We start from the raw sequence: 224,525 nt of genomic DNA on the forward strand, positions 1-224,525 counted from the left end.
AACTTTCCGATCCGTGAAATGTACGCGTTGATGGGCTACATCCTCTCCGAGCGAGCTGATGAGCGTTTTATGCCCCCATATGTGCCCCCGTCAACCGTGGGATGCCCTGGGATTAGATAGCAAAACGTGGGCAATAAAAAAGCCGTAAAGCTTTGATTTCTCTGGGCTTTACGGCTTTTCTGGGTCTTCCTGGGAAGACAAAATGGTGGAGCCGGGGGGATTTGAACCCCCGTCCGCCAGCTCTCCACTGTCGGTACTACATGCGTAGCCAAATCTATTGAGTTAACTCCGCGCCGCCCGATTGGCAGGGTGCTTGGAGCGAGCTGCATGAGTTTTAGCCGTTACGTCTGCAGCGAACTTGGCGGCGATCCTGTTCTATCTGACAGTCATTTCGGGTTTACAGGCATCCCCTAGTGACCGCTGGCGCCGAAGCGACCAGATGAAGGTTAGGCGGCTAGCGCGTACCCTTCGTAGTTGTCGTCGTTGGCAACTATAAGTTTGCAACAGTGGATTTACGAGTTCTGTTACCAACTCGGCATGCACCTAGAGCTTTGTTACCGGCGTCGAATCCTAATCGGCCCCATGAAGCGTGTCGCTGCCTCATGTGTTGCGCAGTGTACGCCATAAGGTCTAGCTACGTCGAACGCTTGATTCCCTAGATTAGGGCGGCTCGTCGAAATTCAAGGGTGAACAGAGAATCGGCAAGGCCAACTGCTCGCGGCCCTGCCTAGCGGGTGTATCAGTTACCGGTGCCTGATCCGGTGCCGCTGGTGCCTGTGCTGCCGGAGCTGCCTGGGCCTTCCAGCCTGCGCAGTGCTTGGGTGGTGTGCACGATGCAGTTTTCGACGTCGCCAGCTTGCTGCGCCTGGCGCGCTTGCTTGATCAGCTCTTGAACTTCGCTGCGAGCCGGCTCACCGAGCGTGGCACTGTTGGTGGCCATGTCGTCTTCGATTTCCTGCATGTTCAACTGACATAGGTTCTTGTCGTCGGCGAACACGGCGGGGCTGGCGATCAGGGCAGCGGCGGCAAGTAGGGCAAATTTCTTCATAAAGTCCTCCAGGGAGTTAACTTCCCGGCGGGCCTGCCTGTTTCTGCAAATTGCGCGGCGGCGCCGAGGCGGGTGAGCCTCTGTTGAAACTGGGCTCCTAACTTCCGACTGCGGCTGCGCTGAAGCGTTTCATTCATGTGCGCCCGCTGCGGCGCTGAGAACCTCTCATACCTGTGCTGTAGCCGCTCTGGCCCGGCTGTTCCGGTTAACCAGATAAACCAGCCCGTGATAGTCGATCCCGCCATGTTGTGACAGTCCGATTTCGCAGGTTCGGCTAGTGGAGATGCCTTCTTCGCAGATCTGCACAGCGTCTTTCAGGCTGCGCAGAGCGTGGGCATTGAGCTCGGGGGTGGTGAAGCCTTTGTCGCCAGCAAAGCCGCAACAATGGATACCTTCTGGTACGACCACTTCCTTGGCGCAGCGTCGTGCGATATCGATCAGGGCCTGGGCTTCGCCGAGGTGTTGTGTACTGCAGGTGACGTGCACGGCAATCGGCGCGTCCTGCGGCTCGAAATCCAGCTTGTCGATCAGATGCGTGCGGATGAAGCGCACCGGATCGAAAACCTGCAGACGATCATCCGCCAGGTCTTGAACCAGGCGCAGTGTGCATGGGCTGGTGTCGCAGTAGATCGGATCGAGCCCGCCGCGGCTGGCCTTGAGCAGGGCATCGAGCGTTTGCTGACGCTTTTGTTCGGCCTGTTCGGCGTAGCCTTTGGATGCAAATGGCTGGCCGCAGCAAAGGCTGTTTAGCTCATCGGGAAAGACGACTTGGTAGCCGGCTTTCTCCAGAAGCGCACGGGTTGTGTCGAGCAGTGGCTCTTGTTCCTGATCGCGTGCTGCGGGACCCATGGCTCGCGAAACGCAGGCGGCGAGGTAAACCACGCGCGGACGTTGGTCCTGCGTCGATGGTCTGGGCAGATTAAGCCGCTGTAGGGGCTGCGGTGTGGCTGGCGTCCACTGAGGTACACGACCTTTGCTGGCGTTGGTCAACGCTGCGGACGTCTTGCTCAGCAGGCGGGTGCCCATCATCAGGTGTGCGCCATTGGCGACATGCAGCATGAACCGTGCGCCCTGCACGGCGGTGCTGAAATGCTCGGCCAACCAGCTGGCGGCGCGGGTACTCTCCGCATTGCGACCGCGCAGTTTGCGAACCAGATCGCCCGTGTTGATACCGACCGGGCATCGCTGCGCGCAAAGCCCGGTCGCGGCGCAGGTCTCGACGCCGTGGTAGTCGTAGAGTCGCTCGAGCTCGCTTGTGTCGATGCCGGCCCGCCTCTTCGCTTGAATATCGCGCCATACGACAATGCGCTGGCGCGGCGTCAAGGTCAGTCCGTTTGACGGGCACACCGGTTCGCAGAAACCGCACTCGATGCATTTGTCGACGATCTCGTCGGCAGCCGGCATCGGCTTGAGGTGCTTGAGGTGTATTTGCGGGTCTTCGCTGAGCACCACGTCCGGGTTGAGGATGCCTTGCGGGTCCAGCAGGCGCTTGATCTGCCACATCAGTTGGTACGCCTCGTGACCCCATTCCAACTCGACGAAAGGCGCCATGTTACGACCGGTACCATGCTCGGCCTTCAGCGCACCACCGAACTCCACCGCAACCAGTTGTGTCACGTCTTGCATGAAGGCTTCGTAGCGGGCGACCTGCAGCGGATCGTCGAAGCCCTGGGTGAAGACGAAGTGCAGATTGCCTTCCAGAGCGTGGCCAAAGAGGATGGCCTCGCTGTAGGCGTGTTTCTCGAACAACTGGATCAGACGGTTAACCCCCTCGGCGAGGCGCTCGATGGGGAAGGTCACGTCCTCGATGATCACAGTGGTGCCGGTCTGGCGCACCGCACCTACGGCCGGAAAAGTGTCCTTGCGGATCTTCCAGAGCTGGTTGTAGACCGCTGGGTCTTCGCTAAAGTCGACCTGCTTTTCCACGGGGAAGTGGGCGATCGACGTCATGATCAGATTGATCTGCTCGTGCAGCAGCGACTGGCTGGCTGCTCGCGATTCGATCAGCAGCGCACAGGCGTCTGCCGATAATGCCTTTACCCATTCCGGCATGCCGGCCTTGTTTTCTACAGAGCGCAGGCTGCGGCGGTCGAGCAGTTCCACTGCCGAGACGGGCTGTTGCTTGAGCACCGGTACGGCCAGGCAGCAGGTTTCCACATCGGGGAATACGACCAACGCGCTGGCCTTGTGCGGATGGTCCGGCACGGTGTCGTAGGTCACCGCGCTGATAAAGCCCAGCGTGCCTTCGGAGCCGACCATCAGGTGGTTGAGGATGTCGAGCGGCTCGTCATAGTCGACCAACGCGTTCAGCGAAAAGCCCGTGGTGTTCTTCAGGCGGTACTTGTGGCGAATCTTTGCAGCCAGGTCGGTGCTGGCGCGCGTGGTGCGGCCGAGCTCTGCAAGCTGATCGAGCATGTTGCCGTGCGTCTGTCGAAAGAACGCGACGCTGGCCTGGTCTTCGCTGTCGACCACGCTGCCGTCGGCCAGCACCAGGCGCAGGCCAGCAAGGGTTTTATAGCTGTTCTGTGCCGTTCCGCAGCACATGCCGCTGGAATTATTGGCGACGATGCCGCCGATCTTGGCCGCGTTGATCGAGGCTGGGTCCGGGCCGATCTTGCGCTGCATAGGCGCCAGAACTGCATTGGCGTTGGCGCCAATCACGCCCGGCTGCAGGCGAATCTGCGCGCCGCCGTTACGAACTTCGCGCCCGTTCCAGTTATCGCCCAGTACGATCAGCACCGAGTCGGAAATCGCCTGACCGGACAGGCTGGTGCCGGCGGCGCGAAAGGTGACTGGCACCCGCGCGCCATGCGCCAGTTTGAGCAAGCCCACCACTTCCTCCTCGGACTCGACCCGTACCACCAACTTGGGAATCAGCCGGTAGAAGCTGGCGTCTGTGCCGAAGGCCAGCGTCGAAAGCGGATCGTCGAAGCGCCGTTCAGCCGGTATCAGCTTTTCCACGGCGGCGAGAAAGTCGGTCGGTAGAGCGGCAGGCGCGTTCATTTCGGGCTCCGGTAGGAGAAGCGGGCCGCGTCGGTGTGCCACACGGCCTTCTGGATGGAACCAGCCAGACGTCAGTCGACGTGGCGGCTGGTCTGATAGTGGTCCACTTCGCGCACCAGCGAGTCGGCGCTGATTTCGCTGATGGTCTTGGCGCCGGTCAGAACCATCGCAACACGCATTTCCTTCTCGATGAGGTCGAGGAGGTTGGTCACCCCCGCTTCGCCATCGACCGCCAGGGCGTAGGCGAAGGCGCGGCCGAGCAGCACGGTATCCGCGCCAAGGGCGATCATCCGCACTACATCGAGGCCGTTGCGGATGCCCGAGTCGGCCAGGATTTTCAGGTCACCCTTGACCGCGTCGGCAATTGCCGGCATCGCGCGGGCACTGGACAGTACGCCGTCGAGCTGACGTCCGCCGTGGTTGGAGACGATGATGCCGTCGGCACCGAAGGTCACGGCGTCACGGGCGTCTTCGGGATCGAGAATGCCTTTGATCACCATCGGGCCGTCCCAGAATTCGCGGATCCACTCCAGGTCCTTCCAGGAGATCGACGGATCGAAGTTGGCCGCGAGCCAGCCGATGTAGTCTTCGAGGCCTGTGGTGTGCCCACGGTAGGTGGTGATGTTGCCGAGGTCGTGCGGCTTGCCGTGCAGCCCAACGTCCCAAGCCCAGAAGGGGTGCGTCATGGCTTGCAAAATGCGCCGCATGCTGGCGTTGGGGCCACTCATGCCCGAATGCGCGTCGCGGTAGCGGGCGCCGGGTGTCGGCATATCGACGGTGAAGACCAGGGTCGTAACGCCCGCGGCCTTGGCGCGCTCCAGCGCGTTTTTCATGAAGCCACGGTCTTTCAGCACGTAGAGCTGGAACCACATCGGCCGCTTGATTGCCGGTGCGACTTCCTCGATCGGGCAAACCGATACGGTGGACAAGGTGAAAGGAATGCCTTTCTTGTCTGCAGCGCGAGCGGCCTGGACTTCACCGCGCCGGGCGAGCATGCCAGTCAGGCCGACCGGGGCGAGGGCCACCGGCATCGACAAGGTTTCGCCGAACAGCTGGGTCTCCAAGCTGAGCTCCGACATGTTGCGCAGCACGCGTTGGCGTAGGGCGATGCTGGCCAGATCCTCGACGTTGCGCCGCAGGGTGTGCTCGGCATAGGCGCCGCCGTCGACATAGTGAAAGAGGAAAGGCGGCAGTTTGCGTTTCGCGGCGGCGCGGTAATCCGTGGAGGCAGAGATGATCATCGTGTGTTCTCACCGAATGAAACGAGGTAGGTCTCGTGGTGCTCTCGTATACGACGAGAGGGCTTGTTCAGTCTGACGCTTCGATCCAGTGCCGAGGCGAATCGCGCGACCAGAGGGAGATTCCAAACGACTCTGCCCCGAGTTCTATCGGGGCAGAGTCCGTGCATTACATCAGACGCCGACCAGTGGGTCCGTCACGCCCATCAGGTAAATGGCGATCATGCCGATCACGCCGGTGGCCAGCACGTAGTACAGGGTAGGCCAAACGGTCTTGCGCAGGGTGATGCCTTCGCGGCCGAGCAGGCCGACGGTGGCCGAAGCAGCAACCACGTTGTGGATCGCGACCATGTTGCCGGCAGCAGCGCCGACAGCCTGAATCGCTACGATCATTGCCCCGGAGATACCCAGCGACTGCGCAACACCGAACTGGAACTGGCTGAACATCATGTTGCTGACGGTGTTCGACCCGGCAAGGAAGGCACCCAGCGCGCCGACCGAAGGCGCCAGCAGCGGATAGATGCCGCCTACGCTATCAGCCACATAACGTGCCATGGCGATTGGCATGCTTGGCAGATCACCGGCATTGACGCCCGAGTTGATCAGGATGCGCACCATCGGCACGGTGAACAGCAGCACGAAACCGGCACTGAGCAGAACGCCGCTCGATTCTTTTACTGCCGCCTTGAGTTCTGCGGCGCGCATGCTGTGCATGAAGAAGGTTATCAACACCACAGCAACCAGAATTCCGCCGGGCAGATAAAGTGGTTCGATGCTGGCGCTCACTCCGGTCTCGCCAAGGATGTTGGCAAAGCCGATTGAAACGGACTTCAGCGCGGCAGTAACCTGGGGGAAGACGCGGCTGATGACCAGAATCGCACCGACCAATACGTAGGGCAGCCAGGCGCGGAAAGCACTCATCGGACGCGCCGCCAGGTCGTCGAGCTTCATCTCGATGGTGCCGATCCACTCAGCTGGCCAGTCTTTAGCGTCAGCGAAATCCCAGTTCGTTTTCGGCACCAGGAAATTGAAACGAGCAGCGGTGGTGACGATGGCCAGGCCGACCAGGCCGCCAAGCAGCGACGGGAACTCGGGGCCTAGGAACACGCCAGTGGCAACGTAGGGCAGGGTGAAGGCCAGGCCAGCAAAGAGTGCGAACGGCAGTACCTCGAATCCGGCCTTCCAGCTTTTTTCCTTGCCGAAGAAGCGCGTCAGCATCATTACCATGATCAGCGGCATGACGGTGCCGACGATGGCGTGGGTGATGGCAACGCTGCTGGTGATCTGCTGCAGGAAGATCGGCCAGCTGGAACCTTGGGCGATCAGCTGCGCACCGAGGGACGCAGTGTCCAGTCCGCTATTTACGCCGACGATGATCGGTGTGCCGACCGCGCCGAAGGACACCGGCGTGCTCTGTACAAGCATGCCCATCAGCACCGCAGCCATGGCCGGGAATCCCACCGCAACCAGCAACGGTGCTGCAATCGCCGCGGGGGTACCAAATCCAGATGCACCTTCGATAAAGCAGCCGAACAGCCATGCAATGATGATGGCCTGAATCCGACGGTCCGGGCTGATGGTGGTGAAACCTGCACGAATGGCGGTAATGCCGCCCGAATGCTTAAGAGTGTTCAGCAGCAGGATCGCGCCGAAGATGATCCACAGCAGCCCCAGTGTGATGACCAGGCCTTGCAGGGTCGAGGCGATGATGCGGGTAACGCTCATGTCCCAAATGAACAGGCCAATGGCGGCAGTGAACAAGAACACGACCGGCATGGCGCGGCTGGCGGGCCAGCGCAGCCCGATCAGCAGAACGGCGGCTAACAGGATCGGGGTGAAGGCAAACAGGGCGAGCAGTCCGTTAGTCATGTCAGGCTCCCAGGGTCGAATTGAGCGAATGGGGGCCCGAGCGGACCGGTGATGAACAGATAAACGGAGACCGCATGAAGTAGTCCTCTTCTTGTTGGGTACTTCCGCTTGTAAAGTGGTATTACCAATTCACATGGAAGTCCGGCCAGCGTAAGAGGTCGGTCGGCGTTGCGTCAATTAGCTAGCTATAGACTTTGGTCGCAGCACCAGCTGTTGCGTAGGCTCAGGTGGCTGGCTACGCTGGCTTTCCATATACAGTGGTCAAACCAATCGAGAGGCGTGATGGAAGTGGGAATGGTGCGTCAGCGGAGGCTGGCCGATAACATTGTCGAGCAGCTCGAAACGATGATTCTCGAAGGCACGCTCAAGGCCGGCGAGCGCCTGCCGGCCGAGCGTGTGCTCGCTGAACAGTTCGGTGTGTCTCGTCCATCCCTGCGAGAAGCGATCCAGAAGCTGGCGGCAAAAGGCTTACTGATCAGTCGACATGGTGGTGGCAATTTCGTCGCCGAGTCGCTGGGTTCGACCTTCAGTGATCCGCTATTGCATCTGCTCGAGAACAACGCTGATGCGCAGCGCGACTTGTTGGAATTTCGTCATACGCTCGAAGGTAGTTGCGCCTATTACGCCGCATTGCGGGCGACTGAGGTCGACCAGCAGCGTCTCGGCGAAGCGTTTGCGGCATTGCAGGACTGCTATGCGCGGGAGGGAACGGTCACTCGTGCCGAGGAGGGCGCTGCTGATGCGCGATTCCATCTGGCGATTGCCGAAGCCAGCCACAACGCGGTTCTACTGCACACCATCCGTGGTCTGTTCGATCTGCTCAAGCGCAACGTGGTGACCAACATCGGTGGTATGTACGCGCTGCGCAACGAAACGCGGGACATGCTCATGCGTCAGCACCAGGAGTTGTACGACGCGATCATTGCCCGTCGAGCGAACGATGCGCGCGACGTCATCCATCGACATATCAGCTACGTGCAAGAGGTGTTGGCGGAAGGCCAGCAAGAGGCTCAGCGCCTAGCGCGTGCGCAGCGGCGTCAGGGGCGGTCGGAAAAGTCTATAGAGAGCTGATGCGCTGAGAAGCAGTAAGCAGGCCGGTCGACTGAGCGGGGCAGGCCCGCTCGGTGATTTGAAAGGCTAGTCTTCCTTTCCCTTGGTGCGCATGGCGCGCTGAATCTCACGGTCGGAGTCACGCTCTTTCTCGGTGTGGCGCTTGTCGAATTCCTTTTTGCCCTTGCCCAGTGCTATATCACACTTGATCAGGTGCTTTTTCCAGTAGATCGACAAGGCGACGCAGGCATAACCCTTTTGCTGCACGGCACCGAACAGCTTGCCCAGCTCACGCTTGTTCAGCAGCAGCTTGCGGGTGCGAGTCGGGTCGGCAATCACATGGGTGCTCGCCGTGGTCAGCGGGGTGATGTGACAGCCCATTAGCCAGGCTTCGCCATCTTTGAGTAGGACGTAGCTGTCTACCAATTGCGCTTTACCGGCGCGGAGGCTTTTCACTTCCCAGCCGGCCAGAACGAGGCCCGCCTCGAATTTCTGTTCGATGAAGTAGTCGTGTAGCGCTTTCTTGTTTAGCGCAATGGTCCCGGGGGACTGTTTCTTCTGTTTGGCCATAGGCTGCGCATTATAGGGAGTCGCGTTGCGGCTGGCGATAACCTCATGCTGCGACGGTGCGAAACTTGAGAGGGGTGCGCTTATCCCCGACAATGGCGATCTTTACGTTTGTTCATGCTCAGGGACCTGCTCCGCCACTGGGATCTGAGTTTTCATGCTTGTTCTCGATAGCCGCTGCCGGTTCTGGCCGTAGCTGCTGTTCTTGACTGACGAAGTAGAAGGGATCGAATGACGACGCATATTCAACGTTCGGCGCTGCTGCCTTATCCGGCACGTGCGCTGTTCGACATGGTCAACGATGTAGCCAGCTATCCCCAGTTTCTGCCCTGGTGTTCGGCGACCGAGGTGCTGTCCAACAGCGAAACCCAGATGCAGGCAAGCATGACCGTGGCCAAGGCTGGCATTAGCCAGCGCTTTCTCACACGCAACGAATTGCAGGTGGGCAAACGCATCGAAATGTCGTTGGAAGAGGGGCCGTTCAGCCAGTTGCATGGAGTCTGGGAGTTCAAAGCGTTGGGAGAGAAGGCCTGCAAGATCAGTCTTGATCTGACCTTTGATTATGCGGGGCCTGTGGTCCGTGCCACCTTGGGGCCGTTGTTCAATCAGGCGGCCAATACCTTGGTCGATGCGTTTTGCGACAGGGCTAAGCAGCTGTATGGATAAGCCGATGATCGCGGTCGAGATCGTCTATGCGCTGGCGGACAAGCAGAAATTGCTGAGCTTGGCCGTGCCTCAGGGCACCAGCGTCCGTGAGGCAGCGCTACGCTCGGGAATGGACAACTACTTTCCGGGGCTAGATCTCGCCACGTCACCGCTGGGCATTTTCGGCAAGGCGGTACCCAAGCCTGAAGAACGCACACTGGTCGAGGGGGAGCGCGTCGAAATCTACCGACCACTGATCGCCGACCCGAAAGAAGTTCGCAAGCAGCGCGCGGCGAAGGCCGCGCAGAACAAGGCGGGCGAAGCGGGTGAATCGGCCACCTAGCCGTGACGTGCTATGAAAAAGCCCGGCATGCCGGGCTTTTTTATGTTCGTTTGATGTCTAGTCGGTTTCCAGACGGCCTGGAGTCGGCACCGGAACAGGCTCGGCCGCGTCTACGTCGCCCTGAATCTGTTCGAGCAAGGAGCCTGGCTTGGTTGCCTCAGGCTCAGTGCTGACGGGGTCTTCAGTGCTCGCTGGCAGATCGGTCCCCAGAATGGCTTCGTCACGGCTCACGCCGGGCTTGAAGTCCCCTGCGAGACCGGCGAGCTGGTCGTTAGCGTTGAATACTAGGCTGACCCGTTCCTGCTGGCGCTGTCTACCGCCTGGCTGGATGCTGTACAGATAATCCCAACGGTCGGCGTGGAAAGTATCGGTGATCAGGGGATTACCCATGATAAACCGCACTTGCGATCGGGTCATTCCTGGGCGCAACTGGTCTATCATGTCTTGCGTAACGACATTGCCCTGTTGAATGTCGACCTTGTAAACCCCGGGGAATGAACAACCGGCGAGTGCGAACAGGCCCACTAGCGTGAGGCTGGACAGCATGAGCTTGGTGTTTTGCATCGGTAGGTGACTTCCACTATCTTGGCTGGGCAAAGCCCGGATCATACCCGTATTGAAGGAGGCTGCGAAACAGCAGCAGCGAGAAAGCCAACCATGGTTGAAAATAGCGAACTACGCAAAGCTGGCCTCAAAGTAACCCTGCCACGGGTCAAGATCCTGCAGATGCTGGATACCACCGATCGGCGCCATATGAGTGCCGAGGACGTCTACAAGGCCTTGATGGAAGCCGGCGAGGATGTCGGTCTGGCGACCGTTTACCGCGTGTTGACCCAGTTCGAGGCGGCTGGCCTCGTGGTTCGGCATAATTTCGATGGCGGCCATGCCGTGTTCGAGCTGGCAGACGGCGGCCACCATGATCATATGGTCTGCGTTGATAGTGGCGACGTCATTGAGTTCTTCGATCCGGAGATCGAGAAGCTGCAAAAGGAGATCGTCAAGCGTCACGGCTACGATCTGGTCGATCACAACTTGGTGTTATACGTCCGCAAGAAGCCGGAATGATCGCCAGCAATCTGCAGCAAAAATGATTTCTAACACTTCTTGCCGCATGACAAACCCCGCCTATTGGCGGGTTTTGTTTTTCAGTGAAGGACTGTTCGAGAACCACCGCTTCGCTTTTCGGCTATTTAGCCTATCAACGGCCAAGCGTTGGCCGCGTGCGTGCGCTCTGTTTGTATGCCAGTCAGTGCGAGCCGCAAGTAAGTAAGTAAGTAAGCGTAAGGTGGCTAGCTCCAAGTCCGCTAACTAGCCTTTCTTAGCAGGCGAGGCGATCCTGAGTCGCAGTGCTTTTAAGTTTGATCAGGACGCTTGGGCAGAGTCGATCATCTGACGGGCATGCGCCAGTGCTTGCTCGGTCAGGTCGAGTCCGCCAAGCATGCGGGCGATTTCCTCAACCCGCTCGCCGCCATCTAGTGCAGCAACGGCTGTGTGGGTTTCCTCGGCACCGCGTGCCTTATGAACAAATAAGTGGTGGTGGCCTTGGGCAGCGACTTGCGGCAGGTGGGTTACGGTCAGCACTTGGCCTCGCTCGCCAAGTCGGCGCAGCAATTGGCCAACCACTTCTGCGGTTGGCCCACCGATGCCGACGTCTACTTCATCGAACACTAGAGTCGGGATGCGTGAGGTTTGTGCAGTGATCACCTGGATCGCCAGGCTGATACGCGACAGCTCACCGCCTGAGGCAACCTTTGCCAGCGGGCGTAATGGCTGGCCTGGGTTGGCGCTTACGAGAAACTCCACCTGTTCCAGTCCGTGCGGCATAAGGTCTCCGTCTGCGGCGGGCTTCAACACGACGCTGAATTTGCCGCCCGGCATGCCTAAACGCTGGATTTCCGCTTCGACTGCCTCTGCCAACGAATCGGCCGCGTGCTGGCGCGAAGCGCTCAGCTGTTCGGCCTTTTCTCGATAGTGCCTTTCATAGGCGGCGAGCTCCTCGCTGAGCTGCTCCAGTGCAGTGTCGTCGGCGTTGAGGCTTTCCAGTTCTTCGAAGAGGCGTTGCTGCAAGGCTGGTAATTCCGGCGGCTGAACGCGGTGTTTGCGCGCCAGGGTGTAAATGCTGTCGAGACGTTCTTCCAGTGTTTGCTGCCGCTGTGGGTCGGAATCGAAGTGATCGAGAAAGCGGTTGAGTTCGCCCACCGCTTCTTCGACTTGGATCTGTGCGCTGGAGAGTAGGTTGACGGCCTCGCCGAGCGCGCCTGGCTGGTTCTGGAACCCAGTCAGGCGCTGCAGGCTCGAGGTTAGCGCCGAAAGCACATTGCCAGCGTCGTTCTCGCTGCACAGCTCGATCACCTGGCGACAAGCGCCAAGCAGGTGCTCCGCGTTGGCGAGGTTCTTGTGCTCCTGCTCCAGGTGTTCTAGTTCGTCGTCACCTAGTGCCAACGTCTCGAGCTCTTCGAGTTGATAGCTAAGCAACTGGTGGCGGGCGCGCTGTTCGTCGCTGCTGCTGCTCAAGCGTTCTAAGCTTTGCCGGGTTTGCCTCCAGCGCTGCGCGGCCAGCTGCACCTGGCGGGCAAGATCCTGGCTGCCGCTGTACTCGTCGAGCAGCCGCCGGTGGGTATCAAGTTTGAGCAGTGATTGGTGTTCGTGCTGGCTGTGAATATCGATCAGCAATTCACCAAGCGCTTTCAAATCACCCTGCGGGCAAGGCGTTCCGTTGATATAGCCGCGCGAACGCCCTTCGGCGGTGATCACGCGGCGCAGAATGCAAGGGCCATCGTTGTCCAGGTCTCGCTCGGCCAGCCAGGCTCGCGCATCTGGAATGTCATCCAGGTCGAAGCTGGCAAGGATGTCTGCCTTGTCCGCGCCAATACGCACCACGCTGCTATCAGCACGGTCGCCCAGAGTGAGGCCCAGAGCGTCCAGCATGATCGACTTACCTGCGCCGGTTTCACCGCTGATCACGCTCATGCCGCGTTTCAGCTCTAGATCGAGATGCTCGACGATCGCGTAATTGTGAACGGAAAGATGAACCAGCATGGCAGGGCTCCTGCGTTGGTGACTGGCTATTTATACAGTGCTTTCGCGTGCCTCATCAAGTTGCTCGGCATAAGCGGTACGTAAACAAAGCGGTCGGGTTCGCTCCGAAAATCTTTCCGAGTTTCGTGCGTACGAGTTTGAGATGTGAGTGCGCCCTTGAAGCAGATTTTGTCGCCCCCATATAGCGGCACAAGCGCGGGTCGACGCCCGCTGACGTATCGATGAGGAGGACCGCATGGCCGACGAGCAAAACCTGGATAACCAGACCCCCGAAGAGAACGAGACCGCGCAAGCAGAGGTGACCGAGGATTTAGCTGGCCGCGTGCATTCTCTAGAAGAGCAGTTGGCCGCAGCCCAGGATCAGTCTCTGCGTGTGGCAGCCGAGCTGCAGAACATTCGCCGTCGCGCCGAGCAAGATATCGAGAAGGCGCATAAGTTTGCGTTGGAGAAATTTGCTGGAGATCTCCTGGCCGTCGCGGACAGTCTGGAGCGTGGCCTCGAGCTGTCGAACCCGGACGACGAAGCGGTCAAGCCGATGCGTGAAGGTGTCGAGCTGACGTTCAAGTTGTTGCTCGACACCCTGGCACGCCATCAGTTGGTACAGCTGGACCCGCAGGGAGAACCCTTCAATCCTGAGCATCACCAAGCTATGGCGATGGAAGAGAGCACCCACGCAGAGCCTGGCAGTGTGCTCAAGGTATTCCAGAAGGGTTACCTGCTCAACGGACGTCTGTTGCGCCCGGCGATGGTAGTCGTCAGCAAGGCGCCGGCAGAAACCCCGCCTTCGATTGATGAGAAGGCTTGAATTTCGGCTAGCGACCCCCATCTCGTAGCCAAGCGTTTTTGTGTTACCCGCAGCCGGTAAACAGGCGCGGATCAATCAAAGTTCGGAGAGAAGCACATGGGCAAAATTATCGGTATCGACCTGGGAACGACCAACTCCTGCGTCTCCATCCTGGAAAACGGCAAGGCCAAGGTGATTGAAAACGCCGAAGGCGGTCGCACCACCCCATCGATCATTGCTTATGCCAATGACGGTGAAATCCTGGTTGGCCAGTCGGCCAAGCGTCAGGCCGTGACCAACCCGCACAACACGCTGTATGCGGTTAAGCGACTGATTGGCCGTCGTTTCGACGAAGAGGTCGTGCAGAAAGATATCCAGATGGTCCCTTACAAGATCGTCAAGGCGGACAATAACGACGCCTGGGTTGAAGTGAGCGGTCAGAAGATGGCACCGCCGCAGATCTCTGCAGAGATCCTGAAGAAGATGAAGAAGACTGCCGAAGACTATCTCGGCGAGCCGGTTACCGAAGCAGTCATTACCGTGCCGGCCTACTTCAACGACAGTCAGCGTCAGGCGACCAAAGACGCTGGCCGCATCGCTGGTCTGGACGTCAAGCGCATCATCAACGAGCCGACAGCGGCTGCGTTGGCGTACGGCATGGACAAGGCCAGGGGCGACCACACGGTCATCGTTTATGACCTGGGTGGCGGTACCTTCGACGTATCGGTGATCGAGATCGCTGAAGTGGACGGCGAGCATCAGTTCGAAGTGTTGGCCACCAACGGCGACACCTTCCTTGGCGGCGAAGATTTCGATATTCGCCTGATCGACTATCTCGTCGACGAGTTCAAGAAAGAAAGCGGCATGAACCTCAAGGGCGACCCGCTGGCCATGCAGCGCCTGAAGGAAGCTGCGGAAAAAGCCAAAATCGAGCTGTCTTCGAGCCAGTCGACCGACGTCAACCTGCCGTACATCACTGCCGACGCTACAGGTCCTAAGCACCTGAACGTAAAAATCTCCCGTGCCAAGCTGGAAGCGCTGGTCGAGGATCTGGTGCAGCGCACTATCGAGCCTTGCCGTATGGCAATGAAAGATGCGGGTATCGACGTGGCCAAGATCGACGACGTGATCCTTGTCGGTGGTCAGACCCGTATGCCGCTGGTGCAGCAGAAGGTCGCCGAGTTCTTCGGCAAGGAAGCGCGCAAGGATGTGAACCCGGATGAAGCTGTCGCCATGGGCGCCGCGATTCAAGGGGCCGTGCTGGCGGGTGACGTGAAAGACGTACTGCTGCTCGACGTGTCGCCGCTGACCCTGGGTATCGAAACCATGGGCGGCGTGATGACTGCGCTGATCGAAAAGAACACCACCATTCCGACCAAGAAATCGCAGGTGTTCTCGACGGCCGATGACAACCAGGGCGCAGTGACCATCCATGTGCTGCAGGGTGAGCGCAAGCAGGCGTCGCAGAACAAGTCGCTGGGCCGCTTCGATCTGGCTGACATTCCGCCAGCTCCGCGTGGTGTTCCGCAGATCGAGGTGACGTTTGACATCGATGCCAACGGCATCCTGCACGTGTCGGCGAAAGACAAGGCCACCGGCAAGCATCAGTCCATCGTGATCAAGGCCAACTCTGGTCTTTCCGAGGAGGAAATCGAGCAGATGGTGCGTGACGCCGAGGCCAATGCCGAGGAAGACCGCAAGTTCGAGGAGCTGGTGACCGTCCGCAATCAGGGCGATCAGCTGGTTCATGCGACCCGCAAGATGCTGACTGAAGCCGGCGACAAGGCTACCGAAGAAGATAAGGCCAACATCGAAAAAGCCATCGGCGAGCTGGAAGTTGCCATCAAGGGCGACGACAAGGCTGAGATCGAAGCCAAGATCGCGGCGGTCTCTCAGGCCTCCACACCACTGGCGCAGAAGATGTACGCCGAGCAGCCTCAAGGCGGCGAAGGCGAACAGGGTGGCGACAGCGGGCAGTCCGGTGACGACGTGGTCGATGCTGAGTTCGAAGAGGTCAAGGACAACAAGTAAGCCGCGGCTTATGACCTCCATGAGTGGAGAGAGCGCAGAGCCCTGTATTTGGGCTGCTGCCTTTTGCTCCAGCCCGATGCGGTGATGTCGCGACGGGCCTAATCGCCGCGCGGGGGCTTGCTCCCGCGTCGGCGTGTCTGGAGGGTACGAATTTGAAGGTTCAGGAAACTTATGGCCAAACGTGACTATTACGAAGTGCTGGGTGTCGAGCGCGGTGCCAGCGAGGCAGAGTTAAAAAAGGCTTATCGTCGCCTCGCAATGAAGCATCATCCGGATCGTAATCCCGGAGACAAAGCCGCCGAAGACTCATTCAAGGAAGCCAATGAGGCTTACGAGGTGTTGTCCGACGCGAGTAAACGTCAGGCCTATGACCAATATGGTCATGCCGGTGTCGATCCGCAGATGGGGGCTGGCGCGGGCGCGGCGTACGGTAACGCCAACTTCTCCGACATCTTCGGCGACGTGTTCAGCGATTTCTTCGCTGGCGGACGCGGCAGTTCGCGTGGCGGAGCTCAGCGCGGCAGTGATCTGCGCTACACCCTCGAGCTGGATCTGGAAGAGGCTGTGCGGGGCACCACGGTTACCATTCGTGTGCCGACGCTTGTGGAGTGCAAGACCTGTGACGGTTCCGGCGCCAAGAAGGGCACCAGCCCGGTGACCTGTACCACCTGTGGCGGCATCGGCCAGGTGCGCATGCAGCAAGGTTTCTTCTCGGTGCAGCAGACCTGCCCGCGCTGTCATGGCAGTGGCAAGATGATTTCCGATCCTTGCGGCAGCTGCCATGGGCAAGGGCGCGTCGAAGAGCAGAAGACACTTTCAGTCAAAGTGCCGCCGGGTGTCGATACAGGTGACCGGATCCGTTTGACGGGTGAGGGCGAGGCGGGCGCTCAAGGCGGTCCGGCTGGAGATCTTTATGTGGTGGTCAACGTCCGCGAGCACCCAATCTTTCAGCGTGACGGCAAGCATCTGTTTTGCGAGGTGCCGATCAGTTTCGCTGACGCGGCGCTGGGCGGCGAACTGGAGGTGCCCACCCTCGACGGGCGGGTGAAGTTGAAAATTCCGGAAGGCACCCAGACCGGCAAGCAGTTTCGTTTGCGTGGTAAGGGGGTTGCCCCTGTACGTGGCGGTGCCGCCGGCGATCTGCTATGCCGGGTGGCAGTGGAGACGCCGGTTAACCTGGGCAAGCGCCAGCGCGAAATACTCGACGAGTTCCGCAAAACATTGCAGAGCGACAGCTCTCATTCGCCGAAAGCCAGCGGCTGGTTCGAGGGTGTGAAGCGATTTTTTGGCGATCTTTAACCCAGCGGCGAGCTGCAGGCGGCAGCCTTCCTGAAGGCGCCCTTGCAGCTTAAGGCTTGCAGCTTGGAGCTGTTTTTATGCGACGTATTGCAGTAACGGGCGCCGCGGGGCGTATGGGCAAGACGCTGGTCGAGGCTGTTCAGCAAACCTCTGGTGCTGCGGGCTTGACCGCAGCTATTGACCGGCCAGATAGCACCCTAGTGGGCGCTGATGCAGGTGAGCTGGCTGCTATCGGGCGGCTCGGCGTGCCGCTGATCGGTGAGGTTGCCAAGGTTGTCGACGAGTTCGATGTGCTGATCGATTTTACTCATCCTTCGGTCACGCTGAAGAACCTTGAGGTGTGCCGACGCGCCGGCAAGGCAATGGTGATTGGCACCACTGGGTTCTCGGTTGCAGAGAAGGAAAAACTGGCTGCTGCAGCACAGGATATCCCCATCGTGTTTGCCGCGAATTTCAGCGTCGGCGTCAACTTGTGCCTGAAGCTGCTTGATACGGCTGCGCGCGTGCTGGGCGACGAGGTCGATATCGAAATCATCGAGGCACATCACCGCCACAAGGTCGACGCGCCATCGGGTACTGCGTTGCGCATGGGGGAGGTCGTTGCGCAGGCGCTTGGTCGCGATCTGCAGAAGGTTGCTGTTTATGGCCGCGAAGGGCAGACGGGCGCCCGTGCGCGGGAGACGATCGGTTTTGCCACCGTGCGTGCGGGCGACGTTGTGGGGGATCACACGGTGTTGTTCGCTGCCGAGGGCGAGCGAGTCGAGATCACCCATAAGGCGTCTAGCCGGATGACTTTCGCCAAAGGCGCGGTGCGTGCCGCAATGTGGCTGGAGCAGCAGCCGGCGGGGCTGTATGACATGCAAGATGTGCTTGGGTTGCGCTAATGAAGCGCTTCGCAGGGCGTTTTGGCTGATTGCGGCTGGACCTGAAAGGGCGGTTTCTGTAAGCTTCCCGTTTTAGTGTGTCCACTAAAAGTTGCGCAGAATGAATCAAATAAAAAGCGGGATGACCTTCACACGTCATCCCGCTTTTTTACAATCTGCGCTTGCTTCAGCCTTGATCTTTAGGGAGGTCTCTTGACTAAGCCAGCCATTCTCGCCCTTGCCGATGGCAGTATTTTTCGCGGCGAATCTATCGGCGCCGACGGCCAGACTATCGGTGAGGTGGTGTTCAATACCGCCATGACCGGCTATCAGGAAATCCTCACCGATCCTTCCTATGCCAAGCAAATCGTCACCCTGACCTACCCGCACGTTGGGAATACCGGCACAACCCCGGAAGACGCTGAATCCTGGAAGGTTTGGGCTGCCGGGCTGGTGATCCGCGACCTGCCTCTTATCGCGAGCAGCTGGCGCGACAAGCAGTCTCTGCCGGATTACCTCAAGGCCAACGGTACCGTGGCCATTGCTGGCATCGACACCCGCCGCCTGACCCGTATTCTGCGTGAGAAAGGCGCTCAGGATGGCTGCATCCTGGCGGGAGATGATGCAACCGAAGAGAAGGCGCTGGAGCTGGCGCGCAGCTTCCCCGGCCTCAAGGGCATGGACCTGGCCAAAGAGGTCAGCGTCAAGGAGCGCTACGAGTGGCGCTCGAGCGTCTGGTGCTTGGATAATGATGGTCATGCCGAGGTGCCTGCCAGCGAGCTGCCATACCATGTTGTCGCCTTCGACTATGGCGTGAAGTACAACATCCTGCGCATGCTGGTCGCGCGTGGTTGCCGTGTCACTGTATTGCCGGCCCAGTCACCGGCCAGCGATGCGCTCGCCCTGAATCCGGACGGCGTATTCCTCGCCAACGGCCCAGGTGACCCTGAACCCTGTGATTACGCGATCAAGGCCATTCAGGAAGTGCTTGAAACGGACATACCGGTGTTCGGGATTTGCCTTGGTCACCAGCTGTTGGCCCTGGCCTCAGGCGCCAGGACGGTGAAAATGCCTAACGGTCACCACGGGGCCAACCATCCGGTACAGGACCTCGATACCGGCGTGGTGATGATCACCAGCCAGAACCATGGCTTTGCCGTGGACGAAGCCAGCCTGCCGAGCAATTTGCGAGCGACGCACAAGTCGCTGTTCGACGGCACGCTGCAAGGCATCGAGCGCACCGACAAGGTCGCCTTCAGTTTCCAGGGTCATCCTGAGGCTAGCCCGGGTCCGCATGATGTTGCGCCGTTGTTTGATCGCTTCATCGACGCCATGGCCAAGCGCCGCTAAGCCCGCCGAGCACAGAATTCGAGAGAGACCATGCCAAAACGTACAGACATCAAAAGCATTCTGATCCTCGGCGCTGGCCCGATCGTTATCGGTCAGGCGTGCGAGTTCGATTATTCCGGCGCGCAGGCGTGCAAGGCGCTGCGCGAAGAAGGGTTCCGGGTCATCCTGGTCAACTCCAACCCGGCGACCATCATGACCGACCCGGCCATGGCAGATGCGACCTACATCGAGCCGATCAAGTGGGCCACCGTCGCCAAGATTATCGAGAAGGAGCGGCCCGACGCGCTGTTGCCAACCATGGGCGGCCAGACAGCGCTGAACTGCGCGCTGGACCTGGAAAAGCACGGCATCCTTGAGAAGTTTGGCGTCGAGATGATCGGCGCCAACGCCGACACTATCGACAAGGCCGAAGACCGCTCACGCTTCGACAAGGCGATGAAAAACATTGGCCTGGCGTGCCCGGTTTCCGGTATCGCGCACAACATGGACGAAGCCTACGGCGTCCTCGAGAAAGTCGGCTTCCCCTGCATCATTCGCCCTTCGTTCACCATGGGTGGCACCGGCGGCGGTATTGCCTACAACCGTGAAGAGTTCGAGGAAATCTGCGCCCGCGGTCTCGACCTGTCGCCGACCAGCGAGCTGCTGATTGACGAGTCGCTGATCGGCTGGAAGGAATACGAGATGGAGGTGGTCCGCGACAAGAAAGACAACTGCATCATCGTCTGCGCCATCGAAAACTTCGATCCGATGGGTGTGCACACCGGTGACTCCATCACCGTCGCCCCGGCGCAAACTCTGACGGACAAGGAATATCAGATCCTCCGTAACGCATCCCTGGCGGTGCTGCGTGAGATCGGCGTGGAAACCGGTGGATCCAACGTGCAGTTCGGTATCTGCCCGAATACCGGCCGCATGGTCGTGATCGAGATGAACCCGCGTGTTTCGCGTTCCTCGGCGCTGGCTTCTAAGGCCACCGGCTTCCCGATCGCCAAGATCGCGGCCAAGCTGGCTGTGGGCTATACCCTCGATGAGCTGCAGAACGACATCACCGGCGGTCGCACTCCGGCATCGTTCGAGCCCGCCATCGATTACGTTGTGACGAAGATTCCACGTTTTGCGTTTGAGAAATTCCCCAAGGCCGATGCGCGTCTGACCACCCAGATGAAATCTGTCGGTGAGGTCATGGCCATCGGTCGTACCTTCCAGGAATCGGTACAGAAGGCACTTCGCGGTCTCGAGGTGGGTGTATCCGGCTTCGATCCGAAGCTCGATCTGGCTGATCCGGAAAGCGAGGGCACGCTTAAGCGCGAGCTTACCGTGCCGGGCGCAGATCGCATCTGGTATCTGGCCGACGCTTTCCGCGCTGGAAAGTCGGTTGCCGAAGTCTTCGATCTGACACGGATCGATGAGTGGTTCCTGGTGCAGATCGAGGATCTGATCAAGGAGGAGGAACGGATCAAGACCATGGGCTTGTCCAGCATCGATCGTGATGTGATGTACAAGCTCAAGCGCAAGGGTTTCTCTGACGCGCGGCTGGCCAAGCTGCTCGGCGTGACCGAAAAGAACCTGCGGGCCCATCGCCATAAGCTCAAGGTGCTGCCGGTCTACAAGCGCGTCGACACCTGCGCCGCCGAATTCGCCACCGACACAGCCTACATGTACTCGACTTACGAGGAAGAGTGCGAGGCCAATCCGTCGAGTCGCGACAAGATCATGATTCTCGGTGGCGGACCGAACCGTATCGGTCAGGGCATCGAGTTCGACTACTGTTGCGTACATGCGGCGCTGGCGTTGCGTGACGATGGCTATGAAACCATCATGGTCAATTGCAACCCTGAGACCGTTTCCACTGACTACGACACGTCAGATCGTCTGTACTTCGAGCCGGTAACCCTGGAAGACGTATTAGAAATTGTCCGTGTTGAGCAGCCTAAGGGCGTGATCGTGCAGTATGGCGGTCAGACTCCGCTGAAGCTGGCTCGTGCTCTCGAAGAAGCGGGTGTGCCAATCATCGGTACAAGTCCTGACTCCATCGACCGGGCCGAAGATCGTGAGCGCTTCCAGCAGATGGTCGAGCGCCTGAACCTGCGCCAGCCACCAAACGCGACCGCCCGTAGTGAAGAAGAGGCGCTCGCCGCCTCGAAAGTGATCGGTTATCCGCTGGTGGTGCGTCCGTCTTATGTGCTGGGCGGTAGGGCGATGGAAATTGTCTACCAGGAAGAAGAGCTCAAGCGCTACATGCGCGAAGCGGTGAAGGTGTCGAACGACAGCCCGGTGCTGCTCGATCACTTCCTTAACTGCGCTATCGAAGTTGATATCGACGCGGTGTGCGACGGCGAACACGTGGTAATCGGCGCAATCATGCAGCACATCGAGCAGGCTGGGGTGCACTCCGGCGACTCTGCCTGTTCCTTGCCACCTTACTCTTTGCCAGCGCATATCCAGGACGAGATCCGGGATCAGGTCAAAAAGATGGCCCTCGAGCTCGGTGTGGTCGGCTTGATGAACGTGCAAATGGCCGTTCAGGGTGAAGACATCTTCGTGATCGAAGTGAACCCGCGTGCGTCCCGCACCGTTCCCTTTGTATCGAAGTGCATTGGCGTGTCGCTAGCAATGATTGCTGCACGCGTCATGGCAGGCAAAACACTGGCGGAAGTTGGCTTGACCGAAGAGATCATTCCGAACTTCTACAGCGTCAAGGAAGCAGTATTCCCCTTCGCCAAGTTCCCGGGTGTCGATCCGATTCTCGGTCCTGAAATGAAATCCACCGGTGAGGTGATGGGTGTCGGCGACAGCTTCGCCGAAGCTTTTGCCAAAGCACAGCTAGGTGCGAGTGAGATCCTGCCAAACAGTGGATGCGCCTTCATCAGCGTGCGTGACGACGATAAGCCGCACGTTGCACAGGTCGCTCGTGACCTCGTCGAACTGGGTTTTGAAGTGGTTGCAACTGCTGGGACCGCCAAGTTGATCGAGGCTGCCGGATTGCCGGTGCGCCGTGTCAACAAGGTAACTGAGGGTCGCCCGCACGTTGTCGACATGATCAAGAATGACGAGGTCACTCTGATCATCAATACTACCGAGGGGCGTCAGTCCATCGCCGACTCCTATTCAATCCGTCGTAATGCTCTGCAGCACAAGATCTGCTGCACCACGACCTTGGCTGGTGGGCAGGCGATCTGTGAGGCGCTGAAGTTCGGGCCCGAGAAGACTGTACGTCGTTTGCAGGATCTCCATGCAGGAATCAAGGCATGACCAAATACCCAATGACTGTCCAGGGTGCGCGTGCCCTGGAAGAAGAGCTGCACCATCTCACCAAGGTGCTTCGCCCCAAGCTCAGTCACGACATCGGCGTGGCGCGCGAACTGGGGGATCTTAAGGAAAACGCCGAGTATCATGCCGCGCGCGAACAGCAGGGCATGGTCGAAGCGCGGATTCGTGATATCGAGGGGCGTCTGCAGAATGCCCAAGTCATTGATGTCAGCAGCATCCCACACACCGGCAAAGTGATATTCGGCACGACCGTTGAGATTGCCAATGTCGAGACCGACGAGCGTGTCACCTACCAGATCGTGGGTGAAGACGAGGCGGAGATCAAGCTGGGCAAGATTTCGGTAGGCTCGCCTATAGCACGCGCTCTGATTGGCAAGGTGGAGGGTGACGTCGCTGTGGTGAAGACTCCGGGTGGGTTGGTCGAGTTTGAGATTGTCGAGGTTCGCCATCTCTGAGAGTCGACCAATGCGCGCCGGTGCGATCAGCTGGCTGCTGGCTCAGACATTCTGGGTCGGCGGGTTATTGCTTCTGCAGTTCGTAATGCTGCCGGCGCTGGCCAAGATTGGCCTGGCGCCGCTGCTGATCGAGGAAATCGCGGGCAGCCTGCAGCCTTTGCTGGTGGGCTTCGCTGCGTTCTGTGTGCTGCTTCAAGCGCTGGTGCTGATCCAGCTCTGCGGACTTCGCAGTCTTTGGCGTGATCTGCGAGGGCAGGTGTTGTTGGCTGTACTGCTACTTGCAGGGAGCCATTTTGCGGCGCGCGCCGGCATTATCGAATCACCGTACTGGTTGGTGTTCAGTTATCTGGCGATGGGGTTGTGCGGGTTGATCCTGGTGCTGCAAGTCGCTCCCGGACGGGAGCGCTAGCAGGAGTAAGGCGGCCGAAGAATGGCTCAGCTCTGAAAACGATGTACGTTGGACAGTTGCTTGTTCACATTGGGGTTCTTGCGGTAGATCAGAGCCATCTTGCCGATGGACTGAACCAGTTCGCAACCGCCAACCTTGCATAATTCATCGGTAATCGCGCGCCGATCATCGCGCTCAGTGATTCGCAGCTGCACTTTGATCAGTTCGTGATCATTCAAGGCACGCTCCAGCTCAGCCTGAACGCCATCGGTCAAGCCGTTCTCCGATACGATCAACACTGGCTTGAGATGATGGCCGATGGATTTGTACTGTTTCTTCTGCTCGTTAGTGAGCGGCATAATTCGACCCTTGCGTCAGAACCCTGAAAATGGCGGCTAGTGTAACTGACACGCTCTGAGCCGCACAGATGAGGTAACAGCTTGGCACGCTCCAAGACCAGCCCGCGTTGGCTGAAAGAACATTTCGACGATCCCTATGTAAAGATGGCGCAGCGCGACGGCTATCGTTCTCGTGCTAGCTACAAGCTTCTCGAAATACAGGAGAAGGATCGGATATTGCGTCCTGGCATGACGGTGGTCGATCTTGGCGCCGCTCCGGGCGGCTGGTCGCAGGTCACCAGCCGCGTGATTGGGGATCGCGGGCGGCTGATTGCGTCGGACATCCTCCCCATGGACAGCATCGCTGATGTGACCTTTGTGCTCGGAGACTTCACTGAAGATGATGTGTTCTCCGAAATCCTTCAGGCCATCGGCGACACTCAAGTGGACCTTGTGATTTCCGATATGGCCCCCAATATGAGTGGGGTGAAGGTAGCAGACCAGGCGCGCGCAATGTTTTTGTGCGAGTTGGCGCTTGATCTTGCAATGCGCGTGCTGCGGCCGGGTGGCGATTTTCTGATCAAGATTTTCCAGGGGGACGGCTTTGATGCCTACCTCAAGAATGTACGGCAGAGTTTCGACAAGGTGCAGATGCGCAAACCCCTGTCTTCAAGGGATCGTTCGCGCGAACAGTATCTACTGGCGCGTGGCTATCGAGGCGATGGCAACGAGATGGATCTTCCGCGGTCATAACGGGCATGTGATTAAACGAGCCGACCGGTGCCGGCGCCGGATTTACGGTCTAGGATGTTTCATATCGGGTTACAGACCAAGCTGCGCGTTCAGCGACGTTGTGTAGTAAGTTAGGCCGAAAGCGAACCATCGGCCGTCATGCAGGCTCCCGACAATACGCCTGCTCTAGAGGGTAGTGAATTGAACGACATGGCAAAAAACCTGATTTTGTGGTTAATCATTGCCGCTGTCCTGGTGACGGTGATGAACAACTTTTCCAGCCCCACTGAGCCGCAGACGCTCAACTATTCTGACTTCATCGAGCAGGTGAAAGAAGGCCAGGTCGAGCGCGTGACCGTCGACGGTTTCGTCATTACCGGCAAGCGCAGTGACGGTGAGACCTTCAAGACGATCCGACCAGCGATTCAGGACAATGGTCTGATCGGTGACTTGATCAACAATGATGTGGTGATCGAAGGCAAGCAGCCTGAGCAGCAGAGCATCTGGACGCAGCTGTTGGTAGCGAGTTTCCCGATTCTGGTGATCATTGCGGTCTTCATGTTCTTCATGCGTCAGATGCAAGGCGGCGCGGGCGGCAAGGGCGGCCCCATGAGCTTTGGCAAGAGCAAGGCTCGGCTGCTGTCTGAAGATCAGGTCAAGACGACGTTCGCAGATGTTGCGGGGTGTGACGAGGCCAAGGAAGAAGTTACCGAGTTGGTCGAGTTCCTTCGTGATCCAGGCAAGTTTCAACGGCTTGGGGGGCGTATTCCACGCGGCGTGCTGATGGTCGGTTCACCGGGTACTGGTAAGACGCTGTTGGCTAAAGCGGTTGCAGGTGAGGCCAAGGTTCCATTTTTTACGATCTCCGGTTCCGATTTCGTTGAGATGTTTGTCGGTGTGGGTGCCAGCCGTGTGCGCGACATGTTTGAGCAGGCCAAGAAGCATGCTCCGTGTATCATTTTCATCGACGAGATTGACGCCGTTGGACGTCATCGCGGTGCAGGTCTTGGTGGCGGTCACGACGAGCGGGAGCAAACGCTGAACCAGTTGCTGGTCGAAATGGACGGTTTCGAAATGAATGACGGCATCATCGTCATTGCTGCCACTAACCGCCCGGATGTCCTTGATCCTGCCCTGCTTCGCCCCGGCCGTTTCGATCGTCAGGTGGTTGTTGGACTGCCCGATATTCGTGGTCGCGAACAGATCCTGAAAGTACATATGCGCAAGGTTCCGCTTGGAGACACCGTTGAGCCCGCTTTGATCGCACGTGGAACGCCAGGATTTTCCGGTGCCGACCTGGCCAATCTGGTTAACGAAGCCTCATTGTTTGCTGCACGCGCCGGCAAGCGTGTGGTGGAAATGAAGGAATTTGAACTGGCCAAGGACAAGATCATGATGGGCGCCGAGCGCAAGTCCATGGTCATGTCCGAGAAAGAGCGACTCAACACGGCGTACCACGAGGCGGGGCATGCCATTGTGGGGCGCGTCGTTCCGGAGCACGATCCAGTCTACAAAGTATCGATCATTCCGCGCGGCAGGGCTTTGGGTGTAACGATGTTCCTCCCTGAGGAAGACCGCTACAGTCTTTCCAAGCGCGCCTTGATCAGCCAGATTTGCTCCCTGTTTGGCGGTCGTATCGCAGAGGAAATGACGCTTGGCTTCGAGGGCGTTACCACCGGCGCGTCGAATGACATCATGCGTGCTACCCAACTGGCTCGTAACATGGTTACCAAGTGGGGGTTGTCCGAAAAGCTGGGCCCGCTGATGTACGCCGAGGAAGAAGGCGAAGTGTTTCTGGGGCGTAGCGCGGGTAGCCAGTACACCAATGTGTCCGGTGACACTGCGAAGCTGATCGATCTCGAGGTTCGTAGCATCATTGATCAATGCTATGGCACTGCGAAACAGATTCTCGCCGACAACCGTGACAAGCTTGATGTGATGGCTGAGACGCTGATGAAGTACGAGACCATCGACGCTGACCAGATTGATGACATCATGGCTGGCCGTACTCCGCGCGAGCCTCGTGACTGGCAGGACGGCTCCGGGCCAACCGGAACGCCCGTTCAGCCTGAAGGCGGTCGCCCACAGACACCGATTGGTGGCCCAGCTGGCGAGCACTAAGCTAAGGCTGAGTTAGATGAGTGAAAAGCCGTACTCGACCCGGCTGTCCTGTGGCAGCCGGGTTCTTGATTTATCGCGCCCGCATGTCATGGGTATTCTGAACGTTACGCCCGATTCGTTCTCCGATGGCGGCCAGCATGCTGGTGTCGATGCTGCGTTGCGGCACGCCGCCGCAATGGTGACGGCGGGTGCGACGTTGATCGACGTAGGTGGGGAGTCGACTCGCCCGGGTGCAGGCGTTGTTTCGCCAATCGAAGAGCTTGAACGTGTTGCGCCTGTGGTAGAGGCGATTGCCCGTGAGCTTGACGTGATTATTTCGGTGGACACCTCTACGCCTGCCGTTATTCGCGAGACGGCCCGACTTGGTGCGGGTTTAATCAATGATGTCCGTTCGTTGTCTCGTGATGGGGCCCTGGATGCGGCAGCATACAGCGGGCTACCGGTGTGCCTGATGCATATGCGGGGTGAGCCTGGTGATATGCAGAACGATCCTCGCTATGACGATGTCACCAGCGAGGTCGTGAGCTTCTTGCGTGGGCGTATGGAGCTTTGCTTGGCTGCAGGCATCCCTGATGATCGGATTGTGCTCGATCCGGGGTTCGGCTTTGCTAAGACCCTCTCTCATAATCTGCACCTGTTCAACAGACTGGAACAGATCCATGTGTTGGGGCGGCCGTTGCTTGTTGGCGTTTCCCGCAAGAGCATGGTCGGCCAGGTTTTGCAGCGCGACGTGGCGCACCGTCTATATGGAAGTCTGGCGCTTGCAGCGCTCGCTGTTGTGAAGGGTGCGGGCATCCTCCGGGTGCATGACGTGGCCGAAACGGTTGATGTCATTCGAATGATTGCCGCAGTGCAAGCGGCAGAATAGGGATTAATTCATGGGTAGAAAGTACTTCGGCACCGATGGAATTCGGGGTCATGTCGGCCAATTTCCGATCACGCCGGAATTTATGCTGAGGCTTGGTTGGGCGGCGGGTATGGCATTTCGTAAGCACGGGAAATGTCGCATTCTGATCGGCAAAGACACGCGGATATCTGGTTACATGTTCGAGTCGGCGTTGCAGGCTGGGCTGTCTGCCGCAGGCGCCGATGTGTTGCTGCTAGGACCCATGCCTACCCCGGCAGTTGCATATCTGACGCGCACCTTCCATGCCGACGCTGGCATCGTAATTAGTGCCTCGCATAATCCCCATCACGATAATGGGATCAAGTTCTTCTCCGGGCGCGGAACGAAACTGCCTGATGAAGTCGAGCTGATGATCGAGGAGCTGCTCGACACGCCGATGACGGTGGTGGATTCGGTGCAGCTCGGTAAAGCTTCGCGGATAAACGATGCCGCGGGGCGCTATATCGAGTTCTGTAAAAGCAGCGTGCCGACCAGTACCGATTTCAGCGGTATGAAGGTCGTACTCGATTGCGCTCACGGCGCTACTTACAAGGTGGCGCCTAGTGTCTTCCGAGAACTTGGTGCCGAAGTTGTGGTTATCGCTGCTCAGCCAGATGGGTTGAATATCAACGCTGATGTGGGGTCCACTCATGTAGCGCAGCTACAGAGGGCGGTCGTCGAGCAGGGCGCAGACCTTGGTATCGCCTTCGATGGTGACGGCGACCGCGTGATGATGGTCGATCATACCGGGGCCCAAGTAGATGGCGATGAACTGCTTTACATCATCGCCACGGACCTGCAGGACCGCGACCGCCTAGTAGGAGGTGTTGTAGGGACGTTGATGAGCAACCTTGGTTTGGAGCTGGCGCTCAAGGCGCGTGATATCCCCTTCGTTCGCGCTAAAGTCGGGGATCGTTATGTGATGGCGGAAATGCTCGAGCGCGACTGGGTGCTCGGTGGCGAAAACTCAGGTCACATTGTCTGCGCGCAGCATGCCACCACGGGTGATGCCATTATCGCCGCGCTCCAGGTTGTGCTCGCTTTGAAACGTCGCGGGCGCAGCCTGGCACAGGAGCGTCTGGCTTGGAGTAAATGCCCCCAGGTGTTGATAAACGTTCGGTTCCGCGGTGATATGGATCCGATTGCACATCCTCAGGTTCAGGCGGTCTGTGACAGTGTTACCGAGCGAATGGCAGGGCGGGGGCGCGTGCTGTTGCGTAAGTCCGGGACCGAGCCTTTGGTGCGGGTGATGGTCGAAGGCGATGATGAAAATCAGGTTCGCTGTTACGCTGAGGAACTGGCGAACGCCGTAACGCAAGTTTGTGCGTGATTGCCGCTTGCCAGAGGTGTTTTCGTTGAGTACCATCTGCGCCCACTTTGACCGACGAGGTAAAGCATGCGTCGCCCATTGGTAGCTGGTAACTGGAAAATGAACGGTACCCGCGCCAGCGTCGCAGAGCTGATCGAGGCGCTTCGCCAGCAGGACATTCCTGAAGTGGTCGAGGTGGTGGTGTTTCCGACGACTCTGCATCTGGTGCAGGTAGTGAGCGGTCTGGAAGACGAGGCAATCGCCGTAGGTGCGCAAGATTGTGCGGTGGATGCTGGCTTTGGTGCGCTGACGGGCGAGGAGTCAGCCTCTCAGCTGGCTGACGCGGGTTCCAATTGGGTGTTAGTTGGCCACTCTGAGCGGCGCCTGATTTTGGGCGAAAGTGACGAGGTGGTAAGCAAAAAGTTTGCAGCAGCATTGGCGTGTGGTATGAGGCCGGTGCTGTGTCTGGGCGAGACGCTAGAGCAGCGTCAAGCTGGGCAGACTCTCGAAGTGGTTGAGCGTCAGCTGGCGTGCATTTTGGCTGATTCTGGGGTTTCCGCTTTTGAGAGGGCGGTTGTGGCGTACGAGCCGGTCTGGGCGATAGGTACCGGGCTGACGGCGACGCCGCAACAGGCTCAGGAAGTACATTCGGCTATTCGAGAGCAGCTGTCCCGTGAGGATCAACGTATCGCCCAAGGCGTGCGGCTCCTGTACGGAGGTAGTGTAAAGGCGGAAAATGCTGCTGAGCTTTTTGGCATGCCGGATATCGATGGGGGGCTTATCGGTGGCGCCTCTCTGAAAGCGAATGATTTCGGTGCGATCTGTCGTGCCGCAGGGAACTGATCAGATGTTGCAGACTGTTGTGATTGTGGTGCATCTGCTGGTTGCCATTGGCGTGGTTGCGTTGGTGTTGCTGCAGCAAGGTAAAGGGGCTGACGCAGGTGCGTCCTTTGGTTCGGGTGCTTCGGCAACTGTATTCGGAAGCCAAGGTTCTTCTACCTTTCTGAGTCGTTTTACTGCTATACTCGCCTGCGTTTTTTTCGCTACAAGCTTGGGGTTGGCGTTTTTTGCAACGCGTCAGGCTGACCAGGTCTCCGGTGCAGGCCTGCCGGATCCGGCAGTGCTGGAGGTTCCGGCGAGCAAGCCGGTGGTGGAGGATGTGCCTGTTCTGGAAAGTGCTCCTTCCGCGCCTGTTGCAGATGAAGTGCCTCAGCTGCAGGAGCAGGATTAAGGTTTTTGCCGAGGTGGTGGAATTGGTAGACACGCTACCTTGAGGTGGTAGTGGCCATAGGCTGTAGGGGTTCGAGTCCCCTCCTCGGTACCAAACAAGCAGGCCCGCAGATGCGGGCTTTCTTGTTTTTAGTGTTTAGGTTGACCTGGTTTTGGTGCGGTCGTATAATTCGTGCCCAGTTTGACGCGGGGTGGAGCAGTCTGGTAGCTCGTCGGGCTCATAACCCGAAGGTCGTTGGTTCAAATCCAGCCCCCGCAACCAGTTGATGAAAAGCCCCTGTTAAGGGGCTTTTTATTAGCTTCAAGCCAGGTCGCCGGCATTTACAGGCGATCATCATGGATGGGCGTTTCGCCCATTTTTCATTTGTACGGCATGCACGAGGGACTTCGATGTCGAGCAAGCTAGAACAGTTGCAGGCCTTGTTGGCCCCAGTGGTAGAGGCCCTCGGCTATCAATGCTGGGGCATCGAATTCATTTCACAGGGCCGGCATTCTCTGTTGCGCGTCTATATCGATAATCCCAACGGGATACTTGTCGATGACTGCGAAAAGGTTAGCCGTCAACTGAGTGGTGTGCTCGACGTTGAAGACCCGATCAGCTCCGATTACACACTTGAAGTGTCTTCACCTGGTATGGATCGGCCGCTGTTCACAATTGAGCAGTACAAGGCGCACGTCGGCGAACAGGTCAAAATAAAGCTGCGCTCGCCCTTCGAGGGTCGGCGCAATTTCCAAGGTCTTTTGCGCGGGATCGAGGCACAGGATGTGGTGGTGCTGGTCGACGATCACGAATATCTGCTGCCAATCGATATGATCGACAAGGCCAACATAATTCCCCGTTTTGAGTGAATCGCGGATCCCGCGGACCCCAATGGATTGCGATAGGCGAGGCGTACGATGAGCAAAGAAGTACTGCTGGTTGTGGAGTCGGTATCCAACGAAAAAGGCGTACCGGCCAGTGTGATCTTCGAAGCGTTGGAGCTGGCTCTGGCCACTGCTACCAAGAAGCGCTTCGAAGATGAAGTTGACCTGCGGGTCGAGATTAATCGGCAGAACGGTAGCTATGAAACCTTCCGCCGCTGGACAGTGGTTGAGGAAGAGGATTTCGACGATCCGGCCCATCAGCTGACCACTGACATGAAGCAGGCACAAGAAGCCAACGCCAAGGTTGGTGATGTGCTCGAAGAAAAGATCGACTCCATTGAGTTTGGTCGGATCGCGGCTCAGACCGCCAAGCAAGTCATCGTGCAGAAAGTCCGCGAGGCTGAGCGCGCCCAGGTCGTCGAAGCTTATCGCGATCGGCTCGGCGAGATCATTTCCGGCACTGTGAAGAAAGTGACCCGTGACAGCGTGATCGTTGATCTGGGTAACAATGCCGAAGCACTGCTGGCTCGGGAAGATATCATCGCTCGCGAAACCTTCCGCGTTGGTGCCCGAGTGCGTGCGCTGCTCAAAGAAATTCGCACCGAGAACCGCGGGCCGCAGTTGATTCTTTCGCGTACGGCGCCGCAGATGCTCATCGAGCTTTTCCGCATTGAAGTACCAGAAATTGCGGAAGGCCTGATCGAGGTGATGGCCGCTTCACGTGATCCGGGCTCTCGCGCCAAGATCGCAGTGCGCTCGAAAGACAAGCGGATCGATCCGCAGGGCGCCTGTATTGGTATGCGCGGTTCGCGCGTACAGGCCGTCTCTGGGGAAATTGGCGGTGAGCGTGTCGACATCGTGCTGTGGGACGAGAACCCTGCGCAATTCGTCATCAATGCAATGGCCCCGGCTGAAGTGGCTGCCATCATCGTCGACGAAGATGCGCACGCCATGGATATCGCGGTTGGCGAAGACAACTTGGCTCAAGCCATCGGTCGTGGTGGTCAGAACGTTCGCCTCGCCAGTCAATTGACCGGCTGGACGCTGAATGTAATGACCGAGGCTGACATCCAGAGCAAGCAGCAAGAAGAAACCGGCGACATTCTGCGTAACTTCATCGAAGAGCTGGACGTCGATGAAGAGCTGGCACAAGTACTGGTCGAGGAAGGTTTCACTTCGCTCGAAGAGATCGCCTACGTTCCAATGGAGGAAATGCTCGGCATTGAAGGCTTCGACGAAGATATCGTCAATGAGCTGAGAACCCGCGCTAAAGATCGTTTACTGACTAAAGCGATCGCAACGGAAGAAAAACTGGCAGACGCCCAGCCAGCCGAGGATTTGCTCGCGTTGGAAGGCATGGACAAGACACTGGCGGTCGAGTTGGCAATGCGAGGTGTTATCACCCGCGAAGACCTGGCCGAGCAGTCGATTGACGACCTGCTCGACATAGACGGCATAGATCAAGAGCGTGCCGGCAAGCTGATCATGGCCGCCCGAGCCCATTGGTTCGAGTAAGTAATTAGCGGCCTGAGGAGAGAGATGCATGACGCAAGTCACGGTGAAAGAACTGGCCCAGGTGGTCGATACACCGGTCGAGCGACTGCTACAGCAGATGCGTGAGGCAGGACTGTCGCACACCAGCGCCGAGCAAGTAGTGACCGATAACGAAAAGCAAGCCCTGTTGGCGCACCTCAAGAGCAGCCATGGGGCCAAAGTGGCCGAGCCAAGCAAGATTACCTTGCAGCGCAAGACCACGACCAAGTTGAAAGTGAGTAACAGCAAGACCATCAGCGTTGAAGTGCGCAAGAAGAAAACCTTCGTCAAGCGCAGCCCTGATGAGATCGAAGCTGAGAAGCAGCGCGAGCTCGAAGAGCAGCGCGCCGCCGAGGAAGCTGCTCGTCAAAAGGCGGCAGAAGAAGCACGGCAGCGGGCCGAGGAAGAAGCGCGCCGTCAGGCTGAGTCTTCCAAGACTGGAACGCCAGTAGCTCCAGCTGCAGAACCGGTCGCAGCTGTAGCAGCTGAACCCGCCCCGGTCGCGCCCGTCGCTCCTCCGGTCGATGAGCGCAAGAAGGATGAGCCGCGTCGTCCCGATAAGGCTCGTAGTGAAGACGACGAGCGTCGTGATCGCAAGCAGGCTCAACATCGTCCTTCGTTGAAAGCAAAGGCGCCGCTGTCGCGTACTGCGCGTAGTGGCGAAGACGACGCTGACGGCTTCCGTCGCGGTGGGCGTGGCAAATCGAAGCTGAAGAAGCGCAACGCGCATGGCTTCCAGAGCCCGACCGGCCCGGTCATTCGTGAAGTTGCCATTGGTGAAACCATCACTGTTGGCGATTTGGCGCAGCAGATGTCGGTCAAGGCCGCCGAAGTCATCAAGTTCATGTTCAAGATGGGCACCCCGGTGACCATCAATCAGGTGCTTGATCAGGAAACCGCACAGCTGATCGCAGAAGAGCTCGGCCACAAGGTCAAGCTGGTCAGCGACAACGCGCTTGAAGAGCAGCTGGCTGAGCTGTTGAAATTCGAAGGTGAGGCGATTACGCGTGCTCCGGTTGTGACCGTTATGGGTCACGTCGACCACGGTAAGACGTCGCTGCTCGACTACATTCGTCGCGCCAAGGTGGCTGCTGGCGAAGCGGGCGGTATCACGCAGCACATCGGTGCCTACCATGTGGAAACGGATCGCGGTATGGTCACCTTCCTCGACACCCCTGGCCACGCCGCGTTTACCGCAATGCGTGCCCGTGGTGCTCAGGCTACCGATATCGTCATCCTGGTAGTCGCGGCCGACGATGGCGTGATGCCGCAGACCATTGAGGCTGTGCAGCACGCCAGCGCTGCAGGTGTCCCGCTGGTCGTTGCAGTGAACAAGATCGATAAGCCGGGGGCTGACCTGGACCGCATCCGGAGCGAGCTGTCAGCGCACGGCGTTACTTCCGAAGAGTGGGGCGGTGACACCCCGTTCGTATCGGTATCCGCGAAAATGGGTACCGGCGTTGACGACCTGCTCGAAGCGGTGTTGCTGCAAGCTGAGGTTCTCGAACTCAAGGCAACTCCGTCCGCCCCAGGGCGCGGCGTTGTGGTTGAATCGCGTCTCGATAAGGGGCGTGGACCGGTGGCAACGGTCCTGGTTCAGGATGGCACCTTGCGTCAAGGCGACATGGTGTTGGTTGGCTCCAATTACGGTCGTATCCGCGCCATGCTTGACGAGAATGGCAAGTCGATCAAAGAAGCCGGGCCGTCGATCCCTGTCGAGATTCTCGGCCTCGATGGTACGCCGGACGCGGGCGACGAGCTCAGCGTGCTAACTGACGAGAAGAAGGCGCGGGAAGTGGCCTTGTTCCGTCAGGGTAAGTTCCGCGAAGTGAAGCTGGCCCGTGCGCATGCCGGTAAGCTGGAAAATATCTTCGAGAACATGGGGCAGGAAGAGAAGAAGACGCTGAACATCGTCCTCAAATCCGACGTCCGCGGTTCGCTGGAAGCGCTACAGGGCTCGCTCAGTGGTTTGGGTAACGATGAGGTGCAAGTGCGCGTCATCGGCGGCGGTGTCGGTGGTATCACCGAGAGCGATGCCAACCTTGCGCTGGCGTCCAACGCCGTGCTGTTCGGCTTCAACGTGCGTGCTGACGCCGGTGCGCGCAAGATCGTCGAACAGGAAGGTCTGGATCTGCGTTATTACAACGTTATCTACGACATCATAGAAGACGTCAAAAAGGCTCTGACCGGCATGCTGGGCAGCGATGTTCGCGAGAACATTCTCGGTATTGCAGAGGTTCGGGACGTGTTCCGCTCACCGAAGTTTGGTGCCGTAGCTGGTTGCATGGTCACCGAAGGCATGGTGCACCGCAATCGTCCGATCCGCGTCCTGCGCGACGATGTGGTCATCTTCGAAGGCGAGCTGGAATCCCTGCGTCGCTTCAAGGACGACGTTGCGGAAGTGCGTGCCGGCATGGAATGCGGTATCGCGGTGAAGAGTTATAACGACGTCAAAGCTGGCGACAAGATCGAAGTGTTCGAGAAAGTCGAAGTGGCGCGTTCGCTCTAACAGCAGCTGTTAGGCAAATCGGCGGCAAGCTTTCAGGAGAGATCCGGGAAGCTTGCCGTTTGCCTTTGCAGCACGACGTTTTTTTAGGTTAGCAGCTTGCTGCTCAAGGCAGATTTTATGGCCAAAGAATTCAGCCGTACCCAGCGTATTGGCGATCAGATGCAGCGCGAGTTGGCGCAGCTCATCCAGCGTGAAGTTAAGGATCCCCGTCTGGGTCTGATAACCATCACGGCAGTCGAGGTCAGTCGTGACCTGTCCCATGCCAAGATTTTCATCACGGTCATGGGCAAGGATGACGATGAAGATGCGGTCAAGGGTAATCTCCGGATTCTCAACGATGCTAGCGGTTTCCTGCGAATGCAGCTGGGCAAGGCGATGAAGCTTCGGACCGTGCCCCAGTTGCATTTCAACTATGACGCCAGCGTGCGTCGTGGCGTCGAATTGACGTCGCTCATCGAGCGAGCGGTAGCGGAAGACCGCAAGCACAGCGACGATCTTGGAGAGTAAGGTTTGGCCCAGGTAAAACGCATCCGCCGCGCCGTCAGCGGCATGATTCTTCTCGATAAACCTCGTGGTTTCACTTCGAACGCCGCCTTGCAGAAGGTTCGCTGGTTGCTCAACGCCGAGAAGGCCGGGCATACCGGTAGTCTCGATCCGTTGGCGACTGGCGTGCTGCCGTTGTGTTTTGGTGAGGCGACCAAGTTTTCGCAGTATCTGCTCGACGCTGACAAGGGCTACGAAACTGTCGCTCAGCTGGGCGTTACGACGACTACCGCTGACGCCGAGGGTGAGGTGATCGAGCGCAAGCCGGTCGCCGTCAACCAAGCGCAGCTAGAGGCGCTTTTGCCACAGTTTCGCGGTGATCTGCAGCAAGTGCCGCCGATGTATTCGGCACTCAAACGCGATGGCCAGCCGCTGTACAAGCTGGCGCGAGCTGGAGAGGTAGTGGAGCGCGAGCCGCGTTCTGTTACCATTGCGCGCTTGGATTTGCTGTCGCTTGAAGATGACCGTGCGCGATTGGCGGTTGCCTGTAGCAAAGGTACCTATATCCGGACGTTGGTCGAGGATATCGGGCATGCGCTGGGTTGTGGTGCGCACGTCGCCGAACTGCGTAGAACTCAAGCTGGGCCGTTCGATCTCAGCCAGACGGTCAGTCTTGAAGAGCTGGAGCGGGTTCACGCCGAAGGTGGGGCAGAGGCAGTAGACGCTTTCCTGAAACCGGTCGATAGCGGTCTTGAACACTGGCCGCTGCTGCAGTTTTCCGAGCACAGCTCCTTTTATTGGCTGCATGGTCAGCCGGTACGTGCGCCGGAGGCGCCGAAGTTCGGCATGGTGCGAGTGCAGGATCACAATGGCCGCTTCATCGGTATCGGTGAGGTGAGCGAAGACGGGCGTATTGCGCCGCGTCGACTGATTCGGTCGGAATGACCGATTCGTGGTGCACCGTGACGGTGTGCTACGTACGAGGATGGCTGTTGGCAGGCACGGTCACACCTCTTTTAAAACACGGGTTTATCCCGGCCTGTTCATAGAAGGAGCCCATCATGGCACTTAGCGTTGAAGAAAAAGCTCAGATCGTTAGCGAGTACCAGCAAGCTGAAGGTGATACCGGTTCGCCGGAAGTGCAGGTTGCCCTGCTGACCACCAACATCAACAAGCTGCAAGGTCACTTCAAGGCCAACGGTAAAGATCACCACTCGCGTCGTGGTCTGATCCGTATGGTTAACCAGCGTCGTAAGCTGCTGGATTACCTGAAGGGCAAGGACACTACTCGTTACAGCACCCTGATCGGTCGTCTGGGTCTGCGTCGCTAAGCGATGCTTGTGCGAAGCTGAATGCCAAAGCTGGAAGTGGGGTTTTCCCTGCTTCCAGCTTTTGCCTTTCAGAAGAGCGCGTTTCGGACAGCGGGAGGGACGACTCCCACCACTGCCCAAAGATTTGAGTGACAGATCCCGCGCGAGGCCATGCCCGCGGGAGTGTGAGAACGTTTCCCCCAAGGCAACATAGAGAAGGAACCACCGTGAACCCGGTAATCAAGAAATTTCAATTCGGTCAATCGACCGTAACCCTCGAGACTGGCCGTATCGCCCGTCAAGCCAGCGGCGCCGTACTGGTCACCGTTGATGACGACGTGACCGTGCTGGTTGCCGTCACTGGCGCTAAAACTGCAGACCCGAGCAAGGGCTTTTTCCCGCTCTCGGTTCACTACCAGGAAAAAACCTACGCGGCCGGCAAGATTCCCGGCGGTTTCTTCAAGCGTGAAGCGCGTCCTTCCGAAAAGGAAACCCTGACCTCGCGCCTGATCGACCGTCCGATCCGTCCGCTGTTTCCCGAAGGCTTCCAGAACGAAGTCCAGGTTATCTGTACCGTCGTTTCGACCAGCAAGAAGACTGATCCGGACATCGCTGCGATGATCGGTACTTCGGCTGCGCTGGCGATTTCCGGCATTCCGTTCAACGGTCCGATCGGCGCTGCTCGCGTCGCCTTCCACCCGGAAACCGGCTACCTGCTGAATCCGACCTACGAGCAGCTCAAGGCCTCGAGCCTGGACATGGTCGTTGCCGGTACCAAAGATGCTGTACTGATGGTCGAGTCGGAAGCCAAAGAGCTGACTGAAGACCAGATGCTGGGCGCGGTGCTCTTTGCCCACGACGAGTTCCAAGCCGTAGTGCAGGCCGTTACCGAGTTGGCAGCCGAAGCGGGCAAGCCGACCTGGGATTGGCAGCCAAAGGCTGAAAATACTCAGCTGCTCAATGCCATTCGCCGCGAATTCGGCGAGGCGATCTCGCAGGCGTACACCATCACCATCAAGCAGGACCGCTACTCGCGCCTGGGTGAGCTGAAAGATCAGGTCGTTGCCAAGTTCTCTGGTGAGGAAGGCCAGCCGTCCGCCGGCGAAGTCAAAGAAGCCTTCGGTGAAATCGAATACCGCACCGTTCGCGAGAACATCGTAAACGGCAAGCCGCGTATCGATGGTCGTGACACCCGCACTGTGCGCGGTCTGAACATCGAAGTCGGAGTACTCGACAAGACCCACGGCTCGGCACTGTTCACCCGTGGCGAAACCCAGGCGCTGGTCGTGGCCACCCTCGGCACTGCCCGTGATGCGCAGCTGCTGGACACCCTTGAAGGCGAGAAGAAAGATCCCTTCATGCTGCACTACAACTTCCCTCCGTACTCGGTGGGCGAGTGTGGTCGCATGGGCGCTACCGGTCGCCGCGAAATCGGTCACGGCCGTCTGGCTCGCCGTTCGGTCGCGGCCATGCTGCCGAGCGCTGATGAGTTCCCGTACACCATTCGCGTGGTTTCGGAGATCACTGAGTCCAACGGTTCCAGCTCCATGGCCTCGGTCTGCGGTGCTTCGCTCGCGCTGATGGACGCCGGTGTGCCGATGAAGGCTCCGGTGGCCGGTATCGCCATGGGTCTGGTGAAGGAAGGCGAAAAGTTCGCGGTTCTGACCGACATTCTGGGTGACGAAGATCACCTGGGTGACATGGACTTCAAGGTGGCCGGTACCGCTAAGGGCGTGACCGCGCTGCAGATGGATATCAAGATCCAGGGCATCACCGAAGAGATCATGGAGATCGCGCTGGGTCAGGCGCTTGAAGCGCGTCTGAACATTCTCGGCCAGATGAACCAGGTCATCGGTCAGTCGCGTACAGAGCTGTCGGCCAACGCGCCGACCATGATTGCGATGAAGATCGACCAGGACAAGATCCGCGACGTTATCGGCAAGGGTGGCGCGACCATTCGCAGCATCTGCGAAGAGACCAAAGCCTCGATCGACATCGAAGACGACGGTTCGATCAAGATCTTCGGCGAAACCAAGGAGGCAGCAGAGGCTGCCAAGCAGCGCGTTCTCGGGATCACCGCTGAGGCCGAGATCGGCAAGATCTACGTTGGCAAGGTTGAGCGAATCGTCGATTTCGGTGCCTTCGTCAACATCTTGCCGGGCAAGGATGGCCTGGTGCATATCTCAATGCTGAGCGATCAGCGCGTCGAGAAGGTTACCGATGTGCTCAAGGAAGGCCAGGAAGTGAAGGTTCTGGTGCTGGACGTCGACAACCGCGGCCGTATTAAGCTGTCGATCAAGGATGTGGCTGCTGCCGAAGCATCAGGCGCATAAAGCATCCCAGTGACAAGAAGAGCCCCTCGGGGCTCTTTTTTTTGCGGTGGCGAAATGCCGCTCAAAAGGTTGCTCGCATTGAGCGTATTGCAGTCTGCACGCTTCGCTTGATCGAAACATGCAGAGTGCTAGTGGCAGAGCGGCACTACTAAGCCATATGTGATTGAATATTAAGGGTATTTATAAATTCGAAGCTTGGCACGTAGCTTGCGGTCTATTAGGTGAATCTGCGGAGACATACCGCAGTCACTATGAGAAAACAGGAGTGCCACTCATGAACAAGATCCAGACCTCTATTACTGCTGCCACCATTGCGACTGCCTTGAGCTTGCCGCTGGCAGGGGCTGCGTTCGCCGACACCACGCCTGTATTTGACGAGGCCCAACCAATGATGTTGGCAGCCAGCGACACTATGGACGCCGCTGAGCACACCGCAGACGAAGCGGGCGAGGCGATGTCTGATACTTGGATTACCGCTAAAGTTAAATCTGCGCTGCTTGCTGGCGACTCGACTCCAGGCATGGAGATTGAAGTTGAAACCAACAACGGCGTGGTTTCACTCTCCGGTACTGTGGCCACCGAAGCACAGCGTGAGATGGCCATCGACAAGGCCAAGACGATCGAAGGCGTCAAAGACGTTTCTGCAGACGGTCTGAAAGCGGTCGACTAACGGGTCAGGCAACACTGGAACCCGCTGCTTGCAGCGGGCTTTTTTTCGCCGGTCAGCCTCGTTCGCTATCGATGTTGCTGAGGCGGTTACCCTCGAAGCGCAAAAAATGGTACATGCCATTAGTGGGGCCATAGGTCCACTCTTCAATTTGCACCTCCTGACGAAAACCGTATTCGTCGACCAGCTCCTTATACCCGGTCAGTGCACGGCTGGCGGGTTCACCGCATTTGGCTTGTACTTCGGCTGTCGAGGCTCGCAGGCTTACCAGGTTGCTTCCGCAACGAAAGGTCGAGGAGGCCTGCGCATGTAGCGCACAGAACGTAATGGTAAGCGCGGCCAGTACGGCACTTTTTTGCATGGTGACTCCCTGATCAATTAGCTCGGCTGGTTTCGATCCGGACCAGTCGGTTTCCTTCGAATGTGAGGATGTTGAATACCCCATTGTCGGGGCCGTAGACCCATTCCTCGCGCATCATTTCCCGGCGTTGGTTTGGGCCCAGTGTGTAGCCCACGAGATCACGCTGAACAGGTTGGCCACATTTACGCTCGACTTCAAAGGTGCGGTCGCCTGTGTTGATCAGGTTGCTTCCACAGCGGAGGGTGTCTGCGCCGGCTATTGAACTCGCCAAGCTGGCCGCGAGCAGGAAGACCACCTTCCAATGACGCCCGATTGTTTTCATTCCGCCTCCAGATGCAGCACCGTTGGGACCCCACCGTCCTGGACAGTCTGGGTGATACCGGTATCGAGCAGGTACACCCTGTCTGCTGCCAGCCCTGCGTTGTCTACCAGATAATCCTTAATGCTGGCGGCCCGCGCACGGCTCAGGCGCCGAAGGAGTGCCGTGCTGGTTTCACGGCTGTTTAGAATCGCTTGCCGAAGCTGTCGGGTGCGGGCTTCGGCGTCGAGACTTTGCCACTCGGCGGGTGGTTGTTTCTGCAGGCGGCTGCGATAGATTCCTTCCAACATGGCGGTCTTTTCTTCTTCACCGATTTCGAGCATGGATGGATCGGCGGGAACTGTATCACCACGTCGCTGCAAAACTTTATACCAGGTCTGCTGATATTCACGCTCCAGCCACTGTTCGGCGAGCAGTGCGCCATCAACTGCCGGAGCACTCATGCCTTCGACCTCCAGGCGGAGTACGGGGCGCTCTTTCAGTGCGCTGGCCAGCGTGTCGAGCTTGTTGCGCGCTCTGCTGTCCAGTTCGCTACTACCGGGCGGGAATAGAATCTGGCTAAGATCCGCCTGTTCACGACCGACGAGCCCTCCAAGGAATTTGAAGGGTGACTTGGCTGCCCGTACTACCAGATTGCGTAACGTCTGCCAGATGATGGGCACCACGTCGAACTGCGGATTCTTGAGATCTCCCTGTACGGGAATCTTGAGCGCAATGGTGCCGCTACTGTCTTTCAATAGCGCCACCGCAAGACGTACCGGCAGATCTACGGCCTGCTCGCTGTCGACTTTCTCGCCCAGCTGCAGCTCTTCCAGCACCACTTCATTTTCAGCGTTCAGCTGCCCTTGCTGGATACGGTAATGCAGATCTAGGTTGAGCCGTCCCTTGCGAATGCGATAGCCCGCGAACTTGGCCGAATAGGGCGAGAGCGTGGTCAGCTCGACCTGCCTGAAGCGGGTGGTGATGTCGAGGCTCTGGAGCGGCTCGAAAGGCGTCAGGCTGCCCTCGATGCTCACGGGTGCGTAACGATCAACTTTGCCCTCTATATCAACGCTGGCAGCGTTGTGCTGGCGATTATCGAGGGTGCCGATGCTACCGCCGAGATCTTGGATGGCAGTGATGAAGGGCGGGCGCAGACTGAGGTCGGAGAAGTTGGCTGAGCCGTCAGCTATCTGAATACCGCCAATCCTCAACGCGAAGGGCACGTCTGGCTCGTCTGGGGAGGCGGGTGCTTCGGAGGGTGGAGCCTCTTGGTTGGGCGAAGCTGAGGGCTTGTCTACCAGCAGGTCATTGATGTTGGTCGTCAGGTCCGGGTTGATAATGAAGCGTGCATAGGGCTGGTTCAGGTCGATCTTTTCGATCTGCAGCGCGTTCGGATAGCTATAGTCCAGACCGCTGACCTGCAACGACTGCCATTTCACCAAGTCACGGTCCTGGATGGTGTCGAGCGTATGAAGCTGGGTAATCTCGGCGGAACCGCCTATATGAAATGCTAGCGGCTCGACGCCCGTCAGCTCGACCGCAAGCTGGCTTGCCAGCAGTCCGCTGCGTAACTCCAGGTGAACGAACGGCGACAAATAGGGCTGCGCCAAGCGCAAGTCGATGCCTGCCAGCGTGACGTCGAAGCTCCCCTGCATTGGGGTCAATGTCAGCTGGCCTTCGGCAAGTAGCGATCCTTGTTTACCGACCTCGGTGGTCAGCTTGAGCTCCATTGGAGCTGTGCCGCGGCTGTCGAAGTTACGCACGTCCAGATCGAGGGGCCCGAGTTCCAGTTCGACGTTCGGCTCAGGAACCTTATCAGCCAGATGCAGCTGATAGTTACGCAGTTCAGCGTCACGTAGAACGATCCGCCAAGGCTGATCAGATGTATCACCTTTCTGCGTTGGCTGAGGCACGTCCTGCGCCGGTCGCTCCTCGGTGTCGGCTGGCTGCGGTTGCGGTTCCGCCTTGCTGGCAAGCAAGCGCTGCCAATTGAGTTGGCCGTCAGGCTCACGAATCAGCCAGCTCTCCAGTGCCTGGCTGCGCAGCTGGCCAAGGGTGAGTTGTCGTTTCGGCAAGTCCAACGAAGCGTGGGCGATCTCAGCCTGTTCCAAACGGAGTAATGGCTGGCCTTGGAGGCTATCGATACTCAGCGATGCCAGCGTAGCGCTCGCGTCGCTCAATTGAAGTGAAGTGCCCTTGCTGAGGTCGAGCTGGTACTCGGTCTTTAGGCTCAGCTGCCCTTCGTTAAGGGCGAGCGGTGCCATGTCGCGGACATAGGGCCAGAAGGTCTTCAGTGCCAGCCCATCTATTTCAAGCTGGCCGGTGGACGTGACGGGGGAGAGGTTGAGCTGACCTTTCCATTTGATGCGTGATCCGTCCGGGCCTCTGGCAACTAGTACGGCATCAGCGGCGTCGTCCGAGCGGGTCGCAAAGTTAAGGAGCTCAAACTCCAGCGAGTCGAGCAGGAAGTCGATCGGCTCCTGGGTTCGCTGATCAGCGAAATGCACCCGTCCGCCGGCCAGTTGCAGGCGATCGATGCGCAGGGCAAGGGGCTCTTTATCCTCTGCGGGAGTATCTTCTTTGCTGGGCAGCTCGAACAGCTCGGCCAGGTTCAGCTTGCCGTCAATGTCAAACAGGACTTCGGCGTTCGGCCCGATGAGCTCGATATCCGAAAAGTGCAGGGAGCGGCTCCACAGGCTGTCCCAATCGAGGTCAACGAATAACCGCTCGAACGCCAGTTGCTCGGCATCCGGCTCGCCCATGTGCAGGTTGTGGAGTCTCAAGTTCAAGGTGAACGGATTGAACTCGATCCGCTCAAGGCGAGCCGGTACCGTCGCGTATTTTGCCAGCTGTTGGTTGACGACACGCTCTGCCACTCCGGGCAGGATCAGAAAACCGAGCAGGCAATACACGATCAGGGCGGTCATCACGCCGATGAGCGCGCGCTTCATTCCGTTGGGCATGCGGATCTACTTTCCAGGCGATGAACTGCCTTGGAGTATGGCATGGCACGCGGGTTCCTCCTGCGCGCGCGGGCGCGTTACCTCACAACTGGAGCATCAGCACCTTGAGCGGCGGTTTGCCGTCCGTTGAAGGGAAGTCGGCGGCCGGTGGCAGTACTTGGCAGTCCTGAACCGGCCGACCAGCCTTGGTTGCGCAGCGCAGGACCTGAGCTCGCCAGTCGTCGAGATCGACCTTTGCCAGGTTGTTGCAGCAGATGAGGACGCCGTTCTCGGCGGTCGCGAGTAGTGCAGGTTTGAGCAGGCTCTGGTAGTCGCGCAGCAGGTCGACGGTTCCGAACGCGCTCTTGGACCAGGCGGGAGGATCGAGCAACACCAGATCGAACTGCTTCGGTGACAGGCGCGGGTAGTCTGGCAGTGGACGGTTGCGTCGCTGCGGGATCGGCATGTCGGCGAGCTGACGGATTGCGGGGAAGTAATCCGACTGAATGAATTGCATCGGGGCCAGCTCAGGATTCAGCGCGCCGTTCTCGCGGCCGACCGCGAGGTTGCTTTCGGCGAAATCCAGATTGCAAACCTCACGAGCGCCGCCAGCGGCAGCGCAAAGACCGACCCCGCAGGTGTAGGCGAAGAGGTTAAGCACAGACTTGCCGGCACTGTTGGCCTTGACCCAGCCGCGCACATTGCGCAAGTCCAGGAACAGCAGCGGGTCCTGGCCGCTATGGCGTGCACGGACGCGGTAGTTCAGGCCCCACTCGTGACCGATCACGTCCTCCAGTGCTGAAGGTGCTGCGCGATATACTGGATCGTTGCGGTCGATACGCGAGTTGCCTTGGGAACGATCGTTGTAGACGAGTGCCAAGGGCAGGTCGAGATCGGTGCATATCTGCTCATGCAGGGGCAGCAGGGCGTCACGTTCAAGCGGCTGATGGAAGCTCTGTACCAGGAGCAGCGGGCCGTAACGGTCGACGGTCAGCCCTGGTGAGCCCTCCTGACTGCCGTGGAACAACCGATAGCAGTCGGTGGCCTGATGGTGCAGTTCGGAGAGCAGTGCTTCGCGATTGTGGTAGGCGGCGCGCAGCGCCTGTTCGAGAGAGGGCATGCGCGGCGACTCGGAAAAGAGGGCCGCGCAGTTTATCGGAAATTGCCGGCAATGGGCCGGCAGGCTGCCTGTCGGTCAGCGTTCGATTGCCAGCGCGACGCCCTGACCGCCGCCGATGCAGAGCGTCGCCAGTCCTTTATGGACGTCGCGGCGGATCATCTCATGCAATAGGGTCACCAGGATGCGGCAGCCCGACGCACCAATCGGGTGGCCGATGGCGATAGCGCCGCCGTTGACGTTGACCTTCTGCTGATCCCAGCCCAGCTCTTGGCCGACCGATAGCGCTTGTGCCGCAAAGGCTTCGTTGGCTTCGATCAGGTCCAGCTCATCGAGCGTCCAGCCGGCCTTTTCCAGGCAGCGGCGCGTGGCCGATACCGGGCCGATGCCCATGATTGCTGGATCGACGCCAGCGTTGGCATAGCTGGCGATGCGAGCCAGCACTGTCAGGCCAAGCGCCTTGGCCTTCTCGGCGCTCATCAGCAACACGGCTGCGGCCCCGTCGTTGAGGCTGGAGGCGTTACCGGCCGTTACGCTGCCATCCTTCTTGAAGGCTGGTTTGAGTTTGGCCAGGCTCTCTGCCGTGGTGCCCGCCCGTGGCTGCTCGTCCGTATCGAAAACCAGCGGCTCGCCCTTGCGCTGCGGAATCTCGACCGGGGTAATCTCGTCGCGCAGACGCCCGGCTTCGATGGCAGCAATCGCCTTTTGCTGTGAGGAGGCAGCGAATGCATCCTGCGCCTCGCGCGTGACGCCGTACTTTTCCACCAGATTTTCGGCTGTGATGCCCATGTGGTAGTCGTTGAACGCGTCCCAAAGGCCATCCTGAATCATGCTGTCGATCAGCTTGCCGTGACCCATGCGCAAGCCCGTGCGTGCGGCGGGCATGACATACGGCGCCAGGCTCATGTTTTCCATGCCGCCGGCAATCACCACTTCGGCGTCGCCACAGCGGATCGCCTGCGCCGCTAGGTGCAGCGCTTTGAGGCCGGAGCCGCAAACCTTGTTCAGGGTCATTGCCGGTACTGCATGGGGCAGCCCTGCGTTCATGGCCGCCTGTCTCGCCGGGTTTTGCCCCACGCCAGCAGTCAGAACCTGGCCGAGGATGACTTCATCGACCTCGGCGGCATCGATTCCGGTCTGCTTGAGAAGTTGGCGAATCACCGCGGCGCCCAGATCGACGGCAGGGATGTTGGCCAGCGCGCCCTGAAAGCTGCCGACAGCAGTGCGAGTGGCGGCGACGATGACGACGTCTTGCATGATCTTGAACCTCAAGAAGGTGCGGGCTCCCGCGGGGCGCTCATGTTGGCACAGGCCTGAAGGCGGCTCCAGGTGCGGAACCTGCCGGTCACGCTAGCGTATGGGCAGGCCCATGCGGCTCCGTGCCCGGTGCACCGAGCCGCTGCGTACGGCCCAGCGCAGCACCGGGGCGGTTCGCCTTACTGCTATCCGAATCAGTTGCCGTTCGCGGTCGGACTGGCTGAGATCGAGCATATCGCTGGCCCAGTCCGGCAACAGGTCGATGCCGGCGCGCATCATCAGGGCACCGAACGGCTTGGCGAGGCGACTCGGAGCGGGCGCTTCGAACAGGATGCGTACGATCTCCCGTGAGCGCTCATCACAGCGCAGTTCTGGCCGGATAGCCGCGAAATAGTCCTCTATCTGCTGCCGCGAGCGCGGCACCTTGCGTGCGCCGAGCGCTTCGGCAATACGTGCGACCTCGGTGTAGTAGCGGTCCTGTTCCTGACCTGGCAATGCCGGGTTGAGGTAACGCAGGTGCGCCTTGAGAAAGCTGCTGACTTCGGCGACATGCACCCAGGTCAGCAGGTCCGGGTCGTACGCGGCGTACGGGCGGCCGTCGGGTGCTTGGCCGGTGACCTTCAGGTGAATGGCTCGGACCCGTTCAATCAGCCGCTGCGCATCGGCCTGGCTACCAAAGGTGGTCGCCGAGATGAACTGGCCGGTGCGACGCAGTCGGCCGAGCAGATCGTCGCGGAAATTCGAGTGATCCCAGACGCCGGCGAGCGCAAGCGGATGCAGGGCTTGGAGCAGCAGTGCGGAAATGCCGCCGATTAGCATCGAGGTAAAGTCGCCGTGCACGCGCCAGCAGACCGAATCCGGGCCGAACAGACCGGGGTCGCCTGGTGGGTTTTCGTAGTCGACACCGCCGATGGCCAGCCCGGTGAGGCTGAGCACCTGCGATTCGATATGACGGCGGATCATTTCCAAAGGGCGACATCTGGCTGGACTGGGAAGTCGAATCTTACTCGATGTCCAGGCGTTACCCAGGCCCAGTCGATCAGCGTGGTGCCGAAGGCGTATCTGTGAAGCAGCGGAGGAAGGGGCACCGGACAGCGGTCAAGTGCTGTCCGGTGCTGTACATCGATCAGCCGCGATGGCGGCCGCGGAAGAAGTCGATCAACCCCTGGGTCGAGGCGTCTTCGGCGGGTTGCGCATCGAAGCTGGTCATCTGGCCGTAGACGGCTTTGCCCAGGTCCTTGCCGAGCTCCACGCCCCACTGGTCGAAGGAGTTGATTCCCCAGATCACGCCCTGGACAAACACCTTGTGCTCATAGAGCGCGATCAGCGCACCGAGGCGGCCAGGGCTGATGGTTTCCATGACCACAGTATTGCTTGGCCGGTTACCCGGAATGACCTTGTGCGGCGCCAGGCGTTCGACTTCGGCTTCGCTCATGCCTTTTGCTCGCAGCTCGGCTTCGGCCTCTTCGCGCGTCTTGCCGCGCATCAGGGCCTGGCTCTGTGACAGGCAGTTGGCGTAGAGCCACTCATGGTGATCGGCAACCGGATTGTGACTGACCACTGGCACGATGAAATCTGCCGGAATCAGCGGCGTGCCCTGGTGCAGCAGCTGGTGGTAAGCGTGCTGGCCGTTGGCGCCGACGCCGCCCCAAATCACCGGTCCGGTGGTGCAGGACACTGGGGTGCCGTCCTGACGCACGCTCTTGCCGTTGGATTCCATGTCCATCTGCTGCAGGTGTTTGACGAAGTTGCGCAGATAGTGGTCATAGGGCAGGAAGGCGTAGCTCTGCGCGTCCCAGAAGTTGTGATACCAGATGCCCAACATCGCCAGCAGAATCGGCATGTTGCTTTCGAACGGCTCGTTGAGGAAGTGCTGATCCATGCTGTACGCGCCGGAGAGCAAGTCCTTGAAGTTGGACATGCCGATGGCCAGTGCGATCGGCAGACCGATGGCCGACCATAGCGAGTAGCGGCCGCCAACCCAGTCCCACATCGGGAAGATATTCTTCTCGCGGATACCGAACTCAACGGCGGCTTTCTTGTTGCTTGTGACAGCGATGAAATGCCGGTAGAGCTTTTCTTCGGTGCCGCCTTTGCCTAGGTACCAAGTGCGTGCAGCTTGGGCGTTCTTCAGCGTTTCGAGGGTGCCGAAGGTCTTGCTGGAAATGATGAATAGCGTCGTCTCGACGTTCAGTTTGGCGGTCACCTCGCGGAACTCGCTACCGTCGATGTTCGCCAGGTAATGAGTGCGCACGCCGTGCTGAGTAAAGGGCAGGAGCGCTTCAGAGACCAGCTGTGGGCCGAGGAAGGATCCGCCGATGCCGATGTTGACCACGTCGGTGATGGTCTTGTCGCTGAAGCCGCGCCAGAGGTTGTTATGAATACGAGTGACGATGTCAGTCATCTGCGCCAGGGCGGCATGCACGTCACGCATGATGTTCTGCCCGTCGACCATCACCGATTCGCCCATGGGGCGTCGCAACGCGGTGTGCAGCACTGGACGATTCTCTGAGCCGTTGATTCGCTCGCCTTCGAACATGGCGCGAGCCGCTTGCTCGACGCCAGCCTCGCGGGCCAGATTCACCAGCAGAGTGCGAGTCTCGGGTGTGATCAGGTTCTTCGAATAATCGAGAAACAGGCCGCAACAGGATACCGACAGGTCATCGAAGCGCGTCGGATCGGCCTTGAATGCCTCACGCATGCTGAAGTTCTGCATGGTCAGGCGGTGTTCTTCCAAGGCCTTCCAGGATGGCAGGCCGGTGGCATCGAGAGGGTGCTGGTAGTAACTCATGGTTGTGCGGCTTCCTTTGCTTTGGCGGACTGTCTGCGGCTCTGCGATTCGTTCGGACAGTCATTCGATCATGCTGGCACGCTGGCATTCGTCCTGAATGTGGCAGGCGCGTTCCGCTGCGGCTGGACCGCAACGGCGGCGGCGCATCCTGCACCGTCGAGACTGGTCTGACTGGCAAAAACGCGCGGCGTTCCGAAGCGTTGCGCACAGGGTACGGATAGCGGCCAGAACAGGGCGACCATTGCAGATTTCCGCCGCCAGGGGAAACCCTTTGCACACAAAAAAGCCCGCGTCACGCTTGGCGATGCGGGCTTTCGAACAGCCGATGGTGAATCAGGCGACCTGAACTGGAATCGCGTTGCTGGTGTGACTGAGATCCCCATCAGCGCCCATATACAGAACGTGTGGTTTGAAGCTGGCCAGTTCGGCTTCGCTGTAGTGGGAGTAGGCACAGATAATCACCCGATGACCAACGCCGGCCTTGTGTGCGGCGGCGCCGTTGACGGAGATGATCTTCGAGCCTTCTTCGCCGCGGATGGCATAGGTCGTGAAACGCTCGCCATTGTCGACGTTGTAGATCTGGATCTGCTCGTATTCGCGGATGCCGGCGAGGTCCAGCCAGTCACCGTCGATGGCGCAGGAGCCTTCGTAATCCAGCACCGAATGGGTCACCTGGGCGCGGTGCAGTTTAGCCTTGAGCATGATGGCGTGCATGGCGGGGTCCTCCGGAGGCGCAAGCGGCGCAGAGTGTGCCCGAACCCTCAGGTCGGTTCAAGACCGAGGGCCGAGCTGGGTTATGCCGATGATCGGCCGTTATCAGTCCAGTGGCGGAGCGATGTCGACCAGCAGGTTATCCAGCAACCGAGTCTTGCCCAGGAACGCTGCGGCGAGGATCACAACTTCGTGGCTGTCTGGCTTGACCGGTTGCAGGTCCGCGGCGTTGCGGATCTCCAAGTAGTCGGGCCGCAAGCCGGCAGCCTGCAGTGCCTGATGGCCGGATGCGAGCAGCGCGGGGTAGTCACGTTCTCCGTTGCGCAGGGCGTCCGCCAGCTGTTGCAGCGTACGGTGAAGTACGGGCGCGGTTGCGCGCTCGTCGGCGCTGAGGTAACCGTTGCGCGAAGACAGTGCGAGGCCGTCGTCAGCCCGCACGATGGGTTCGCCAATGATCTGCACGGGCATGTTCAGGTCGCGGACCATGGTGCGGATAACCGCCAGTTGCTGGAAATCCTTCTGGCCGAAGACCGCAAGGTCCGGCAGCACCATGTTAAACAGCTTGCTCACCACGGTCGAAACGCCGTCGAAGTGCCCTGGGCGGCTGCCGCCACAGAGTCCCTCGGACACGCCCGGTACCCGAACGATGGTCTGCAGCGCCTGGCCGTGCGGGTACATTTCCTCGACGCTGGGCGCGAACAGCAAGTGGCAGCCGGCCTCGAACAGCTTGTCCTGATCGGCCGCGAGCGTACGTGGGTAGCTGGCGAGGTCTTCGTTGGGGCCGAACTGCAGCGGATTGACGAAGATGCTGGCAACCACGAAGTCGGCACGCTGGCCGGCCTTCTTGACCAGTGCGATATGGCCGGCATGCAGGTTGCCCATGGTCGGCACGAAGCCGATGCGCTTGCCTTCGCCCCGCGCGCGGGCCACCGCGGCACGCAGATCAGCAACGGTTTTCACCACGTTCATGCGGAGAACCCATGTTCGGCTGCGGGAAACTCAACGGACTTGACCGCCTGGACGTACGCGGCAATGGCCGTCGGTATATCGCCATGCTCACGCATGAAGTTCTTGACGAACTTTGGCGCTCGGCCGGTCAGCGACAGACCGAGCATGTCGTGCAGAACCAGTACCTGGCCGTCCGTGTCGCTGCCCGCACCGATACCGATTACCGGAACCGTAACCGCCTGTGTGATCCGCGCAGCCAGCTCGCTCGGGACACATTCGAGCAGCAGCATGGCCGCGCCAGCATCCTCAAGCGCCTTGGCGTCGGCAATCATCTGTTGTGCCTGCGCTTCTTCGCGCCCCTGCACCTTGTACCCCCCGAAGATGTTGACCGCCTGAGGGGTGAGGCCCATGTGTGCGCAAACCGGGATCCCGCGCTCGGCCAGCAGGCGAATGGACTCGGCCAGCCAGGCCGCGCCCTCGACCTTGACCATGTGGGCGCCGGCCTTCATCAAGGTCGATGAGTTGTTCAGCGTCTGCTCGACGGTCGCGTTGGCCATGAACGGCAGATCAGCGACGATCATGGCGCCGCGGTTGCCGCGTTTGACACACGCCGTGTGGTACGCCATCTCGTCAACCGATACCGGCAGCGTGCTGTCGTGACCTTGCAAGACCATGCCCAGGGAGTCGCCGATCAGCAGCATCTCGACACCAGCCTCGCAGGCTGTCTTGGCGAAGGTTGCGTCATAGCAGGTCAGCATGACGATCTTCTCGCCTTTCTGCTTGAGGCCTTGCAGGGTGGTCAGGGTTACGTCTGGCATCAAAGCCGTCCTCCTAAAGCCTCTCGGGGATCACGGTTGCAGGCGGAGCGTCAGGGTTGCCCCGTTTCGATGCATGCCGGCAGAGGGCGCTTATAGTCCTGATGGCGGGGAGCTAAGTCAATCGCGAGTGTTACCCGCAGGTTACATCTGTTACCCAGTGGTTACAGCGGGTCGCCGAGCCGCTCGAGGCCTTCAAATGGGCAGGCAGCGAGCAACTCAGTAAGCGTGCGGCCATCGGCGAGCTTGAGTTCGGCGGGGGCAATCTCGGCCAGCGGGTAGAGCACAAAGGCCCGCGCATGCATGTGGTAATGCGGAACCGTCAGGCGAGGCTCGCTGATCAGCCGATTACCGAACAGCAGAATATCGAGATCCAGTGTGCGAGGGCCCCAGCGCTCGGCTTTGCGCTCACGACCTTGAGCGAGCTCGATCGCTTGCAGCGCGCCAAGCAGAGCAAGCGGTGACAGCGAAGTATCCAGTGCCGCCACGGCATTGTTGTATCGGGGCTGGTCAGCAGGACCGAGCGGGTCGCTGAGATATAGCGAGGAGACGACTGCCAACTGCGAGTCGGGAATGCACGTCAAAGCGTCCAGGGCACCGCGCAGCTGCCGGCGCGGCTCGGCCAGATTGCTGCCGAGGCCGATGTACACACGTTCCATATCAGTCCGCTGATGCCGGTGCGCTTTCGTTCGGGCCCCGCTTGCGGCGGTTACTTCGCCGACGTTTGCGCGGCGCACCGTTACCCTCGTCTTTGCTGCTGAGGCCGCGGATCATGTTACGGCGATCACTGTCGCTGGCTTCCTGGTAGTCGGTCCACCATTCACCAAGACCATCGGTTTCCTCGCCGGCGCTCTCTCGCAACAGCAGGAAGTCGTAGCCGGCGCGGAAGCGTGGATTCTCCAGTAGCTGGTCTGCACGACGTCCTTGTCGGCGTGGCAAGCGTTCCTGCATGTCCCAGATCTCGCGCATGGGCATGGTGAAACGCTTGGGAATGGCCGTGCGCTGGCACTGTTCCCATATGAGGTCATGTGCGGCTTCCTGCATCGCCGGTATTGGCGGTAGGCCGCGCGCCTGGACCTCGGCGACGCGCGCCGGCAAGGCAGGCCAGAGCAGGGCCGCAAACAGGAATGCCGGGGTGACGGGCTTGCCTTGGGCGATGCGCAGGTCGGTATTGGTCAGGGCGTTGCGGATCAACGTACCGGCATACTCAGGGTTGTCTTCCAGCGCATCGGCGCTGGCCGGGAACAGCGGTGCGAACAGGTCGTACTCAAGCAGCAAATCGAAGGTGCGTTCGGCTTTACCGCTAAGGAATAGCTTGATGATCTCGTCGAACAGGCGCGCAGACGGCACGTCGTTCAACAGGTCGGCCAGGTCGGCAATAGGCTCCGCGCTATGCTTTTCGATCTCGAAGTCCAGCTTGGCGGCGAAGCGGACCGCTCTCAGCATGCGTACCGGATCTTCCTGGTACCGCTGCTCTGGGTCGCCAATCAGGCGGATCAGCCTGTTGCGAATGTCGTGAACCCCGTGGGTGTGGTCGAGGATCCGCTCGCTGGAAGGATCGTAATACAGAGCGTTAATGGTGAAATCGCGTCGCTGCGCATCGTCTTCTAGGGTGCCATAGATGTTGTCACGCAGAATCCGCCCGCTCTCGTTGCGCGAAGCCAGGTGGTTGGGTTCATCATCGTCTTCTTCGGGATGATTGGCGCGGAAGGTTGCGACCTCGATGATCTCGCGGCCGAAGTGCACGTGAACCAGCTTGAAGCGACGACCGATAACGCGTGCATTACGAAACTCGGCGCGCACCTGCTCGGGCGTGGCACTGGTAGCCACGTCGTAGTCCTTTGGCTCCAGATCGAGCAGCAGGTCGCGGACGCATCCACCCACGACATACGCCTCGTAGCCGGCATGCTGGAGCCGCTCGACGACACTGACGGCGTGCCGGCTGAGATCGTTGCGGTGCAGCGAATGCTGCCGGCTGGACAGTATTTCGGGGGTGCGACGAGGATGCGGGAGTCGGCGCAGGGGAAGACGAAAAGACTGGAACAGCTTTTTCAGCATGAGAGGCACTGTGTGGCGAAATGACAAGGTGGCGACGTGAATAGCCACGAAACAGGCGTGGATTCTAGCACCGGGAGCAGGGATGGTGAACGAAGCGCAGAGAGGTGTCAAAACCCGGCCGAGGCCAGAAAGCACTAGGGGGAGCCGAAGCTCCCCCTTTAAATGATGTCGCGTGCTTTGTTGTTATTAGTATTTCGGGCGTGTTGTTTTTGTTTGCGTCACCCGTTCCCTTCAGCTATCGCATCCAGGAATCGCTCCTACGTTGGGAGCAAAGAGCAAACGGATTTCTTTGGTCGCTGATTTACCATCGATCATTCGATCCAACCAGTTCAGGCGCTGCTTATGCAGTTTTTGTTGTTCTCAGCCTGGTCGCGGGGCAAAACCCCATTTGGCATTTCCTCTCCAAAAGAATCAGTTAGCTACGCCTCTGCCTTATTGTCTTTATTTTGCTAGAGCCGGTACGTCTTGTTCTTATTGTGGGTCTGCTTGTTATTGTTGTTGTGCCAGATATAAAGCATTCGCCGTGCCAGTTTTTGAAAACGCTTTTAAATCAATGGTTTGAGGATTCTGTTGCTGCGGATGGTTCAAATGTCGGCAGGTGTTCGTTACCGATGAACCCGCATTTTGTTACGTCTAGGTAGTGACGGTAACAGCGCACTACCCAGCTGCGGTCGATTTGCGCCGCGGGATGCCCAGCCGCTGACGACGCTCCCAAAGGCACTTGCGGCTGATGCCCAGCTTGCGTGCCAGTTCGGTCTCGGTCATGTGGTCCTGGTGCTCGAGTACGAAATGCTGAAAGTAGTCTTCCAGCGACAGATCCTCGGTCGGCTCGTTGCTTGTGGAAACAGCGGAACCTAGCAGGGCGCCGGGTTCATCAAAATCCTCGTCGAGCGGGTCGAGCTCAATGTCGATACCCAGCAGCTCAGCACTGATTTCCTCGCTCTCACTGAGAATCGCCGCCCGCTCGATGGCATTCTCCAGTTCGCGCACGTTCCCCGGCCAGGTGTATTGCCGTACGGCCTGCTCGGCCTCTCGGGAGAAGTGCAACCCCTCGGTTGCCATGCGCGCACTCTGGCGCGCCAGGAAGGCTTTGGCGATTTCCAGCACGTCGGCGCCGCGCTCGCGTAGGGGGGGCAGTTTCAAGGCGATGACATGCAGCCGGTAGTAGAGGTCCTCACGAAATTGCCCATTCTTGGCCAGCGTTTTCAGGTCACGGTGGGTCGCGGCGACCAGGCGCACGTCGACTTTTTGCGACTGGGTAGAGCCTACCCGCCGGATCTCGCCTTCTTGCAGTACGCGTAACAGCCGCGCCTGTGCTTCCAGAGGCAGCTCACCGATTTCGTCTAGGAACAGTGTGCCGCCATCTGCGGCCTCGACCAGGCCGGCGCGGCCGGCGCTGGCGCCAGTAAAGGCCCCTTTCTCGTGACCGAAGAGTTCGGATTCGATCAGGGTTTCCGGAATGGCGGCGCAGTTGACTGAAATCATCGGCGCCTTGGCGCGACGGGAGAGGTTATGCAGGGCGCGGGCAACAAGCTCTTTACCAGTACCCGATTCGCCTTGGATAAGTACATTAGAGTCGGTCGGGGCGACCTTGCGGATCTTGCCGAACAAATCCTGCATCGGGCCGCAGCGTCCGATAATGCCAATCTCGCCATTGATCGAATCGTCTGCCTTTGCGCCAGCAACGGGCGTGGCGCTGCGCGACGCCTCAGTCGGCGCCGAGGTGGCCTGCTGCCGATCATGAAGAATACGCGCCACGGTTTGCAGCATCTCGTCGTGGTCAAAGGGCTTGGCGATGTAGTCCACTGCCCCCATTTTCATCGAGTCCACTGCCGAGCGTAGGCTGGCGTAGCTGGTCATGATGAGCACGGGGGTGCCTTCGGCCAGCTTGATCAGTTCGGTGCCGGGCGTGCCAGGCAGACGCAGATCGCTGACGATGAGATCAAAGGAGGGAATGCTGAAGCGCTCTTGTGCCTCCTGCACCGAGCCGGCTTCACTCACCTCGTACTGGTTGCGCTCGAGCAGTCGGCGCAGGGCGGAGCGGATAATGGTTTCGTCTTCGACGATCAGAATATGGGACATCAGTACTCTCTCGACGGTCTGAAGGCGGCTACACGGTGGTGGGAGCGGCGCCTAAGAGGGCTCGTTCCCGAACCTGTGCTAGTTGCCGCGCTGCGGCTTGGTGCGGGGTGCCAGTGTCATCTTCATCCAGGACGCGGTGGGGCCAGCTATACGCTGGGCCGCCCATGGTCGAGACCTGGCAGAAAACGGCCGATGCCTCGTCATTCACCGGAATCTGCGGCCTCGACATGACGCGGCAAAGTAATGCGGAAACGCGTGCCGCGTTTGGTTTCCGGGTCGGTCGGGCTGTCAATATTGATCTGTCCATAATGCTCTTCCACGATCGAATAGACCAGTGCGAGGCCCAGCCCTGTCCCTTCACCTGGATCCTTGGTGGTGAAGAACGGCTCGAAAAGCCGATCCTGAATCGCCTGCGGAATGCCGCTGCCTTCGTCTTCGACGATGAGGTAGACGGTCTGTTCGGACACTTCGCTGCGTACTCGGATCGCGCCGCCGGGCTCCGACGCGTCGCGGGCGTTGGACAGCAGGTTGATCAGCACCTGAGCGAGGCGCTGCGGGTCGCCTTCTGCCAGATGATCCGGGTCGCAGAGGTTGAAGAATCTCACCTCGGTTCCCCTCCGGTTGAGTGAGAGCAGGGCAATCGCATCTTGCGCCACCTCGGCCAGGCTCACGGGGTACCGGTCCTGTTGCCTTCCGCCGGCATGGGCGAAGCTCATCAGTGATTGGACGATGCGTGAGACGCGTTTGGTCTGCTCGACGATCTGGTTGCTGATCTCGATGATTTCGCGGTCTGCCTCGCGCTCCTCGCGCAGATTCTGTGCCAGGCAGGCGATGCCGGTGATCGGGTTGCCAATTTCGTGAGCGACCCCCGCCGCCAACCGACCAATGCTGGCCAGGCGTTCGGAGTGAACGAGGCGGTCCTCCAGCTGTTGGGTTTCGGTGAGGTCTTCGACCAGCAGTACCAGACCGCTACTGCCGGGCGCCAGCGGCTCGGCGATCGCGGCCTTGTGCAGGTTCAGGCAGCGGCTATGGCCGTCCAGCTGCAAGCGTTGTTTATGCAGGTGCTCCTCGCGCTGCCGAGTAAAATCGCTTAGCAGGCTCTGCCAGGGCTCGGCGATGGTCGACAGACGAGAGCCCACCACCTGCAGCGCGGGAATTTCGGTGAGCTCTTCCAGAGCTTTATTCCACATCAGGATTTCCTGGTCCTTGGCCAGCGAGCAGACGCCCATCGGCAGCTCCTGCAGGGTCTGCCGGTGGTAACGGCGCAGGGCATCGAGTTCGGCAGCAAGGCCGGTAAGGCGTGAGTGATAGTCCTCCAGGCGACTCTCGATAAAATGGATGTCTTCGGTCACATAGCTGTCTGCACCGTTCTTGTAGGAGAGAAAATTCTCCACGATGTCCTGGGCGACGCTCGGCCCCATCAGGCCGGACAGGTTTGCCTCGATGCGATCGCGTAGCCGGCGCAATGCATAAGGGCGATGCTCATCGAAGGGCAGTTGCAGATCCCGCAGCGCCTGTTCCACCTCCCGCTGCGCAGTCTTGGCGCCCAGCGGCTTGGCGAGCTGAGTGGCGAATTCCTGCGGCGAGGCGGCTGCCAGCTCACGACGTTGAGGTCGGCGCACGTTTTCCACCGCGCACGCTTCTGCAGCGGCCTGCTCCTCGGCGCTGGTCTCGGTGAACAGCGAGAGCAGCGAAAACGCCAGCACGTTGACCGCCAGCGAGGCGATTGCCGCCAAGTGCCAGCTGGTGTCGTCCAGCACGTAGACCACGTTGAGCAGCGGGATGTAGAAGCCATCGAGGTTGCCGACCAGCGGCAGCAGCATGGTCACAACCCAGACTGCAATACCGGCGAGCAGCCCAACGATGTAGCCACGACGGTTGGCGGTCGGCCAATAGAGCACAGAAAGTACGCCGGGCAGGAACTGCAGGGTCGCCACAAAGGCGACAATGCCCAGGTTTGACAGGTCCTGCTCGGCGCCCAGCATCAGATAGAAGCCGTAGCCGGCCATGATGATGGCGAGGATCAGGCTGCGCCGGGTCCATTTCAACCAGCGATAGATGTTGCCCTCGGTAGGGGGTTGGTAAAGCGGTAACACGAGATGGTTGAGTGCCATACCCGACAGGGCCAGGGTGCTGACAATGATCAGACCGCTCGACGCTGAAAGTCCGCCGACGAAGGCCAACAGCGTCAATGCCTCGCTCTGCGCCGTAATACCGAGGCCGAGGGTGAAATATTCGGGGTTGGTGCTGACGCCAAGTTTGAGCCCGGCCCATAGAATCAGCGGCACGGCCAGGCTCATCAGAAGCAGATACAGCGGCAGGCCCCAGCTGGCGCTGACCAGCGCGCGCGGGTTGAGGTTTTCGGTAAAGGTCATGTGATACATGTGCGGCATGACAATCGCCGATGCGAAGAACACCAGCAGCAAGGTGCGCCACGGCCCTTCCTGCAGCGGCGTATGCAGCGCCTGCAATGCCGACTGGTTCTGCAGCAGCCAGATTTCCAGCTGATGCGGCCCACCGAACACGACAAACAGCGCGTACAAACCGATGGCGCCGAAGGTCAACAGCTTGACCACCGATTCGAACGCGATGGCGAAGACCAGCCCTTCGTGCTTCTCCCGTGTGGCGATATGCCGGGCGCCGAAGAGAATGGTGAAGAGCATGATCATCACGCAATAACCCAGCGCGACCCGTTCCTGCAGGGGCTCAAGGGTGAGAATCCCGATGGCATCGGCGACTGCCTGAATCTGCAAGGCGAGTAGCGGCAGCATGCCAATCAGCATGACCACCGTGGTCAGCGCGCCGCTCCAGGTGCTGCGGAAACGGAAGGCGAACAGATCCGCCAGTGAAGCCAGCTGGTAGGTTCGGGTGATACGTAGTATCGGATAGAGCAGGACCGGCGCCAGCAGAAACGCGCCGCACACGCCCAGGTAGGTGGCGAGGAACCCGTACCCATATTGATAGGCCAGACCCACCGTGCCATAAAACGCCCAGGCACTGGCGTAGACGCCGAGGGACAGGGTGTAGGTGAGCGGGTGTCGAATGACCCAGCGCGGGATCAGTCCTCGCTCGCTGATCCAGGCCACCCCGAACAGCACCAGCAGATAGGCGACACTGATCAGAATCAGGTGGCTGAGGCTAAAGCTCGTCTGCATCGCGTTGACTCTGAAGGATGAAGGTCACCACGATGAGGATCAACCACAACAGATAAGGCCGGTACCACGCGCCGTTGGGGTCAATCCACCAGTCCATGATTGCAGGGGAAAACAGATAGATCCCCACCACCAGGAGCAGCACCAGTCGGTAGATGTACATGCTGGAACTCGTGTCGAAAGTAGGCGGATGGTAAAGGAAGCGGCAAGCGGCAAGCCACAGGCTGGCGGAAAAGAGCGTCGCGCGTCGGTTTTACCCATATTAAGAGGCACAGATGCCGCCTCAGCGAAGCTGCGACTCGGCCAGGGTTCGACAGCGCGGGATGCGCTCGGCATTCCAGTGGCCTGTCGCCCAAGTCAGCACCTCGGCGGGCAGTGCGTCGTTCAGCTCGCCCGGCGTGGATTGGCCGAGCGCGCGCAGCGCACGCAGTAACAGCGGTGTGGCTTCAGCCGGTTGCAACGGCGGTGAGCGGTAACGTTTTCCCAATTTATGGCCATCGGGCTGAATGATCAGAGGGACGTGCAGGTAGCGCGGGTGTGGCAGGCCAAGCAGGTCCTGCAGAAAGAGTTGCCGCGGGGTCGAGTCGAGCAGGTCGGCACCGCGGACGACGTCGGTCACGCCCTGCCAGGCATCATCGAGCACCACCGCCAGCTGATAAGCAATTAGCCCGTCTCTGCGGCGGATCACGAAGTCGCCCACTTCGCGGGCCAAGTCCTGGCTGTACTGGCCCTGGACGCGGTCGCTGAAACTGTAGGTCCGATCCGGCACGCGCAGGCGGATGGCGGCGTCAGTGGTGTCGCGGCCGGCTTCACGGCAGAAACCCGGGTAGAGTCCGGCGAACGCCTGCAATTGCTTGCGCGAGCAGGTGCAGGCATAGGCATGGCCGTCCTGCCTGAGGCGATCAATAACTTCGTTATAGACCTCAAGCCGTTCGCTTTGGCGGACTATCTGCCCGTCCCACTGGAAACCGTAGGCTTCCAATGCCTGCAGAATCGAGGTCTGCGCCCCCGGCATTTCTCGCGGCGGATCGAGGTCTTCCATGCGCAACAGCCAACGGCCGCCAACGGCACGGGCATCGAGATAGGAGGCGAGGGCGGCGATCAACGAGCCGAAGTGCAGATAGCCGCTGGGGGTCGGCGCGAAGCGACCTATGTAGGAAGAGGGTGTGGACATGGGCCGGCTCGGGTAAGGGGCGTCGAGGCGGGGTGAAGCAAAGGCGCGGGAGGCCGAAAATGAAGCGGGGCGCCGTAGCGCCCCGTTCGGGATCAGGAACCGATCTGCTTTTCCTTGATCTCCGCCAGCGTCTTGCAATCGATGCACAGCGTAGCGGTCGGACGGGCTTCCAGACGGCGAATGCCGATCTCGACGCCGCACGAATCACACCAGCCATACTCATTGTCTTCGATCAGCTGCAGCGTCTCGTCGATCTTCTTGATCAACTTGCGCTCGCGATCACGGGCACGTAGTTCCAGGCTGAATTCTTCTTCCTGGCTGGCGCGATCGGCCGGATCGGGGAAGTTGGCCGCTTCGTCCTGCATGTGATGCACGGTACGGTCAACTTCCTCCATCAGCTCCAGCTTCCACTTATTGAGGATGCCGGTGAAATGAGCGCGCATGTTGTCGCTCATGTATTCCTCGCCCTTGGACTCCTTATAGGGAACGAAGGCGCGGATCAGTTGGTTGCTGGGTGTCGTTTTAGTAATGGGCATGGATGAACGCCTCTCGCTATGTCCATTGCGCAGGATAGTGAATCCCTCTGCCGGCCCGTGCCGGCCCTGCGGCTGCAAGCGGGCGAACTTACCAGATCGTATCGGGGTGCGCTACTCCCGAATATCACGGTGGCTGCGGTGTCAGAGGGACCTTCGGTAGAATTCACGTTTTGTACTCGTCAGGAAGGTCAGATGACCTCGTCATATAGCGCGCGTAGCCGTGCAATCGAACCCTTTCACGTCATGGCATTGCTGGCCCGGGCCAACCAATTGCAGGCGTCTGGACATGATGTCATTCACCTGGAGATCGGGGAGCCGGACTTCACCACCGCCGAGCCCATTGTCGCGGCCGGTCAGGCTGCCCTCGCGGCTGGTCATACCCGCTACACCGCTGCCCGAGGGCTGCCGCAGCTGCGCGAGGCGATTGCCGGTTTCTACAAGCAGCGCTATCAACTGTCTATTGACCCCGAACGCGTGCTGATTACTCCCGGCGGGTCCGGTGCGCTGCTGCTGGCCAGCAGTTTGCTGGTCGACCCGGGCAAGCATTGGCTGTTGGCCGACCCGGGGTACCCCTGCAACCGGCACTTTCTGCGCTTGATCGAAGGTGCCGCGCAACTGGTGCCGGTCGGCCCGGATGTGCGCTATCAGCTGACGGCCGATCTGGTTGAGCGGTACTGGGACAAAGACAGTGTGGGGGCCCTGGTGGCTTCGCCGGCCAATCCCACCGGTACCTTGCTGACACGGGACGATCTGGCGAGCCTGTCGGCTGCGTTGAAAAGCCGCGGCGGGCATCTGGTGGTGGACGAGATCTACCACGGCCTCACCTATGGCGCCGATGCGGCCAGTGTGTTGGAAGTCGACGACTCGGCGTTCGTGCTTAATAGCTTCTCCAAGTACTTCGGCATGACCGGCTGGCGCCTCGGCTGGCTGGTTGCGCCACCTCAGGCTGTCAGCGAGCTGGAAAAGCTGGCGCAGAACCTCTACATAAGTGCGCCGACCATGGCCCAGCATGCCGCCCTGGCCTGCTTCGAGCCGGCCACCCTGGAAATCCTCGAAGCGCGTCGCGGCGAATTTGCCAAGCGCCGTGATTTTCTGCTGCCCGCATTGCGCGAGTTGGGCTTCGGCATTGCGGTGGAGCCGGAAGGGGCTTTCTATCTCTACGCCGATATCAGCGCCATCGGCGGTGACGCTTACACGTTCTGCCAGCACATGCTGGAAACCGAGTTTGTCGCCATTACGCCGGGGTTGGATTTCGGGCGGCACCAGGCCGGTCACCATGTGCGTTTCGCCTATACGCAGAATTTGCCCCGACTGGAGCAGGCGGTCGAGCGCATTGCCCGTGGCCTGCGAAGCTGGAAAGGCTGATGCAGTTCACAACGCCTCTGGAGCAGGGTCGGCTGGTTCGGCGCTACAAGCGATTCCTCGCCGATGTCGTTACCGACGCCGGCGAGCACCTGTGCATCCACTGTCCGAATACCGGCTCGATGCTCAATTGCATGGGCGAGGGCGCGCGCGTCTGGTTTCAGCGCAACAGCGATCCCAAGCGCAAGCTGCCGGGCACCTGGGAACTGGTTGAAACCCCGCAAGGGCGGCTGGCCTGCGTCAACACGGCACGGGCCAATCGACTGGTCGAAGAGGCGCTGCTGGCCGGAGTGATTGGGGAATTGAGCGACTTCACCGCGCTCAAGCGTGAGGTGGCCTACGGCATCGAGAACAGCCGCGTGGATTTCCGCCTGGACTATCCCGCAGGACCCGCGTTCGTTGAAGTCAAAAGCGTGACCCTGGGCTTCGCTGATACGGCTGTTGCGGCCTTTCCCGATGCGGTGACGGACCGCGGCGCTCGCCATTTGCGCGAATTGGCGGTGCTGGCCCGTCAGGGCGTACGGGCGGTACAACTGTATTGCGTCAACCTCATGGGTATCGAGGCCGTGCGCCCTGCTGGCGAGATCGACCCGCGCTATGCCGCCGCGCTGCGGGATGCGGTGGAGGCGGGCGTCGAAGTGCTGGCCTATGGCGTCGAACTGTCGCCGAAAGAGATTCGGCTGGTGCGTCCCTTGCCGGTCATTCTGTAAGCAGACCTGTAGCGACCGGTTGGGGCCCGGTCGCGATCCTCTCCATTCACCGGCCGCTGGGTGTCACGCGCCAGATCACGTTACCGACATCATCGGCCACCAGTAGCGCGCCGGCCTTGTCCACTGCGACGCCCACCGGGCGACCCATGGCCTGCTCATCCTCGTTGAGAAAGCCGGTCAGCACGTCTTCGGCTGTGCTGTCCGGCTCGCCATCCTTGAAGGGCACGAAAACCACTTTGTAGCCACTGCGTGGCTTGCGGTTCCAGGAGCCATGCTGGCCGATGAACGCGCCGTGACGGTAGCGCTCGGGCAGCAGCGAGCCGTCGTAGAAGGCCAGCCCGAGCGACGCCGTGTGTGCGCCAAGCGCGTAGTCGGGCACGATGGCTTTGGCTACCAGATCCGGCCGTTGCGGCTTCACGCGCTCGTCGACGTGCTGACCGTAATAGCTGTAGGGCCAGCCGTAGAAGCCACCGTCCTGTACAGAGGTCATGTAGTCCGGCACCAGATCGCTGCCGATTTCGTCGCGCTCGTTGACGGTGGTCCATAGCTCGCCGCTGTCTGGTTGCCAGGCCAAACCATTGGGGTTGCGCAGGCCCGAGGCGAACAACCTCATCGTCTTATCGTGCGGGTCAATCTCAAGAATGGCCGCGCGGTTTTCCTCGGCCTCCATGCCGTTTTCACCTACGTTGCTGTTGGAGCCGCTGGTGACGTACAGCCGTGATCCATCGGGGCTGGCGATGACGTTCTTGGTCCAATGGTGGTTGATCGGCCCGGCTGGAAGATCGACCACTTTCTCACCCGCCGCGTCGATCCTGGTCGCACCTTGCTTGTAGGGGAAGCGCACCAGCGCATCGGTGTTGGCGACGTACAGCTGATCGCCAATGAGTGCCATGCCGAAGGGCGAGTTCAACCCTTCGAGGAATACCGAGCGGTCCTCCAGCGTGCCATCGCCATCACTGTCACGCAGCAGCGTGATGCGGTTGGCGCTCTTGCCGCCGGAGCCCGCCCGCGCCATGACCTTCTTCATGATCCAGCCACGTAGGCCTTGGCCGCCCTCCGGTTTGGCTGGCGCATTGCTTTCGGCCACGAGCACGTCGCCATTGGGCAGCACGTAGAGCCAACGCGGGTGATCGAGGTCGCCGGCGAACGCCTGAACCAGTAGACCGGGAGCCGCTTGTGGCGAGCGTCCCGCTGGCCACCCGGTGGCTTCGGCGATGTTGACGGTCGGGATCAGCGACTTGTCCGGCTCGGGTAGCGCCGGGGCCGGGCCGTAGCCCGCTTCGATCGGCAGTGTTGCAGTGTCGCCGCATCCGGCCAGGCCAAGCATAAGCGCCCCGGTTGTCAGGTAAGCGTAACGGCTAGGCATGGTCTACTCCTGTGTGATGATCGCAGCTGGAGTCATGGGGCATTGTCCTGATCACGCCCCCTCTTGTTGGTACTGGCCGATCGATGCGCTGCATGTTGTTCCAGGCGAGGCATCAGCAGAAAGATGACCAATGCGAAGGCCGTTGTCATCACTGCGGTGGACTCATGACCCAGCCCCGTGGCGACGCCGATGGCCGCGGTCAGCCAGATTCCTGCCGCCGTGGTAAGGCCTTTGACGTCCTCCACCGAACTGCCCTTGAGAATAGTGCCGGCGCCCAGAAAGCCAATGCCGGTGATGATGCCTTGCATGACCCTAGACAGGTCTTCGATCGGCATCCCCGCTTCCAGTGGCACTAGAACGAAGAGCGCAGCACCCAGCGATACCAGCATATGGGTGCGCAGGCCGGCGGCCTTGCCCTTGTATTCACGTTCGTAGCCGAGCACGCCACCCAAAAACGCGGCCAGGACGAGCCGTACGGAGACGCGAATCGCATGCTCGAAGTCGGGGATGTCGGAAAACTCCGAGGCGACGGTGCGGGTCAAGATGTCCCACCATTCCATGCATTCCTCCCTTGGGCTTTAGCGGACGTGCTTTTCCGTTCGAGTACCGCCTGGTTTCAGCGGTTCATTCCACGACCTCGAAGCGCAGCATGCCGATCATCTGTCCTGCCTCGGTCATCACCCGCACGCGCCACTTACCTTCGGCCTGGTTTGGAAAGTTGCGCTTGTGGGTCCAGGCACGATAGCCGGCCTCCCGGCCACCGCTGATGTCCAGCGGGATGCGGTCGACCCGCTTACCGTTGTGCGTCCATTCATGGTAGATGCGTTCTTTCAGGCCGCGTGGCGCATTGATTGCGGTAAATGCGTAGAGGCCATTGCTGTGCAGCTGTTGGTTGGAAATTTCACGCAGACGATTGCCAGGCTTGCGCGAGGCATCATCGAGGGTCGTGGTCACTGCGACATCCGTCAGCCAGAGCGTGGCCGGCGGCACCCAGGTGCGTCCCACCCAACCGGCCAGGCCGACCACGGCAGCGAGCGCCAGCACCCCGAGCACGCTTCTCCAGTTCCACGAAGCAAACAAGCCGCTGAGGCTCGGCAGTGCGAGTACCACGGCGATGCCCAATGCCCAGAGGTAACTTTGTGGTGTCGACAGGTGAAAGATGATCGGTAGCGCAGTGAGTAGAACGGCAAACAATGTCAGCGCATGAAATGCCAGATAGACCCAGCGTCGCGGCGCGAGCCACTTGTAATAGAGCGGATCGACCAGCGAGACCAGCGCTGCCACGCCCAGCATCACGGTGAACGCAGCCTGGCCACTGTTCCAGGTCGTGGTGATGAAAAAGAACGGGATGATGAAGAACAGGCTTTCCTGGTGGACCATTTGCGTCACATAGCGCAGCAAAGGCGGCGGCACCTTCCAGCCGAAGCGGCGTTCCAGACCGGCGCGTAGGCTTTTCTCCAACATCAGCCAGAGCCAGCTGAACAGCATCAAGGCGGCGATGACCTTGGCCAACCCGGCGTGGCGCTCGACCAGCACAAAACTGGCCAGGCCCGAACAGAAACCAAAGAGTGCAACCGTGCCGGGGTAGCGGCGAATCAGCCGCGAGGCCAGATCGAACAGGCTCAAAAAGAGTGTCTTCAACGACATGACGACTTCACGGTGAGGGGTGTCTCCGATTGATACGAGGCAGACGCCGAACGAGCGAGGGGCTCATCTTTGTTCTATAGGCAGGCTATTGTGCTTGAGTTCCCGGGCTGCCGTTCAGGCATCGCAGCGGCTGATTATGCCGAGCCGTGTGAGATGGGAGGGATTGCCTGATCAATGGCCGCACACAAGCGATCATAGGCGCGGGCGGTCTCCGGTGTCAGGCGGATCAGTGGTAGATCGATGGTCTGGCAGAGCTCATCGACGAACGCGTTGGACTCGTCAGGCTGCTCCATTTCGATAGCACAACAGGGCGTCAACGTCTGCGGATCGCACAATAGGAAATCGAACCGTGCCGCGGAGATGCGGTTGACCGCCTGATACCAGGGCGCACGCCGCGGAACCGCTGTGACTTCAACCACATCGGCGACACGCACCTTGCATAGAATCAGGAAGCGCTTACCCACGGCCTGCTGCAACAGGGCCAGCAATTCCTGCTCGCTCGGCTGAAAAAACGGCTCCTGCAGCCGGTAGGGCATGCGCAGCGCCGGGTGGTTGTACTGACGCTGCTTGATAAAAAAGACCAGCGCAAAGCAGACGAATGCCACTAGCACCAGAGCCAGGAAACTCATCATCGAGCGGCCTCCGGCATTGACGGAGGCGAGCTTGCAGAAACGAGCCATGACGGCATAAAAAACTCCGGTACGACGAATGTAGCTATTGGAGGAGGCGACCCCGGTGAAGTTCGTTCACCAGTCAGCGATGCGAGCGCCGCCTTGGAACGCTCGCAAATAGTTATCCCATATATCTGTTAAGTGTTCTGTGGATAACCTTGGGGCCAACAGCGCAGCGCCACAAGCCGCGCCGCTTTCCGTCGCCTGGTCAACTTTTGATCAGGTTGCCACTACCGGTGAAAACACACAGCTAAACGGCTTTTGCAATCTCTAAGCAGGCCCATTCGTGGGTGTTCGTCCGTATGCATAACGTGAGGTTGGGAGTTATCCCCGATTGCTGTGGAGAGTGCTGTGGATAACGGATGGTGAACCCTGCCGAAACGCCGCTGCACCTGGGCTGTAGCTGATCGGTTGTTTTTCATACAGCGGTATGGCAAACAATAGCTCACTGCCAGGGGAGGGGCAGTGCCAGGCGTGTCGCAGAGCTGGGCTGCAGTTCGTTCAGCAAGGGGAGCAGCGGCTGTTGTGATCGCGTTGCTGGAATGCGCCGGGACACTGCGCGCTCGTTCAGGCCCTGTTGCGCGGTTCCGAAACTCCGTCCGCTGCGGCTGGTGCGTAATGCCGTCCATTGGAAAATACAGCCAGTGATACTGGTGCGGCGAAACGTGTCCGGCGGGCGCCAGGACTCCCTACGGCCAAAACCTCAGCAGCGCTCGCCAATGCAGACACCATTGATCCCTAAGGCGTAGTTGGCAAACAAGCTCTGGATCATCTCAAGACTGGGCATGGGCGGCTCCTCGTTATTGAAAACAAGCCTAGTCGCTTCCCGACGGCATGCCCTTTAGCTTTTGTTGATCGCTTCGATAGACCTCGTGACAAAGTTATCCCCTTAGTCTGTGCAAGCTTCTGTGCATAACCTATTAGTGACCTTCGCAAACAGGCGCTATCACTGGCGTTGCGGGCGCTGATCAAGAACTGCTCAGCTAACGCCTGAGTAACGTTAAGTGGTTGTTACGCGGAATATTTTGCTTGACAGCGACTGCGTGGTGAGAGTTGGGAACGCAGCCGTATATTGTCCAGTATTACTGTGGGGCTCTCTGTGGATAACGTGGGGAAACGAAGCGCCAGGGCGCGCTACGACTGGTGTGTAGCTGGCTGGTCGTAAAATGAACAGCTGTGGCCGGGGCTGACGCTCTGATTGGAAGTCATGGCGAGTGGCGCGCGGCCGACAAGCCTTTCAGTCATCGGTACTGACAAGACCTTTGCGCAGCGCATACAGCACCAGCGAGGGTACATCTCGTAGATTGAGCCGATCCATGATCTGCGCCCGGTGCGCATCTACCGTCTTGACGCTCAGGCCCAGGCCGCTGGCGATATCACGCGTCGAAACGCCGCGCACGATCAGCCGCAGGATTTCAATCTGGCGTGGCGTCAGCGACGGAGCGCCAGGCTGCTCGCGCTGGCCGCCTTCGATCACTGCCGACTGGATGACTGTCTGCGCGATACCGGGGCTGAGGTACGACTCGTTGCGCGACAGCGCCCTCAATGCCAGCTCCAGCTCCTGCGCGGCGGCGTCCTTGAGCAGGTAACCGCTGGCACCCAGGCGCAGCGCCTGCAGGACGTAGTCGGGCGTGGTGTGCATCGACAGAATCAGGAACTGCACATTGGGGAATTCGGTGCGCCACTGACGCAGGGCATCCAGGCCGCTCATGTGTTTCATGCTGATATCCAGCAGCAGGATGTCAGGCTTGAGTTGGGTGAGAATTCCGTGGACCTCGCTACCGTCGGCGCCTTCGGCCACCACCTCGTATCCCGGCTGGTCCTGTACCAGCGCCCGTAGGCCTGCTCTGACCAGTCCATGATCGTCAATCAGTGCTACCCGTTTCATGCATCTACTCCGTGGTGCGGGGATGGGGCTGCTATCGGCAAGCTTACGGTTACCCGTGTGCCGACCCCGCTGAGGCTTGCTATGTTCAGTTCTCCGCTCAATGCAGCGACGCGCTCTTCCATGCTGGTCAGGCCCAGACTTTGAGCGCGTGCACGAGCCGCTCGAAAGTCGAAGCCTACGCCGTCATCAATGACTTCGACCTGAAGAAGATTGACCGTACGGCGGATATGGACCTCCACGCGGCTGGCATGGGCATGGCGGGCGACGTTGTTCACCGCTTCCTGGACGATGCGGAACGCAACCAGTGCAATGTCAGGAGATAGGCCGACCGTTTCGCCATCAAGCTTAAGCGACCATCGGGTATGTGCAGCTTCGAGGAAACGCGACAGGTGCCAGTGCACGGCAGCCTGCAGACCGAGCGTCTCGAGTTGCAGCGGATGCAGCGCCAGCGACAGGCTGCGCACCTTGGCCAGCGCTTCGTCGGCCGCGTCGCTGAGCTGGGCGGCGAGCCTGGCCAACACCGGTTCATGCGCCAGCGACCCGCACAGCCGTTGCAGGTGCAGCTTGAGGGCAGTGAGTTGCTGGCCGATGTCATCGTGCAGGTCACGTGCGAGCTGGCGGCGCTGGCTCTCTTGGACCTCCATCAGTCGCTGCGACAGATGTTGGAGGCGCTGGTTGGCCTGCTCCAGCTCGCGCTGCATCCGCTCCGACTCGCTGATGTCACGCAGCAACAGGAGCACGTCGTGGTATCCGTCGTTTTCCAGTAGCAGCTCGCTTACTTCGGCCTGGAACGGGGCGCCGTCGGCGCGCAGCAGGGTGACGTGACGAAAGCACAGCGGGCCGATCACGCCACACTGCAGGCGGTCCAGCCGCTCGGCTTCGCGTGCTCGCAGGTCTGGGGCAACGTAGGGCTGCCATTCGCCTGTGACCGATGGCGCCTCGCCTGACGGATCGAACAGGCTGCCCGCCGCCGCATTGCAAAAGCGGACCTGTCCGCTGCGAATGATCACCACGCCATCGGGCAGGCTGGCGACCATCCGTTCGTAAATGCGCGGCGGATAGGTGCCGGTCGGCTCGGCTGGCGGCGATGGGGCGAGGTGCGTGGCGCGGACGATTGCGCCTTCGCTGGCGGCGGACTGTTGCGCCTGCATCGAGCGGAGCATGACCTGGATCGCCAGCCACACCAGCGTTGACGACAGCAGCACCGCCAGCACGCTCCAGCCGATGGACATCGATGGCCATGCCCCGACCCAGAGTCCGCATAGGAGCATGAGCCCCGCATGCAGCGCGGCGATCGCCCAGGGCATCCAGCGCAACAGTGAGTGGGACGAACCCAGGCGATCTGCAATGTTTGACACACGCTCCGTCATCTAAGAACCGTTACCTGCGGTCGGTGGGTGCCGCTGCGTGCGGCACCGCCAGGGGTAGCTGTTTCTGCGCGAGCGCTCTATCCAGCCTAGTCCGCGCACCGGCCCTCGCAACCTTGCAGCTCGATGGATGACGCGGAGGCGGCCGATGCTGCCCCGGCAGCGGCGGGGAAAACTTTAGGGCGTTGACACCTTAGGACACCCTACAGCCGCCTAGGGTTTTGCCTGATATCGCGGTCTCTGCCGGCTCCCTATCGTGCCGACCATTCGACTCTGTCTCGCGAGGCCGTACCGTGTTTGCCTACCCCGTACTCTGGATTGGAATCGCCACCGGGCTCGCCGGCCTTGCCCTGGGCTCGTTCTGGATCGTCGGTGCGGGCAGCGCCATTTGCGTCGCCGCTGCGGTGTTCCTGAAGCCTCGCGCCTCGCGTGGGCCGGCCACTCCCGAACCAGTCATCGCGCCGCCGGTTGCCGTACCGGCCGTCGAGCCGTTGCTCAACGCCGTTTTGCCGACCTGGGACAAGAACCTGGGACAGGTGCGCGACATCCAGCAAAACAGCGTGCGGCAGTTGTTCGAGCACTTCGCTGGATTGTCGGCTCGCCTCAGCCAGACCCTGAGCAATTCGGACAATGTGATCGGCGGCGATGGCATGGCCAGCAGCCTGCGGCAGGCGCAGAACCGCCTCAATGAAGTGACTTCGGCGTTCCACGCCGCCAGCGGCCGCAAGGCCGAACTGCTGGGCACCATTGCCGACCTCAACGGCTACGCGGCTGAGCTGCAATCGATGGCCAAGCACGTGCAGGACATTGCCAGCCAGACCAACCTGCTCGCGCTCAACGCCGCCATTGAGGCGGCCCGGGCCGGAGACTATGGCCGCGGCTTCTCGGTGGTCGCCGACGAGGTGCGCAAGCTGTCGACGCTGTCGGCCGAGACCGGCCAGCAGATGGGCAACAAGGTCAGCGAAATCAACCAGGCGATCCGCGCCACTGTCACCGCGGCAGACGAACTGACCACCAGCGAGCGCGACAACCTGAGCTACCTCGACAGCGTGGCGGGTGACGTCATGCAGGGGCTGGGGCAGAGCCTCAATGAACTCTCGGTCACCTCGTTGCAGCTGCAGCAGGAAACCCGCGTCACCCAGGGAACCATCGAGGAGATCGTGGTCAGCCTGCAGTTTCAGGACCGAACTGACCAGATGCTCGACCACCTGCAGCACGACATGCAGCGTCTCGACCAGGCAGTGCGTGCCGGCGACAACAGCGTGAACGACCCGCAGCGCTGGCTGCGCGAGCTGCACCAGCATTTCACCACCGATGAGGAGCGCCACGGCAAGACCCGTAGCAAAAGCGCTGCCGACGACGTGACCTTTTTCTGATTCAACAAGGAGCATCACCACATGGCCAAGACCATTCTCATCGTCGACGACTCGCTCTCCATGCGCCAGCTGGTGAAGATGACCCTCACCGGCGCGGGTCATCAGGTCATTGAGGCCGTTGATGGCAAGGACGCGCTGACCAAGCTCAACGGGCAGAAGATCAACCTGATCATCAGTGACGTGAACATGCCGAACCTCGATGGCATCGGCCTGGTGAAGGCGGTCAAGGCCAATGCGGCCTACCGCTTCACGCCCATCGTCATGCTCACCACCGAAAGCGAGCAGGGCAAGAAGGCCGAGGGCCAGGCCGCCGGTGCCAAGGCCTGGATCGTCAAGCCGTTCCAGCCGCAGCAACTGCTGACAGCTGTCGACAAGCTGGTCGGCTGACATGCTCGAACTCACTTACGACCGCAGCGTGGAGCCGGCCCGGCTTCGCCTGTCCGGCAGCCTGACCATATACGAAGTCGGCGAGGCGCATGCGACCTTGCTGGGCATGCTGGCGAAGCCTGAGGCGCGCCCCTGCCTGCTCGACCTCGAGGCGCTCGAAGAAATCGACACCGCCGGTGCGCAGCTGCTGCTCGCGACCCAGCGTCATTTCGAGGCGGCCGGCGGCAGTTTGAAGGTGCAGGGGCCTGCTGCGGCGGTGGTCGAGGTGCTCGAGCTGTTGCGCCTGGACACCCTGTATCCCGACGTTCTACTGGCCCATCGCTAAAAGGAGATCGTGATGCTTGATGGCGAACAATGGAGCCAGCTGCTGCTGAGCTTTGTCGAGGAGGCCCGCGATCTGGCCAAGCAGGCCGAAGAGTACCTGCTGCTGCTTGACGAGTGCCCCACCGATGAACAGTCGATCAACGGGCTGTTCCGCGCAATGCACACGCTCAAGGGCTCGGCTGGGCTGTTTTCGCTCGCGCCGCTGGTGGGCTTTACCCATCACCTGGAAAACCTGCTCATGGCGGTACGTGACGGCGCGCAAAGCCTGTCGCCAGAACTGATCTCGCTGATGCTGCGCTGCCTGGATGAAATCAGCGCGATGATCGAGCTGATCGATACCGACAAGGGCGAGCTGCTGGTCGACGACAGCCGCCACCAGCCGCTGCTTGCCGAGCTCGCCAGCTGCATCAACGCTGCGCCCCAGGCGCCGCAGATCCCGGTCGTCATGCTGTCCGAAGACAGCTGCAACAGCCGCGGGGGGCTGGAACGCTGCGCCAGTTGCGACGCCGATGGCGCCTGGCACATCTCGTTGCGGTTTCACGCCGATCTGCTGCGAAACGGCTTCGAACCCAGTTCGTTCGTCCGCTTTCTGAGCCGCCTGGGCGACATCCTGCATCTACAGACAATCAGTGAATCGTTGCCCTCGCTGGCCGAGCTGCAGCCGGAGACCTGTTACCTCGGCCTCGAAATCGCGCTGTGCACGCCGGCCAGCAAGGGTGAGATCGAGGAAGTCTTCGAGTTCATCGAGGACTTCTGCACCCTGCGCATCCTGCCGCCGACCAGCGAGCTGGAAGACTACCTACAGCTGATCCACGATTTGCCAGAAACGGACGCGCAGATCGGCCGGATCCTGGTCGCCAGTGGCCTGTTGACCGAGCGCGAACTGGAAGAAGGCCTGGCCCTGCAGGCCGCGGAAACGGTCGAGGTCAAGCCGCCGCTGGGCACGGTGCTGGTGAACGAAGGCATCGTCGGCCCCCAGGCGGTGAATGCGGCCCTGGCCAAGCAACAGGTTGCCCGTGAAAAGCGCAGCCAGGAAAACAGCCAGATCCGCGTGGCTGCAAACAAGCTGGACGAACTGATCAACCTGGTTGGTGAGCTGGTCATCAGCGCGGCCGGTGCACAGCTGCGTGCACGCTCGCATGGCGATGCCAATTGCATCGAGAGCACCCAGACCGTCAACCAGCACGTCGAGCTGATCCGTGAAGCCGCACTGAAGCTACGCATGATCGAGATCGGCGACACCTTCAACCGCTTCCAGCGCGTGGTGCGCGATGTCAGCCAGCAACTGGGCAAGGACATTCGTCTGGATATCCGTGGCGCGGACACCGAGCTCGACAAGGCGGTCATCGACAAGCTGGCCGACCCCCTGACGCACCTGGTGCGCAACGCTATCGACCACGGTATCGAGTCAGCAGAAGGCCGCGTCGCCGCGGGTAAACCGGTCGAAGGCCACCTGCGCCTGAACGCCTATCACGAGTCGGGCATGATCGTGATCGAAGTGGCCGACGACGGGCGCGGGCTCAACACTGCACGTATCCGCGAAAAAGCCATTGCCCGTGGGCTGATCGACGCCCAGGCGAACCTGCCCGAGGCCGATATCCAGGCACTCATATTCGCCGCCGGGTTCTCCACCGCCGAAAGCGTGTCCGACCTGTCCGGCCGTGGCGTGGGGCTGGATGTGGTGCGCAGCGCTATCGATGCCTTGCGCGGCACCATAGAGATCGATTCCCGTGAAGGCCTGGGCTGCACTTTCCGCATCCGCCTGCCGCTGACGCTGGCGATCATCGATGGTTTCCTCGTCAGCCTTGGCGATGACTATTTCGTGATCCCGCTGGACATGGTCACCGAATGTCTGGAGATGGACGCCGAGCAACTCAGTTCAGGCGCTTACGGCTACCTCAATCTGCGCGGCAAGCCGCTGCCCTGTCTGTCCCTGGCCGCCCACTTCAACCTGGCGGAAAGTCACGCCAAACGCCGCAACATCATTGTCGTCAGCCAGGGCCGGCAACAGGCCGGGCTGATCGTCGATCACCTTCACGGTGAACTGCAAACCGTCATCAAGCCGCTCGGGCAGCTGTTCCAGCACCTGCAGGGCATTGGTGGCTCCACCATCCTGGGAACCGGGCAAGTAGCCCTGATCCTGGATATCCCCAGCCTGTTCCGTTACCTGCAAAACCACGTCGACGCGAATCCTGCTGCTCAGCGCATCAGCCAATCCCGCCAGGACCTCGCAGGCCAGTAAGGAGAAACAACCATGAACGTATTCGGTAACTTCAAGATAGGGACGCGCTTGATTGCGGGTTTCCTGATAGTGGTGGCACTGACCATTACCGTGGGCATGCTGGGTATACGTAACCTCGAGCACGTCAATGAGCTGTCCGACCAGATGTATGAGCGCGAGATGATCGCGTTGAACAATATCCAGTCGGCCAACGTGCAGTTGATCTACGTCGGTCGTGGGCTGCGCTCGAGCCTGCTGGCTACCAGCCTGGAGGAGCGTGACTCTTCCATCAAGCTGACCCGGGACGCGATCAGCAAGATGTACGAGCACATCGAGCTCACCCGCACCAGTTTCGTGACGCCCGAAGGCATCGCCCAGTTCGAGTCGCTCAGCGAGCCGATGGCCGCCTACGTGCGGACCGTCGAGCAGGCCCTAAAGCTGCGCGAAGCCTCCAGCGAGGTGCGCCCGGCCGACGAGCTGACCCTGATGCTGCCGCAACTGCGTGAGACCGGAAACAAGGCCGACGATCTGCTGACTGCCCTGGTTGAGCGCAAGGTCGCCAATGCCAAGCAAGCCAATGAAGAAATCACGAGCATCTATCTTAGCTCCCGGACTCAGATGATCGGCCTGGTGATCATCGCGGCCGTGCTGGGCTTCGGCATCGGCATTCTGGTCACACGCAGCATCACCCGGCCGCTCAACCGCGCCGTGTCGGTTGCCGATGCGCTCGCGGCTGGCGACCTCAGTGTGCAGGTGGAGGTGAACAGCAAGGACGAGACTGGCCAGTTGCTCAACGCTATGAAGAACATGGCCGAGCGGTTGCGTAGCGTGATGGGCGATGTGCGCAGCGCTGCCGATTCCCTGTCCTCGGCCTCGGAGGAAGTCAGTGCCACCTCGCAATCGCTGAGTCAGGCGGCTAGCGAGCAGGCGGCGGGCGTCGAGCAGACCACCGCGTCGGTGGAGCAGATGTCTGCATCCATCGCGCAGAACACCGAAAGCGCCAAGATCACCGACAGCATTGCCGGCAAGGCCGCCAATGACGCAGTAGCCGGTGGCCGGGCAGTGCGCGATATGGTCGTTGCGATGAAGCAGATCGCGGACAAGATCGGCATCATCGACGACATCGCTTACCAGACGAACCTGCTGGCGCTCAACGCGGCCATCGAGGCGGCGCGTGCCGGTGACCATGGCAAAGGCTTCGCTGTGGTGGCGGCTGAGGTTCGCAAGCTGGCCGAGCGCAGCCAGGTGGCGGCCCAGGAAATCGGCGGCGTGGCCGGTAGCAGCGTGCAGCTGGCCGAGCAGGCCGGTCGCCTGCTCGACGATATCGTGCCGAACATCCAGCGGACTTCGGACCTGGTGCAGGAAATCACCGCGGCATCCCAGGAGCAGAGCACCGGCGCGGGCCAGATCAATATAGCCATGGGGCAGATGAACCAGATCACCCAGCAAAACGCCTCGGCGTCCGAAGAGCTGGCTGCCACCTCCGAGGAGATGAACGCCCAGGCCTCGCAACTGCTGGAGCTGATCGGCTTCTTCCGTCTCGATGCGCGCGATGGGGCTGCTCAGAGCCTCGGTCGCCAGCCACAGGCACCCAGCGTCAAGCCCAGCGGCAACCGCTCGGTGCGCAGCATCCGCAAGCCGACCGCCATGGCTGATGACAGTCAGTTCGTCAGCTTCACATAAGGGGGCGCAGATGAACTTTCCACAGGTAAGCGGTGCCGCCAGCACCGCGCCGGCTGACATTCAGCACCTGTCGTTCCGGGTGCGCCAGGCACGCTACGCGTTGCCGATCGAGCTGGTACGCGAAATCATCGAGTACGGGCAGATCACCGGCGTGCCGATGATGCCGGCGTGCATCCACGGCGTGATCAACCTGCGCGGCAATGTGGTGCCGGTGCTAGACCTGGCCGCACGCTTCGGTATGGAGCGCACGGTGCCGAGCAAGCGGACCTGCATTGTGATCATCGAGCTGGACCTGAACGACGTGCTGCAGCGCATCGGCCTGGTGGTCGATGCGGTCGACGCCGTGCTGGATATCCAGGCTGCCGACGTCGAGCCCGCGCCAGGGTTCGGCGCTGGGATTCGCACGGAGTTCATTGCCGGCATGGCGCGCGACGAGCGGGGTTTCACCATCATTCTGGACGTGCGCAAGGTGTTGTCGCTGGACGACATCCTGCAGATCAGCCAGGCGATGGCGCAGGCGAGCTGAGCATGCCGACGTCGAGCCTGCCGGTGCTGGGCGAGCAGGAGTTCCGGTTCCTGCAGCAGCTGATGGCCGAGGCGTCGGGTATTCATCTGAGCGACAGCAAGCGGCCGTTGGTGGCCGGCCGCCTGATGCGCAGGTTGCGGGCCCTGAACCTGAGCAGCTACCGCGACTACCTGTTGCTGCTCAAGGATCCGACGAAGCAGGCCGAGCAACGGCTGGTGATCGACCTGCTGACCACCAATGAAACCTACTTCTTTCGTGAGCCGCAGCATTTCCAGTTCCTGGCCCGCTGGCTGGACGGCCGGCGCGGACCGTTGCGCATCTGGAGCGCCGCCTGTTCGTCGGGTGAAGAACCCTACACCCTGGGCATGGTGCTGGCCGAGCATGGGCCGGCGGAGTGGTCGATCCTTGGCAGCGACCTCAGCCGCACGGTGCTGGAAAAAGCCGAGGCCGCGATCTATCCGCTGGACGAGTCGAGCAACTTTCCGCCTGGCTGGCTCAAGCGCCACTGTTTGCGCGGTATCGGTGAGCACGAGGGCGCCTTTCGCCTCGGTCAGGACTTGCGCGAGCGGGTGCGCTTTTGCGAACTGAACCTGATGCGGCCGTTGCCTGAAGACATCGGCCGCTTTGATGTGATCTTCCTACGCAACGTGCTCATTTATTTCAGCGCGGAGGACAAGCGAGCCATCGTTGCCCGCCTGATCGAACGCCTGCGCGTCGGCGGCTTGCTATTCATCGGCCATGCGGAAAGCCTGCATGGGTTCGGGCTGCCGCTACGCAGCGTCGCTTCTTCGGTATTCGAGCGCCTATGACTGCGCCTCGTTTTCTCATGCCTGGCGAGTACTTGTTCGGTCCGCTTCAGGAGCCGGTGGCCACGCTGCTTGGCTCGTGTGTCGCCGTTACCCTGTGGCATCCGCGGTGTCGCCTGCTTGCCGTAAGCCATTTCGTCGTGCCCCGCAGCGCCTCCGACCAGGATGACACGCGCACCGGCGAAGCGGTGTTCGCGCGGCTGCAGCGCGACATGGTTCGCCACTGCGCCGCGCCGGAGGAATACCGCAAAGGGCTCTATGGCGGCGTCAGCTGCTTGCAGCCAGGCCGGCGCAACAGCCTGCAGATCGGGCTGATGAATATCGCGTTCGCCCGTGAGCAGTTCGCCTTGCTCGGTTGGCGCGTCGACGATGAGCAGCTCGGTGGCTTGGGTTATCGACGATTGACGGTCGATGGCCGAGACGGACGCCTGAGCTGTCAGTCGTTCACCACGGCCAACCTGCTGGAGGGCACCGCATGATCAAGGTGTTTATCGTCGATGACTCAGCACTGGTGCGGCAGGTCTTGTCGGCCTGTCTGGAAAGCCATCCGAATATCGAAGTGATTGGACAGGCGGCCGACCCACTGTTCGCGCTTGAGAAGATGCAGCGCAACTGGCCCGATGTGCTGGTGCTCGACGTCGAAATGCCGCGCATGGATGGCATCACCTTTCTGCGCAAGCTGATGGCCGAGCGGCCGACACCGACCATCATCTGTTCGACCCTGACCGAGGCGGGCGCGGCCATCACGCTCGAAGCGTTTGCGGCGGGCGCCGTTGGCGTTTTCACCAAGGCGCGACTCGGTCTTAAAGACAGTCTGCTGCAGCTCTCCAACGACCTGATTAAGCAGATCCAGCAGGCCGCCGCGACCCGTCCACGGGTGGTGGCTGCACGCACTGCGACGGTAACGGCACCGGCGCGCCCGGCGGAGCCGACCAGGAGCGCCCTGACCACCACCGACAGGGTCGTTGCCCTGGGTACGTCCACTGGCGGCACCCAGGCACTGGAGCTGGTGCTCAAACAGCTGCGTGTCGACTCGCCTGGCATCGTGATCGTCCAGCACATGCCGGAAAAATTCACCGCCGCCTTTGCTCAGCGTCTCGACAGCCTCTGCCAGATTGAAGTGCGCGAGGCCCGCCATCTGGATCGCGTGCGCTCTGGGCTGGCGCTAGTGGCACCCGGCGGCAAGCACATGCAGCTGAAACGCAGCGGCGCGCAGTATTTCGTCGAGGTGCTCGACGGGCCTCCAGTCAACCGGCACAAGCCGTCAGTGGACGTGCTGTTTCGCTCTGTCGCCCGACATGCCGGGCATAACGCGCTGGGTGTGATCATGACCGGTATGGGCGACGACGGCGCCCGTGGACTGCTGGCCATGCGCGAAGCCGGCGCCCGCACGGTCGCCCAGGACGAAGCCAGCTGTGTCGTTTTCGGAATGCCCAAGGAGGCCTTGCAGCTGGGCGCGGCGCAGTGCACCGAGTCGCTGGAAAACTTGCCTCGCCTGATCACCGACTATGCCCGCGCACCGCTTGCATGACGGCGGTTGCGCTTGGCGGGTACGCCGGTGTGATTAGAGACCTGCTTTGCTGCGTGAAGGGACTCCGCCTAAGATCACGGACGCTTCTGCACACAAGGGCAACAAGGTGAAGATCGTTCTGCAACTGGTGGCTGCTGTAGTCGTACTGCTTTTCCTGATCATCGCGGTGCTGGTGGCGCTCAGCTGGGCGCCGCCACGACCGGTCGAAAGCCTGACCGATCGCTGGGCGCCGGAGCCGTCCGGATTCGTCGAGGTGGCCGGCATGCAGGTGCATGTTCGTGACGAGGGGCGACGTGATGATCCCGTTCCGCTGGTGCTGCTGCACGGCACCTCGGCGAGCCTGCATACCTGGGAAGCTGTGGTCGACGAACTGAAGCAGCAGCGGCGGGTGATCAGCCTCGACCTGCCGGGGTTCGGTTTGACCGGCCCCTTTCCCGACGGCGACTACCGCATGAGCCATTACGTCGACTTCCTCTCGACATTCCTGGACAGGCTGAACGTGGAGCGAGCAGTGCTCGTCGGCAATAGCTTTGGTGGCCAGCTCGCCTGGGAAATGGCGCTGGACCAGCCCAGGCGTGTTGAGCGACTGGTACTGATCGATACGGCAGGTTACCCGCGCCAGTCGACCTCAGTACCGATCGGTTTCAAGCTTGCCGGCATTCCGGGCTTGGCGCCGCTGATGGCCAACATACTCCCGCGGCGGTTGGTCGAGTCCAGCACGCGCAGCGTCTATGGCGATCCAGGCAAAGTGACGCCGGAGCTGGTTGACCGCTACTACGAGCTGACCTTGCGTGAAGGCAATCGTGAGGCGCTGCGCGAACGGTTCAAACAGGTGCCGGCAGTCGACAATTCCAAGCGGATCGCATCGATCCAGACGCCGACGCTGATCATCTGGGGCGGGCGCGACGGGTTGATTCCGCCGCTCAATGCGCGCCGCTTCAAGGACGACATCGCAGGCAGCGAGTTGGTCATGTTCGAGGACCTCGGCCATGTGCCACAGGAGGAGGACCCGGCGCGAGTCGCCGCGGCCATCCGGGCGTTCCTGCCGCAGCCCTGACGCTGCTACATCATCCTGCAGCCTTATGTTCGGGCATTCATTCGCGGCCGTTTGATTGTGGACGGCTGTGGCCTCGCCGACACTCGTCAGAGACTTTGCAACGCATCCAACAATAATCCGCTGGAGGAATTTCCATGAGTGACGCCATTCGCTTCGAAGACAAGGTGGTCATCGTGACCGGTGCCGGTGGTGGACTCGGCCGCGCACATGCGCTGCTGTTCGCCCGCCACGGCGCCAAGGTGGTGGTCAACGACCTCGGCGGCAGTGCCCAAGGCGAGGGCGCCAACGCCTCGGCAGCCGATCGCGTCGTCGAGGAAATCCGCCAGGCCGGCGGCACTGCGGTGGCCAATCATGACTCGGTGACCGAGGGCGACAAAATCGTCCAGCACGCGCTGGACAGCTTCGGCCGAATCGATGTGGTGGTGAACAATGCCGGCATCCTGCGCGACAAAACCTTTCACAAGATGGAAGACGCCGACTGGGATCTGGTCTATCGGGTGCACGTCGAGGGCGCCTACAAGGTGACCCGCGCCGCCTGGCCACACATGCGCGAGCAAGGTTACGGCCGAGTGATCTTCACCGCCTCGACCTCCGGTATCTACGGCAACTTCGGTCAATCCAACTACGGCATGGCCAAGCTGGGTTTGTACGGGCTGACGCGCACACTGGCCCTGGAAGGGCGCAAGAACAATATTCTGGTCAACGCCATCGCGCCGACCGGCGGCACGCGCATGACCGAGGGGCTGATCCCGCCGCAGGTTTTCGAGCAGCTCAAGCCCGAGCTGGTCAGCCCGCTGGTGGTCTTTCTCGCCAGCGAGCAATGCCAGGAAACCTCCGGTCTGTTCGAAGTCGGCGGTGGCTGGATGGGCAAGGTGCGCTGGGAGCGGAGCCTGGGTGCCGGTTTCGATCCGAAGGCCGGCTTTGATGCCGAGGACGTTGCCGCCCATTGGCAGCAGATCTGCAATTTCGACAACGCGGCGCATCCGGCCGACAACATGGAAGCGTTGAAGGAAATGATGGCGAACCTGCAGAAGTACGCCGGTTAAGCTGCTGGCCGCTGCGGTCGCTTGAGCTGCAGAAAAGCGTGGCACGCTTCTGCAGCTCAATGAGCTTTTCTCGTATCAGGCAGCTGGTCCGGCTGCTGCCGGCGCCGGTAACAGGCGCAAGGCTTTTGCCCGAGCCTGGATCAGATTGCGCACGTAGTACAGCTGCCCTTCAAGCGGGTGAATGCCGGCGCGGCGCAGCTTGAGCCGTAACCGGACATTGCTGCCGGACAGAATCAACGCGATGCCTTGCTTGCGGTAGTCCAGTAGAACGTTTTCCAGCGCTGCCAGGGCGGTCATGTCCATCATCGGCACGCCGCTGATGTCGACGATGACGATTTTCACGTCTGGATTGAATCGCCGCAGCACGCTCAATGCCTTTTCGGCGGCGCCGAAGAACAGCGGGCCACGAATCGCATAGGCAGCGACGTGTTCGGGCAGGTCTCGGAGGACGGGATTTTGCCCAAGATTCAGGCGGGTGGTGTCGGTTAGCTCGCTCATGCGTTTGATGAACAGCCCGGCCGCGAGCAATAGCCCCACGCCCACCGCCAGCACCATGTCGAACAGGACGGTCAGGCTCAGGCAGGTCAGTAGTACCAACACATCGCTGCGTGGTGCTATTCGCAGTGTCTTGAAGACATGCGGCGCTTCGCTCATGTTCCAGGCCACCATTAGCAGCAGCGCCGCCAGGGCGGCCATCGGCAGATAGCTGAACAGCGGTGCCAGCCAGAGGATCGCCACCAGCACCACACCTGCGTGAATGATCGCCGCCAGTGGTGAGAACGCGCCGGCGCCTACGTTGGTGGCGGTGCGCGCAATGGCGGCGGTCGCCGTGATGCCGCCGAACAGCGGGGCGACCAGGTTGCCGATGCCTTGACCCAGCAGCTCGGCGTTCGGGTCGTGGTTGCCGCCGGCCATGCCATCGGCGACCACCGCACAGAGCAGGGATTCGATGGCGCCGAGCATGGCAATGGCGAACGCCGGCGCCAACAGTTGGTGAAACAGCTCGAAGCTCAGCACCAGCGGTTGACCGTCAGGGCCGGGCAACAGCCATGGCCAGGCGAAATCCGGGAGGAATGGTGGAATGCCGGGATGCACCACATCCCCGACTACATAGCTGAAGCGCTCACCAAGCGTGGCGACGGTAAGGCCGGCCGATTCCAGCGCCATTGCGACGAGTGCACCAACGACGAGGGCAACCAGATGGCCTGGCACTTTGGGCACCAGCCGCGGCCAGACGATCAAGACGCCCAGGCACAGCAGGCCGACCAGTGCGTCACCCAACTGCGCGCTGGGCAGGGCACGCACCAGCAAGCTGAGCTGCTCCGCATAGTGTTGCGGCTGCTCGGTCAACGTCAGGCCGAATATGTCCTTGAGCTGGAGGGTCGCGATGACGATGCCGATGCCAGCAGTGAAACCAAGCGTGACGGGGTAGGGCACAAATGCGATCAATCTACCGGCACGTAGCAGCCCGAGCGCGATCAGGATCAGCCCGGCGAGCATGGTGCAGAGCAGCAACCCGCCGAGGCCGAATTGCTGGGTAATCGGCAGGAGGATGACGACGAAGGCTGCGGTAGGACCGGACACGTTGAACCGCGAGCCTCCGGTCAAGGCGATCAAGGGTGCAGCAACCAGCACCGTATACAGGCCGTGCTGCGGCGCAACACCTACCGCTATCGCCAACGCCATGGCCAAGGGGATGGCGATGATGCCCACCGTCAAGCCGGCCGTAATGTCGCCGCGCAATGCCGGCACTCCGTAGCCCGAACGCAGGGTTTGACGCCAGGCAGCGAACAACGGCGGAAGCTTCATTCCAGACACTCCATGTGCGCAAAGCGCCAGTATAAGCACTGGCTATACCGCCGGGCCTGCAAGAACGCAACATCGCGGTTAAATCGAAGATTTTCGTGTACGACCTTGGTCTTATCGGCCTTTGGCGCGTTGAGTGCACCGGTCGTGCAGAGTAAACTGCCGCCCCCGAAAGGCCCCGTCGAACCGGAGAAACCATGCGTAAAGACAAGAAGAAGGTGATCGGCGAGGAAGTCAGCGACGAGTCGATCAAATTGTTTCTCGAGCCGGAACCGGCTGACGACACGCCGCCTTCGTTGCACAAGCTGATCAAGGCGTATCGCGGTTTGCGGGTCGATGATTTCGAGCGTTTTCTCGGATTCTTTGTCCAAGCCGGGTATGACCTGAATGCGAAGGATGCCAAGGGGCAGGACTTCGTAGCGTTGATCGCGGATCAGCGTCAGGCCGAGCCCTATATCGAGCTGATCGAGGCCGCGCGCGGCTGAGCTCGTCTGTAACCGTCGAGCTTCAAGCATGACCTGGCTGAGCAATTGGCAGCCGCAATAGATTTTCTCGCTGCACGCGTCCCGTAGAGCCCAGGCTTGTCGCCCCGCTCCGGGAAGCAGACGCGCGAGAGGGAGGAGGCCAAAAGCCGCTCTCCCGACAGCGGGTAGGGGCTTTCGAGTTCTCCTGCCTTCGGGCACAAGCCCGAGCAGCGGTATAGAAACCTCCTCCGTTTCTAGCCGCCAGGCTGGTGGTTCTACACGATCGCGTACTGCGGTCGTGACAGTTTAATGCTGTGATTCTGGAGAACGCGTTAATGACGCAACACGATAGCGAAGCCGTGGATTTGGTGCTGGTGGGAGCCGGCATCATGAGTGCGACTCTGGCAGTACTGCTCAAGGAACTCGATCCCAACATCAGGCTGGAGATTGTCGAACTGCAGGAATCCGGGGCCGTCGAAAGTTCGAATCCCTGGAACAACGCCGGCACCGGCCACGCCGGTCTCTGCGAGTTGAACTACACGCCGGACAGCAAAGACGGCTCGATCGACATCAAGAAAGCCGTCACCATCAATACCCAATTCGAAGTGTCGAAGCAGTTCTGGGCCTACCTGACGGGCCGTGAAGGCTTCGGTAGCCCGCGCGACTTCCTCAATGCGGTGCCGCATCTGAGCTTCGTGCGGGGCACCAAGAACATCGACTACCTCAAGCGCCGCTTCAATGCGCTGAAAACCCATCACGGCTTCGAAAACATGGTCTACAGCGAAGATCGCGCGACCATGGAAGAGTGGATGCCACTGATGATGCCGGGCCGTCCGCTGGACGAGCCGATCGCCGCGACCCGCGCGATGAACGGCACGGACGTCAACTTCGGCGAGCTGACCCGGCAGATGCTGCAGTACCTGGCCGCCAAGCCCGGCGTAAAAATGTCCTACTTCCAAAAAGTCACCGGCCTGGCTCGCGACGGCAAGGGCTGGCGCGTTGAGGTCAAGAACACCCGTGACGGTGGCGGTCGTGAGATCAAAGCCGGCTTCGTCTTCCTCGGTGCTGGCGGCGCAGCGCTGCCGCTGCTGCAGATGTCCGATATCGAAGAAGGTAAGGGTTACGGCGGCTTCCCGGTCAGCGGCCAGTGGCTGCGGTGCGACAATCCGGAGATCGTCAAGCAGCATCAGGCCAAGGTCTATAGCCTGGCCGCAGTAGGCGCACCGCCCATGTCGGTTCCGCATCTGGATACCCGTGTCGTGGATGGCAAGAAGTCACTGCTGTTCGGGCCGTACGCCGGCTTCACTACCAAGTTCCTCAAACACGGCTCGCCGCTTGATCTGCCGATGTCGATCCGTCCGGCCAACCTCAAGCCGATGCTGGCCGTGGCGCGGGACAACATGGACCTGACGCGCTACCTGATCAAGGAAGTTCGGCAGTCGATGGGCGACCGTCTTGAAACCCTGCGCGGCTTCTACCCTGAAGCCAAGGCAGAAGACTGGCGCCTGGAAGTGGCTGGGCAGCGGGTACAGATCATCAAGAAGGACCCGAAGAAGGGTGGCATCCTGCAGTTCGGCACCGAGTTGGTGTCGGCCAAGGATGGTTCGATCGCCGCACTGCTAGGCGCGTCTCCGGGTGCCTCGGTTACCGTTTCGATCATGCTTGACCTGATCGAGCGTTGCTTCCCCGAGCAGGCGAGGAGCGAAGCCTGGATCGGTAAGCTCGCCGAAATATTCCCGGCGCGGGAGAAGGTTCTCGAAGCCGATGCAGCGGTCTATCGCGAGGTCGTTTCCAGAGTCGACAAGCATCTGGGGCTGGCCGACTAGCTAACAAGACACGCTGTAAGCAAGCCGCGCTGCCGTTAAGGGCTGCGCGGCTTTTTTATGCGTGCGGGATGGGCCGGAACGCTGCTGTAGACCTGCTTGAGGCAATGGCTTGCCGATCCAGCCGAGACGAATTTCCGCTATCTCGACCCAGCGTTCACCCTGAGGGCGCTCATTGGCCGTCAGCAGCATGCGGCAGCGATCCTGGTCGTCCAGCAGGGCGTAGTGACGCGGTGGGCGTTGTCGGAACAGGGTTTTGAATAAAGACATGACCAGGCGCTCGTAGGGCTGCTCGCCGTTATCGCACCCTGAGGTTACGGTTGCATGAATGGAACGTGGCCGGCCTGCAGGCGGTCTTTAGGGCATCACTGTCAGGCGGTTGCGGTGCTGGTTATACTGCGCGCCATCCATCCCTAACCTGGAGTAAGCAGTATGCTGAAACGCCTGTTGTTCAGCCTCGCCGCCGCGTCAGCACTGGTGCTCGCCGGTTGTGCCCACAGTCCTCAACAGCTCGACCCCAATCCCAAACTCACCGATACCATCAATCCCGTCGGCCAAGGGCAACCGGTAGCTGTGCGTGTGGTTGACGGTCGCCCCTCTGCAACCTTGGGCACCCGTGGCGGCCTGTATCCGGAGACCAGTGCGGTGATCGTGCCGAAAGAAAAAGTCATTCCCAAGCTGCAGGCCCAGGCCGAAGCGGCGGTCCGGTTGCTGGGGTTCACTCCGTCGGCCAACGCCTACAACGCGCCGCAACTGACCCTGACCCTAGCTGAACTGAAGTACCAATCGCCGAAGGAAGGCCTGTACGTTACCGAGGCTACCATTGGTGCGACCTTCCGCGTCGAGGTGCAGAACGGCGGTCGCCGCTATACCGGCCGCTACGGTGCTTCTTTGAACCAGCGCTTCGGTATGGCACCGAATGAGCAGACCAACACCAAGCTGGTAACCGAGGTGTTGAGCGATGCGCTGACCCGCACCTTCCGCGACCAGAATATTGGTCAGGTGTTGGCGCAGTGAGCCGCAACTAGCCCAGACGGTCATTTGCAACAGAATAGAACCCCGCCCTTTGGCGGGGTTTTTGTTTCGCTGACGCTCTGCCGGAGAGCGGTGCGCTTTATGCTTGTTGGCCACACACGCAGTAAACCGAGCGGGGAGCGACACCCAGCGAGGTGCCCGACGCGTGCAGCTGCCTGAGTAGTCGCGAGCATCGCCTCATGTAAACCAATCCGAGCGACTGCGCGCCTGTCGAAGGCTGAAAAAAAACGCCCCGAACTTGTCGGGGCGTTTGTCTCAGCGGTGTGGCTTAGCGTACGCCGGAGTTACGCAGCGCGGCCGGGGTGTACTGGTTGGAGTTGGCCTTGTAGTTGTATACGTAGGGGTTCTTTTCCTCGTTCTTCATGCCCATCACCAGGTAGCGACCGGAGACCAGGTCATACAGCGTCTCCATGGCGTACAACGGGACCTGGTCGTTGTAGATGTATTCAGCATGCGCCTCGGCAACGCGCCAAAGCGTATCGCGGCCGTCGTAATGGTCGATCACAGCGGCCTGCCAGGTGTCCTCGTCGATGAAGAAGGTACGCTTGGCATAGATGTGACGCTCGCCGGGCTTCAGGGTCGCCTCGACTTCCCACACGCGGTGCAGCTCATAGCGGGTCAGGTCCTGATTGATGTGACCGGCCTTGATGATGTCGTCGTACTTGAGCTGCGGTGAGTCCAGACGGTAGGCGTTGTAGGGGATGTACATTTCCTTCTTGCCCACCAGTTTCCAGTCATAGCGGTCCGGTGCGCCGTTGAACATATCCAGGTTATCGGAGGTGCGCAGCCCGTCGGAGGCGGTGCCCGGGCCGTCGTAAGCCACCTGTGGGGCGCGGCGCACGCGGCGCTGACCAGCGTTGTAGATCCACGCCATGCGCGGCTCTTTAACCTGGTCAAGGGTTTCGTGCACCAGCAGCACGTTGCCGGCCAGGCGTGAAGGCTCGGTCACCTGTTGCTTGAAGTAGAACAGCACGTTGCCGTGTTTCTCGGCGTTGTAGTCGGTCAGGGTGTCGGTGTAGACGACTTCATCGACAAACTTGACCAGGCTGTAGCTACCATTCACTTGCGGTGTGGCCTGCGCCACGGTGCGGCGGGCAGAGCCGCCGCGGTAGCGAGTGATGTGGTTCCAGATCACTTCAAGGCCGTCTTGAGGAATCGGAAAGGCGACAGCGGTATCGAAGTTTTCCAGCCCGTTGCCGCCTCGGACCAGCTTGGTCTGGGTCGCGTTCTTCTGGGCAGCGTCATAGATTCGCTGAGGTACGGCAGCGCTGCGGTGGGTTTCGAAGACCGGCAGGCGATAGGTGTCGGGGTAGCGCTTGAGCATGGCGATCTGGCCAGGGCTCAGGTTGTCCTTGTACTGCTCGAAGTTCTGCGCGGTGATGGTGAACTTCGGCTTGTCGTTCGGGTAGGGATCGCTGACGAAGCCATCCTCTCCGACTGCCGCTGCGTCGGCTGCCAAACCGCCGGTCCAGGCAGGAATGGTGCCGGCCGCGTTGCCGGCTTTCTCGGCACCCATCGGCGTCAGGCTGCTACCCAGCTTGGCCGCTTCGGATTCGGATACCGCAGCCATGGCACCGCTTGCCAGCACAGCGCTTGCCAGCAAAGAGAGTGTGAGGGCCCCCGTCTTAAACCTGTTCTTATTCATTGTTTGGTCCTGTTGATTCTCGGTAACTGATTCACTGCAAGCGAAGCCGTAAGCGCGGCGCTTGCAGGTGGCGACTTCCACAGATGAGGTGGCGGGCCGAAGGCCCGGTACATCACGTCAGAGACGCAGTGATCACAAGTTGCCGTTTGCCCGACTCCGCGGCAGTCCCGTCTGGTTGCTCAAGCCAGGCGCACGCTCTATTTCGGTTGTTCGAGGCGAGATGAGGGTGAAGCTGGAAGGGACTATAAGTCAACAATCGAGACGGGACCTATCTGCATAAATGGCGCAAATACCCGGCAAATTGCCATCGCTTAGTTGTGTTCCGTTCTGTCGGAAATTGGCTGAGCCGGCAATGTCGTTTCGGTAGACTCCGCTGCCCTCAGTTCGGCCGCCCAGGCCTGTATATTCTCGGCCCAACGGAGAATGCGGTTGTTGCTTGATTTTGCTTGTTCGGCGCTGGCGAGGGTCGCGCCTCTGGTCAACTCACGGGCCTTGCTGATCGCGCTCAGCGGTGCCTGGCTGCTACTGGCGACGCGCTGGCGTCGGCAGCTGTCGAGGGCCGAGACCTCCCTTGCAGGTGCTCGTCTCTCTGCTGCTGAGCAGGGTGGCTTGGCAGCTACCCGGCGTCTTGACCGGTTGTTTCATGGCTTTGGATTCAGCAGTCTGGGACTGGCGTGCCTGCTTTCGTCGCTAACCCGGCTGACCTGACGGCCAGTCGGGTTTGTGTTGAGTCTTAGAGACTCAAGCCAGCTTTCAATCGATACTGGTTACGCACCGGCATGGCGTATTGCTGGATGAGGTAGGGCTGCTGCACGCTTGGGCATGCCGCGAGGCGCTTGCCCCATTCGGCCTCGGCGCGTTCGATTTCCGCACGGCTGAACAGCTCGCTGAGCTCGGGTATCTCCAGCGCCGGGTCGCGATGCTCCCACATCCGATGCGCCAGGAAATTCACCGGAAACAGACGGTAGTCCGTCAGGATTTGCCGGTCGATATCGGCCGCCAGCTGCTTTGCATCCTCGGGTACCTCGCTGATGGGTTTACCGAAGCTGACATGCACCCGACCTTTGTAGCCGGTGATGCCGAGGGCGATGCTGGTGTCATCCTCGCCAGGCGCCTTGGTGTAGCTACCGGTGCTGGCCCGAATGTAGAGCTCGCGTGCCTTGGCCTGATCGCAGGGGTCGTACTCATAGCTGATCGACACCGGCGTCGGACGCAGGGTCGCCAATGTGTCGGAGAAGGATTCTTCCTTGCGGCTCATGTGCAGCATTTTCAGAATCGCCGAATCGGTACGGTCGTTACCGTCCTTGGCCCGCCCTTCGGCCTGGGCAATCCATATTGATTCACCGTCGGTGCGGATCGAGTGGTTGATGTAGGCGGACAGCAGCTGGTAAGCCGCAAGCTTTTCACGTCTACCGGTGACCGAGCGGCGCACAATGAAGCTCTTGTTGAGCCGCATCAGATCGCTGACGAAGGGTCGCTGCAGCAGATTGTCGCCAATGGCGATGCGCGGTGTGCGCATCTTGGCTTGAAATACCGCATAGTTGACGAAAGCCGGGTCCATCACGATGTCGCGGTGGTTGGCGATGAACAGATACGCGCAGCCCGGCCGTAGTTTTTCCAGCCCGGAATAGGTAATGCCATCCGTGGCGCGCTCGATGGTGCGGTCGAGGTACATCTCGATTCGCGCCTGCAGCGTGTCGATCGAATGGATAGTGGCGAATTCGCGTCGCAGTCGTTGCGCTATGAGGGGTTTGAGCATCCAGCCCATAGGGCCGGCCAGCCGCGGGAAGCGGAAGTGCGCCAGAATATCTAGGAATTCCCGGTCGGCGAACAGCCGCGCCATGACAGCAGGGACCTCGGCGTCGGCGTAGGGTCGGATGGCTTCGAATTCGTCCATCATGTTCTCTGTAAGGGTAACAACTGAATAAACCCAGTTACTCAAGGGTCAAAGTTAGGTCTGTGGATGCTGAGTCGCGATCACTGCAGGCTTGGATAAAGCCATGTTGCGCCGATCGGGTCCGCGCATAAATGCGCACTGGAGGCATCTCTACAGAATCCGGACGGCGATTATAGCGGCAAGTCACGCAGGAGACGCTGATGCTGGAAACACAGGACTACCAATGCCCATATTGCGGCGAAGGGGTGGAGGCGCTACTCGATCTGAGCGGTGGCGATCAGCAGTACATCGAAGACTGCTCAGTCTGTTGCCGGCCGATCGTATTCGATCTGCGTACCGACGGCAGCGATTGGCAGCTCGATGTGCGGCGGGAGGATGACTAGATGCGGCGGATATACGAGCCGCGTGATCTGCTCGAGGCGGAGATGCTACGCGGCATGCTGCTCGCCGAAGGTATCGACGTGCATCTGAATGGACGACATCTGATCGGCGCGGTCGGCGAGTTGCCTGTGGCCGGTTTGCTCGGGCTGATGGTCGCCGATGGTGAGGCTGATCGCGCGATGCACTTGATCGCTGCGTACAATGGCGCCGAACCGCTGCCCGGCGACGAGCCGGAAAGCTATCCGGGTGAGCTCATCTGCTGAATGCCGACCGAGTGACGTCGCGGTAGCTGCCTTGATCCTTTTTCCCATCGAGTCCTTTGTTCATGTGTGGCCGCTATGCCCTGTTTCGCTGGAGTCCCGCCTTTGCCGCGCTGCCCGGTTTTCCGTCTGATCAGCAACCGCATTGGAGCCTGGCGCCTGGCGCCTCGGTACTGCTGCTGCGACAGGTCGAAGATGCGCTGCAGCTGAGTCGCGTGCGCTGGGGGCTGACCCCGGCGTGGCTGAGCGATTTTACCCGCACGCCGGCACAGGCCCGGGCGGAAACGCTGGCCGAACAGCCGATGTTTCGAGACGCCTTTCGCCTGCGCCGAGGCGTACTGCCAGCGAACGGTTTCTACGAGTGGAGGGGAACTGCACGTAAGCGACCCTACTGGATGACAACGGAAGACTCGCTGATGTATTTCGCCGCGATCTGGGAGGCTTATCCGGTTGAGGGCCACAGCTACCTCAGTGCGGCGGTGGTGACGCGTCCAGTAGCGAACCAGCGGCGCCCGCTGATGCTGGATCAGGCCGGCATGACCGCCTGGCTCGACCCGCAGACCCCGCTTGAAGTGCTGCAGGTGTTGCTGACCGGACCTCAACCTGCGCTGCGCGAACGGCCCTTGGCGACGTTCGTCAATGATCCCAAGCTGGACGCGCCTGAGTGCCTGACACCAGTGAACTAGGCATTGGCCGCTGCCATCGAAAGGGGACTCAACACTCTTATCAGGCGGGCGACGAGGCGGTGGGCTGTTAGTCGGTTGCCCGGTGCGCTGGCACGCTCTAGCATACGGCGCAGAATTCACGGGAGACGCGACATGTTCAAGCTGCATTCACTCAGCCTTTTTCTGGCGGCCGCCGCGCTTGCCGGTTGTCAGGCCGTCAACACCACCAGCAGCGGTGCTGTTGGCGTCGACCGCAAGCAATACATGTTCAGCATGCTGTCGACCGAACAGGTCAATCAAATGTATGCGCAGTCTTATCAGCAGACTGTGTCGGAAGCGAAGAGCAAGGGTGTGCTCAAAAATAACTCGCCGGTGGCTCAGCGAGTCAATCGAATCGCCAGCAAGCTGATCGCCGAGGTCAAGGCCTTCCGGCCCGACGCAGCCGAATGGGATTGGGACGTGAATGTGATCGACAGTCCGGAACTGAATGCCAACGCCGGCCCAGGCGGGAAGATCATTTTCTATACCGGTCTGATCGAAAAGCTAAACCTGACCGACGACGAGATCGCGGCGGTCATGGGGCATGAGATAGCCCATGCGTTGCGTGAGCACGGCCGCGAAGCCATGTCCAAGGCCTACGGTGTGCAGATGGCAACCCAGATTGGCTCAGCAGTCGGGATTGGCGACGGCAGCCTGCAGCTCGCCAATATGGGGGTGCAGTATCTGATGACGCTGCCCAACAGCCGCAGCAACGAAAACGAGGCTGACCTGATCGGTCTGGAACTGGCTGCGCGGGCTGGGTACAACCCGAATGCCGCGGTCAGTCTGTGGCAGAAGATGGCCGCGGCCGGCGGCTCCGCTCCGCCGGAATTCCTCAGCACCCATCCCTCGTCAGGCAGCCGTACGCAGGCGCTGCAGGAAACTATTCCGAAGGTGATGCCACTGTATAAACAGGGCCGCTGACGCAAATGCCGCTGGCGCCTTCAGGTCGGCGGCAGCTTGATGGGAAGTGGGCTTTCCAGGCCTAGCTGGCTACGGGCACTTTCCAGGTCAAAGAGGGTAGTGATTTCCTCTATGTCGCCGCTCGGATTGAGCGTCCATATCGACATCGCGGCGACCGTGAGGATCTTGCCGCTCGGTGCGAGGCCAAACACGGGTTTCTCCAGCGTTCCGAACAGGGTGCTGGAGGTCACGACGCGATTACCTTCGCTGAGGCACTCGTCTACCGCGACCTCCAGGTCCGGAATGGCTTGGCGGATCTCTCGCACGATCAGACCGAAGCCGGCACTGTTGACCGGCTGCGAGATGAACGAACTTCTGTAGCTGAAGTAGCGGCTCTGAAGCTGTTCAGCTAATGCCAGTCGACCTTTGCTCCAGCTCAGGTCGATATGCTGCCGAACCCGCCGTTTTCGTTCCTCCGGTGACATGCCGCCTGCTCCCCTCGAGTGCCGCCAGAATGCGGTGAATACGCACTCTAACAGTACCCGTAGTGTGGCAATTTGCGCTGCGTATCAGACTGGAAGCATGCCGCTCAAGCTCAGCGCCTGATACACGGCGTACAGTGCCAAGCCGGCAAATCCGATGGCGGCGATTCGGCGGATCAGCGTGAGCGGCATGCGATCAGCGGCGAAATTGCCGGCCAGTACCACCGGCACATTGGCGATCAGCATGCCCAGGGTGGTGCCGATGATCACCAGGATGAAGTCGGGATACTGGGCGGCAAGCATGACGGTCGCAACCTGCGTCTTATCGCCCATTTCGGCGAGGAAGAACGCGATCAGCGTCGCCACGAAGGGGCCGAAGCGTCGCCCGCGAGAAGCTTCTTCTTCCTCGAGTTTGTCGGGGACCAGCGTCCACAATGCGACGGCGGCGAAGGATGCGGCGAGAACCCAGCTGAGTATGGCGGGTGAGACCATCGATGAAACCCAGTTGCCGACGGCTCCGGCAGCCGCATGATTGACCAGCGTGGCCACCACGATGCCCCAGATGATGGGTAGCGGTCGCCGGTAGCGGGCAGCCAGCAATAGCGCGAGCAACTGCGTTTTGTCGCCGATCTCGGCGAGCGCGACGATCAGGGTGGGGACGTAGAACGATTCCAACGGACTTCCTTGCGGGGGCGGGTCGACTAATCACCATGACACGCACCGCCTGCCCGCCCCGGGTCAGGTGTACGTGCCATGGGTCTTGTCAAACCGAGCGCTGCTGCCGAAGCAGCCTGCGCGGGTCGCGTGCGCCATGGTCTGTGGACCAAGTATGTTGACGCATGCCGGGCGGGCTGGGTGCTCGCCGGAGACTACTCCCCCAGGACGGGCGCGAGTTTGCCCGCGCATGGCGCGTTGTGCAAGTCGGTCAGGCACGCTGCGCGCGGTAAATGCGGAAGCCGTCGGCAGTGATCAGCGTTTCGCAGCGGCCCAGATGAGCTTCGATCAGCGGCGGATACTTCAAAAATGCATTGGCCACCAGCCTTAGCTCACCACCGGGCCGGATGTGGCTGGCAGCGCGTTGCAGCAATGCTTCGCTGGCATCATAGTGGGTGTGTACACCCTGGTGAAACGGCGGGTTGCTGATGATCGCCGCGCAGTCTTCTGGAGCAGCGTCGATACCGTCGCCAGCAATCACCTGAGCCTGTAGCCCATTGGCGGCGAGGGTCATGCGACTGCTTTCGACAGCGAACGCATCGACATCCAGCATCACCACTTCGCTCTCTGGATAACGTTTTTTCAGGGAGGCGCCAACGATGCCCGCACCGCAGCCGAAATCCAGCAGCTTACCGGCGGGCAGTCCATCGAGTTGATCCAGCAGCAGCGCGGTCCCGCAATCGAGACGACCATGGCTGAACACGCCAGGCAAGCTGATGATCTGCAGCGGTCCGTCCGCAAGCGAGAGTTCGAAGCGTTGAGCCAGGGTCGGCAGTTCTGGAGCCGGCGGGCTGTTTGTGACCTTGACCTGCCAGAGCTGGCAGTGCCGCGCACTATCGAGCTTCCGCGCTTCGCCGAATGGGGTCAGTTGCTTCGCGGCGCGCTCCACGCCGGCACGTTTCTCACCCACTAGATACAGCAAACGGCCCGGCAATCTGGCAGCCAGTGCATTGAGCAGGTAATCGGTCAGTTCTCGTGACTTGGGCAGAAACAGAACGGCACTATCGAATGGGGCCGTGGGCGGTTCGACACCAAATGTGCAACGACCGGCGAAACGAGTCTGCAGGCTGTGCTGTACTCCGGCGTGCCAACTCCAGCCGACTGCGCCCGGTAACTGTCCAAGCAGATCGTCAGCCGGTAGCCCGGCGAGCAGCAGGTCACCACTGAACAGTTCAGCCTGGCGCAGCAGTACTTCGCTTCGAGGATCCATGATGCCTCCGGACAAAAGCTGGCGAGCTTACCAGCCTTGGCCCCGGCTGCAGAAGCGTCAGCCCACCTGACGCTTTGGAGTACCAGCGAAGAAGGCTTCGGCATTCTCACGCAGCTGGCCCACGATGCGCTGTCTGGCTTCGCGACTTCCCCAGGCACTGTGGGGCGTCACGATCAGGCGCGGTACGTCTGCAGCCAGCAGCGGGTTATCGTTGCTGGGTGGTTCGTTGATCAGCACATCGGTGGCGGCGCCGCCCAGGTGGCCACTACGCAGGGTGTCGGCCAGCGCTTGCTCATCGATAAGGCCGCCACGGGCGGTATTGATGACGAACGCCGCGGGTTTCATCAGTTGCAGTTCGCGAGCCCCGATGAGGTTGCGTGTCTGCTCGGTGAGCGGGCAGTGCAGCGTCAGCGCGTCAATCTGCGGTAGCAACTCGTCCAGCTCCAGCCGGTCCGGGCGAGGCGGGCGCCCGGGCAGGTTGCCGGTCAGCACGCGCATGCCCAGCGCTTCGGCGAGCTTAGCCACCGCGCCGCCCAGCTCACCGTGGCCGAGTACGCCGAGGGTCTTGCCGGCCAACTCGATAATGGGAAAATCTAGCAGGCAGAACTGCCCGCTTTCCTGCCAGCGGCCACGGGCGACGGCGGCCTGATAATCGGGTAGTCGCGTAGCCAGCGCAAGCAGTAGCATCAAGGTGTGCTGCGCCACGGTGGCCGTGCCGTAAGCCTGGCAGTTGCAGACGGCGATCCCTCGCTGTTTGGCAGCAACCAGATCGATGTTGTTGACACCGGTCGCCGCTACCAGAATCAATTTCAGGTCCGGGCAGGCGGCGAGCGTGGCATCGCTCAAGGCGACCTTGTTTACGATGGCGACTTCAGCGCCCTGCAGCCGGGCGACGATTTGCGTTTCGCTGGTCTGCGTATGACAGATCAACTCAGCAAAGGCAGACTGCAAGGGGGTCAGGTCAAGGTCGCCCTGGTCGAGCGGTGATAGATCAAGGAATACAGCGCGGTACTTGCTCATGGACTTTACTCGTATGAATCAGCGGGCGGACGTCCCGCCCCGGAATAACGGAGTCGCTAGATGTACTGGATGGAGTTTCTCACTGTGGCGCTGGTTCACTTGCTTGCTGTCGCCAGTCCCGGGCCCGACTTCGCGGTGGTCGTGCGGGAAAGCGTCGCCCGTGGTCAGCGCAGCGGCAGCTGGACGGCCATCGGAGTAGGCAGCGGCATTTTGGTCCACGTGGTTTATTCGCTGCTCGGGATTGGCTTGATCGTCTCGCAGTCGATCATGTTATTCAATCTTTTCAAATGGTTAGCGGCCGGCTACCTGTTCTATCTCGGTTTTCAGGCACTGCGCGCCAAACCCGTCGCAGTGGATAATCTTGAATCATCCGCGCCCAGTGCTGCGATTAGTCCACGACGCGCTTTTACCGTTGGGTTCATTACCAACGGCTTGAATCCCAAGGCGACGTTGTTCTTTTTGTCCCTATTCACCGTGGTTATCGACCCCCATACCCCGCTCGCCGTTCAGGCGGCCTATGGGTTATATCTGGCATGCGCCACTGGGTTGTGGTTCTGCCTGGTGGCCTGGTTGTTCAGCCGCGAGCGCGTACGGGCCGGTTTTGCTCGCATGGGGCACTGGTTCGACCGCGTCACGGGCGCGGTATTGATTGGTCTTGGCGTTCGGCTGGCGGCCAGCGAGATCGCCTGATCGGCCGCGCCTGTCCTTGCGTGGAGTTTGTCTCCGCAGGTTGAACAACTGTGCAGCCAGATGTCCGAAGAGGAAAGCGGTACGGCCAGGTCGCGTAAACGGCCCGCGCCAACAGCTAGCGAGCGTCTCATAACATCAATAACAGGAAGCCCTATGTTGCAGACACGAGTGATCAAACCCGCCGCCAACGCCTACCAGTACCCCCTGTTGATCAAAAGCCTGCTGTTGTCGGGGCAGCGCTACGAGCGCACCCGTGAGATCGTCTATCGCGATCAACTGCGTTTCGACTATCGCACCCTGGGCGAGCGCATTGCCCGGCTTGCCAACGTGCTGACCAACGCGGGGGTAAAGGCGGGCGACACGGTGGCGGTGATGGATTGGGACAGCCATCGCTACCTCGAATGCATGTTTGCGATTCCGATGATCGGGGCGGTGGTGCATACCATCAACGTGCGGCTATCGCCCGAGCAGATTCTTTACACCATGAATCATGCTGAAGACCGCTTTGTTCTCGTCAATAGCGAGTTCGCGCCGCTGTACCACGCAATCGCCGGGCAGCTGACAACGGTCGACAAGACACTGCTGATCACCGATGCCGACGACAAGCAGTGCGATTTGCCGAACTGCATCGGTGAATACGAAAGCTTGCTAGCGGCCGCCGAGGCCAAGTACGACTTCCCAGACTTTGACGAAAATTCGGTGGCGACCACGTTCTACACGACCGGTACCACCGGTGACCCCAAGGGAGTCTATTTCACGCACCGTCAGCTGGTCCTGCACACGCTGGCCGGTGCGGTGACGGTCGGCTGTCGCGAGAACCCTCAGCTGATGGCAGCGGGCGACGTGTATATGCCGATTACGCCGATGTTCCATGTACACGCCTGGGGCTTGCCCTATGTGGCGACGATGTTGGGCCTCAAGCAGGTTTATCCGGGGCGCTATGATCCGGAGCTGCTGATCGAGCTCTGGCGTCGAGAGAAGGTCACCTTTTCTCATTGCGTACCGACCATCGTGCAGATGCTGCTAAAAGCCAAGGCGGCGCAGGGCACCGACTTCGGCGGCTGGAAGATCACCATCGGCGGCAGTGCGCTTACCCGTGGCCTTTACGAGTCGGCTCGGGCATGTGGCATGCAATTGGTGGCGGCCTACGGGATGTCGGAAACCTGTCCATTGATTTCCGGTGCCCATATCAACGACGAGCTGCGCAACGCCAGTGAAGACGAACAGACCACCTACCGCCTCAAGGCCGGGATCCCGGTGGTGCTGGTTGATGCCGCAATCCAGGCGGCTGACGGCAGTTTTCTTCCGGCCGATGGCGTGTCTCAAGGAGAGCTGGTGCTTCGGGCCCCCTGGCTGACGCAGGGTTATGCGGGCAATCCGGAGAAGAGCGAAGAGCTGTGGGCGGGCGGTTGGCTGCATACCGGTGACGTCGCCACCCTCGACGAAATGGGCAACATCGACATTCGTGACCGCATCAAGGACGTCATCAAGACGGGCGGTGAGTGGATTTCATCCTTGGCGCTGGAAGGTCTGATCAGTCGGCACGATGCCGTGCGCGACGTGGCGGTGGTAGGCGTGCCGGATGAGCGCTGGGGCGAACGACCCTTCGCCTTACTAGTGCTCTGTGAAGGCAAGCATCTAGACGCGCGCGCATTGCAAGCGTTCCTTGAGCCAGCAGTTGAGCAGGGGCAGCTCAACAAATGGGCGATTCCGCAGCAGATCGCCGTCGTCGAGGATATTCCCAAGACCAGCGTCGGTAAGCTTGATAAGAAGCGTATCCGTTTGGACATCGCACGTTGGCTGGAAGACGGCAGTAGCGCCATCTCTTCGGTGTAGGTTTGGCTGTTCTGGCTCGACTAGCGTCGCCTCGGAGTGAAACGCGGTCGAGTTGGCTTCCTGTGCTTGAACTCACGGCTTCGTCGGGACGTTCCGGTTCTGCGGGTGGACGGGGTGTTACCCTAGCGAGGAAATTCCAGCCTGTGCGTTCGGCAGGTTGGCGTCCCGTAGATGAAGGAAGTAAACATGAAATCGATCAGTAACCTAACCGCACTTGCCGCCACCCTTGCGCTGCTGGTTGGCTGTACCAACAATCCTTATACCGGTGAGCGCGAAGCTGGTAAGGCCGGTATTTACGGCGGCATCGGTGCGGTCAGTGGTGCGGTAATCGGCGCAGCAACCTCCAGCAAAAAGGACCGTGCCAAAGGCGCATTGATCGGAGCCACCGTCGGTGGGGCCGCTGGCGGCGGCTATGGTTACTACGTCGATACCCAGGAAGCCAAGTTGCGCCAGACGTTGCAGGGCACAGGCGTACAAGTGCAGCGCCAAGGCGATAACCTGACGCTGATCATGCCCGGCAACATTACCTTTGCAAGCAATTCAGCTGACATTTCCAGTAGCTTCTATCCAACGCTTAATTCATTGGTTCAAGTATTCAAAGAGTTCAATAAGAACGGTGTCGACATCATCGGCCATACCGACAGTACCGGCTCGCAGCAACTGAATCAGGACCTTTCAAATCGCCGCGCGCGTAGCGTTGCCAACTATTTGGAAGGCAACGGCGTGCCCGGTTCACGTATCTCATCTTATGGTGCCGGCTCGAGCCAACCGATCGCCAGCAACGATACCGCTGCCGGGCGCGCACAGAACCGTCGTGTAGAGATCAACCTGCGCCCGCTGTAAGCGGCTAAGCGCAAGCGAGACTGTCAGGGCTCGCTTGCGTCATTCGGGTGGCGTCAGCTTTACGGCTGATTGTCGCTTCTATTGAACCTCTGAACGATCTACGACTCTGAAGCTTGTGACAGCGAGCCATGTAGTGGCACTGAGGAGGTCGAATGGATGATCGTTCCGCTCTCCATTCTCGTAAGCCTTGGCTGCCATTGGTAGTGACGCTGGCCCTGATGGTAGGGCTCGGAGGATGGGTTGGCTGGCAATGGCATGTTCAGGAAATGCGGGTGCGCGCCGAGCAGGCCCAGCGATTCAATCTGGCGGTCAATGACGTTGAAAGCACTCTGCGTGAGCGTATGCGCGCGTACGAGATGGTTTTACGAGGTCTGGCGGGGCTTTTCGTCGGGAGTGATGCAGTCAGTCTGCAGGACTGGAATCGGGCTTCCGATCAGCTTCAGCTCCAGGATTTCTACCCCGGCATCCAAGCCATTGCTCTGGCCCGCTATGCGCGCACAGAGAACCTCAGCGTTCTGCTCGCGAAGATTCGCGAGGGAGGGCGTGATTTCCGCATCTATCCCCGGGGTGAGCGCAGCGAATACCTGATCGTGGATTACATTCATCCGCTTGATTGGCGTAACCGTCGTGTACTTGGCTTCGACATGATGAGTGAGGATACGCGCAGGCAAGCCGTCATGGCGGCGCGCAACATCGGCACACCGATGCTCACCGGGCCGTTGCGGCTCAAGCAGGAAACCGAACAGAATGTCCAAGTGGGCATCCTGCTATACCTCCCGCTTTATCGGGCCGGCGCCCCCGTTACCACGTTGGAAGAACGCCAGGAAGCCTTTGCCGGAACCCTTCACGGTGCCTTCCGGCTAACCGACTTAATGGAGGGGGTGCTGGGTTCGCGTAGCAAGCTGTTCCAGTTGCAGCTGTTCGACGCCGCCGCCCCAGACGAGCCCTTGCTGGTCGGACGAGCGCCGGTGAGTAGCGACGCCAGCTTCCATCGCACCCGCAATATCTACATGTACGGCCGTAGCTGGCAGCTGGAAGTTGCCAGCACACCAGAATACGAAGCCATCCTCAACCGGGTGGGCCGGGCCTTCAATCTGGTTGCTGCGCTGACTGCAGCTGTGCTGTTTTCGCTGTTGATTGGCGGCTATCTATATTTGCGTGAACGGGCTTTGCGCAACAGCCAGACGCTTGGCGCGCAACTTCAGGAGCGCGAGGCATGGTTTCGACAGCTGATTGAGCAGCTGCCAGTGGCCACTGTGCTTTGCAGTGATAAAGGGCGGATCGAACTGGCCAACCAGAGTGCCGCTACGCTGCTTGGTAGCAGCGCTGGCCTGCTCGCTGGCGAGCGCCTCAGTCGCTACGTCCCGGGGGCGCTTGACGAGACCGCGAGCGGGCCACAACTTGAAGCCGATCAGCGGGAAAGCCAAGCGTTGCGCGAAGATGGCTCGCCGGTCCCGGTTTCGCTCAGCCTGACCAGCTTCAAGCGCGACAAGTCCGTTCACCATCTGCTCAATCTGGTCGACCTGCAGCAACGCAAGCGGGACGAAGAGCGTTTTCGTAATGTGGTCGAAGCCTCGCCAAACGCCTTTGTGCTGTTCGATCATGACGGCCGAATCGTGATGGTCAACCGCCAGACTGAGTTGCTGTTTGGTTACAACCGGCAGGAGCTGCTAGACCAGCCAGTCGAGATGCTGATTCCGGAGTCGATGCGCAAGACCTACCTCGAAGTACGGCATCGTTTCGGTCAATCCCCTGAGTCGCGTCGGCTGGGTGAAAATCGCGAGCTTTTCGGACGCCACCGCGATGGTCATCTCGTGCCTGTTGAAGTTGGCTTGTCGCCGCTGCGTAGCGGGGATGAGCATCTGGTGCAAGCTGTGGTGACCGATATCGCTCATCGCAAAGCTGCAGAGCGGCGACTGCGCGATCAGGCTAACGAGTTGATGGTCGCCAATCGCTACAAGTCCGAATTCCTCGCCAACATGTCGCACGAGCTGCGCACCCCACTGAACAGCATTCTTATCCTCAGTGATCAGCTGAGGCAGAACGCTGCGAGCAACCTGACCGAGAAGCAGGTCCGCCATGCCGACATCATTCATCGGGCCGGTCACGACCTGTTGCAGCTGATCAACGATGTACTCGATCTGGCCAAGATCGAGGCTGGGCATATGCAGATTAAGTCGGAACCGCTGGACCTCGGCGAGTTGCTGGCGGAGCTGGTTGCGAACCTCGAGCCGATGGCCGCCCAAAACGGGCTGACCCTCAAGGCCCGGATAGACGAGGGAGTTCCTGCTTCGCTGGTTAGTGACCGGGCCCGGCTTCAGCAGATTTTGCGAAACCTGATTACCAATGCTCTGAAGTTCACCGAACACGGTTCCGTTGATATACACGTGTCCAGCCAGCAGGCTGAAAGCGCTGTCGATACAGAAATGCTGCAGATCTGCGTAACCGACACCGGCATCGGTATTGCCGAGGATCAGCACGAACGAATCTTCCAGGCGTTCCAGCAGATCGACGGCTCCATCAGTCGGCAATACGGCGGCACCGGGCTGGGGCTGGCCATAGCGCGTCAGCTTGCAGAAGTGCTCGGTGGTGGAATCCGGCTTAAAAGCGCGCCAGGCCAGGGCTCGAGTTTTACGGTCGAACTGCCCTTGAAAGTTGCCGCAACTCCAGAAATCCGCACGCTGCGGCCGCTGCAGCGGCGTGGCCAGGGTGGCGGTCTGCTGATTGTCGAGGACGACGCCGATTTCGCCTCGGTAGTGGCCGAGGTGGCCCAGTCCCACGGATTCTCCAGCGTTGTCTGCGGGACCGGACAAGAAGGGCTGGATGCGCTAGCTCGGGACCATTTCGCAGCGGTGATTCTGGATGTCCTGCTGCCTGATATCAGCGGTTGGCAGGTCCACCGGGTGCTGCGAGCCGACCCCAGGCACCAGGACACGCCGGTGTACATCATTTCCTGCGTGCCACAGCCGCAGGGCTGGTCGGATGACGGTTCACGCTACCTGGTCAAACCCGTGGCTCAGTCGGAACTGGAGCGCCTGTTTGTTGATCTGTCGCAGCAGGAAGGTAATTCGACGCGGCTTCTGCTGGTGGAAACCGAGCCGGATCGGCGCCGTCAGCTGCGGGAGCATTTCGAGCGGCTCGGCTACCGGGTCAGCGAATGCCAGCGCAGTGAAGAGGCCCGGCTGGCCTATGCTGAGCACAGCTACGCGGTGCTGATCGTCGACTTCGACCTCCCCGGCGAAGACGGGCTCGACCTGCTGGACGCACTGGACCGCCTGCGGCCCCTGAAAGACGTCAGGGTGATCCTGACCAGTCGCGAAACGTTATCGGAAAAGAATCTGCAGCGGCTTAAGCGTTATTCATCAGTTGCGTTGTCGAAAACAGAAGGAATGGAGCATATGGAAGATGCACTGAAGCCCGACGGGGTAGAAGCTGCAACGTGGGCAAGGGAAGAACTGGAGCATCCCCTTTTGGGGCAGCGGGTACTATTGGTCGATTCGGATGTGCGGGCGATTTATGCCATCAGCGCCATGCTTGATGAGCAGGGGCTGCAGGTGGTGCCAGTCACGACCGGTTCCGAGGCGCTGGAGCGCTTCGATCATGATGCCTTTGATCTTGCGCTGGTGGACCTGTCCATGCCGGATAATGGCGGTCCCGAGCTGATCCGTCAGCTCAGAAACGACTATGGTTGTCAGGTGCCGATTGTGGCAATGGCGGTCGGCTCTGACACGGCTTCTGCAGAACAGAACCTCCCGGCCGGTGCTGACGATATCCTGTTCAAACCGGTCGACGGCACCAGACTGGCCGAGCTGCTTCGGCGTCTGGAACGTACTGATGGCCCTCATGCAAGTCCGTAAGGAGAAGTGTGTGACGCATCGTTCAAGCCGAACTGACGTCCCTGCCGACGTCGGTAGCGGAAGCCAAATCATGCTGTGTTGGGGGCTCGGCTGATGGCATGGTCGCAACCCCAATCAAAGCCTCGGACCCGGACATTGCTGGTCGTCGATGATCGCGAGGCGAACCTGGTAGCCATGGAGGCCCTGCTCGGCGACGGCGACTGGCAGGTCCATACGGTTAATTCTGGTGAAGCCGCGTTGCAGGCGTTGCTCGATCTGGACGTCGAACTGGTGTTGCTGGACGTCCAGATGCCAGGCATGGACGGATTCGAAGTGGCGCGCCTGATGCGCGGCAGTCCGCACGCGCGCTACACGCCGATCATCTTCGTATCGGCCATTGCGCATACGCGTGAGTCGGTTCTGCGTGGTTACGCGACGGGTGCGGTGGATTTTATTCTTAAGCCGTTCGATCCGCAGGTGCTCAAACACAAGATCAATACATTGCTCAGCCATGAGCATAATCGGCGTGACTTGCAGCTGCTCAGCCAGCAGCTCGACAGTGCAAGGGCGTTTAACGCTTCCGTACTCAACAACGCTGCCGAAGGCATTCTGGTGGTAGGTGAGGACGGATTCATCAACTTCGCCAACCCGGCGATCGCCAAAATGCTCCACGCCAGCGTCGATGATCTGCAAGGTACCGCGCTGATCAAGCATCTGGCCTCGCCGCAGATGCCGATGGCCTGGCGCGATACCGATTTCTACCAACATTGGCGTAGCGGCAATACCTATCGTCTTCATGAGGCGCAGCTGTTCACCGCCAACGGAGACACGCTGCCAGTGGCACTGTCTTCATCGCCGCTGCCTCGTCAGCAGCGCTCAATGGTCGTGATCGCCCTGGACATGTCGGTGGTGCGCAGCCTGCACGTGCAGCTGGAAACCCAAGCGGTAACCGATTCGCTCACGGGCCTGCTCAATCGTCGCGGTTTTCATCAGGCGCTGGATTCGGCTTTGGCGCGGGTCGATCGCAACGGCAAGCGCATGGCCATCCTCTATATCGACCTTGATGGTTTCAAGCGCATCAACGATTCGCTGGGGCACGATGCCGGCGACGAGATTCTCTGTCGCGTAGCGCGCGTATTGGAAGCCTGCATGCGTCCATACGACATCATCGCCCGAATGGGAGGTGACGAGTTCACTGCGTTGCTGGACTCTCTGGATCATCCGGAAGATGCCGCCAGGGTGGCGGAAAAGCTCATCGAGTTGATTTCGGTTCGACATACCATCGACGGCACGGATGTCACGCTCGGTGCCAGTATTGGCATTGCGAATTTTCCGGATTGCGGCCAGAGCGTCGAAGAGTTGCTTCGCTCGGCGGACATGGCCATGTACGAGGCCAAACGCAACGGCCGGCAGCAATATCGCTTCTTCTCCGGTGAGATGAACGGGCGGGCCCACGCGCGCCTGATGATGGAAGAAAACTTGCGTAGCACCATCGAGCGCAATGGTTTCGCTTTGGCCTATCAGCCGCAGGTCGTGCTCGAGACCGGTGAGCTGCGTGGGTTCGAGGCCTTGCTGCGCTGGAATTACGCCGGGCGCGGTTCGGTGGAGCCGAGTGTATTCATCCCCTTGCTGGAAGAAACCCGGCTAATTGACCGGGTCGGCGAATGGGCGCTGCGCGAAGGCCTGGCCCAGTGCCGCGACTGGCGTGAGCGATTCGGCGACAAGCTGGTGCTGAGCTTCAACGTCAGCCCGGTGCAGTTCCGCCGGGCCGGATTGATCGACGAGTTGCGCCGGCTGCTCGATGAATATCAGCTTGATCCCCGACAGTTGGAGCTGGAGGTCACCGAGGGCGCACTGATGGAGGACCTGGAGCAGAGCTGCGACAAGCTTCGTCAGCTGCGTGAGCTGGGGGTCAGGGTGGCGGTAGATGACTTCGGCACCGGTTACTCATCGCTGGCTTACCTGCGCCATTTCGATCTGGATACGCTGAAGATTGATCGATTGTTCATCGCCAACATGCTCGATTCGCCCCGCGATGCGGCAGTGGTCAGCACCATTATCGATCTGGGGCGGAACCTGGGACTGGAGGTGATTGCCGAGGGCGTTGAAACGCTGGCCCAGCGCGAGTGGCTGATCGATCATGACTGCCACGTGATGCAAGGGTTTCTGGTCGCGCCAGGGCTGGCTGTTGAGGACGCTCTGGAATTTCCGCGAACAATCGACTGGCTAAATCTTGAATATCGACCGGCCGGCTAGTGCCGGCCTGTTGGGCTAACCCGAAGCGCCATGACGAGGCGGGTATTGGTGATGTAGCTTTTCGAGCTCAGCATCTTTGTCGCTCCAGAGCTCATTGACCCACTCCTGAAAGCTCAACCGGTAGGCTTCGTCCTGGTCGTAGCTACGGTGTAGGAACTCGGCAGGGATTGGCTGCGAGTCGATGCGCATCACGACCCGGCCGATTCGGCCGCAGAGCAGGTCCCAGAAGCTTGAATTACCGTCCGGGTAGTGAATGGTGACGTTGATCAGTGCCGTCAGTTGCTCGCCCATCGCATCGATCACGAACGCAATGCCGCCGGCCCGGGGTTTGAGCAAGTAGCGGTAGGGCGATGCCTGTTCAGTGTGCTTGTCCTCGGTGAAACGAGTGCCTTCGAGAAAATTGAACACCGACACCGGGTTGGTCCGGTAGCGCTCACAGGCCTTGCGGGTGGTGGCCAGATCCTCGCCGCGCTTCTCCGGGTACTTGGTCAGGTACTCCTTGCTGAAGCGCTTCATGAAGGGAAACTCGAGCGCCCACCAGCACAGGCCGATGACCGGCACCCAGATCAGCTCCTGCTTGAGGAAGAACTTCAGGATCGGCATCCGCCGGTTGAACTGGTACTGCAACATCAGGATGTCAGCCCAGCTCTGGTGGTTGCTGGTGACCAGATAGGAGTGTTGCAGATCGACCTTTTCGAGTCCCTGCACGTCCCACTCGGTTCGCCGCACCAGATCCATCCAGAAGCTGTTCACGGCCATCCAGGATTCGGCGATCCAGTGCATGCCAAAGCGCAATGCGCGCTGAATACGCGGGACCGGTAGCGCAAGCTTGAGCAACGACAGGGCAAACAGCGGCCAGCACCAGAACAGCGTGTTCAACGCCAGGGTCAAGCCAGCCAGGACACCCCGTAGTGGGGCAGGAAGGACGCTCAGCATCGATTGGATCTTATATCCGTCAATAAAGGCGGCAAGAGTACCGATTGCGGGCTGAACTGCAAGGCAAAAAGTAGCGCCTGGCATTGCGAAGCGCCCGTCCAGACTGGCCGGGCGCGGGACGCAGGTTAGGCCTTCTGGTTGTCAGCTTGCAGAGCGGTCAACGCGATGGTGAACACAATGTCGTCCACCAGTGCACCGCGGGACAGGTCATTGACCGGCTTGCGCAGGCCTTGCAGCATCGGGCCGACGCTGATCACGTTGGCGCTGCGCTGAACCGCCTTGTAGGTGGTGTTGCCCGTGTTCAGGTCAGGGAAGATGAACACAGTGGCTTGACCTGCCACCAGGCTGTTAGGCGCCTTTTGCTTGCCGACACTGGCGACCGATGCGGCGTCGTACTGCAGCGGACCGTCGATTGGCAGGGTGGGTGCGCGCTCCTGGGCGATGCGTGTGGCTTCAGCAACCTTTTCCACCTCGGCGCCACTGCCGGACGTGCCAGTGGAATAGCTGATCATCGCCACGCGCGGGTTGACGCCCAGCGCGACGGCCGATTCGGCGCTCTGCAGGGCAATCTCCGCCAGCTCGGTGGCACTCGGATTCGGATTTACAGCGCAGTCGCCGTAGACCAGTACTTGATCCGGCAGCAGCATGAAGAACACCGACGAGACCAGGCTGTAGCCTGGGGCTGTCTTGATCAGTTGCAGCGCCGGGCGAATGGTGTTAGCGGTTGTGTGTATGGCGCCGGAAACCAGACCGTCCACTTCGTCGAGCGCCAGCATCATGGTGCCAAGGACCACCGTGTCCTTGAGCTGCTCACGCGCATCGTCTGGAGTCAGCCCCTTGGCCTTGCGCATTTCGCACATCGGCTCGACGTACTGGTTGATGATCAGCTCCGGATCGAGAATCTCCAGGCTTGCCGGCAGCTGGATACCTTGCTCGCGAGCAACTGCCTGGACTTCTTCCGGCTTGGCCAGCAGTACACAGCGCGCGATGCCGCGCTCCTGACAAATGGCCGCGGCGCGGATGGTGCGCGGCTCGTTGCCTTCCGGCAGAACGATGCGCTTGTTAGCTTGCTGTGCGCGCTTGACCAGCTGGTAGCGGAACGCCGGAGGCGACAGGCGCAACTCGCTGCGGGGTACGCTGAGTCGGGTATGCAGCAGTTCGGGCTGCAGGTGCTGCGCAATGAAGTCAGTAACCTGGCTGGCACGCTCGATGTCGTCCGCTGGGGTTTCCTTGTTCAGCCCGAACAGGTTGGTCGCCGTATCGTAGGAGCCCGTCTGTACGGTCATCACCGGCAGGCCGCCATCCAGTGCCGCTTTGCAGAGCTCGAGAATCCGCGGGTCGGGCGCGAAGTCACTGCACAGCAGCAGACCAGCGAGCCTGACGCCATTGAGCGAGGCCAGGCTCGCCGCCAGGATGATGTCGTCGCGGTCACCCGGGGTGACCACCAGTACGCCCGGCTGCAGCAGTTGCACTGTGTTGGGGACGGCTCGGGCGCACAGGACGATCTGTTCGACGCGACGCTGCTCCGCTTCACCGGCGTGAAGGACCTTGGCGTCGAGCAACTCGGCGATGTCACGGGTCCGCAATGCGTTGAGTTTGTCGGCGAAGGGGATCGCGCCGAGCAACTGGAAGTCCGCGGTGCCCAGGACCGGCAGCTGGGCCTTGAGGCGCTCGATGAAGGCCGACGTGCCGTCCTCACTCTTGACCTTGTTGAGAATGACGCCCAGCACTTTCGGATCCTTGGCGCCACCGAACAGCTGGGCCTGGATCTCGATGCGCTCGGCCAAACGCTTGAGTGTGTCAGTTCCTTGCGCGGCGATCAGGATGACATCCGCGTCCAGGCTTTTCGCCAGATGCGTATTAATCCGCGACGTGTGGTTGAACTCACGCGTCGGCACCATGCCTTCCACGATGACCACGTCCTTGCCCGCAGCAACGTCCTGATAGCGGCTGACCACGTCCTCGAGTAGCAGGTCGAGTTCTCCATCGGCCAACTGGCGCTCGACTTGCTCCAGCGGCAGCGGCTCGGGCGACACGATATTCAGGGTGCGCTCTACCAGGACACAGGAGCGCTCTCGGCCCTGGTCATGCGGAAAGGGCTGGGCGATGGGCTTGAAGAAGCCGACCTTCAGCCCGGCACGCTCGAGCGCGCTGATCAGGCCAAGGCTGATGGAGTTGAGGCCGCCGCCAAAACCGCAGGGGGCGAGGAATAAGGTATGCATGATGATCTCCTATCGGGCGAAGGGCGATGCCAAGTAGACGAAACCCGACGCCGTGTGCGGTCGTCGGGTTCGTGCGGTGCGTCTGGCTGTCGGCGCGCTATCAGGCGTCGAGCAGCGCCAGCGTGTCCAGCGCGATCTGACGTTCTTCGTTGGTCGGTACCACCAGCACACGGGGGCTGCCTGCCGCTTGAATCTCTCCACCAACACCGCGCGTGCAGCGTGCGTTGGCTTCTTCGTCCAGCGTGAAGTTGAACAGTTTCAGGTGTTCGAGGGTGCGGGTACGCACCGCCATCGAGTTCTCGCCGATGCCGCCAGTGAAGATCAGTCCATCGAGTTTCGGCAGGGCGCAGGCCATGCTTGCCAGTGATTTGGCCAAGCGGTAGCAGAACACTTCGAATGCCAGGGTGGCGCCGGCATGCCCGGCGACACGGGCCTCCTGCAGGGTGCGCAGGTCGTTGGACAGCCCGGAAAGACCTTTCAGGCCGCTGTCGTGATTGAGCATGCGATCGATCTGCTCCAGGCTCCAGCCCAGGGTGCGGTTCAGGTAGCTGTGCAGGTTGGGGTCGACATCACCGCTGCGAGTGCCCATTACCAGACCTTCCAGCGGGGTCAGCCCCATGCTGGTGTCGCGGCTCTCGCCGTTGACGATGGCGCACGTCGAGCAGCCATTGCCCAGGTGAGCCGTCAGCCAGCTGCTGTCATCGACTGGGAGCCCGGTCATCTCAGCGGCACGCTTGCTGACGTAGTTGTGGCTGGTACCGTGGAAGCCGTAGCGGCGGACGCTGTGTTCCTTGTAAAGGAATTCCGGCACGGCGTAGCGGAACGCATGTTCCGGCATGGTCTGGTGGAAGGCGGTATCGAACACGCTGACCTGCGGCAGGCCAGGGAACAGGGCCATAGCCGCATCGATCCCGACCAGGTTGGCCGGGTTGTGCAATGGCGCCAACTGGGCGCTGTCGCGAATCGCCTTCAGCACCGGCTCGTCGATCAGGCTGGAACCGGTGAAATGCTCGCCACCATGGACCACACGATGGCCGATGCCGTCCAGTTTGCCGCCTGCGGCCTCCTGGGCTACCGGCAGCAACTTTTCGAGCGCGGCACGGTGATCGGCACCTGGGATGTTCAAGCTCTGCTTGGTGTCCCCCAACTGCCAGTGCACCACGGCTTCGGGGGAGCCGAGACGTTCGGCCAGGCCCTGCAGGGGAAAAGAGGCTTGGGCTTCGTTGACCAGCGCAAATTTGATCGACGAGCTGCCGCAGTTAATCACCAGGATGTTTCGAGCTGACATCGGTGCTCCTTGGGTGCGAGATAATTGTTGAAATAGGTCGCCTACAGTTACAGGTGCGAATTCTTGCACAACCTGGGGAGCTGCGATGCTCTCCAAAGGTTGTATTCGGCACCGCCCTGGGCACGAATCCGCGTGGAGCAAGCCAAGCTGCCGATGGTCCCTTAAATCGTGCGTCGGTTCGCAATCAATGCAGCTCGCGGTTAGACTTTCACATACATTCCCCAACAAAGGTTTTGCCTCATGCAGATTGCCGCTAACAAGGCTGTGTCAATCGACTACACACTCACCAACGATGCCGGTGAAGTGATCGACAGCTCGGCCGGCGGCGCGCCGCTGGTCTATTTGCACGGTTCGGGCAACATCATTTCCGGTCTGGAAAAGGCCCTGGAAGGCAAGCAAGGCGGTGACGAAGTGAAGGTCGCCATCGAACCGCAGGATGCCTACGGTGAGTACAGCCCGGAGCTAGTCGCCACTCTCAATCGTGCGATGTTCGAAGGCGTCGACGAGCTGGAAGTCGGCATGCAGTTTCACGCCTCCGGCCCGGACGGCGGGATGCAGATCGTCACCATTCGTGATGTCGAAGGCGACGATGTGATCGTTGACGGTAATCATCCGCTGGCCGGGCAGCGCCTCAACTTCGAAGTCAAGATTGTTGATGTGCGTGAAGCCAGCGAAGAAGAAATCGCTCATGGTCATGTGCATGGCGAAGGTGGTCACCAACACTGATTGGCGCCCGCAAGCGGCTGGTCAGCGAGAAGCCCGGATCGAACGGGCCATGGAAGCGCTTCGGTTCTGCCGGAGCGCTTTTTTACTCTGGAGTAGAAACACATGAGCGCGTTTCACGAGTTGGTTCTGCCCGGCCTTGCGGGCCAGGAACTTCCCCTAGCGCCGTTGAAATCCCAGGTGACACTGGTGGTCAATGTGGCTTCCGAGTGCGGTCTTACGCCTCAATACGCAGGCTTGCAAGCGCTGCATGAGCGTTACCAGGATCGTGGTTTCGGCGTACTGGGCATTCCCTGCAACCAGTTCGCTGCTCAGGAGCCGGGCAGCAATGCGGAAATCCTGCAGTTTTGCGACGAGAATTACGGCATCACCTTTCCGATCAGCAGCAAGCTCGAGGTCAACGGCTCGCAGCGTCACCCGTTGTACCGCCTGTTGGCAGGAGAGGGCGCTGACTTCCCAGGCGACATCAGCTGGAACTTCGAGAAGTTTCTGGTGGGCAAGGACGGACGTGTGCTGGCGCGCTTCTCGCCGCGCACTGCGCCGGATGATCCTGCGCTGATCCAGGCCATCGAAAGCGCGCTCGCCTGAGCGCGCCATCTCCTATCAAAGCCGTGTGTTGTTGCTGACGGCTTCTCGAAGTCGATATCGCGACAGCATGGCTCTGCAATAAGTGTCGTGGATGATGGTGTTCGGTCTAGACGACCGGTCATATCCTCGGCGCCATGAGCAATCAAGCCCGCACCGACAAGCGTGACCTGATCCTGGCCAAAGGGGCACAGGTGATGACCCGTCGTGGCTACCACGGCACCGGCGTGCTGGAAATCGTCCAGGCTGCCGGCATTCCCAAAGGTTCCTTCTATCACTACTTCGCCAGCAAGGAAGACTTCGCCTTGCAGGCGCTGGAGCATCTTTACCTGCCTCGGCTGGAGCGCTATCAGGCGGCGCTACTTGAGTCTCCGCTGAGCCCCCGGGCGCGCATTCTGGGTTATTACGCAGACCTCATTGCGCACTTCGCTCGGCAGGAATGCCCGGAATACCATTGTTTCATCGGCAGCCTGAGCTTCGAGATGGCTGAACTGTCACAGCCCATCGGCCAGCAAGTCGAGGCGATTTTGCTGCGTTCGGTCAGAGTGCTCGCCGACTGCCTCGAACAGGCTTGCGCGGCCACCGAGCTTGATGCCGATACCGATTGCCTAGCGCTGGCTGAATTCATCGGCAATGCCTGGGAGGGCGCCTTGTTGCGCATGAAGGTTGGCCGCAGTGTCACGCCGTTGAAGATATTTCTGACCCAGCTGGAGCGTCTGCTGACGCCCCGCTGATTTTTTGTGGCGATCGGCGAGACGACCGGTCGCTTTTGCTTCAAGCCAGAGGAGACAGCAATGACTGCAGCCGTGAATGCCCTGTTCCAACCCTTCCAACTCGGTAGCTTGCAACTGCCAACGCGTGTCGTGATGGCGCCTATGACCCGTTCCTTCTCTCCTAACGGAGTGCCAACCGCGGACGTCGTCGAGTACTACCGCCGTCGTGCCGCGTCGGGTGTGGGGTTGATCATCACCGAGGGCACCACGGTCGGCCACAAGGCGTCCAATGGCTATCCGCAAGTGCCGCGCTTCTACGGCGAAGCCCCGCTGGCCGGCTGGAAAGCGGTGGTCGAGGCCGTGCACGCGGCCGGCGGCAAGATCGTTCCGCAGTTGTGGCACGTGGGCAATGTTCGTCACAAGGGAACCGAGCCGGAGCCGGAAGTGCCGGGTTACGGCCCGATGGAGAAGGTGAAGGATGGCGAGGTCGTGGTGCACGGCATGACCAAACAGGATATTCAGGGCGTGATCGCAGCGTTCGCCCAGGCCGCCAAGGATGCCCAGGCCATCGGCATGGATGGTGTCGAGATCCACGGGGCGCACGGCTACCTGGTTGACCAGTTCTTCTGGGAGGGCAGCAACCAGCGCACCGACGAGTACGGTGGGAGCCTGGCCAATCGCTCCCGCTTCGCCATCGAGCTGATCGAGGCGGTACGCGCGGCGGTAGGACCGGACTTTCCGATCATTTTCCGCTTTTCTCAGTGGAAGCAGCAGGACTACTCAGCGCGCCTGGTCACCACGCCGGAAGCGCTTGGCGAATTCCTCGAGCCGCTTTCTGCGGCGGGTGTGGACATCTTCCATTGCTCGACTCGCCGATTCTGGGAGCCGGAGTTCGAAGGTTCCGACCTCAACCTCGCTGGCTGGACCCGTCAGCTGACTGGCAAGCCCACCATCACCGTCGGCAGCGTGGGGCTCGATGGAGAGTTCCTGCAGTTCATGATCAAGACGGACAAGGTGGCGCAGCCAGCCAACATCGAGGGGTTACTCGAACGTCTGAACAAGCAGGAGTTCGATCTGGTGGCGGTAGGACGCGCACTGATTTGCGATCCGGACTGGGCGTTGAAGGTGAAAGAAGGGCGTATGCAGGACATTCTGCCCTTTAGTCGTGAAGCGCTGAAAACGCTGGCCTGACGCGCGACGCAATCTCTAGCTGCACAGAAGCCATCCTAGGGATGGCTTCTTTTTGCGCATCGTTATTGCGAGGCACCGGGATAACCGGCCTGCTTTAGCAGCTTGGCCAAGTGCACGGCGTTGCGCGCCAACATCGCGTTGGTCTTACCGATCTTCTCGCCAGGATCTTCCACATCCTTGTAATCCGTCGACCCCATCGCCGGTCCGACCCAATAGGTGCAGCCGTTGGCAGGGATGGTGAAGCCTACGTCATTCAGTCCCTGATAGAGACTGGCAACCACATGATGGGCGCCATCCTCGTTACCCACCACCGCGACGCAAGCAACCCGCCCGTACGAGACCATCCGCTGCTCGTCGTCCACTTCACCAATGAACGCGTCCAGGCGCTCCAGTACGCGCTGACAAACGCTGGATGGATGGCCAAGCCAGATCGGCGTGCCGAGAATCAGAATGTCCGCTGCAAGCAACTTTTCCCGAATCATCGGCCAGTCGTCACCTTCGCCTTCGTCTGACGTCACGCCGGGCTTGATGTTGAAGTCCACTGCGCGGACCTGCTCGCAGCTGACGCCGAGTTTTTCCAGCTCGCGCTGCGCCTGGCTCAGCAACAAGCTACAGGACGATTCTTCGGGTGATGCCTTTAGTGTGCAGTTGATTGCGAGGGCGGTAAGCGCCATTGAGGGTCTCCCGGTGTGAGGTGTTCAAATCTAGACACCTGAACGTCCCGCAGTTCAAGAATCGGCCACGGTGGGCATTGTCGATATTCCGCCCTCACGCACCCAGAACAGCGTTGCAGCTGCCACAGCTGCCGGCATGATCAACAGATTGACGAAGGGAATCAGCAGCGCTGCGTAGGTTACCGCGCCGAGACTCAGGCTTTTCCAGCGGCGCTGGCGCAGCCAGACCATCATTTCGTCCCAGCTCAGCTTGTTGTTGTCCGCTGGATAATCGATGTACTGCACCGCCATCATCCAGACGCCAAACAGAAGCCAAAGTGGCGCTGCGACCAGATTGACCACCGGAATGAATGACAGGATCAGTAACACCAGCGCACGGGGTGCGAAGTACGCCAGTTTGCGTGCCTCACGTCCGATGGTTCGCGGCAACATGGCCAGCAGCTCGCTCCAGCTGAACGGCGGGGCGCTATCGACTCCGCGTGCCACGGTTTCCACCTTTTCCGCGAGAAAGCCGTTGAAAGGGGCGGCAACGATGTTGGCGAGCATGGTGAAGGTGAAGAACACGATCAGCACCACCAGCACTACGAACAGCGGCCAAATGATGTATTCAAGGAACATTAACCACTCGGGGAGGTTAGGCATGAAGGCGTCGACCCAGCCGCCAAACTGGCGCACCGCCAGATATATCAGGCCGCAGAACAGCAACAGATTGACGGTCAGCGGCAGAATGACGAACAGCCTGAGGCCGGGACTAAGAATCAGCTTCAGGCCTTCACGTAGGTATTGGGGGCCGGATAGGGCAGCGACGGGCATTGACGATACTCCGGAAAGGACGGTCCGGACCTTACCGGCTTTGTCGGGGTGGGAAAAGCGGGATCACAGTCGATAGGACTGGACTATTAGGCCGATCGGCTTTATGCAATAGCCAGCGTTGCGCTTGGCTTTTAGGCTAGCCCCGAAATCTCTTTTTGGTTTTCAGGGCCGTCCGCTTCAAGCCTTCCCCAAGTGCCTGGCCGGCCCTTTTTTATTTCTCTTCGAAATTCACCGGTTTGCGCCTCAGCGGCTGCTGGTCAAAGCGCACGCCCGGGAGTCCGGTGTCCATCAGGGCGCGGATGTTCAAGTGGTCGGATCCACTGGGGTTCTCCAGCACTGATTGATAGTGCTCCCCGAACGCAAGCAAGGCTTCTTCTGTAGTGAAGCCTTCCAGCACGGCCAGGCCCAACGTTTTGCACGAGCCCTCGTTCTGCCCGGCAGCGTTTTCAACGCTGCCATTGAAAAAGCGGGTTGGCTGGTAGTCATAGGCGCTGGCGATGAATGCCAGCGTCTCGCTGAATGGGTGGTTTCGGTTGCGCAGACTGGCGCGAAAGTCCCTGAGGCTGCTCATGGTTTTTGGGCCTTGTCGAACGCAGCCTGTTGCTCAGGCGTCGCGTCCTTTTGATAGCGTTTCTTCCAATCCGCGTATGGCATGCCGTAGACCTCTTCGCGAGCCTCATCAAGGCTGACTTCGATATCCAGGTCATCGGCGGCGGCCTTGTACCATTTCGACAGGCAATTGCGACAGAAGCCGGCCAGGTTCATCAGGTCGATGTTTTGTGCGTCCGGGCGGCTGCGCAGGTGCTGGACTAGGCGGCGGAAAGCGGCGGCTTCGAGTTCGGTGCGTTCTTGTTCATTCATTTCAAGGGTCTCGGCGTTGCAGACTTCGGCGGGATCATAACCTCGACGCAGGCCGTGGGCCAGATAGCGGCGGGGAACTTTAGCGGCTTGAACCGCCTCCGCTAAACAGGATGGCCGGCCGGCCATCCAGCTGTCGAGGAGACTGGATGTGATTGGGAAAAAACACTGGGTGATAGCCGAAGGGTACCTGCCGGCGTTGGGACCGAAACCCGATGAGCCGGCGCTGCGCAGCCATGAGACGGCGTGCATTCTGAACGCTGGCCCGTTGGAGGCGGTGATTGAGCTGACGCTGTACTTCGCTGACCGTGAGCCGATCGGGCCCTACGCGATACGGGTTCCAGCGCGTCGAACCTTGCATCTCCGTTTCGATGACCTGCAGACACCCCAGGCAGTGCCGCGTGAGACTGACTATGCCAGCGTATTCATTTCCACCGTACCGGTGGTGATTCAGCACACTCGGCTGGACGCACGCAGCGGTGACCTTGCGCTGATGACGACCCTGGCCTATGGCAGCGATTGACGCGCGAAGGTTAGTCCCGATGTGCGGCGAGGGTAATCGATACCGACTCGGCAAAGCGCAGAGCGTGCGGCTTGTCCACTTCGACTTCGGCGTAACGCACTTGCGGATGCGCCATGACTAGGTCGAGGATTTCCTGAGTGAGCCGTTCGAGCAGGGCGAAACGGTTGTCCTCGACGTGTTGGATGATCGCCTTGGTGATGGTTCGGTAGTTCAGTGCATGGTCGATATCGTTGTCACGCACGGCCTCGGCCGCAGGATAAAGCATCGTCAGATTGATCAGGACATCCTGCTTGTTGAGGATTTCCTCTTCCTTGATACCGATGAAGGTACGTAGTCGCAGGTCTTTGACGCGGATGCGCGCCATGGCAGGTTCCAGTCGGGGCATGGGGTTCCTTCGCGTGTCAGATCAGGTGGCGGCCACCGTTAACGCTCAGCGTGGTGCCGGTGACATAGGGATTATCCAGCAGATAGCGCAGGCTCTGGTAGATCACCTCGGCGCCGGGCTCGATGCCAAGGGCGGATTTGGCAAGCGCCTTGCGCTGGTAGATCTCGTCATCGCCTTCGTTGAACTGTATCAAGGCAGGCGCGATGCCATTGACCTTGATCGCCGGCGCCAGCCTAGCTGCAAACGACAGCGTGAGGTTGTCCAAACCGGCTTTGCTGGCTGCATAAGCGATGTGCTTTTTGCTGCCGACGCGGGTGACGTCGTCACCGATGTGGATGATGTCTGCCGGACCGCCATGCTGCAGCAGTTCAGTGCAGTGAAGATTGATCAGATAAGGCGCGAGCATGTGCACCTCGAACATGCGCTGGAATGTTTCAGCCTCTTCACCCGGCGTCTCCGGGTGCCAGTCCGATGCGTTGTGAACGATCGCGCGTAGGGCGCTGGTGTGCTCCTTGAGTACAGCGATAAAGGCGTGGATGCCCGCTGCAGCGGAAAAATCGGCATGCAAGGTCAGCGCACCACGCTCACGAAGCCGAGCCAGACTTGCGCGAGGGGTGCGGTAGCTCACGATTACCGGCTGGCCTTCATCAAGCAAACGTTCGGCGCAATGCAGGCCGATGCGCTGGCTGGCACCGGTAATCAGTATCGGGGCCGTCGGCTGGGTCATGCTGGGATACCGAGTGGGACGGGGAAGGTCGCGCGGCCTGTGCAAGGCAGCAGTGCCTTGCCAGCTTACACCAGGGTGCGCAACGACCCTACTATGCGGGCATTTTCGTGCGTGGAAAGGCTGGCGTCTAAGGTGCTGCTAAGGGGGCTCGGGCGCGTCGGAGGTGGCCTGCGTAGAAAGCTCTGGCTGCAGCTCGGGATGCAGACGCTGATGCTGCTCGTACAGATAGGAGCGGATGCGTTCGGCATCTTTGTCCTGCGGGTATTCGACTTCGTAGGCAGTCATTCCACCTTCGGCATGCCGGATCCGATGCGCGTCGATCTGAAACGAGTCTTCGCCCGGCAGTGCCAGGCGCATGTGCAGATGTTTGGGCGCCTGATGCTTGGCTCCGGCGTCCACCAACAGGCCGTTGGGTGACAGCTCGTGCACGCTCAGCGCGGTTTCGTTGCCATCGTCGGAGAGTAGTGGCAGCGGCTCGTCCAAGTGCAATCGCCAGGCGCGAAGTACTGGTCCGCGTTCATAGATGGTCGGAGCCGCGAGCTGCAATTGCACCGCCTGGAATTCATCCTGCTTCAGCTGCAGCGGGAACGACATGCAATAGTCCTCGAGCTCCGCTTCGAGGGTCAGGTTGGCCTTCGCAGCCAGTTGCAAGAGTAAGCCGTTGGCCTTTTCTCCGCCGTCGACACGGAAGCCAGCCCGCGTTTCGCCCGGCTCTGCAGACGAGCCACTGACAAGTTCGTTGATATAGGCCAGTTCGGCACTGGTCAGATCAGTTTTGCTCGGCATCCCGATTTCCCTCTCAACGTCAGGGCAGACCCGTCTGCCCATGCCTAAACGCTCCAGAGTGCAGCACAGACCTCTACGAGATCCTTTACCACGTCGGCACTGCGACAACACATGCTCGATGTAATTCCCTTGCGCCTGGCGGCGGGCCGTTTTGAAGCGTAGAACCGCTCGGTCGGGATGAGTGTGTCGGATGCGGCATAATGCTCGGCTTTAATCTAAAACGGAGCTCATCATGAAAGTGGCCATCCTCTCCGGTACCGTCTATGGCACAGCTGAAGACGTTGCCCGCCATGCTGCGACGGTACTCAAGGCGGCGGGGTTCGACGCCTGGCATGATCCGCGCGCGCAGCTAGCGCAGGTCCTGGACTTCGGACCGCAAGCATTGCTGGTGGTGACTGCCACCACCGGGATGGGCGAGCTACCGGACAGTTTCGTCCCGCTCTACACGGCGATTCGTGATCAATTTCCGGCCTGGCAGGGCCTGCCAGGCGGGGTGATCGCACTGGGTGACGCCAGCTATGGCGATACCTTCTGCGGCGGCGGGGAGTTGGTTCGGGAGTTGTACGCCGAGCTGGGCGTACGCGAAGTGCAGGAAATGCTGCGTCTTGATGCCAGCGAAACGGTAACGCCGGAGACTGACGCCGAGCCCTGGCTGGGTAGCTTTGCCGCAGCTCTGCGTGGCTGATAGGTAGGCATGGCCAGTGCTCGCCAGGCTGCGTCAGTCTGCCCGGCGAGCGAAGGCTTGCAGGTGCGGATAGAACGCTTGGAAGTCCTGCAGCAGCGGCTCATATAGCCGTTCCATTTCCTCGACACCGCCGAGCAGCCCTTCGGGGCGTGACAAACGCCGGCTCATGCCGGCCACAACCTGTTCCATCACGGAGAATTCCCGATAACTGCCGAGCCAGTCCTGAGCGGCCATGCGCGGCGCGATTAGCGCCAGCTTGCCGGGGAGCTCGGCTTCCTCAAGCAACACCTGATACACCCGCGCGGTGAAGTGCTGAAGGGGCTCGTTGGCGTAGAGGGGCCAGTGCGCCGCCAGGCAATGATCGAAAAACAGGTCGACCAAGATGCCTGCGTAGCGTCTTCGCTCGCGAGGAAAGCGCTGCTTGGCTTGAAGGACAATTGGGTGGCTATCGGTGAATACATCGATCTGTCGGTGCAGGCGAATGCCCGCTTCGATATCGGCAGGCCATCGGTTCTGTAAGGGCCCTTTGACGAAGTCGCCATAGAGGCTGCCGAGCAGCTGCCCGGGCCGCTCGCCGCCGAGATGAAGGTGCGCAAGATAGTTCATGAGGCGAGTCTAGCAGCGCTTGCTTGCGCTCAGCTTGCATCAGGCAGCGTGGGCGATCGGCATCAACTGCGAAGGACCGTACAGCGCTTCGGCGATCGCGCTGTGGCAACGCCGGGCGAGTGGGTTACGTTGCGTATCATGGCTGGATAGTGGGGGCAGCAGTTGGATCTCCACCACTGCTGCATCTTCTGCCAGTAGCCGAAACAGATGTGAAAGCAGATCGTCGTCGCCGATAAAGGGGGCTATCGGATCGATAACGCCGTTGCGCAGATATCGAATCGCAACGGGCTGTACCGGCACACTCGTGTCGATCGCACAGGCCAGCAGTCTTGAGTGGAATGTGCGTAGCGAAGTGCCATCAGTGGTGGTGCCCTCGGGGAAAATCAGCACGCTGCTTCCTTGCCCCAGTTCCTCGCTCATCTGCTGGCTGAGCAACGTACTGTCGCTACCGCCGCGCTGGATGAAGCGGGTTCCAGCCTCGGTTGTCAGCCAGCCAATCACCGGCCAGTGACGGATCTCGGCTTTGGCGAGGAAGGTCATCGGTTGCAGCAGGCCCAGCAGGGGAATGTCGGTCCACGATAGGTGGTTGGCGACCCACAACATCGGCTTATCTGGCAAATCGCCTGTCACACGAACCTGAAATGGTAATGCCGCTGCGAGCCGCCCCAGAAACGAACGGCACAGCTGCTGACGCGCAGCTTGAGCGGGATTAAAGCCCAGCACCGTGCGCAGTTTCAGGCTGCAGGCCAGTACCAGGCCGTAGAGAATCACCATGGCCAATCTCAAGAGACGAAAATACAACCTGATCCTGCGCATTCAGACCGCTGCCTTGAAGTGCCGGGCGTAACGCGGGCACAGCTCGTCGCGCTTGAGGAGAATGAAGAGGTCTGCGACCTGAAAATCTGGATCCCAGCAAGGTTCACCGCAGATCTTTGCACCCAGTCGCATGTACGCCTTGAGCAGCGCAGGTGTCTCAGCGATGACGTTGTCGGGCAACGCCAGCGCTGGTAGCGGGTTTTTAGGGCATGCGTGTAGCAGCTCCGTCGAAAGATGACGTTCGCGCAGTCGCTGCATGATGGCCTGGGCCTGGACGCCGCCGTCGCGCATTGGAATGCTGGCGCAGCCCATGAGATATCGATAGCCACCTTGGTTGAGCACTTCAGCCAGTTCCGCCCAGAGCACGGCGATGGTCGCGCCGTTGCGGTAGGCCGGATGAACGCAGGTCCGGCCAATCTCCAGGATCGGCCCTTCAAGTTTCGCCAGGCCTTGTAGGTTGAATTCGTTTTCGCTGTAGAACCGTCCCAATCCACGCGCCGTCTGGTTATCGAGCAGGCGCGTGGTTGCGACAAGCTCCCCGCTGCCTGAGTCGCGTACACCGATATGGCTGCAGTAAGCGTCAAACTCATCGCTGTCCAAACCGGCCTCGCTGCCCTGCATCTGAGCGCCATACTCGCCGTTGAATACCTGATAACGCAGCGCCTGAGCCTCACGTAATGCATCGTCGCCGAGCAGGCGTACCGCCTGCAGTTGTCGCGTCACGCGGGGGAAGGCAATGGTGGTCATGCTCGATCTCCTGGTCAGCCTGGCAGTGGCAATGCGTCCGGAGCGCATGGTTGTTATGGTTGGCGTTCCGTCAGTCCGTGATGCCAGAGGCTAGGCAGGGGCGGTGTCACGGTTGTTACGGATCCGTGATGCTTGGATGACGGCATTCAAGCCCCCAGAACCAAGCGAATCTGCTGGAGAGAACCGATGTCTTGGCACACTGTGCTTGGTCCGATTGAACGCTTGCCGCAGCCTGCGGCGCTGGACGATTGGTTTTGCGAGGTACAGGCCAATGGAGGCGGTGACCCGTTCGAGTTGGCGGTGCGCGGCGGCCGTCAAGCCGCCACGCCTGGTCTGGAGTTTCTGGTCGGCTATCAGGCCGCGTTGCGACGGCTCTGGCCGTCGGCGCCAGCGGGTATCGGTGCGCTATGCGCGACCGAGCAGCGTAAGCTGCGCCCGGCGGATATGCAGACTCGGTTGGATAAATTGACGCTTACCGGCAGCAAGGACTTCGTCATTGCTGGATCAGCGGCGGCCTGGTTGTTGGTTCCGGCACGAGACGAGGCGCCAGGCGAGCCGGCAAGGCTCAGCCTGTGCGTCGTGGGTTCCGGTGATCGGGGCGTGACTATCGAGGACATGCCGCCGCTGCCGCTGGTACCGGATATCGTGCATGGGCGCTTGCGCCTCGAGCGGGTGCCATGTCAGCGGTTGGCGGGTGACGGCTGGGACGACTACGTCAAGCCGTTTCGCACGCTGGAAGACCTGTACGTGCTCGTCGCCATGGTCAGCTGGCTGTATGGAATCGCCTTGGAGTGCGCATGGCCGCAGGCGCTGCAGCTCAGGTTGATCGGTCTGCTGGCGGCGGCAGCCGAAGTATCGCGCCTGCCGCCTGCTGAGGTTTCGACGCAGCTGTTGCTGGCTGCGCTCGATGCACAATGGGCCGCAACCTTACCTGCGCTGGATACGGCCCTCAATGAGGGTCCGGGCCATTGGACCGAGCTATGGCAGCGCGATCGCGGCATATTGCAGTTGGCGCGTCAGGCACAGGCCAAGCGGCTGGACAAGGCAGCGGCGGCTTTCGCACTGACGCCTCAGTGTGACCGGGACTGAACGATGCGATAAAGCCACCGAGGCGGGAACTCTGCACGGCGGCGCGAACCTATAACAGGCGTGCCATCACGGCTTACGACAGGAGCCGCTGATCCTGGCGAGGTACATTCCGTGCCTGAGTGTTTACCGGACAAGGATTTCAATGGCTTCCAGCTGTATCCGTAGTTGCTTCCCCGCGTGCTCTGCCCGAGGCATGCAAGCGTGATGCTCGCCGGCGAGGTGTTTCCATGGCGCGAAGGTAATCGTTTTCGGTTGCTGCTCGACGGCCCACAATTTTTTCCACAGATATTGCAGCGTATCGATACTGCGCAGCAGCGTGTGGATATCGAGCTTTATCTGGTCGAGGACGGGCTCTGTACCGATCGGCTCGTCGACGCCCTGATTGCCGCAGCCGGGCGTGGTGTACGCGTGCGCTGCCTGTTCGATGGCTTCGGTTGCTTGAAACTCGGGCAGAAGACGCGTCAGCGGCTGCTCGACGCAGGGGTCGACCTGCGCCAATACAACCCGCTCAAGCTACAGCTGAAGTTCCGCAACCTTCATCGCGATCACCGCAAGCTGATCCTGATCGATGATCTGTGCTGTTTTGTTGGAGGCGCCGGTGCGACAGACGAGTTCTGGAATCCGGACAAGCCGGACGAGCATTGGCATGAGGCGATGGTGGAAATCAGCGGGTCGGTGATGGAGGACTGGCAGCGCCTGTTCGATGTGCAATGGACCCTGTGCCTCAAACGGCGGATCTGGCAGCTGCCGTTGCCTCGGCAGCTGCCGAAGATACCCGCCGCGCCCGATGCGCTCGACGGAGCAGGGCGAGTGGCCTATTCCGCTGCGCGTCAGCATCGAGACATTCTCCACAGCCTGTTGCGCAATCTGCGAAGGGCTGAGCGGCGTATCTGGCTGGCAACTCCGTATTTTCTGCCGACGGGCAAGGTCCGGAGGGAGCTGATGCGCGCGGCTCGCCGCGGCGTCGAGGTTCGACTGCTGCTGACCAGCCGCAACACCGACCATCCGTCCGTGCGCTATGCCGGGCAGCGTTTCTATCCAAGATTGCTTCGCGCGGGTGTGCGGATTCATGAATATCAGCCACACTTTCTGCACCTGAAACTCGTGTTGGTCGATGACTGGGTGAGTGTCGGCTCGTGCAATTTCGATTATTGGAATCTGCGCTGGAATCTTGAGGCGAACCTGGAAGCGGTCGACTCGCAGCTAAGCGCCGACGTTGCCAGGAGCTTCGAGCACGACTTCAATCAGAGCCTCGAGATCGACCTGCATCAGTGGCACGCGCGCCCCCTTTACCTGCGGATGTATCAGCGGCTGTGGGGCCTGCTCGACCGGCTCGTGATCAATATTTTCAACCGAAGCGGCTGACGGCACGGGCCGAGCCGTTTATAAAGTGTCCAACTGAAAAGGGAGAGCGTTCTGATGGCTGCGAAGAAAATTCTGATGCTGGTCGGTGACTACGTCGAAGATTACGAAACCATGGTGCCGTTTCAGGCGCTGCAGATGGTCGGTCATACCGTGCATGCGGTCTGCCCGGACAAGAAGGCTGGTGACACCGTGCGCACAGCGATCCACGATTTCGAAGGCGACCAGACCTATAGCGAAAAGCCCGGCCATAATTTTGCGCTGAACTTCGATTTCGCCGAGGTGCGCGCTGAGGACTATGACGCATTGGTGGTGCCGGGAGGCCGCTCGCCTGAGTACCTGCGGCTCAACGAGCAGGTGATAAAACTGGTGAAGGCATTTGGTGAGGCGAAAAAGCCGATTGCCGCGGTGTGCCACGGCGCTCAGTTGCTGGCTGCCGCTGATGTGCTGCGCGGGCGTGCGTGTAGCGCTTATCCCGCCTGCGCGCCGGAGGTTCGGCTGGCCGGTGGTGAATTTGTCGATATCGGTGTCGACGAGGCGCATACCGAGGGCAACCTCGTGACCGCTCCGGCGTGGCCGGCGCACCCCGCTTGGCTGGCAGCATTCCTGGAGCTGCTCGGGACCCGCATCAGCCTGTAATATGCCGCTCCGTTCGAAGGCCCGCTCCGGCGGGCCTTTTTATTTACCCGCAGGCGCTGCCTGCTCAAGCTCCGAGGCCGCAATGTCCCAACCCCAAGACCCGCTCCATGGCGTGACGCTGGAGTCGATACTCGTCGAGCTGCAGGCTCACTATGGCTGGGAAGGGCTGGCGGAGCGGGTCGATATCCGCTGCTTCAAGAGCGACCCCAGTATCAAGTCGAGTCTGACGTTTTTGCGCAAGACGCCATGGGCGCGGGCAAAAGTTGAGGGGTTATTCGTTCAGCTGCGCCGGAGCCGGCGTGATTAGTTGATGATTAGCGCTGCAACTGGCGTCCTGTAAGCAAAAAGCCCGGCAATGCGCCGGGCTTTCTATTGGCGCAATCGGTTATTGCACCTCTACAGCCAGGTTTTCCGCGATCTTCTTCTGCCAGATCGCCGGCCCGGTGATGTGCACTGATTCGCCGTTGGTGTCGACCGCGACGGTGACCGGCATGTCCTTCACTTCGAACTCGTAGATCGCCTCCATTCCCAGTTCGGCGAACGCCAGCACCTTGGACTTCTTGATCGCCTGGGCGACCAGATAGGCCGCGCCGCCGACCGCCATCAAGTACACCGCCTTGTTGTCCTTGATGGCCTCGATGGCGATCGGGCCGCGCTCGGACTTGCCGATCATGCCCAGCAGGCCGGTGCTCTCGAGGATCTGACGGGTGAACTTGTCCATGCGCGTCGCGGTGGTCGGGCCGGCGGGGCCAACCACCTCGACGCCGACTGGATCGACCGGGCCGACGTAGTAAATGAAGCGACCCTTAAGGTCCACCGGCAGCTCTTCGCCCTTGTTCAACATGTCGACCATGCGCTTGTGCGCGGCGTCGCGACCGGTGAGCATCTTGCCGTTGAGCAGAACGGTTTCGCCCGGCTTCCAGCTCTGCACTTCTTCCGGCGTGATGGTGTCGAGGTTGACGCGACGCGCGCTCGGGCCGGCTTCCCAGACGATTTCCGGATAGGCGTCCAGTGGCGGCGGCGTCAGCTCAGCAGGACCAGAGCCGTCGAGCACGAAGTGGGCGTGGCGTGTGGCAGCGCAGTTGGGGATCATGCACACCGGCAGCGACGCAGCGTGGGTCGGGTAATCCATGATCTTCACGTCGAGCACGGTGGTCAGGCCGCCCAGGCCCTGCGCACCGATACCCAGTTGGTTGACCTTCTCGAACAGCTCCAGACGCAGCTCTTCGATGCGGTTCTGCGGGCCGCGGGCCTTCAGTTCGTGGATGTCGATGGATTCCATCAGCACTTCTTTGGCCATCACCGCGGCTTTCTCGGCGGTGCCGCCGATGCCAATGCCAAGCATGCCCGGCGGGCACCAGCCGGCGCCCATGGTCGGCACGGTCTTCAGCACCCAATCGACGATCGAGTCGGACGGGTTGAGCATGGCCATCTTCGACTTGTTTTCCGAACCGCCACCCTTGGCCGCTACGTCTACTTCGACCTTGTCGCCCGGAACGATGGAGTAGTGGATGACCGCCGGCGTGTTGTCTTTGGTGTTCTTACGGGAACCTGCGGGGTCGGCGAGGATCGAAGCCCGCAGAACGTTCTCCGGCAGGTTGTAGGCACGGCGGACGCCTTCATTGATCATGTCGTCCAGGCTCATGCTTGCGCCGTCCCAGCGTACGTCCATACCCACGCGCACGAATACGGTAACGATGCCGGTGTCCTGGCAAATCGGGCGGTGTCCGGTGGCGCACATCCGCGAATTGATCAGGATCTGCGCCATGGAATCACGGGCTGCCGGTGACTCTTCACGCAGGTAGGCCTCGTGCATCGCCTGGATAAAGTCGACGGGGTGGTAGTAGGAGATGAACTGCAAAGCGTCAGCAACGCTTTGTATCAGGTCGTCTTGCTTGATCACGGTCATGCAGCGCGTCCTCTTGGCGGGGCGGAAACAGCGCGTATCGAGACAACGACCGACACGCTTAGGTAAAAATGCGCGGCAGTATAACCTGCCGTAGAGCAGTGAACACAGACGGACCAAAGGTGAAGGGATGCACAGGGGAAACTGGTATGACGCTGCCTGCGATTGGGCGTTGCGCGAAGGGCTGAGGCATCGGCTCGGCATTGGCGCGATGGCAATAACGACGGCCCTGTTTAAGGTGATAGTTCGCTTGCCCAACACAACTGCGTATAGGTTTTTTACAAGGGCCGGCGTAAAGTGTGACGAATTGCCACTATGGGAAGGATTCCATGCGCGCCAGTCGTGACGAGAGCGAACAGCAAGCGCTGCAGTTACTGGTGACCAAGCGCTTCGGCATGGCGGCCGCCACCTACGGTCTGGCGTTGCTGCTTACCTGGATCACTGTGGCTGCGGGCTTCTATCAGGCGCCGGTCGAGACAGCAATCGCGGGTTCGGTGATGATTGCGGCCAGCCAGTTGATCTTTTTCTGGGTTTTCTATCGAGGCCATAACCTGCGCTTTCGCGACCCCAGCCTGACCGAGCCACAGGTGCTGGTTGCCCTGGTCTGGCTGACCTTCTTTCTGTTCAATCTCGGCGACAACCGTGGATCGCTGCTGGTGCTGTACGTACTGGTGCTGATGTTCGCGGTGTTTCTGCCACCGAAAAACTTCCTCCGTTACGCCGTGTTAGCACTGTTCAGCTTCGTCGGCATGGTGTTCTTCGACGCGCAAATGGGCTACCTGAACGACCCGCAGACGGCACTGCTGCAAACCGGCGTGCTGCTGGTGACTCTGGTCTGGATGTGCTTGTTCGTCGGCTATGTCTACAGGTTGCGTCAACGCATGCGTCAGCGCCGCTTTGCCCTGCAGGCGCATCAAGAAACGCTGCGCGGCATGATGCGACAGCTGGAAGACCTGGCCTCGACCGACGAACTGACGGGTCTCTACAACCGTCGGCATTTCCTGCGTAAGGCGGAATCCGAGCTGAGCCGGCTGCGGGCGGGGCATCAGTCTGGCCTGGCCCTGATCGATCTCGACTACTTCAAACGGATCAACGATCTGCACGGGCATGCGGTGGGCGATCGTGTTTTGCAAACCTTTGCGACCGTGGCGCGCTCCTGCCTGCGAGACGACGACATACTCGCCCGCTACGGGGGCGAAGAGTTCGTTCTGTTGTTGCCGAACACCGATGCCGAGCAATTCCGCGCTTGTTGCGAACGCTTGCGCGAGGCCTTCGCCAATGCCCAGCCGCCGGAGGGAAATATGCAGGCCGGTCATTTGAGCCTTTCCGTTGGTTTGACTCTGCTTCATGAAGGCGATGATCTGGACGAATCTTTGCAGCGTGCCGACGACGCGCTGTACCGGGCCAAGGGCAACGGTCGGAATCGGTGCGAGACCAGCTGGGCGACGGTGAATGCCTGAGATCACCCACGGTAGGCGGACTTGGCGAGTGGCGAACGGCAGCAATCTGCTCGATGCGCTCAATGATGCCGGCTTGAACGTGCCGTTCAGCTGCCGTGCGGGCAGTTGCCATGCCTGCCTGGTGCGCTGCCTGGAGGGCGAACCACAGGATGCACGCCCGCAGGCACTCGACTCGGCCCGGCGATTGGAGGGTTGGAGGCTCGCGTGCCAGTGCAGCGTGACCGGAAATCTTGATGTAGCAACGTTCGATCCTGCGCGCGAGGGGCTTCCGGCACGGGTAGAAGGATTCGACTGGCTAGATGATCGAGTTCTGCGATTGCGCTTGATCCCTGAGCGACCGCTGCGCTACTACCCAGGCCAGCACGCGCTGTTGTGGAACAACCATGGAGTCGCCCGGCCCTATTCGCTGGCGAGCGTGCCTTGGGATGAGCATTGGCTTGAGTTTCACCTCGATTGCCGGCACAGCGGTGCGTTCTGCAACTCAGCTCGCACCCTGACCGTTGGTGACAGTCTGCGCCTGGGCCAACTGCATACGGGGGCGCTGCGTTACGAGCCCGAGTGGCACATGAGACCTTTATTGTTGTTGGCCGCCGGTACGGGACTTGCCCCGCTTTGGAGCTTGGTGCGCGAAGCACTGCAACAAGGGCACCAGGGGCCGATTAGGCTGCTGCACTTCTGCCGGGGCGGGTCCTATCTGCGAGAACCGCTTGAGAATCTTGCGGAGCTAAATGGCAACCTGAGCGTTGAATGCGTCGATTGGGAGCAGGCAGGCAGCCGCCTTCAGTCGCTGCAGGCCACGTCACGCCAGGAGATTGCGCTGATCTGTGGTGGAAGGGCTTTTGTCGAAGATTGCGCCAAGCGCATGTTTCTGGCGGGATTGCCGCGGGGGCAGATACTGAGTGACGCTTTTCTTACGCGTCAGTCCGGAGTTTAAAAGGGTTCGGAGGCATTGACCTCGCTAGGGAAAAGGTGCGCCAGGCGGTACCTGGCGCGCCGCGCTGATCAGGTCAGGGAGTCGCCTACACGCAAGATTTTCATGGTGTTGGTGCCGCCCGTGCCGTGATAGGTGTCGCCCTTGGTCAGGATCACCCAGTCGCCAACATTGACGATGTTGCGCTTGAGCAGCTCGTCCACTGCCGACTGGCTGACCTTGTCAGCGGGTAGGGCCGCCGGATCGAAGGGAATGGTCTGCACGCCGCGGATCATGGCGACTCGGGCCTGGGTTTCGCGATGGGGCGAAAAGGCAAAGATCGGTACCGACGAGCGAATCCGCGACATGATCAGCGGGGTGTAGCCACTTTCGGTCAGGCTGATGATCGCTTTGACGCCGGGAAAGTGATTCGCCGTGTACATCGCCGCCAGCGCCGTGCTTTCGTCGCTGCGCTCGAAGCGCTGACCCAGGCGATGGCCGGATTTGGTACTGGTCGGATGCTTCTCGGCACCGACACACACGCGCGCCATGGCCTTGATCGCTTCGACCGGATACTCGCCAGCAGCGCTTTCAGCTGAAAGCATCACCGCGTCGGTGTAGTCGAGCACGGCATTGGCTACATCGGACACTTCGGCGCGGGTCGGCATCGGGTTCTGGATCATCGACTCCATCATCTGGGTCGCGGTGATCACCAACTTATTGTTGCGGCGCGCATGCAGAATGATCTTCTTCTGAATGCCCACCAACTCGGCATCACCGATTTCCACACCAAGGTCGCCACGCGCGACCATCACGCCGTCACTGGCACGGATCAGGCCATCCAACGCTTCGTCATCGGCCACGGCTTCGGCGCGCTCGATCTTCGCGATCAGCCAGGCGCTGGAGCCGGCTTCGTCACGCAACCGCCGAGCCAGCTCCATGTCAGCCGCGTCACGCGGGAAAGAGACGGCGAGATAGTCCAGATTCATGTCGGCGGCCAGCTTGATGTCGGCCTTGTCCTTGGCAGTCAATGCCGGCGCGGTCAGGCCGCCACCGCGACGGTTAATGCCCTTGTTGTCAGACAGCGGCCCGCCGATCAGTACGGTGCAGTGCAGCTCATCGGCCGTGCTGCTGTCCACGCGCATGACCACGCGACCATCGTCCAGCAGCAGTTCGTCGCCAACACTGCAGTCCTTCACCAGATCCGGATAATCGATGCCGACCACTTCCTGGGTGCCGGCGTCGCGGGGGTGGGTGACGGAGAAGCGAAAGCTGTCGCCTTCAGCCAGTTCGATGCGCTTGTTGGCGAACTTGGCGATACGGATCTTCGGTCCTTGCAGGTCACCCAGCAGCGCAACGAATCGACCGTGCTTCGCGGCGATATCCCGTACCAGCTGCGCCCGGGCGCGGTGCTCATCTGGCGTCCCGTGGGAAAAGTTCAGGCGGGCCACATCGAGCCCGGCGACGATCATTTTTTCCAGCACCTCAGGTGAACTGCTGGCTGGACCCAGCGTGGCGACGATTTTGGTACGGCGCGAAGTCATTCAATGCTCCTTTTTCAGAATGGCCGCGAGGCTACTATGCCGGGCGGCTGTAGTCATCGTTGGGCTGCACTACTCTTTCGGCAGAGCTTGGAGATGCGCGCAATGGACATTTAGCTGGACGGATGGACTGCAGTTTTCGCAACGACGGTCGATAATTCGGCATCGGAGGAGTCACCCATGCGCACCCTGTTTATCCTTGTTCTGGCCACCCTCAGCGTAGGCTGCAGCAGCAGAAATGCCCTTGATCGCCATCTCGACGCGGCCTATACGCAATACGAGTTGGGTGATTGCGACAAAGTCATGCTCGAACTCTCCCAGGCCGAGCGGCGCAGCCGACCACGGGATAATCTACAATCGGAGATATCGCTGTTGCGCGGTCAGTGCTTGGAGCGTCAGGGGCTGTTTGTCGACGCGGCACAGACCTATCAGTTCATTCAGTCGCGCTATCCAGCCAGCGAATACGCCTTTCGCAGTCGTGCCAGGCTGGAGACGCTGCGTCAGTTGGGGCACTATGAGCCGGAGGAACGGGTGGTGATCCACGCCGTCAAACCCTGACACGACGCCGGCTAACAGACCGGCAGGGAAGGACCCCATGCGTATCGCAGTACTGATAGTCAGCGTTTTGTTGGCCCCTCTGGCGGTCGCCGATATCTACCGCTGGGTTGATCCCGGGGGCAATGTGCATTTCAGCGCGAAGCCGCAGCCGGGTGCGGAGCCGGTCGAGGTTCGGCCGCAGGTGATCGATAGAGACGACGCGACCCGCGAGCGCCAGGCGCGCACGGAGCGCTTCTTCGAGGCTCGTCGCGAAGAGCAGGAGGCGGCCAATGTGGCGGCGAGCGCTAGGCAGGCGCAACGAGAGCGCGAATGCCAGCAGCTGCAAAACCGTTTGTCACGCCTGTCTCATGGCGGGCGCTATTTCAGTGCCGATGCAAAGGGTGAGCGCGTCTACTACAGTGATGAAGAAATAGGGGCGGCGCGGCGGCAGTTGGCCAGTCGTATTAGTCAGAACTGCAGCTGAGTGGCCGGAGACGGCGGCAGCGATAAAACTTGGCGGCAGGCCCGCAATCGATGGACATGCACAATCAACGCAGTATTCAACGGCATCAATTGCCGTATTACCTCAACGTATTCAACCGTTTCACGGAAAAGCCGTTGGGTTTCATTGGCAACCTGTCCGAGTCCGGGCTGATGCTCATCAGCCCCTATCCGATGATGACTGACATACGTTTCGATATGCGTCTGAAAATTCCGGGCCAGCATAGCCAGCTGCGCTACGTCGATTTCAGTGCGATCTGTCGCTGGTCACGCGAAGACGTTACGCCCGGCAGCTTCGATTCAGGTTTCGTATTTGTCTCACCGCCCCGTGAAATTCGCGAAATGATCGATGCGCTGCACCACTACTTCAGCTTTCGTCCCATGCAGCACATTCCACCGGCGCGACTGCCACGTATCGAGTCAGCCGGAAACAAGGCCGCCGATCAGGATTGCTGCCAAGGTACCTGAACGCCATCTGCACTACGGCCAGCTGTGCGAGGCACAAGCGCTTTCTGCTTGAAAGTGAGCACACATTGGTTACAGCACAGCCCCTTTCTTCCACGCCAGATAACGGCTGATCAGTTCTGGCCCCAGCTCGTGCGGGCGGGCATCGAGCACTGGCACGCCGTGGGCGAGAAGCTGTTCATGAAGCCGGCCCCGAGCGCTGAGGTAGTCGAGCGTGCCGCAATAATCGAGGGCGTCCTGAAAGCTGCGGACAGGTTGCTGACGCAGGTTGTCTAGAACCGGCTCGCGCAGGCTCACGACCAGTACCCGATGGCGACGGGAAAGCTGTCGGACGGCGCCGAGCAGTGTCTCGTCGTCCTCGTCGCGTAGGTTACTCAGGATGATCACCAGCGCGCGGCGTTTCTGCAGCGTCAGCACATCGTTGGCGGCAAATGCGAAATCGGCTGGTCGCTGCGTGTTGGCCAGGTCATAGACGCCATTGAGCAACGCGTTGAGTTGCGTCTGGCCTTTGGCTGGAGCGAAGAAGCGCCGTTGCTCGGTGGCGAAGGTGTAAAGACCCAAAGCGTCACCCTGGCGTAGGGCGACATACCCCAACAGCAGGCTGGCATTGAGTGCATGATCGAAGTGCGTGAGCGGACCGTCCTGGCTACGCATGCGCCTGCCACAATCAAGCATGAGCAGAATCTGCTGGTCGCGGTCGTCCTGATATTCGCGAACGATGGGTGCGCGTTTACGGGCTGTTGCCTTCCAGTCGATCTGGCGCAGGGTGTCGCCTTCCCGAAATTCGCGCAGTTGGTGGAAGTCCATGCCAAGCCCCCGCCTTGGCTGCTGGCGCACACCCAGGCGGCTCAGCCAGCGGTCCACCGCCATCAAGGGTGCACCGTGCAGCTGGGTGAAGTCGGGATATACCTTGGTCTGCGATTGCAGTGGCAGCAGACGGCGTTCTCGCCACAGCCCCAGTGGGCTGAACAAGCGAATCTCGCAGTGCTGGAAATGGAAGTGGCCGCGCCGCATCGGTTGCAGGCGGTAATTGAGCTGGCAGTGCTGCCCCGCAGGTAGCTGCACCTGCTGTGGCAACTCCTGCACGTCGAGCCCGGCCGGCGCATGGTCGAAAATCTCGGCATGCATGGCTTGCGCCTGCGGATGTCGAATCTCGAGCTGAACGTCATGCCAACGGCCCAAGGCGAGATTGCCAGCCAGCACACGTCGCAGCTCAGGCGAGGGCAGGCGGCGCAGGAGCAAGGCGTCGACAGTGGCCACAAATCCAAGGCACAGCAACAACCCCCACCAAGCCGTATGAGCACCCGTGAACAGGGGGCTGCCGAGCGCCGCTGCGATACCTAGCAACAGTCCTAGGCAGAGCAGGGCGGCGATGGCGTAGAGCAATCGACGTGACGGATTCATTGAAGGGCTCGCAGGCCGGTTGGCGTCACAGCCGCGGGGCCGCGATCTGCTCGAGCAGCTGCTGGAGCAGCTGGTCCACCGAAGTGCCTTCGATGTCGAGTTCAGGTGAAAGCCTGACGCGATGCCGCAAAACCGCCAGGGCGCAGCCTTTTACATCGTCCGGGACGACGAAATCGCCGCCGCGCAACAAGGCGCGTGCGCGGGCGCAGCGCACCAGCGCGATCGATGCCCGTGGTCCGGCCCCCAGCGCCAATCCAGGCCAGTTGCGGGTGGCTCGGGCCAGCCGGACGGCATAGTCGAGCACCTGATCATCCAACGGCAGGTCACTGGCAATTTTCTGCAGCGCCTGGACATCCATTGCCTGTAGCAAAACCCGCAACCCACTGACATCGAGAATGTCGGTGCGAACTGATCGAGTGACCTGACGAACCAGGGTCAACTCTTCGTCCGCCTGGGGATAGTCCATGCGCAGCATCAACATGAACCGGTCGAGCTCGGCCTCCGGCAACGGATAGGTGCCTTCCTGCTCAATGGGGTTCTGCGTGGCCATCACCAGGAACGGCTGCGGCGCGGCGAGGGCGCGGCCTTCGAGGGTGACCTGACGCTCCTGCATGACTTCCAGCAGCGCCGCCTGGGTCTTGGCGGGGGCACGATTGATCTCATCGGCCAATAGCAGGTTGGTGAACACCGGGCCCTTGCGCAACTTGAACTGTTCGCTGGCCAGGTCATACACCGCATGGCCGGTGATGTCGCTGGGCATCAGATCCGGCGTGAACTGGATGCGCGCAAAGTCGCCACCAAAGCACCGTGCCAGGGCCCGCACCAGTAGTGTTTTGCCAAGCCCCGGTACGCCTTCAACCAGCACGTGACCGCCCGCGATCAGCGCTGTGAGCACGCCGTCCACCACGTCCTGTTGGCCAATGACGGCTTTATGCAGCTCCTGGCGTAGCGTCTGTGCAAGTTGGCTGGCGCGCTGGCGCTGCGTGTTCGGGCTCGTATTCGGAGTCACGTCGTTCGGTTCCGGTGTTGTATCGCTCATAACGCATTCCTGAGGCTTTGCAGGCGGGCAACCTGACGGGTGAAATCGGCATTACTCATCTTTCTATCCTGCGACGACCGCATGGCATGGGTAACGGCTTCAATGGGAGTTCTGCTTAGCTGCGCGAGGATCTTGCACAGGCCCGCATGGTCGAGCGCCACCAGGTTGGGATGACGGTGCTGAGCCTGACGGAGAATGTCGTTCTGCAGGGTGGCAATCAGGTGCCGCTGTCCGGCGCGGCGGTAGAGAAAATCTGCACTGCCTCGCAAATGCTCTCGAAGCTGTCGGCGGCCTCGGTTGGCGGGTTCCAGCAGCGGGCCTTGGCGCTGCGCTGCGTGCCAGCAGCCCAGCAGCAGTAACAAAAGTGCGGCGGACAAGGCTTCAGGAAAATAACGCAGCAACCGTTGCAGCAGACCGTCATGGTCGGTGCGATAGATCAGCGTCACGTCGCGGTCCTGGGTGAGATACCACAGCAGCCAGGCATGGTCGTACTGGGCAATCGCATCGTTCTGCCAGATCCAGCTGTCGGTGAGTGCGGTGATCAGGCCGCTCCCGTGCCGCAGTTGCAGCATGTGCGTCGCGCTGGCGCTGTTGGCCCATGCATGCGCACTGCCACCGGCGTCGTAAAGGTGATAGTTGGTGTCGAAAGCGAGATAGGCGGGGGCGTTTTCGTTCTCCAGATAGAGGCGGGTTAGCACGGGGCGCTTCTCTGCGTTGGCAGCACCATCGGCGACGTGGCTGTCGTCGGGTTTCTCGCTGGCTTCGTGCTGCTGCAGGTTCAGCGCATCGAGTAGCAAGTCTCCGCGGCTGCCGGCGTTTTCGTCCCAGATCCGCTCCGCGACAAACACCAGGTGGCCACCCTTATCAACCCAATGCAACAGGCGTTCGGCCTGGGCGAGCGTCATGGTGCTGCGCTCTCCAAGCAATAAAAGCACCTGCCGACTGTCCTTGGTTTCGGTAAGCCCGCCGATGCCTTGTGCATGTTCGACGGCACGCCCCTGGTCGGTCAGGAAGCGCTCTGCAGCGAGATACGGATTGCTGCGCACTTCCGGCGCCGGTCCATGCTCGATCGTTTCTTCGTAGGGGGTCGCCCTGCTGATTGCAAAAAACAGCATCAGGCCAAGCAGCAGCGCGCCCGCTACCAGCAGCAAAAGACGACGCGGCCTAGTCATGCGAGGCCTCACTGCCAAACACAGTGCGCCAGCGCTGGCAAAGCTCGTCTCGAGTCGCAGCGGGAGGCAGCTGATTCCCGTAGGCCAGGCCAAGCCAGTGGCGGGTCAAGGCTTCGGCGTAGTCGAGCAGCTGTGGCTGGGCCTCGTGCCGCAGCAGTTCGAGTATTTCACCCTCGGTATGCGAGCTTTTCAATGGCAGCTGCCGCTCGTGCAATAGGCGGCTGAGAAAAGCCCGGTAGAGCAGGCCGAGCGCTTCGCGTGGATGATCGCTCCAGAGCCGCTGCACCTCGGCGATTACGTCCGGCGGAAGGCTTTCAGGTTGCACGTCCAATCCGAACAGTGCGGAGGGCGCAGGTTGCCGCTGCCTGAATCGCAACGTCTGACGCGGGTTCACGTACAGCTTGATCCAGTCCCGATAGCGCCATAGCAGCCACCCGCTCAGGACGAACAATGCGGCCCAGAGGAGCGCTTCGATCACGCTTGCCAGGCGGTCGGGGCGCTGTGCCATCAGCTCGCTACGTAGCAACCGTTCAAGCAAGCGCGCGAACCAGCCCGGCTCGCCATCTGCCTCTTCAGTGAAGCGCCAGCGGGTAACGGTCTCGCGGTTTCGGAAAGGTGGCTGGTCGAGCAACTCACTGATCCGCTCACTGGCTGCTCTGCTGGTCAAGGGCTGCTTGAGCAGGCGATCACTTTGTGGGCCGGAGGCCTCTTTCGTCTGAATCGTTTCGTCTGCATCAGGCGCAGCCAGGGCCGCGTTGGGCACCGGCAGCAACCACAGCCCCATTCCTACTAGCAGTACCGGGAGTAGGGTCTTCACGCGCGCCTGCAGGCGGCGAAACGTCAGTTCGACATCCCAGGCTTCAAGGGTGGTTCTGCGGTTCAGATACAGGCTGAAACCGCTGGCGACATAGATCGGCTCCCAGACCACCAGCACAAGCGCATACATCAAGTTGGACAAGTGTTCGAGCCATAGCCAGTCGCCGCTCATGCCGAGCAGGTCCTGCCAGTTCCAGTCGGCCAGCATTTGCTGTGGGATGAGCATGTACATCAGCGCGAGGGCACCTAGCCACAACCCCATCTCCAGGTGCATGCCGACCAGGGTCAACCAGGATGCGGCCCGGCTGTCTCGTTGCCCCAGCACAGCGAGGCGCTGCTGGCGGGCCGAGCCAGTCAGTTGCTCGAGCTGGAGCACTGGAAGGTCGAAACTTCGAGTCACGCTGAAACGGCGCCAGGTCACGCTGGCAAACCACTGGGAGCGCAGCAGTTGCGGCAGCGCCCTGATGCTTTGTCGCAGGGTCGGTGTGTCGCCGAACAGCGCCCTCGACAGGATGAACAGCGGTAGTCGTTCATAGAGCGGCTTGAGCCACCAGAACAGCAACAAAGCAAGCGTCGGGTATTGCCAGAACAACAGGCTGAACAGGGCGAATATCGGCAGTGTCACCAGCGCCCAGCTGAGCATCAGCAGTGCGGCATGACGGCGTGCCAGGAGTACGCCGAGATCCAGCGCCTCCCAGGCGGTGCGAGGACGAATTGCCATGCTGGCATCATTCAGCTGCATGGAATCGCCGTCCGCTTTGTGTCAGATAGGTGCCGACCAGCAGCCACAACAGCGCGCCCACGGCGTATTTGACCGGGGCTGAGGGATAAGTCATCGAAGACCAGTACGCCTCGATAAAGGCAGCAATCAACAGGAATAATATGGCTCCTGCGATCAATTGCACTGCCGTAGCGGCTGCCAGGCGCAAAGCCTCGCTGCGTGTTTGGCGACCAGGTGCAACGAGGGCAGCGCCCAGCTTCAACCCGGCCGCACCCGCCAGGGTGATCGCCGTCAGTTCGAAAGCCCCATGGCCGATGACAAATGACCAGAACGGCTGGTCGTAGCCGATTCCGCTCAGATGGCCGGCAATCGCGCCGATGATCAAGCCGTTGAATAGCAGATAGAACAGGCTGCCAAGGCCGAACAGCAGGCCTCCGGCAAAGGTCTGGAACGCGATGCCAATGTTGTGCATCACGTAATAGCCGAACATCACCCAGTCGTCAGCTGACCCACGCTCGCCGAAGCGACCGAGACGGCTGGCGTCGGGGTCGTACATGGCTTCCATTTCAGCGACCTGCTCGGGGCTGATCAGGCTATAGACGAGTTCCGGAAATGCCAGCACCAACCCGGCCATGCCCAGCAGACTGCCGTAGAAAATCAAACTCGCGGCTGCCAGGTAGCGCCACTCTGCGCGAACCAGCCTGCCAAAACCACCCAGAAAGAAGCCGAGCAAGCGACCACCCAGCGGGCTACGGTGGCGATACAGTTGATAGTGTCCGCGTTGAACCAGCAGCTGCAGGCGCTCGACGAAGCGCATGCTGTAGCCGCGAGACTGCGCCAATGCCAGCTGCTGGCAGAGCCTTCGATAGGCCGCCGGAAAGTCAGCGATCAATATAGGTTGGTTGCCTTTGCCTCGCTCCAATGCTGCGAGGGTTTCAGCGAACGTCTGCCATTCAGTCTGGTGCCGGGTTTCGAACTGGCTCTGCTTCATGCCGGCCCCACCAGACTGCGAGCAATGCTGTGAATTCGAGTCTCTGCCTGCGCTGGCGCAACCTGCAGCGCTTCGGCCAGGATGGAGGCCAGTTCCAGGCGCCTTTCCGCAGACAGCGTCGAATGACGTTCGGCAAAGGCGATCAGGGCGTGCTGCTCAGCCAGCGTAAGGGGCAGTGGCGACGCGACTGCTTCAGCCGCCGGTAGTGCGGGCGCGCTGATGTTGTGCTCGCGGTACACGACCACCGTTCCTGCGGCGAGGTCGCCCAATCGCTTGAACGATGGATGCCAGAGGCAGCAGAGCGACCCGAGAAAGTAGCCGAAAGGCAGCATGTCGACGAAACGCAAAAGGTTGCGGGTCAGGGAAGAGGCCCAGCCGATCGGTGTGCCATCATCATGAACGACGCGCAGCCCCAGCCATTGCTTGCCCGGCGTACGTCCCTGGTTCAGCACTTCGAACAGCACCATGTACCACCACTGCACTATAAACAGCAGTAGCGCCCCAACGCCCATGCCGAATTTGCCCAGCAACGCAAATGCAACTCCCAAAGCCGCCAGAAGTGCGCCTCTTATTAACAGGTCCAGCGCAAACGCCAGTGCGCGAGGGACTAGGCCGGCTGGATGGAGCAGCAAATCTATACCTTCCGGCGTTTCGACGCGGTGCGTGTTATCCAGCAATGCAGTAGTGGCTGAAAGGGCGGGTGTCACGGCGTAGGCTCGCTAGTGGGGGGACTGGATGCTATGCGCACATCGCGCATCGAGCAACGGCCGGCGATGTCGCGCCCGGCGAATGAAACCATCGAACGGCGTCTTCGGCCCTAACCGGTTTGGCAGTTCCGATTGATATGCGGGCAGATTGCTCAGGTCTGTCTCGAAACTCCACTCGAACCAAATGCTCGACCATTCGTTGAGGGCGGTCTGGCGCGCTAGACTGGACGCGACAATCGAGAAGGAAGCTCCCTTGACCTCCAGCATCTTCTGGTACGACTTCGAGACAACCGGCATCTCCCCTCGCTGCGATCGGCCTGTGCAAGTGGCCGGTATTCGCACCAACGAGGCGTTGGAAGAAATTGGCGAGCCACTGAACATCTACTGTCGTTTGAGTGACGACATTCTCCCGCATCCCGCCGCGTGCCTGGTCACGGGCATTACGCCCGCCACGTTAGCGGAAAAAGGCCTGTGCGAAGCGGAGTTCGTGGCCCGGCTGCACCATGAACTGGCTGTGCCGGGTACCTGTGGTGCGGGATACAACAGCCTTCGTTTTGATGATGAAGTGCTGCGCTACAGCCTATATCGCAACTTTTTCGACCCCTATGCCCGCGAATGGCAGGGCGGTAATAGCCGCTGGGACCTCATTGACCTAGTGCGCACCGCCTACGCGTTGCGGCCGGAAGGGGTTGTCTGGCCTGAAGAGGAGGGACGGGTCACGTTAAAATTGGAGCGGCTCAGTGCAGCCAACGGTCTCGAACATTTGAATGCACACGATGCATTGTCCGATGTGCGGGCTACGATTGCCTTGGCTCGGTTGCTTCGTGAGCGTCAACCGCGGCTTTACGACTATCTCTACAAGCTACGTCGTAAGCATGCCCTGATCGAGCAAGTCCAGCTGCTCAAACCAATGGTGCACATATCGGGTCGGTTTTCCGCGGCGCGTCATTTTCTATCGGTGGTACTACCGCTGGCCTGGCATCCTCGCAACCGTAACGCGTTGATTGTCTGCGACCTGAACGCCGAATGTACGCCCCTTTGGGAGGAGCAGGCCGAGGCTATTCGCGAGCGGCTTTATACTCGTCGGGAGGACTTGGGCGAGAAACTTCCGATCCCCTTGAAACTCGTTCACATGAACCGCTGCCCAGTGCTGGCGCCAATGAGCGTGCTGCGCCACTCAGATATCGAGCGGCTAGGACTGGATATCCAATGTTATGAGTCGAGAGCGGCCGAATTACGCGGGCGGGAACCCGAATGGCGCTGGAAGCTTGCCGACATCTATCAGGAGGATGCGTTTGTGGGGTCGTCGGATCCGGAGCAGCAGTTATATGACGGATTCTTCAGCGAGCGTGACCGGCGTTTGTGTGAGCAAGTACGAAACGCTCCGCCGTTTGCGAGTGACGCCGCGCCACCGTTTGATGACCCGCGCTTGCCAGAGCTGCATTTTCGCTACCGAGCACGAAACTTTCCCGAGTGTCTATCACCTGCCGAAGTCCAGCAATGGCAAGCGTTTTCTAGACAACGCCTGATGGTGCCCGAATTTGGCGCACCGAATACCTTGGAGCAGTTTGAGCAAGCGTTGCTGGCTTTATTGCCATCGGCAACAGCCGAACAAGCACGTCTGCTGCAACAATGGTCGCTGCATGCTCGCAGCTTGCGTGAACGTTACATGCTCTGAAGATGCTTGGTCAGGGAACAAAAAAGCCATCTGAGCAAGGCTGCGTCAGATGGCTTTTAGGGGTGTGGCGTAAAACTTAGCCCAACAGAGTGGCCCAGCTTTCAACCTCGTCGGAGCCCCATTGTGCTTTCCACTCTTTCAACGTCTTGTGATTGCCACCCTTGGTTTCAATCACTTCACCGTTGTGCGGATTCTTGTACTGCTTGACGCGGCGGGCGCGCTTGGTTGTGGCAGGCGCCTTGGATGCACGCTGCGGCTTGTTGCTACGGGCATCCGGGTCTAGTAGAGCGATAATGTCGCGAAGCGACTTTTGATATTCGCCCATCAGCTCGCGCAGTTTGCCTTCAAACTCAAGTTCCTTTTTTAGCTTGTCATCTTCTGACAGGGACTTCAGGCGTTCCTGTAGTTCCTTGATAGCTTCTTCAGTAGCGCGGTATTCATTGATCAGCGACATGTCACTTCCTTGGTATAGGTTTGAACGCAAGTGACAGCAATCATAGACAGCTGCCGCGGACAAGTAAATGTTGGCCTGGGTAAAGTTTTGCTTACTTTGTTTCATCGCGGTTGCAGGGCGATTCGAAGTGCCTAGTTGAACCTGGCATCGGTGAAGTACTGCACATAATCGAAGGTCGCGACGGATCCCGTCACGCTTAATATGCCGTCTCGATATTTGATAAAAATTGGCTCCCTATCTTTTGGAGGTGTTGTGTTTCCTTTGCCCACTGGGGCCAACGGAAACTTGGCCCTCCGATTATTACGGTCTTAATCGCAGTGTTTCTTTGCACTCGACAGGGGCGACTCGATCCGCGTGCGGGCGACAGTCCGGGCCATGCTTTGGTCCTGGCTGAATAATATGGTGGTGGTTTTCTTCGCTGCGCTAGAATGCCCGGTCTTTATGGGTAAGCCGGAGTTAACTTAAAAATGCGCACATTCAGGCTGGTTATCGCCTGTCCCGACGGCGTCGGCATTGTGGCCAAGGTCGGTAATTTCCTGGCGACCTACAATGGCTGGATCACCGAAGCCAATCACCATTCCGATCATCAGAGTGGTTGGTTCTTCATGCGGCACGAGATTCGCGCTGATTCGCTGCCGTTCGATCTTGATGGCTTTCGCCAAGCCTTTGCGCCAATCGCGCGCGAATTTTCCATGGAATGGCGCATTACCGACTCAGCTCAGCGCAAGCGGGTAGTGCTAATGGCCAGCCGCGAGTCGCACTGCCTCGCTGATCTGCTGCATCGTTGGCACAGTGGGGAACTGGATTGCGACATTCCTTGTGTGATCTCCAATCATGACGACCTGCGCAGCATGGTCGAGTGGCATGGCATTCCGTATTTCCATGTGCCTGTCCAGCCGGGGCGCAAGGACGAGGCTTTTGCCGAGGTGTCGCGCCTGGTTCGCGAGCAACGCGCCGACGCCATCGTACTGGCGCGCTACATGCAGATTCTGCCGGCCGAGCTCTGCGAGGAATATGCGCAGCGGGTGATCAATATCCATCACAGCTTTCTGCCATCGTTCGTCGGGGCAAAGCCTTACCACCAGGCCTCGTTACGGGGTGTCAAGCTTATCGGTGCGACTTGCCATTACGTGACTGAAGAGCTCGATGCCGGGCCGATCATCGAGCAGGACGTGGTGCGCGTCAGCCATCGTGACAGCATCGAGGACATGGTTCGGCTGGGTAAGGACGTGGAAAAGATGGTGCTGTCGCGTGGTTTGCGCTATCACCTGGAAGAGCGAGTACTGGTGCATAGCAACAAGACGCTGGTATTCAACTGATCCATCACGACTGGCGCCGGAGGCGAGATGAGCAACCCACTGGACAAGGCTGGCGCGAAGGCGCCACCGATTATCGGTAGTGGTTGTACCCAGCGCTACGACCCTGACCAGATGGGCCCTGAGCTGGGGACTGACTTTCCAGATGCCGAAACACTCTGGAAGCGTCATCTGAATGCGCTCGATGGCGCAGCCGGTGACACTCCAATTGACGATGCTGAACCCAGCAGCTCGATGCCGGCGGGCTAGCGAGGGCTGCAGACCAATCCACTGCTCGTGAGGCTGCAATGAAACAGACAGGCCGCCTGGTTTTAGGGGCTGACGCGACGGGCGAACCCAGCGTCCACCCGCTGCATCTGGCCAATCGTCACGGTCTGATCGCCGGTGCGACGGGTACTGGCAAAACAGTGACCTTGCAGCGCCTCGCGGAACAGTTCAGCGAGGCTGGCGTCGCTGTTTTCGCGGCGGATATCAAAGGCGACTTGTGTGGCCTGGGTGCCGCTGGCGATCCGCAAGGAAAGATCGCCGAGCGGATCGCCAACATGCCCTGGCTCGACCATCGGCCCCAGGCGTACCCGGTGGTCTTGTGGGACGTGCATGGCGTGAGTGGCCATCCACTGCGGACGACGCTTACCGAGATGGGACCGTTGTTGCTAGGCAATCTGCTGGAGCTGAGCGATAGCCAGCAAGCGGCGCTCTATGCGGCATTCAAAGTGGCCGATCGCGAAGCGCTGCTGTTGCTCGATCTGAAAGATCTCAAGTCGTTGCTTGCTCATTTGAAACTGCATCCTGAAGTGCTCGGGGACGATGCAGCCTTGTTTACGAGTGCATCGTCACAGGCGCTGTTGCGGCGGCTGGCGACACTGGAGCAGCAGGGAGCCGAAGCGCTCTTCGGTGAGCCGGCGCTGGCGCTTGAGGACATCTTGCAGCCAGCGCACGACGGGCGCGGGCGGATCCATCTGTTAGACGCCAGCCAGCTCGTGCATCAGGCGCCCAAAGTCTATGCGACTTTCCTGCTGTGGCTACTGGCTGAGCTGTTTGAACAGCTTCCCGAGCGCGGCGATGCCGATCGACCTCTGCTCGCGCTGTTCTTCGATGAAGCGCACCTCCTTTTCAACGGCACTCCGAAAGCCTTGCAGGACAGGTTGCTGCAAGTGGTCAGGCTGATTCGCTCGAAGGGTGTGGGCGTGTATTTCGTCACCCAGTCCCCCACGGACCTGCCGGACGATGTGCTGGCTCAGTTGGGCCTGCGCGTGCAGCATGGGCTCAGAGCCTATACGGTCAAGGAACAGAAAGCCCTGCGGGCGGTAGCAGAAGGTTTTCGCACCAATCCGGCATTTTCGTCTCTGGACACTTTGGCCGGGCTGGGGATCGGCGAAGCGCTGGTCGGAGGTCTCGAGGACAGAGGCACGCCGTCGATGGCTCAGCGTGTTGCAGTCGCGCCTCCTCAATCGCGGATCGGGCCGCTAACTGAGCGCGAGCGACACGACTTGATCGCCAATTCACCCCTTAGAGGCCGTTACGACAGGCCGGTCGATCGTGAATCTGCTTATGAGATATTGCTCGAACGGGCGAAGCAGGCTTCCGATAACCAAACGCCAGTGAAGGCCGCTACGTCAAGAAACGAGGTCACCGATGCGCTGGGTGACGCTGCCGGGCGGGTATTTAAGAGCGCAATGCGGCAGGCTGCGACGCAGCTGGGCCGGCAGTTGGCACGGGGGCTTCTGGGCTCTTTGTTGGGCGGTAAGCGGTGATCAGAAGCGATCAGTTGCGATGGCTAAGCTGCTGCTGCTGACGGCAGGGCGTGCGGTGCAGATTTTTACAACGCTGCGGATTACTTGGCTTGAGCGGCTTGCTCTGACAACTCTTTTTCGATTTTCTGCAACTCCGCCTTGAATACCTGATCGTGAACGGTCGGCTTTTTACGCCATGGCTTCCGCTCGGGATCGGGCTGCGCGGCATAGGTCGTTATTTCCCCGCCATACACAGCCTGGAAACGGTTGGCTTGCTTCTCCAGTTCGGCGCGTAGTTCTTCTTTTGTCACGTCTTTTTTTGCCTCTTTGTTATAGGTCTATTTGCAGCGCGGCGCGCTAAGGGGTGCGAGCTATAGGCTCGAATGAGGCCCGGCTCGGGTTGAGTGTGTGTGAGGTAGGGGAAACATTACTGCAAGCGGGCTAGGCTAAACAAGCGTGCCCGTAAAACTATCCGGTAGTAATGCAATATTGAGTCATATCATGAAGCATACCCGCGCAAGTTATCGCTAAAGGCGGGCTAGAGGTTTGAGCTGTAAGAACACGTTTTGCGGTCGGGGTAGTAACTCGAGCAGCCAGCTGGTTTAGCAATGTGTATCCACGGCAGGAGCTTACAAAAAAACCGCGCCTCATTGGGCGCGGTTTTTTTTGCCACATCTAGTTAGCGAGCCGACTGGCTGGCCACATCATTCGGCGCGCGGCCATATACGTCGTCCAGACGCTCGATATCATCCTCGCCCAGATAGCTGCCCGACTGGACTTCGATAATTTCCAGCGGGATTTTGCCAGGGTTGGCCAGGCGGTGAATGGACGTCACCGGGATATAGGTGGACTGGTTCTCGGTTAGCAGGAACGTCTTGTCGTTGCAGGTCACCTGGGCGGTGCCAGAGACGACGATCCAATGCTCGGCGCGATGATGGTGCATCTGCAACGACAGCTGCGCACCCGGATTGACGCAGATCCGCTTGACCTGGAAGCGACCACCCATATCGACCGAGTCGTACCAGCCCCACGGGCGGTAAACGGCGCAGTGGTTCTGCGTTTCGGAGCGGTTCATGGCGTCGAGCTTGTTCACCAGCTTCTTGACGTCCTGGACCTTGTCCTTATGAGCGATCATGGTCGCGTCTTTGGTCTCGACCACTACGATGTTATCCAGGCCGACTACGGTTACCAGCTTGCCGTTACCGTGAACCAGGCAGTTGCGGCTGTCTTCGACGATCACGTCGCCTCTGGTCACGTTACCGTTTTCGTCTTTTTCCAGCACATCCCAAAGCGATGACCAGGAGCCAACATCGCTCCAGCCTGCCGACATGGGCACGACGCATGCCAGTTCGGTTTTTTCCATTACCGCGTAGTCAATGGAGTTGTCCGGACAGCAGGCAAAAGTGGCTGGATCGATCAGCAGCTCTTCGCCGTTCTTGATACTGCGCTCCAGCGCAACCCAGCAGGTGTCATAGATATCCGGATCGTGCTTCTTCAGCTCGTCTAGGAAAACGCTGGCACGGAACAGGAACATGCCACTGTTCCAGTAGTAGTCGCCGGAATCGACGTATTCCTGAGCGCGCACTTCATCCGGCTTTTCAACGAACTCTGTGACGCGGTTGACGCCTTCTGGCAGCCCGTTACGTCCCTCGTGATCGCATTTGATGTAGCCGTAGCCGGTTTCCGGGCTGGTGGCAGGGATACCAAACAGGACCATGCCACCATTTTCGGCTGCATTGGTCGCCAGGGCTAGGGAGCGCTGGAAGGCTTTATGGTCTTCGATGACGTGATCGGCCGGCAGCACCAGAAGCAACTCGTCGCGGTCATCGGCAAGCAACTTCATCGCCGCAATGGCAATTGCCGGAGCAGTGTTGCGGCCGAACGGTTCAAGCATGAGGCCCTGAGTTTGAAGCTTGCGTGCGGCCAACTGTTCTTTGACGATGAACCGGTGTTCCTTGTTACAGACCAGCAGGGGCGCTTGCATGCCTTCGAAGGCCAAGCGCTCGATGGTCTGTTGAAACAGTGTCTGCTCTGCCGTAAGGGCGAGGAACTGTTTGGGGAATGCCTTCCGCGAAAGAGGCCAGAGTCGAGAACCGCTGCCGCCTGAGAGGATGACCGGAATCATGTTGTTTCTCCTGAATCGTTGAGAAGGGGAAGTTCTTCTTGTCCATGTGGGCGGCCAGAGGTCTGTGCTCGCCATACGCTTCTTGGTCGGGCCTTCAGGTGCCGCGTGCCGTCAAGTTCAGTTGTCCTACAGGACCACTGTTTTCTAGGCGAACTGCGTGCTCCGAGCCTGAATGTGGGAGGTGCTGCCTGGTAGTCGATGGGCGCCGCACTTGATATTGCGGAGCTGATAGCGGTTCCGGGGTCGACGCCTGCGAGCGTCTGAACAATCTTGAGTTGGCAGGTGGGCATGCCGTTCAGCTGCGCTCTACCTGCCTGAGGCTGATGCGCCTGATAGTCGTTGATAAGTACCGACACTGCGCTGATCCGGCCCGTCTGTTCTCTCTTGAACACGCCCGGCGACCTCACGGATCTGCCTTGGCTGACACGCTGAAAACCTTGTTTTGAATTCCAATGCACGTTCATGTGCGACGTCCCTTTCCGCCTGGAAATGCCGGTACGCGCTTATGATTGCAGGTGCCTTCGGATAGTTCCCCGCTGGCGTGCCGTCGATCGGGGAGTTTTTGACGGGGGCAGAGGATGCGACAGGTTGCTGGCGCTGTACGCTGTGATTGGCGGGCGGGTTCAGCTCTGGTGTGCAGGGTAGATCGCGTCTGGAGGCGCGATGGCTGGGCTCCCCCCGCCAGGACAGCGAAGGGGGCACGGCCAGCTGGATGGAGTCAGCCTTGAGCGTCTCGCATAAATACCAGATGATCGGGCGATGAACTGTCAGGGCAATAGCGATAGCCGTCATAGTCAAAGCTTGTCAGCTGTTCGGGTTTCTTGATGCGTTCCTTGATCACATAGCGGCTCATCAAACCTCGGGCTTTCTTAGCGTAGAAGCTGATGATCTTGTATTGGCCGTTCTTCATATCCTTGAAGTCGACATCGATCACCCGCGCATTCAGCGCCTTGCGTTTCACGGCGCCGAAGTACTCGTTGGAAGCCAGGTTGAGCAAGACGTCGTCCCCCTGTGCGGCCAGTGCTTCGTTGAGCCATTCGCTTATCCGTTCGCCCCAGAAGGCGTACAGATCCTTGCCGCGAGGGTTAGCCAACTTCGTGCCCATCTCCAGACGATAGGGCTGCATCAGATCCAACGGTCGCAGGACGCCGTAGAGCCCGGACAACATGCGGAGGTGGCGCTGAGCGAAATCGAGATCCTCTTCAGAGAAGTCGTTGGCGTTCAGGCCGGTGTAAACATCGCCCTTGAACGCGAGGAGCGCCTGCTTGGCATTGCCCGGTGTAAAGGCCGCGTCCCAACTGCCATAGCGCGCCACGTTCAGCGCTGCGAGCTTGTCGGATAGGTGCATCAATTCGCCGATTTGCTGAGGCGACATGTCGCGCAACTGGCTGATCAGCGCCTGCGCGTGGTCCAGGTGTTCGGGCTGGGTGAAGCGTTCGGTCGTCGGTGGGGTGTCGTAGTCCAGAGTCTTGGCTGGGGAAATCACCATCAGCATGCAACGGTCTCCTTTAATGTCCGCGGATTCTAGGCGGTATAGCCGTTGTCGCTCCAGCTATGGCCTCGATTAGTTGTTGACCTTGACTCGGGGCGAGGGGGCACGCTCTTCTGTGATTTGACGAAGGAGGACACATGACCGACTGCAACCACTCGCACTGGCAGCCCTCGCACGACTATCGTCCTCTTGAGAAGGGCGCAGAAAAACAGACCTGGGCTGTTGTGCTGCTGACGGGCTTGGCCATGGTCGCCGAAATCGTCGCTGGCTATTGGTTCAACTCGATGGCTTTGCTGGCGGACGGCTGGCATATGGCATCGCATATGGTGGCGATTGGCATGTCGGCGATCGCCTACTTGCTCGCCCGACGCTATGCGTACGACCGGCGTTTTGCCTTCGGAACCTGGAAGATCGAGGTGCTGGCAGGTTTTGCCAGCGCTGTATTGCTGGTCATGGTGGCCCTGCTAATGATTGGCGAGTCGCTGATGCGCTTCTGGACACCGGCCCGGATCGGTTTTGACGAGGCGCTATGGGTAGCGGTGATCGGTTTGTTGGTGAATATGCTGTCCGCCTGGCTGCTACGCGACCAGCCCCACCATCATGGCCACGATCACGATCACGATCACGATCATTCAAGCGCGCCAGGAAAGGACTTGAACCGCCATGCGGCTTTCATTCACGTGTTGACTGATGGCCTGACTTCAGTCGCTGCGATTGTGGCCTTGCTGGGCGGCAAATACTTCGGCTGGGGTTGGCTAGATCCGCTGATGGGCATCATCGGTGCGATCGTGATCCTGATCTGGGCCAAAGGCTTGTTGCGTGAAACGACAAAGGCGCTGCTGGATCGAGAAATGGACGATCCACTGGTGCGGCGGGTGCGGGAACGGTTGGAGCAACTGCCGGATACCGACGTGACCGATCTGCATTTATGGCGAGTCGGGCGTGCGCAATACAGTTGCATCGTCAGTGTTGTCACTCATCAGCCGTACTCGGCCGATCGTTACAAGGCTCAGCTGGTTGAGTTTCCAGAACTGGTACACGTGACGGCGGAGGTGAACAGGTGCGGCGAAAACGCACAGGGTGATTAGCGAGACTAATCCTGGTTCCGGGCTGCGCCAAGCGCTATTCGTCGTTCCGATAAAAAAACGTCATCAGTTTGAAAAAGACTTTTTCCTGTCATCTTTTTTGCGGTATTACCTGAAGCAAGACCGCCGAAACCTGCACTCACAGGTGGCGGCCTCTGGGTGGCCCCAAGCCCCTGCCACCCAAGTCCGCTCACCTTGCGCACGGTGGTTCTTTCTGCGGCGGAGCGCTTTGGCTCTCCGTCGATCCGGCTCCGAAAAGGTGATCGCGTATGGATGACTACGGCAGACCCCGCGCAACTCAGCCCACCCTTTACGTTCTTGATACCAACGTTCTGATTCACGACCCCAACGCGCTGTTGAACTTCCAGGAGCATCAGGTCGCCATCCCGATGACCGTGCTCGAAGAGCTGGACCAGCTCAAGACCGGCAAGCACAGCGTGGCTGCAGAGTGTCGACAGGTGATCCGCCTGATCGACAAGGTGCTGGGTGACGCTACCCCCGAAGAAGTCGAACTTGGTGTCCCCATTCAGCGTGAAAAAAGCGGCCCGTGCGGCAGCCTGTCGATCCTGATGAGCAAAGTCGCCGATTCAAACGGGCTTCCAGAGGACCTCAACGACAACAAGATCATCAATCAGGTCGTCGATCTGCAGCGGCGCAGCGCGGGCGTTCCGGTGGTGTTGGTCACCAACGATATCAATATGCGGCTCAAGGCGCGTGCCTGCGGCGTCGCCTCGGAGGATTACCACACTGACAAACTGGTCGACGACGTCGGGCAGTTGTCCCGCGGATATCACAGCCTCAGCGGGTCGTTCTGGGACAGGGTCAGCAAGGTCGATACCCATCAGGGGCATGGCCGCACCTGGCATCGGGTTCAGTTGATCGACAACTTGCCCGCCGTGCACGTCAACGAATTCATTCTCGATGAGCAAGGTTTCGTTGGCTGGATCAAGGGCATCAAGGCCGACGAATTGCTATTGCTCGACATGCATCAGGAGCCCCTGCTGCATCAGGAGGCCTGGGGGCTGCGGCCGCGTGATATCCATCAGGCGTTGGCGCTCTTTGCACTGCTCGACCCGGATATTCATCTCGTCAATCTGACGGGCGCAGCGGGGTCGGGCAAGACAATCCTGGCCCTGGCGGCCGCCATCGAGCAGACAGTGGTGAGTAAGCGTTACCGTCGCATCATCGCCACGCGCAGCGTGCAGGGCCTGGATGAAGACATCGGTTTCCTTCCAGGCACCGAGGCGGAAAAGATGGAGCCGTGGCTGGGTGCGATCACCGATAACCTCGAAGCGCTGCACATGGACGACGAGAGCACTCACGGCAGCGTCGATTACATCCTGCAAAAGGTTCCGCTGCAGTTCAAATCCTTGAACTACATCCGCGGACGCAGCTTCCAGCAGAGCCTGATCCTTATTGATGAATGCCAGAACCTGACGCCGCACCAGATGAAGACCATCATCACCCGGGCCGGCAGCGGATCGAAGGTGGTCTGCCTCGGTAACCTGGCTCAGATCGATACGCCGTACCTGTCCGCGACCAGTTCGGGGCTTACCTACCTCACCGAACGATTCAAGGACTTCCCGCACGGGATGCACATCACCTTGCAGGGCGTTCCTCGTTCGGTCCTGGCCGAGTACGCCGAGGCCCATATGTAGTAACACTGCTGGAGGCTGGAGTTAGCAGCTCCAAGCAATCAAGGCCTAGAAGGAAGCGATGGCACGGGCTCGCTTCCAGCTTCCAGCTTCCAGCTGAGCTAAACTGCGGGACCTCACAGTCTCAGCAGGATTAGAAATGCTCACGCACCTCGATTCCCAAGGGCGGGCCAACATGGTCGACGTTACTGCCAAGGCCGTCACGGCGCGCGAGGCGGTTGCGGAAGCCAAGGTTCGCATGCTTCCCGAAACCCTGCAGATGATCCAGCAAGGCGGGCATCCGAAGGGCGACGTCTTCGCGGTCGCCCGTATCGCTGGCATTCAAGCAGCAAAAAAGACTCACGAACTGATCCCCCTCTGCCATCCCTTACTGTTGACCAGCATCCGGCTCGACCTGCAGCCGGAAGGCGACGATTGCGTGAGGATCGAGGCGCGCTGCAAGTTGGCGGGCCAGACCGGTGTGGAAATGGAAGCTTTGACCGCTGCGAGCGTCGCAGCGCTGACGATTTATGACATGTGCAAGGCGGTCGACAAGGGCATGGTGATCGAGGGTGTTCGACTGTTAGAAAAACTGGGCGGCAAGAGTGGTCACTGGCAGGTGCCAGCATGATCCAGGTGCAGTTTTTTGCGCGTTATCGTGAGGCTCTGGGCCGTGATTCCGAACAGTTGGAATGGGACGCCTCCTGGCAACAGGTCGACGACCTGCGCTTGCGACTGCTGGAACGCGGGGCCGAGTGGGCGGTGCTTGGTGAGCAGAATCTGATGTGCGCGCGCAATCAGGAGCTGTGCAGCCTCGACGAGCCACTCGCAGACGGCGATGAAGTGGCGTTCTTTCCCACCGTGACGGGAGGCTGACCATGGGCGTACGAATCCAACAGAGTCCATTCGACCCTGGCGTCGAGCTCAATGCCTTGCATGCGGCCAATCTCGGTATTGGTGCGGTCACCTGTTTCGTCGGCTACGTACGTGATTTCAATGAGGGTCGCGATGTTGCTGGAATGTTCCTCGAGCATGCCCCGGGAATGACCGAGAAGGCGCTGCAGAAGATCATCGACGAGGCCGCTGGGCGCTGGCCGCTGCTCAGGTTGGAGATTCTGCACCGAGTAGGGCGCTTGGAGCCGGGGGAGCCCATCGTGTTTGTCGGTGCCGCCAGCGCTCACCGCGAGGCCGCTTTTGATGGGTGTCGATTCGTCATGGATTACCTGAAGACCCGCGCGCCTTTCTGGAAAAAGGAAGACACCCCGGAGGGAACACGCTGGGTCGAAGGTCGCTGCAGCGACCGGGATGCAGCCGATCGCTGGCAACAGGGTCCGACCGACTAGCCGAATGCGAGCCAGGATCCGTAGACTAGACTCTAGGTGCATAAAAGGCGAAGCCGGGTCCTGCTTCGCCTTTTTGTTTTCTGCGCTTAGCGCATGGGTGGGACAGCTGCCAGCAGCTCAGCAGGCGGCATTTCGCAGCTGATCGTTCGACCCAGCAATGCCTCGATCGCCGGCAGGGCGAAGGAATCGTCTTCCCCGGCAAAACTGATCGACGTGCCGCTGGCCCCGGCCCGGCCGGTCCGGCCGATGCGGTGGACGTAGTCGTCGGGGACTTCCGGCAGGGTGAAATTGATCACGTGGCTGATGCCATCGACATGAATCCCGCGGCCGGCGACATCGGTGGCAACCATCACGCGAATCTTGCCTTCGCGGAAACCTTCTAGTGCTCGGATGCGCTTGTGTTGGGGAACGTCGCCTGACATTTGAACAGCGCTGATGCCATCGCGGGTAAGGCGCTCCTCAATGCGACGCACCTCATCCTTGCGGTTGGCGAAGACCATCACGCGGGTCCAGTCATTCTGGGTAATGAGGTTGTAGAGCAACTTGTATTTGTCGCTGCCTGCCACGGCATACACGTGTTGTTCGACTGTGTCGCTGGCCACATTGATCGCTTCGATCTCGACGATGGCCGGGTCCGTGGTCCACTGCTTGGCCAGATTCATCACGTCTTCGGTGAAAGTGGCCGAGAACAGCAACGTCTGGCGTTCGCTCTTGGGGGGCGTCTGGCGAATGATCTGGCGGACCTGAGGAATGAAGCCCATGTCTAGCATGCGATCCGCTTCGTCGAGCACCAGCACCTCAACCATATCCAGGTGCACTTCGCCGCGCTGATTGAAGTCCAGCAGGCGTCCGGGCGTTGCTACCAGGATGTCGCAATAGCGAGACTCGAGCGCCTTGAGTTGCTTGTCGAAGTCCATGCCGCCGACAAAACTCATGACGTTCAAACCGGTGTATTTGGTCAAGTTCAGCGCGTCATTAGCAATTTGCACGACCAGCTCACGAGTCGGCGCGATGATCAGGGCACGTGGCTCGCCCATGTATCGATCCGCAGGTGGTGGGGTTTGTAGCAGCTGAGTAATGGTCGAGATCAGGAACGCGGCGGTTTTGCCGGTGCCGGTCTGGGCCCGGCCAATAGCGTCGCGGCCTTTGAGGGTAAAGCCGAGAACCTGAGCCTGGATCGGTGTGCAATAAGGGAAGCCAAGGTCGTGAATGGCGTGCATAAGCCCGGGGGCGAGCTTGAAGTCATGAAACCGGGTCTTGCCTTCGGCTGGCTCGACTGCGAAATCTTCCAGCTTCCAGACTGGCGCCGGCGGGGCGGCAGGCTTGCTTGCCCGTTCACGGCGCGGCCTGGGGCTGGCCTTGGGGGCATCATCCTGTTGCGTTTTGGCCTTTTCGAAGTACGCCGGGTCGCTGGCGCCCTGGTGTATTGAGGTGCTGATTTCAACTTCGGTGGTCGCAGGCTGATTCGAGCCTTTGCCAAACATCTTCTTTAGTGCTTTGAGCACGGTCTTCTCGTCTGTGTCTTGTAAGGTTTGCTCGCCAGTGTAATGCAAGAAGCAGATACGGCGAAGACTTGCTCAGGGATGGTCGGTCGCAGCGCTGTTTCAACCGCAGACGCGATTTCGGCCCAGTTCCTTGGCTCGGTAGAGCGCGCGATCAGCCTCGTTGATGAGGCTGTCCAGATCATCGTTCAATCGCATCGGTGCTACGCCAATCGATATGGTCACTCCCGGCAGTAAGCCGATGGGCGAATGGAACGAGGCGACGTCTTCAAGGCTGCGACGTAGCCGTTCTGCAACGTTTCGCGCATCTCCGATGGTCATCTCGGGCAGCAGTACCACGAATTCTTCGCCGCCATAGCGCACCAGGCTGTCGGCTGGGCGCAGCAGTTTGCCGAGTGTGTTGACCACCAGGCAGAGCGCATGATCGCCCGCCAGATGCCCAAGTTTGTCGTTGTATTCTTTGAAGCGATCGACGTCGAGCATCAGGAGCGAAAGTGGTTGGCCGCCCAGTGCGCAGCGGGCGCTCTCGCGACCGTAGATATGCTCCAACCAGCGGCGATTGAACGAGCCGGTCAGCTTGTCGATATTGGCATTTTGCTCGCTATTGATGATCAGGCGGTCGCTCAGGCGCACACGCTGGCAAAGCAGTTCAGCCAGGTTCTGCATCAGCTGTGGCGAGCGAGTCAGCAACTGCATCGAACGTCGATGCACGCGCAGCAGGACCGAATCCGCCAGTGCCAGTACGTACGCCGATGGGGGCAGATCGTCCATGAAGCTGATTTCACCCGCGCAGTCGCCGGGGCCAATTGAGCGAACCGGGCTGCCTTCGAGCGAATCCAGATGGACCGCCAGCTCACCGCCAAGAACCAGATAGAGATAGTGGTTATGTACGTGCGGCGATAGCAGAATTTCGCCAGGTATGGCCGTGCAGGGCTCGAAGACTTCCTGCAGCAGGCGCAGACAGGGTTCGTCCACTCGGTCTAGCAGGCGCGCCTGTCTGAGGTGCTGCATTTCTACCCGCCAGCTGGCCGGGTTCATGGCTGCACAATCCGCTCGGATGACATCCTCGTCATGACTATCGCACGCATCCCTTCAAGGCTGGCTAGGTCGGCTTCTGCTGGCCGCGATGCAACACTACAACGGCAGGCGCATCGAGTTTTGTTCTACCCATGCCAAGCGTAGCTGTAATCACCAATCAAGACAGGCGCGCAGCGTCACATTTTTTCTTTGCAGTCGGTCAACTATCGCTGAGTACATCAATCCAGCCGAGCGGCCAGCCATTCGCCGATATCGCGAATTTCCTGGGGTACCACCTCGTGGGCCATCGGGTAGTCCTTCCATTGTGCCTGCACCTGGTTCTGTATCAGGCAGTCATAGGCGGCACGCCCCATTGCCGGCAGCACGACATCATCCCTCGCACCGTGTAGCGCCAGTACCGGAAGCGCGGCCTGCAATGGCGACAGCTTCAGGTCCGGATTGAAGGTCGGTGCGTAGGTGGAAAGGGCGATGACACCACCCAGAGGGCCGGGCCAGCGCAGGAAGGCTGTGTGGTAGACGACTGCACCGCCTTGGGAGAAGCCGGCCAGAAAAATGCGAGCGGGATCGATGCCACTGTCGCGCTGTGCCTCGATCAGGTCGATCACGCTTTGCGCTGACTGTTCCAGTTGCGCCTGGTCGATGGCGCGAGCGGGGCTCATCGCGAGGATGTCATACCAGCTCGGCATGGCCCAGCCACCGTTAATAGTGACCGCGCGAGTCGGTGCCTGGGGTAGCACGAAGCGTGTCGTCGTCAGCCGTTGCTGCAACGCTTCGGCGACTGGCTGGAAGTCGTAGCGGTCGGCGCCAAGGCCGTGCAACCAGATGACGCACGCGTCGGCGGTAGTTGCGGGTTCGATGATCAGCGGGTCACTCATGTTGGGCTCCGTTCGGGCGGCACGCGCCAGGTTGGTGCGGGCGCAGAGAAAAAATGCAGCAATCTGCGGCGAGGTTACCTTTACTGAGCTCGGCAATGAAGCGCACGGCGGCCCGTAAGGGGCCTTCAGGGTTCTGGTACGCCGCTTGCTTTGTCTGATTTGCCCAATGCGCCGGAAGTCAGCGGCACTTCTGCAAGCGGCGTGTTGGGAGGAGTTGCTGATAATCAAACGGCGGCTAGACTGAGGTCAGTTTCTTCTTCGCCCCCTCGAAAGGTATCGAGCGGCAGCCTGTGATCCAGGCGGAAGACTCTGACCACAAGAATAAAAGCAAACTGGAGGTTTCGATGATAAGGGTTAAATCCACACTGGCCGTGCTTGGTGCTGCGACACTTTTGGGCGCAAGCGGCTTGGCTCAGGCAGGGGCGACCCTGGACGCGGTGAAGAGCAAGGGCTTCGTGCAATGCGGCGTCAGCGACGGGCTACCTGGCTTTTCCTACACCGATGCCAAGGGCGAGTACAAGGGAATCGACGTGGATATCTGCCGTGCCGTTGCGGCTGCGGTGTTCGGTGATGCGAGTAAGGTCAAATACAGCCCACTGACCGCCAAGGAGCGCTTCACGGCGCTGCAGTCCGGTGAAGTCGACATGCTGTCGCGTAACACGACCTGGACCAGTTCGCGTGATGCTGCAATGGGGCTGAACTTTACTGGCGTGACCTACTACGATGGGCAGGGTTTTCTGGTCAACAAAGCGGTCGGTGTTTCCAGCGCCAAGGAACTCGACGGCGCGACCGTCTGCATCCAAGCGGGCACTACCACCGAACTGAACCTCTCCGACTACTTCCGCGCTAACAACCTCAAATACACCCCGATCACCTACGACACCTCCGACGAAAGCGCCAAGTCGCTGGAGTCAGGGCGTTGCGACGTGCTCACTTCTGACCAGTCCCAGCTTTACGCCCAGCGCATCAAGCTGGCCAAGCCGGACGACTACATCGTATTGCCTGAGGTCATCTCCAAAGAACCACTCGGCCCGGCCGTGCGTCAAGGTGATGAAGAATGGTTCGATATCGTTCGCTGGGCATTGTTCGGGATGATCAATGCGGAGGAGCTGGGTATCACTTCGGCCAATGTCGAGGAAAAGGCGAAGAACACCAAGAATCCTGACGTAGCTCGTCTCTTAGGCGCCGAAGGTGAATACGGCAAGGATCTGAAATTACCTAAGGATTGGGCGGTTCAGATCGTCAAGCAAGTCGGCAACTATGGCGAAGTGTTCGAGCGCAATATCGGTTCAGGTAGCGATCTGAATATTGAGCGCGGCCTGAACGCGCTTTGGACCAATGGAGGTCTGCAGTACGCGCCCCCGGTGCGTTGACCGAGCTGGGTCGGCGCTCTGCCGACCTTGTTTCAAGGATGAGCGCTGCCGGTGCCTGTGCACCGGCAGCGCCGTATGAGGTTTCTTGATGCGAACCATTGCCAAAGCAGGAGCCGCCCGCGGCTCGTTGCTCACGGACCCGCAGGCGCGTGCCTTTCTGTTTCAGGTCATCGCCGTAATAACAGTAGTAGCGATCGGCTGGTTTCTGTTTCACAACACACAGACGAACCTCGCGCACCGAGGCATTACGTCAGGCTTCGGTTTCCTCGATAACGCTGCCGGTTTCGGCATTTCCCAGCATCTGATCGACTACAGCGAGAGCGACTCTTATGGTCGTGTCTTCTGGGTTGGCCTGCTCAATACGCTGCTGGTCAGCATAATCGGCATCATCCTGGCCACTATTATCGGGTTCATTCTCGGGGTGGCGCGGCTTTCACCCAATTGGCTGATACGCAAGATCGCGACTGTCTATATAGAGACGTTTCGCAACATCCCGCCATTGCTGCAGATTTTCTTCGTCTACTTCGCAGTGCTCAGCCCGCTGCCAGGACCGCGAGAAAGCCTGAGTCTTTGGGATGTGGTGTTCATCAACAACCGAGGCGTTCAGATGCCCGCGCCCAGTGCTGGGGAAGGCTTCTGGTCGTTTTGGGTGGCGATGTTCGTCGCGCTGGTGGCGATCGTCATGCTCAATCGCTGGGCACGTGCTCGGCGTCACGCCACCGGCCAGACGTTTCCCATCTTTTCAGCCAGCCTGGCATTGTTTATCGCAATCCCCTCGATCTGCTCGCTGGTGATGGGAGCGCCTTTTCTTTGGGAAGTGCCCGAGCTTCAGCGTTTCAATATTCGTGGCGGCTGGGTTGTGATTCCCGAGCTGGTGTCGATTGTGCTTGCGTTATCGATCTACACCGCGGCTTTCATCGGTGAGACAGTCCGTGCAGGTATCCAGTCGGTCAGCCACGGGCAGACTGAAGCGGCCGCTTCGTTGGGCCTTCGTCCGGGACGTGTGTTGCGTTTGGTGATTATCCCCCAGGCCATGCGGGTGATCATTCCGCCACTCACCAGCCAATACCTCAACCTGGCGAAGAACTCTTCGCTAGCGGCAGCGATCGGTTATCCCGACATGGTTTCGCTGTTTGCAGGGACGGTGCTCAACCAGACCGGTCAGGCGATCGAAACCATGGCCATCACCATGAGTGTGTACCTCGCCATCAGCATCAGCATCTCGCTGCTGATGAACTGGTACAACAAGCGCATTGCGCTGATCGAGCGGTAAGGACGAGCGCATGACGACCCATACTTTCAAACCGGACCTGCCGGCGCCCTCTACCAATATTGGTGTGGTGGGCTGGATGCGGGCCAATCTGTTCTCCAACTGGATCAATACGTTGCTGACCCTGGTCGGTCTTTATCTGATCTGGTTGATAGTGCCTCCCATCATCGACTGGGCGATCATCAAGGCCGACTGGACTGGCGAAACCCGGGCGGACTGTTCGCGTGAGGGTGCGTGCTGGGTGTTTGTGCAGACGCGCTTCAGCCAGTTCATGTACGGCTTCTACCCACCGGAGCTGCGCTGGCGGGTGGATGCTACGGCCTGGCTCGCCATCATTGGTGCCGCGCCGCTGTTCTTGCGGCAGATGCGACACAAGGCAAGCTACGGCATCGCTTTTCTGGTGATCTATCCACTGCTTGCCTATTGGCTGTTGCATGGCGGCTTCCTGGGCCTTGAGACGGTTCCGACCAGCCGCTGGGGTGGTTTGATGCTGACCATCGTCATTGCCGCAGTCGGTATCGCTGGCGCACTGCCGCTCGGGATTCTGCTGGCGCTGGGTCGACGTTCGGATATGCCAGCCATCCGTGTCCTATGCATCACCTTCATCGAGTTCTGGCGCGGCGTGCCGCTGATCACCGTGCTGTTCATGTCCTCGGTGATGTTGCCGTTGTTCCTGCCGGAGGGCATGAACCTCGACAAGCTGATGCGTGCCATGGTGATGGTGGTGTTCTTCGAGGCGGCTTATATCGCCGAAGTGGTTCGTGGAGGCCTGCAGGCGATCCCTAAGGGGCAATACGAAGCGGCCGCGGCGATGGGCTTGGGTTACTGGCGCAGCATGGTGCTAGTGATTCTGCCGCAAGCCCTGAAGATGGTCATACCCGGCATCGTCAATACCTTCATCGCCCTGTTCAAGGACACCAGTCTGGTGATCATCATCGGTCTGTTCGATTTCCTTAACAGCATCAAGCGCGCCACCTCGGACCCTGCCTGGCTAGGCATGTCGACTGAGGGTTACGTATTTGCGGCGCTGGTCTACTGGATTTTCTGTTTTGGCATGTCGCGCTATTCCATGCACCTGGAACGCAAGCTCGACACCGGTCATCGAAATTAGGAGAGGCAACATGAACGACACATCTCTTCAGCCCGAACAGCCTGAGCAGGCCGGTGAACCGGTCATTCAGATGCAGGGCGTACACAAATGGTTCGGCCAGTTCCATGTGCTCAAGGACATTAATCTCAACGTGACCCAAGGCGAGCGCATCGTATTGTGCGGGCCCTCGGGATCAGGCAAGTCCACGACCATTCGTTGTCTTAATCGCCTTGAGGAACACCAGCAAGGGCGCATCGTAATCAATGGTGTGGAGCTGACCAACGATCTCAAGCAGATCGAAGCGATCCGCAGCGAAGTGGGCATGGTATTCCAGCACTTCAACTTGTTCCCGCACCTCACCGTGCTGCAGAACTGCACGCTGGCACCCATGTGGGTGCGCAAGATGCCGCGTCGCCAGGCCGAAGAAGTGGCCATGCACTATCTGGAACGCGTACGGATTCCGGAGCAGGCTGACAAGTTTCCGGGGCAGCTTTCCGGGGGCCAACAACAGCGCGTTGCGATTGCGCGGGCGTTGTGCATGAAGCCGAAGATCATGCTGTTCGACGAGCCCACGTCGGCGCTGGACCCGGAGATGGTCAAGGAAGTGCTGGATACCATGGTTGGCCTTGCCGAAAGCGGCATGACAATGCTCTGCGTGACCCACGAGATGGGCTTTGCACGCACCGTCGCTGACCGGGTGATCTTCATGGACAAGGGGGAGATCGTTGAGGAGGCGGAACCCGAGACCTTCTTCACTAATCCGAACAACGAGCGCACCAAGCTATTCCTCAGCCAGATCCTCCACTGATTCAGCGTTACATAGGGGCGTGAGTCATCAGCTCGAACTGAACGCTCACGTTCCGTCACTGAGCTTAAATCGGCGGCGTCCCCTTAGCCTCGGACGTCGTCATGGGCTAGAATACGCGGCCCGACTGCTCCCCCCTCCGAGGCTGTTCCGACGATGTTGATCCTGCGCGGCGCCCCCGCTCTTTCCGCCTTCCGTCACGGTAAGCTCCTGGCCCAATTGACCGATAAGGTCCCCGCTGTCAGCGGGTTGTACGCCGAGTTTGCTCATTTCGCCGAGGTATCCGGCACGCTTGGTGCGGACGAGCAGCAAGTACTGGCCCGGCTGTTGAAATACGGCCCAAGCGTTCCGGTTCAGGAACCGGCAGGAAGACTGTTTCTGGTCATTCCACGCTTCGGCACCATCTCGCCATGGTCGAGTAAGGCCAGCGACATTGCGCGCAACTGCGGCCTCGACAAGATCCAGCGCATTGAGCGCGGCATTGCCTACTACGTCGAAGGCGAGTTATCGGAGGCCGATGCTGGCTTGGTCGCAGCGGCCCTGCACGACCGGATGACCCAACTGGTGCTCGAGCAGTTCGAGGGTGCGGCGGATCTGTTTAGCCACGCACAACCCAAACCGCTGCGCGCGATCGATGTGCTGGGGGGCGGCCGTGCCGCGCTGGAGCAGGCCAATGTGGCGTTGGGTCTGGCTTTGGCCGAAGACGAGATCGATTACCTTGTTACCAGTTTCAACGGCCTTGGGCGTAACCCGCACGACATAGAGCTGATGATGTTTGCGCAGGCCAACTCCGAGCATTGTCGTCACAAGATTTTCAATGCCAGCTGGGACATCGATGGTGAAAGCCAGGAGAAGTCGCTGTTCGGCATGATCAAGAACACCTTTCAGATGCACGGCGAAGGCGTGCTGTCCGCTTACAAGGACAACGCCGCGGTCATCGTGGGTAACGTGGCCGGACGTTTCTACCCGGACGCGGAAACGGGCGAGTACTCTGCGAACCAGCAGCCTGTGCACATCCTGATGAAAGTGGAAACACACAACCACCCGACTGCGATCGCGCCGTTCCCAGGCGCTGCCACTGGCTCGGGTGGCGAAATCCGGGACGAGGGCGCTACCGGGCGCGGCGCAAAGCCGAAGGCCGGCCTCACAGGGTTCACCGTCTCCAACCTCAACATTCCAGGCTTCGAGCAGCCTTGGGAAGTGCCGTACGGCAAACCCGAGCGCATCGTGACGCCGCTCGACATCATGATCGAGGGGCCGCTGGGTGGCGCAGCGTTCAACAACGAATTCGGCCGTCCGGCCCTGAACGGTTATTTCCGGACCTTCGAGCAGACAATCAGCACCCCGCGAGGCGAAGAAGTGCGGGGTTACCACAAGCCGATCATGCTGGCTGGCGGCATGGGCAACATCCGTGAAGATCATGTTCAGAAAGCCGAGATCTCGATTGGTGGAAAGCTGATCGTGCTCGGTGGCCCGGCGATGCTCATCGGTTTGGGTGGCGGCGCAGCCTCATCCATGGCGACCGGCAGCAGCTCCGCCGATCTGGATTTCGCATCGGTGCAGCGTGACAACCCTGAGATGGAGCGTCGCTGTCAGGAAGTGATCGATCGTTGCTGGCAGCTTGGCGACAAGAACCCGATCAAGTTTATTCACGACGTCGGTGCCGGTGGTCTGTCCAACGCCTTTCCGGAACTGGTCAATGACGGCGGTCGTGGCGGTCGTTTCGAACTGCGCAACGTGCCTAACGATGAGCCTGGCATGGCGCCCCATGAGATCTGGTGCAACGAATCCCAGGAGCGATATGTACTGTCAGTCGATGCGGCGGACCTCGAGCGTTTCGAGGAAATCTGCAAGCGTGAGCGCTGCCCCTTCGCCGTAGTCGGCGAAGCCACGGCCGAGCCGCACCTGACGGTAGCCGACAGCCATTTCGGTAACAATCCGGTCGATATGCCGCTCAACGTCCTGCTCGGCAAAGCGCCGCGCATGCATCGCAGCGCTGTTCGCGAGGCCGAGCTGGGGGATGACTTTTCGCCTGATCAGGTCGACCTGTCAGAGGCGATCGCTCGCGTACTTCACCATCCAGCAGTCGCCAGCAAGAGCTTCCTGATCACCATCGGCGATCGCAGCATCACCGGCATGGTCGCGCGTGATCAAATGGTCGGGCCGTGGCAGGTCCCGGTGGCTGATTGCGCAGTCACGGCGACCAGCTATGACGTTTACACCGGCGAAGCCATGGCCATGGGCGAGCGTACACCGCTGGCTCTGCTCGATGCGCCCGCGTCGGGCCGCATGGCCATCGGCGAAACACTGACCAACCTCGCTGCGGCACGTATCGAGAAGATTTCCGACATCAAACTGTCCGCCAACTGGATGGCCGCTGCTGGGCATCCGGGTGAGGATGCGCGCCTGTTTGACACAGTCAAGGCGGTTGGCATGGAGCTTTGTCCGGAGTTGGGCATCACCATTCCGGTCGGCAAGGACTCCATGTCGATGAAGACCCGCTGGACCGAAGAGGGCGTAGACAAGTGCGTGACCTCGCCGCTCTCGCTGGTTGTATCCGGCTTTGCCCCGGTTGTTGATGTCCGCCAGACCCTGACGCCGCAGCTGCGTCTGGACAAGGGCGAAACTGATCTGATCCTCATCGACCTGGGTCGCGGCCAGAACCGTATGGGCGCGTCTATCCTGGCGCAGGTCTACGGCCAAATGGCGCGTCAGGCGCCGGATGTCGACGATGCGGAGGATCTGCAAGCCTTCTTCGCCGTAATCCAGGGGTTGAACGCAGACGGGTTGTTGTTGGCTTATCACGACCGTTCCGACGGCGGTTTGCTGACCACTGCGCTGGAAATGGCGTTCGCCGGCCATTGCGGACTCAACCTCAATCTCGATTCCCTTGTTGAAGCGGCCGCTCACATCCCGGCAGCGTTGTTCAACGAAGAATTGGGTGCGCTGATCCAGGTTCGCCAGGGCGATACGGAAATCGTTCTCGCACAGTTCAGCGCGGCAGGCCTTGCCGATTGCGTTTCGGTCATCGGGCAGCCGGTCAACAACAGCCATGTGGCGATCAAGTTTGAAGGCGCAGATGTTTTCGCCGGTGATCGCCGTCTGCTTCAGCGGCAGTGGTCCGAGACGAGCTATCAGATCCAGCGTCTTCGGGACAATGTCGACTGTGCCGATCAGGAGTTCGACGCGCTGCTTGAAGAAGACAACCCGGGCTTGAGCGTTACCCTAGGTTTCGACGTGAACGACAATATCGCCGCGCCGTACATCAAGCGTGGCGTGCGGCCTGAGGTGGCGATCCTGCGTGAGCAGGGCGTCAATGGGCAGACTGAAATGGCGGCTGCGTTCGACCGTGCAGGTTTCGCCGCCGTCGACGTGCACATGAGCGATATCCTGTCGGGACGTATCAGTCTGGAGCGATTCAAGGGGCTGGTTGCGTGTGGCGGTTTCTCCTATGGCGACGTGTTGGGCGCTGGCGAAGGCTGGGCCAAATCGATCCTGTTCAATGGTCGCGCTCGCGAAGATTTCAGTGCGTTCTTTGAACGCAAGGACAGCTTTGCCCTTGGCGTCTGCAACGGGTGCCAGATGTTGTCGAACCTGCACGAACTGGTACCTGGCAGCGAGTTCTGGCCGCACTTCGTGCGTAACCGTTCCGAGCAGTTCGAAGCGCGTGTGGCGATGGTACAGATTCAGGATTCCCCGTCGATCTTCCTTCAGGGCATGGCCGGGTCGCGGCTGCCGATTGCCATTGCCCACGGCGAGGGTCACGCGGAATTCGAAAGCGAAGAAGCGCTGCTTGAAGCGGACTTGTCCGGGACGGTAGCGCTGCGCTACATCGACAATCATGGCAAGGTCACCGAGCGTTACCCGGCCAACCCTGGCGGCTCGCCGCGTGGCATTACGGGGCTCACCACGCGGGACGGACGCGTGACGATCATGATGCCGCATCCGGAGCGTGTATTCCGTGCCGTGACCAACTCCTGGCGCCCTGACGAGTGGCAGGAGGATGGTGGCTGGATGCGCATGTTCCGTAATGCCCGGGTCTGGGTAGACTAAGGTTGGGTTAGGGCAGAGAGCCCGAAGCGTGCAAGCGTTTCGGGCTTTTTCTTGCCCGAAGACGAGCCGGTCCGCCATTGCTGAACCAAGCAACGACGCCAACGTCTGATCTTGACCTGGGGCACCCAATACGCTCTGGACCTGAACACAATCCACTCGGTGGAGCGCATGCTCCGCCAACCGTTTCTGTGCGGAGATGTTGATGTACAAGCTGTGTTTCTATCTGACTTATTAAAAGTTGTTATAAATCAGATACTTAAACGAATATAAAAGATCAGCTTCTACCCAATATCTCTACCCAAAAATCCCCACCATGCTGCATTCCGGTGAGCGACTACATGTGTGTTCCGGTGTGTTCCGGTGTGCTCGTGTCACCCCGCACGAGACGAAGCTTTTTCCAAGCAAAATTTCAGTCAATTTTTCTGATATTGCTGCACGCCTAGTGGCACTAAGGCTGTAGCGATTTTAAGCCTAATTGCTCACATCTCAGTCACAAGTTATCCACAGGTTGTTCATTTCGGTCCGCTTGCAATTGCCGTTCCAAACGATATCCTGTGCTGGCTATAGGTCAAATCACACTACATGTTGTGTTTTGAGGTTGTGATCTTCATAGCGTCTGACTAGCATACGGCCTACGGAAGGATGCCGTATAAAAAGAAGGGACTAGAGCTTGACCCAAGCGGTGATGGCTCAGTAACATTATTATGGGCATATTATTGCGGACGCAAAAAAGCCCCATCCGCTGAGAAGCGACTGGAGCCTATGCAACACTAACGCTAACCAAAGGGACCGTCGACCAAAACTGACCCTGAGGAAAGCAAACCCAACCCGGTCACGAATTGAGCGAGGCGCGCATTGTAGGCATACACCCTTACGCACTCAACCGTTTTATCGCGCTAAATGACAAAGCGGTCAAGGGGCGAGTCTGCAATTTCTTGCGCACCGTTCGGTTCGTGGCGGGTTCCTTCTGAGGAATTTCCATGAGCCACAATGAGTTACCTCCATCTGATGAAGATGGACAGGAATACACGTATTGCCGGTATCGCCGGTGTGGGAACAAATTGCTGGACGCTCGTGCCTACGGGCTGAAGGCGTGGCGCTTGCCTATTCGTCGCAAAAAGGGGGATCGGAAATGAGACCTCCTCGTAGACGTAGGCTGTATGGGCGCCAGTTCCGTAGTGTTCACGTTAGGGCATACCGGAGGTTCCGGCTTGGTCACTGGGAGGACGTGTGCGCCCACTGGCGTAGTCATCCAGGGCAATTGACCCTTTTCTAACCTTCAGAGGGGCGGAGTGATCTGCCCCTTTTCCTCACCTCTGTGACTGCCTTCGCGGCTCACTGTCTTTTAGCTTGCATCTGGCAATGCTGGCGCTAGGCTATGCGGCTCTTCAAATCTTCTGGAAAAGGAATTTCAGATGCCAAAGATCAAATCTGCGTTCGTCATATTCGGCCTCACTCTCAGTGCGACAGCTAACGAAAGTCACCCGGTTTTTATCGCCTCAACCGTTCAGACCCAAGACAAGATCGAAGCGCACCCGCAGAGGCTGAACGGCTATCTACCGCTTCCAGTTACTCGCACGTGGGACCGAAGCCCATCCCGTTACGTTTTCTGATATGTAAACAAAGCGTCCGACGACCTGCATTGAGGATCGACTAGGCTTGGTCAGTGCGACGCCGATATCGCTCTATAGTGGCTTGTTGGCACCAATGCCTGCGGCATCAAGGAGCAACGTATGACACAACAAACAGTAGAAATTGAGTTCAGCTACTACGTCGGAGATGTGCAAAAGACCGGAAACATTTCGGTCCGTCCAAAGGTGGCAGATGCGGAGTCTGAAGAGGGGTGGCGTCTGATGGTGGAGCGGCAAGTGCTACGAACCATTGGCGAAATTGAGCCGGAGTTGATCGTAAAAACTGGCAATAGTTGGTTTGGGAATACCAAAGGTTACAAGGAGCCAGAGACCGAGCTGATTGGGCCGCTAGACCTTGTGATCAAGCAATTTCCTGAGGTCAGCCCGAACACACCCGACTACACGCTAAATCGCAGGCTGGATACCCCGCGACGTTTCGACCTACCCTAACCCCCCCGCCTAAAAAGACACCCTTTGCTGATCTGTGAAGGGTGTTTCCATATCTGAAAATATCCCATACCAAGATAGTCAACCAAGACAAGGCTCTAACGCCCAGCACATCGGCGTTCCAAGCTATTCGTTCTACAATCCCCTATATGGGAAATTTCCTGCCCCCGTCAAAATCCAGTGGCGTTGCTGCTGAAATATCCTGACCTTCAGGGTGGGAAAATATCTGTAGTGGATGTGTTCTGGAAAACCTTGGCTCGAATGGAATAGCGCTTGACTACGGCAGAATGTTAAGTACCCTCCCTGTCTTGGTTTTTCAAAATATGGTGTGCTCTACGCTGTGCTAAGCGTTGGACTGTGTGTATGTACTGATGTGTAGAGAACGCACGTTCTGAGGTGCTGTAGAGGCCTGTTATAGCGGCTTTGATCGGTGTTTGAGGGTGGTTGCAGCACGTACAAAAAAAAGCCCCACCGAAAGGCAGGGCTTGGTGGAATTTGAGAAGGTTAAATTGTCGCTTTAACTCGCTGAATGGTGCTGATACCAACACCAAGCGTCTCTGCTGCTTTGCGAATGGACAGGCCAGAATCTAGAGCAGTTTTGATTGCCTCTATATCGACCCGAGGCTTACCACCTTTGTATTTGCCTGCTGCCTTGGCTTGCTGAATACCTTCCCGCTGACGCTCCAGCATCATTGAGCGTTCAAACTGGTACACAGCACCGAGCATAGACAGCATGAGTTCCTGCATAGGGCTGGCTTCGCCTGTGAAGCTCAATCCCTCCTTATTGAACCGTACCGCTACGCCGCGCTTGTTGAAGGCTTTAACGAGGCTCAACAGGTCTTCAAGGTTACGGGCCATACGGCTAATGTCGTGAACCACTACCGTGTCACCTTCCCGCACGTAGTCAATCAGAGCCTGTAGCGCAGGGCGGTTAGCATCCTTACCGCTGCACTTGTCCTCAAACACTTTGTCCAGGGTGAGGCCGTCAAGCTGACGCTCTGTGTTCTGGTCCACCGTGCTAACTCGAACATAACCGACCGTTGCCATAATCTACCCCTTGCTGTGTTCATCTACGTCTTAGATGTTCGCAGTGTAGGCAGTAAACCCAATGAACACAACCTATTTGAATACATCTTTTCAAGCGAAGCGTGTTCATCGAATCGTATTCAGCAGCCTATGGCCTATTGAATACACGATAGGAGCAGAACGAGGCTCATCAGTGTAGAAAGCCAGCCAGGCGATGGCGGTCTGATATCATCATCCTAGCAAAGCGCGTCCGTACGCTTCTTCAACCTTGCAAGGAAGGCAGCGATGAAATCATTGTCAGTAAAGGTGCTTACCGGAGGAGCGGTTGTTCTGCTCTGCTCAGCAATCGCTCATGCAAATGACCGCATCGACACACCAGTCACCAAGGACACCTGTAATGCATCCGCAAAGCAGCTTGCGGGTCGTGTTAGCTCACAAGAGCTACGCGAAATTTACGACATGGCTGCATCTGGTGCGTTGTCGAGCGCCTTCCGCTTTGCCTTGGAGCGGGACAGCCTAATCACCGACATAAGGAAGAAGCACGGCGATACTGAGTTCAGCAGGCTAATGCTCGAAACTGGAAAATCTTTGAGTGCTGACCAGCGGAGCTTCCTGAATAGCTCCATAAACTATCAAGAGTCTTTGAATAAAAAATACACCCAAAAGTACCTGTCAAAATCATACGAACACCGTAACGAAGTCTCAGATATCGTATTTTGCGGCTTGCAGAATATCTATTTTGACCCAGAACCGCTGGAGAAAGGCTACCAGCGGGTAGCGACAGAGTCATTTAGGTCAGCCAAATTTGATCACTTCAACATCGGTATAAAAAATTGCAGTGTCTCTAAAATGGTAGGCACAGGCAGTAGCTTTTCCGAGCCAGAACATTGGGATGGATCACAGTTCGTGATTATTGACGCCACGTTAAAGAATGAGGATTCAGAAGGACGCCTGCCGTTTGAGGGTGAGCTTGTAATCAAGCAGCCTAACGGGAAAATGCTTCGATATGACCATTCAGAGACGGTGATGGCTGATGGTTATGGCATCGGGCTAAGGCCGGTTAACCCCTTCGTTACTATGCCAACGAAGATCGTGTATCGCATTCCCAGCGACATAACTGGTGAGGTGCTTTGGCAGCCAGGCAGAAATCCAGAGAGCAGAAGACTATGGTGCACATTCCTTTACGAAGGAGCAAAACCTTAACGTTACTACTATCGGTCTGTATATCCCGGTGCGAGTTCGGGTGCTCTGACTGCGATGGCTATCAAGCAGGCCAATGGCAGCACTAAAATTGTGGTTTTCAAATTGTATAAACCTAGAGAGTTATGGGAAAAGGCATCCTGCTTAACATCCAAAACAGTCATGCCAGTGGACATCGTGGTTAGCGGATTTTGAGCATCCTTGCTCATTAACCCTGACAAGCCAGCTGGTCATTTTTTAGGCAATTAATAGAAAGTTATCTGCTAATAAGCTGGACTAATACCCATCGCTTCCAAGCGCTCACGAATGATCTGATCCAGCAAAGATTCATTCTTTGGTGGTGTATAGCCTTCAGCCGCCTTGGCAATGATAGCTACATACTTTTCAATCTCAGCCTCTGATAGCTCTGTTTTCTTAATTGGTTGTGCCGGGGTTGTTGGCTTGGTGGTAGTGGCTACGGCTTGTTTTGCCTTAAGCTTTTCCGATGCTTTGATAATTTGTTTCATAACATAGTCGCTCATTATTTAGATTCCTGTTCTTTGGTGATAACGGTGTTGAAGTATTCAGCGGCTTCCTTCTCAGCTTGTGCGCGAAGTTTCTCTTCTTTCTTGCGCTCAGCGTCTTCAATCTTCTTTTTTTCTGCTTGGTAGAGTTGATCGGCAAGCAGTGATTTTTGAGCTTGATTCCAGTCTTCAATTTCTTGACGATACTTAGCCTCAACTTCTTCTGCTACACGGAGAAGGTCAGATTCTTGTTCTGAGGCTGGTTTGCTTAGATAGCAAGAATAGTCCAGGCTTCCAGCACGGCATGGGAACTTATCTGCATATGCATAGCCCTGTGCTGATAGCTTCAGAAGCTCTTCAATGAACAGTTGGAAGATTGGAGCCTGAAGCTTCTGGTGAGCAGCATGACTGTTCTTGAAGATTTCTTGAGCTGCTGTGATTCGAGAATCAAGAACCTTCTGGTCGAAGATCATAGGGCGTTGTACGTGCTGTTTGGTAGTTGTGGTTTGCATATTATGTTTCCTCTTTAGTTGTTAAATGCGGGGCAATAGCTTCCCGCAGCATTGACTCTGGATGAGTCAAATTCGATTTAAATGATATATAAGGGTGATGCTTTTAAAGGCGGGGGAAGCAATCTTTAGAAAGGAGAGATTATTTCTTCTTCAATCTTTGGTTTAGCTGCGCTGTTGGTGTTGCACTGAACAAAGAAGCCATTGTTGAAAATGTGTCGCTTACCATCGATCACAAAAATATGGTCATAGTCATCTTCAATGATTTTGATTCCTTTAACTTTGCACCAACTAAGCATCTCTGCTGACAAGTCCCCATTACGGCAGAAGCGTTTGTCAGGCATGTCTTCAAACTGGGCACCAACAGTAGCGGGAGCTTGCACAATGATTGGCTTCGCTTCCTGTGTTTCTTGTGCTACAGGCAGGGCTTCAAAAGCTTCGTATGCGAACGCATCACCGGCAGAGCCATCGTCGTCTTCTTCGGGGTTGAACGTGGCGTATGCGTCCAGCGGTACAGCTTCACAGGCCCAGTCAGCACCAGCGGGCACAGCGTCGTCCAGGGCGTCGCCTTGGGTATCGAATGCCGGGGCATCGTCTGATACGGATACAGTGGCAGAGGGCGCTACAGGCGCTGGTGCGGGCTTCTGGGTGTGTTCCTTGGACTTCTGAACTAACTCCAGATCGCGAGTAATAACATAGCTGTTCGACTTGTGCCCACCAATGCGGGTTTGATTGATTTGCAGGTAGCCCGACAGACTCAAGTCTTTGAAGAAGCGGAGAACTGTCCTTTCACTAACACCACAAGCCTTAGCAATATCAATCTGATTGTCGAAGTAGGCTCGCTTGTCGTCAGTAAAGAATTTGTAGCGATCGAGCACATACAGCCATACCAGCTTTTGTTCTGCCGATAGGGGAAGCACTTTGAACTCAAGCTCTCCAGTAAGCTTGCCTTCTGTGTCCTTCTCAGGTTTACCGTCTTCGCCTGTTACCAACGCCACACCTTGATAGCCAATAGCAGAAAGGATGGTCTTGTAAGCGGGCAGGTAAATATCAAGCTGTGATTCAGATTTAGCGAATAGTTGGCTTGCCATTAGTAATATTCTCCTCAAGGGGATGGACGTTTAGGAATTGGTTAAAAAGAGCAGTGACGGCTTGATTGCATGTATGGCTCGGGCTGGAGTGTCCGAGGTGTTCCATAAGCTGCAACAATTCATCACTTGCTTTGTCGCACAGTGTGATTCGGATTTTCATATTGCATACTCATTCAGATGATTAAGAGCCATGTGACACAGAGTCAGTTGGCTATTTATATTTCTATGATCTTGCGATCTTTGCACCAACACAAATGTATGAAGCCGAAGGCTATGCACCAACAATGCAAATACAAGTCAACACAAAACCAAGCTTTGCTTCTGCTCTTGCTTATTACAGTGCTAAGCGTGAGTCGTAGACGAACAAGATTGGTACTGGCTGTTTCTAATGTGTCAGCGTGTGAACGGTCGAAGACCTGAGCTAAGCTGATGCATTGAAGAAAGAAGAAAAACAGCTTTTATGCTTTTATCTTTATTTCTATATCTGTTTTATTTAATCAGTATTACTATAGTGACACAGAGTCATATGGCTACTGACACAGAGTCACTTGGCTACTTCAGTCTGTCCTGTTCCTACCTTCTTCGATGGCATGCCGCTTCAATTCAAGTCTAAGCTCGTTTGCTATCAGGTAATCTTGGAAAAGCTCTGATAGAACAGAAGCCACAGAATTCATTCGTCGTCCGGTGTTGTCTGTATTGATCGCTGTGAACCGATCCATATCGCTCTGCCAGAACTTAACTTTTATGGCTACAGTTTGGTCATTGGTCATTTATTGACTCCTTGTTCAAGAATGTTATTCACAAGCTCAGATAGTGTTTTCTCTTGGCTTCGTGCTATTTGGTAAAGTCTGACAAGCAGTTCGGCATCAAGTAACAATGTTTCCTTTTGATAAGCCTTGGTGCCCAAATACAAAGTGTCTCGTATCAGTTTCCTTCCTTTTGTTGTGCCATCCCATCAATCAACAGCAATACAGATGTTTTTGATTGAAGACTGAGCAGAGTGTTGTGGAATGCCTCAAGTGCTTTACGTCGAATACGATGGAGGCTTAGTGTGCAATTGGCACTACAATGCTTGTGGTTTGCTCTTCGCTGTTCAAACTCGTTATTACAAACAGGGCATACTTTTGTTGCCATTGTTGTTGTCCTCAAATTAGGCTCGGATATGGTGATTTTGCTTGTTTCGTATCAGCAATGACGGGGGCTGTAGAGCTGTATTTGTTGCAACTGATACTAAGCCCCGTCCTGCAAGATTTTATGCTCTGTAATGCAGCAAATAGGCTTTAGCAGCCACGGTTCCTGTATTGAAAACTTCATTCAAATCGTGCTCATCAGCATCAGGATGTTCAGTGATCCACGTGCATATAGCAGAGAGGCGATCAGCAGTCTTTTCGAATTGTTCTTCTCGGTAATATTGCCGTTGCGGCATTGCACCATGTTTGCGTTTTGCAGACACATAATCAGCGATATAAGGACTTCGAGACATTAGGTCGCCAATGTCCAGCATCAAGCCGGGATTTTTGATCATCCACTTATCGAGGACGGCGATTGCTTTATCTGTGGCTGGGATAAACTTATGATCCTTCGAATCGGCAGGGCTGCTCTTGAGAACTACAACATTCAAGATCAGGTTCGAAGGTTTGTTAATAATGAAGAAATTTGGCATATAGCCTCCTGTTAGGAGACTCTTCTTATTCTCGTGCAAGCTCTGACGTTTCGTGTGTCCTCTGGCTTGGGTTGTGAACTGTAGAGTCGTGGTTGGGTTATGTGTTTTCTGGTATTGACATTTCTTGCTTTAGCAAGTCAATCATTTCTTTTGTGTTCAGTCCGAGTTTCACCCGGCGCTTATGCATCCTTGAGTGACAAAGATTGGAACAGCAATATTTGTTGGCCCTGGCACACTGCATAAGCTGATGGCAGACAATACAAGGGCGATAGGTCATTGCCATGCTTGGCCTCCTATGGGTGTAATAATTAAATTTAGAGCAATAAAAATGCTGAGCCTGTAGCAAGCACTCAGCATCAGGAATTAGAACTGGAGACAGAGGCATCTCCAGAGAATTTACACATAGCGAGAGAAAGGAAATAAACTCTACGGGAACCACCCCGGCTGATTAACTAAATAAAGATAATCAGCATCTATGTGCTTCTTTTGTTCTTCCACGCTCGAATGTCCCGTAAGAGTGCATAAGAAAACGAAAAAACCCGACTCAGGTCAGGTATTGGTTGTGATAAATTTGGTGTGGGAGGTAATTAAATAAAATCTCTCCCCATGTGTACAAAATATCACGAGAAATCGTGCTGTCAATAGTTTTTAGCCAACTATTTCATTTATTTTATTATTATTTTCATTTCAGGCCAGCAAACATCTATATCTGGGCAAGTGTGTTGTTATCTATGTCGTCTATAGTGTGGTAATTCTACGGGATAAACGGCTGATAGTGCTGGGGCGTACTATAGTAGCCATTTTAGAGAACGCTTGTTTTACTACGCTGTAGAGTGGGTAAAAGCCAATTTCGATTGATGTTTAGCCAAAGTCGAAGGCCAGTAGTTCAATGGCTGCTTTCTTTTGCTCAAGACTCGCACCAGCTGAATACAGATCGAATGTGAGGCTTCCACGGATGTGGCCTAAGATTGATGGCACAACGAGGGCAGGGGCACCCGCCTGTTCAAGCTGCGTGGCTGTCAGCTTTCTGAAGCTATGAAAAACGTGCTTATCGCTGAAGCCCTCGGCTCGTTTCAGCTTAGTGAATCTTTGCGACAGGGCGTTTAACCGAATACCGGATTTGGTTTTATTGTTGCCTGAGAACAGATAACCACCTTGAGCCTGGGCATGCGACAGGCGCTGCTTATATAAAGGTGCGAGCTTTGAGGCGATTGGAATTTCTCTAACCCCGGCCTTGGTTTTGGCATCTTCAACACGAAAAGCGGCAGGCTCACCCAGATCGTCGAATACCGTTGTGCTGGTGCTGATCCTGCCAAGCTCTTCGATCCTGCCACCAGTCCAGCAGGCGAAGGCAATCAGGTCGGCAAGGTCATTGTCCTGCTTTGCCATAGCGGCACAGTGAAGACGTTCGGCTTCCTTTCGTGAGAACGCAGCCCAAGAGCCACCAGAGCCTTTCCCAACTCGTGGGTGTGTGTGCCCATCAAAGGGACTCGGCTTGTCTGCGAATTGCTGGCGGTAGTGCTGCTCATAGCGCACAGCCCATTTATGAAGCTTGCGCAGTGCCCACAAATAGCCTTGGCGTGTCTGCCGGTTCGATCCTAGGGTGTCGAGAAACTGAGCCACGCTGTCGAAAGTGAGTTGGTGCCCTTCGGCTGTCAGCCAATCCGAAAAGGTTGCGATCTTGGATAGCGCGACGGAGCGCGTGCGTTCGTTATCAGACTGCGTGGATAGGTGCACATCGAAACGCTGTTGCAGTGATTTGGTGAATGGTGATTTTGGTTTGAAGCCGTTCGGGCTGCTAATGAGTGTCAGGGCTTCGGCTTGTTCTTCGGGCGAAAGCACGTTGTCTTGGGCGGCATAGGCCACCATTGTTCGGCGGGATAGCTCGTTCAGCTGTTTAATGTGGGCAACACGGTCAACACCTGCTGTTGTGAGCTTCAGGCGCAGTAGCTCATTGGCACGGTCGATCTGTTCTTGGGGAATACCTGCGGCAAGCTGTTCTGCTTCTGACTCAGCCAAGAATTTTTGCATTGCTTGGAGGATCGCATCGGCCTCGGCTTCTGTGCGTGCTGGGGTGCTGTCATCTACAGCGGCGAGTAGCTGTCTACGCCGACTAATGTCTAGTGCCCGCCCATGCTTGGCTATGTGTTCCTGCCAGTCGTCCCCACGTCGAATTTGTTCATCCTTGAATTGTCGAAACCCAGCTTTCCAAGCTGCTATTTGTGCCGCAGCGAGTTCACGAGCCAGCAGGGCGTCACCCGTCTTGAGGCTCTTACTCAGCACACGTCGATTGCCATAAGCAGCACGAAGGGCGGCAGGGATATCAAGGCGTACGTGATACGTCGAGCCGCGTAGCAGAATGTGATTCTTGATGGTTTGCATGATGGCATCGCTAGGTAAGGTTCTACCCAGTGATTCTACCCATTATTTCTACCCAAAAGCATGACGGAATACAGCTAGGCCGCATGTTTACTGGCTTTGAAGGTGATTTATGTACAAGCTGTGTTTCTATGTTCCGGAAAGCCATCTGGATGCAGTCAAGAAAGCGGTTTTCGCGGCCGGCGCCGGGCGTATTGGCGCTTACGATAGTTGTTGCTGGCAGGTGCTAGGGCACGGGCAGTATCGCCCGCTGGAGGGAAGCACGCCGTTTCTAGGGCAGCATGGCCAGGTTCAATCGGTATCCGAGTGGAAGGTTGAACTGGTGGTCGCTGATGAGCTGATCCACGATAGCGTCAAGGCGCTCAAGCACACTCATCCATATGAGACGCCTGCCTTCGAGGTGTGGCGACTATCCGATTTACAGTTCTGATTGAATGATGTCCAAAGAAAGCCGAGTCGCCATGGGTGACTCGGCTTTTTTGCTTCATGGGGTCGATCAGACGCTAACGTTGAGGCGAACCTCGATATTCCCGCGTGTAGCGTTGGAATATGGGCAGACGTTATGCGCGGCTTCGGCCAGCTGCTCGGCTGTGGACTGATCCAGGCCTGGCAGGCTGACGTTCAGCTCTACTTCAAGCCCGAAACCTCCAGGAATCTGGCCTATGCCAACCTGGGCAGCGACTGACGTATCGGCGGGAAGCGGTTGCTTTAGCTGGCTCGCGGCAAACTTGAGTGCGCCAATGAAGCAAGCCGAATATCCTGCGGCGAAGAGTTGCTCCGGGTTGGTGCCATCGCCGCCTTGTCCGCCGAGCTCGCGGGGAGTGGACAGTTTTACGTCGAGCAGGCCGTCGGACGACGCTGCTCGGCCGTCGCGACCTCCGGTCGCGGTGGCGGTGGCTGTATAGAGCGCCTTGATGCTTTGCATGATTCGCTTCCTTCGAGATGAGTAGGCTGATTAACGTATAGCGATAATATTTAGCGCGCAAGGTAAATATCAGCATCTCTCGTGCTTATGCGGCTGGCATCGGAAAGGTAAGGTCAGCTAGCCGTCAGTCGCGAGTCAATAATGCGCTTCGAAGGGAAACGAGTTGATCGCGAAGTGCTAGCAACGCTTCGTGTGATTGCCCGGTGCATTCGAGCATGCAGGCGGGAAACTCACGAGCCTGCTCCTTCATGGCCCATCCAGTATCCGTGAGACGCAATTCGACCACTCGCTCGTCGCGGCTGCTGCGGGTCCGGCTGATGAGGCCTTCTGCTTCCAAACGTTTGAGCAGCGGAGTCAGGGAGCCCGGCTCCGTCATGAGGCGAGCGCTGATCTCGCTGACCGTGAGGCCGTCGCGCTCCCAGAGAACGAGCATGGCCAGGTACTGCGGGTAGGTCAGGCCGATGCTTTGTAGCAGCGGCTTGTAGGCTTTGGTCATCTGCAGCGAGGCAGAATACAGGGCGAAACACAGCTGATGGTCCAGCTGCAATTGCTCGTCTGAAGAGGGCTTTGTCATGGGTGGTCGAATGGCAAGGAAATGGCTTTCACGGTAACGCGCAGCCTTGCTTGCTGCCAAGCCCGGTACTCGTTCAGGGACGAATCTCTATCAGGGTGCCGTCTTTCACCAGATTCCAGATTTCGCGCATGTCATCGTTCTTCAGGGCGATGCAGCCCTCAGTCCAGTCGAGCGTGTGGAAGTACCATTCGGGATACTCCTCATCAACCGGTGTGCCGTGCAACATAATCATACTGCCCGGTTTCGCGCCTTCGCTGCTTGCGCGCGCCAGGTCCTTCGCGTTCGGGTAGGAAATGTGCATTGCCAGGTTGTACTTGTCGGAGACTTTGCGCCAGTCGATCCAATAAAGGCCTTCAGGGGTACGCTGGTCGCCTTCGCGCTGTTTGGGCCCGACTTGCTTGCCGAGGGAAACGCGGTAGCTCTTCATGCTGACGCCGCGGCTGATCAAATGAAGCTTGCGCTCGGACTTGACCACCAAGACCTTGTCGATGAAAGCCTCGTCAAGGGCAGGGGCCGCGTTTGCAAAAGAAAGGGTGGCGAAACTAAAGCAGACAATCGCTAACAGCCAGCGCATTGGGGCGAATCCTGAATCTAAACTGCATCAGACCTGTCTGCGCGCCACCCGCATTGCCTCGATGGCTTCGTTGCGCACCGGGAAGGTCTGCTGCACCCGGTCGGCGAAGAAGTATTCTAGGGTACGGCCAACGGTCGGAAAAGCCAGCTCTGACCAAGGGATGTCGGCTTGTCGGAAAAGCCTGACTTCCAGACTTTCGTCTCCTGGAGAAAATCGCTCATCGACCAGCTCTGCGCGGAAGAACATGTAGACCTGGTTGATGTGCGGCAAGTCGAACAGCGTATACAGCTGCAGGTCCGTGACTCGGGCGCAGGCTTCCTCGAGTGTTTCCCGCGCTGCTGCCTGCTGTACGGTTTCGCCGTTTTCCATAAAGCCGGCAGGCAGTGTCCAGTATCCGCGTCGTGGTTCGATTGCGCGTCGGCAAAGCAGAACATGTTCATCCCAGACGGGCAGGCAGCCAGCAACGATGCGCGGGTTTTGGTAGTGAATCGTATCGCAGGACGTACAGACGAATCGCTGCCTGTTGTCTCCGTCGGGCACCCGCTCAATGACCGAGTCGCCGCACTGGCTGCAAAATTTCATCACGACTCCTTAGTTTGCGTATTTCGTTCGGCCGGGTTCGATCAGCGAGCTGGCTATTGCTGAGAGCCGACCTGTTGCGAAAAGTTTGCCAACAACGACTGGCCTGGTCGAACCTGCCCACTTTCGCTGCGCTAGGGCGGCTGGATTTTGGCTTGGCCTGTCTTGGGCGCCTCGGTGATTCATGCCATGATGCCAGTCAAAGACAGAAAGAGAAGTTCCATGCTGGACAAGATTCTCCAACGGGTGCGTGATTACTCTCCGCATCTTCTGGAGCCTGAAGGCAGGATGCCTGAGGCGGCCGTACTGATGCCCATTACCCGCAGTGACTCGCCGGAACTGGTGCTGACGCTGCGCGCCAGTGGTCTTTCTACTCATGGTGGCGAGGTGGCATTCCCCGGAGGGCGGCGCGACCCAGAGGATCGTGACCTGATCCATACCGCGCTGCGCGAAGCTGAAGAAGAGGTCGGGTTGGCGCCTGGGATAGTGGAAATCGTTGGGCCTCTCAGCAGCGTGGTTTCGCTGCACGGTATTCATGTCACGCCTTTTGTCGGCATCGTGCCGGACTACGTCGAATATCGCGCCAATGATGCGGAGATTGCCTCAGTGTTCTCCGTTCCGCTGGGTTTCTTCTGCCAGGATGCGCGTGAAGTGACCCACCGGATCGACTATCAGGGCGGTGCTTGGTACGTCCCGTCTTACCGATATGGCGAATACAAAATCTGGGGGCTGACAGCGATCATGATCGTCGAGTTGGTCAACCTGATCTATGACGCGGGGATCGAAATGCGCCGGCCTCCCGCGTCCTATATCGATCTGAGTCAGAAGAGGTCATAACCGTGAAATATCGCTTGGGTGATTCCCTCGTTGAAACCCATCCGCAGACCTGGGTAGCGCCAAATGCAACGCTGGTCGGCAAGATTCGCCTGGAGGCTGGTGCCAACGTCTGGTTTGGTGCGGTGCTGCGGGGTGACAACGAGCTGATCCATATCGGTGAAAACAGCAACGTGCAGGACGGCAGTGTCATGCATACCGACATGGGCTATCCGCTGACGCTGGGGACCGGCGTTACCGTCGGCCATAACGCCATGCTGCACGGCTGCACCGTCGGCGATTACAGTCTGGTGGGGATCAACGCAGTTATCCTCAACGGCGCGAAAATCGGCAAGTATTGCATCATCGGCGCTAATACCTTGATCGCTGAAGGCAAGGAAATTCCGGACGGTTCCTTGGTGGTCGGTTCACCAGGCAAGGTGGTGCGTGAGTTGACCGACCAGCAGAAGAAAATGCTCGAAGCGAGCGCGGCGCATTATGTACATAACGCTAACCGCTATGCGCGTGATCTGGCGGAGCAGGACGATTGACTGCAAACGAAAAGCCGGTTGCATCACCCTGTGTAAGTGTTTGTGCGTTGAACGACGACGATATCTGCACGGGCTGCCAGCGCAGTATTGACGAGATTCGTCGCTGGGGGCGGATGGATAATCCCGAGCGGCGACAGGTACTGCTGCGTTGTCATGAGCGCGCGCTCCAAAGTGGTCTGCTGTTCTAGCGCTGAAGCGCGGCACCTTTTGGCAATCGCCTTTCGCTATTTGTACAACGAGGAACGTCATGCCCCGAATTGGTACGCCATTATCGTCTAGCGCTACCCGCGTGCTGCTCTGTGGTTCTGGTGAGCTCGGCAAGGAGCTGGTGATCGAACTTCAACGTCTGGGTGTGGAGGTCATTGCGGTAGACCGTTACGCCAACGCCCCAGCTATGCAGGTTGCGCACCGTCACCACGTGATCGACATGCTCGATGGTGCAGCGTTGCGGAGCGTCATCGAGCAGGAAAAGCCGCACTTTATCGTCCCTGAAATCGAGGCGATCGCCACTGCGACGCTAGTGGATCTGGAGCGTGAAGGCTATACCGTTATTCCTACGGCGCGGGCCGCACAGCTCACCATGAACCGGGAAGGTATCCGCCGGCTGGCCGCTGAGGAGCTCGGGCTGCCAACCTCACCATACCGTTTCGCTGATTCGCTGGAGGAGTGCCGTTCTGCGGTGTCCGCGCTCGGCTTTCCCTGTCTGATCAAGCCTGTCATGAGCTCCTCGGGCAAGGGGCAATCGGTTCTGCGCAGTGAGGCTGATCTCCTCGAAGCCTGGGAATATGCCCAGGTCGGTGGCCGAGCGGGGAAGGGGCGCGTGATCGTCGAAGGCTTCATCGATTTCGATTATGAAATTACGCTGCTGACCGTTCGGCATGTGGGCGGGACCACCTTCTGTCCTGCGGTGGGACATCGGCAGGAAAGGGGTGACTATCAGGAGTCGTGGCAGCCGCAACCGATGACGGCTGCAGCGATGGTCGAGGCCGAGCGAATTGCCTTGGCGGTCACCGGCGCATTGGGCGGGCGCGGCATCTTTGGTGTCGAGCTGTTTATCAAGGGCGACCAGGTCTGGTTCTGCGAGGTTTCACCAAGGCCGCATGATACGGGCCTGGTAACCCTGATATCTCAGGACCTGTCCGAGTTCGCCTTGCATGCGCGAGCGATCCTTGGACTGCCAATTCCGGCGATCCGCCAGTTCGGCCCGTCTGCTTCCGCCGTGGTGCTTGTGGAAGGCGAGTCCGATCAGGTGAGCTTCGGCAATCTGGCTGCTGCGTTGGCCGAGCCGGATACTGCGCTACGGTTGTTCGGCAAGCCGGGCGTCAGTGGGCAGCGGCGTATGGGTGTTGCGCTGGCTCGTGACGCATCGATAGAAGCGGCGCGTGGCAAAGCGTTGCGGGCGGCCTCGGCGATTGATGCAAAGCTATAGTTACCCTGGCTCGCCATTGAGGTGCCGGTTATTGAGTGTCGCTTTTTGATTCCTCAGGCGCCTCGATTACCCAGGCGCGCACGCTTTTGACGCGGTTGTCCGCAGCCTGCAGGATCTCGAGTCGGTACTGGTTGATCTGCAGGCATATCCCACTATCCGGAATGTGTTCGAGTGCCTCTGTAATCAATCCGTTGAGCGTCTTGGGGCCGTCGCAGGGTAGCTGCCATCCCAGGGCGCGGTTGACTTCACGCAAGTAGGCGGCGCCGTCGATTACCAGGGTGCCGTCGTCCTGCGGGTGTATGTCCGGGCTGCGCAACGCGTCCTGATTGCTGAACTCGCCGACGATCTCTTCGAGAATGTCTTCCAGGGTCACGATTCCCAGCACATCACCATACTCATCGACGACAATGCCGATCCGGCGTTTTTGCTTCTGGAAGTTGACCAATTGGGTGGAGAGGGGGGTGTTCTCCGGAATGAAGTAAGGGTCGCTGCATGCGTCCAGCAGGCTTTCTCGGGTCAACTGATCATGGCTGAGCAGACGCGCGATCTGGCGCATGTGCACGATGCCTTCGATCTGGTTGATGTCCCCGCGAAACACGGGAAGGCGGGTATGAGGTGTCGTGCGCAATTGCGTCACGATGGTTTCAAGGTCATCTTCCAGGTCTATGCCGGCGACCTCATTACGCGGAATCATGATGTCGTCGACGGTTACCCGTTCCAGGTCGAGGATACCGAGCAGCATGCTTTGCCGTTTCATCGGCATGTCACTTCCCGATTCATGGACCACGCTACGCAGTTCTTCCGTGGACAGGCTGTCGCTACCTTTGTTGGTCAGATCAACACCGAGCAGCCTGAGCAATCCATTGCTGATCCAGTTGAGCAATGCCACCAGCGGATACAGTACTTTTTGCAGCATCAGCAGCGGGAGGCTGACAGGGTAGGCAACTGCTTCAGGTCGCAGGGCTGCAAGGGTTTTTGGTGTTATTTCCCCAAAAATCAGCAGGACTACCGTCAGGCCGACGGTCGCGATCGCAATCCCGGCCTCCCCCCACAGCTTGATGGCTAGGACGGTAGCAATGGCAGAAGCGAGGATGTTGACGAAGTTGTTGCCGACCAGGATGGTCCCGAGCAGCCTGTCTGGCCGCTCAAGCAGGGCGCTAGCGCGTTTTGCTCCGCGGTGTCCTTCCTTGGCCTGGTGGCGCAGGCGATAGCGGTTGAGACTGAGCATCCCGGTTTCGGAGCTGGAAAAGAAAGCCGAGCACAACAGCAGGAAGACCAGCATGCCGAGCAGAAAGCCGGGGTGTAGATTTTCCACGTAGTGGTCCTAGATGTGCAGGATGAATTCGCGGACCAGCTTGCTGCCGAAGTAAGCCAGCATCAGCAAGCAGAAGCCTGCCAGTGTCCAGCGGATGGCCTTGTAGCCGCGCCAGCCTAGCTGATGGCGGCCCCATAGCAGCAGGCCGAAGACCACCCATGCGACCACCGACAGCAGCGTTTTGTGTACCAGGTGCTGGGCAAACAGGTTATCGAGGAAGATCCAGCCGGAAATGAGCGATGCTGACAACAGTAGCCAGCCGGCTAGCAAGAAGCCGAACAGCAGGCTCTCCATGGTCTGCAGCGGAGGGAAGTTCTTGATCAGGCCGGAAGGGTGCTTGTGCTTGAGATGATGATCCTGCAGCAGCAATAGCAACGATTGAAACACGGCGATCGTGAGCATCCCGTAAGCAAGGATGGAAAACAGGATGTGCGCCAGTATCCCCGGCTGCTCGGCGATGGCGGGTGCCGTGCCGGACGGTGCAAACTGGGCGAACAGCACCGTCAGGCAGCCGAGGGGGAAGAGCAGCAGCAGCAGATTTTCGACAGGCATTCGGTAAAGCGCGAGCAGGATCAGCAGAATCACGGCCGCAGCAATCAGGCTCGAGGCGGTGAAGAAGTCCAGGTGCAGGCCGCTCGGTGACAACAACTGGATGAATAGACTCACCCCGTGTGCAACGAGCGCCAAGGCGCCCAGGATAAGAAGCAGACGCTTGTCCGGCACGGTGCGTTGCGCCAGGCGCAGGCCCTGGTATCCGGTGACGCCGGCGTAGAGGCAGGCGGCAGCTAGGCTCGGGAGCAAAGGGTGCATAGGTCTGTTAGTAGGCTCGAAAGGCGCTGAGTGTGGCATAAACACCGGGTGCGCAAAAGTATACGGTTGGCTGCCGGTACTGCCGTGGTGCGGGTCAATGGGCGGACAACCGACAGGTGGCGGTGCCCCTGGCAGGTATGGATTTGTCCTGCTCGATGAAAAGCACGGGCGGCGGGGTACCGGCCTGGGGCATGCAGCTTCTATAATCGGCGCCTTAACCACACCCAGCGTGGAAAACGGCACATGTTTGAAAACCTAACCGACCGCCTCTCGCAGACGCTTCGCCATGTTACCGGCAAGGCCAAACTGACCGAGGACAATATCAAGGACACCTTGCGCGAAGTTCGCATGGCTTTGCTAGAAGCCGATGTCGCGCTACCCGTGGTCAAGGAGTTCGTCGCCAGGGTCAAGGACAGGGCAGTCGGCACGGAAGTCTCCAAGAGCCTGACGCCAGGCCAAGCCTTTGTGAAGATCGTTCGCGCCGAGCTGGAAGAGCTGATGGGCGCGGCCAACGAAGACCTCGATCTTAGTGTGGTGCCGCCCGCGGTAGTACTGATGGCAGGCCTCCAGGGTGCGGGTAAGACGACGACGGTCGGCAAGCTGGCAAGGTTCCTCAAAGAGCGCAAGAAGAAGTCGGTGCTGGTGGTTTCAGCCGACGTCTATCGCCCAGCAGCAATCAAACAGCTGGAGATGCTCGCGGCGGAAGTAGGGGTGACTTTTTTCCCTTCCGATACCAGCCAGAAGCCCGTGGAAATCGCACTGGCGGCGATTCGTGAGGCCAAGCTCAAATACATCGATGTGGTGCTCGTCGACACGGCCGGCCGGCTGGCCATCGATGCTGAAATGATGGCCGAAATCCAGGCCGTTCATGCGGCGATCAAGCCGGCCGAGACATTGTTCGTGGTTGACGCCATGACGGGTCAGGACGCTGCGAATACTGCTAAGGCGTTCGGTGAGGCGCTCCCTTTGACCGGCGTGGTGCTGACCAAGGTTGACGGTGACGCGCGCGGCGGTGCTGCCCTGTCGGTGCGACATATCACGGGCAAGCCGATCAAGTTTCTCGGCATGGGCGAGAAGAGTGACGCGCTCGAGCCGTTTCATCCGGACCGGATCGCCTCCCGAATCCTGGGCATGGGCGATGTGCTCAGCCTGATCGAGCAGGCTGAACAAACGCTCGATCGGGAAAAGGCCGAGAAGCTCACCAAGAAGCTGAAGAAGGGCAAAGGTTTCGATCTGGAAGATTTCCGTGATCAGCTTCAGCAAATGAAAAACATGGGTGGCCTAGGCGGCTTGATGGATAAGCTGCCATCGATCGGCGGTGTGAATCTGTCGCAAATGGGTAATGCGCAGGGCGCGGCGGAGAAGCAGTTCAAGCAGATGGAGGCCATCATCAACTCGATGACGCCTGTTGAGCGGCGCAACCCGGACATCATCAGCGGTTCGCGCAAGCGGCGCATCGCCATGGGTTCCGGCACGCAAGTGCAAGATATTGGTCGTCTGATCAAGCAGCACAAGCAGATGCAGAAAATGATGAAAAAGGTCAGCGGCAAAGGCGGCATGGCGAAGATGATGCGCGGCATGGGCGGCATGTTTCCAGGCGGCGGCGGAATGCCCAAGTTCTAAAGTTTCGAGCGTTTCAGCGGGTTCTTCGTCGGGGCCTGCTGAGGCTGAGCAGGCCTGCGGTCGAGGCTTGCGATTGTTTTTGAAAAAGCCATTTGCAAAAGTCCGGATATTCCTTAGAATATGCGGCCTTTCGGGCCTTGAGCCCTGCATTCAGATTTGCTGTACCGACTACAGGAACGATGTTCACATGGTAACTATTCGTCTCGCCCGTGGCGGCTCCAAGAAGCGCCCTTTCTACCACCTGACCGTGACCAACAGCCGCAATCCGCGCGATGGTCGCTTCGTTGAGCGTATCGGCTTCTTCAATCCGATCGCCTCGGGTGCGGAAGTGAAGCTCTCTGTAAACCAGGAGCGTGCTGCCTATTGGTTGAGCCAGGGCGCACAGCCGTCTGAGCGTGTTGCTCAGCTGCTGAAGGAAGCTGGCAAGGCTGCTGCCTGAAACACATGAACGTCACGTCAGCCCCGGCCGAAGACCTGATCGTTATCGGCAAAATCGTTTCGGTGCATGGCGTGCGTGGTGACGTAAAGATCTACTCCTTTACCGACCCGATTGACAATTTGCTGGACTATCGTAGCTGGACGCTGAGGCGAGGCGAAGAAGTCAAGCAAGTTGAACTGGTCAAGGGTCGCCTGCAAGGCAAGATCCTGGTGGCGACGCTGAAGGGGCTGGCTGATCGTGAAGAGGCGCGTACCTACGCCGATTTCGAGATCTGCATCCCCCGCAGCGAATTGCCTCCGTTGACCGGTGAGGATTATTACTGGTTCCAGCTTCAGGGCCTGACGGTCATCAATCAGCTCGGGCAAGTGCTCGGTCGGGTTGATCATCTGCTCGAAACCGGCGCCAACGATGTGCTGGTGGTCAAGCCGTTCGACGGCAGTCTGGATGATCGTGAGCGCTTGCTGCCCTATACCGACCCCTGTGTGTTGAAGGTCGATTTGGACGCAGGCGAGATGCGTGTCGAATGGGACGCGGACTTCTGAGCAACATGTCCAGCTTGCGTGTCGATGTGATTACTCTGTTCCCCGATATGTTCGCTGCTATCGGTGAGTACGGTATCACCAGTCGTGCGGTGAAGCAGGGGCTACTGCAGCTGCAATGCTGGAATCCCCGAAGCTACACGGAAGATCGCCATCAGACAGTCGACGATCGCCCTTTTGGGGGTGGCCCCGGCATGGTGATGAAGATCAAGCCCTTGGAACTCGCACTGGCCGATGCCAGGCAGGCCGCTGGGGAAAAGGCGAAGGTGATATACCTGTCGCCGCAGGGGCGTCAGCTGAAGCAGGCTGATGTTCGTGAACTGGCGAAAGAGAACGGACTCATCCTCATTGCTGGCCGCTACGAAGGCATCGATGAGCGTTTCATCGAAACGCATGTGGATGAAGAATGGTCGATTGGCGATTACGTGCTGTCCGGTGGTGAATTGCCGGCCATGGTGCTGATCGATGCAGTGACCCGTCTGCTCCCTGGGGCATTGGGTCATGCTGATTCGGCCGAGGAGGATTCGTTTACTGACGGCCTGCTCGACTGCCCGCATTACACGCGACCGGAGGTGTATGCGGATAAACGTGTTCCTGAGGTGCTGCTCAGCGGCAACCATGAACACATCCGGCGCTGGCGTTTGCAGCAGTCCCTCGGAAGGACTTGGGAACGCCGCGCTGATCTTCTGGATAGCCGCTCGCTTTCTGGGGAAGAACAAAAGCTGCTGACGGAATACATCCGTCAGCGGGACGATAGTTAAACGTATCGATGGCACGCCATGACGGCCTGTCTTAGGAGCACAGCATGACCAACAAGATTATCCAGGCGCTCGAAGCAGAGCAGATGACCAAAGAGCTGCCGCCGTTCGCCCCTGGTGACACTGTAGTTGTCCAGGTGAAGGTGAAGGAAGGCGAGCGTGAGCGTCTGCAGGCTTTCGAAGGTGTCGTAATTGGCAAGCGTAACCGTGGCCTGAACAGCGCTTTCACCGTTCGCAAGATCTCCAACGGTGTTGGTGTTGAGCGTACGTTCCAGTATTACAGCCCGATGGTCGACAGCCTCAGCGTCAAGCGCCGTGGCGATGTCCGCAAAGCCAAGCTGTACTACCTCCGCGCGTTGTCCGGCAAGGCAGCCCGCATCAAGGAAAAGCTTTCCTGAGGAAAGCTTCCTTAAGAAAAAAGCAGCCTGCGGGCTGCTTTTTTTATGGGGATTATTTGGCTTCTAGATTTTCGGGGGTACGAGCCGTCGTAGTGCAAAAGGTGCACGGCGTCTTGTCTTGCTCGCCGTTGGGGCTGCTCGTATGGTCTGGAAATGTTGCCCTCAAGGTAAGGGAGAATGGCGAGGTTCGGGTTTGCTCACGGTTGCGTGGCTGTCCGCGCCTTCGGTCAAGGCAATCAATGTCCAGCCCGCGTCTGGTTTGATCCGTGCGTCCGGGTGAAACACATGGGTATGCCCGTGGTTGTCTATGGCGAAATACAGGATAGCGCCCGAGCCATGCAGGGCCTGGTATTCCGGCCAGCCAAAGGTTTCGGTCAGTTTGTTGCTTTTGATTGAGCCACCACGAGCCAGGCGTCCGGCCAGTTGCGAGTAGGTCAACGTGGGCGTGCCTAGGGGGCGGCCACGGTGTTCGTCACTGGGCCGATGTTTGTCGCTGCGTCGACTCTCCTGAGTACTGGCCAGATTGAACAGGCGATCGCCGCCGAAGTCATGACGAAAACGCATCGCGGCGAGGGTATTCATTTCGCCAACAGGCGACAGCGCCAGCAAATGGCCAAGACCGACCAGGTCAAGGTGGTTTTCAGCGTGCTGCGAGGCCGGATTTCCGTAATAGGTGGGTAAATTTTCCATTCTCGCCGCGTGAATGTTGTCCCAGCTGGAATCGGTCAGCATCACTCTGATGCCTTGCTCGCTCAGCGCGCGTCCAAGTGCACGAGCGACAGGATTTGCGCCAACAATCAGAAAACCGCTGGGCGGCGGTTCTGCGACGTTTAGCAGCCTCGCTAAAGGGCGTGCGGTTGCGCTTTGCAGCACGACGGTGCCAATGATGACGGCGAACGTCAGTGGCACGAGCAGCAGGGCGTCCTGGTGTCCCGTTTCGTCCAGGCGAACGGCAAAGATTGCCGAGACCGCAGCCGCAACGATTCCACGGGGTGCAATCCAGGCGAGCAGCAGCCGTTCCCGCCAGTTCAGCTGCGATCCCCAGGTGCACAGGGCGATCGTTAGTGGTCGGGCCACGAATTGCACAATTAGCAAAAGAATCAGCACTGCCGGCCCTAGCTCCAGCAGTGCTGTCAGGTCGAGCATCGCTGCTAGCAGGATAAAGAGTCCCGAGATGAGCAGAATGCTCAGGTTCTCCTTGAAGTGGAGGATGTCCCGGACGTCGACATCCCGCATGTTGGCGAGCCAGATCCCCATCAGCGTGACGGCCAGTAGGCCGGATTCATGGACCAAGGTATTGGCAGTGACGAAAACGCCGAGCACTGAAGCCAGTGTCGCCAGGTTCTGCAAATATTCCGGCAGCCAGTGCCGTTTCACAAGTTGGCCGAGGGTCCATCCTCCTGCTATGCCGAGCACAGTTCCGCACAGAAGAACTCCGCCAAACGTCTGCACGCTCTGAGTCCAGGCGGCCTCGGTGCCTCGCGTAATGATGAAGCTGTAAACCACTACTGCAAGCAAAGCGCCGATTGGGTCGATGATGATGCCTTCCCAACGCAGGATATTGGCAACCGCCGCGTTGGGTCGCACCACACGTAGCATCGGTACGATCACAGTCGGGCCCGTAACAAGCGTCAAGCTCCCTAAGAGCAACGCCAGATCCCAATCGAAGCCAAGCAGCCAATGAGCGGAGAGGGTGATCACGCCCCAAGTCGTCAGCGCGCCGATGCCGATCAGGCGGCGCACCACCGTGCCGATTCCAGGCAGCTCAGAGACGCGCAACGTGAGGCTGCCTTCGAACAGTATCAACGCGACTGCCAATGAAACCAAAGGGAAGAGCAACGGGCCGAACAGCTGAGTCGGATTCAGCCAGCCGAGCACAGGGCCGGCCAGGATTCCACTCAGCAAGAGAAAAAGAATGGCTGGCAGTCGTAACCGCCATGCCAGCCATTGGCTGGCGAGCGAGGCGATGCCGAGCGCAGCGAGGGAGATGAGGATGTCTTGTTCGGTCATGTTTACCAAGCGGTCAGGGTGGCGGCCGGGCTTCCGCTCCGGCGGGCTCGTTGTGGGATCTACTGGCTAGTCTGACATTGCTCAGGCCAATCAGGTCTGTTCGGCGTGACCAAGGCGGCTGGCCGGTATAAGCGGTCTATGGAACACTGGCCGCCTTTCTTTCCAGTGTTCCCCTGCATGTCGGCTCAATACGACCCCATTATCGATCGGTTCCTTGATGCCCTTTGGCTCGAAAAAGGGCTTTCTGACAACACCCGCGACGCTTATCGCAGTGATCTGGCGCTGTTCAACGGCTGGTTGGACGAGCGCGATGTGCGATTGGTCGATGCGGGTCGGGACGCTATCCTCGATCACCTTGGCTGGCGTCTGGCTAATGGCTACAAGGCTCGTTCTACCGCGCGGTTGTTGTCAGGGCTTCGCGGGTTTTATCGCTTCCTGCTGCGCGAAGGCGTGATCACGGTCGATCCAACGCTGCGAGTCGATCTGCCGCAGTTGGGACGACCACTACCCAAGGCGTTGTCCGAGGCGGATGTGGAGGCGCTGTTGTCTGCGCCGGATGTCGGCGATCCGCTGGGGTTGCGTGACCGGGCGATGCTGGAGGTTCTTTACGCGACAGGCTTGCGCGTCACCGAACTGGTCGGCCTTGGTCTTGAGCAGATCAATCTTCGGCAGGGCGTCTTGCGCACTTTCGGTAAGGGTAACAAGGAGCGTCTGGTGCCGTTGGGCGAGGAGTCCCTGTATTGGGTGGTGCGCTATCTTCGCGACGCTCGCGACGCGCTGCTCTCCGGCAAGGCCAGCGATGTGGTCTTTCCGAGTCGGCGTGGCGATCAGATGACAAGGCAGACGTTCTGGCACCGAATCAAGCTGCATGCCCGGCAGGCGGGAATAGCTGTATCGATCTCGCCGCACACGCTGCGTCATGCATTCGCTACGCACTTGCTCAACCATGGGGCGGATCTTCGAACGGTACAAATGCTGCTCGGACACAGTGATCTGTCCACTACGCAGATTTACACGCACATCGCCCGCGCGCGGCTGCAGGAACTCCATGCGCAGCATCATCCGCGTGGTTGAACGGATGGCGTTAGAAGATGCGCTGCAGGCCACAAAGCCGATGAGCGAAGGCCCGCCGTCTGCACTGGATGACAGGGGCTATGGTAATCTGCCGGCCTTCCCTCGATCGAAGTCGCCAGGAGATTTCATGCGCGTGAATCGTATCTTCGCTGCCGTAGCCCTTGGTTTCGCCAGCTCCGTTGTCCTGGCCGCTGACGCTGAGCAGGCGATCCGTGAGTCGCTTAATGCACTCCAGCCCGATATGCCCATCGAGGCAATTGCGGAAAGCCCCATGAACGGTGTTTATCAGGTTCAGCTCAAGGGTGGGCGGCAGCTCTACGCGAGCGCTGACGGTCAGTTCCTGATTCAGGGGTATATGTATCAGTTCAAGGACGGCCAGGCGACAAACCTGACCGAGCAAGCCCAGAGCAGGTCTGTCGCGAAGACAATTGACGCGATTCCCACCAGCAAGATGGTGGTTTTCTCGCCTGAAAAACCGAAGACCCATATCACCGTGTTTACCGACACCGACTGCGGCTACTGCCAGAAGCTGCACAGCGAAGTGCCTGAGCTGAACCGTCTTGGCGTCGAGGTTCGTTATATGGCCTTTCCGCGGCAGGGCATGGGCAGCCACGGAGCCAACACGCTGACCAGCGTATGGTGTGCGAAGGATCGGCAGGCGGCGATGAACAAGGCCAAGGCACGTGAAGATGTGCCAGCTGCGAGCTGCGAGAACCCGGTCGCTGAGCAGTACGAGTTAGGCCAGCTGATCGGTGTTCAGGGCACTCCGGCAATCGTTCTCGCGGACGGGCAGATCATCCCCGGTTATCAGCCGGCTCCGCAGCTCGCCGAACTCGCCCTAAAAGCCAAGTAGTCGCTGGGGCAGCGTCTTCGGTCACGAAGAGGCTGCCCGTTCGGGTCGCGGCTGAACTGTTCTGCTCCTCGTGTTCAAAGCCAAAAGGCATATCGAGGAGGCGACAAAATGAAGCTAGAAGGTTCCTGTCATTGCCAGGCCGTTCGTTTTTCTCTGGAATCGGCCGAGCCCTATCCGTTCATGCGCTGTTACTGTTCGATCTGTCGCAAAACGGCCGGGGCGGGTGGTTATGCGATCAACCTGGGCGGAGATCATCGGACGCTGACGGTCGAGGGTCGCGAGAACCTCAGTATCTACCAAGCCAGGATGGTCGACGCTGAAACGGGCGCGGTGCGTATTAGCGATGGCCAGCGTCACTTCTGCAAGCTGTGCGGCAGCGCACTGTGGTTGTGGGACCCGAATTGGCCGGATCTTGTGCACCCGCATGCGTCGGCAATCGATAGCGAGCTGCCAATCCCGCCAGAGTCGACACATCTCATGCTGGCTTCAAAGGCGTCATGGGTTGAGCCCCAGCTGGGCCCTGGTGATCGCTGCTTCGATGAGTATCCGGATGAATCGCTCGCTCAGTGGCACCAGCGCCTGGGGTTGCAGAGCAAGCCCGGCTAGCAGCGGGCTCCTCCTTGCCGCTGCCGATTTGACTAAAGCTCGTGCGCTTCGTAATGTGCGACTCTTTTGTTCGGCCGCTGTGCAGGGCCGTCCGTTGGCAATGGGGAGTGCAACTTGAAACCGGTGAAAGTTGGCATCTGTGGGCTGGGAACCGTCGGTGGCGGTACCTTCAATGTGCTCGAGCGCAACGCTGCGGAAATCGCGCGCCGTGCAGGGCGCGGAATTGAGGTCGCACAGATTGCGGCTCGTCATGCGAATCCCAAGTGCAACACCGGTGATACCCCGATTACTGACGATATCTTCGATGTCGCCAACAACCCTGAGATCGACATTGTGGTCGAACTGATCGGGGGGTACACACTAGCCCGCGAGCTGGTGCTCAAAGCCATCGATAACGGCAAGCACGTGGTTACGGCCAACAAGGCGCTGATCGCGGTGCACGGAAATGAAATCTTCGCCAAGGCACGCGAGAAGGGCGTTATCGTCGCCTTCGAAGCCTCTGTTGCCGGCGGTATCCCGATCATCAAGGCCATTCGCGAGGGGCTGGCCGGCAACCAGATCAACTGGCTCGCGGGGATAATCAACGGAACCGGTAACTTCATTCTCACCGAGATGCGGGAGAAGGGACGTACCTTCGAGGATGTGCTGAAGGAGGCTCAGGAGCTTGGCTACGCCGAGACCGATCCGACCTTCGACGTCGAGGGCATAGACGCCGCTCATAAGCTGACCATCCTTGCTTCCATTGCCTTCGGCGTGCCGCTGCAGTTCGACAAGGCCTACACCGAAGGCATCTCCAAGCTGACCACGGCTGACGTTAACTACGCCGAGGCGCTGGGCTACCGCATCAAGCACCTGGGTGTCGCCCGCAGCACCGCTTCGGGTATCGAGCTGCGAGTGCACCCGACACTGATTCCGGCGGACCGCCTGATTGCTAACGTCAATGGCGTGATGAATGCGGTCATGGTCAACGGCGACGCCGTCGGCTCCACGCTTTATTACGGTGCTGGTGCAGGCATGGAGCCAACGGCTTCGGCTGTGGTGGCGGACCTCGTAGATGTGGCCCGTGCCCTGACGACGGATCCGAACAATCGGGTTCCGCACCTGGCTTTCCAGCCCGACTCGCTTTCAGCTCATCCTATTCTGCCGATTGGGGCCTGCGAAAGTGCGTATTACCTGCGCATCCAGGCCAAGGACCGTCCGGGTGTACTGGCTCAGGTCGCCACTATCCTGTCGGAGCGCGGAATCAATATCGAATCGATCATGCAGAAGGAAGCCGAGGAGCAAGACGGATTGGTGCCGGTCATCCTGGTCACGCATCGTGTGGTTGAGCAGAGGATCGACGATGCCATCGCCGCACTCGAAGCGCTTGCTGACGTGGTGGGCAACGTCGTGCGGATTCGTGTCGAGCAACTGATCTAATCAGCAACGCCGGGTTGCTCTAGTGGCCCGCAGTCAGCGTCCAACATAGGTTTGAACAATGCGCTACATCAGTACCCGTGGCCAGGCGCCCGCCCTGAATTTCGAAGACGTGCTGCTTGCCGGATTGGCCAGCGATGGTGGTCTATACGTTCCGGAAAACCTGCCGCGCTTCACCGTTGAAGAAATCGCGTCCTGGTCCGGCCTGCCGTACCACGAGCTGGCATTCAAGGTAATGCGTCCTTTTGTGGCCGGGAGCATCCCAGACGCTGACTTCAAGCAGATTCTGCTGGACACCTACGGCGTGTTTGCTCACAGCGCAGTGGCGCCGCTGCGTCAGCTGGACAGCAACGAGTGGGTGCTCGAGCTCTTCCATGGCCCGACCCTGGCGTTCAAAGACTTCGCTTTGCAGCTGCTGGGTCGGCTTCTTGACTATGTGCTGGCCAAGCGCGGTGAGCGCGTGGTCATCATCGGTGCGACTTCCGGCGATACCGGCTCGGCAGCAATCGAAGGCTGCCGCCGCTGCGATAACGTCGACATCTTTATCCTGCACCCGCACAACCGGGTGTCCGAAGTACAGCGTCGGCAGATGACCACCATCTTCGGCGACAACATTCACAACCTGGCCATTGAAGGCAACTTCGATGATTGTCAGGAGATGGTGAAGGATAGCTTCGCCGACCAGGGTTTCCTTAAAGGCACCCGGCTGGTGGCGGTCAACTCGATCAACTGGGCGCGGATCATGGCCCAGATCGTGTACTACTTCCATGCTGCGCTGCAGCTGGGCGGCCCGGCCCGTTCGGTGGCGTTTTCCGTACCGACGGGCAATTTTGGGGACATTTTCGCGGGTTACTTGGCGCGTAACATGGGCCTGCCAATCAGCCAGCTGGTGGTGGCAACCAACCGAAACGACATTCTGCACCGGTTCATGAGTGGCAACCGTTACGACAAGGACACGTTGCACCCGTCGCTGTCGCCCTCCATGGACATCATGGTGTCGTCCAACTTCGAACGGTTGCTGTTCGATCTGCATGGCCGCAACGGCGCGGCGGTTGCCGAATTGATGAGCGCATTCAAGGCCAGCGGCAAGCTGTCGGTCGAGGAGGAACGCTGGACCGAGGCACGCAAGCTTTTCGACTCGCTGGCGGTAGACGATGAGCAGACCTGCAAGACGATTGCTGACGTCTTCAGTGCGACCGGTGAGTTGCTCGATCCGCACACGGCGATCGGGGTTTATGCCGCACGCGAGTGCCGCCGCAGTCTGGCTACGCCGATGGTAACGCTGGGTACCGCCCATCCTGTGAAATTCCCCGAGGCTGTGGAAAAGGCCGGTGTTGGCAAGGCGCTGGAGTTGCCGGCGCATCTGACGGACTTGTTTGAACGCACGGAGCGATGCACTGTTCTGAAGAACGATCTCAAGGCCATGCAGGCGTTTGTCAGCGAGCATGGCAATAAAGGTAAGCCGCTGTAAGCGACCAGCAATAACGAAAAAGGCCAGTCTCACGACTGGCCTTTTTCGTTTGAGGGAGGACCTGAGCTTATTCGTCGAACTCTTCCCAGCCGCCCATCTCTCTCCAGCGATTGACGATGCCGCAGAACAGCTCAGCAGTCTTTTCCGTGTCGTAGCGCGCAGAGTGTGCTTCGCGTCCGTCAAAGTCGATATCGGCTGCCTGGCAGGCTTTTGCGAGGACGGTCTGACCGTAGGCGAGGCCTGCCAGCGTTGCAGTGTCGAAGCTGGAGAAGGGGTGGAATGGGTTGCGCTTAATATCGCAGCGGGCAATTGCTGCGTTCAGGAACCCGAGATCAAAGCTGCTGTTGTGGCCGACGAGAATGGCACGTTTGCAGCCGGCTGATTTCACCGCTTTGCGCACGCCGCGAATGATCTCATTCATCGCCTGTGATTCGGGAACGGCCATGCGCAGCGGGTGGTCGAGCTTGATGCCGGTGAACTCCAGCGCGGCTGCTTCGATGTTGGCGCCAGCGAAGGGTTCGACTCGGAAGAAGAGCGTGTCTTGCGGGTAGAGCAAACCCTGCTCGTCCATGCCGATGGTCACGGCAGCAATTTCCAGCAGCGCGTCGGTCGCGCAGTTGAATCCGCCGCACTCGACATCAACCACGACTGGCAGGAAGCCTCGAAAGCGTCTCGCCATCGGCGAGCGCGGCTTGCCTGGCTGGTTGCCTTCCAGCTCGTCGTCAAACTGATCGTCGCTCATGCGTTGGTCTCCAACCGCCATTGCAGGGTTTCGCCTGCACGTAGGGGCACGACGTTGTGCTCCCCGAACGGCAAGCTGGCCGGCACGCTCCAGGATTCACGTACCAGGGTGATCTGCTCGGTGTTGCGCGGCAAACCGTAGAAGTCGGCGCCGAAGTTGCTGGCAAAGGCCTCCAGGCGGTCAAGCGCGCCGCGCTGTTCGAACGCCTCAGCATAGAGCTCGATCGCAGCGAACGCCGTATAACAGCCGGCGCAACCGCAAGCGTTTTCCTTGGCGTGCTGGGCGTGCGGGGCCGAGTCAGTGCCGAGAAAGAACTTCGGATTGCCGCTGGTAGCCGCATCAAGCAGCGCTTCCTGATGGACGTTGCGCTTAAGGATTGGCAGGCAGAAGAAGTGCGGGCGAATTCCGCCCACCAGCATGTGGTTGCGGTTGTAGAGCAAATGGTGGGCGGTGATGGTGGCGCCGACGTTGCTGCTGGCAGCCTCGACGAACTGCACGGCATCCCGGGTGGTGATGTGCTCGAACACCACCTTGAGCGTGGGGAAGCGCTCGGTGACTCGGCTAAGCTGTTCGTCGATGAAGTATTTTTCACGATCGAAGATATCGATTTCTGAACGCGTCACTTCGCCATGCACCAGCAGCGGCAAGCCGACCTCGGCCATCGTCTCGAGCACTGGAAATATGTTGTCGATGCGGGTGACGCCGGATGCAGAGTTGGTCGTGGCGCCGGCTGGATACAGCTTGGCGGCAAATACGTAGCCACAGGCCTTGGCGGCGCGCACGTCTTCGGGCTGCGTACCGTCAGTGAGGTAAAGCACCATCAAGGGCTCGAACGGGTTGCCGTCCGGTCGGGCGGCAAGAATGCGCTGGCGGTAGCTGTCCGCCTCTGCTGCATTGCGAATCGGCGGTACAAGGTTCGGCATGATGATCGCTCGTGCGAACTGGCGTGCGGCGTCCGCCACGGTGTGCGGCAGCGCTGCGCCGTCGCGCAGGTGAATGTGCCAATCGTCGGGGCGCAGTAGTGTCAGTCGGTCGGACATGCGGATTTCCAGGCGGTAAAACGTGCGGGAATGCTACCGGAAACGCGTGAAAAAATCGCCGCAGGCGGGTCTTCCGGTCGAAACGAGTAGCGAGGGCTGGCGCCAGCTAGGTATCGCAGCGTTCAAGTTTTCAAGGTGCGCACCGATACCTCAATTGAATGTTGTTTACCCTGGAGCCACACGTGCGCTTGCGCCTCCTTGTTCTTGCCTGCTTGTTGGCTTCCCCAGCCAATGCCCTCACGTTTCAGACTCGTCTGGAGCGAGCGCAGTGGCAGGTGGAAGGCGATCAGTTCGAGTGTCGGTTGATCCAGCCAGTCGCAGGCTTTGGTGCAGGTGAATTCGTACGGCGAGCGGGCGAGCAGCCTACTTTTCGCTTGCAGTCACCTGATCGCTGGCTGGGCAATGGTTCGGCCACGCTGCTTGCGGCAGCTGCGCCCTGGCAGCCTAGTCGCGGTGATATCAATCTGGGCGTAGTTTCCGTAGCCGGCGGCGAGGTTCCATTCAACAGTACCTACCTGCAGGCCGATCGCCTGCTCAGTGGCCTCCTCGAAGGTCGCAGCCCGGTGGTGCGCCACCGCACGCGGCTTGGTGGCGAAGCGTTGGAGGTGCGGCTATTGCCTGTGCGATTCGGCAAAGCCTATGAAGATTTTCGCAGCTGCACGGCCAAATTGCTGCCGGTCAACTTCGAGCAGATTCGTACGTCGCAGGTTGGGTTTCCCGCCGGTGACGTCGTACTCGATGCGTTGGGCCAGGCCAAGCTCGATATCATCCTGCAATTTCTCAAGGCTGATCCCAGCGTCAACCGCATCCAGCTTGATGGTCACTCCGACAATAGCGGCAATAGACTGACCAATCGTGACCTGTCGCGTCGTCGCGCGCTTGCGGTCGAGGCGTATCTGACTGCCAACGGCGTGCCGAAAGAGCAAATCACGTTGCGCTTTCACGGCGAACGCTATCCCGTCGTGCCCAACAGCAGCGAGGCCAACCGGGCCAAGAATCGGCGTGTAACCCTGCGTTTGGAGCGCGAGCCGGCAACCACCACTGCCGCAGCAGAGGGCGGTACACCGTCGACCTGATGCCGAGGGGTCGCATGCGCCCCTGTAAAACAAACGTCGCGACCAGTAGAATCCCCGCTTTCCTTAAAATCCCGGGAGTGGATGGCAATGGCCGACGTAAAGAAGGTAGTCCTGGCGTATTCCGGTGGCCTGGACACCTCGGTGATCCTCAAGTGGCTGCAAGACACCTATAACTGCGAAGTGGTGACCTTTACCGCCGACCTCGGTCAGGGCGAGGAAGTCGAGCCAGCCCGTGCCAAGGCCAAGGCCATGGGCGTTAAGGAAATCTACATCGACGATTTGCGTGAAGAGTTCGTCCGTGACTTCGTCTTCCCGATGTTTCGCGCCAACACCGTTTACGAAGGCGAGTACCTGTTGGGTACATCCATCGCCCGTCCGCTGATCGCCAAACGCCTGATCGAGATCGCCAACGAGACCGGTGCTGACGCCATCTCTCATGGCGCCACAGGCAAGGGCAATGACCAGGTCCGTTTCGAGCTGGGCGCCTATGCGCTGAAGCCGGGCGTCAAGGTCATCGCCCCCTGGCGTGAATGGGACCTGCTCTCGCGCGAGAAGCTGATGGATTACGCAGCCAAGCACGAGATTCCGATCGAGCGCCATGGCAAAAAGAAATCGCCGTACTCCATGGACGCAAACCTGCTGCACATCTCCTACGAAGGTGGTGTGCTGGAAGACACCTGGACCGAGCACGAAGAGGACATGTGGCGCTGGACGCGTTCGCCTGAGACCGCACCGGATACCCCGACCTACATTGAACTGACCTACCGCAAGGGCGACATCGTTGCCATTGACGGTAAGGACATGACCCCGGCGGAAGTGCTGACCTATCTGAACAAGATCGGCGGCGAGAACGGCATCGGGCGTCTGGACATCGTCGAGAACCGCTATGTCGGTATGAAATCGCGCGGCTGCTACGAGACCCCGGGCGGCACCATCATGCTCAAGGGGCATCGTGCCATTGAGTCGATTACCCTCGACCGTGAAGTGGCTCACCTGAAAGACGAGCTGATGCCCAAGTATGCGAGCCTGATTTACAACGGCTACTGGTGGAGCCCTGAGCGCAGCATGCTGCAGCAGATGATCGACGCGTCGCAGGCCAACGTGAACGGTGTAGTGCGTCTGAAGCTCTATAAGGGCAACGTCATCGTCACCGGCCGCAAGTCGGACGACTCGCTGTTCGACGCTAACATTGCCACCTTTGAAGACGATGCGGGCGCCTACGATCAGGCCGACGCGGGTGGTTTCATCAAGCTCAACGCGCTGCGCATGCGCATCGCCGCGAACAAGGGCCGGACGCAGTTCTAACAGAAACTGCTACACAGCCCGACCATGACCCCGGCCACGAGCCGGGGTTATGCTTTTTGCACCGCTGAACAGGAGAGACATCATGAGACTGCTGCATACCATGCTGCGAGTCGGCGATATGGAGCGATCCATCGCCTTCTACACCGAAGTGCTGGGCATGACCCTGCTGCGACGCAAGGATTATCCGGAAGGCAAGTTCACCCTGGCGTTCGTCGGCTATGGCGACGAAGCGCATAACAGCGTGCTGGAGCTGACCCACAACTGGGACGTTGATAAATATGACCTGGGCGACGGTTACGGCCATATCGCGCTGGAGGTTGAAGACGTGTACAAGGCCTGCGAGGATATTCGCAGCCGAGGCGGCAAGATCACCCGTGAGCCGGGGCCAATGAAGCATGGCACCAGCATTCTTGCGTTTATCGAGGATCCGGACGGCTACAAGGTCGAGCTACTCTCTCCGTCGCGCCGGGACTAGCAGCGACGCCACAAAAAAAGCCCCAACCACGGGGCTTGTTTATTTAAAGATCGAAGTCGAACTCGTTGAGTTGCTTCTGCAGTCGGCGCTCTTCGAGCAGGTTGTCGATGATCCGGCGCTTGGTCAGGTTGGTCTTGGCGACTTCGACTGGCGCCTCTGCACCATCGTCTTCGTCATCCGCGACGAAGTCATCTTCGATCTGGATCTCTTCTTTCTCGGACACTTGTATCACTCCACGGCTTGGGCGCGCTGTTGGCGCACCTTATAGCGACAAAAGAGGAGGCCGTAAAAAAGATTTTTTCAATCGTGCGATAGGTTTTCCCATTGGCCGCTCAATCGTCCGACGTTTTGTGCTTGTACTCGCAGAGGTCCTCGATCCGGCAGCTGCCACATTGTGGCTTGCGCGCCTTGCAGACGTAGCGTCCGTGCAGGATCAGCCAGTGATGGGCGTCGAGCAGATAATCCTTCGGCACAAATTTGACCAGCTTGCGCTCGACCTCCAGCACGTTTTTGCCAGGGGCGATATTTGTGCGGTTGGCGACGCGAAAAATGTGGGTGTCGACCGCCATGGTGAACTGGCGAAACGCAGTATTGAGCACGACATTGGCCGTCTTGCGCCCGACACCCGGTAGCGCCTCGAGGGCCTCGCGATTGTCCGGAACCCGGCTGTCGTGTTGCTCAATGAGGATGCGGCAGGTCTCGAGTACGTTCTTCGCCTTGCTCGGGTAGAGACCGATGATCTTGATATAGCTGCACAGACCTTCATAGCCAAGCCCATAGATAGCTTCGGGTGTGTTGGCGACCGGGTAGAGCTTCGCTGTTGCTTTGTTGACGCCGACATCAGTGGCCTGCGCCGAAAGAATCACAGCTATCAACAGCTCGAACGGCGTGCTGTAGGCGAGCTCGGTCTTTGGCTCCGGATTGTCTTCATGAAACCGGCGAAAGATCTCCAGGCGTTTGGCGGCATTCATTACAGCAACCCATCCAGCATCATTCGATCACTCCAGTGACACGAACGCGGCGGCTCTGAACAGGCGCATCTGGCTGCGTCGCCCTTGCGCGCTCGGTGAAATGCTCGTCGATACGATTTTTCAGGGCGATCAGCAGGCCGAGCACGATGAAGGCGCCGGGGGGAAGGATGGCCAATAGGAAGCCCTTGTAGTCACTGATCAGCGTCAATTGCCAGTCAGCTGCAATCGGGCCGAACAATAGCTGCATGTTGGCGAACACCGCGCCGGTGCCCACCAGCTCGCGCAGGCCGCCGAGGGCCACCAGCACCAGCGCAAACCCGAGCCCCATCAGCAACCCGTCAAAGCCTGCAATCAGTGGGTTGTGCTTGGCGGCAAAACCGTCGGCACGGCCGAGGATGACGCAGTTTGTCGTGATCAGCGGGATGAAGATGCCCAGTATCTGATAAAGCTCGTAGGTGTAGGCCTGCATGAGCAGCTCGATACAGGTCGTCAAAGCCGCGATGATCATCACGAAGGCGGGAAGCCGCACCGCGGTGTTGACTACGCCACGTACCAGCGATACGCCGACGTTCGAGCAGATCAACACCAGGGCAGTGGCGAGCCCGAGCCCGAGCGCATTGACCGCCGAGTTGCTCACGCCGAGCAGCGGGCACAACCCTAAAAGTTGGACGAGCGCAGGGTTGTTCTTCCACAGGCCGTTGATGCTCAGTTCTCGGTAGCTTGGATTGCTCATTGGCCTTGGTCCTGCTCGGTTTGCGGATCGTTGATCTGCAATGTATCGCGGGTCGCGGCGGCGCCGGCCCGTGAATGTGTGGTCACCTCGTCGGGCTCGACCTCGTTTTCAAGCGCTGCCTCGGCTGCTATCGGAGCCGTATCGGTGGCGAGCAGCTCCTGCTTGTGAGCCTCGAAATACTGCAGGGCCCGATAGACCGCGCCGACTACGGCACGCGGGGTGATGGTGGCCCCTGCGAACTGATCGAACTCGCCCCGATCCTTCTTGACGGCCCAGCCGGAGGCCTCCGGATTGTTCAGCGAGCGGTTTTCGAAACTGCGTATCCAGGGACTCTTGGCCAGTTCTATCTTGTCCCCAAGACCCGGTGTTTCACGATGCGCGACCACGCGCACGCCGGCAATCCGCCCGTCAGCCTGCACGCCTATGAGCAGGTGGATCGCACCGCTGTAACCATCCGGTGCAATGGCTTGAAGGATCACCGCGCTTGGCTGGCCGTTCTTCCTTGCGATATAGGCCGGCATGGCTTGCCGCGTGCCAAGCAGCGGATCCTGTACCTCGACGCTGCTATCGAGCAACTGATTGTCGTATCTGTCTTTCGGAAGAATTTGGTTAAGGGCGCGTAATTGCGCGGCGCGCTCCGAGGCTTGAATGCGCTCTGCAGTGAACTGCTGCAACAGTGTCACGCCGCCAACCGTGAAAATGGCGAACAGCCCCAGTACCAAGCTGTTCTTAAGCATCGAGCGACTGAGTTCAGGGATGATCATGTCATTCGCCCAGCTTGAAGCCGCGCTCGGCCTTACGGTGGCCATAGGTTCGCGGACGGGTGTAGTAATCGATGGTGGGAGCCGACAGGTTCATCAGCAGCACGGCGAAGGCCACTGCGTCCGGATATCCGCCCCAGGCGCGAATGACATAGACGAGAATGCCGACGCCAGCACCGAAAATCAGCCGCCCCTGGTTGCTGGTGGCGCTGCTCACCGGATCGGTGACGATGAAAAAGGCACCGAGCATGGTGGCGCCGCTGAGCAGGTGGAACAGCGGTGAACCATGGCTATCGGAACCTGACCCGTTCCAGAACAGGAGGCTCATGATCGCCAACGCGGCAAGCATGCCAATAGGCGCATGCCAGGTGAATAAGCGTTTATGCAAGAGGAACAGCCCGCCGGCAAGAAATGCGAGATTGACTACTTCCGAGCCAATGCCGCCGAAGTGGCCGAATGCGGGGTTGGCCCAGAGCTCATCGACAGTGAGACTCTTGTTAACCTTGAGCACATCGAGCGCGGTGGCTTGTGTCCAGCCGTCCGGCAGCGAGGCGATGCCGAGGATGTGTTGCAGGCCGGCGCTCAGACCGACCGTATGTGGCACAGGCCAAGTCGTCATTTCCACAGGAAAGGAGACCAATACCACCACATAGCCGATCATCGCCGGGTTGAAGGGGTTCTGGCCAAGGCCGCCGTAGAGCTGCTTGCCGAGTACGATGGCGCTGCCGGTGGCGATCAACGTCAGCCACCAGGGCGAGTAGGGCGGCAATGCCAGTGCTAGCAGGACTGCCGTAACCAATGCGCTGCCGTCGCGCAGGAAGAACTGCACCGGACGTTGCCTCAGCCGAAGTATCAGTGCTTCACTGCCGAGCGCGACAGCGCTGGCCCAGATCAGGTTAATCAGCGTTCCGGCGCCATACAGCCAAGTCAGGGCAATCACGCCGGGCAGGGTTGCCGCCAGGACTAGCAACATGACGCGCTGAGTGCGGTTGCTCCCCTTGGTGTGCGGCGAGGTGATTCGTGGCAGGGCCATTGGCTCTCCGGTTGATGTTCGAAAGGAATCCTGATCAGGAGCTGATCGTTGCGATCCTGAAAACAGCGCCGACGGCGTTGTTCCTTACGATTGGGTGTGTTCCTGTAGTTTTTGCTCGGCTTCGCTTAAACGTGCTCGGGCGCGTTCGACGGCCTCGGCTTCACTGTTGTCGTCGCGCTCAAGCTTGCGCAAATCGGCCCGCGCAAACGCAACTTCTGTCTTGAATGCGCGAGTCTGATCATCTATGGGTTGCTTGTCTGTGCGTACCAATTCTGGTGCTGGCTTGCCGGACTGCGCTTCCGCCTCATGAAGCGCTTGTTCCGCGCTGGCCAGCCCATCGCGCAGCTTGCTCAGCTGCGCCTCTTCGGCGCCGGCTTGTTCAGCTTTCTTGAGCTCGGCGCGTTTCATTGCCAACTCGATCTTGGCTTTCTTGAGCGCCTCTTCGCCAGGCGTTTTGGTTTTGGCGGCCGGCGTGTTTTGCGTTGCAGTCTCAAGCGCGGCTTCGGCCTCGGCCAGCTCCGACCGCAAGCGGCTCAGCTCTACCTCCTGCTCGGCATCTCTGGTTTCCAACTTCTCCAGCTTTCGAACCTGCGCCTGCAGCATGGCAGCCTCGATCTTGGCCTTCTTTGCGGCGTCGTCGCTGGTGGGCTTGGCTGGAGTCGCAGGCTTGGAATCCTGAACCGCTGCCAAAGCGTTCTCCGCGTCGATAAGTTGATCCCGCAGACGGCTCAGTTCGGCGTCCTGGTCGGTATCGCGCGTTTCGAGCTTTTCCAGCTTGCGGATCTGTGCACGCAACATCGCGGCTTCGATCTTGGCCTTCTTTGCGGTGTCGTCGTTGGCGGGTTTGGCTGGGGTCGCAGGCGTGGCGTCCTGCACCGCAGCTAGTGTTTTCTCCGCTTCGGTCAGCTGGGCCTTGAGGCGGCTCAGCTCGGTGTTCTGCTCGGCCTCACGGGAGTCGAGCTTCTCCAGCTTGCGGACCTGCGCTCGCAGCATCGCGGCTTCGATTTTGGCTTTTTTGGCAGCCTCGTCGTTGACCGGCGATGCTGCGGTGGGACTGTCCGTAGCACTGGCGGCTTCGTTCAGTGCCTTCTGCGCGCTGGCAGCCGCGGTGCGTAACTCAGCAACCTGCGCTTCCAGTTCGGGAGTCGCATGGATGGCGAGCTGCTTTTCAGCTTTTTTCAGCGCGACCTGGGCCATGCTGGCTTCGATCTTAAGCTTCTTCTGCTGTTCAGACAGGCCCGCCTTTTGCGCCTGGACGCGTGCGACGGGGTCATCCTGATTCGGTATGGAGCTGGCCTCGGCCTGTGCCGCCTTGGCCTTTGCGGCGCGTTCGGCGCGGGCCTTACGGTCCGCCTCCTTCTGCTCTTCGGCACGGCGCAGACGCTCCTGGCGCAGCTCGAAGCGCTGCTTGGAGTGTTCGGCTTTCTGTTGCTTCTGCTCCAGCTCACGGATTTCGCCCTTGGCGGCGCGGTAGTACTGCACCAGCGGGATACTCGACGGGCAGACGTAGGCACAGGCGCCACACTCGATGCAGTCGAACAGGTTGTAGGCCTTGAGCTGCTCGTGCTCCTGGCCCAGCGCGAAGAAGTGCAGCTGTTGCGGTAACAGACTTGCCGGGCAGACCTCTGCGCATTCACCGCAGCGAATGCAGGGCAGCGCTGGTGGTGGCGGAGGTAGCTCCGCAAGCGTGCTGGCGAGCAAGCAGTTGGTGGTCTTGATCACTGGCACGTCCACCGACGGCAGGGTGAAGCCCATCATCGGTCCGCCCATGATCAGCCGGTTGAGCCGGTTCTGGTCGAGACCGGCAAAGGTGAGAAGGTCAGCCACTGGCGTACCGATCAACGCCTCGACGTTCATGGGGCGTGCCAGCGCTTCACCGGTAAGGGTGGTGACGCGTGAGATGAGCGGCTTGCCTAACAGCACGGCATCATGAATGGCCACGCAGGTGCCAACGTTCTGGCAAAGCATGCCGATGTCGGCCGGCAAGCCGCCGCTGGGCACCTCTTCGCCGGTGAGAATCTGGATAAGCTGCTTTTCGCCCCCCGAGGGGTACTTGGTAGGAAATACCTTGACCAGGAATCCACGGTCGCCCACTGCCGTGCGAACGGCTTCGATCGCCTCGGGTTTGTTGTCCTCGATGCCGATTAGGACGTGCTCTGGCTGAATCAGATGAACGAGTATCTCAATCCCCGCGACAAGCTCATGGGCTTTCTTCCGCATCAACATGTCGTCGGCAGTGATGTAGGGCTCGCATTCGGTTCCATTGATGATCAGAGCACGAATTTTTCCGGGGGGCGGGCCGTTCAGCTTAACGGCCGTAGGGAAGCCAGCGCCCCCGAGGCCACTGATGCCTGCCTGGCGGATTTGCTCCAGCAGCTGGTCGGGCTGCATTGTCCGGTAGTCCGGTTGCGGCTGCAGTTCGATCCATTCGTCTTGACCATCGCTGTCAATCGCAATGGCAGCGCTGAGCATTCCCGACACGTGAGGGTAGGGCTGGGGACCGATGAAACTCACTGTGCCAGACGTCGGGGCATGTACCGGCACACTGACGAAGCCTGCGGCCTCGGCGATCTTCTGCCCCTTGAGCACACGCTCACCCAGCACAACGCATGGCTCGGCAGGCGCACCGATATGTTGGGCCAGCGGAACAACCAGCCGAGCAGGGAGCGGCGGCAGCTGGATCGGCGTGCGGTTGGATAGATCCTTACACTCCGGCGGGTGTATGCCGCCATGGATATCCCAGACGTTCAGCGAGGTCATGCGGCCTGCTCCCGATCACTGGCGATCAATTGGCCTGGCATCAAGGGTTGGTCCCACTTCCAGCTCTGCAGGTTGCTGCCCAGTTCAATCATGTCTATGCAATCCACCGGGCATGGCTCCACACAGAGGTCGCAGCCGGTGCACTCAGAGACGATGACGGTATGCATCTGCTTGGCGGCCCCGACGATGGCATCCACTGGGCAAGCCTGAATGCACTTGGTGCAGCCGATGCACTCGGCTTCGCGGATATAGGCGACACGCGGCGGCACTTCACCCTCGACGGCATCCAGCGGCTCGGGCTCGACATCAAGCAGGTCGGCCAATGCCTGGATGGTCGATTCGCCACCGGGTGGGCACTTGTTGATCTTGTCGCCGCCTGCAATCGCCTCGGCGTAAGGCTTGCAGCCTGGATAGCCGCACTGGCCGCACTGGGTCTGCGGAAGCAGTGCATTGATCTGTTCGGCGATCGGGTCGCCTTCGACGCGAAAACGCACCGCGGCGAAGCCGAGAATGGCTCCGCACACCAGGCACAGCGCGAGGAGCGCAAGCACGGCGATCACGACCAGACTCATAGTTTGATCAACCCACTGAAGCCCATGAACGCCAGCGACATCAACCCGGCCGTGACCATGCCGATGGCTGCGCCCTGGAACGACCGGGGTACATCGGCGATGGCGATGCGCTCACGCATGGCCGCAAACAGCACCAGCACCAGAGAAAAGCCCAGGCCTGCGGCAAATCCGTTCGCCGTAGCGGTTAGAAAGGTGAACTCGGATTTGTTGGCATTCAGCAGCGCGACGCCGAGCACGATGCAGTTGGTAGTGATCAACGGCAGGAAGATGCCCAGCACGCGGTACAGCAGGGGACTGGTCTTGTTCACCACCATCTCGGTGAACTGCACCACCACAGCGATCACGAGGATGAAGCTGATGGTTCGGAGGAACTCGAGATCTAGCGGCTTCAGGACGTACTGCTGAACGATGTAACTGCACATGGCTGCCAACGTCAGCACGAAGGTTGTGGCCAGCGAAAGACCAATGGCCGTTTCGATTTTCTTCGAAACGCCCATGAACGGACACAGACCGAGAAACTGCACCAGTACGAAGTTATTGACCAGAATGGCGCTAACCATGATCAGAGCGAGTTCGGTCATCGCGGATTCCTGTGCGCTCTGCATGAGCCGAGGCTAAAAGGCCGCTATTATCGGGAAGCGGCGGCAGCCGTACAAGGCCGCGACGTGATCAGGCTTCGACTCTGCCCTCGGTTCGGTGACACATATGGAAATGCATCAACCGTCCGTTTGGATGCCAGCCTAAGATTTGCTGTGGTCTGATTAATTGAGGCCGCAACTCCCAGGCGGGGCGGTCCATGGAGGTGCTCGATGAAGTTGCGAATAGCGGTTTTGCTGCTGGGGCTCGGTTTTGGCGCCCAAGCATGTGCTGAGTCTCGGGGCGGCGTGTGGGTCTATCAACCTGATGGCGGCAGTTATCGCGTCGAAAGTCGCGCATACCAGTACGACCCGCGCAGTCCATACCCTCAACACAGGCAATATCCCCAGAACCTGCCGCCTCGCTATCAGGGGCAGCTTCCACCGCAGTACTACGATCGGCACCGCGGGTCGGATCGGCATCGCTGGGACCATGGGCGACGGAGCGAGATTCGCCAGCCGCAGCGGTGGAAAGATGATCGGCGATCCAGATTCGATAACCCATCGCGTTGGGAGCGTGATCACTCGAGAAACTTTGGCCGGCCACCGCTAGTCCGCGATGGGCGCGACTACCGGATGCATCAGCGGCGCGATTTCGACGGTCGACACTACCGTCGCCAATAAGCACGGCGCCGCTGCACGTGATCTTCACACGCGGCGCTGGTCGATACTTGCTGGCTAGTCGCCTCAATCTGCCTCTGTGTCATTAGGTCGAGGTCAGCGGTTTCTCCAGCGAGGATCACGTTTTTCCAGAAAGGCATTGACCCCTTCGAGCGTGTCGTCGGCGTCGAACAAATCGACAAAGGCTTCACGTTCTGCGGCTGCGAAGTGTGCTGGGCCGCGACTGTGCATCGAGTCAATCAGCGGTTTAATGGCGCGAACGGCAACCGGGCTCTGACGCGCCACGCGAGAGGCGAGCAGAAGTGCGTGCCCACGCGCCTCTCCGGATTCCACTACCTGCTCTACCAGGCCGATCCGCTGAGCCGTATCCGCCGTAACGCGTTCACCGCAGAGAATTATCCGCTTAGCCCAGCCTTCGCCCACTAGCCATGCGAGTGCCTGCGTACCACCCGCGCAGGGCAGCAGGCCAACCGATGCTTCCGGTAGCCCCAGTTGGGCCTGTTGTTCAACGATGCGGATGTCGCATGCCAGTGCACATTCCAGCCCCCCGCCAAGCGCGAAACCGTTGATGGCAGCTATGGATACCCCACGAAAGCTCCGAAGGGCCTCGAAGGCTTCGCCGAAACGCTTCGCCATTTCCCGTGCGCGGGTGCGGTCGCCATCGGCAAACAGCTTGAGGTCGGCGCCAGCGCTGAAGAATTTTTCGCCCTGGCCGGTGATCACCAGTGCATAGACCTCGTCGTCATGGTTCAGGTGCTCGACGACTTGCTTGAGGCCGATCAACGACTCACGGTCCCAGGTATTGGCGGGGGGATGGTTGATAGTGATCAGCGCGGTGTGCCCGTGCTTTTCCACGGTTAGCTTGTGGGTCAGGTCAAAAAATCCAGACTTGTAGGGTTCGACTGCATTGCTCATGGTGATGGTCATCCTCGTCGGTATCGAATGCCTGCGACTCGTCTGCATTTAATGCCTGGGCTGGCATGCACTGCAGGCCAAACATCGGCAACAGGGCTCGCCCTTCAGCCAAGTCTAGTTGCAATCGTTTCGATCTGGCGAGGCGTTCGAGCGGCGTGACAGCCACCGGTCTGGGAGGAGGATGTCGCTGATGCGGCGCAAAGCGAGAGAGGTGCGCGTGACGAGGGCTGGAGCGGCCTGGCTTTCCAGAGCCGCTCCTTTTTGCCTGTTTACTGGAGGGCCAGAGCCTGTCCGCCAGCCCGGCGCTCAGCCTGCCATTCGGCAAGCGACGGGGCAGCCTGCTCCCCGGTAAGGCGGTGGACAATCTCGAAGTAGTCTTGCTTGAAGCGGTCCTTGAGCACCTCTTCGCGAGGCTTGACCTTCACCGCGTATACCGTCTGTACGTTCTGATGATCGAAGGTGCGCCACTCTTGTTCGCCCTTGAGCAAGCTGTAGCGATGACCCTCGAGCGCTGCGATGATCCGCTCGCTGTCGAGGCTGCGGGCACGCGTCGCCGCGTCGGCCCATTGATAGACGATGCTGTAGGCGGAGGCGGCCGAACTCGACGGGTGGGTCTGGTATCGCTCGTCGTAGTTCTGCACAAACTGTTTGCCGGCGACGGAGCCTTCCAGTTCTGGGACGCGCCAAGTCCAGGGTTCGGTACCCAATACGCCACGCATGATGTCAGGACCTGCTGTTTCAACCATGCTTAGCGTCAGGTTGGGGACCGCGACCTGCATTCTCTTGTTCAGGCCGAGCTCGTCGGCGATCCGCATCGCACGGACCAGGTCTTCGCCGAACAGCACCAGCACCAAGACTTCGGCGTCGCTACTGGCGACCTGGGTCAGGGCTTCACGATAGTCGGAGAGGCGGGCGCCGGGAAAAGCCGTTTTGATGCCGGGGTGCGCACTGCTGTTCTGCGTGCCGGTGGCCTGGCGTAGCGAGCTTTCGCTGGTATGGCCCCAGGTGTAGTCAGAGGTGATGTAGAAGTAGCGTTTGTTCGGCAAATGCTTGTTCAGATACTGGCCCAGCACCTGCGCGCTCATCCAGGCGTTGTTGCATTCGCGAAACATATAGCGATGGGCATCTTTGCCCGTGGTGTCATTGGAATAAGTGAGGGTGCCGAAATAGAGCAACCCGCGCTCCTTGGCGCGCTTGCCTGCGGCGATAGCGACCGCGCTAGAGGCGCCACCGAACAACATAACGGCGCCCTCATCGGCCAGCTTGTCGACGTTGGCAACGGCTTTCTCGGGTCTTGATGCGGAGTTGCGGGTGGCTAGCTGGAGCGGCCTGCCCAGTACGCCGCCTCTGGCGTTGATTTCGTCGACCGCCAGGAGTGCCCCACGCATCTGCGAAAGCCCTTCTTCTTTGTAGCTGCCGGTGCGAGGGTAGTTGAGGCCGAGGGTGATCGGATCGGCAGCTTCAACTGCCAGACAGAACCCCAGCCCTAGAGCAAGGAGCGTAGTCCGTTTCATTGCAGATTCCTTGTTGTATTTTTTATTGGCGAGAGGCTTTTTTACTGCGCGCTGCGGCTACACGTCACGCACTCATTGGTCGTAGCGGGCCAGTCTTTCGCGTAGCTGTGAGGTAGCCGACATTTTCTAAGCCTGATTGGCGGTATGAGGCGGTTCAGGTGGACGCATTGACTCTGCCGGAACCTTTGCTTAGGGTTCGGCGCCTCGGCAGATCAGGGCAACGCTATGAATCCAGGTGATCGCGTCAAACTTGAAAATAGCTGGAAAGCGGTTCTGCAGGACGAGTTCGAGCAGCCGTATATGAAGCAGCTGGGAGAGTTTCTGCGTCGTGAGAAGGCGGCTGGAAAGGTGATCTATCCGCCGGGCCCCATGATTTTTCAGGCTTTGAACTCCACTCCGTTGGAGCGTGTTCGCGTTGTGATTCTGGGGCAGGACCCCTATCACGGCGCCGGTCAGGCGCACGGGTTGTGTTTTTCAGTGCAGCCAGGCGTCGCGCCGCCGCCGTCATTGCAGAACATCTTCAAGGAACTCAAGCGAGATCTGAACCTGGACATACCCAGCCACGGCTATCTTCAGCATTGGGCGGATCAAGGCGTGCTGATGCTCAACACCTCATTGACCGTGGAACAGGGAGTGGCCGGATCGCACGCGAAGATGGGCTGGCAGCGCCTGACCGATCGGATTATCGAAGTGATAAGCGAAAAGCGGTCGGACGTGGTTTTCTTGCTGTGGGGCGCCCATGCCCAGAGCAAAGCGAAGCTGATTGATCCGACCCGGCATCTGTTGCTGAAGTCAGTCCATCCCTCGCCGCTCTCGGCGCATCGGGGATTCATCGGCAACGGCCATTTCAGCCGGGTCAATCAATTCCTCAAGCAGCGGGGCTTGGAGCCAATTGATTGGAAGTTGCCAGAGTCAGTCTGAGCGGCGCTCAAGGCGCCGCCGACAGGATAGGTTTACTGTTGTTCGCCGTGCTTTGAGGCCAGCTCCTGAGCCTTGTTCAGGTGCTGCTCCAGTGTGTTCAAAGTCGACTCGGCGTACTTCTTGAGCTCGGGGTTCTCACCGTTTTTGGCATATTCACGATAAAGCTCGATGGTTTGCTCATGCGCTACGACCTGATTGTTCGCATAGGCCTCATCGAAATTTTCGCCTTCGCGCAGTTCAAGAATCATGGCCTTTGCCTGATCCATCAATGTGGCATCGTCAGACATTTCCAGGTCTTCGTGCTGGCGGGCTAACTCGGCGAGTTTCTGGTTCGACTTGGTGTGATCATCGATCATTTTCTGGGCGAAGGTCTTGATGTCCTCAGACTTGCTTTCGCTCATGGCCAGCTTAGCGGCTTCGATTTCGGCGATGCCTTTTGCCGATGCTTCGTCTACGAAGTTTTCACCCTCTGCGGCGAGGGCGAAGTTTGCAGCTACGCTGAAAAGCAGCGCCGCGGTACCCGAAAAGAACGTCTTGGTCGTGCGGTTCATCGTTAGTCTCCTTCAAGCTGACAAGCTCGTAGCGTCGAGGCATAGGCCAAGAGCGCAAGCAAGATGCGGCAAGAGCGCCGTCTATTTAATGACTAGGAGCCGCGGTAGCGGTTCCTTGCGTCAGGCGAGCGGTCGGTCGGTGAGGCTACGCTGGAGCGGAGACCAGGAAGTGCAGGTGCCGGACGGCACCCGCGCGCTATTTACTGAAGCATGCTCATCGCGGCGTCCATCGCAGCTGAGAGATCTTCGTCCTCTTGCAACAATGTGCTGGGATCAAGACCGAGCTTGGCGAATGCGGGAATCTGGTTCCAGTCGAGCTGCGTAAAGGGGTGCGAGGTGCCGATGTAGCTCTGCAGCGTCGCGACCTGGACTATGTCGACGTAATCTACCTTGGCTGAGGCTCGGGAAAAATCGAGGTACTGCGCGGGGACCGTGGCGATCGGATCGGGGAACTCCCAGGCACGAAGAATCTTTTCACCGATAATTGGATGAATCCGATCGATAACATGGTTGAGGCTGATCGAATCGCTGAGCAGCGCGCTGTGCTCTTCTGCGTAGGTCAGGATCGGCAGGACTCCGATCTGGTGAACCAGGCCAGCCAACGTCGCCTGGTCGGCTGGGAGGCGTGTGAAGTTACGGCAAAGCACATGGCTGATAGCTGCAATCTCTGTGCTCTTGTTCCAGACCTCACGCATCTTGCGATCCACAACGTCCGTAGTCGCTTGGAACATCTGCTCCATCGCCAGGCCGGTCGCCAGGTTCGACGTGTAGTTGATACCGAGGCGGCTGATCGCCATCTGCAGATCGTTTATTTCCCTGTTGGTACGCAGCAACGGGCTGTTTACCACTTTAATGATGCGTGCAGTGAGGGCAGTGTCATTGCCGATCACCTTGGCCAGCGTGGGAATGCTTACGTCCGGATCCTCTGCAGCTTCTCGCACGCGCAATGCAACTTCCGGAAGCGTCGGCAGGACCAGTTCGTCGTTTTCGATCGCCTGTGTAAGTGCCTGCTGGACCTTGTCGGCAAGAGTGCTCATGTCTTTCCTTACTTATAATTCGGTGTGGAATGTGGCTGGCAATGGTTAACGCTGGATTTCACGGTCCGCGTCTAGCGTATAAGGCAACTGCAGCAGAGTCAGTGGAGGGCCGTCCGGGGAGCCGAGAAATAGTCGGCCATCCGCCGCGGCATCTTCCTGTAGCACGGCTAGCAGCTCTAGAGCGCCCTCGGCGCTTGCTGCCATGACGACTTCACCTACGCTTGAACCATGCACCGGGGAATAGACTTCAAGCCCCGGAGCCGGCACTTCTACGTCGTGATTTTGCGCGGCAAGGCGATGCAGGCGGCGCTTCAGTTTGCCGAGGTATTGCATTCGCGCGACGATTTCCTGGCCGGTATAGCAGCCTTTTTTGAAACTGACGCCGCCTAATGCCTGAAGGTTGATCATCTGCGGGATGAACAGCTCGCGAGTGGCCGCAACTACCTGACCGATGCCGGCGCGAATCTGAGCGAGCTGCCAACGATCGAGCGAGGCTTCGGGAAGCTGGGACGCCAGTCGGAGTTGGGTGGTCCCGGCGTCTTTCGCATGGGTCCAGAGTTCGGCGCGGCCATCGTTAAGGCGTACGGCGATCAATCCATGCGCGGCGACCATGACGTCGGCCGTCTGGGGAAGATCTAGGCCGAGGCTGACAAGTGCGCCATCACCTCCGCTGAGCCCGAAGCGAACCCACTCAGCGCTCTCGTCATGCAGTTTGGACTTCGAGAAGGCAGCGAACTTTGCGAGGTCGGCGAGTTGTGGCTGGACCAGCCCGCGATCCATCGCCAGCAGATAGCCGTCGCCCTCCGGCACGATGCGGAAGCTGGACTGCATTCGTCCCTTGGGTGTGCAGCGTGCACCGAGGCTGGAATGCTGGTCATCAAGGTAATTGAGGTTGCAGGTCAGTTGCCCTTGTAGAAATTTACTGGCGTCCGCGCCGCGTACGGCCAGGATGCCCTCATGCGACAGAACGCAGAAAAAAGCAGTGTCAGTCATGACGAGTCGCCGTGGAGAAATCCGGATCGGCATCATAACAGGCCATCGGCGAAATACAGTGTGCACCAGCTGCCACTCCGTAGGCCTACTAATGCTTGTGCCGCCCGTTCACGGCAGTCGCTATAATGCCGAGCTTCAACTCAGGAGCATTTGCATGGTCGAACAATCCGAACTCAATCGTCTGTTCTGGCAGAGCCGCCGCGGCATGCTCGAACTGGATGTACTGCTGGTGCCTTTCGTCAAGGAGGTCTATCCGCAGCTCGATGAAGAAGACCAGCGCCGCTATCGCAAGCTGCTGAGCTGTGAAGATCAGGACATGTTTGGCTGGTTCATGGAGCGCGCCGTGCCCGATGACGAGGATCTACGCTGCATAGTCCGTATGATTCTTGACCGTGTCCAACCAAAGTAGCCAGGCATTCGAATGCCGCTGGCGGGCATCTGGCCCGCTGTTAGCTATATACCTGGTGATGCTGCTGCTGGCCGTAAGCGCGCTATTGATACTGCCTGTACCATTCTGGCTGCGCATGTTCGGGTTGCTGCTTTGCGTGTTTCACGCTGCCTGGGCGATACCGTCTCGCCTCTTGTTTTGTCGTCGTTGTTCCTGGCTTGGTCTGCGCCATGATCAAAACGGGTGGTCGCTCTGGAGCCGGGAGAGGGGTTGGGAGCCCGTGCAGGTGCTGCCTGACAGTATCGCGCTGCCGCTGGTCGTAGTGCTGCGATTCAAGCAGCCAGATGACTGGTTCGCCCGAGGGCTCTGCATTCCGCAAGGGGTAATGACGGCGGAGCAGCACCGGCGTCTGCGGCTCAGGTTGAAGTTCAGTCGTCGTAGGTGGGCGGTACCAGGATAGTGTCCGTCGCTTCCGGCAGCTGGTCAGGGTAGTCCAGCGTGAAATGCAGGCCTCGGCTTTCCTTGCGTTGCATGGCCGAACCGATCATCAGCTCTGCAACCGTTGCTAGATTCCGCAGCTCGATGAGGTCCCGGCTGACTTTGTAATTACTGTAGAACTCATCGATTTCTCCAAGCAACAAGCGAACCCGGTGTTGCGCGCGCATCAGTCGCTTGGTGGTGCGAACGATGCCTACGTAGTCCCACATGAACCGTCGAAGCTCGTCCCAATTGTGCGCAATGATCACGTCCTCGTCCGAGTCGGTCACTTGAGTTGCGTCCCACGTGGGTAAAGCTATGGAAGCGGTGACGCCGGGTAGCTCGCGAAGCATGTCTTGAGCGGCGGCGCGGGCGTAAACAAAACACTCTAGGAGCGAATTGCTGGCCATACGGTTGGCGCCGTGCAAGCCGGTGAAGCTGGTTTCGCCGATCGCGTACAGCCCTGGTATGTCGGTTCTACCAGTCTGGTTGACCAGCACTCCGCCGCAGGTGTAGTGGGCCGCTGGCACCACTGGGATCGGCTCGCACGTAATGTCGATACCGAATTCCAGGCAGCGCTCATAAACGGTCGGGAAATGCGCTTTGATGAATTCTGTAGGTTTATCGCTGATATCCAGATAGACGCAGTCGATGCCGAGGCGCTTCATCTCATGATCGATCGCACGGGCTACGATGTCGCGGGGCGCCAGTTCCGCGCGCGGGTCGAAGCGTGGCATGAAGCGTTCGCCGCTGGGCAGTCTCAGCACGGCGCCCTCGCCGCGCAATGCCTCGGTAATCAGAAAGCTCTTGGCTTTTGGATGGTACAGGCAGGTTGGATGAAATTGGTTGAACTCTAGATTGCCCACCCTGCATCCCGCGCGCCAAGCCATTGCGATGCCGTCGCCGCATGCTCCGTCGGGGTTACTGGTATACAGGTACACCTTTGCGGCGCCACCCGTCGCCAATACGGTAAATTTTGCCCGGAAGGTGTCCACTTCTCCGTTGGTTCGATCAAGCACATAAGCGCCAAGGCAACGCTTACCGGTCAGGCCTAGCTTGCGTTCGGTGATCAGGTCTACGGCAACGCGCTGGTGCAGTAGATCGATGTTTTCCCGATCGTGAGCACGGGAAAGCAGGGTGTTGAAAATCGCGGCGCCGGTCGCATCGGCAGCATGGATGATGCGTCTGTGGCTATGTCCGCCTTCTCGCGTCAGGTGGTATTCGAAGCCGTCAGCTTCGCGCTCGGCGTCGTCCCGGGTGAAGGGCACGCCTTGCTCGATCAGCCACTGGATGGCTTCGCGGCTGTGCTCCACTGTAAAGCGTACCGCTTCTTCCTTGCATAGCCCGCCACCGGCAACGAGGGTGTCGGCGACGTGGGATTCGATTGTGTCGGTAGTGTCCAGCACTGCAGCCACACCGCCTTGAGCCCAATACGTGGAGCCATTGGCCAGGTCGCCCTTGCTCAGTACTGCAACCCGGAGTGAGGGCGGCAGGTTGAGCGCTAGGGTCAAGCCGGCTGCGCCGCTGCCTATCACAAGAACGTCGTATTGATAATGTCGGCTCATTTCGAATCTCACGTTGAGGCGAGCCCTAGTATATAGGTGCGTCCCCCTGCAAAATAGCGGGCCTTGTTGGACTTGGCGGGATGCTTTGGAACTTTTCTTGCAGGCTTGTCTCTATAGACAGTTGTGGATGCAGACCGGCTGGCCATCGTTCGGTGGGCGGCGGGGTTTTGCTGTGGATACCAGGGTGGCGCCATCGGAACGGTTCGTTTTGAGGCGTCGCTCGCCAATGCCGTCAGGTGTGTTGCAGGAATGCTTGCTTGGAGGGGGAGAACTTTTGTGTAAAGCCCGGGTCTATTCTGGCAGGTCAGCTCGTAGGCGAGCGCAGCACCCCTTCCGGGTCATGGAGGAGTGTTTATGCTAACCCAGGAGCAGGACCAGCAACTGGTCGAGCGAGTGCAGCGAGGAGATAAACGGGCTTTCGATTTGCTGGTATTGAAATATCAGCACAAAATCTTAGGGTTGATCGTTCGCTTTGTACATGATTCTCACGAAGCTCAGGATGTTGCGCAAGAAGCCTTTATTAAAGCCTATCGTGCGCTTGCGAACTTCCGCGGAGACAGTGCTTTTTATACGTGGCTGTACCGCATTGCCATTAACACGGCAAAGAATCATTTGGTGGCTCGTGGGAGAAGGCCGCCTGACAGCGATGTCAGTTCCGAGGATGCGGAGTTCTATGAGGGAGATCATGCTCTCAAGGACATTGAGTCGCCGGAGCGCGCTCTCCTCAGGGATGAAATTGAGGACACCGTTCACAGAACTATCCAACAACTTCCTGAAGATTTACGCACGGCTCTAACACTGCGTGAATTTGATGGTCTTAGTTATGAAGACATTGCAAATGTTATGCAGTGTCCGGTGGGTACGGTCCGCTCACGGATATTCCGGGCGCGGGAAGCCATCGATAAAGCATTGCAACCCCTGTTGCATGAATCCTGAGACAGCGGCGATAGCCAAGAGAGGAACCGCCATGAGTCGTGAAGCCCTGCATGAATCGCTGTCCGCGGTGATGGATAACGAAGCGGACGAGTTGGAATTACGTCGAGTGCTCTCCGCTGAGAGCGACAGTGAAATGCGATCGACTTGGTCGCGTTATCAGATCGCCCGTGCCGCAATGCACAAGGAGCTGATTGAGCCTCGTTTGGATATTGCGTCGGCAGTTTCGGCGGCGTTGGCTGAAGAGCCTGAAATTACTGCGGTTAAGCCACAGCGCTTCGCTTGGCGTAATGTCGGCCGTCTTGCTGTCGCGGCATCGGTTACAGTCGCTGTGTTGGCAGGCGTACGCCTCTACAATCAGAGCGAAGTTGCTGGGCCTCAGATTGCTCAGCAGGCTGCGCAGCCTAGTATCGCAGTGCCGCAAGCTAGCCAGGGGCCCGCCGTGCTGGCAGGCTATAGTGAGGGTACGGTTGCTCCCGGTGCCCAAGTGACTGGGGCGGAAGGTTCGCCTGAAAGTTGGCATGAAAAGAGATTGCCGGCTTATGTTCGTCAGCACGCTCAGCAGGCCGCTTTCGGTAGCGGTTCGGAAAGTGCGCTGCCCTACGCTCGCGCAGCCAGCATGGAAGATCGTTAAGGAACAACATGCGTGTGATACCGCTGTTTGTGGTGCTCGGAGGCTGGCTATCGATGCCGGCCTTTGCTGCTGAAGCCGATCTCATGATGCAGCGACTTGCAGATGCTGAGAAAAAGCAAAGCTATCAAGGCGCTTTCGTCTATGAGCGCAACGGAAGCTTTTCCAGTCATGCTGTCTGGCAGTTGGTAGATGGTCAACAGTCGCGTGAGCGACTGTTGCAGCTAGACGGTCCCGCTGCAGAGGTTGTGATCCTCAACGGAAAGATCCAGTGTGCGACCGAAGATATGGCGTCCCAAGTGCGGGAAGCCACGCCTTGGCGCCAGCATCAGCTGGAGCCGGAGGCGCTTTCCAAGTGGTACAGCTTTCAGGTGATCGGCGAATCCCGAGTCGCAGGGCGGCCCACGGTTGCGCTAGCCGTGCGTCCTAGGGACCAGCACCGCTATGGCTTCGAGCTGCATCTCGATAGAGAGACATCCCTACCGCTTAAATCACTGTTGCTTGATGAAAGCGGGCAACTGCTTGAGCGCTTTCAGTTCACGCATTTCACGCCAGGCTCAGTGGAGCCAGCAGATGTGGAAGGGGGGGCGGATTGCGAACCGGTCTCGCTTGCTGTCGAGCAAAAAGAACTTACATCAACGAAATGGCGCTCTGATTGGTTGCCAGATGGGTTTCAGCTGATCGACTCAGATGTGCGTCCGAGTCCCGCCTCAAAAGAGCCGGTCACTTGGTTGTCTTATAGTGATGGTATCGCTCGCGTATCGGTATTTATCGAGCCGCTGGACGGTGCTGTAGTTGAAGACGCGCGCAGCCAAATGGGGCCTACGGTGGCTGTTTCGAAGCGTATTTCTACGGCTGGCGGCGATGTCATGGTTACTGTAATTGGGGAAATCCCTCTAGGCACGGCGGAGCGAATTGCATTGTCCATGCGCGCCGGGGCTGATCAGGCGTCGCAATGATCGAGGAAGCAGGTCGCGTAGTTGCATTGGCGCCCGGCGCTGTTTGGGTTGAGACGGAGCGCAGTAGTACCTGTTCCGGTTGTTCCGTGAGGAGTGGCTGTGGGCAGGGCCTGGTTGAGAGGCTTGGTGTTCGCGAGCGTCGTGGTTTGATACTGGCGTTATGTGATCTTCGGCTTAGCGTGGGGGATACCGTTGTGGTCGGTATCCGTGAAAGCGTATTGCTACACGGCGCCGTGCTTGTCTACCTTTTTCCGCTGATCATGCTTTTCATCTTTGCGCTCGTCGCTTCCCAGCTTTCGGCTCCCGAGCCTTACGTGATGCTTGCTGGGCTAGGCGGCTTTCTGGTCGCCTGGCTCGTGGTACGCAAGCGCAGCCAGCAGACCTCAGCCGATCCGGCGTTGCAGCCGGTCGTGTTGCGTGCGGCTTTGGCAGCTAAGGCTGGGTAGTCGGGCGGTTTATTCCGTCTCGCAAGCGGGCTGTCAGCATAATAGGCTGCACCTCGATGAGATCATCATCCACTTGGCCACCGAGTGATCGGTTCTGCCTCAGCCTCAGGTCGGGCCATCCGCAATTTCAGTAGAACTGTTCAGTTTCACCACGCGTATGGCGCGATGAGCGGGCAAGTTCCGCTGTCTTCAAGCTCGCCGAACAGTATTCTCCAACTTCAGAAATAGCGGGCTCTTCGGCCGCTTTTCTGCATCGGCCTATCAGCAGTAGTGTTCACGTTGCCGTGGCGGAAGGCTGATCATGCACGTCCTAGGCTCCGGCGTGGCACTGAATAGACCTATCAGGTACACTTTGCGGCTATTTTCGGCGGGCAATCGGCTCGCGACGTATTAGAGTGTTGAGCTGTGAGCGACCTGAGTCATATCCGCAATTTTTCTATCATCGCGCACATCGATCATGGCAAGTCGACCCTGGCTGACCGTTTCATTCAAATGTGTGGCGGTTTGACCGAGCGTGAAATGAACGCCCAGGTGCTGGATTCGATGGACCTCGAGCGTGAACGAGGCATCACCATCAAGGCGCACAGCGTCACGCTTTACTACAAGGCGAAGGACGGCAAGACCTATCAGCTGAACTTCATCGACACCCCAGGCCACGTAGATTTCACCTACGAGGTCAGCCGCTCGCTCGCCGCTTGCGAAGGTGCGTTGCTGGTGGTCGATGCTGGGCAGGGCGTTGAAGCGCAATCGGTAGCCAACTGCTATACAGCCATCGAGCAGGGCTTGGAAGTAATGCCCGTGCTGAACAAGATGGATTTGCCGCAGGCCGACCCCGATAAGGTCAAGGGCGAAATCGAGCATATTATCGGTATCGATGCGACCGATGCTGTGGCGTGTAGCGCCAAGAGCGGCATGGGTGTAGACGATGTGCTTGAGCGTCTGGTGTCTGTCATCCCCGCTCCGACGGGAGAAATCGATGCGCCCCTGCAGGCGCTGATTATCGACTCTTGGTTCGACAACTATCTCGGTGTCGTCTCGCTGGTGCGAGTTCGCCATGGTCGGATCAAAAAGGGCGACAAGGTCCTGGTCAAGTCCACCGGCAAGGTACATCAGGTCGACAGCGTGGGTGTGTTCAACCCGAAACACACGAGTACGGTCGACCTCAAGGCTGGCGAAGTAGGCTTTATTATTGCCGGCATCAAGGATATTCACGGTGCTCCGGTTGGTGACACCCTGACACTCTCGAATACGCCTGACGTTGAAATGTTGCCCGGTTTCAAACGGGTCAAGCCGCAGGTCTATGCGGGTCTGTTTCCGGTTAGCTCGGACGATTTCGAAGACTTCCGTGAGGCGTTGCAAAAGTTGACGCTCAACGATGCCGCGCTGCAGTACGAGCCGGAAAGCTCGGATGCGCTTGGATTCGGCTTCCGCATCGGCTTCCTCGGCATGCTGCATATGGAGATCATCCAGGAGCGCCTCGAACGCGAGTACGACCTGGATCTGATCACCACGGCGCCGACAGTGGTCTATGAACTATTGTTGAAAAACGGCGAGACTATCTATGTCGATAGCCCGTCCAAGCTACCCGATCTTTCCTCGATCGAGGATATGCGTGAGCCCATTGTGCGGGCCAACATTCTCGTACCCCAGGAGCATTTGGGTAGCGTTATTACGCTTTGCGTGGAAAAGCGTGGCGTTCAGCGTGACCTTCAGTTTCTCGGAACGCAGGTCCAGGTGCGCTATGACCTGCCCATGAGCGAAGTGGTGCTCGACTTCTTCGACCGTCTCAAATCGGTCAGCCGGGGCTATGCCTCGCTGGATTACAGCTTCGAGTGCTTCCAGTCCGCCAATCTCACCCGTCTGGATATCCTGATCAACGGCGACAAGGTCGACGCGCTAGCGTTGATCGTGCACCGCGACAATGCGCATTACAAAGGGCGGATCCTTGTCGAGAAGATGAAGGAGCTAATCCCCAGGCAGATGTTCGACGTCGCCATCCAGGCTGCGCTGGGCGGTCAGATCGTCGCGCGAAGCACTGTGAAAGCGTTGCGTAAGAACGTTCTGGCGAAGTGCTACGGCGGTGACGTAAGTCGTAAACGCAAACTCCTTGAAAAGCAGAAGGCCGGTAAGAAGCGGATGAAGCAGGTCGGCAACGTTGAGATTCCACAGGAAGCCTTCCTTGCCGTGCTCAAGGTAGATAGCTGACATGTCGATCAATTTCCCGCTGTTGCTGGTCATCGCCGTTGCGGTATGTGGATTTTTGGCACTACTCGATCTACTGATCTTCGCGCCACGTCGCCGGGCTGCGATAGCCAACTATGAAGGCCAGGCTGGGGAGCTTGACCAATCGACGTTGGACGCTTTGAACAAAGAGCCGGTTCTTATTGAGTACGGCAAGTCCTTTTTCCCGGTTCTTGCGATCGTTCTGGTGCTGCGCTCGTTTCTTATCGAACCATTCCAGATTCCATCCGGTTCGATGATTCCGACGCTTGAGGTCGGCGACTTCATACTGGTAAACAAATTCGCCTATGGTATTCGGCTACCCGTGGTAGATACCAAGATCATCGATGTCAGTGATCCGAAACGTGGGGATGTGATGGTATTTAGATATCCCAGCGATCCCAACATTAACTACATCAAGCGTGTTATAGGCCTGCCTGGCGATGTAATCCGCTACAGCAGCGACAAACGTCTGAGTATCAATGGAGAGTTGGTTCCCGAAATACTGATTGGCGAGGAACCTGGCAGCTTGGGCAGCGCGAAGCTTTACCAAGAGAAGCTCGGTGAGGTAGAGCACCTCATTCGCAAGGAGATGGCCCGCTATCGAATCGAGCCCAACCGGGAGTGGCGCGTTCCGCAAGGCCATTACTTCATGATGGGCGACAACCGCGATAATTCCAACGACAGCCGCTATTGGCAAGATGCGGCGATTCCAGCCGAACTGGCCGGCATGGTTCCAGACCGCAACATCGTCGGCAAAGCCTTCGCCGTATGGATGAGCTGGCCTGATCCGAAGTTCAGCAACTTACCGCATTTTTCGCGGGTAGGATTGATTCACTGAGTCTGTGAATCAGGGCCCGGTTCCGGCGAGCCGGCCCGCTATATTTGAACAGCCCCAATCCGCGGGTAACGTACGACATAGAGGTCGACATGAGTTTCGCTCGTTCGCAAAAAGGCCTGTCCATGCTGAGCTGGATCATGGTGCTGGCGTTGGTGGCGTTTTTTGCCAGCACCGCATTCAAGATGCTGCCGCATTATTTCGACTATATGTCCATGGACAAGATCATCTCTGGGGTTGAAAGTGACAAGGCGGCAGACATCCGCACCGTGGGAGATTTTTTTAGCCATGTGCGCAAGGGCATGGATGTGAATGGTATTCGCGACCTGAACCTCGAAGAGGCGATGAAGGTCGTGATTGAAAATAACGAGTTCAAGGTTCACTTGGACTATGAAAAACGCGAGCCCCTGATCCGCAATCTCGATCTGGTGGCGAACTTCGATAAAGAATATCGCCTAAGGATGCCGTGAGCACTTCGTTAGCCCGTCTCGAGCGTAGGCTCGGATATCAATTCAAAGACCAGGAGCTGATGCTCCTGGCTCTGACACATCGCAGCTATGCCGGACGCAATAACGAGCGTCTGGAGTTTCTTGGCGATGCCATCCTCAACTTTATCGCCGGCGAGGCGTTGTTCAACCACTTTCCGCAAGCCAAGGAAGGGCAGCTCTCTCGGCTGCGCGCGCGACTGGTTAAAGGCGAAACGCTTGCCGTGCTCGCACGCGGTTTCGAGCTCGGAGAATACCTGCGGCTTGGTTCTGGCGAGTTAAAAAGCGGTGGCTTTCGCCGTGAATCGATCCTTGCTGATACGCTCGAAGCTTTGATTGGCGCCATATATCTTGATGCGGGCATGGAGGCGGCGCGTGACCGCGTGCTGGCTTGGCTTGCCAACGAGCTGGAAGGGCTTACGCTCGTTGATACGAACAAAGATCCAAAGACCCGCCTGCAGGAATTTCTGCAATCGCGGGCATGCGAACTACCGAAGTACGAAGTGGTTGCGATTCAGGGCGAACCGCATTGCCGGACGTTCTTCGTCGAGTGCCAGGTATCGTTGCTCAATGAGAAGACTCAGGGGCACGGTGCTAGCAGGCGTATTGCCGAACAGGTTGCCGCTGCCTCGGCATTGATAGCGCTCGGCGTGGAGAACGGGAATGACTGATGAACGAATTGAAGGCGAAGACGTCAGCCGCTGCGGCTATGTAGCCATAGTTGGAAGGCCCAATGTGGGTAAGTCAACGCTCCTCAATCACGTCTTGGGGCAGAAGCTCGCGATCACGTCGCGCAAGCCGCAGACGACACGACACAATATGCTCGGAATCAAGACCGAGGGCACCGTTCAGGCGGTCTATGTCGACACCCCTGGCCTGCACAAGAATGGTGAGACGGCACTCAACCGTTATATGAACCGCACCGCTTCTTCAGCCTTGAAGGACGTCGACGTTGTCGTCTTCGTTGTTGATCGTACGCGCTGGACCGATGAGGATCAGCTGGTGCTCGAGCGTGTCCAGTATGTTGAAGGGCCGGTCATCGTGGCGGTCAACAAGACTGATCGCGTCGAGGACAAAGGCGAATTGCTGCCACATTTCGAATGGTTGGCTCAGCAGCTTCCTAACGCTGAAATCGTACCGATCTCCGCCCAGCACGGGCAAAATCTCGATGTGTTTGAAAAGCTGGTTGCCTCGCATCTTCCAGAGAACGAGCATTTTTTCCCCGAGGATCAGATCACCGATCGCAGCAGCCGTTTTCTGGCAGCTGAACTGGTGCGGGAAAAGATCATGCGTCAGCTAGGTGCCGAGGTGCCCTATCAGATCACCGTCGAAATCGAAGATTTCAAGCAACAAGGGCGCGTGCTGCATATTCATGCATTGATTCTCGTCGAGCGAGACGGGCAGAAGAAGATCATCATTGGCGACAAGGGCGAGCGCATCAAGCGCATCGGCCAGGAAGCGCGCAAGGACATGGAGGTGCTGTTTGACTCCAAGGTCATGCTCAACCTCTGGGTCAAGGTGAAGAGCGGTTGGTCCGACGACGAGCGCGCACTGCACTCGCTCGGCTACAGCTGACGCTAAGGCCGCGACACCGGTCCGACTGCCGCAGCCTTGGCGGTCGGACAAAGGCATTCGCTCCGTTTCTGCCTACGACCAAGATCCCATGACCGCTCAAACCGCCTTTGTGCTGCACAGCCGGCCCTATCGCGAAAGCAGCGCGCTGGTGGACTTCTTTACGCCGCAAGGGCGGCTGCGGGCAGTGTTGCGTGGGGCGCGGGGTAAGGCGGGCAATCTGGCGCGTCCCTTCGTCCCGCTGGAGGTCGAGTTTCGAGGTCGCGGGGAGCTGAAGAGCGTCGGGCGGCTCGAAGGCGCCGGGCTGGCCTACTGGCTTGACGGCAACGCGCTCTTCAGCGGTATGTACCTTAACGAATTGCTGATCCGTCTGCTCCCCGCCGAAGACGCCCATCCCGCCATGTTCGATCACTACGCAGCGACCTTACCGGCGCTTGCCGCCAAACGACCCCTCGAGCCAATCCTGCGCTCCTTCGAATGGCGGCTGCTTACCGAGCTCGGCTATGGGTTTGCCCTGGACCGGGACATTGCCGACCAGCCGATCGCAAGTCAGGGGCTCTATCGGCTGTTGCCCGACACTGGGCTTGAACCGGTAGGGCAGTTTCAGCCGGGCCTCTTCAATGGGGCGGAACTCCTGGCCATGGCTGAGGCCGACTGGAGTGTGCCGGGTGCGCTGGCCGCGGCGAAAAGATTGATGCGGCAGGCTCTGGCACCGCACCTGGGCGGCCGGCCACTGGTCAGCCGTGAACTGTTCATGAATATTAGGGAGGTCCCGCGTGACTGAAGCCAATCGAATCCTGCTCGGCGTTAATGTCGATCATGTCGCCACCCTGCGCCAGGCGCGTGGCACTCGTTACCCGGATCCGGTCAAGGCCGCGTTAGATGCGGAGGAGGCAGGGGCCGATGGCATCACGGTGCACCTGCGCGAAGATCGTCGGCACATTCAGGAGCGTGACGTGCTGATGATGAAAGACGCGCTGCAGACCCGGATGAACTTCGAAATGGGCGTGACTGAGGCCATGCTGGTTTTTGCCGAGCAGTTGCGCCCGGAGCATGTGTGTCTGGTTCCCGAAACGCGCCAGGAATTGACCACTGAAGGCGGCCTCGACGTGGCTGGCCAGGAATCCCGCATCCGCGACGCCGTCATGCGTCTGGCTGCCTGTGGCGCGGAAGTGTCGCTGTTCATTGATGCTGATCCACGGCAGATCGAAGCCGCCGCGCGTATTGGCGCCCCGGCTATCGAACTGCATACCGGGCGCTACGCCGATGCCCACTCCGTGGCCGAGCGGGCCTGCGAGCTGGCGAGAATCCGTGACGGAGTCGAGTCCGGTCTGAGTCATGGGCTGATCGTCAACGCCGGTCATGGCTTGCACTATCACAACGCTGAGGCCATCGCCGCGATCCGCGGGGTCAATGAGCTGAACATCGGACACGCCATCGTTGCTCACGCGCTGTTCGTTGGCTTCAAACAGGCCGTCAAGGAAATGAAGCATCTCATTCTCACCGCAGCGGCGCGCGGCTGATGCGCTGAGCGGTTGCGTTTGCTACAGATTGCTTTCGCTGGTTAGCGTCGGAAGAAGATATTCAGCAGAACCGTCAGTACTACGCTCAGGATGATCATTGAGGTGATGGGTATGAAGGTTCTGCTGCGCTCCGATTCGATACGAATATCGCCGGGCAGTTTGCCGAACCAGCTCAATAATCCCGGCGCGTAATGAAGTAGCACGCCCAGCATAAGCAGGAGCAACCCTGCGATGATCAACCATTTCGCCATATCGCCTCCTGTTCTGGTCAGTGATAAGCGGCAAAAGCTGCCACGACGTGCCGGGCCAGGACTTGTACGGGATCACTGCAGCCGGGGGCGCACAATAGCTTGATCCGGTACACACCCAACGACGGTAGATTTTCGCCTTCGTCCATGCGTTTTAGCGGTGGCTTGACCAGGCTCAAGGGATAGGGAGCTACCGCTAGATCGGCGATCATCGCGGCTTCCTGACCCGCGCACTGCTCGCTGGAGTAAGCAATTCGATACGACCGTCCCGCTCTGTCGAGCGCATCTAGCGCTTGGCGGCGCCACGCGCATTCTGGAGTAGACAACGCCAAGGGCAACGGATCGCGCTCGACCGCGACGCCCCCGGCGCGTCCGGCCCAGACCAGCTGCTCGCTATGGATGACCTCGCCACGAGAATCATCCTGACCAAGGTTGCCGACGCTGATGAGCGCTACGTCCAGCTCACCGGCGTCAATGCGTTGAATCATGTCGACGCTCCGCCCAACCGATACGTTCACCTCGATGCCCGGATGGGTCCGTGCAAACAGAGACAGCAGGCCCGGCAAGATATGAGTGCCAATATCGGCGGGCGTACCGAAACGTACCTGGCCGTTTAGCTGCGGTGTTACAAACGCGCTCACCGCTTCTTCGTTGAGTTTCAGCAGCCGACGGGCATAGCCCAGCAGCCGCTCACCCTCAGTGGTCAGGGTGATGCGCCGAGCTTCTCTGACAAAGAGAGCACAGCCGAGCATGGTTTCGAGGCGCTTGATCTGCATGCTGACGGCCGACGTGGTCCGGAAGATCTGGCCTGCCGCGCGCGTGAAACTGCCGCTTTCGGCGATCGAGACGAAGGTACGGAGCACATCGATTTCCAATAGCGGCATCGCAGATTGGAGAAGCTGTTCAGGCATTCCGGGCATTGGCTAGCCTTCAATTTTGTTTAACTGGTCGTTCTATTCTAGTCGTTTGTTTGAATCGTAAAGCGCGCTCAGTCTTACTTCACCGGCCATATCGGTCGGCAGGCACTGGGTGCGCCGACGCACCTTGCACGTAGGGGGCGCAATGAAGTGTTCAGACAGACGAGTGACAGATGCACCAAAAGGTCCGCGGCAAGAGCCCGCGAGGCCGGATTTCTATATGCCGGCAATGTGGCCCATCGGACTGCAAGAGTGGGCGCTCGACTGGTTCGCGGCCTGGCGCAAGCGTCGCCTCTATCGGCGGCTACTCACGCTCAGCGACCGGCAATTGCGGATGCGTGATTTGAGCCGCCCGCGTTTGATGGAGAAAGCACAGGCGTCGCTGCGTCAGCTGGTTGAAGAACAGCGAAGTGCGCGCGTCCAGCGTTAGGGTTTGCGCGCGATCAACACGGCGCGCATCGGCGCGGGCAGGCCTTCGATGGTCTTGCTGTGATCCTGCGGGTCCAGGAACTCCGGCAGCGACTGATAGCGCATCCAATCGGTGCTGCGCTGCTCCTCGATGCTGGTAATGCTGACATCGACGCAGCGCACGTCAACGAAGCCAGCGCGCCGCAGCCAGCATTCCAGCGCCGCCACCGAGGGCAGGAACCAGACATTACGCATCTGCGCGTAGCGGTCTTCCGGGACCAGAGCGGTGTGTTCGTTGCCCTCGATCACCAAGGTTTCCAGGACCAGCTGGCCGCCCTTGATCAGGCAATCCTTCAGGTCCAACAGATGATCGACAGGCGAGCGTCGGTGGTAGAGCACGCCCATGGAAAAGACAGTATCGAAGCCCTCGAGCTTGGGCGGCAACTCCTCCAGCGCCATGGGCAGATGCCAGACCGGCAGCTCCGCCAAGTAGCGCTTCATCGCGTGAAACTGGCAGAAGAACAGCCAGTTCGGGTCGATGCCGACGACCGAGTCGGCACCGGCGCCGAGCATGCGCCACATGTAATAGCCGTTGCCGCAACCGACGTCGAGGATGCGCTTGCCGCTCAAATCCAAATGCGGCGAAACCCGGTCCCACTTCCAATCCGAGCGCCATTCGGTGTCGACATGTACGCCGAACACCTCGAAAGGACCCTTGCGCCAGGGCGACAGGCCGAACAAGGCGTCTTGGGTAGCCGCACGGGTGTCCTCGTCGCACTCCGCTTCCAGGCGGAAAGCCGCTTGCAGTTCGACAGCGGCGGGCTTGATATCAGGCAGCGCATCGACGGCGCGACGCCAGCGCGGCAAGTCACCGTGGCCGATGGCGAGTTTGGCATCGAGTTGTGCCTGCAAGCCGTTGGCCCAGGCGGCCAGTGGGGTGCCGGCCAGGCGCCAGGCGAGGGGTGTCAGGTCAAGGTTCATGGCAGCGCAATCAACGAGGCGAAGTTCAGGCATTGAAACCAGGGCACCACCTTGGTGAATCCGGCCTCCAGCAAGCGCTGACGGTGGGTTTCCAGGCTATCGGGCTTCATCACGTTCTCGATGGCGCTGCGTTTCTGCGCGATTTCCAGTTCGCTGTAGCCGTTGGCGCGCTTGAATGCGACATGCAGGTCGGTCAGCAGGTCATGCTCCTGCTCGTCTTCGAAGCGCAACTTTTCCGACAGAATCAGCGCGCCCCCAGGTACCAGCGCCTGGCGGATGGCGCCTAGCAGAGCGGGCCGCTTTTCAGGCGGGATGAACTGCAGAGTGAAGTTGAGTGCGATCAGCGAGGCGGGCTGGAACTGCAGGGCAAGCACGTCGGCTTCGATCACCTCAACCGGGAGCAACTCTTGAAACATCGAGTCCTGCCCGTGCAGGTATTCACGGCAGCGCTCGACCATGGCAGTAGAGTTATCGACGGCGATCACCTGGCAATTATCCGCCTTGACGTGCCGGCGCAACGCTTGCGTCACCGCGCCCAGCGAACATCCCAGGTCATAGAGGCAGGTGTTCGGCTGGGCGAACTGCGCGGCCAGCACGCCGATGTTCTCGACGATGGTGGGATAGCCCGGAACCGAGCGTTTGATCATGTCGGGAAAGACCCGCACGACGTCCTCGTTGAAGACGAAGTCTTGGGGTTGGGCGAGGGGCTTGGCGAACAGGCGATCGGGTTCGTGGCTCACGGCGGTGTCTGGGCAGGCTGAAAACAGGGGCGGCATTGTAGCGGAAAGCCATGCCGATGGCCGTCGCGAAGTGGACGGTCGGTCCTCGTGCCCCGGCTACTCCACGTCTTATGGCACGTCTTATTGCACTTCGATTCGGCAGTCGAACAGCCCGGCCGGCTCGGTGTCGGTTTCCCAAGGGCGTTGATAGGCGAGATAGAGGCGGCCGCTGCCGGCCTCGGCTGCCTCGAAGCGCCAGGTGGACAGACCATCGCCGCCGATGACGTCGGACTTCGGTGAGCTGAATACTTCCGGGCCAAGGCTTTTCAGCTGCTCGGCCGAAACCTCGCGCAGGTTCCAGCGATAGCCTGTGGT

General features: G+C 59.3%; 218 protein-coding genes, 2 tRNA genes, 1 other RNA gene and 1 riboswitch (1 of these 222 running past the window's edge). Of the genes, 118 read left to right on the plus strand and 103 right to left on the minus strand.

What is annotated here, in order from left to right; all coding sequences use genetic code 11:
* Nucleotides 1–203: 203 nt before the first annotated feature.
* The 5 genes from ssrA to ACQKEK_RS00025 form a co-directional block, all read right to left on the minus strand.
* Nucleotides 204–582: a transfer-messenger RNA gene (gene ssrA, locus ACQKEK_RS00005) on the minus strand.
* A gap of 157 nt (nt 583–739) precedes the next feature.
* Nucleotides 740–1,048, minus strand: coding sequence for a PA2433 domain-containing protein (locus ACQKEK_RS00010; protein WP_045429768.1), 309 nt, complete (start codon nt 1,046–1,048; stop codon nt 740–742).
* A gap of 165 nt (nt 1,049–1,213) precedes the next feature.
* Nucleotides 1,214–4,051: an FAD-binding and (Fe-S)-binding domain-containing protein gene (locus tag ACQKEK_RS00015; RefSeq protein WP_499140660.1), complete on the minus strand. Its 2,838-nt coding sequence runs from the start codon at nt 4,049–4,051 to the stop codon at nt 1,214–1,216.
* 71 nt (nt 4,052–4,122) lie between these two features.
* On the minus strand, nt 4,123–5,292 hold the full coding sequence (gene lldD, locus ACQKEK_RS00020; RefSeq protein WP_463309565.1) for an FMN-dependent L-lactate dehydrogenase LldD: 1,170 nt from the start codon (nt 5,290–5,292) through the stop codon (nt 4,123–4,125).
* Between the two features lie 171 nt (nt 5,293–5,463).
* Nucleotides 5,464–7,158 (minus strand): L-lactate permease, encoded by a 1,695-nt coding sequence (locus tag ACQKEK_RS00025; protein WP_499140661.1) that lies wholly within the window; start codon nt 7,156–7,158, stop codon nt 5,464–5,466.
* A 282-nt stretch (nt 7,159–7,440) separates the two neighbouring features.
* Between ACQKEK_RS00025 and ACQKEK_RS00030 the strand changes: the two genes are divergently transcribed.
* Complete coding sequence (locus ACQKEK_RS00030) at nt 7,441–8,229, plus strand: GntR family transcriptional regulator (protein WP_499140662.1); 789 nt, start codon at nt 7,441–7,443, stop codon at nt 8,227–8,229.
* Nucleotides 8,230–8,295: 66 nt separating this feature from the next.
* On the opposite strand, the gene smpB is transcribed toward ACQKEK_RS00030, so the two are convergent.
* On the minus strand, nt 8,296–8,778 hold the full coding sequence (smpB, locus tag ACQKEK_RS00035) for an SsrA-binding protein SmpB (RefSeq protein WP_019340344.1): 483 nt from the start codon (nt 8,776–8,778) through the stop codon (nt 8,296–8,298).
* Between the two features lie 228 nt (nt 8,779–9,006).
* Here smpB and ACQKEK_RS00040 point away from each other — a divergent pair, with 228 nt between their 5' ends.
* A complete protein-coding gene (locus tag ACQKEK_RS00040) occupies nt 9,007–9,441 on the plus strand; it encodes a type II toxin-antitoxin system RatA family toxin (RefSeq protein ID WP_499140663.1) in 435 nt (144 codons plus the stop codon).
* Complete coding sequence (locus ACQKEK_RS00045; protein ID WP_499140664.1) at nt 9,434–9,763, plus strand: RnfH family protein; 330 nt, start codon at nt 9,434–9,436, stop codon at nt 9,761–9,763. The genes ACQKEK_RS00040 and ACQKEK_RS00045 overlap by 8 nt, the downstream gene beginning before the upstream one ends.
* 57 nt (nt 9,764–9,820) lie before the next feature.
* On the opposite strand, the gene ACQKEK_RS00050 is transcribed toward ACQKEK_RS00045, so the two are convergent.
* On the minus strand, nt 9,821–10,327 hold the full coding sequence (locus ACQKEK_RS00050; RefSeq protein ID WP_046162841.1) for an outer membrane protein assembly factor BamE: 507 nt from the start codon (nt 10,325–10,327) through the stop codon (nt 9,821–9,823).
* A gap of 93 nt (nt 10,328–10,420) precedes the next feature.
* Between ACQKEK_RS00050 and fur the strand changes: the two genes are divergently transcribed.
* Nucleotides 10,421–10,828: a ferric iron uptake transcriptional regulator gene (fur, locus tag ACQKEK_RS00055; protein WP_045429745.1), complete on the plus strand. Its 408-nt coding sequence runs from the start codon at nt 10,421–10,423 to the stop codon at nt 10,826–10,828.
* 297 nt (nt 10,829–11,125) lie between these two features.
* Here the strand turns inward: fur and recN are convergent, their stop codons facing one another.
* A complete protein-coding gene (recN, locus tag ACQKEK_RS00060) occupies nt 11,126–12,802 on the minus strand; it encodes a DNA repair protein RecN (protein ID WP_128120970.1) in 1,677 nt (558 codons plus the stop codon).
* A gap of 235 nt (nt 12,803–13,037) precedes the next feature.
* Between recN and grpE the strand changes: the two genes are divergently transcribed.
* From grpE to ACQKEK_RS00100, 8 genes are all read left to right on the plus strand, one after another.
* Entirely contained in the window at nt 13,038–13,607 is a 570-nt protein-coding gene (gene grpE, locus ACQKEK_RS00065; RefSeq protein WP_128120971.1) for a nucleotide exchange factor GrpE, read from the plus strand.
* Nucleotides 13,608–13,703: 96 nt separating this feature from the next.
* Entirely contained in the window at nt 13,704–15,617 is a 1,914-nt protein-coding gene (gene dnaK, locus ACQKEK_RS00070) for a molecular chaperone DnaK (RefSeq protein WP_499140665.1), read from the plus strand.
* A gap of 171 nt (nt 15,618–15,788) precedes the next feature.
* Complete coding sequence (gene dnaJ / locus ACQKEK_RS00075) at nt 15,789–16,916, plus strand: molecular chaperone DnaJ (protein ID WP_128120973.1); 1,128 nt, start codon at nt 15,789–15,791, stop codon at nt 16,914–16,916.
* A 77-nt stretch (nt 16,917–16,993) separates the two neighbouring features.
* Entirely contained in the window at nt 16,994–17,800 is an 807-nt protein-coding gene (dapB, locus tag ACQKEK_RS00080) for a 4-hydroxy-tetrahydrodipicolinate reductase (protein ID WP_045429732.1), read from the plus strand.
* A 192-nt stretch (nt 17,801–17,992) separates the two neighbouring features.
* Nucleotides 17,993–19,129, plus strand: coding sequence for a glutamine-hydrolyzing carbamoyl-phosphate synthase small subunit (gene carA, locus ACQKEK_RS00085; RefSeq protein WP_499140666.1), 1,137 nt, complete (start codon nt 17,993–17,995; stop codon nt 19,127–19,129).
* A gap of 30 nt (nt 19,130–19,159) precedes the next feature.
* Nucleotides 19,160–22,381, plus strand: coding sequence for a carbamoyl-phosphate synthase large subunit (carB, locus tag ACQKEK_RS00090; RefSeq protein ID WP_499140667.1), 3,222 nt, complete (start codon nt 19,160–19,162; stop codon nt 22,379–22,381).
* The gene (greA, locus tag ACQKEK_RS00095) at nt 22,378–22,854 is read left to right on the plus strand and encodes a transcription elongation factor GreA (RefSeq protein WP_046162835.1); all 477 of its coding nucleotides are present in this window, start codon (nt 22,378–22,380) and stop codon (nt 22,852–22,854) included. Before carB ends, greA begins: the two co-directional genes overlap by 4 nt.
* A 10-nt stretch (nt 22,855–22,864) precedes the next feature.
* Nucleotides 22,865–23,263 carry a DUF4149 domain-containing protein gene (locus tag ACQKEK_RS00100; RefSeq protein WP_499140668.1) on the plus strand — a complete coding sequence of 133 codons (399 nt, stop codon included), beginning with the start codon at nt 22,865–22,867 and terminating at the stop codon, nt 23,261–23,263.
* A 26-nt stretch (nt 23,264–23,289) separates the two neighbouring features.
* On the opposite strand, the gene ACQKEK_RS00105 is transcribed toward ACQKEK_RS00100, so the two are convergent.
* Nucleotides 23,290–23,601 (minus strand): YhbY family RNA-binding protein, encoded by a 312-nt coding sequence (locus ACQKEK_RS00105; RefSeq protein WP_499140669.1) that lies wholly within the window; start codon nt 23,599–23,601, stop codon nt 23,290–23,292.
* 81 nt (nt 23,602–23,682) lie between these two features.
* Here ACQKEK_RS00105 and rlmE point away from each other — a divergent pair, with 81 nt between their 5' ends.
* The 16 genes from rlmE to ACQKEK_RS00185 all read left to right on the plus strand — a co-directional run bounded on the left by rlmE (nt 23,683) and on the right by ACQKEK_RS00185 (nt 39,560).
* Nucleotides 23,683–24,333: a 23S rRNA (uridine(2552)-2'-O)-methyltransferase RlmE gene (gene rlmE, locus ACQKEK_RS00110; protein WP_499140670.1), complete on the plus strand. Its 651-nt coding sequence runs from the start codon at nt 23,683–23,685 to the stop codon at nt 24,331–24,333.
* Nucleotides 24,334–24,522: 189 nt separating this feature from the next.
* A complete protein-coding gene (gene ftsH / locus ACQKEK_RS00115; protein WP_499140671.1) occupies nt 24,523–26,433 on the plus strand; it encodes an ATP-dependent zinc metalloprotease FtsH in 1,911 nt (636 codons plus the stop codon).
* A gap of 16 nt (nt 26,434–26,449) precedes the next feature.
* A complete protein-coding gene (folP, locus tag ACQKEK_RS00120; RefSeq protein ID WP_499140672.1) occupies nt 26,450–27,301 on the plus strand; it encodes a dihydropteroate synthase in 852 nt (283 codons plus the stop codon).
* A 10-nt stretch (nt 27,302–27,311) separates the two neighbouring features.
* Nucleotides 27,312–28,649 carry a phosphoglucosamine mutase gene (gene glmM / locus ACQKEK_RS00125; RefSeq protein ID WP_499140673.1) on the plus strand — a complete coding sequence of 446 codons (1,338 nt, stop codon included), beginning with the start codon at nt 27,312–27,314 and terminating at the stop codon, nt 28,647–28,649.
* Nucleotides 28,650–28,715: 66 nt separating this feature from the next.
* A complete protein-coding gene (gene tpiA, locus ACQKEK_RS00130; protein ID WP_499140674.1) occupies nt 28,716–29,471 on the plus strand; it encodes a triose-phosphate isomerase in 756 nt (251 codons plus the stop codon).
* A 4-nt stretch (nt 29,472–29,475) separates the two neighbouring features.
* Entirely contained in the window at nt 29,476–29,859 is a 384-nt protein-coding gene (secG, locus tag ACQKEK_RS00135; protein ID WP_045429699.1) for a preprotein translocase subunit SecG, read from the plus strand.
* 7 nt (nt 29,860–29,866) lie between these two features.
* Nucleotides 29,867–29,952: transfer RNA gene (locus ACQKEK_RS00140), tRNA-Leu, on the plus strand.
* 91 nt (nt 29,953–30,043) lie between these two features.
* Nucleotides 30,044–30,120, plus strand: a tRNA-Met gene (locus tag ACQKEK_RS00145).
* A 128-nt stretch (nt 30,121–30,248) separates the two neighbouring features.
* Complete coding sequence (rimP, locus tag ACQKEK_RS00150; protein ID WP_499140675.1) at nt 30,249–30,707, plus strand: ribosome maturation factor RimP; 459 nt, start codon at nt 30,249–30,251, stop codon at nt 30,705–30,707.
* 48 nt (nt 30,708–30,755) lie between these two features.
* Complete coding sequence (gene nusA, locus ACQKEK_RS00155; RefSeq protein WP_046162830.1) at nt 30,756–32,237, plus strand: transcription termination factor NusA; 1,482 nt, start codon at nt 30,756–30,758, stop codon at nt 32,235–32,237.
* Nucleotides 32,238–32,265: 28 nt separating this feature from the next.
* Nucleotides 32,266–34,764 (plus strand): translation initiation factor IF-2, encoded by a 2,499-nt coding sequence (gene infB, locus ACQKEK_RS00160; RefSeq protein ID WP_499140676.1) that lies wholly within the window; start codon nt 32,266–32,268, stop codon nt 34,762–34,764.
* Nucleotides 34,765–34,881: 117 nt separating this feature from the next.
* Nucleotides 34,882–35,271 (plus strand): 30S ribosome-binding factor RbfA, encoded by a 390-nt coding sequence (gene rbfA / locus ACQKEK_RS00165; protein ID WP_019342081.1) that lies wholly within the window; start codon nt 34,882–34,884, stop codon nt 35,269–35,271.
* A gap of 3 nt (nt 35,272–35,274) precedes the next feature.
* A complete protein-coding gene (truB, locus tag ACQKEK_RS00170; protein WP_499140677.1) occupies nt 35,275–36,192 on the plus strand; it encodes a tRNA pseudouridine(55) synthase TruB in 918 nt (305 codons plus the stop codon).
* Between the two features lie 116 nt (nt 36,193–36,308).
* Nucleotides 36,309–36,578 (plus strand): 30S ribosomal protein S15, encoded by a 270-nt coding sequence (gene rpsO / locus ACQKEK_RS00175; protein ID WP_045429687.1) that lies wholly within the window; start codon nt 36,309–36,311, stop codon nt 36,576–36,578.
* 206 nt (nt 36,579–36,784) lie between these two features.
* On the plus strand, nt 36,785–38,890 hold the full coding sequence (gene pnp / locus ACQKEK_RS00180; protein ID WP_499140678.1) for a polyribonucleotide nucleotidyltransferase: 2,106 nt from the start codon (nt 36,785–36,787) through the stop codon (nt 38,888–38,890).
* A gap of 274 nt (nt 38,891–39,164) precedes the next feature.
* A complete protein-coding gene (locus ACQKEK_RS00185) occupies nt 39,165–39,560 on the plus strand; it encodes a BON domain-containing protein (RefSeq protein ID WP_499140679.1) in 396 nt (131 codons plus the stop codon).
* Nucleotides 39,561–39,612: 52 nt separating this feature from the next.
* Here the strand turns inward: ACQKEK_RS00185 and ACQKEK_RS00190 are convergent, their stop codons facing one another.
* The 17 genes from ACQKEK_RS00190 to dksA form a co-directional block, all read right to left on the minus strand.
* Nucleotides 39,613–39,918, minus strand: coding sequence for a DUF2845 domain-containing protein (locus ACQKEK_RS00190; RefSeq protein ID WP_499140680.1), 306 nt, complete (start codon nt 39,916–39,918; stop codon nt 39,613–39,615).
* 13 nt (nt 39,919–39,931) lie between these two features.
* A complete protein-coding gene (locus ACQKEK_RS00195; RefSeq protein ID WP_499140681.1) occupies nt 39,932–40,240 on the minus strand; it encodes a DUF2845 domain-containing protein in 309 nt (102 codons plus the stop codon).
* The gene (locus tag ACQKEK_RS00200; protein ID WP_499140682.1) at nt 40,237–43,182 is read right to left on the minus strand and encodes a DUF748 domain-containing protein; all 2,946 of its coding nucleotides are present in this window, start codon (nt 43,180–43,182) and stop codon (nt 40,237–40,239) included. Before ACQKEK_RS00200 ends, ACQKEK_RS00195 begins: the two co-directional genes overlap by 4 nt.
* Nucleotides 43,183–43,264: 82 nt before the next feature.
* On the minus strand, nt 43,265–44,281 hold the full coding sequence (locus ACQKEK_RS00205) for a class I SAM-dependent rRNA methyltransferase (protein WP_499140683.1): 1,017 nt from the start codon (nt 44,279–44,281) through the stop codon (nt 43,265–43,267).
* Between the two features lie 75 nt (nt 44,282–44,356).
* Entirely contained in the window at nt 44,357–45,535 is a 1,179-nt protein-coding gene (locus ACQKEK_RS00210; protein ID WP_499140684.1) for an acetyl-CoA C-acetyltransferase, read from the minus strand.
* Between the two features lie 93 nt (nt 45,536–45,628).
* Nucleotides 45,629–46,504, minus strand: coding sequence for an oxygenase MpaB family protein (locus ACQKEK_RS00215; protein ID WP_499140685.1), 876 nt, complete (start codon nt 46,502–46,504; stop codon nt 45,629–45,631).
* 157 nt (nt 46,505–46,661) lie between these two features.
* The gene (gene pgi / locus ACQKEK_RS00220) at nt 46,662–48,326 is read right to left on the minus strand and encodes a glucose-6-phosphate isomerase (protein WP_046162821.1); all 1,665 of its coding nucleotides are present in this window, start codon (nt 48,324–48,326) and stop codon (nt 46,662–46,664) included.
* Between the two features lie 333 nt (nt 48,327–48,659).
* Nucleotides 48,660–49,040: an aspartate 1-decarboxylase gene (panD, locus tag ACQKEK_RS00225; protein WP_499140686.1), complete on the minus strand. Its 381-nt coding sequence runs from the start codon at nt 49,038–49,040 to the stop codon at nt 48,660–48,662.
* 102 nt (nt 49,041–49,142) lie between these two features.
* Nucleotides 49,143–50,006, minus strand: coding sequence for a pantoate--beta-alanine ligase (panC, locus tag ACQKEK_RS00230; RefSeq protein ID WP_499140687.1), 864 nt, complete (start codon nt 50,004–50,006; stop codon nt 49,143–49,145).
* Nucleotides 50,003–50,803, minus strand: coding sequence for a 3-methyl-2-oxobutanoate hydroxymethyltransferase (gene panB / locus ACQKEK_RS00235; RefSeq protein WP_064481636.1), 801 nt, complete (start codon nt 50,801–50,803; stop codon nt 50,003–50,005). The genes panC and panB overlap by 4 nt, the downstream gene beginning before the upstream one ends.
* A 161-nt stretch (nt 50,804–50,964) precedes the next feature.
* Nucleotides 50,965–51,459, minus strand: coding sequence for a 2-amino-4-hydroxy-6-hydroxymethyldihydropteridine diphosphokinase (gene folK / locus ACQKEK_RS00240; protein ID WP_499140688.1), 495 nt, complete (start codon nt 51,457–51,459; stop codon nt 50,965–50,967).
* Nucleotide 51,460: 1 nt separating this feature from the next.
* On the minus strand, nt 51,461–52,858 hold the full coding sequence (locus tag ACQKEK_RS00245; protein ID WP_128120995.1) for a polynucleotide adenylyltransferase PcnB: 1,398 nt from the start codon (nt 52,856–52,858) through the stop codon (nt 51,461–51,463).
* 657 nt (nt 52,859–53,515) lie between these two features.
* Nucleotides 53,516–54,940, minus strand: coding sequence for a sigma-54-dependent transcriptional regulator (locus ACQKEK_RS00250; protein ID WP_128120996.1), 1,425 nt, complete (start codon nt 54,938–54,940; stop codon nt 53,516–53,518).
* 200 nt (nt 54,941–55,140) lie between these two features.
* The gene (locus ACQKEK_RS00255) at nt 55,141–58,095 is read right to left on the minus strand and encodes a sensor histidine kinase (RefSeq protein WP_499140689.1); all 2,955 of its coding nucleotides are present in this window, start codon (nt 58,093–58,095) and stop codon (nt 55,141–55,143) included.
* Nucleotides 58,079–58,255 (minus strand): hypothetical protein, encoded by a 177-nt coding sequence (locus ACQKEK_RS00260; RefSeq protein WP_003095129.1) that lies wholly within the window; start codon nt 58,253–58,255, stop codon nt 58,079–58,081. Before ACQKEK_RS00260 ends, ACQKEK_RS00255 begins: the two co-directional genes overlap by 17 nt.
* A 120-nt stretch (nt 58,256–58,375) precedes the next feature.
* The gene (gene gluQRS / locus ACQKEK_RS00265; RefSeq protein ID WP_499140690.1) at nt 58,376–59,266 is read right to left on the minus strand and encodes a tRNA glutamyl-Q(34) synthetase GluQRS; all 891 of its coding nucleotides are present in this window, start codon (nt 59,264–59,266) and stop codon (nt 58,376–58,378) included.
* Between the two features lie 92 nt (nt 59,267–59,358).
* Nucleotides 59,359–59,802 carry an RNA polymerase-binding protein DksA gene (dksA, locus tag ACQKEK_RS00270; RefSeq protein WP_019342101.1) on the minus strand — a complete coding sequence of 148 codons (444 nt, stop codon included), beginning with the start codon at nt 59,800–59,802 and terminating at the stop codon, nt 59,359–59,361.
* 192 nt (nt 59,803–59,994) lie between these two features.
* Between dksA and ACQKEK_RS00275 the strand changes: the two genes are divergently transcribed.
* Both ACQKEK_RS00275 and sfsA read left to right on the plus strand, forming a co-directional pair.
* Entirely contained in the window at nt 59,995–61,167 is a 1,173-nt protein-coding gene (locus tag ACQKEK_RS00275; RefSeq protein WP_499140691.1) for a pyridoxal phosphate-dependent aminotransferase, read from the plus strand.
* Nucleotides 61,167–61,874: a DNA/RNA nuclease SfsA gene (gene sfsA, locus ACQKEK_RS00280; protein WP_499140692.1), complete on the plus strand. Its 708-nt coding sequence runs from the start codon at nt 61,167–61,169 to the stop codon at nt 61,872–61,874. The genes ACQKEK_RS00275 and sfsA overlap by 1 nt, the downstream gene beginning before the upstream one ends.
* 46 nt (nt 61,875–61,920) lie before the next feature.
* On the opposite strand, the gene ACQKEK_RS00285 is transcribed toward sfsA, so the two are convergent.
* The 6 genes from ACQKEK_RS00285 to ACQKEK_RS00310 form a co-directional block, all read right to left on the minus strand.
* Nucleotides 61,921–63,240, minus strand: coding sequence for a PQQ-dependent sugar dehydrogenase (locus tag ACQKEK_RS00285; protein ID WP_499140693.1), 1,320 nt, complete (start codon nt 63,238–63,240; stop codon nt 61,921–61,923).
* Between the two features lie 32 nt (nt 63,241–63,272).
* Nucleotides 63,273–63,800: an MgtC/SapB family protein gene (locus ACQKEK_RS00290; RefSeq protein ID WP_128121002.1), complete on the minus strand. Its 528-nt coding sequence runs from the start codon at nt 63,798–63,800 to the stop codon at nt 63,273–63,275.
* Between the two features lie 64 nt (nt 63,801–63,864).
* Nucleotides 63,865–64,887, minus strand: a complete 1,023-nt coding sequence (locus ACQKEK_RS00295) for a DUF5924 family protein (RefSeq protein WP_128121003.1) — start codon at nt 64,885–64,887, stop codon at nt 63,865–63,867.
* 134 nt (nt 64,888–65,021) lie between these two features.
* The gene (locus ACQKEK_RS00300) at nt 65,022–65,516 is read right to left on the minus strand and encodes a DUF2726 domain-containing protein (RefSeq protein WP_499141321.1); all 495 of its coding nucleotides are present in this window, start codon (nt 65,514–65,516) and stop codon (nt 65,022–65,024) included.
* Between the two features lie 1,279 nt (nt 65,517–66,795).
* On the minus strand, nt 66,796–67,446 hold the full coding sequence (locus ACQKEK_RS00305) for a response regulator (protein ID WP_499140694.1): 651 nt from the start codon (nt 67,444–67,446) through the stop codon (nt 66,796–66,798).
* A complete protein-coding gene (locus ACQKEK_RS00310) occupies nt 67,443–68,804 on the minus strand; it encodes a PAS domain-containing sensor histidine kinase (RefSeq protein WP_499140695.1) in 1,362 nt (453 codons plus the stop codon). The genes ACQKEK_RS00305 and ACQKEK_RS00310 overlap by 4 nt, the downstream gene beginning before the upstream one ends.
* A 659-nt stretch (nt 68,805–69,463) precedes the next feature.
* Between ACQKEK_RS00310 and ACQKEK_RS00315 the strand changes: the two genes are divergently transcribed.
* From ACQKEK_RS00315 to ACQKEK_RS00365, 11 genes are all read left to right on the plus strand, one after another.
* Nucleotides 69,464–70,189: a methyl-accepting chemotaxis protein gene (locus ACQKEK_RS00315; RefSeq protein WP_499141322.1), complete on the plus strand. Its 726-nt coding sequence runs from the start codon at nt 69,464–69,466 to the stop codon at nt 70,187–70,189.
* 21 nt (nt 70,190–70,210) lie between these two features.
* Complete coding sequence (locus tag ACQKEK_RS00320) at nt 70,211–70,576, plus strand: response regulator (RefSeq protein ID WP_021205875.1); 366 nt, start codon at nt 70,211–70,213, stop codon at nt 70,574–70,576.
* Between the two features lies 1 nt (nt 70,577).
* Nucleotides 70,578–70,901 (plus strand): STAS domain-containing protein, encoded by a 324-nt coding sequence (locus ACQKEK_RS00325; RefSeq protein ID WP_128121007.1) that lies wholly within the window; start codon nt 70,578–70,580, stop codon nt 70,899–70,901.
* 12 nt (nt 70,902–70,913) lie between these two features.
* The gene (locus ACQKEK_RS00330; RefSeq protein ID WP_499140696.1) at nt 70,914–73,142 is read left to right on the plus strand and encodes a chemotaxis protein CheA; all 2,229 of its coding nucleotides are present in this window, start codon (nt 70,914–70,916) and stop codon (nt 73,140–73,142) included.
* Nucleotides 73,143–73,154: 12 nt separating this feature from the next.
* Nucleotides 73,155–74,804, plus strand: a complete 1,650-nt coding sequence (locus ACQKEK_RS00335; RefSeq protein WP_499140697.1) for a methyl-accepting chemotaxis protein — start codon at nt 73,155–73,157, stop codon at nt 74,802–74,804.
* A gap of 10 nt (nt 74,805–74,814) precedes the next feature.
* On the plus strand, nt 74,815–75,330 hold the full coding sequence (locus ACQKEK_RS00340; protein WP_499140698.1) for a chemotaxis protein CheW: 516 nt from the start codon (nt 74,815–74,817) through the stop codon (nt 75,328–75,330).
* A gap of 2 nt (nt 75,331–75,332) precedes the next feature.
* Entirely contained in the window at nt 75,333–76,139 is an 807-nt protein-coding gene (locus ACQKEK_RS00345) for a CheR family methyltransferase (protein ID WP_499140699.1), read from the plus strand.
* Nucleotides 76,136–76,615: a chemotaxis protein CheD gene (locus ACQKEK_RS00350; protein ID WP_499140700.1), complete on the plus strand. Its 480-nt coding sequence runs from the start codon at nt 76,136–76,138 to the stop codon at nt 76,613–76,615. The genes ACQKEK_RS00345 and ACQKEK_RS00350 overlap by 4 nt, the downstream gene beginning before the upstream one ends.
* Nucleotides 76,612–77,667, plus strand: coding sequence for a protein-glutamate methylesterase/protein-glutamine glutaminase (locus ACQKEK_RS00355; protein ID WP_499140701.1), 1,056 nt, complete (start codon nt 76,612–76,614; stop codon nt 77,665–77,667). The genes ACQKEK_RS00350 and ACQKEK_RS00355 overlap by 4 nt, the downstream gene beginning before the upstream one ends.
* Nucleotides 77,668–77,773: 106 nt before the next feature.
* Nucleotides 77,774–78,724 carry an alpha/beta fold hydrolase gene (locus ACQKEK_RS00360; protein ID WP_499140702.1) on the plus strand — a complete coding sequence of 317 codons (951 nt, stop codon included), beginning with the start codon at nt 77,774–77,776 and terminating at the stop codon, nt 78,722–78,724.
* A 134-nt stretch (nt 78,725–78,858) separates the two neighbouring features.
* A complete protein-coding gene (locus tag ACQKEK_RS00365; protein ID WP_463307720.1) occupies nt 78,859–79,770 on the plus strand; it encodes an SDR family oxidoreductase in 912 nt (303 codons plus the stop codon).
* Nucleotides 79,771–79,845: 75 nt separating this feature from the next.
* Here the strand turns inward: ACQKEK_RS00365 and dauA are convergent, their stop codons facing one another.
* On the minus strand, nt 79,846–81,579 hold the full coding sequence (gene dauA / locus ACQKEK_RS00370; protein WP_499140703.1) for a C4-dicarboxylic acid transporter DauA: 1,734 nt from the start codon (nt 81,577–81,579) through the stop codon (nt 79,846–79,848).
* 194 nt (nt 81,580–81,773) lie between these two features.
* Here dauA and ACQKEK_RS00375 point away from each other — a divergent pair, with 194 nt between their 5' ends.
* Both ACQKEK_RS00375 and mqo read left to right on the plus strand, forming a co-directional pair.
* On the plus strand, nt 81,774–82,061 hold the full coding sequence (locus ACQKEK_RS00375; RefSeq protein WP_128121017.1) for a PA4642 family protein: 288 nt from the start codon (nt 81,774–81,776) through the stop codon (nt 82,059–82,061).
* Between the two features lie 299 nt (nt 82,062–82,360).
* On the plus strand, nt 82,361–83,866 hold the full coding sequence (mqo, locus tag ACQKEK_RS00380) for a malate dehydrogenase (quinone) (RefSeq protein ID WP_499141323.1): 1,506 nt from the start codon (nt 82,361–82,363) through the stop codon (nt 83,864–83,866).
* Here mqo and ACQKEK_RS00385 read toward each other — a convergent pair whose 3' ends face one another.
* Nucleotides 83,867–84,133 carry a hypothetical protein gene (locus ACQKEK_RS00385; RefSeq protein WP_499140704.1) on the minus strand — a complete coding sequence of 89 codons (267 nt, stop codon included), beginning with the start codon at nt 84,131–84,133 and terminating at the stop codon, nt 83,867–83,869. It abuts the gene before it with no gap.
* Between the two features lie 162 nt (nt 84,134–84,295).
* Here ACQKEK_RS00385 and ACQKEK_RS00390 point away from each other — a divergent pair, with 162 nt between their 5' ends.
* Complete coding sequence (locus ACQKEK_RS00390) at nt 84,296–84,880, plus strand: YajG family lipoprotein (protein ID WP_045429625.1); 585 nt, start codon at nt 84,296–84,298, stop codon at nt 84,878–84,880.
* A 286-nt stretch (nt 84,881–85,166) separates the two neighbouring features.
* Here ACQKEK_RS00390 and ACQKEK_RS00395 read toward each other — a convergent pair whose 3' ends face one another.
* A complete protein-coding gene (locus ACQKEK_RS00395) occupies nt 85,167–86,543 on the minus strand; it encodes a DUF1329 domain-containing protein (RefSeq protein WP_128121020.1) in 1,377 nt (458 codons plus the stop codon).
* 429 nt (nt 86,544–86,972) lie between these two features.
* Between ACQKEK_RS00395 and ACQKEK_RS00400 the strand changes: the two genes are divergently transcribed.
* Nucleotides 86,973–87,251: a hypothetical protein gene (locus ACQKEK_RS00400; protein ID WP_499140705.1), complete on the plus strand. Its 279-nt coding sequence runs from the start codon at nt 86,973–86,975 to the stop codon at nt 87,249–87,251.
* Between the two features lie 25 nt (nt 87,252–87,276).
* On the opposite strand, the gene ACQKEK_RS00405 is transcribed toward ACQKEK_RS00400, so the two are convergent.
* The gene (locus tag ACQKEK_RS00405; protein ID WP_499140706.1) at nt 87,277–88,443 is read right to left on the minus strand and encodes a 1-acyl-sn-glycerol-3-phosphate acyltransferase; all 1,167 of its coding nucleotides are present in this window, start codon (nt 88,441–88,443) and stop codon (nt 87,277–87,279) included.
* 197 nt (nt 88,444–88,640) lie between these two features.
* Here ACQKEK_RS00405 and ACQKEK_RS00410 point away from each other — a divergent pair, with 197 nt between their 5' ends.
* The 4 genes from ACQKEK_RS00410 to ACQKEK_RS00425 all read left to right on the plus strand — a co-directional run bounded on the left by ACQKEK_RS00410 (nt 88,641) and on the right by ACQKEK_RS00425 (nt 90,709).
* Nucleotides 88,641–88,823: a CPXCG motif-containing cysteine-rich protein gene (locus tag ACQKEK_RS00410; RefSeq protein ID WP_499140707.1), complete on the plus strand. Its 183-nt coding sequence runs from the start codon at nt 88,641–88,643 to the stop codon at nt 88,821–88,823.
* Nucleotides 88,824–89,084 carry a putative signal transducing protein gene (locus ACQKEK_RS00415; protein WP_499140708.1) on the plus strand — a complete coding sequence of 87 codons (261 nt, stop codon included), beginning with the start codon at nt 88,824–88,826 and terminating at the stop codon, nt 89,082–89,084. It begins immediately after the preceding gene.
* A gap of 62 nt (nt 89,085–89,146) precedes the next feature.
* Nucleotides 89,147–89,767, plus strand: a complete 621-nt coding sequence (locus ACQKEK_RS00420; protein ID WP_499140709.1) for an SOS response-associated peptidase — start codon at nt 89,147–89,149, stop codon at nt 89,765–89,767.
* 132 nt (nt 89,768–89,899) lie between these two features.
* The gene (locus ACQKEK_RS00425) at nt 89,900–90,709 is read left to right on the plus strand and encodes a M48 family metallopeptidase (RefSeq protein ID WP_128121067.1); all 810 of its coding nucleotides are present in this window, start codon (nt 89,900–89,902) and stop codon (nt 90,707–90,709) included.
* 20 nt (nt 90,710–90,729) lie between these two features.
* Here ACQKEK_RS00425 and ACQKEK_RS00430 read toward each other — a convergent pair whose 3' ends face one another.
* From ACQKEK_RS00430 to ACQKEK_RS00445, 4 genes are all read right to left on the minus strand, one after another.
* The gene (locus ACQKEK_RS00430; protein WP_128121026.1) at nt 90,730–91,173 is read right to left on the minus strand and encodes an ester cyclase; all 444 of its coding nucleotides are present in this window, start codon (nt 91,171–91,173) and stop codon (nt 90,730–90,732) included.
* Between the two features lie 84 nt (nt 91,174–91,257).
* Nucleotides 91,258–91,845, minus strand: coding sequence for a TMEM165/GDT1 family protein (locus tag ACQKEK_RS00435; RefSeq protein WP_499140710.1), 588 nt, complete (start codon nt 91,843–91,845; stop codon nt 91,258–91,260).
* A 108-nt stretch (nt 91,846–91,953) separates the two neighbouring features.
* Nucleotides 91,954–92,060, minus strand: a riboswitch (yybP-ykoY riboswitch).
* Nucleotides 92,061–92,095: 35 nt separating this feature from the next.
* A complete protein-coding gene (locus ACQKEK_RS00440) occupies nt 92,096–93,094 on the minus strand; it encodes a methyltransferase (protein WP_499140711.1) in 999 nt (332 codons plus the stop codon).
* Between the two features lie 57 nt (nt 93,095–93,151).
* Nucleotides 93,152–94,114: a 2-hydroxyacid dehydrogenase gene (locus ACQKEK_RS00445; protein WP_499140712.1), complete on the minus strand. Its 963-nt coding sequence runs from the start codon at nt 94,112–94,114 to the stop codon at nt 93,152–93,154.
* Between the two features lie 60 nt (nt 94,115–94,174).
* Between ACQKEK_RS00445 and ACQKEK_RS00450 the strand changes: the two genes are divergently transcribed.
* The 5 genes from ACQKEK_RS00450 (at nt 94,175) to ACQKEK_RS00470 (ending at nt 103,575) form a co-directional block, all read left to right on the plus strand.
* Nucleotides 94,175–94,804: a LysE family translocator gene (locus ACQKEK_RS00450; RefSeq protein WP_499140713.1), complete on the plus strand. Its 630-nt coding sequence runs from the start codon at nt 94,175–94,177 to the stop codon at nt 94,802–94,804.
* Nucleotides 94,805–94,957: 153 nt separating this feature from the next.
* Complete coding sequence (locus ACQKEK_RS00455) at nt 94,958–96,640, plus strand: fatty acid--CoA ligase (RefSeq protein WP_499140714.1); 1,683 nt, start codon at nt 94,958–94,960, stop codon at nt 96,638–96,640.
* 186 nt (nt 96,641–96,826) lie between these two features.
* Nucleotides 96,827–97,483: a YiaD family glycine zipper/OmpA-like lipoprotein gene (locus tag ACQKEK_RS00460; RefSeq protein ID WP_045429589.1), complete on the plus strand. Its 657-nt coding sequence runs from the start codon at nt 96,827–96,829 to the stop codon at nt 97,481–97,483.
* Between the two features lie 152 nt (nt 97,484–97,635).
* The gene (locus ACQKEK_RS00465) at nt 97,636–101,340 is read left to right on the plus strand and encodes a CHASE domain-containing protein (RefSeq protein WP_499140715.1); all 3,705 of its coding nucleotides are present in this window, start codon (nt 97,636–97,638) and stop codon (nt 101,338–101,340) included.
* A 93-nt stretch (nt 101,341–101,433) separates the two neighbouring features.
* Nucleotides 101,434–103,575, plus strand: a complete 2,142-nt coding sequence (locus tag ACQKEK_RS00470) for a putative bifunctional diguanylate cyclase/phosphodiesterase (protein WP_128121032.1) — start codon at nt 101,434–101,436, stop codon at nt 103,573–103,575.
* A 15-nt stretch (nt 103,576–103,590) separates the two neighbouring features.
* Here ACQKEK_RS00470 and yihG read toward each other — a convergent pair whose 3' ends face one another.
* From yihG to ACQKEK_RS00485, 3 genes are all read right to left on the minus strand, one after another.
* Complete coding sequence (yihG, locus tag ACQKEK_RS00475) at nt 103,591–104,511, minus strand: 1-acylglycerol-3-phosphate O-acyltransferase, YihG family (protein WP_499140716.1); 921 nt, start codon at nt 104,509–104,511, stop codon at nt 103,591–103,593.
* Nucleotides 104,512–104,636: 125 nt separating this feature from the next.
* Nucleotides 104,637–106,733: a phosphate acetyltransferase gene (pta, locus tag ACQKEK_RS00480; RefSeq protein WP_499140717.1), complete on the minus strand. Its 2,097-nt coding sequence runs from the start codon at nt 106,731–106,733 to the stop codon at nt 104,637–104,639.
* 100 nt (nt 106,734–106,833) lie between these two features.
* Nucleotides 106,834–108,021: an acetate kinase gene (locus ACQKEK_RS00485; protein WP_499140718.1), complete on the minus strand. Its 1,188-nt coding sequence runs from the start codon at nt 108,019–108,021 to the stop codon at nt 106,834–106,836.
* Nucleotides 108,022–108,261: 240 nt separating this feature from the next.
* On the opposite strand from ACQKEK_RS00485, the gene ACQKEK_RS00490 reads away from it, so the two are divergent.
* The 4 genes from ACQKEK_RS00490 to ACQKEK_RS00505 all read left to right on the plus strand — a co-directional run bounded on the left by ACQKEK_RS00490 (nt 108,262) and on the right by ACQKEK_RS00505 (nt 111,233).
* Nucleotides 108,262–108,747: an FKBP-type peptidyl-prolyl cis-trans isomerase gene (locus ACQKEK_RS00490; RefSeq protein ID WP_045429574.1), complete on the plus strand. Its 486-nt coding sequence runs from the start codon at nt 108,262–108,264 to the stop codon at nt 108,745–108,747.
* A 102-nt stretch (nt 108,748–108,849) separates the two neighbouring features.
* Complete coding sequence (locus ACQKEK_RS00495) at nt 108,850–109,332, plus strand: glutathione peroxidase (protein ID WP_128121035.1); 483 nt, start codon at nt 108,850–108,852, stop codon at nt 109,330–109,332.
* 134 nt (nt 109,333–109,466) lie between these two features.
* Entirely contained in the window at nt 109,467–110,063 is a 597-nt protein-coding gene (locus ACQKEK_RS00500) for a TetR/AcrR family transcriptional regulator (protein ID WP_499140719.1), read from the plus strand.
* A gap of 60 nt (nt 110,064–110,123) precedes the next feature.
* On the plus strand, nt 110,124–111,233 hold the full coding sequence (locus tag ACQKEK_RS00505) for an NADH:flavin oxidoreductase (RefSeq protein ID WP_499140720.1): 1,110 nt from the start codon (nt 110,124–110,126) through the stop codon (nt 111,231–111,233).
* A 62-nt stretch (nt 111,234–111,295) separates the two neighbouring features.
* Here the strand turns inward: ACQKEK_RS00505 and ACQKEK_RS00510 are convergent, their stop codons facing one another.
* The 4 genes from ACQKEK_RS00510 to ACQKEK_RS00525 all read right to left on the minus strand — a co-directional run bounded on the left by ACQKEK_RS00510 (nt 111,296) and on the right by ACQKEK_RS00525 (nt 113,581).
* Entirely contained in the window at nt 111,296–111,907 is a 612-nt protein-coding gene (locus tag ACQKEK_RS00510; RefSeq protein ID WP_499140721.1) for a flavodoxin family protein, read from the minus strand.
* 54 nt (nt 111,908–111,961) lie between these two features.
* A complete protein-coding gene (cysZ, locus tag ACQKEK_RS00515) occupies nt 111,962–112,720 on the minus strand; it encodes a sulfate transporter CysZ (RefSeq protein WP_499140722.1) in 759 nt (252 codons plus the stop codon).
* Between the two features lie 211 nt (nt 112,721–112,931).
* On the minus strand, nt 112,932–113,291 hold the full coding sequence (locus ACQKEK_RS00520; protein ID WP_128121039.1) for a HopJ type III effector protein: 360 nt from the start codon (nt 113,289–113,291) through the stop codon (nt 112,932–112,934).
* Nucleotides 113,288–113,581 carry a DUF1244 domain-containing protein gene (locus tag ACQKEK_RS00525; RefSeq protein WP_045432104.1) on the minus strand — a complete coding sequence of 98 codons (294 nt, stop codon included), beginning with the start codon at nt 113,579–113,581 and terminating at the stop codon, nt 113,288–113,290. Before ACQKEK_RS00525 ends, ACQKEK_RS00520 begins: the two co-directional genes overlap by 4 nt.
* Nucleotides 113,582–113,729: 148 nt before the next feature.
* Here ACQKEK_RS00525 and ACQKEK_RS00530 point away from each other — a divergent pair, with 148 nt between their 5' ends.
* A complete protein-coding gene (locus ACQKEK_RS00530; protein ID WP_206606872.1) occupies nt 113,730–114,101 on the plus strand; it encodes a sensory rhodopsin transducer in 372 nt (123 codons plus the stop codon).
* 10 nt (nt 114,102–114,111) lie between these two features.
* Here the strand turns inward: ACQKEK_RS00530 and folX are convergent, their stop codons facing one another.
* The 3 genes from folX to ACQKEK_RS00545 form a co-directional block, all read right to left on the minus strand.
* Nucleotides 114,112–114,486: a dihydroneopterin triphosphate 2'-epimerase gene (folX, locus tag ACQKEK_RS00535; protein WP_128121041.1), complete on the minus strand. Its 375-nt coding sequence runs from the start codon at nt 114,484–114,486 to the stop codon at nt 114,112–114,114.
* 16 nt (nt 114,487–114,502) lie between these two features.
* Nucleotides 114,503–115,213, minus strand: coding sequence for a dihydromonapterin reductase (gene folM / locus ACQKEK_RS00540; protein ID WP_128121042.1), 711 nt, complete (start codon nt 115,211–115,213; stop codon nt 114,503–114,505).
* 138 nt (nt 115,214–115,351) lie between these two features.
* Entirely contained in the window at nt 115,352–115,999 is a 648-nt protein-coding gene (locus ACQKEK_RS00545; RefSeq protein ID WP_499140723.1) for a PilZ domain-containing protein, read from the minus strand.
* Nucleotides 116,000–116,231: 232 nt separating this feature from the next.
* On the opposite strand from ACQKEK_RS00545, the gene ACQKEK_RS00550 reads away from it, so the two are divergent.
* Nucleotides 116,232–116,684: a flavodoxin gene (locus ACQKEK_RS00550; protein WP_499140724.1), complete on the plus strand. Its 453-nt coding sequence runs from the start codon at nt 116,232–116,234 to the stop codon at nt 116,682–116,684.
* A 33-nt stretch (nt 116,685–116,717) separates the two neighbouring features.
* Here ACQKEK_RS00550 and ACQKEK_RS00555 read toward each other — a convergent pair whose 3' ends face one another.
* The 3 genes from ACQKEK_RS00555 to olsB are packed head-to-tail and all read right to left on the minus strand — an operon-like array spanning nt 116,718 to nt 118,853.
* On the minus strand, nt 116,718–117,290 hold the full coding sequence (locus ACQKEK_RS00555) for an acyl carrier protein phosphodiesterase (protein ID WP_499140725.1): 573 nt from the start codon (nt 117,288–117,290) through the stop codon (nt 116,718–116,720).
* 39 nt (nt 117,291–117,329) lie between these two features.
* The gene (locus tag ACQKEK_RS00560) at nt 117,330–118,106 is read right to left on the minus strand and encodes a lysophospholipid acyltransferase family protein (protein ID WP_499140726.1); all 777 of its coding nucleotides are present in this window, start codon (nt 118,104–118,106) and stop codon (nt 117,330–117,332) included.
* A complete protein-coding gene (gene olsB, locus ACQKEK_RS00565; protein WP_046162771.1) occupies nt 118,107–118,853 on the minus strand; it encodes an L-ornithine N(alpha)-acyltransferase in 747 nt (248 codons plus the stop codon).
* Between the two features lie 186 nt (nt 118,854–119,039).
* Between olsB and ACQKEK_RS00570 the strand changes: the two genes are divergently transcribed.
* From ACQKEK_RS00570 to ACQKEK_RS00585, 4 genes are all read left to right on the plus strand, one after another.
* Nucleotides 119,040–119,942, plus strand: coding sequence for an acyl-CoA dehydrogenase (locus tag ACQKEK_RS00570; RefSeq protein WP_499140727.1), 903 nt, complete (start codon nt 119,040–119,042; stop codon nt 119,940–119,942).
* Nucleotides 119,943–120,146: 204 nt separating this feature from the next.
* Nucleotides 120,147–121,307 carry a phospholipase D-like domain-containing protein gene (locus ACQKEK_RS00575; protein WP_499141324.1) on the plus strand — a complete coding sequence of 387 codons (1,161 nt, stop codon included), beginning with the start codon at nt 120,147–120,149 and terminating at the stop codon, nt 121,305–121,307.
* A gap of 51 nt (nt 121,308–121,358) precedes the next feature.
* Entirely contained in the window at nt 121,359–121,943 is a 585-nt protein-coding gene (locus ACQKEK_RS00580) for a DJ-1/PfpI family protein (protein WP_177327086.1), read from the plus strand.
* 82 nt (nt 121,944–122,025) lie between these two features.
* A complete protein-coding gene (locus ACQKEK_RS00585) occupies nt 122,026–122,250 on the plus strand; it encodes a VF530 family protein (protein ID WP_045429526.1) in 225 nt (74 codons plus the stop codon).
* A gap of 78 nt (nt 122,251–122,328) precedes the next feature.
* Here ACQKEK_RS00585 and ACQKEK_RS00590 read toward each other — a convergent pair whose 3' ends face one another.
* Entirely contained in the window at nt 122,329–123,852 is a 1,524-nt protein-coding gene (locus tag ACQKEK_RS00590; protein ID WP_499140728.1) for a fumarate hydratase, read from the minus strand.
* 326 nt (nt 123,853–124,178) lie between these two features.
* Between ACQKEK_RS00590 and ACQKEK_RS00595 the strand changes: the two genes are divergently transcribed.
* Nucleotides 124,179–125,309, plus strand: a complete 1,131-nt coding sequence (locus tag ACQKEK_RS00595) for a GGDEF domain-containing protein (protein ID WP_499140729.1) — start codon at nt 124,179–124,181, stop codon at nt 125,307–125,309.
* A complete protein-coding gene (locus ACQKEK_RS00600; RefSeq protein WP_499140730.1) occupies nt 125,302–126,243 on the plus strand; it encodes an iron-sulfur-binding ferredoxin reductase in 942 nt (313 codons plus the stop codon). The genes ACQKEK_RS00595 and ACQKEK_RS00600 overlap by 8 nt, the downstream gene beginning before the upstream one ends.
* 68 nt (nt 126,244–126,311) lie before the next feature.
* Here the strand turns inward: ACQKEK_RS00600 and pyk are convergent, their stop codons facing one another.
* Entirely contained in the window at nt 126,312–127,763 is a 1,452-nt protein-coding gene (pyk, locus tag ACQKEK_RS00605; RefSeq protein WP_045429512.1) for a pyruvate kinase, read from the minus strand.
* Between the two features lie 177 nt (nt 127,764–127,940).
* Here pyk and ACQKEK_RS00610 point away from each other — a divergent pair, with 177 nt between their 5' ends.
* Genes ACQKEK_RS00610 through ACQKEK_RS00620 form a run of 3 tightly spaced genes read left to right on the plus strand, consistent with a single transcriptional unit; the run spans nt 127,941 to nt 129,266 of the window.
* The gene (locus ACQKEK_RS00610; protein ID WP_499140731.1) at nt 127,941–128,318 is read left to right on the plus strand and encodes a tetratricopeptide repeat protein; all 378 of its coding nucleotides are present in this window, start codon (nt 127,941–127,943) and stop codon (nt 128,316–128,318) included.
* 37 nt (nt 128,319–128,355) lie between these two features.
* On the plus strand, nt 128,356–128,781 hold the full coding sequence (locus tag ACQKEK_RS00615) for a DUF4124 domain-containing protein (RefSeq protein WP_128121053.1): 426 nt from the start codon (nt 128,356–128,358) through the stop codon (nt 128,779–128,781).
* 50 nt (nt 128,782–128,831) lie between these two features.
* Nucleotides 128,832–129,266 (plus strand): PilZ domain-containing protein, encoded by a 435-nt coding sequence (locus ACQKEK_RS00620; RefSeq protein WP_128121054.1) that lies wholly within the window; start codon nt 128,832–128,834, stop codon nt 129,264–129,266.
* A 69-nt stretch (nt 129,267–129,335) separates the two neighbouring features.
* Here the strand turns inward: ACQKEK_RS00620 and ACQKEK_RS00625 are convergent, their stop codons facing one another.
* From ACQKEK_RS00625 to ACQKEK_RS00650, 6 genes are read right to left on the minus strand one after another with little or no spacing between them, the layout of a single operon-like run.
* On the minus strand, nt 129,336–130,667 hold the full coding sequence (locus tag ACQKEK_RS00625; RefSeq protein WP_499140732.1) for a DUF58 domain-containing protein: 1,332 nt from the start codon (nt 130,665–130,667) through the stop codon (nt 129,336–129,338).
* 25 nt (nt 130,668–130,692) lie between these two features.
* Nucleotides 130,693–131,706: an AAA family ATPase gene (locus ACQKEK_RS00630; protein ID WP_499167495.1), complete on the minus strand. Its 1,014-nt coding sequence runs from the start codon at nt 131,704–131,706 to the stop codon at nt 130,693–130,695.
* The gene (locus ACQKEK_RS00635) at nt 131,703–132,878 is read right to left on the minus strand and encodes a DUF4350 domain-containing protein (RefSeq protein ID WP_499140734.1); all 1,176 of its coding nucleotides are present in this window, start codon (nt 132,876–132,878) and stop codon (nt 131,703–131,705) included. Before ACQKEK_RS00635 ends, ACQKEK_RS00630 begins: the two co-directional genes overlap by 4 nt.
* Entirely contained in the window at nt 132,871–134,436 is a 1,566-nt protein-coding gene (locus tag ACQKEK_RS00640) for a DUF4129 domain-containing protein (RefSeq protein WP_499140735.1), read from the minus strand. Before ACQKEK_RS00640 ends, ACQKEK_RS00635 begins: the two co-directional genes overlap by 8 nt.
* The gene (locus tag ACQKEK_RS00645) at nt 134,423–135,406 is read right to left on the minus strand and encodes a stage II sporulation protein M (RefSeq protein ID WP_499140736.1); all 984 of its coding nucleotides are present in this window, start codon (nt 135,404–135,406) and stop codon (nt 134,423–134,425) included. Before ACQKEK_RS00645 ends, ACQKEK_RS00640 begins: the two co-directional genes overlap by 14 nt.
* Nucleotides 135,403–136,113 (minus strand): RDD family protein, encoded by a 711-nt coding sequence (locus ACQKEK_RS00650; protein ID WP_499140737.1) that lies wholly within the window; start codon nt 136,111–136,113, stop codon nt 135,403–135,405. Before ACQKEK_RS00650 ends, ACQKEK_RS00645 begins: the two co-directional genes overlap by 4 nt.
* A 253-nt stretch (nt 136,114–136,366) precedes the next feature.
* On the opposite strand from ACQKEK_RS00650, the gene sbcB reads away from it, so the two are divergent.
* Nucleotides 136,367–137,791, plus strand: coding sequence for an exodeoxyribonuclease I (gene sbcB, locus ACQKEK_RS00655; RefSeq protein ID WP_499140738.1), 1,425 nt, complete (start codon nt 136,367–136,369; stop codon nt 137,789–137,791).
* 76 nt (nt 137,792–137,867) lie between these two features.
* On the opposite strand, the gene mvaT is transcribed toward sbcB, so the two are convergent.
* Nucleotides 137,868–138,245 (minus strand): histone-like nucleoid-structuring protein MvaT, encoded by a 378-nt coding sequence (mvaT, locus tag ACQKEK_RS00660; RefSeq protein WP_045429487.1) that lies wholly within the window; start codon nt 138,243–138,245, stop codon nt 137,868–137,870.
* A gap of 467 nt (nt 138,246–138,712) precedes the next feature.
* On the opposite strand from mvaT, the gene purU reads away from it, so the two are divergent.
* From purU to ACQKEK_RS00675, 3 genes are read left to right on the plus strand one after another with little or no spacing between them, the layout of a single operon-like run.
* Entirely contained in the window at nt 138,713–139,564 is an 852-nt protein-coding gene (gene purU, locus ACQKEK_RS00665; protein WP_128121062.1) for a formyltetrahydrofolate deformylase, read from the plus strand.
* Between the two features lie 27 nt (nt 139,565–139,591).
* Nucleotides 139,592–139,810, plus strand: coding sequence for a hypothetical protein (locus tag ACQKEK_RS00670; protein ID WP_499140739.1), 219 nt, complete (start codon nt 139,592–139,594; stop codon nt 139,808–139,810).
* Between the two features lie 38 nt (nt 139,811–139,848).
* The gene (locus ACQKEK_RS00675; protein ID WP_499140740.1) at nt 139,849–141,315 is read left to right on the plus strand and encodes a helicase HerA-like domain-containing protein; all 1,467 of its coding nucleotides are present in this window, start codon (nt 139,849–139,851) and stop codon (nt 141,313–141,315) included.
* 80 nt (nt 141,316–141,395) lie between these two features.
* Here ACQKEK_RS00675 and ACQKEK_RS00680 read toward each other — a convergent pair whose 3' ends face one another.
* The 3 genes from ACQKEK_RS00680 to yaaA all read right to left on the minus strand — a co-directional run bounded on the left by ACQKEK_RS00680 (nt 141,396) and on the right by yaaA (nt 144,914).
* On the minus strand, nt 141,396–141,605 hold the full coding sequence (locus ACQKEK_RS00680; RefSeq protein ID WP_128121065.1) for a hypothetical protein: 210 nt from the start codon (nt 141,603–141,605) through the stop codon (nt 141,396–141,398).
* Nucleotides 141,606–141,973: 368 nt separating this feature from the next.
* Nucleotides 141,974–143,419, minus strand: a complete 1,446-nt coding sequence (locus ACQKEK_RS00685) for a mannose-1-phosphate guanylyltransferase/mannose-6-phosphate isomerase (RefSeq protein WP_128121554.1) — start codon at nt 143,417–143,419, stop codon at nt 141,974–141,976.
* Nucleotides 143,420–144,137: 718 nt separating this feature from the next.
* Nucleotides 144,138–144,914 carry a peroxide stress protein YaaA gene (gene yaaA, locus ACQKEK_RS00690; RefSeq protein ID WP_499140741.1) on the minus strand — a complete coding sequence of 259 codons (777 nt, stop codon included), beginning with the start codon at nt 144,912–144,914 and terminating at the stop codon, nt 144,138–144,140.
* A gap of 134 nt (nt 144,915–145,048) precedes the next feature.
* Here yaaA and dmeF point away from each other — a divergent pair, with 134 nt between their 5' ends.
* The 5 genes from dmeF (at nt 145,049) to moaE (ending at nt 148,973) form a co-directional block, all read left to right on the plus strand.
* Entirely contained in the window at nt 145,049–145,999 is a 951-nt protein-coding gene (gene dmeF, locus ACQKEK_RS00695; RefSeq protein WP_499140742.1) for a CDF family Co(II)/Ni(II) efflux transporter DmeF, read from the plus strand.
* Nucleotides 146,000–146,265: 266 nt separating this feature from the next.
* Nucleotides 146,266–147,654: a PhoH family protein gene (locus tag ACQKEK_RS00700; RefSeq protein WP_499140743.1), complete on the plus strand. Its 1,389-nt coding sequence runs from the start codon at nt 146,266–146,268 to the stop codon at nt 147,652–147,654.
* A 136-nt stretch (nt 147,655–147,790) separates the two neighbouring features.
* Complete coding sequence (moaC, locus tag ACQKEK_RS00705; protein ID WP_064481699.1) at nt 147,791–148,261, plus strand: cyclic pyranopterin monophosphate synthase MoaC; 471 nt, start codon at nt 147,791–147,793, stop codon at nt 148,259–148,261.
* Nucleotides 148,258–148,506, plus strand: a complete 249-nt coding sequence (locus tag ACQKEK_RS00710) for a MoaD/ThiS family protein (protein ID WP_128121550.1) — start codon at nt 148,258–148,260, stop codon at nt 148,504–148,506. Before moaC ends, ACQKEK_RS00710 begins: the two co-directional genes overlap by 4 nt.
* A 2-nt stretch (nt 148,507–148,508) precedes the next feature.
* A complete protein-coding gene (gene moaE / locus ACQKEK_RS00715) occupies nt 148,509–148,973 on the plus strand; it encodes a molybdopterin synthase catalytic subunit MoaE (RefSeq protein ID WP_499140744.1) in 465 nt (154 codons plus the stop codon).
* Between the two features lie 86 nt (nt 148,974–149,059).
* On the opposite strand, the gene rhlB is transcribed toward moaE, so the two are convergent.
* The 3 genes from rhlB to ACQKEK_RS00730 all read right to left on the minus strand — a co-directional run bounded on the left by rhlB (nt 149,060) and on the right by ACQKEK_RS00730 (nt 152,388).
* Nucleotides 149,060–150,478, minus strand: a complete 1,419-nt coding sequence (gene rhlB / locus ACQKEK_RS00720) for an ATP-dependent RNA helicase RhlB (RefSeq protein ID WP_499140745.1) — start codon at nt 150,476–150,478, stop codon at nt 149,060–149,062.
* Between the two features lie 99 nt (nt 150,479–150,577).
* Nucleotides 150,578–151,513, minus strand: coding sequence for a GGDEF domain-containing protein (locus ACQKEK_RS00725; protein ID WP_499140746.1), 936 nt, complete (start codon nt 151,511–151,513; stop codon nt 150,578–150,580).
* Between the two features lie 218 nt (nt 151,514–151,731).
* Nucleotides 151,732–152,388 carry an alpha/beta hydrolase gene (locus ACQKEK_RS00730; RefSeq protein WP_499140747.1) on the minus strand — a complete coding sequence of 219 codons (657 nt, stop codon included), beginning with the start codon at nt 152,386–152,388 and terminating at the stop codon, nt 151,732–151,734.
* A 344-nt stretch (nt 152,389–152,732) separates the two neighbouring features.
* Here ACQKEK_RS00730 and ACQKEK_RS00735 point away from each other — a divergent pair, with 344 nt between their 5' ends.
* From ACQKEK_RS00735 to ACQKEK_RS00760, 6 genes are all read left to right on the plus strand, one after another.
* Nucleotides 152,733–153,761, plus strand: a complete 1,029-nt coding sequence (locus ACQKEK_RS00735) for an amino acid ABC transporter substrate-binding protein (RefSeq protein WP_499140748.1) — start codon at nt 152,733–152,735, stop codon at nt 153,759–153,761.
* Between the two features lie 88 nt (nt 153,762–153,849).
* Complete coding sequence (locus tag ACQKEK_RS00740) at nt 153,850–155,034, plus strand: amino acid ABC transporter permease (RefSeq protein WP_045429450.1); 1,185 nt, start codon at nt 153,850–153,852, stop codon at nt 155,032–155,034.
* 10 nt (nt 155,035–155,044) lie between these two features.
* On the plus strand, nt 155,045–156,142 hold the full coding sequence (locus ACQKEK_RS00745) for an amino acid ABC transporter permease (RefSeq protein ID WP_499140749.1): 1,098 nt from the start codon (nt 155,045–155,047) through the stop codon (nt 156,140–156,142).
* A gap of 10 nt (nt 156,143–156,152) precedes the next feature.
* A complete protein-coding gene (locus ACQKEK_RS00750; protein WP_045429444.1) occupies nt 156,153–156,929 on the plus strand; it encodes an amino acid ABC transporter ATP-binding protein in 777 nt (258 codons plus the stop codon).
* Between the two features lie 153 nt (nt 156,930–157,082).
* Complete coding sequence (gene purL / locus ACQKEK_RS00755) at nt 157,083–160,979, plus strand: phosphoribosylformylglycinamidine synthase (RefSeq protein ID WP_499140750.1); 3,897 nt, start codon at nt 157,083–157,085, stop codon at nt 160,977–160,979.
* Between the two features lie 1,733 nt (nt 160,980–162,712).
* Nucleotides 162,713–163,060 (plus strand): hypothetical protein, encoded by a 348-nt coding sequence (locus ACQKEK_RS00760; protein WP_499140751.1) that lies wholly within the window; start codon nt 162,713–162,715, stop codon nt 163,058–163,060.
* A 501-nt stretch (nt 163,061–163,561) separates the two neighbouring features.
* Here ACQKEK_RS00760 and ACQKEK_RS00765 read toward each other — a convergent pair.
* Entirely contained in the window at nt 163,562–164,104 is a 543-nt protein-coding gene (locus tag ACQKEK_RS00765) for a recombinase family protein (protein ID WP_499140752.1), read from the minus strand.
* Nucleotides 164,105–164,368: 264 nt separating this feature from the next.
* Between ACQKEK_RS00765 and ACQKEK_RS00770 the strand changes: the two genes are divergently transcribed.
* Nucleotides 164,369–165,286, plus strand: a complete 918-nt coding sequence (locus ACQKEK_RS00770; RefSeq protein WP_499140753.1) for a DUF4352 domain-containing protein — start codon at nt 164,369–164,371, stop codon at nt 165,284–165,286.
* A 260-nt stretch (nt 165,287–165,546) separates the two neighbouring features.
* On the opposite strand, the gene ACQKEK_RS00775 is transcribed toward ACQKEK_RS00770, so the two are convergent.
* The 6 genes from ACQKEK_RS00775 to ACQKEK_RS00800 form a co-directional block, all read right to left on the minus strand.
* Nucleotides 165,547–165,804, minus strand: coding sequence for a hypothetical protein (locus tag ACQKEK_RS00775; protein WP_499140754.1), 258 nt, complete (start codon nt 165,802–165,804; stop codon nt 165,547–165,549).
* The gene (locus tag ACQKEK_RS00780; protein ID WP_499140755.1) at nt 165,804–166,298 is read right to left on the minus strand and encodes a hypothetical protein; all 495 of its coding nucleotides are present in this window, start codon (nt 166,296–166,298) and stop codon (nt 165,804–165,806) included. Before ACQKEK_RS00780 ends, ACQKEK_RS00775 begins: the two co-directional genes overlap by 1 nt.
* Nucleotides 166,299–166,423: 125 nt before the next feature.
* Nucleotides 166,424–167,386 carry a hypothetical protein gene (locus ACQKEK_RS00785; protein ID WP_499140756.1) on the minus strand — a complete coding sequence of 321 codons (963 nt, stop codon included), beginning with the start codon at nt 167,384–167,386 and terminating at the stop codon, nt 166,424–166,426.
* A gap of 557 nt (nt 167,387–167,943) precedes the next feature.
* Nucleotides 167,944–168,156: a hypothetical protein gene (locus ACQKEK_RS00790; protein ID WP_499140757.1), complete on the minus strand. Its 213-nt coding sequence runs from the start codon at nt 168,154–168,156 to the stop codon at nt 167,944–167,946.
* Nucleotides 168,157–168,638: 482 nt separating this feature from the next.
* Nucleotides 168,639–169,049 carry a hypothetical protein gene (locus ACQKEK_RS00795; RefSeq protein ID WP_499140758.1) on the minus strand — a complete coding sequence of 137 codons (411 nt, stop codon included), beginning with the start codon at nt 169,047–169,049 and terminating at the stop codon, nt 168,639–168,641.
* A gap of 861 nt (nt 169,050–169,910) precedes the next feature.
* Nucleotides 169,911–171,431 (minus strand): tyrosine-type recombinase/integrase, encoded by a 1,521-nt coding sequence (locus ACQKEK_RS00800; RefSeq protein WP_499140759.1) that lies wholly within the window; start codon nt 171,429–171,431, stop codon nt 169,911–169,913.
* Between the two features lie 109 nt (nt 171,432–171,540).
* On the opposite strand from ACQKEK_RS00800, the gene ACQKEK_RS00805 reads away from it, so the two are divergent.
* The gene (locus ACQKEK_RS00805) at nt 171,541–171,858 is read left to right on the plus strand and encodes a YqfO family protein (RefSeq protein ID WP_046162747.1); all 318 of its coding nucleotides are present in this window, start codon (nt 171,541–171,543) and stop codon (nt 171,856–171,858) included.
* A gap of 66 nt (nt 171,859–171,924) precedes the next feature.
* On the opposite strand, the gene ACQKEK_RS00810 is transcribed toward ACQKEK_RS00805, so the two are convergent.
* The 4 genes from ACQKEK_RS00810 to ACQKEK_RS00825 form a co-directional block, all read right to left on the minus strand.
* On the minus strand, nt 171,925–172,353 hold the full coding sequence (locus ACQKEK_RS00810; RefSeq protein ID WP_128121544.1) for an organic hydroperoxide resistance protein: 429 nt from the start codon (nt 172,351–172,353) through the stop codon (nt 171,925–171,927).
* Between the two features lie 124 nt (nt 172,354–172,477).
* Entirely contained in the window at nt 172,478–172,927 is a 450-nt protein-coding gene (locus tag ACQKEK_RS00815) for a MarR family winged helix-turn-helix transcriptional regulator (protein ID WP_046162857.1), read from the minus strand.
* 73 nt (nt 172,928–173,000) lie between these two features.
* Nucleotides 173,001–173,501 (minus strand): L,D-transpeptidase family protein, encoded by a 501-nt coding sequence (locus tag ACQKEK_RS00820; protein WP_499140760.1) that lies wholly within the window; start codon nt 173,499–173,501, stop codon nt 173,001–173,003.
* Between the two features lie 27 nt (nt 173,502–173,528).
* Entirely contained in the window at nt 173,529–174,083 is a 555-nt protein-coding gene (locus ACQKEK_RS00825; RefSeq protein WP_499140761.1) for an NUDIX hydrolase, read from the minus strand.
* Nucleotides 174,084–174,302: 219 nt separating this feature from the next.
* Between ACQKEK_RS00825 and ACQKEK_RS00830 the strand changes: the two genes are divergently transcribed.
* From ACQKEK_RS00830 to purT, 4 genes are read left to right on the plus strand one after another with little or no spacing between them, the layout of a single operon-like run.
* The gene (locus ACQKEK_RS00830; protein WP_499140762.1) at nt 174,303–174,917 is read left to right on the plus strand and encodes a CoA pyrophosphatase; all 615 of its coding nucleotides are present in this window, start codon (nt 174,303–174,305) and stop codon (nt 174,915–174,917) included.
* A gap of 2 nt (nt 174,918–174,919) precedes the next feature.
* A complete protein-coding gene (locus ACQKEK_RS00835) occupies nt 174,920–175,444 on the plus strand; it encodes a gamma carbonic anhydrase family protein (RefSeq protein WP_499140763.1) in 525 nt (174 codons plus the stop codon).
* Nucleotides 175,441–175,632 carry a DUF1289 domain-containing protein gene (locus ACQKEK_RS00840; RefSeq protein WP_128121539.1) on the plus strand — a complete coding sequence of 64 codons (192 nt, stop codon included), beginning with the start codon at nt 175,441–175,443 and terminating at the stop codon, nt 175,630–175,632. Before ACQKEK_RS00835 ends, ACQKEK_RS00840 begins: the two co-directional genes overlap by 4 nt.
* 59 nt (nt 175,633–175,691) lie before the next feature.
* A complete protein-coding gene (purT, locus tag ACQKEK_RS00845; RefSeq protein ID WP_499140764.1) occupies nt 175,692–176,873 on the plus strand; it encodes a formate-dependent phosphoribosylglycinamide formyltransferase in 1,182 nt (393 codons plus the stop codon).
* A 28-nt stretch (nt 176,874–176,901) separates the two neighbouring features.
* Here purT and ACQKEK_RS00850 read toward each other — a convergent pair whose 3' ends face one another.
* Complete coding sequence (locus tag ACQKEK_RS00850) at nt 176,902–178,188, minus strand: HlyC/CorC family transporter (protein WP_499140765.1); 1,287 nt, start codon at nt 178,186–178,188, stop codon at nt 176,902–176,904.
* Between the two features lie 9 nt (nt 178,189–178,197).
* Entirely contained in the window at nt 178,198–178,998 is an 801-nt protein-coding gene (locus ACQKEK_RS00855; protein WP_045429414.1) for a cytochrome C assembly family protein, read from the minus strand.
* A 243-nt stretch (nt 178,999–179,241) separates the two neighbouring features.
* Between ACQKEK_RS00855 and ffh the strand changes: the two genes are divergently transcribed.
* From ffh to rplS, 5 genes are all read left to right on the plus strand, one after another.
* Nucleotides 179,242–180,621 (plus strand): signal recognition particle protein, encoded by a 1,380-nt coding sequence (ffh, locus tag ACQKEK_RS00860; RefSeq protein ID WP_499140766.1) that lies wholly within the window; start codon nt 179,242–179,244, stop codon nt 180,619–180,621.
* Nucleotides 180,622–180,808: 187 nt separating this feature from the next.
* A complete protein-coding gene (gene rpsP / locus ACQKEK_RS00865; RefSeq protein WP_045429408.1) occupies nt 180,809–181,060 on the plus strand; it encodes a 30S ribosomal protein S16 in 252 nt (83 codons plus the stop codon).
* Nucleotides 181,061–181,065: 5 nt separating this feature from the next.
* Complete coding sequence (rimM, locus tag ACQKEK_RS00870) at nt 181,066–181,602, plus strand: ribosome maturation factor RimM (RefSeq protein WP_128121536.1); 537 nt, start codon at nt 181,066–181,068, stop codon at nt 181,600–181,602.
* 5 nt (nt 181,603–181,607) lie between these two features.
* Nucleotides 181,608–182,360, plus strand: coding sequence for a tRNA (guanosine(37)-N1)-methyltransferase TrmD (gene trmD, locus ACQKEK_RS00875; RefSeq protein ID WP_128121535.1), 753 nt, complete (start codon nt 181,608–181,610; stop codon nt 182,358–182,360).
* A gap of 44 nt (nt 182,361–182,404) precedes the next feature.
* The gene (gene rplS, locus ACQKEK_RS00880) at nt 182,405–182,755 is read left to right on the plus strand and encodes a 50S ribosomal protein L19 (RefSeq protein WP_021208319.1); all 351 of its coding nucleotides are present in this window, start codon (nt 182,405–182,407) and stop codon (nt 182,753–182,755) included.
* Between the two features lie 162 nt (nt 182,756–182,917).
* On the opposite strand, the gene ACQKEK_RS00885 is transcribed toward rplS, so the two are convergent.
* The gene (locus ACQKEK_RS00885) at nt 182,918–184,765 is read right to left on the minus strand and encodes a cation:proton antiporter (RefSeq protein WP_128121534.1); all 1,848 of its coding nucleotides are present in this window, start codon (nt 184,763–184,765) and stop codon (nt 182,918–182,920) included.
* Between the two features lie 177 nt (nt 184,766–184,942).
* On the opposite strand from ACQKEK_RS00885, the gene xerD reads away from it, so the two are divergent.
* The 5 genes from xerD (at nt 184,943) to thrC (ending at nt 190,185) form a co-directional block, all read left to right on the plus strand.
* Entirely contained in the window at nt 184,943–185,839 is an 897-nt protein-coding gene (gene xerD / locus ACQKEK_RS00890; RefSeq protein WP_499140767.1) for a site-specific tyrosine recombinase XerD, read from the plus strand.
* Between the two features lie 127 nt (nt 185,840–185,966).
* Nucleotides 185,967–186,692: a thioredoxin fold domain-containing protein gene (locus ACQKEK_RS00895; protein ID WP_216707288.1), complete on the plus strand. Its 726-nt coding sequence runs from the start codon at nt 185,967–185,969 to the stop codon at nt 186,690–186,692.
* A 108-nt stretch (nt 186,693–186,800) separates the two neighbouring features.
* On the plus strand, nt 186,801–187,298 hold the full coding sequence (locus tag ACQKEK_RS00900) for a GFA family protein (RefSeq protein ID WP_216706949.1): 498 nt from the start codon (nt 186,801–186,803) through the stop codon (nt 187,296–187,298).
* A 114-nt stretch (nt 187,299–187,412) separates the two neighbouring features.
* On the plus strand, nt 187,413–188,717 hold the full coding sequence (locus ACQKEK_RS00905; RefSeq protein WP_045429392.1) for a homoserine dehydrogenase: 1,305 nt from the start codon (nt 187,413–187,415) through the stop codon (nt 188,715–188,717).
* Between the two features lie 58 nt (nt 188,718–188,775).
* On the plus strand, nt 188,776–190,185 hold the full coding sequence (gene thrC / locus ACQKEK_RS00910) for a threonine synthase (RefSeq protein WP_128121532.1): 1,410 nt from the start codon (nt 188,776–188,778) through the stop codon (nt 190,183–190,185).
* Between the two features lie 67 nt (nt 190,186–190,252).
* Here the strand turns inward: thrC and rnt are convergent, their stop codons facing one another.
* Together rnt and pyrC are read right to left on the minus strand one after the other, a co-directional pair.
* Nucleotides 190,253–190,927, minus strand: coding sequence for a ribonuclease T (rnt, locus tag ACQKEK_RS00915; RefSeq protein WP_045429386.1), 675 nt, complete (start codon nt 190,925–190,927; stop codon nt 190,253–190,255).
* Complete coding sequence (pyrC, locus tag ACQKEK_RS00920; protein ID WP_128121531.1) at nt 190,924–191,967, minus strand: dihydroorotase; 1,044 nt, start codon at nt 191,965–191,967, stop codon at nt 190,924–190,926. The genes rnt and pyrC overlap by 4 nt, the downstream gene beginning before the upstream one ends.
* Before the next feature lie 182 nt (nt 191,968–192,149).
* Between pyrC and ACQKEK_RS00925 the strand changes: the two genes are divergently transcribed.
* The 3 genes from ACQKEK_RS00925 to gloA all read left to right on the plus strand — a co-directional run bounded on the left by ACQKEK_RS00925 (nt 192,150) and on the right by gloA (nt 194,823).
* Complete coding sequence (locus ACQKEK_RS00925; RefSeq protein ID WP_128121530.1) at nt 192,150–193,043, plus strand: flagellar protein MotY; 894 nt, start codon at nt 192,150–192,152, stop codon at nt 193,041–193,043.
* A gap of 87 nt (nt 193,044–193,130) precedes the next feature.
* Nucleotides 193,131–194,348, plus strand: a complete 1,218-nt coding sequence (locus ACQKEK_RS00930; protein ID WP_045429381.1) for an argininosuccinate synthase — start codon at nt 193,131–193,133, stop codon at nt 194,346–194,348.
* Between the two features lie 82 nt (nt 194,349–194,430).
* On the plus strand, nt 194,431–194,823 hold the full coding sequence (gene gloA, locus ACQKEK_RS00935; protein WP_128121529.1) for a lactoylglutathione lyase: 393 nt from the start codon (nt 194,431–194,433) through the stop codon (nt 194,821–194,823).
* A gap of 43 nt (nt 194,824–194,866) precedes the next feature.
* On the opposite strand, the gene ACQKEK_RS00940 is transcribed toward gloA, so the two are convergent.
* From ACQKEK_RS00940 to ACQKEK_RS00985, 10 genes are all read right to left on the minus strand, one after another.
* Entirely contained in the window at nt 194,867–195,046 is a 180-nt protein-coding gene (locus ACQKEK_RS00940) for a PA3496 family putative envelope integrity protein (RefSeq protein WP_046162735.1), read from the minus strand.
* Between the two features lie 109 nt (nt 195,047–195,155).
* Nucleotides 195,156–195,794: an endonuclease III gene (gene nth / locus ACQKEK_RS00945; RefSeq protein ID WP_499140768.1), complete on the minus strand. Its 639-nt coding sequence runs from the start codon at nt 195,792–195,794 to the stop codon at nt 195,156–195,158.
* 19 nt (nt 195,795–195,813) lie between these two features.
* On the minus strand, nt 195,814–196,527 hold the full coding sequence (locus tag ACQKEK_RS00950; protein ID WP_128121527.1) for an electron transport complex subunit E: 714 nt from the start codon (nt 196,525–196,527) through the stop codon (nt 195,814–195,816).
* Nucleotides 196,524–197,291 carry an electron transport complex subunit RsxG gene (gene rsxG / locus ACQKEK_RS00955; protein WP_499140769.1) on the minus strand — a complete coding sequence of 256 codons (768 nt, stop codon included), beginning with the start codon at nt 197,289–197,291 and terminating at the stop codon, nt 196,524–196,526. The genes ACQKEK_RS00950 and rsxG overlap by 4 nt, the downstream gene beginning before the upstream one ends.
* Before the next feature lies 1 nt (nt 197,292).
* Complete coding sequence (gene rsxD / locus ACQKEK_RS00960) at nt 197,293–198,321, minus strand: electron transport complex subunit RsxD (protein ID WP_499140770.1); 1,029 nt, start codon at nt 198,319–198,321, stop codon at nt 197,293–197,295.
* An 84-nt stretch (nt 198,322–198,405) separates the two neighbouring features.
* Entirely contained in the window at nt 198,406–201,081 is a 2,676-nt protein-coding gene (gene rsxC, locus ACQKEK_RS00965) for an electron transport complex subunit RsxC (protein WP_499140771.1), read from the minus strand.
* Nucleotides 201,078–201,653, minus strand: a complete 576-nt coding sequence (rsxB, locus tag ACQKEK_RS00970) for an electron transport complex subunit RsxB (protein WP_045429358.1) — start codon at nt 201,651–201,653, stop codon at nt 201,078–201,080. Before rsxB ends, rsxC begins: the two co-directional genes overlap by 4 nt.
* Entirely contained in the window at nt 201,650–202,234 is a 585-nt protein-coding gene (gene rsxA / locus ACQKEK_RS00975; RefSeq protein ID WP_019342223.1) for an electron transport complex subunit RsxA, read from the minus strand. The genes rsxB and rsxA overlap by 4 nt, the downstream gene beginning before the upstream one ends.
* 771 nt (nt 202,235–203,005) lie before the next feature.
* The gene (locus ACQKEK_RS00980) at nt 203,006–203,824 is read right to left on the minus strand and encodes an enoyl-CoA hydratase (protein ID WP_127838630.1); all 819 of its coding nucleotides are present in this window, start codon (nt 203,822–203,824) and stop codon (nt 203,006–203,008) included.
* 269 nt (nt 203,825–204,093) lie between these two features.
* Nucleotides 204,094–205,338: an ABC transporter substrate-binding protein gene (locus tag ACQKEK_RS00985; RefSeq protein WP_128121522.1), complete on the minus strand. Its 1,245-nt coding sequence runs from the start codon at nt 205,336–205,338 to the stop codon at nt 204,094–204,096.
* Between the two features lie 225 nt (nt 205,339–205,563).
* Here ACQKEK_RS00985 and ung point away from each other — a divergent pair, with 225 nt between their 5' ends.
* Nucleotides 205,564–206,259 carry a uracil-DNA glycosylase gene (ung, locus tag ACQKEK_RS00990; RefSeq protein WP_499140772.1) on the plus strand — a complete coding sequence of 232 codons (696 nt, stop codon included), beginning with the start codon at nt 205,564–205,566 and terminating at the stop codon, nt 206,257–206,259.
* Nucleotides 206,260–206,291: 32 nt separating this feature from the next.
* On the opposite strand, the gene ACQKEK_RS00995 is transcribed toward ung, so the two are convergent.
* From ACQKEK_RS00995 to ygfZ, 3 genes are all read right to left on the minus strand, one after another.
* Nucleotides 206,292–206,810 carry a DUF4142 domain-containing protein gene (locus ACQKEK_RS00995; protein WP_045429350.1) on the minus strand — a complete coding sequence of 173 codons (519 nt, stop codon included), beginning with the start codon at nt 206,808–206,810 and terminating at the stop codon, nt 206,292–206,294.
* Between the two features lie 200 nt (nt 206,811–207,010).
* Nucleotides 207,011–207,847 (minus strand): HDOD domain-containing protein, encoded by an 837-nt coding sequence (locus ACQKEK_RS01000; protein WP_064481729.1) that lies wholly within the window; start codon nt 207,845–207,847, stop codon nt 207,011–207,013.
* Between the two features lie 45 nt (nt 207,848–207,892).
* Nucleotides 207,893–208,840 (minus strand): CAF17-like 4Fe-4S cluster assembly/insertion protein YgfZ, encoded by a 948-nt coding sequence (gene ygfZ, locus ACQKEK_RS01005; RefSeq protein ID WP_499140773.1) that lies wholly within the window; start codon nt 208,838–208,840, stop codon nt 207,893–207,895.
* A 154-nt stretch (nt 208,841–208,994) separates the two neighbouring features.
* Here ygfZ and ACQKEK_RS01010 point away from each other — a divergent pair, with 154 nt between their 5' ends.
* Both ACQKEK_RS01010 and ACQKEK_RS01015 read left to right on the plus strand, forming a co-directional pair.
* Nucleotides 208,995–209,249, plus strand: coding sequence for an FAD assembly factor SdhE (locus ACQKEK_RS01010; RefSeq protein ID WP_499140774.1), 255 nt, complete (start codon nt 208,995–208,997; stop codon nt 209,247–209,249).
* Nucleotides 209,233–209,688: a protein YgfX gene (locus ACQKEK_RS01015; protein ID WP_499140775.1), complete on the plus strand. Its 456-nt coding sequence runs from the start codon at nt 209,233–209,235 to the stop codon at nt 209,686–209,688. Before ACQKEK_RS01010 ends, ACQKEK_RS01015 begins: the two co-directional genes overlap by 17 nt.
* Here the strand turns inward: ACQKEK_RS01015 and nadB are convergent.
* Nucleotides 209,657–211,270, minus strand: coding sequence for an L-aspartate oxidase (gene nadB, locus ACQKEK_RS01020; RefSeq protein WP_499140776.1), 1,614 nt, complete (start codon nt 211,268–211,270; stop codon nt 209,657–209,659). The two genes, ACQKEK_RS01015 and nadB, sit on opposite strands and share 32 nt — an antisense overlap.
* A gap of 354 nt (nt 211,271–211,624) precedes the next feature.
* Here nadB and rpoE point away from each other — a divergent pair, with 354 nt between their 5' ends.
* The 11 genes from rpoE (at nt 211,625) to pdxJ (ending at nt 220,877) form a co-directional block, all read left to right on the plus strand.
* Nucleotides 211,625–212,206: an RNA polymerase sigma factor RpoE/AlgU gene (gene rpoE, locus ACQKEK_RS01025; protein ID WP_019342233.1), complete on the plus strand. Its 582-nt coding sequence runs from the start codon at nt 211,625–211,627 to the stop codon at nt 212,204–212,206.
* A 31-nt stretch (nt 212,207–212,237) separates the two neighbouring features.
* The gene (locus ACQKEK_RS01030) at nt 212,238–212,837 is read left to right on the plus strand and encodes a sigma-E factor negative regulatory protein (protein ID WP_499140777.1); all 600 of its coding nucleotides are present in this window, start codon (nt 212,238–212,240) and stop codon (nt 212,835–212,837) included.
* A gap of 8 nt (nt 212,838–212,845) precedes the next feature.
* Complete coding sequence (locus ACQKEK_RS01035) at nt 212,846–213,793, plus strand: MucB/RseB C-terminal domain-containing protein (protein ID WP_499140778.1); 948 nt, start codon at nt 212,846–212,848, stop codon at nt 213,791–213,793.
* Nucleotides 213,790–214,239 (plus strand): SoxR reducing system RseC family protein, encoded by a 450-nt coding sequence (locus ACQKEK_RS01040; RefSeq protein WP_499140779.1) that lies wholly within the window; start codon nt 213,790–213,792, stop codon nt 214,237–214,239. The genes ACQKEK_RS01035 and ACQKEK_RS01040 overlap by 4 nt, the downstream gene beginning before the upstream one ends.
* A gap of 405 nt (nt 214,240–214,644) precedes the next feature.
* Nucleotides 214,645–216,444 carry a translation elongation factor 4 gene (lepA, locus tag ACQKEK_RS01045; RefSeq protein WP_128121512.1) on the plus strand — a complete coding sequence of 600 codons (1,800 nt, stop codon included), beginning with the start codon at nt 214,645–214,647 and terminating at the stop codon, nt 216,442–216,444.
* Between the two features lies 1 nt (nt 216,445).
* Nucleotides 216,446–217,300 carry a signal peptidase I gene (gene lepB, locus ACQKEK_RS01050; RefSeq protein ID WP_499140780.1) on the plus strand — a complete coding sequence of 285 codons (855 nt, stop codon included), beginning with the start codon at nt 216,446–216,448 and terminating at the stop codon, nt 217,298–217,300.
* 89 nt (nt 217,301–217,389) lie between these two features.
* Entirely contained in the window at nt 217,390–217,767 is a 378-nt protein-coding gene (locus ACQKEK_RS01055) for a DUF4845 domain-containing protein (protein WP_128121511.1), read from the plus strand.
* Nucleotides 217,764–218,453, plus strand: a complete 690-nt coding sequence (gene rnc, locus ACQKEK_RS01060; RefSeq protein ID WP_499140781.1) for a ribonuclease III — start codon at nt 217,764–217,766, stop codon at nt 218,451–218,453. The genes ACQKEK_RS01055 and rnc overlap by 4 nt, the downstream gene beginning before the upstream one ends.
* Nucleotides 218,446–219,357, plus strand: coding sequence for a GTPase Era (gene era, locus ACQKEK_RS01065; RefSeq protein ID WP_128121510.1), 912 nt, complete (start codon nt 218,446–218,448; stop codon nt 219,355–219,357). Before rnc ends, era begins: the two co-directional genes overlap by 8 nt.
* A gap of 88 nt (nt 219,358–219,445) precedes the next feature.
* A complete protein-coding gene (gene recO, locus ACQKEK_RS01070; protein ID WP_499140782.1) occupies nt 219,446–220,138 on the plus strand; it encodes a DNA repair protein RecO in 693 nt (230 codons plus the stop codon).
* Nucleotides 220,131–220,877: a pyridoxine 5'-phosphate synthase gene (gene pdxJ / locus ACQKEK_RS01075; protein WP_499140783.1), complete on the plus strand. Its 747-nt coding sequence runs from the start codon at nt 220,131–220,133 to the stop codon at nt 220,875–220,877. The genes recO and pdxJ overlap by 8 nt, the downstream gene beginning before the upstream one ends.
* A gap of 41 nt (nt 220,878–220,918) precedes the next feature.
* Here the strand turns inward: pdxJ and ACQKEK_RS01080 are convergent, their stop codons facing one another.
* Nucleotides 220,919–221,149: a DUF2905 domain-containing protein gene (locus ACQKEK_RS01080; RefSeq protein WP_499141325.1), complete on the minus strand. Its 231-nt coding sequence runs from the start codon at nt 221,147–221,149 to the stop codon at nt 220,919–220,921.
* Complete coding sequence (locus ACQKEK_RS01085; protein ID WP_499141326.1) at nt 221,146–222,036, minus strand: LysR substrate-binding domain-containing protein; 891 nt, start codon at nt 222,034–222,036, stop codon at nt 221,146–221,148. Before ACQKEK_RS01085 ends, ACQKEK_RS01080 begins: the two co-directional genes overlap by 4 nt.
* Before the next feature lie 226 nt (nt 222,037–222,262).
* On the opposite strand from ACQKEK_RS01085, the gene ACQKEK_RS01090 reads away from it, so the two are divergent.
* Entirely contained in the window at nt 222,263–222,472 is a 210-nt protein-coding gene (locus ACQKEK_RS01090; protein WP_499140784.1) for a hypothetical protein, read from the plus strand.
* On the opposite strand, the gene cmoB is transcribed toward ACQKEK_RS01090, so the two are convergent.
* The 3 genes from cmoB to ACQKEK_RS01105 form a co-directional block, all read right to left on the minus strand.
* Nucleotides 222,469–223,431: a tRNA 5-methoxyuridine(34)/uridine 5-oxyacetic acid(34) synthase CmoB gene (cmoB, locus tag ACQKEK_RS01095; RefSeq protein WP_499140785.1), complete on the minus strand. Its 963-nt coding sequence runs from the start codon at nt 223,429–223,431 to the stop codon at nt 222,469–222,471. The genes ACQKEK_RS01090 and cmoB overlap by 4 nt on opposite strands.
* A complete protein-coding gene (cmoA, locus tag ACQKEK_RS01100; protein ID WP_499140786.1) occupies nt 223,428–224,207 on the minus strand; it encodes a carboxy-S-adenosyl-L-methionine synthase CmoA in 780 nt (259 codons plus the stop codon). The genes cmoB and cmoA overlap by 4 nt, the downstream gene beginning before the upstream one ends.
* Before the next feature lie 84 nt (nt 224,208–224,291).
* A protein-coding gene (locus ACQKEK_RS01105) for a protease inhibitor I42 family protein (protein ID WP_046162712.1) crosses the window boundary here: on the minus strand, nt 224,292–224,525 show its 3' portion. 156 nt of this gene lie beyond the right edge of the window; the window shows 234 of its 390 coding nt (coding positions 157–390); its start codon lies off the right edge, out of view; the stop codon is at nt 224,292–224,294.

Source organism: Pseudomonas sp. NPDC077408, assembly GCF_050269105.1.
GTDB lineage: Bacteria > Pseudomonadota > Gammaproteobacteria > Pseudomonadales > Pseudomonadaceae > Stutzerimonas.

Excerpts from the sequence above, each read along its gene's own strand:
- ACQKEK_RS00950 (WP_128121527.1), bottom strand. The coding sequence starts at position 196,527 with ATGAGCAATCCAAGCTACCGAGAACTGAGCATCAACGGCCTGTGGAAG.
- nadB (WP_499140776.1), bottom strand. The coding sequence starts at position 211,270 with ATGAGCCGACATTATCAATACGACGTTCTTGTGATAGGCAGCGGCGCA.
- ung (WP_499140772.1), top strand. The coding sequence starts at position 205,564 with ATGAATCCAGGTGATCGCGTCAAACTTGAAAATAGCTGGAAAGCGGTT.
- ACQKEK_RS00885 (WP_128121534.1), bottom strand. The coding sequence starts at position 184,765 with ATGACCGAACAAGACATCCTCATCTCCCTCGCTGCGCTCGGCATCGCC.
- lldD (WP_463309565.1), bottom strand. The coding sequence starts at position 5,292 with ATGATCATCTCTGCCTCCACGGATTACCGCGCCGCCGCGAAACGCAAA.
- rsxB (WP_045429358.1), bottom strand. The coding sequence starts at position 201,653 with ATGAGTCTGGTCGTGATCGCCGTGCTTGCGCTCCTCGCGCTGTGCCTG.
- ACQKEK_RS01035 (WP_499140778.1), top strand. The coding sequence starts at position 212,846 with ATGCGTGTGATACCGCTGTTTGTGGTGCTCGGAGGCTGGCTATCGATG.
- ACQKEK_RS00500 (WP_499140719.1), top strand. The coding sequence starts at position 109,467 with ATGAGCAATCAAGCCCGCACCGACAAGCGTGACCTGATCCTGGCCAAA.
- ACQKEK_RS00585 (WP_045429526.1), top strand. The coding sequence starts at position 122,026 with ATGTCCCAACCCCAAGACCCGCTCCATGGCGTGACGCTGGAGTCGATA.
- ACQKEK_RS00325 (WP_128121007.1), top strand. The coding sequence starts at position 70,578 with ATGCTCGAACTCACTTACGACCGCAGCGTGGAGCCGGCCCGGCTTCGC.
- ACQKEK_RS00445 (WP_499140712.1), bottom strand. The coding sequence starts at position 94,114 with ATGAGCAAGTACCGCGCTGTATTCCTTGATCTATCACCGCTCGACCAG.
- ACQKEK_RS00740 (WP_045429450.1), top strand. The coding sequence starts at position 153,850 with ATGCGAACCATTGCCAAAGCAGGAGCCGCCCGCGGCTCGTTGCTCACG.
- ACQKEK_RS00575 (WP_499141324.1), top strand. The coding sequence starts at position 120,147 with ATGCTCGCCGGCGAGGTGTTTCCATGGCGCGAAGGTAATCGTTTTCGG.
- ACQKEK_RS00300 (WP_499141321.1), bottom strand. The coding sequence starts at position 65,516 with ATGAGTTTCCTGGCTCTGGTGCTAGTGGCATTCGTCTGCTTTGCGCTG.
- nth (WP_499140768.1), bottom strand. The coding sequence starts at position 195,794 with ATGAATGCCGCCAAACGCCTGGAGATCTTTCGCCGGTTTCATGAAGAC.
- ACQKEK_RS00460 (WP_045429589.1), top strand. The coding sequence starts at position 96,827 with ATGAAATCGATCAGTAACCTAACCGCACTTGCCGCCACCCTTGCGCTG.
- infB (WP_499140676.1), top strand. The coding sequence starts at position 32,266 with ATGACGCAAGTCACGGTGAAAGAACTGGCCCAGGTGGTCGATACACCG.
- ACQKEK_RS00725 (WP_499140746.1), bottom strand. The coding sequence starts at position 151,513 with ATGAACCCGGCCAGCTGGCGGGTAGAAATGCAGCACCTCAGACAGGCG.
- ACQKEK_RS00570 (WP_499140727.1), top strand. The coding sequence starts at position 119,040 with ATGTCTTGGCACACTGTGCTTGGTCCGATTGAACGCTTGCCGCAGCCT.
- ACQKEK_RS00520 (WP_128121039.1), bottom strand. The coding sequence starts at position 113,291 with ATGAGCAGCCTCAGGGACTTTCGCGCCAGTCTGCGCAACCGAAACCAC.
- ftsH (WP_499140671.1), top strand. The coding sequence starts at position 24,523 with ATGGCAAAAAACCTGATTTTGTGGTTAATCATTGCCGCTGTCCTGGTG.
- ACQKEK_RS00030 (WP_499140662.1), top strand. The coding sequence starts at position 7,441 with ATGGAAGTGGGAATGGTGCGTCAGCGGAGGCTGGCCGATAACATTGTC.
- ACQKEK_RS00410 (WP_499140707.1), top strand. The coding sequence starts at position 88,641 with ATGCTGGAAACACAGGACTACCAATGCCCATATTGCGGCGAAGGGGTG.
- rsxG (WP_499140769.1), bottom strand. The coding sequence starts at position 197,291 with ATGATCATCCCTGAACTCAGTCGCTCGATGCTTAAGAACAGCTTGGTA.
- ACQKEK_RS00750 (WP_045429444.1), top strand. The coding sequence starts at position 156,153 with ATGAACGACACATCTCTTCAGCCCGAACAGCCTGAGCAGGCCGGTGAA.
- ACQKEK_RS00205 (WP_499140683.1), bottom strand. The coding sequence starts at position 44,281 with ATGCCCTCTCTCGAACAGGCGCTGCGCGCCGCCTACCACAATCGCGAA.
- ACQKEK_RS00980 (WP_127838630.1), bottom strand. The coding sequence starts at position 203,824 with ATGAGCAATGCAGTCGAACCCTACAAGTCTGGATTTTTTGACCTGACC.
- ACQKEK_RS00355 (WP_499140701.1), top strand. The coding sequence starts at position 76,612 with ATGATCAAGGTGTTTATCGTCGATGACTCAGCACTGGTGCGGCAGGTC.
- ACQKEK_RS00375 (WP_128121017.1), top strand. The coding sequence starts at position 81,774 with ATGCGTAAAGACAAGAAGAAGGTGATCGGCGAGGAAGTCAGCGACGAG.
- ACQKEK_RS00290 (WP_128121002.1), bottom strand. The coding sequence starts at position 63,800 with ATGGAATGGTGGGACATCTTGACCCGCACCGTCGCCTCGGAGTTTTCC.
- ACQKEK_RS00345 (WP_499140699.1), top strand. The coding sequence starts at position 75,333 with ATGCCGACGTCGAGCCTGCCGGTGCTGGGCGAGCAGGAGTTCCGGTTC.
- ACQKEK_RS00730 (WP_499140747.1), bottom strand. The coding sequence starts at position 152,388 with ATGAGTGACCCGCTGATCATCGAACCCGCAACTACCGCCGACGCGTGC.
- ACQKEK_RS00245 (WP_128120995.1), bottom strand. The coding sequence starts at position 52,858 with ATGCTGAAAAAGCTGTTCCAGTCTTTTCGTCTTCCCCTGCGCCGACTC.
- dapB (WP_045429732.1), top strand. The coding sequence starts at position 16,994 with ATGCGACGTATTGCAGTAACGGGCGCCGCGGGGCGTATGGGCAAGACG.
- rimP (WP_499140675.1), top strand. The coding sequence starts at position 30,249 with ATGTCGAGCAAGCTAGAACAGTTGCAGGCCTTGTTGGCCCCAGTGGTA.
- ACQKEK_RS00710 (WP_128121550.1), top strand. The coding sequence starts at position 148,258 with ATGATCCAGGTGCAGTTTTTTGCGCGTTATCGTGAGGCTCTGGGCCGT.
- ACQKEK_RS00420 (WP_499140709.1), top strand. The coding sequence starts at position 89,147 with ATGTGTGGCCGCTATGCCCTGTTTCGCTGGAGTCCCGCCTTTGCCGCG.
- ACQKEK_RS00350 (WP_499140700.1), top strand. The coding sequence starts at position 76,136 with ATGACTGCGCCTCGTTTTCTCATGCCTGGCGAGTACTTGTTCGGTCCG.
- ACQKEK_RS00785 (WP_499140756.1), bottom strand. The coding sequence starts at position 167,386 with ATGGCAAGCCAACTATTCGCTAAATCTGAATCACAGCTTGATATTTAC.
- gluQRS (WP_499140690.1), bottom strand. The coding sequence starts at position 59,266 with ATGTCCACACCCTCTTCCTACATAGGTCGCTTCGCGCCGACCCCCAGC.
- ACQKEK_RS00555 (WP_499140725.1), bottom strand. The coding sequence starts at position 117,290 with ATGAACTATCTTGCGCACCTTCATCTCGGCGGCGAGCGGCCCGGGCAG.
- ACQKEK_RS00025 (WP_499140661.1), bottom strand. The coding sequence starts at position 7,158 with ATGACTAACGGACTGCTCGCCCTGTTTGCCTTCACCCCGATCCTGTTA.
- ACQKEK_RS00365 (WP_463307720.1), top strand. The coding sequence starts at position 78,859 with ATGAGTGACGCCATTCGCTTCGAAGACAAGGTGGTCATCGTGACCGGT.
- ACQKEK_RS00595 (WP_499140729.1), top strand. The coding sequence starts at position 124,179 with ATGCGCGCCAGTCGTGACGAGAGCGAACAGCAAGCGCTGCAGTTACTG.
- gloA (WP_128121529.1), top strand. The coding sequence starts at position 194,431 with ATGAGACTGCTGCATACCATGCTGCGAGTCGGCGATATGGAGCGATCC.
- ACQKEK_RS00395 (WP_128121020.1), bottom strand. The coding sequence starts at position 86,543 with ATGAATAAGAACAGGTTTAAGACGGGGGCCCTCACACTCTCTTTGCTG.
- ACQKEK_RS00185 (WP_499140679.1), top strand. The coding sequence starts at position 39,165 with ATGAACAAGATCCAGACCTCTATTACTGCTGCCACCATTGCGACTGCC.
- ACQKEK_RS00505 (WP_499140720.1), top strand. The coding sequence starts at position 110,124 with ATGACTGCAGCCGTGAATGCCCTGTTCCAACCCTTCCAACTCGGTAGC.
- rpsO (WP_045429687.1), top strand. The coding sequence starts at position 36,309 with ATGGCACTTAGCGTTGAAGAAAAAGCTCAGATCGTTAGCGAGTACCAG.
- ACQKEK_RS00295 (WP_128121003.1), bottom strand. The coding sequence starts at position 64,887 with ATGTCGTTGAAGACACTCTTTTTGAGCCTGTTCGATCTGGCCTCGCGG.
- ACQKEK_RS00330 (WP_499140696.1), top strand. The coding sequence starts at position 70,914 with ATGCTTGATGGCGAACAATGGAGCCAGCTGCTGCTGAGCTTTGTCGAG.
- ACQKEK_RS00795 (WP_499140758.1), bottom strand. The coding sequence starts at position 169,049 with ATGCCAAATTTCTTCATTATTAACAAACCTTCGAACCTGATCTTGAAT.
- ACQKEK_RS00525 (WP_045432104.1), bottom strand. The coding sequence starts at position 113,581 with ATGAATGAACAAGAACGCACCGAACTCGAAGCCGCCGCTTTCCGCCGC.
- ACQKEK_RS00440 (WP_499140711.1), bottom strand. The coding sequence starts at position 93,094 with ATGGATCCTCGAAGCGAAGTACTGCTGCGCCAGGCTGAACTGTTCAGT.
- ACQKEK_RS00560 (WP_499140726.1), bottom strand. The coding sequence starts at position 118,106 with ATGCGCAGGATCAGGTTGTATTTTCGTCTCTTGAGATTGGCCATGGTG.
- olsB (WP_046162771.1), bottom strand. The coding sequence starts at position 118,853 with ATGACCACCATTGCCTTCCCCCGCGTGACGCGACAACTGCAGGCGGTA.
- ACQKEK_RS00770 (WP_499140753.1), top strand. The coding sequence starts at position 164,369 with ATGAAATCATTGTCAGTAAAGGTGCTTACCGGAGGAGCGGTTGTTCTG.
- ACQKEK_RS00510 (WP_499140721.1), bottom strand. The coding sequence starts at position 111,907 with ATGGCGCTTACCGCCCTCGCAATCAACTGCACACTAAAGGCATCACCC.
- ACQKEK_RS00490 (WP_045429574.1), top strand. The coding sequence starts at position 108,262 with ATGCAGATTGCCGCTAACAAGGCTGTGTCAATCGACTACACACTCACC.
- rpsP (WP_045429408.1), top strand. The coding sequence starts at position 180,809 with ATGGTAACTATTCGTCTCGCCCGTGGCGGCTCCAAGAAGCGCCCTTTC.
- ACQKEK_RS00610 (WP_499140731.1), top strand. The coding sequence starts at position 127,941 with ATGCGCACCCTGTTTATCCTTGTTCTGGCCACCCTCAGCGTAGGCTGC.
- dnaK (WP_499140665.1), top strand. The coding sequence starts at position 13,704 with ATGGGCAAAATTATCGGTATCGACCTGGGAACGACCAACTCCTGCGTC.
- ACQKEK_RS00810 (WP_128121544.1), bottom strand. The coding sequence starts at position 172,353 with ATGCAAAGCATCAAGGCGCTCTATACAGCCACCGCCACCGCGACCGGA.
- folX (WP_128121041.1), bottom strand. The coding sequence starts at position 114,486 with ATGCCCCGACTGGAACCTGCCATGGCGCGCATCCGCGTCAAAGACCTG.
- dnaJ (WP_128120973.1), top strand. The coding sequence starts at position 15,789 with ATGGCCAAACGTGACTATTACGAAGTGCTGGGTGTCGAGCGCGGTGCC.
- ACQKEK_RS00895 (WP_216707288.1), top strand. The coding sequence starts at position 185,967 with ATGCGCGTGAATCGTATCTTCGCTGCCGTAGCCCTTGGTTTCGCCAGC.
- purT (WP_499140764.1), top strand. The coding sequence starts at position 175,692 with ATGCCCCGAATTGGTACGCCATTATCGTCTAGCGCTACCCGCGTGCTG.
- ACQKEK_RS00320 (WP_021205875.1), top strand. The coding sequence starts at position 70,211 with ATGGCCAAGACCATTCTCATCGTCGACGACTCGCTCTCCATGCGCCAG.
- ACQKEK_RS00630 (WP_499167495.1), bottom strand. The coding sequence starts at position 131,706 with ATGAGCGATACAACACCGGAACCGAACGACGTGACTCCGAATACGAGC.
- ACQKEK_RS00645 (WP_499140736.1), bottom strand. The coding sequence starts at position 135,406 with ATGAAGCAGAGCCAGTTCGAAACCCGGCACCAGACTGAATGGCAGACG.
- ffh (WP_499140766.1), top strand. The coding sequence starts at position 179,242 with ATGTTTGAAAACCTAACCGACCGCCTCTCGCAGACGCTTCGCCATGTT.
- ACQKEK_RS01010 (WP_499140774.1), top strand. The coding sequence starts at position 208,995 with ATGGTCGAACAATCCGAACTCAATCGTCTGTTCTGGCAGAGCCGCCGC.
- ACQKEK_RS00250 (WP_128120996.1), bottom strand. The coding sequence starts at position 54,940 with ATGTCCCATATTCTGATCGTCGAAGACGAAACCATTATCCGCTCCGCC.
- ACQKEK_RS00800 (WP_499140759.1), bottom strand. The coding sequence starts at position 171,431 with ATGCAAACCATCAAGAATCACATTCTGCTACGCGGCTCGACGTATCAC.
- tpiA (WP_499140674.1), top strand. The coding sequence starts at position 28,716 with ATGCGTCGCCCATTGGTAGCTGGTAACTGGAAAATGAACGGTACCCGC.
- ACQKEK_RS00045 (WP_499140664.1), top strand. The coding sequence starts at position 9,434 with ATGGATAAGCCGATGATCGCGGTCGAGATCGTCTATGCGCTGGCGGAC.
- ACQKEK_RS00775 (WP_499140754.1), bottom strand. The coding sequence starts at position 165,804 with ATGAGCGACTATGTTATGAAACAAATTATCAAAGCATCGGAAAAGCTT.
- ACQKEK_RS01000 (WP_064481729.1), bottom strand. The coding sequence starts at position 207,847 with ATGAGCACTCTTGCCGACAAGGTCCAGCAGGCACTTACACAGGCGATC.
- pta (WP_499140717.1), bottom strand. The coding sequence starts at position 106,733 with ATGCATACCTTATTCCTCGCCCCCTGCGGTTTTGGCGGCGGCCTCAAC.
- ACQKEK_RS01030 (WP_499140777.1), top strand. The coding sequence starts at position 212,238 with ATGAGTCGTGAAGCCCTGCATGAATCGCTGTCCGCGGTGATGGATAAC.
- ACQKEK_RS00855 (WP_045429414.1), bottom strand. The coding sequence starts at position 178,998 with ATGCACCCTTTGCTCCCGAGCCTAGCTGCCGCCTGCCTCTACGCCGGC.
- ACQKEK_RS00455 (WP_499140714.1), top strand. The coding sequence starts at position 94,958 with ATGTTGCAGACACGAGTGATCAAACCCGCCGCCAACGCCTACCAGTAC.
- ACQKEK_RS00040 (WP_499140663.1), top strand. The coding sequence starts at position 9,007 with ATGACGACGCATATTCAACGTTCGGCGCTGCTGCCTTATCCGGCACGT.
- cysZ (WP_499140722.1), bottom strand. The coding sequence starts at position 112,720 with ATGCCCGTCGCTGCCCTATCCGGCCCCCAATACCTACGTGAAGGCCTG.
- ACQKEK_RS00900 (WP_216706949.1), top strand. The coding sequence starts at position 186,801 with ATGAAGCTAGAAGGTTCCTGTCATTGCCAGGCCGTTCGTTTTTCTCTG.
- yaaA (WP_499140741.1), bottom strand. The coding sequence starts at position 144,914 with ATGCTGATGGTGATTTCCCCAGCCAAGACTCTGGACTACGACACCCCA.
- smpB (WP_019340344.1), bottom strand. The coding sequence starts at position 8,778 with ATGGCCAAACAGAAGAAACAGTCCCCCGGGACCATTGCGCTAAACAAG.
- ACQKEK_RS00735 (WP_499140748.1), top strand. The coding sequence starts at position 152,733 with ATGATAAGGGTTAAATCCACACTGGCCGTGCTTGGTGCTGCGACACTT.
- ACQKEK_RS00015 (WP_499140660.1), bottom strand. The coding sequence starts at position 4,051 with ATGAACGCGCCTGCCGCTCTACCGACCGACTTTCTCGCCGCCGTGGAA.
- rbfA (WP_019342081.1), top strand. The coding sequence starts at position 34,882 with ATGGCCAAAGAATTCAGCCGTACCCAGCGTATTGGCGATCAGATGCAG.
- fur (WP_045429745.1), top strand. The coding sequence starts at position 10,421 with ATGGTTGAAAATAGCGAACTACGCAAAGCTGGCCTCAAAGTAACCCTG.
- ACQKEK_RS00745 (WP_499140749.1), top strand. The coding sequence starts at position 155,045 with ATGACGACCCATACTTTCAAACCGGACCTGCCGGCGCCCTCTACCAAT.
- ACQKEK_RS00340 (WP_499140698.1), top strand. The coding sequence starts at position 74,815 with ATGAACTTTCCACAGGTAAGCGGTGCCGCCAGCACCGCGCCGGCTGAC.
- rpoE (WP_019342233.1), top strand. The coding sequence starts at position 211,625 with ATGCTAACCCAGGAGCAGGACCAGCAACTGGTCGAGCGAGTGCAGCGA.
- xerD (WP_499140767.1), top strand. The coding sequence starts at position 184,943 with ATGTCGGCTCAATACGACCCCATTATCGATCGGTTCCTTGATGCCCTT.
- lepB (WP_499140780.1), top strand. The coding sequence starts at position 216,446 with ATGTCGATCAATTTCCCGCTGTTGCTGGTCATCGCCGTTGCGGTATGT.
- dmeF (WP_499140742.1), top strand. The coding sequence starts at position 145,049 with ATGACCGACTGCAACCACTCGCACTGGCAGCCCTCGCACGACTATCGT.
- moaE (WP_499140744.1), top strand. The coding sequence starts at position 148,509 with ATGGGCGTACGAATCCAACAGAGTCCATTCGACCCTGGCGTCGAGCTC.
- ACQKEK_RS00640 (WP_499140735.1), bottom strand. The coding sequence starts at position 134,436 with ATGCAGCTGAATGATGCCAGCATGGCAATTCGTCCTCGCACCGCCTGG.
- ACQKEK_RS00195 (WP_499140681.1), bottom strand. The coding sequence starts at position 40,240 with ATGAAAACAATCGGGCGTCATTGGAAGGTGGTCTTCCTGCTCGCGGCC.
- folM (WP_128121042.1), bottom strand. The coding sequence starts at position 115,213 with ATGACCCAGCCGACGGCCCCGATACTGATTACCGGTGCCAGCCAGCGC.
- ACQKEK_RS00600 (WP_499140730.1), top strand. The coding sequence starts at position 125,302 with ATGCCTGAGATCACCCACGGTAGGCGGACTTGGCGAGTGGCGAACGGC.
- ACQKEK_RS00995 (WP_045429350.1), bottom strand. The coding sequence starts at position 206,810 with ATGAACCGCACGACCAAGACGTTCTTTTCGGGTACCGCGGCGCTGCTT.
- ACQKEK_RS00425 (WP_128121067.1), top strand. The coding sequence starts at position 89,900 with ATGTTCAAGCTGCATTCACTCAGCCTTTTTCTGGCGGCCGCCGCGCTT.
- ACQKEK_RS00200 (WP_499140682.1), bottom strand. The coding sequence starts at position 43,182 with ATGCCCAACGGAATGAAGCGCGCGCTCATCGGCGTGATGACCGCCCTG.
- ACQKEK_RS00285 (WP_499140693.1), bottom strand. The coding sequence starts at position 63,240 with ATGCCTAGCCGTTACGCTTACCTGACAACCGGGGCGCTTATGCTTGGC.
- ACQKEK_RS00430 (WP_128121026.1), bottom strand. The coding sequence starts at position 91,173 with ATGTCACCGGAGGAACGAAAACGGCGGGTTCGGCAGCATATCGACCTG.
- moaC (WP_064481699.1), top strand. The coding sequence starts at position 147,791 with ATGCTCACGCACCTCGATTCCCAAGGGCGGGCCAACATGGTCGACGTT.
- grpE (WP_128120971.1), top strand. The coding sequence starts at position 13,038 with ATGGCCGACGAGCAAAACCTGGATAACCAGACCCCCGAAGAGAACGAG.
- ACQKEK_RS00190 (WP_499140680.1), bottom strand. The coding sequence starts at position 39,918 with ATGCAAAAAAGTGCCGTACTGGCCGCGCTTACCATTACGTTCTGTGCG.
- ACQKEK_RS00260 (WP_003095129.1), bottom strand. The coding sequence starts at position 58,255 with ATGTACATCTACCGACTGGTGCTGCTCCTGGTGGTGGGGATCTATCTG.
- rnt (WP_045429386.1), bottom strand. The coding sequence starts at position 190,927 with ATGAGCGACGATCAGTTTGACGACGAGCTGGAAGGCAACCAGCCAGGC.
- ACQKEK_RS00450 (WP_499140713.1), top strand. The coding sequence starts at position 94,175 with ATGTACTGGATGGAGTTTCTCACTGTGGCGCTGGTTCACTTGCTTGCT.
- ACQKEK_RS00685 (WP_128121554.1), bottom strand. The coding sequence starts at position 143,419 with ATGATTCCGGTCATCCTCTCAGGCGGCAGCGGTTCTCGACTCTGGCCT.
- rsxC (WP_499140771.1), bottom strand. The coding sequence starts at position 201,081 with ATGACCTCGCTGAACGTCTGGGATATCCATGGCGGCATACACCCGCCG.
- purL (WP_499140750.1), top strand. The coding sequence starts at position 157,083 with ATGTTGATCCTGCGCGGCGCCCCCGCTCTTTCCGCCTTCCGTCACGGT.
- ACQKEK_RS00675 (WP_499140740.1), top strand. The coding sequence starts at position 139,849 with ATGAAACAGACAGGCCGCCTGGTTTTAGGGGCTGACGCGACGGGCGAA.
- ACQKEK_RS00830 (WP_499140762.1), top strand. The coding sequence starts at position 174,303 with ATGCTGGACAAGATTCTCCAACGGGTGCGTGATTACTCTCCGCATCTT.
- ACQKEK_RS00465 (WP_499140715.1), top strand. The coding sequence starts at position 97,636 with ATGGATGATCGTTCCGCTCTCCATTCTCGTAAGCCTTGGCTGCCATTG.
- ACQKEK_RS00255 (WP_499140689.1), bottom strand. The coding sequence starts at position 58,095 with ATGCAGACGAGCTTTAGCCTCAGCCACCTGATTCTGATCAGTGTCGCC.
- ACQKEK_RS00335 (WP_499140697.1), top strand. The coding sequence starts at position 73,155 with ATGAACGTATTCGGTAACTTCAAGATAGGGACGCGCTTGATTGCGGGT.
- ACQKEK_RS00210 (WP_499140684.1), bottom strand. The coding sequence starts at position 45,535 with ATGCAAGACGTCGTCATCGTCGCCGCCACTCGCACTGCTGTCGGCAGC.
- pyrC (WP_128121531.1), bottom strand. The coding sequence starts at position 191,967 with ATGTCCGACCGACTGACACTACTGCGCCCCGACGATTGGCACATTCAC.
- ACQKEK_RS01090 (WP_499140784.1), top strand. The coding sequence starts at position 222,263 with ATGCCGGCAATGTGGCCCATCGGACTGCAAGAGTGGGCGCTCGACTGG.
- ACQKEK_RS00405 (WP_499140706.1), bottom strand. The coding sequence starts at position 88,443 with ATGATGGACGAATTCGAAGCCATCCGACCCTACGCCGACGCCGAGGTC.
- ACQKEK_RS00620 (WP_128121054.1), top strand. The coding sequence starts at position 128,832 with ATGGACATGCACAATCAACGCAGTATTCAACGGCATCAATTGCCGTAT.
- thrC (WP_128121532.1), top strand. The coding sequence starts at position 188,776 with ATGCGCTACATCAGTACCCGTGGCCAGGCGCCCGCCCTGAATTTCGAA.
- ACQKEK_RS00550 (WP_499140724.1), top strand. The coding sequence starts at position 116,232 with ATGAAAGTGGCCATCCTCTCCGGTACCGTCTATGGCACAGCTGAAGAC.
- ACQKEK_RS00815 (WP_046162857.1), bottom strand. The coding sequence starts at position 172,927 with ATGACAAAGCCCTCTTCAGACGAGCAATTGCAGCTGGACCATCAGCTG.
- ACQKEK_RS00820 (WP_499140760.1), bottom strand. The coding sequence starts at position 173,501 with ATGCGCTGGCTGTTAGCGATTGTCTGCTTTAGTTTCGCCACCCTTTCT.
- ygfZ (WP_499140773.1), bottom strand. The coding sequence starts at position 208,840 with ATGACTGACACTGCTTTTTTCTGCGTTCTGTCGCATGAGGGCATCCTG.
- pyk (WP_045429512.1), bottom strand. The coding sequence starts at position 127,763 with ATGACTTCGCGCCGTACCAAAATCGTCGCCACGCTGGGTCCAGCCAGC.
- sfsA (WP_499140692.1), top strand. The coding sequence starts at position 61,167 with ATGCAGTTCACAACGCCTCTGGAGCAGGGTCGGCTGGTTCGGCGCTAC.
- ACQKEK_RS00485 (WP_499140718.1), bottom strand. The coding sequence starts at position 108,021 with ATGTCAGCTCGAAACATCCTGGTGATTAACTGCGGCAGCTCGTCGATC.
- ACQKEK_RS01055 (WP_128121511.1), top strand. The coding sequence starts at position 217,390 with ATGAGTTTCGCTCGTTCGCAAAAAGGCCTGTCCATGCTGAGCTGGATC.
- cmoA (WP_499140786.1), bottom strand. The coding sequence starts at position 224,207 with ATGCCGCCCCTGTTTTCAGCCTGCCCAGACACCGCCGTGAGCCACGAA.
- ACQKEK_RS00930 (WP_045429381.1), top strand. The coding sequence starts at position 193,131 with ATGGCCGACGTAAAGAAGGTAGTCCTGGCGTATTCCGGTGGCCTGGAC.
- rsxD (WP_499140770.1), bottom strand. The coding sequence starts at position 198,321 with ATGGCCCTGCCACGAATCACCTCGCCGCACACCAAGGGGAGCAACCGC.
- era (WP_128121510.1), top strand. The coding sequence starts at position 218,446 with ATGACTGATGAACGAATTGAAGGCGAAGACGTCAGCCGCTGCGGCTAT.
- mvaT (WP_045429487.1), bottom strand. The coding sequence starts at position 138,245 with ATGTCGCTGATCAATGAATACCGCGCTACTGAAGAAGCTATCAAGGAA.
- ACQKEK_RS00760 (WP_499140751.1), top strand. The coding sequence starts at position 162,713 with ATGACACAACAAACAGTAGAAATTGAGTTCAGCTACTACGTCGGAGAT.
- ACQKEK_RS00825 (WP_499140761.1), bottom strand. The coding sequence starts at position 174,083 with ATGAAATTTTGCAGCCAGTGCGGCGACTCGGTCATTGAGCGGGTGCCC.
- rimM (WP_128121536.1), top strand. The coding sequence starts at position 181,066 with ATGAACGTCACGTCAGCCCCGGCCGAAGACCTGATCGTTATCGGCAAA.
- ACQKEK_RS01085 (WP_499141326.1), bottom strand. The coding sequence starts at position 222,036 with ATGCCTGAACAGCTTCTCCAATCTGCGATGCCGCTATTGGAAATCGAT.
- trmD (WP_128121535.1), top strand. The coding sequence starts at position 181,608 with ATGTCCAGCTTGCGTGTCGATGTGATTACTCTGTTCCCCGATATGTTC.
- ACQKEK_RS00010 (WP_045429768.1), bottom strand. The coding sequence starts at position 1,048 with ATGAAGAAATTTGCCCTACTTGCCGCCGCTGCCCTGATCGCCAGCCCC.
- ACQKEK_RS00105 (WP_499140669.1), bottom strand. The coding sequence starts at position 23,601 with ATGCCGCTCACTAACGAGCAGAAGAAACAGTACAAATCCATCGGCCAT.
- ACQKEK_RS00050 (WP_046162841.1), bottom strand. The coding sequence starts at position 10,327 with ATGCAAAACACCAAGCTCATGCTGTCCAGCCTCACGCTAGTGGGCCTG.
- ACQKEK_RS00805 (WP_046162747.1), top strand. The coding sequence starts at position 171,541 with ATGTACAAGCTGTGTTTCTATGTTCCGGAAAGCCATCTGGATGCAGTC.
- rsxA (WP_019342223.1), bottom strand. The coding sequence starts at position 202,234 with ATGACCGAACTCGCTCTGATCATGGTTAGCGCCATTCTGGTCAATAAC.
- ACQKEK_RS00670 (WP_499140739.1), top strand. The coding sequence starts at position 139,592 with ATGAGCAACCCACTGGACAAGGCTGGCGCGAAGGCGCCACCGATTATC.
- ACQKEK_RS00470 (WP_128121032.1), top strand. The coding sequence starts at position 101,434 with ATGGCATGGTCGCAACCCCAATCAAAGCCTCGGACCCGGACATTGCTG.
- ACQKEK_RS00495 (WP_128121035.1), top strand. The coding sequence starts at position 108,850 with ATGAGCGCGTTTCACGAGTTGGTTCTGCCCGGCCTTGCGGGCCAGGAA.
- secG (WP_045429699.1), top strand. The coding sequence starts at position 29,476 with ATGTTGCAGACTGTTGTGATTGTGGTGCATCTGCTGGTTGCCATTGGC.
- panB (WP_064481636.1), bottom strand. The coding sequence starts at position 50,803 with ATGCCAGACGTAACCCTGACCACCCTGCAAGGCCTCAAGCAGAAAGGC.
- cmoB (WP_499140785.1), bottom strand. The coding sequence starts at position 223,431 with ATGAACCTTGACCTGACACCCCTCGCCTGGCGCCTGGCCGGCACCCCA.
- pgi (WP_046162821.1), bottom strand. The coding sequence starts at position 48,326 with ATGAGTTACTACCAGCACCCTCTCGATGCCACCGGCCTGCCATCCTGG.
- ACQKEK_RS00765 (WP_499140752.1), bottom strand. The coding sequence starts at position 164,104 with ATGGCAACGGTCGGTTATGTTCGAGTTAGCACGGTGGACCAGAACACA.
- ACQKEK_RS00700 (WP_499140743.1), top strand. The coding sequence starts at position 146,266 with ATGGATGACTACGGCAGACCCCGCGCAACTCAGCCCACCCTTTACGTT.
- carB (WP_499140667.1), top strand. The coding sequence starts at position 19,160 with ATGCCAAAACGTACAGACATCAAAAGCATTCTGATCCTCGGCGCTGGC.
- ACQKEK_RS00275 (WP_499140691.1), top strand. The coding sequence starts at position 59,995 with ATGACCTCGTCATATAGCGCGCGTAGCCGTGCAATCGAACCCTTTCAC.
- ACQKEK_RS00415 (WP_499140708.1), top strand. The coding sequence starts at position 88,824 with ATGCGGCGGATATACGAGCCGCGTGATCTGCTCGAGGCGGAGATGCTA.
- folK (WP_499140688.1), bottom strand. The coding sequence starts at position 51,459 with ATGGAACGTGTGTACATCGGCCTCGGCAGCAATCTGGCCGAGCCGCGC.
- ACQKEK_RS00590 (WP_499140728.1), bottom strand. The coding sequence starts at position 123,852 with ATGACCGTGATCAAGCAAGACGACCTGATACAAAGCGTTGCTGACGCT.
- ACQKEK_RS00780 (WP_499140755.1), bottom strand. The coding sequence starts at position 166,298 with ATGCAAACCACAACTACCAAACAGCACGTACAACGCCCTATGATCTTC.
- dauA (WP_499140703.1), bottom strand. The coding sequence starts at position 81,579 with ATGAAGCTTCCGCCGTTGTTCGCTGCCTGGCGTCAAACCCTGCGTTCG.
- ACQKEK_RS00635 (WP_499140734.1), bottom strand. The coding sequence starts at position 132,878 with ATGACTAGGCCGCGTCGTCTTTTGCTGCTGGTAGCGGGCGCGCTGCTG.
- dksA (WP_019342101.1), bottom strand. The coding sequence starts at position 59,802 with ATGCCCATTACTAAAACGACACCCAGCAACCAACTGATCCGCGCCTTC.
- ACQKEK_RS00790 (WP_499140757.1), bottom strand. The coding sequence starts at position 168,156 with ATGACCAATGACCAAACTGTAGCCATAAAAGTTAAGTTCTGGCAGAGC.
- ACQKEK_RS00625 (WP_499140732.1), bottom strand. The coding sequence starts at position 130,667 with ATGAATCCGTCACGTCGATTGCTCTACGCCATCGCCGCCCTGCTCTGC.
- panD (WP_499140686.1), bottom strand. The coding sequence starts at position 49,040 with ATGCACGCCATCATGCTCAAGGCTAAACTGCACCGCGCCCAGGTGACC.
- rplS (WP_021208319.1), top strand. The coding sequence starts at position 182,405 with ATGACCAACAAGATTATCCAGGCGCTCGAAGCAGAGCAGATGACCAAA.
- ACQKEK_RS00615 (WP_128121053.1), top strand. The coding sequence starts at position 128,356 with ATGCGTATCGCAGTACTGATAGTCAGCGTTTTGTTGGCCCCTCTGGCG.
- yihG (WP_499140716.1), bottom strand. The coding sequence starts at position 104,511 with ATGCTGAGCGTCCTTCCTGCCCCACTACGGGGTGTCCTGGCTGGCTTG.
- ACQKEK_RS00545 (WP_499140723.1), bottom strand. The coding sequence starts at position 115,999 with ATGCCGAGCAAAACTGATCTGACCAGTGCCGAACTGGCCTATATCAAC.
- glmM (WP_499140673.1), top strand. The coding sequence starts at position 27,312 with ATGGGTAGAAAGTACTTCGGCACCGATGGAATTCGGGGTCATGTCGGC.
- ACQKEK_RS00385 (WP_499140704.1), bottom strand. The coding sequence starts at position 84,133 with ATGTCTTTATTCAAAACCCTGTTCCGACAACGCCCACCGCGTCACTAC.
- recO (WP_499140782.1), top strand. The coding sequence starts at position 219,446 with ATGACCGCTCAAACCGCCTTTGTGCTGCACAGCCGGCCCTATCGCGAA.
- ACQKEK_RS00100 (WP_499140668.1), top strand. The coding sequence starts at position 22,865 with ATGCGCGCCGGTGCGATCAGCTGGCTGCTGGCTCAGACATTCTGGGTC.
- ACQKEK_RS00315 (WP_499141322.1), top strand. The coding sequence starts at position 69,464 with ATGGCCAGCAGCCTGCGGCAGGCGCAGAACCGCCTCAATGAAGTGACT.
- recN (WP_128120970.1), bottom strand. The coding sequence starts at position 12,802 with ATGCTGGTTCATCTTTCCGTTCACAATTACGCGATCGTCGAGCATCTC.
- folP (WP_499140672.1), top strand. The coding sequence starts at position 26,450 with ATGAGTGAAAAGCCGTACTCGACCCGGCTGTCCTGTGGCAGCCGGGTT.
- ACQKEK_RS00985 (WP_128121522.1), bottom strand. The coding sequence starts at position 205,338 with ATGAAACGGACTACGCTCCTTGCTCTAGGGCTGGGGTTCTGTCTGGCA.
- ACQKEK_RS00305 (WP_499140694.1), bottom strand. The coding sequence starts at position 67,446 with ATGAAACGGGTAGCACTGATTGACGATCATGGACTGGTCAGAGCAGGC.
- nusA (WP_046162830.1), top strand. The coding sequence starts at position 30,756 with ATGAGCAAAGAAGTACTGCTGGTTGTGGAGTCGGTATCCAACGAAAAA.
- greA (WP_046162835.1), top strand. The coding sequence starts at position 22,378 with ATGACCAAATACCCAATGACTGTCCAGGGTGCGCGTGCCCTGGAAGAA.
- panC (WP_499140687.1), bottom strand. The coding sequence starts at position 50,006 with ATGAACGTGGTGAAAACCGTTGCTGATCTGCGTGCCGCGGTGGCCCGC.
- ACQKEK_RS00390 (WP_045429625.1), top strand. The coding sequence starts at position 84,296 with ATGCTGAAACGCCTGTTGTTCAGCCTCGCCGCCGCGTCAGCACTGGTG.
- ACQKEK_RS01040 (WP_499140779.1), top strand. The coding sequence starts at position 213,790 with ATGATCGAGGAAGCAGGTCGCGTAGTTGCATTGGCGCCCGGCGCTGTT.
- purU (WP_128121062.1), top strand. The coding sequence starts at position 138,713 with ATGCGCACATTCAGGCTGGTTATCGCCTGTCCCGACGGCGTCGGCATT.